Origin of the sequence: Devosia sp. FKR38, from assembly GCF_005222805.1 — a bacterium.
Lineage (GTDB): Bacteria > Pseudomonadota > Alphaproteobacteria > Rhizobiales > Devosiaceae > Devosia.
The window spans coordinates 945,645-1,170,727 of the sequence record NZ_STGC01000005.1 but is presented as its reverse complement, the minus strand read 5'-3'; the positions used below and the strand labels follow the sequence as shown (position 1 = coordinate 1,170,727).

The 225,083-nt window shown below is 64.5% G+C and carries 215 protein-coding genes and 6 tRNA genes (2 of these 221 cut by a window edge); 101 read left to right on the top strand and 120 right to left on the bottom strand.

Features of this window, described 5'->3' with window-relative positions:
- The 7 genes from ugpC to E8M79_RS10680 all read left to right on the top strand — a co-directional run.
- Positions 1–191 carry the end of a sn-glycerol-3-phosphate ABC transporter ATP-binding protein UgpC gene (gene ugpC / locus E8M79_RS10710; protein WP_137151890.1) on the top strand. The gene continues 877 nt to the left of window position 1, outside the view, so the window shows 191 of its 1,068 coding nt (coding positions 878–1,068); its start codon lies off the left edge, out of view; its stop codon occupies positions 189–191.
- 148 nt (positions 192–339) lie between these two features.
- Positions 340–1,170 (top strand): FadR/GntR family transcriptional regulator, encoded by an 831-nt coding sequence (locus tag E8M79_RS10705; RefSeq protein ID WP_137151889.1) that lies wholly within the window; start codon positions 340–342, stop codon positions 1,168–1,170.
- Between the two features lie 224 nt (positions 1,171–1,394).
- On the top strand, positions 1,395–2,441 hold the full coding sequence (locus E8M79_RS10700; protein ID WP_248304970.1) for a LacI family DNA-binding transcriptional regulator: 1,047 nt from the start codon (positions 1,395–1,397) through the stop codon (positions 2,439–2,441).
- 655 nt (positions 2,442–3,096) lie between these two features.
- Positions 3,097–4,071, top strand: coding sequence for an NAD(P)-dependent oxidoreductase (locus E8M79_RS10695; protein WP_137151888.1), 975 nt, complete (start codon positions 3,097–3,099; stop codon positions 4,069–4,071).
- Between the two features lie 170 nt (positions 4,072–4,241).
- Positions 4,242–5,189 (top strand): sugar-binding protein, encoded by a 948-nt coding sequence (locus tag E8M79_RS10690; protein WP_137151887.1) that lies wholly within the window; start codon positions 4,242–4,244, stop codon positions 5,187–5,189.
- 115 nt (positions 5,190–5,304) lie between these two features.
- Positions 5,305–6,819, top strand: a complete 1,515-nt coding sequence (locus E8M79_RS10685; protein WP_137151886.1) for a sugar ABC transporter ATP-binding protein — start codon at positions 5,305–5,307, stop codon at positions 6,817–6,819.
- 10 nt (positions 6,820–6,829) lie between these two features.
- Entirely contained in the window at positions 6,830–7,828 is a 999-nt protein-coding gene (locus E8M79_RS10680; protein WP_137151885.1) for an ABC transporter permease, read from the top strand.
- A gap of 62 nt (positions 7,829–7,890) precedes the next feature.
- On the opposite strand, the gene sulP is transcribed toward E8M79_RS10680, so the two are convergent.
- From sulP to E8M79_RS10650, 6 genes are read right to left on the bottom strand one after another with little or no spacing between them, the layout of a single operon-like run.
- Positions 7,891–9,672, bottom strand: a complete 1,782-nt coding sequence (gene sulP, locus E8M79_RS10675) for a sulfate permease (RefSeq protein WP_137151884.1) — start codon at positions 9,670–9,672, stop codon at positions 7,891–7,893.
- A gap of 60 nt (positions 9,673–9,732) precedes the next feature.
- Positions 9,733–10,092, bottom strand: coding sequence for a sulfur transferase domain-containing protein (locus E8M79_RS10670; protein ID WP_248304969.1), 360 nt, complete (start codon positions 10,090–10,092; stop codon positions 9,733–9,735).
- Positions 10,093–10,145: 53 nt separating this feature from the next.
- Positions 10,146–11,039 carry an MBL fold metallo-hydrolase gene (locus tag E8M79_RS10665; protein ID WP_137151883.1) on the bottom strand — a complete coding sequence of 298 codons (894 nt, stop codon included), beginning with the start codon at positions 11,037–11,039 and terminating at the stop codon, positions 10,146–10,148.
- Positions 11,040–11,058: 19 nt separating this feature from the next.
- Positions 11,059–11,499, bottom strand: a complete 441-nt coding sequence (locus tag E8M79_RS10660) for a DUF6691 family protein (protein ID WP_137151882.1) — start codon at positions 11,497–11,499, stop codon at positions 11,059–11,061.
- Positions 11,499–11,927, bottom strand: a complete 429-nt coding sequence (locus E8M79_RS10655) for a YeeE/YedE family protein (protein WP_137151881.1) — start codon at positions 11,925–11,927, stop codon at positions 11,499–11,501. The genes E8M79_RS10660 and E8M79_RS10655 overlap by 1 nt, the downstream gene beginning before the upstream one ends.
- On the bottom strand, positions 11,924–12,145 hold the full coding sequence (locus tag E8M79_RS10650) for a DUF2892 domain-containing protein (protein ID WP_137151880.1): 222 nt from the start codon (positions 12,143–12,145) through the stop codon (positions 11,924–11,926). The genes E8M79_RS10655 and E8M79_RS10650 overlap by 4 nt, the downstream gene beginning before the upstream one ends.
- 84 nt (positions 12,146–12,229) lie before the next feature.
- On the opposite strand from E8M79_RS10650, the gene E8M79_RS10645 reads away from it, so the two are divergent.
- Positions 12,230–12,526 (top strand): metalloregulator ArsR/SmtB family transcription factor, encoded by a 297-nt coding sequence (locus tag E8M79_RS10645; RefSeq protein WP_349236041.1) that lies wholly within the window; start codon positions 12,230–12,232, stop codon positions 12,524–12,526.
- Between the two features lie 45 nt (positions 12,527–12,571).
- Positions 12,572–14,350, top strand: coding sequence for a chloride channel protein (locus E8M79_RS10640; RefSeq protein ID WP_137151878.1), 1,779 nt, complete (start codon positions 12,572–12,574; stop codon positions 14,348–14,350).
- 13 nt (positions 14,351–14,363) lie between these two features.
- Here E8M79_RS10640 and E8M79_RS10635 read toward each other — a convergent pair whose 3' ends face one another.
- Positions 14,364–15,059: a sulfite exporter TauE/SafE family protein gene (locus tag E8M79_RS10635; protein WP_137151877.1), complete on the bottom strand. Its 696-nt coding sequence runs from the start codon at positions 15,057–15,059 to the stop codon at positions 14,364–14,366.
- Positions 15,059–15,544: a hemerythrin domain-containing protein gene (locus tag E8M79_RS10630; protein ID WP_137151876.1), complete on the bottom strand. Its 486-nt coding sequence runs from the start codon at positions 15,542–15,544 to the stop codon at positions 15,059–15,061. The genes E8M79_RS10635 and E8M79_RS10630 overlap by 1 nt, the downstream gene beginning before the upstream one ends.
- 166 nt (positions 15,545–15,710) lie before the next feature.
- Between E8M79_RS10630 and ccoN the strand changes: the two genes are divergently transcribed.
- From ccoN to hemN, 9 genes are all read left to right on the top strand, one after another.
- The gene (gene ccoN, locus E8M79_RS10625; protein ID WP_137151875.1) at positions 15,711–17,276 is read left to right on the top strand and encodes a cytochrome-c oxidase, cbb3-type subunit I; all 1,566 of its coding nucleotides are present in this window, start codon (positions 15,711–15,713) and stop codon (positions 17,274–17,276) included.
- A 9-nt stretch (positions 17,277–17,285) separates the two neighbouring features.
- Entirely contained in the window at positions 17,286–18,017 is a 732-nt protein-coding gene (ccoO, locus tag E8M79_RS10620; RefSeq protein WP_137151874.1) for a cytochrome-c oxidase, cbb3-type subunit II, read from the top strand.
- A gap of 10 nt (positions 18,018–18,027) precedes the next feature.
- Entirely contained in the window at positions 18,028–18,198 is a 171-nt protein-coding gene (locus E8M79_RS10615) for a cbb3-type cytochrome c oxidase subunit 3 (protein ID WP_137151873.1), read from the top strand.
- Positions 18,195–19,076, top strand: a complete 882-nt coding sequence (gene ccoP, locus E8M79_RS10610) for a cytochrome-c oxidase, cbb3-type subunit III (RefSeq protein ID WP_137151872.1) — start codon at positions 18,195–18,197, stop codon at positions 19,074–19,076. The genes E8M79_RS10615 and ccoP overlap by 4 nt, the downstream gene beginning before the upstream one ends.
- Positions 19,077–19,227: 151 nt before the next feature.
- Positions 19,228–20,790, top strand: a complete 1,563-nt coding sequence (ccoG, locus tag E8M79_RS10605) for a cytochrome c oxidase accessory protein CcoG (RefSeq protein ID WP_137151871.1) — start codon at positions 19,228–19,230, stop codon at positions 20,788–20,790.
- 3 nt (positions 20,791–20,793) lie between these two features.
- Positions 20,794–21,267, top strand: coding sequence for a FixH family protein (locus E8M79_RS10600; RefSeq protein WP_137151870.1), 474 nt, complete (start codon positions 20,794–20,796; stop codon positions 21,265–21,267).
- Entirely contained in the window at positions 21,264–23,480 is a 2,217-nt protein-coding gene (locus E8M79_RS10595) for a heavy metal translocating P-type ATPase (protein ID WP_137151869.1), read from the top strand. The genes E8M79_RS10600 and E8M79_RS10595 overlap by 4 nt, the downstream gene beginning before the upstream one ends.
- Entirely contained in the window at positions 23,477–23,659 is a 183-nt protein-coding gene (ccoS, locus tag E8M79_RS10590) for a cbb3-type cytochrome oxidase assembly protein CcoS (protein ID WP_137151868.1), read from the top strand. The genes E8M79_RS10595 and ccoS overlap by 4 nt, the downstream gene beginning before the upstream one ends.
- Before the next feature lie 31 nt (positions 23,660–23,690).
- Complete coding sequence (gene hemN, locus E8M79_RS10585) at positions 23,691–25,037, top strand: oxygen-independent coproporphyrinogen III oxidase (protein WP_137151867.1); 1,347 nt, start codon at positions 23,691–23,693, stop codon at positions 25,035–25,037.
- Positions 25,038–25,138: 101 nt separating this feature from the next.
- Here hemN and E8M79_RS10580 read toward each other — a convergent pair whose 3' ends face one another.
- The 5 genes from E8M79_RS10580 to E8M79_RS10560 all read right to left on the bottom strand — a co-directional run bounded on the left by E8M79_RS10580 (position 25,139) and on the right by E8M79_RS10560 (position 29,903).
- On the bottom strand, positions 25,139–25,579 hold the full coding sequence (locus E8M79_RS10580; RefSeq protein WP_248304968.1) for a pseudoazurin: 441 nt from the start codon (positions 25,577–25,579) through the stop codon (positions 25,139–25,141).
- 147 nt (positions 25,580–25,726) lie between these two features.
- Positions 25,727–26,248 (bottom strand): cytochrome b/b6 domain-containing protein, encoded by a 522-nt coding sequence (locus tag E8M79_RS10575; protein WP_137151866.1) that lies wholly within the window; start codon positions 26,246–26,248, stop codon positions 25,727–25,729.
- 1 nt (position 26,249) lies between these two features.
- Positions 26,250–27,212: an FAD:protein FMN transferase gene (locus tag E8M79_RS10570; protein WP_248304967.1), complete on the bottom strand. Its 963-nt coding sequence runs from the start codon at positions 27,210–27,212 to the stop codon at positions 26,250–26,252.
- Positions 27,202–29,415, bottom strand: coding sequence for a PepSY domain-containing protein (locus E8M79_RS10565; protein WP_137151865.1), 2,214 nt, complete (start codon positions 29,413–29,415; stop codon positions 27,202–27,204). The genes E8M79_RS10570 and E8M79_RS10565 overlap by 11 nt, the downstream gene beginning before the upstream one ends.
- A 14-nt stretch (positions 29,416–29,429) precedes the next feature.
- Positions 29,430–29,903, bottom strand: coding sequence for a DUF2271 domain-containing protein (locus tag E8M79_RS10560; RefSeq protein ID WP_137151864.1), 474 nt, complete (start codon positions 29,901–29,903; stop codon positions 29,430–29,432).
- A gap of 131 nt (positions 29,904–30,034) precedes the next feature.
- On the opposite strand from E8M79_RS10560, the gene E8M79_RS10555 reads away from it, so the two are divergent.
- From E8M79_RS10555 to E8M79_RS10545, 3 genes are all read left to right on the top strand, one after another.
- Positions 30,035–30,691, top strand: coding sequence for a response regulator transcription factor (locus E8M79_RS10555; RefSeq protein ID WP_137151863.1), 657 nt, complete (start codon positions 30,035–30,037; stop codon positions 30,689–30,691).
- Positions 30,688–32,034 carry an ATP-binding protein gene (locus tag E8M79_RS10550; RefSeq protein WP_137151862.1) on the top strand — a complete coding sequence of 449 codons (1,347 nt, stop codon included), beginning with the start codon at positions 30,688–30,690 and terminating at the stop codon, positions 32,032–32,034. Before E8M79_RS10555 ends, E8M79_RS10550 begins: the two co-directional genes overlap by 4 nt.
- A gap of 117 nt (positions 32,035–32,151) precedes the next feature.
- Positions 32,152–32,937: a TatD family hydrolase gene (locus tag E8M79_RS10545; RefSeq protein ID WP_137151861.1), complete on the top strand. Its 786-nt coding sequence runs from the start codon at positions 32,152–32,154 to the stop codon at positions 32,935–32,937.
- Between the two features lie 3 nt (positions 32,938–32,940).
- On the opposite strand, the gene trxC is transcribed toward E8M79_RS10545, so the two are convergent.
- Positions 32,941–33,387 (bottom strand): thioredoxin TrxC, encoded by a 447-nt coding sequence (gene trxC, locus E8M79_RS10540; RefSeq protein WP_137151860.1) that lies wholly within the window; start codon positions 33,385–33,387, stop codon positions 32,941–32,943.
- 388 nt (positions 33,388–33,775) lie between these two features.
- Here trxC and E8M79_RS10535 point away from each other — a divergent pair, with 388 nt between their 5' ends.
- The 7 genes from E8M79_RS10535 to E8M79_RS10505 all read left to right on the top strand — a co-directional run bounded on the left by E8M79_RS10535 (position 33,776) and on the right by E8M79_RS10505 (position 41,184).
- Positions 33,776–35,290: an ABC transporter substrate-binding protein gene (locus tag E8M79_RS10535; protein ID WP_137151859.1), complete on the top strand. Its 1,515-nt coding sequence runs from the start codon at positions 33,776–33,778 to the stop codon at positions 35,288–35,290.
- Between the two features lie 94 nt (positions 35,291–35,384).
- Positions 35,385–36,368 carry an ABC transporter permease gene (locus E8M79_RS10530; RefSeq protein ID WP_282568106.1) on the top strand — a complete coding sequence of 328 codons (984 nt, stop codon included), beginning with the start codon at positions 35,385–35,387 and terminating at the stop codon, positions 36,366–36,368.
- Complete coding sequence (locus E8M79_RS10525; RefSeq protein WP_137151858.1) at positions 36,365–37,216, top strand: ABC transporter permease; 852 nt, start codon at positions 36,365–36,367, stop codon at positions 37,214–37,216. Before E8M79_RS10530 ends, E8M79_RS10525 begins: the two co-directional genes overlap by 4 nt.
- A complete protein-coding gene (locus E8M79_RS10520) occupies positions 37,213–38,022 on the top strand; it encodes an ABC transporter ATP-binding protein (protein ID WP_137151857.1) in 810 nt (269 codons plus the stop codon). Before E8M79_RS10525 ends, E8M79_RS10520 begins: the two co-directional genes overlap by 4 nt.
- A complete protein-coding gene (locus E8M79_RS10515; RefSeq protein WP_137151856.1) occupies positions 38,019–38,774 on the top strand; it encodes an ATP-binding cassette domain-containing protein in 756 nt (251 codons plus the stop codon). Before E8M79_RS10520 ends, E8M79_RS10515 begins: the two co-directional genes overlap by 4 nt.
- Positions 38,774–39,577 carry a DUF1684 domain-containing protein gene (locus tag E8M79_RS10510; RefSeq protein WP_137151855.1) on the top strand — a complete coding sequence of 268 codons (804 nt, stop codon included), beginning with the start codon at positions 38,774–38,776 and terminating at the stop codon, positions 39,575–39,577. The genes E8M79_RS10515 and E8M79_RS10510 overlap by 1 nt, the downstream gene beginning before the upstream one ends.
- Positions 39,578–39,675: 98 nt before the next feature.
- Entirely contained in the window at positions 39,676–41,184 is a 1,509-nt protein-coding gene (locus E8M79_RS10505) for an acetyl-CoA hydrolase/transferase family protein (protein WP_137151854.1), read from the top strand.
- Between the two features lie 21 nt (positions 41,185–41,205).
- On the opposite strand, the gene E8M79_RS10500 is transcribed toward E8M79_RS10505, so the two are convergent.
- A complete protein-coding gene (locus E8M79_RS10500) occupies positions 41,206–41,826 on the bottom strand; it encodes a TetR/AcrR family transcriptional regulator (protein WP_282568105.1) in 621 nt (206 codons plus the stop codon).
- A gap of 115 nt (positions 41,827–41,941) precedes the next feature.
- Between E8M79_RS10500 and E8M79_RS10495 the strand changes: the two genes are divergently transcribed.
- Genes E8M79_RS10495 through E8M79_RS10485 form a run of 3 tightly spaced genes read left to right on the top strand, consistent with a single transcriptional unit; the run spans position 41,942 to position 47,206 of the window.
- The gene (locus tag E8M79_RS10495; RefSeq protein ID WP_171015820.1) at positions 41,942–43,060 is read left to right on the top strand and encodes an efflux RND transporter periplasmic adaptor subunit; all 1,119 of its coding nucleotides are present in this window, start codon (positions 41,942–41,944) and stop codon (positions 43,058–43,060) included.
- 4 nt (positions 43,061–43,064) lie between these two features.
- Positions 43,065–44,138, top strand: a complete 1,074-nt coding sequence (locus tag E8M79_RS10490; protein ID WP_137151851.1) for an efflux RND transporter periplasmic adaptor subunit — start codon at positions 43,065–43,067, stop codon at positions 44,136–44,138.
- Positions 44,138–47,206, top strand: a complete 3,069-nt coding sequence (locus E8M79_RS10485) for an efflux RND transporter permease subunit (RefSeq protein WP_137151850.1) — start codon at positions 44,138–44,140, stop codon at positions 47,204–47,206. The genes E8M79_RS10490 and E8M79_RS10485 overlap by 1 nt, the downstream gene beginning before the upstream one ends.
- A 73-nt stretch (positions 47,207–47,279) precedes the next feature.
- Here E8M79_RS10485 and guaD read toward each other — a convergent pair whose 3' ends face one another.
- The 8 genes from guaD to E8M79_RS10445 are packed head-to-tail and all read right to left on the bottom strand — an operon-like array spanning position 47,280 to position 57,533.
- Complete coding sequence (guaD, locus tag E8M79_RS10480) at positions 47,280–48,647, bottom strand: guanine deaminase (protein WP_137151849.1); 1,368 nt, start codon at positions 48,645–48,647, stop codon at positions 47,280–47,282.
- On the bottom strand, positions 48,631–50,493 hold the full coding sequence (locus E8M79_RS10475; RefSeq protein WP_137151848.1) for an adenine deaminase C-terminal domain-containing protein: 1,863 nt from the start codon (positions 50,491–50,493) through the stop codon (positions 48,631–48,633). The genes guaD and E8M79_RS10475 overlap by 17 nt, the downstream gene beginning before the upstream one ends.
- Positions 50,490–51,440 carry an ABC transporter permease gene (locus E8M79_RS10470; RefSeq protein ID WP_137151847.1) on the bottom strand — a complete coding sequence of 317 codons (951 nt, stop codon included), beginning with the start codon at positions 51,438–51,440 and terminating at the stop codon, positions 50,490–50,492. The genes E8M79_RS10475 and E8M79_RS10470 overlap by 4 nt, the downstream gene beginning before the upstream one ends.
- The gene (locus E8M79_RS10465) at positions 51,437–52,549 is read right to left on the bottom strand and encodes an ABC transporter permease (RefSeq protein ID WP_205747903.1); all 1,113 of its coding nucleotides are present in this window, start codon (positions 52,547–52,549) and stop codon (positions 51,437–51,439) included. The genes E8M79_RS10470 and E8M79_RS10465 overlap by 4 nt, the downstream gene beginning before the upstream one ends.
- Complete coding sequence (locus E8M79_RS10460; protein ID WP_137151846.1) at positions 52,546–54,090, bottom strand: ABC transporter ATP-binding protein; 1,545 nt, start codon at positions 54,088–54,090, stop codon at positions 52,546–52,548. The genes E8M79_RS10465 and E8M79_RS10460 overlap by 4 nt, the downstream gene beginning before the upstream one ends.
- Before the next feature lie 55 nt (positions 54,091–54,145).
- Positions 54,146–55,198 carry a BMP family ABC transporter substrate-binding protein gene (locus E8M79_RS10455; protein ID WP_205747902.1) on the bottom strand — a complete coding sequence of 351 codons (1,053 nt, stop codon included), beginning with the start codon at positions 55,196–55,198 and terminating at the stop codon, positions 54,146–54,148.
- Positions 55,199–55,234: 36 nt separating this feature from the next.
- Positions 55,235–56,188, bottom strand: a complete 954-nt coding sequence (locus E8M79_RS10450; RefSeq protein WP_137151845.1) for a nucleoside hydrolase — start codon at positions 56,186–56,188, stop codon at positions 55,235–55,237.
- A gap of 1 nt (position 56,189) precedes the next feature.
- On the bottom strand, positions 56,190–57,533 hold the full coding sequence (locus E8M79_RS10445; protein WP_137151844.1) for an amidohydrolase family protein: 1,344 nt from the start codon (positions 57,531–57,533) through the stop codon (positions 56,190–56,192).
- 292 nt (positions 57,534–57,825) lie between these two features.
- On the opposite strand from E8M79_RS10445, the gene E8M79_RS10440 reads away from it, so the two are divergent.
- Genes E8M79_RS10440 through E8M79_RS10430 form a run of 3 tightly spaced genes read left to right on the top strand, consistent with a single transcriptional unit; the run spans position 57,826 to position 60,172 of the window.
- Positions 57,826–58,836 carry a LacI family DNA-binding transcriptional regulator gene (locus E8M79_RS10440; RefSeq protein ID WP_137151843.1) on the top strand — a complete coding sequence of 337 codons (1,011 nt, stop codon included), beginning with the start codon at positions 57,826–57,828 and terminating at the stop codon, positions 58,834–58,836.
- Positions 58,836–59,591 carry a glutamine amidotransferase gene (locus E8M79_RS10435; protein WP_137151842.1) on the top strand — a complete coding sequence of 252 codons (756 nt, stop codon included), beginning with the start codon at positions 58,836–58,838 and terminating at the stop codon, positions 59,589–59,591. Before E8M79_RS10440 ends, E8M79_RS10435 begins: the two co-directional genes overlap by 1 nt.
- On the top strand, positions 59,591–60,172 hold the full coding sequence (locus tag E8M79_RS10430; protein WP_137151841.1) for an AAA family ATPase: 582 nt from the start codon (positions 59,591–59,593) through the stop codon (positions 60,170–60,172). Before E8M79_RS10435 ends, E8M79_RS10430 begins: the two co-directional genes overlap by 1 nt.
- A gap of 15 nt (positions 60,173–60,187) precedes the next feature.
- Here E8M79_RS10430 and E8M79_RS10425 read toward each other — a convergent pair whose 3' ends face one another.
- From E8M79_RS10425 to E8M79_RS10400, 6 genes are all read right to left on the bottom strand, one after another.
- On the bottom strand, positions 60,188–60,997 hold the full coding sequence (locus tag E8M79_RS10425; protein ID WP_137151840.1) for a GNAT family N-acetyltransferase: 810 nt from the start codon (positions 60,995–60,997) through the stop codon (positions 60,188–60,190).
- Entirely contained in the window at positions 60,994–61,728 is a 735-nt protein-coding gene (locus E8M79_RS10420; RefSeq protein ID WP_137151839.1) for an aspartate/glutamate racemase family protein, read from the bottom strand. Before E8M79_RS10420 ends, E8M79_RS10425 begins: the two co-directional genes overlap by 4 nt.
- On the bottom strand, positions 61,725–62,543 hold the full coding sequence (locus E8M79_RS10415; protein WP_137151838.1) for an ABC transporter permease: 819 nt from the start codon (positions 62,541–62,543) through the stop codon (positions 61,725–61,727). Before E8M79_RS10415 ends, E8M79_RS10420 begins: the two co-directional genes overlap by 4 nt.
- 1 nt (position 62,544) lies before the next feature.
- A complete protein-coding gene (locus E8M79_RS10410; RefSeq protein WP_137151837.1) occupies positions 62,545–63,402 on the bottom strand; it encodes an ABC transporter permease in 858 nt (285 codons plus the stop codon).
- Positions 63,403–63,485: 83 nt separating this feature from the next.
- Positions 63,486–64,775, bottom strand: coding sequence for a PotD/PotF family extracellular solute-binding protein (locus tag E8M79_RS10405; protein WP_137151836.1), 1,290 nt, complete (start codon positions 64,773–64,775; stop codon positions 63,486–63,488).
- 25 nt (positions 64,776–64,800) lie between these two features.
- The gene (locus E8M79_RS10400; protein WP_137151835.1) at positions 64,801–65,886 is read right to left on the bottom strand and encodes an ABC transporter ATP-binding protein; all 1,086 of its coding nucleotides are present in this window, start codon (positions 65,884–65,886) and stop codon (positions 64,801–64,803) included.
- A 260-nt stretch (positions 65,887–66,146) separates the two neighbouring features.
- Between E8M79_RS10400 and E8M79_RS10395 the strand changes: the two genes are divergently transcribed.
- The gene (locus tag E8M79_RS10395) at positions 66,147–66,872 is read left to right on the top strand and encodes a GntR family transcriptional regulator (RefSeq protein WP_137151834.1); all 726 of its coding nucleotides are present in this window, start codon (positions 66,147–66,149) and stop codon (positions 66,870–66,872) included.
- Between the two features lie 7 nt (positions 66,873–66,879).
- On the opposite strand, the gene E8M79_RS10390 is transcribed toward E8M79_RS10395, so the two are convergent.
- From E8M79_RS10390 to E8M79_RS10380, 3 genes are read right to left on the bottom strand one after another with little or no spacing between them, the layout of a single operon-like run.
- Complete coding sequence (locus E8M79_RS10390) at positions 66,880–67,677, bottom strand: ABC transporter ATP-binding protein (protein WP_137151833.1); 798 nt, start codon at positions 67,675–67,677, stop codon at positions 66,880–66,882.
- Entirely contained in the window at positions 67,667–68,701 is a 1,035-nt protein-coding gene (locus tag E8M79_RS10385; RefSeq protein ID WP_137151832.1) for an iron ABC transporter permease, read from the bottom strand. The genes E8M79_RS10390 and E8M79_RS10385 overlap by 11 nt, the downstream gene beginning before the upstream one ends.
- Entirely contained in the window at positions 68,698–69,705 is a 1,008-nt protein-coding gene (locus tag E8M79_RS10380) for an iron ABC transporter permease (RefSeq protein ID WP_137151831.1), read from the bottom strand. The genes E8M79_RS10385 and E8M79_RS10380 overlap by 4 nt, the downstream gene beginning before the upstream one ends.
- Before the next feature lie 107 nt (positions 69,706–69,812).
- On the opposite strand from E8M79_RS10380, the gene E8M79_RS10375 reads away from it, so the two are divergent.
- The 4 genes from E8M79_RS10375 (at position 69,813) to E8M79_RS10360 (ending at position 73,546) form a co-directional block, all read left to right on the top strand.
- Positions 69,813–70,733 (top strand): iron-siderophore ABC transporter substrate-binding protein, encoded by a 921-nt coding sequence (locus tag E8M79_RS10375; RefSeq protein WP_137151830.1) that lies wholly within the window; start codon positions 69,813–69,815, stop codon positions 70,731–70,733.
- 47 nt (positions 70,734–70,780) lie between these two features.
- On the top strand, positions 70,781–71,701 hold the full coding sequence (locus E8M79_RS10370; protein WP_137151829.1) for an iron-siderophore ABC transporter substrate-binding protein: 921 nt from the start codon (positions 70,781–70,783) through the stop codon (positions 71,699–71,701).
- A 2-nt stretch (positions 71,702–71,703) separates the two neighbouring features.
- Complete coding sequence (locus E8M79_RS10365) at positions 71,704–72,603, top strand: sucrase ferredoxin (protein ID WP_137151828.1); 900 nt, start codon at positions 71,704–71,706, stop codon at positions 72,601–72,603.
- A gap of 124 nt (positions 72,604–72,727) precedes the next feature.
- Positions 72,728–73,546 carry a universal stress protein gene (locus tag E8M79_RS10360; RefSeq protein ID WP_137151827.1) on the top strand — a complete coding sequence of 273 codons (819 nt, stop codon included), beginning with the start codon at positions 72,728–72,730 and terminating at the stop codon, positions 73,544–73,546.
- A 48-nt stretch (positions 73,547–73,594) separates the two neighbouring features.
- On the opposite strand, the gene E8M79_RS10355 is transcribed toward E8M79_RS10360, so the two are convergent.
- Positions 73,595–73,894: a hypothetical protein gene (locus E8M79_RS10355; RefSeq protein WP_137151826.1), complete on the bottom strand. Its 300-nt coding sequence runs from the start codon at positions 73,892–73,894 to the stop codon at positions 73,595–73,597.
- A gap of 125 nt (positions 73,895–74,019) precedes the next feature.
- Here E8M79_RS10355 and E8M79_RS10350 point away from each other — a divergent pair, with 125 nt between their 5' ends.
- Positions 74,020–74,616 (top strand): 5'-methylthioadenosine/S-adenosylhomocysteine nucleosidase, encoded by a 597-nt coding sequence (locus E8M79_RS10350; protein WP_137151825.1) that lies wholly within the window; start codon positions 74,020–74,022, stop codon positions 74,614–74,616.
- Here E8M79_RS10350 and E8M79_RS10345 read toward each other — a convergent pair.
- Positions 74,613–74,933, bottom strand: a complete 321-nt coding sequence (locus E8M79_RS10345; RefSeq protein ID WP_137151824.1) for a hypothetical protein — start codon at positions 74,931–74,933, stop codon at positions 74,613–74,615. The two genes, E8M79_RS10350 and E8M79_RS10345, sit on opposite strands and share 4 nt — an antisense overlap.
- 216 nt (positions 74,934–75,149) lie before the next feature.
- Between E8M79_RS10345 and E8M79_RS10340 the strand changes: the two genes are divergently transcribed.
- Positions 75,150–75,614 (top strand): cell wall hydrolase, encoded by a 465-nt coding sequence (locus E8M79_RS10340; RefSeq protein WP_137151823.1) that lies wholly within the window; start codon positions 75,150–75,152, stop codon positions 75,612–75,614.
- A gap of 15 nt (positions 75,615–75,629) precedes the next feature.
- Here E8M79_RS10340 and E8M79_RS10335 read toward each other — a convergent pair whose 3' ends face one another.
- From E8M79_RS10335 to E8M79_RS10310, 6 genes are all read right to left on the bottom strand, one after another.
- Entirely contained in the window at positions 75,630–76,100 is a 471-nt protein-coding gene (locus E8M79_RS10335; RefSeq protein ID WP_248304966.1) for a hypothetical protein, read from the bottom strand.
- A 106-nt stretch (positions 76,101–76,206) separates the two neighbouring features.
- Positions 76,207–76,701 carry a DUF2076 family protein gene (locus tag E8M79_RS10330; protein WP_137151822.1) on the bottom strand — a complete coding sequence of 165 codons (495 nt, stop codon included), beginning with the start codon at positions 76,699–76,701 and terminating at the stop codon, positions 76,207–76,209.
- A 78-nt stretch (positions 76,702–76,779) separates the two neighbouring features.
- A complete protein-coding gene (locus tag E8M79_RS10325) occupies positions 76,780–77,052 on the bottom strand; it encodes an EscU/YscU/HrcU family type III secretion system export apparatus switch protein (protein ID WP_137151821.1) in 273 nt (90 codons plus the stop codon).
- Positions 77,049–78,890 carry a flagellar hook-length control protein FliK gene (locus tag E8M79_RS10320; protein ID WP_137151820.1) on the bottom strand — a complete coding sequence of 614 codons (1,842 nt, stop codon included), beginning with the start codon at positions 78,888–78,890 and terminating at the stop codon, positions 77,049–77,051. Before E8M79_RS10320 ends, E8M79_RS10325 begins: the two co-directional genes overlap by 4 nt.
- A gap of 133 nt (positions 78,891–79,023) precedes the next feature.
- The gene (locus tag E8M79_RS10315; protein ID WP_137151819.1) at positions 79,024–79,767 is read right to left on the bottom strand and encodes a glycosyltransferase family 2 protein; all 744 of its coding nucleotides are present in this window, start codon (positions 79,765–79,767) and stop codon (positions 79,024–79,026) included.
- A 178-nt stretch (positions 79,768–79,945) separates the two neighbouring features.
- Complete coding sequence (locus E8M79_RS10310) at positions 79,946–80,446, bottom strand: DUF1993 domain-containing protein (protein WP_137151818.1); 501 nt, start codon at positions 80,444–80,446, stop codon at positions 79,946–79,948.
- A gap of 159 nt (positions 80,447–80,605) precedes the next feature.
- Between E8M79_RS10310 and E8M79_RS10305 the strand changes: the two genes are divergently transcribed.
- Complete coding sequence (locus E8M79_RS10305; protein ID WP_137151817.1) at positions 80,606–81,418, top strand: ion channel; 813 nt, start codon at positions 80,606–80,608, stop codon at positions 81,416–81,418.
- A gap of 2 nt (positions 81,419–81,420) precedes the next feature.
- Here the strand turns inward: E8M79_RS10305 and E8M79_RS10300 are convergent, their stop codons facing one another.
- Genes E8M79_RS10300 through E8M79_RS10285 form a run of 4 tightly spaced genes read right to left on the bottom strand, consistent with a single transcriptional unit; the run spans position 81,421 to position 86,408 of the window.
- Complete coding sequence (locus tag E8M79_RS10300) at positions 81,421–84,123, bottom strand: sensor histidine kinase (RefSeq protein ID WP_137151816.1); 2,703 nt, start codon at positions 84,121–84,123, stop codon at positions 81,421–81,423.
- Positions 84,123–84,356 carry a hypothetical protein gene (locus tag E8M79_RS10295; protein WP_137151815.1) on the bottom strand — a complete coding sequence of 78 codons (234 nt, stop codon included), beginning with the start codon at positions 84,354–84,356 and terminating at the stop codon, positions 84,123–84,125. The genes E8M79_RS10300 and E8M79_RS10295 overlap by 1 nt, the downstream gene beginning before the upstream one ends.
- Positions 84,343–84,726, bottom strand: coding sequence for a response regulator (locus E8M79_RS10290; protein ID WP_137151814.1), 384 nt, complete (start codon positions 84,724–84,726; stop codon positions 84,343–84,345). Before E8M79_RS10290 ends, E8M79_RS10295 begins: the two co-directional genes overlap by 14 nt.
- A 59-nt stretch (positions 84,727–84,785) precedes the next feature.
- The gene (locus E8M79_RS10285; RefSeq protein WP_137151813.1) at positions 84,786–86,408 is read right to left on the bottom strand and encodes an XRE family transcriptional regulator; all 1,623 of its coding nucleotides are present in this window, start codon (positions 86,406–86,408) and stop codon (positions 84,786–84,788) included.
- Positions 86,409–86,598: 190 nt separating this feature from the next.
- Here E8M79_RS10285 and E8M79_RS10280 point away from each other — a divergent pair, with 190 nt between their 5' ends.
- The 5 genes from E8M79_RS10280 to E8M79_RS10260 all read left to right on the top strand — a co-directional run bounded on the left by E8M79_RS10280 (position 86,599) and on the right by E8M79_RS10260 (position 91,755).
- Positions 86,599–87,954, top strand: a complete 1,356-nt coding sequence (locus tag E8M79_RS10280) for a substrate-binding protein (protein ID WP_137151812.1) — start codon at positions 86,599–86,601, stop codon at positions 87,952–87,954.
- Between the two features lie 74 nt (positions 87,955–88,028).
- Positions 88,029–89,060 carry a branched-chain amino acid ABC transporter permease gene (locus tag E8M79_RS10275; protein ID WP_137151811.1) on the top strand — a complete coding sequence of 344 codons (1,032 nt, stop codon included), beginning with the start codon at positions 88,029–88,031 and terminating at the stop codon, positions 89,058–89,060.
- Position 89,061: 1 nt separating this feature from the next.
- Positions 89,062–90,210, top strand: a complete 1,149-nt coding sequence (locus tag E8M79_RS10270; RefSeq protein ID WP_137151810.1) for a branched-chain amino acid ABC transporter permease — start codon at positions 89,062–89,064, stop codon at positions 90,208–90,210.
- A 10-nt stretch (positions 90,211–90,220) separates the two neighbouring features.
- Complete coding sequence (locus tag E8M79_RS10265; RefSeq protein WP_205747901.1) at positions 90,221–90,985, top strand: ABC transporter ATP-binding protein; 765 nt, start codon at positions 90,221–90,223, stop codon at positions 90,983–90,985.
- A gap of 14 nt (positions 90,986–90,999) precedes the next feature.
- Positions 91,000–91,755 carry an ABC transporter ATP-binding protein gene (locus E8M79_RS10260; RefSeq protein ID WP_171015935.1) on the top strand — a complete coding sequence of 252 codons (756 nt, stop codon included), beginning with the start codon at positions 91,000–91,002 and terminating at the stop codon, positions 91,753–91,755.
- A gap of 116 nt (positions 91,756–91,871) precedes the next feature.
- Here E8M79_RS10260 and E8M79_RS10255 read toward each other — a convergent pair whose 3' ends face one another.
- The 6 genes from E8M79_RS10255 to E8M79_RS10235 all read right to left on the bottom strand — a co-directional run bounded on the left by E8M79_RS10255 (position 91,872) and on the right by E8M79_RS10235 (position 96,255).
- Entirely contained in the window at positions 91,872–92,642 is a 771-nt protein-coding gene (locus tag E8M79_RS10255; protein WP_137151808.1) for a 5-oxoprolinase subunit PxpA, read from the bottom strand.
- The gene (locus tag E8M79_RS10250; protein WP_137151807.1) at positions 92,639–93,544 is read right to left on the bottom strand and encodes a biotin-dependent carboxyltransferase family protein; all 906 of its coding nucleotides are present in this window, start codon (positions 93,542–93,544) and stop codon (positions 92,639–92,641) included. Before E8M79_RS10250 ends, E8M79_RS10255 begins: the two co-directional genes overlap by 4 nt.
- Positions 93,541–94,212: a carboxyltransferase domain-containing protein gene (locus tag E8M79_RS10245; protein WP_171015819.1), complete on the bottom strand. Its 672-nt coding sequence runs from the start codon at positions 94,210–94,212 to the stop codon at positions 93,541–93,543. The genes E8M79_RS10250 and E8M79_RS10245 overlap by 4 nt, the downstream gene beginning before the upstream one ends.
- Positions 94,213–94,383: 171 nt before the next feature.
- Positions 94,384–94,560, bottom strand: coding sequence for a hypothetical protein (locus E8M79_RS18385; RefSeq protein ID WP_171015818.1), 177 nt, complete (start codon positions 94,558–94,560; stop codon positions 94,384–94,386).
- 119 nt (positions 94,561–94,679) lie between these two features.
- Positions 94,680–94,916, bottom strand: a complete 237-nt coding sequence (locus E8M79_RS10240; RefSeq protein ID WP_137151805.1) for a hypothetical protein — start codon at positions 94,914–94,916, stop codon at positions 94,680–94,682.
- Between the two features lie 106 nt (positions 94,917–95,022).
- Positions 95,023–96,255 (bottom strand): MFS transporter, encoded by a 1,233-nt coding sequence (locus E8M79_RS10235; RefSeq protein ID WP_137151804.1) that lies wholly within the window; start codon positions 96,253–96,255, stop codon positions 95,023–95,025.
- Between the two features lie 68 nt (positions 96,256–96,323).
- Between E8M79_RS10235 and E8M79_RS10230 the strand changes: the two genes are divergently transcribed.
- From E8M79_RS10230 to E8M79_RS10220, 3 genes are all read left to right on the top strand, one after another.
- On the top strand, positions 96,324–96,743 hold the full coding sequence (locus E8M79_RS10230; RefSeq protein WP_137151803.1) for a helix-turn-helix domain-containing protein: 420 nt from the start codon (positions 96,324–96,326) through the stop codon (positions 96,741–96,743).
- Between the two features lie 100 nt (positions 96,744–96,843).
- Complete coding sequence (locus E8M79_RS10225; protein WP_137151802.1) at positions 96,844–97,689, top strand: AraC family transcriptional regulator; 846 nt, start codon at positions 96,844–96,846, stop codon at positions 97,687–97,689.
- Positions 97,686–98,150, top strand: a complete 465-nt coding sequence (locus tag E8M79_RS10220; RefSeq protein ID WP_248304965.1) for a DUF1801 domain-containing protein — start codon at positions 97,686–97,688, stop codon at positions 98,148–98,150. Before E8M79_RS10225 ends, E8M79_RS10220 begins: the two co-directional genes overlap by 4 nt.
- Here the strand turns inward: E8M79_RS10220 and E8M79_RS10215 are convergent.
- From E8M79_RS10215 to E8M79_RS10200, 4 genes are all read right to left on the bottom strand, one after another.
- Positions 98,086–98,607, bottom strand: a complete 522-nt coding sequence (locus tag E8M79_RS10215; protein ID WP_137151801.1) for a DUF2867 domain-containing protein — start codon at positions 98,605–98,607, stop codon at positions 98,086–98,088. The genes E8M79_RS10220 and E8M79_RS10215 overlap by 65 nt on opposite strands.
- Before the next feature lie 96 nt (positions 98,608–98,703).
- Positions 98,704–98,793 (bottom strand) — tRNA-Ser (locus E8M79_RS10210).
- A 43-nt stretch (positions 98,794–98,836) separates the two neighbouring features.
- A complete protein-coding gene (locus tag E8M79_RS10205) occupies positions 98,837–99,820 on the bottom strand; it encodes a quinone oxidoreductase (RefSeq protein ID WP_248304964.1) in 984 nt (327 codons plus the stop codon).
- Positions 99,817–100,782, bottom strand: coding sequence for a TerC family protein (locus E8M79_RS10200; protein ID WP_137151800.1), 966 nt, complete (start codon positions 100,780–100,782; stop codon positions 99,817–99,819). The genes E8M79_RS10205 and E8M79_RS10200 overlap by 4 nt, the downstream gene beginning before the upstream one ends.
- 185 nt (positions 100,783–100,967) lie before the next feature.
- On the opposite strand from E8M79_RS10200, the gene E8M79_RS10195 reads away from it, so the two are divergent.
- From E8M79_RS10195 to E8M79_RS10185, 3 genes are read left to right on the top strand one after another with little or no spacing between them, the layout of a single operon-like run.
- Positions 100,968–101,420, top strand: a complete 453-nt coding sequence (locus tag E8M79_RS10195) for a YeeE/YedE family protein (protein WP_137151799.1) — start codon at positions 100,968–100,970, stop codon at positions 101,418–101,420.
- Positions 101,420–101,890: a DUF6691 family protein gene (locus E8M79_RS10190; protein WP_205747900.1), complete on the top strand. Its 471-nt coding sequence runs from the start codon at positions 101,420–101,422 to the stop codon at positions 101,888–101,890. Before E8M79_RS10195 ends, E8M79_RS10190 begins: the two co-directional genes overlap by 1 nt.
- Positions 101,887–103,050 carry an FAD-dependent monooxygenase gene (locus E8M79_RS10185; protein WP_137151798.1) on the top strand — a complete coding sequence of 388 codons (1,164 nt, stop codon included), beginning with the start codon at positions 101,887–101,889 and terminating at the stop codon, positions 103,048–103,050. Before E8M79_RS10190 ends, E8M79_RS10185 begins: the two co-directional genes overlap by 4 nt.
- 75 nt (positions 103,051–103,125) lie before the next feature.
- Here E8M79_RS10185 and E8M79_RS10180 read toward each other — a convergent pair whose 3' ends face one another.
- The 3 genes from E8M79_RS10180 to E8M79_RS10170 form a co-directional block, all read right to left on the bottom strand.
- The gene (locus E8M79_RS10180) at positions 103,126–103,878 is read right to left on the bottom strand and encodes an invasion associated locus B family protein (RefSeq protein WP_137151797.1); all 753 of its coding nucleotides are present in this window, start codon (positions 103,876–103,878) and stop codon (positions 103,126–103,128) included.
- Positions 103,879–104,023: 145 nt separating this feature from the next.
- Complete coding sequence (mfd, locus tag E8M79_RS10175; protein WP_137151796.1) at positions 104,024–107,509, bottom strand: transcription-repair coupling factor; 3,486 nt, start codon at positions 107,507–107,509, stop codon at positions 104,024–104,026.
- A complete protein-coding gene (locus tag E8M79_RS10170; RefSeq protein ID WP_205747899.1) occupies positions 107,506–107,784 on the bottom strand; it encodes a succinate dehydrogenase assembly factor 2 in 279 nt (92 codons plus the stop codon). Before E8M79_RS10170 ends, mfd begins: the two co-directional genes overlap by 4 nt.
- Before the next feature lie 153 nt (positions 107,785–107,937).
- Between E8M79_RS10170 and E8M79_RS10165 the strand changes: the two genes are divergently transcribed.
- The 5 genes from E8M79_RS10165 (at position 107,938) to E8M79_RS10145 (ending at position 114,828) form a co-directional block, all read left to right on the top strand.
- On the top strand, positions 107,938–108,450 hold the full coding sequence (locus E8M79_RS10165) for a ClbS/DfsB family four-helix bundle protein (RefSeq protein WP_137151794.1): 513 nt from the start codon (positions 107,938–107,940) through the stop codon (positions 108,448–108,450).
- Between the two features lie 89 nt (positions 108,451–108,539).
- Positions 108,540–110,648 carry an ATP-dependent DNA helicase RecG gene (gene recG / locus E8M79_RS10160; RefSeq protein WP_137151793.1) on the top strand — a complete coding sequence of 703 codons (2,109 nt, stop codon included), beginning with the start codon at positions 108,540–108,542 and terminating at the stop codon, positions 110,646–110,648.
- Between the two features lie 603 nt (positions 110,649–111,251).
- Positions 111,252–112,208, top strand: a complete 957-nt coding sequence (locus E8M79_RS10155; RefSeq protein WP_171015817.1) for an AAA family ATPase — start codon at positions 111,252–111,254, stop codon at positions 112,206–112,208.
- Positions 112,192–113,175 (top strand): hypothetical protein, encoded by a 984-nt coding sequence (locus tag E8M79_RS10150; RefSeq protein ID WP_137151791.1) that lies wholly within the window; start codon positions 112,192–112,194, stop codon positions 113,173–113,175. Before E8M79_RS10155 ends, E8M79_RS10150 begins: the two co-directional genes overlap by 17 nt.
- A complete protein-coding gene (locus E8M79_RS10145) occupies positions 113,176–114,828 on the top strand; it encodes a DUF262 domain-containing protein (protein WP_137151790.1) in 1,653 nt (550 codons plus the stop codon).
- A gap of 325 nt (positions 114,829–115,153) precedes the next feature.
- On the opposite strand, the gene glmS is transcribed toward E8M79_RS10145, so the two are convergent.
- Both glmS and glmU read right to left on the bottom strand, forming a co-directional pair.
- A complete protein-coding gene (glmS, locus tag E8M79_RS10140) occupies positions 115,154–116,980 on the bottom strand; it encodes a glutamine--fructose-6-phosphate transaminase (isomerizing) (RefSeq protein WP_137151789.1) in 1,827 nt (608 codons plus the stop codon).
- Between the two features lie 2 nt (positions 116,981–116,982).
- Positions 116,983–118,335, bottom strand: coding sequence for a bifunctional UDP-N-acetylglucosamine diphosphorylase/glucosamine-1-phosphate N-acetyltransferase GlmU (gene glmU, locus E8M79_RS10135; RefSeq protein WP_137151788.1), 1,353 nt, complete (start codon positions 118,333–118,335; stop codon positions 116,983–116,985).
- A gap of 145 nt (positions 118,336–118,480) precedes the next feature.
- Here glmU and E8M79_RS10130 point away from each other — a divergent pair, with 145 nt between their 5' ends.
- The 3 genes from E8M79_RS10130 (at position 118,481) to E8M79_RS10120 (ending at position 119,988) form a co-directional block, all read left to right on the top strand.
- Positions 118,481–119,275 carry a hypothetical protein gene (locus E8M79_RS10130; RefSeq protein ID WP_137151787.1) on the top strand — a complete coding sequence of 265 codons (795 nt, stop codon included), beginning with the start codon at positions 118,481–118,483 and terminating at the stop codon, positions 119,273–119,275.
- 78 nt (positions 119,276–119,353) lie between these two features.
- Positions 119,354–119,428, top strand: a tRNA-Lys gene (locus E8M79_RS10125).
- 32 nt (positions 119,429–119,460) lie between these two features.
- Complete coding sequence (locus E8M79_RS10120) at positions 119,461–119,988, top strand: hypothetical protein (protein WP_137151786.1); 528 nt, start codon at positions 119,461–119,463, stop codon at positions 119,986–119,988.
- 246 nt (positions 119,989–120,234) lie between these two features.
- Here the strand turns inward: E8M79_RS10120 and map are convergent, their stop codons facing one another.
- The 9 genes from map to coaD all read right to left on the bottom strand — a co-directional run bounded on the left by map (position 120,235) and on the right by coaD (position 128,376).
- Positions 120,235–120,990 carry a type I methionyl aminopeptidase gene (gene map, locus E8M79_RS10115; protein ID WP_137151785.1) on the bottom strand — a complete coding sequence of 252 codons (756 nt, stop codon included), beginning with the start codon at positions 120,988–120,990 and terminating at the stop codon, positions 120,235–120,237.
- Positions 120,987–121,937, bottom strand: a complete 951-nt coding sequence (locus tag E8M79_RS10110) for an aminoglycoside phosphotransferase family protein (protein ID WP_137151784.1) — start codon at positions 121,935–121,937, stop codon at positions 120,987–120,989. Before E8M79_RS10110 ends, map begins: the two co-directional genes overlap by 4 nt.
- 3 nt (positions 121,938–121,940) lie before the next feature.
- A complete protein-coding gene (gene pgi / locus E8M79_RS10105; protein ID WP_137151783.1) occupies positions 121,941–123,581 on the bottom strand; it encodes a glucose-6-phosphate isomerase in 1,641 nt (546 codons plus the stop codon).
- Positions 123,582–123,603: 22 nt separating this feature from the next.
- Positions 123,604–124,743 carry a tRNA guanosine(34) transglycosylase Tgt gene (tgt, locus tag E8M79_RS10100; protein ID WP_137151782.1) on the bottom strand — a complete coding sequence of 380 codons (1,140 nt, stop codon included), beginning with the start codon at positions 124,741–124,743 and terminating at the stop codon, positions 123,604–123,606.
- Between the two features lie 212 nt (positions 124,744–124,955).
- Complete coding sequence (gene queA, locus E8M79_RS10095; protein WP_137151781.1) at positions 124,956–126,017, bottom strand: tRNA preQ1(34) S-adenosylmethionine ribosyltransferase-isomerase QueA; 1,062 nt, start codon at positions 126,015–126,017, stop codon at positions 124,956–124,958.
- A gap of 48 nt (positions 126,018–126,065) precedes the next feature.
- Positions 126,066–126,515, bottom strand: coding sequence for a DMT family transporter (locus tag E8M79_RS10090; protein WP_137151780.1), 450 nt, complete (start codon positions 126,513–126,515; stop codon positions 126,066–126,068).
- A 76-nt stretch (positions 126,516–126,591) separates the two neighbouring features.
- Positions 126,592–127,071, bottom strand: coding sequence for a peptidylprolyl isomerase (locus E8M79_RS10085; protein WP_137151779.1), 480 nt, complete (start codon positions 127,069–127,071; stop codon positions 126,592–126,594).
- 226 nt (positions 127,072–127,297) lie between these two features.
- Positions 127,298–127,885: a peptidylprolyl isomerase gene (locus E8M79_RS10080; RefSeq protein WP_137151778.1), complete on the bottom strand. Its 588-nt coding sequence runs from the start codon at positions 127,883–127,885 to the stop codon at positions 127,298–127,300.
- Positions 127,882–128,376, bottom strand: a complete 495-nt coding sequence (gene coaD / locus E8M79_RS10075; protein ID WP_137151777.1) for a pantetheine-phosphate adenylyltransferase — start codon at positions 128,374–128,376, stop codon at positions 127,882–127,884. The genes E8M79_RS10080 and coaD overlap by 4 nt, the downstream gene beginning before the upstream one ends.
- Positions 128,377–128,487: 111 nt before the next feature.
- Here coaD and E8M79_RS10070 point away from each other — a divergent pair, with 111 nt between their 5' ends.
- Positions 128,488–128,868 (top strand): pentapeptide repeat-containing protein, encoded by a 381-nt coding sequence (locus tag E8M79_RS10070; RefSeq protein ID WP_137151776.1) that lies wholly within the window; start codon positions 128,488–128,490, stop codon positions 128,866–128,868.
- Here E8M79_RS10070 and E8M79_RS10065 read toward each other — a convergent pair.
- The 3 genes from E8M79_RS10065 to gyrA all read right to left on the bottom strand — a co-directional run bounded on the left by E8M79_RS10065 (position 128,865) and on the right by gyrA (position 132,843).
- Positions 128,865–129,353 carry a GNAT family N-acetyltransferase gene (locus tag E8M79_RS10065; protein ID WP_137151775.1) on the bottom strand — a complete coding sequence of 163 codons (489 nt, stop codon included), beginning with the start codon at positions 129,351–129,353 and terminating at the stop codon, positions 128,865–128,867. The two genes, E8M79_RS10070 and E8M79_RS10065, sit on opposite strands and share 4 nt — an antisense overlap.
- Complete coding sequence (locus tag E8M79_RS10060; RefSeq protein ID WP_137151774.1) at positions 129,350–129,970, bottom strand: LysE family translocator; 621 nt, start codon at positions 129,968–129,970, stop codon at positions 129,350–129,352. The genes E8M79_RS10065 and E8M79_RS10060 overlap by 4 nt, the downstream gene beginning before the upstream one ends.
- Positions 129,971–130,107: 137 nt before the next feature.
- Positions 130,108–132,843, bottom strand: a complete 2,736-nt coding sequence (gene gyrA / locus E8M79_RS10055; protein ID WP_137153333.1) for a DNA gyrase subunit A — start codon at positions 132,841–132,843, stop codon at positions 130,108–130,110.
- 218 nt (positions 132,844–133,061) lie between these two features.
- On the opposite strand from gyrA, the gene E8M79_RS10050 reads away from it, so the two are divergent.
- Both E8M79_RS10050 and E8M79_RS10045 read left to right on the top strand, forming a co-directional pair.
- On the top strand, positions 133,062–133,391 hold the full coding sequence (locus E8M79_RS10050) for a metalloregulator ArsR/SmtB family transcription factor (protein WP_137151773.1): 330 nt from the start codon (positions 133,062–133,064) through the stop codon (positions 133,389–133,391).
- On the top strand, positions 133,388–133,861 hold the full coding sequence (locus E8M79_RS10045) for an SRPBCC domain-containing protein (protein ID WP_171015816.1): 474 nt from the start codon (positions 133,388–133,390) through the stop codon (positions 133,859–133,861). Before E8M79_RS10050 ends, E8M79_RS10045 begins: the two co-directional genes overlap by 4 nt.
- A gap of 6 nt (positions 133,862–133,867) precedes the next feature.
- On the opposite strand, the gene E8M79_RS10040 is transcribed toward E8M79_RS10045, so the two are convergent.
- From E8M79_RS10040 to E8M79_RS10030, 3 genes are all read right to left on the bottom strand, one after another.
- Positions 133,868–135,115, bottom strand: a complete 1,248-nt coding sequence (locus E8M79_RS10040; RefSeq protein WP_137151771.1) for an MFS transporter — start codon at positions 135,113–135,115, stop codon at positions 133,868–133,870.
- Positions 135,112–135,714: a helix-turn-helix domain-containing protein gene (locus E8M79_RS10035; RefSeq protein WP_137151770.1), complete on the bottom strand. Its 603-nt coding sequence runs from the start codon at positions 135,712–135,714 to the stop codon at positions 135,112–135,114. Before E8M79_RS10035 ends, E8M79_RS10040 begins: the two co-directional genes overlap by 4 nt.
- Before the next feature lie 103 nt (positions 135,715–135,817).
- Complete coding sequence (locus tag E8M79_RS10030) at positions 135,818–136,225, bottom strand: helix-turn-helix domain-containing protein (RefSeq protein ID WP_137151769.1); 408 nt, start codon at positions 136,223–136,225, stop codon at positions 135,818–135,820.
- Positions 136,226–136,383: 158 nt separating this feature from the next.
- Here E8M79_RS10030 and E8M79_RS10025 point away from each other — a divergent pair, with 158 nt between their 5' ends.
- The 4 genes from E8M79_RS10025 (at position 136,384) to E8M79_RS10010 (ending at position 141,863) form a co-directional block, all read left to right on the top strand.
- Entirely contained in the window at positions 136,384–137,265 is an 882-nt protein-coding gene (locus E8M79_RS10025) for an NAD(P)H-binding protein (RefSeq protein ID WP_137151768.1), read from the top strand.
- Between the two features lie 136 nt (positions 137,266–137,401).
- Entirely contained in the window at positions 137,402–139,753 is a 2,352-nt protein-coding gene (locus E8M79_RS10020) for an MMPL family transporter (protein WP_137151767.1), read from the top strand.
- A 139-nt stretch (positions 139,754–139,892) separates the two neighbouring features.
- Positions 139,893–140,420, top strand: a complete 528-nt coding sequence (locus E8M79_RS10015; RefSeq protein WP_137151766.1) for a hypothetical protein — start codon at positions 139,893–139,895, stop codon at positions 140,418–140,420.
- Between the two features lie 75 nt (positions 140,421–140,495).
- Complete coding sequence (locus E8M79_RS10010) at positions 140,496–141,863, top strand: diguanylate cyclase (protein ID WP_248304963.1); 1,368 nt, start codon at positions 140,496–140,498, stop codon at positions 141,861–141,863.
- 105 nt (positions 141,864–141,968) lie between these two features.
- Here E8M79_RS10010 and ssb read toward each other — a convergent pair whose 3' ends face one another.
- Positions 141,969–142,496 carry a single-stranded DNA-binding protein gene (ssb, locus tag E8M79_RS10005; RefSeq protein ID WP_137151765.1) on the bottom strand — a complete coding sequence of 176 codons (528 nt, stop codon included), beginning with the start codon at positions 142,494–142,496 and terminating at the stop codon, positions 141,969–141,971.
- Between the two features lie 244 nt (positions 142,497–142,740).
- Here ssb and E8M79_RS10000 point away from each other — a divergent pair, with 244 nt between their 5' ends.
- The 4 genes from E8M79_RS10000 (at position 142,741) to E8M79_RS09990 (ending at position 147,375) form a co-directional block, all read left to right on the top strand.
- Positions 142,741–143,385 carry a LysE family translocator gene (locus tag E8M79_RS10000; protein ID WP_137151764.1) on the top strand — a complete coding sequence of 215 codons (645 nt, stop codon included), beginning with the start codon at positions 142,741–142,743 and terminating at the stop codon, positions 143,383–143,385.
- A gap of 204 nt (positions 143,386–143,589) precedes the next feature.
- Positions 143,590–146,484, top strand: a complete 2,895-nt coding sequence (gene uvrA / locus E8M79_RS09995; RefSeq protein ID WP_171015815.1) for an excinuclease ABC subunit UvrA — start codon at positions 143,590–143,592, stop codon at positions 146,482–146,484.
- A gap of 391 nt (positions 146,485–146,875) precedes the next feature.
- A complete protein-coding gene (locus E8M79_RS18380) occupies positions 146,876–147,028 on the top strand; it encodes a hypothetical protein (RefSeq protein ID WP_171015814.1) in 153 nt (50 codons plus the stop codon).
- Between the two features lie 197 nt (positions 147,029–147,225).
- Complete coding sequence (locus tag E8M79_RS09990; protein WP_137151762.1) at positions 147,226–147,375, top strand: DUF1127 domain-containing protein; 150 nt, start codon at positions 147,226–147,228, stop codon at positions 147,373–147,375.
- A 90-nt stretch (positions 147,376–147,465) separates the two neighbouring features.
- On the opposite strand, the gene E8M79_RS09985 is transcribed toward E8M79_RS09990, so the two are convergent.
- Positions 147,466–148,119 carry a glutathione S-transferase family protein gene (locus tag E8M79_RS09985; protein ID WP_137151761.1) on the bottom strand — a complete coding sequence of 218 codons (654 nt, stop codon included), beginning with the start codon at positions 148,117–148,119 and terminating at the stop codon, positions 147,466–147,468.
- 93 nt (positions 148,120–148,212) lie between these two features.
- Between E8M79_RS09985 and trmFO the strand changes: the two genes are divergently transcribed.
- Both trmFO and E8M79_RS09975 read left to right on the top strand, forming a co-directional pair.
- A complete protein-coding gene (gene trmFO / locus E8M79_RS09980; protein WP_137151760.1) occupies positions 148,213–149,598 on the top strand; it encodes a methylenetetrahydrofolate--tRNA-(uracil(54)-C(5))-methyltransferase (FADH(2)-oxidizing) TrmFO in 1,386 nt (461 codons plus the stop codon).
- The gene (locus tag E8M79_RS09975) at positions 149,595–150,047 is read left to right on the top strand and encodes a YiiD C-terminal domain-containing protein (protein ID WP_137151759.1); all 453 of its coding nucleotides are present in this window, start codon (positions 149,595–149,597) and stop codon (positions 150,045–150,047) included. Before trmFO ends, E8M79_RS09975 begins: the two co-directional genes overlap by 4 nt.
- Here E8M79_RS09975 and E8M79_RS09970 read toward each other — a convergent pair.
- From E8M79_RS09970 to yajC, 4 genes are all read right to left on the bottom strand, one after another.
- The gene (locus E8M79_RS09970) at positions 150,044–150,889 is read right to left on the bottom strand and encodes a phytoene/squalene synthase family protein (protein WP_137151758.1); all 846 of its coding nucleotides are present in this window, start codon (positions 150,887–150,889) and stop codon (positions 150,044–150,046) included. The genes E8M79_RS09975 and E8M79_RS09970 overlap by 4 nt on opposite strands.
- A complete protein-coding gene (locus E8M79_RS09965) occupies positions 150,889–151,278 on the bottom strand; it encodes an MTH938/NDUFAF3 family protein (protein WP_137151757.1) in 390 nt (129 codons plus the stop codon). Before E8M79_RS09965 ends, E8M79_RS09970 begins: the two co-directional genes overlap by 1 nt.
- A gap of 11 nt (positions 151,279–151,289) precedes the next feature.
- On the bottom strand, positions 151,290–153,833 hold the full coding sequence (gene secD, locus E8M79_RS09960; RefSeq protein ID WP_137151756.1) for a protein translocase subunit SecD: 2,544 nt from the start codon (positions 153,831–153,833) through the stop codon (positions 151,290–151,292).
- A 65-nt stretch (positions 153,834–153,898) separates the two neighbouring features.
- Complete coding sequence (yajC, locus tag E8M79_RS09955) at positions 153,899–154,255, bottom strand: preprotein translocase subunit YajC (protein WP_137151755.1); 357 nt, start codon at positions 154,253–154,255, stop codon at positions 153,899–153,901.
- A 201-nt stretch (positions 154,256–154,456) separates the two neighbouring features.
- Between yajC and E8M79_RS09950 the strand changes: the two genes are divergently transcribed.
- The gene (locus E8M79_RS09950; RefSeq protein ID WP_137151754.1) at positions 154,457–155,335 is read left to right on the top strand and encodes an ATP-binding protein; all 879 of its coding nucleotides are present in this window, start codon (positions 154,457–154,459) and stop codon (positions 155,333–155,335) included.
- A 65-nt stretch (positions 155,336–155,400) separates the two neighbouring features.
- On the opposite strand, the gene E8M79_RS09945 is transcribed toward E8M79_RS09950, so the two are convergent.
- The 12 genes from E8M79_RS09945 to E8M79_RS09890 all read right to left on the bottom strand — a co-directional run bounded on the left by E8M79_RS09945 (position 155,401) and on the right by E8M79_RS09890 (position 168,959).
- On the bottom strand, positions 155,401–156,252 hold the full coding sequence (locus E8M79_RS09945) for a M23 family metallopeptidase (RefSeq protein ID WP_171015813.1): 852 nt from the start codon (positions 156,250–156,252) through the stop codon (positions 155,401–155,403).
- 554 nt (positions 156,253–156,806) lie between these two features.
- On the bottom strand, positions 156,807–157,577 hold the full coding sequence (gene surE, locus E8M79_RS09940) for a 5'/3'-nucleotidase SurE (RefSeq protein ID WP_137151752.1): 771 nt from the start codon (positions 157,575–157,577) through the stop codon (positions 156,807–156,809).
- Complete coding sequence (gene serS / locus E8M79_RS09935) at positions 157,577–158,905, bottom strand: serine--tRNA ligase (RefSeq protein WP_137151751.1); 1,329 nt, start codon at positions 158,903–158,905, stop codon at positions 157,577–157,579. The genes surE and serS overlap by 1 nt, the downstream gene beginning before the upstream one ends.
- A gap of 113 nt (positions 158,906–159,018) precedes the next feature.
- Positions 159,019–159,837: a twin-arginine translocase subunit TatC gene (gene tatC / locus E8M79_RS09930; RefSeq protein WP_137151750.1), complete on the bottom strand. Its 819-nt coding sequence runs from the start codon at positions 159,835–159,837 to the stop codon at positions 159,019–159,021.
- Positions 159,838–159,840: 3 nt separating this feature from the next.
- The gene (gene tatB, locus E8M79_RS09925; protein ID WP_137151749.1) at positions 159,841–160,563 is read right to left on the bottom strand and encodes a Sec-independent protein translocase protein TatB; all 723 of its coding nucleotides are present in this window, start codon (positions 160,561–160,563) and stop codon (positions 159,841–159,843) included.
- Positions 160,564–160,607: 44 nt separating this feature from the next.
- Positions 160,608–160,811 carry a twin-arginine translocase TatA/TatE family subunit gene (tatA, locus tag E8M79_RS09920; protein ID WP_137151748.1) on the bottom strand — a complete coding sequence of 68 codons (204 nt, stop codon included), beginning with the start codon at positions 160,809–160,811 and terminating at the stop codon, positions 160,608–160,610.
- Positions 160,812–160,872: 61 nt separating this feature from the next.
- A complete protein-coding gene (locus E8M79_RS09915) occupies positions 160,873–161,967 on the bottom strand; it encodes an ABC transporter ATP-binding protein (RefSeq protein ID WP_137151747.1) in 1,095 nt (364 codons plus the stop codon).
- Positions 161,964–162,659 carry an SMC-Scp complex subunit ScpB gene (gene scpB, locus E8M79_RS09910; protein ID WP_137151746.1) on the bottom strand — a complete coding sequence of 232 codons (696 nt, stop codon included), beginning with the start codon at positions 162,657–162,659 and terminating at the stop codon, positions 161,964–161,966. Before scpB ends, E8M79_RS09915 begins: the two co-directional genes overlap by 4 nt.
- A complete protein-coding gene (locus E8M79_RS09905) occupies positions 162,656–163,444 on the bottom strand; it encodes a ScpA family protein (protein WP_137151745.1) in 789 nt (262 codons plus the stop codon). The genes scpB and E8M79_RS09905 overlap by 4 nt, the downstream gene beginning before the upstream one ends.
- A 122-nt stretch (positions 163,445–163,566) precedes the next feature.
- Complete coding sequence (locus tag E8M79_RS09900) at positions 163,567–165,570, bottom strand: SPOR domain-containing protein (protein WP_137151744.1); 2,004 nt, start codon at positions 165,568–165,570, stop codon at positions 163,567–163,569.
- Positions 165,571–165,989: 419 nt separating this feature from the next.
- Entirely contained in the window at positions 165,990–167,735 is a 1,746-nt protein-coding gene (gene argS / locus E8M79_RS09895) for an arginine--tRNA ligase (protein WP_137151743.1), read from the bottom strand.
- Between the two features lie 30 nt (positions 167,736–167,765).
- Complete coding sequence (locus tag E8M79_RS09890; RefSeq protein WP_137151742.1) at positions 167,766–168,959, bottom strand: deoxyguanosinetriphosphate triphosphohydrolase; 1,194 nt, start codon at positions 168,957–168,959, stop codon at positions 167,766–167,768.
- Between the two features lie 102 nt (positions 168,960–169,061).
- Between E8M79_RS09890 and E8M79_RS09885 the strand changes: the two genes are divergently transcribed.
- The 4 genes from E8M79_RS09885 to xth all read left to right on the top strand — a co-directional run bounded on the left by E8M79_RS09885 (position 169,062) and on the right by xth (position 172,548).
- Complete coding sequence (locus E8M79_RS09885; protein ID WP_137151741.1) at positions 169,062–169,427, top strand: iron-sulfur cluster assembly accessory protein; 366 nt, start codon at positions 169,062–169,064, stop codon at positions 169,425–169,427.
- 64 nt (positions 169,428–169,491) lie between these two features.
- Complete coding sequence (locus E8M79_RS09880) at positions 169,492–170,592, top strand: serine hydrolase domain-containing protein (protein ID WP_171015812.1); 1,101 nt, start codon at positions 169,492–169,494, stop codon at positions 170,590–170,592.
- Between the two features lie 9 nt (positions 170,593–170,601).
- Entirely contained in the window at positions 170,602–171,717 is a 1,116-nt protein-coding gene (locus E8M79_RS09875; protein ID WP_137151739.1) for a serine hydrolase domain-containing protein, read from the top strand.
- A 51-nt stretch (positions 171,718–171,768) separates the two neighbouring features.
- Positions 171,769–172,548, top strand: a complete 780-nt coding sequence (gene xth, locus E8M79_RS09870) for an exodeoxyribonuclease III (protein ID WP_137151738.1) — start codon at positions 171,769–171,771, stop codon at positions 172,546–172,548.
- Positions 172,549–172,575: 27 nt separating this feature from the next.
- On the opposite strand, the gene E8M79_RS09865 is transcribed toward xth, so the two are convergent.
- Complete coding sequence (locus E8M79_RS09865) at positions 172,576–173,307, bottom strand: tetratricopeptide repeat protein (protein ID WP_171015811.1); 732 nt, start codon at positions 173,305–173,307, stop codon at positions 172,576–172,578.
- 776 nt (positions 173,308–174,083) lie between these two features.
- Between E8M79_RS09865 and E8M79_RS09860 the strand changes: the two genes are divergently transcribed.
- Positions 174,084–175,931: an ABC transporter ATP-binding protein gene (locus E8M79_RS09860; protein WP_137151736.1), complete on the top strand. Its 1,848-nt coding sequence runs from the start codon at positions 174,084–174,086 to the stop codon at positions 175,929–175,931.
- Positions 175,932–175,974: 43 nt separating this feature from the next.
- Here the strand turns inward: E8M79_RS09860 and E8M79_RS09855 are convergent, their stop codons facing one another.
- From E8M79_RS09855 to E8M79_RS09830, 6 genes are all read right to left on the bottom strand, one after another.
- Positions 175,975–176,982 carry a CorA family divalent cation transporter gene (locus E8M79_RS09855; RefSeq protein WP_171015810.1) on the bottom strand — a complete coding sequence of 336 codons (1,008 nt, stop codon included), beginning with the start codon at positions 176,980–176,982 and terminating at the stop codon, positions 175,975–175,977.
- A gap of 77 nt (positions 176,983–177,059) precedes the next feature.
- A complete protein-coding gene (locus E8M79_RS09850; RefSeq protein ID WP_137151734.1) occupies positions 177,060–179,819 on the bottom strand; it encodes a valine--tRNA ligase in 2,760 nt (919 codons plus the stop codon).
- 176 nt (positions 179,820–179,995) lie between these two features.
- Entirely contained in the window at positions 179,996–180,868 is an 873-nt protein-coding gene (locus E8M79_RS18670; protein WP_137151733.1) for a DUF2497 domain-containing protein, read from the bottom strand.
- 229 nt (positions 180,869–181,097) lie between these two features.
- Complete coding sequence (locus E8M79_RS09840; protein ID WP_137151732.1) at positions 181,098–182,462, bottom strand: TolC family outer membrane protein; 1,365 nt, start codon at positions 182,460–182,462, stop codon at positions 181,098–181,100.
- Between the two features lie 133 nt (positions 182,463–182,595).
- Positions 182,596–183,249 carry a protein-L-isoaspartate O-methyltransferase gene (locus tag E8M79_RS09835; protein ID WP_137151731.1) on the bottom strand — a complete coding sequence of 218 codons (654 nt, stop codon included), beginning with the start codon at positions 183,247–183,249 and terminating at the stop codon, positions 182,596–182,598.
- A 173-nt stretch (positions 183,250–183,422) separates the two neighbouring features.
- Positions 183,423–183,496, bottom strand: a tRNA-Cys gene (locus E8M79_RS09830).
- Positions 183,497–183,635: 139 nt separating this feature from the next.
- Here E8M79_RS09830 and E8M79_RS09825 point away from each other — a divergent pair.
- The 6 genes from E8M79_RS09825 to E8M79_RS09800 all read left to right on the top strand — a co-directional run bounded on the left by E8M79_RS09825 (position 183,636) and on the right by E8M79_RS09800 (position 188,974).
- Positions 183,636–184,850 (top strand): benzoate/H(+) symporter BenE family transporter, encoded by a 1,215-nt coding sequence (locus E8M79_RS09825; protein ID WP_248304962.1) that lies wholly within the window; start codon positions 183,636–183,638, stop codon positions 184,848–184,850.
- Positions 184,847–185,461 (top strand): NTP transferase domain-containing protein, encoded by a 615-nt coding sequence (locus tag E8M79_RS09820; protein WP_137151730.1) that lies wholly within the window; start codon positions 184,847–184,849, stop codon positions 185,459–185,461. Before E8M79_RS09825 ends, E8M79_RS09820 begins: the two co-directional genes overlap by 4 nt.
- 103 nt (positions 185,462–185,564) lie before the next feature.
- Positions 185,565–185,639: transfer RNA gene (locus E8M79_RS09815), tRNA-Asn, on the top strand.
- Positions 185,640–185,862: 223 nt separating this feature from the next.
- Positions 185,863–186,318, top strand: a complete 456-nt coding sequence (locus E8M79_RS09810) for an SRPBCC domain-containing protein (RefSeq protein WP_171015809.1) — start codon at positions 185,863–185,865, stop codon at positions 186,316–186,318.
- 48 nt (positions 186,319–186,366) lie between these two features.
- Positions 186,367–187,773: a deoxyribodipyrimidine photo-lyase gene (locus E8M79_RS09805; protein ID WP_137151728.1), complete on the top strand. Its 1,407-nt coding sequence runs from the start codon at positions 186,367–186,369 to the stop codon at positions 187,771–187,773.
- A 151-nt stretch (positions 187,774–187,924) separates the two neighbouring features.
- Positions 187,925–188,974 carry a cysteine synthase A gene (locus E8M79_RS09800; protein ID WP_137151727.1) on the top strand — a complete coding sequence of 350 codons (1,050 nt, stop codon included), beginning with the start codon at positions 187,925–187,927 and terminating at the stop codon, positions 188,972–188,974.
- A 26-nt stretch (positions 188,975–189,000) separates the two neighbouring features.
- Here E8M79_RS09800 and E8M79_RS09795 read toward each other — a convergent pair whose 3' ends face one another.
- Entirely contained in the window at positions 189,001–189,699 is a 699-nt protein-coding gene (locus tag E8M79_RS09795) for a glyoxalase superfamily protein (protein WP_137151726.1), read from the bottom strand.
- Between the two features lie 236 nt (positions 189,700–189,935).
- On the opposite strand from E8M79_RS09795, the gene cls reads away from it, so the two are divergent.
- Entirely contained in the window at positions 189,936–191,387 is a 1,452-nt protein-coding gene (gene cls, locus E8M79_RS09790; protein ID WP_248304961.1) for a cardiolipin synthase, read from the top strand.
- 8 nt (positions 191,388–191,395) lie between these two features.
- Positions 191,396–192,130 (top strand): alanyl-tRNA editing protein, encoded by a 735-nt coding sequence (locus tag E8M79_RS09785; protein ID WP_137151725.1) that lies wholly within the window; start codon positions 191,396–191,398, stop codon positions 192,128–192,130.
- Here E8M79_RS09785 and E8M79_RS09780 read toward each other — a convergent pair.
- The 5 genes from E8M79_RS09780 to E8M79_RS09760 form a co-directional block, all read right to left on the bottom strand.
- Positions 192,127–193,158, bottom strand: coding sequence for a transporter substrate-binding domain-containing protein (locus E8M79_RS09780; RefSeq protein WP_137151724.1), 1,032 nt, complete (start codon positions 193,156–193,158; stop codon positions 192,127–192,129). The genes E8M79_RS09785 and E8M79_RS09780 overlap by 4 nt on opposite strands.
- A gap of 110 nt (positions 193,159–193,268) precedes the next feature.
- On the bottom strand, positions 193,269–194,063 hold the full coding sequence (locus tag E8M79_RS09775) for an amino acid ABC transporter ATP-binding protein (RefSeq protein ID WP_171015808.1): 795 nt from the start codon (positions 194,061–194,063) through the stop codon (positions 193,269–193,271).
- Positions 194,064–194,068: 5 nt separating this feature from the next.
- Positions 194,069–195,202, bottom strand: coding sequence for an amino acid ABC transporter permease (locus E8M79_RS09770; protein ID WP_137151723.1), 1,134 nt, complete (start codon positions 195,200–195,202; stop codon positions 194,069–194,071).
- Positions 195,203–195,206: 4 nt separating this feature from the next.
- The gene (locus tag E8M79_RS09765; protein WP_137151722.1) at positions 195,207–196,397 is read right to left on the bottom strand and encodes an amino acid ABC transporter permease; all 1,191 of its coding nucleotides are present in this window, start codon (positions 196,395–196,397) and stop codon (positions 195,207–195,209) included.
- Positions 196,398–196,510: 113 nt separating this feature from the next.
- Positions 196,511–197,527, bottom strand: coding sequence for an amino acid ABC transporter substrate-binding protein (locus tag E8M79_RS09760; protein ID WP_137151721.1), 1,017 nt, complete (start codon positions 197,525–197,527; stop codon positions 196,511–196,513).
- A 221-nt stretch (positions 197,528–197,748) separates the two neighbouring features.
- Here E8M79_RS09760 and metC point away from each other — a divergent pair, with 221 nt between their 5' ends.
- Positions 197,749–198,936, top strand: a complete 1,188-nt coding sequence (metC, locus tag E8M79_RS09755) for a cystathionine beta-lyase (protein WP_137151720.1) — start codon at positions 197,749–197,751, stop codon at positions 198,934–198,936.
- Here the strand turns inward: metC and E8M79_RS09750 are convergent.
- Entirely contained in the window at positions 198,918–199,667 is a 750-nt protein-coding gene (locus E8M79_RS09750) for a phosphatase PAP2 family protein (RefSeq protein WP_137151719.1), read from the bottom strand. The genes metC and E8M79_RS09750 overlap by 19 nt on opposite strands.
- Positions 199,668–199,771: 104 nt before the next feature.
- Here E8M79_RS09750 and E8M79_RS09745 point away from each other — a divergent pair.
- The 3 genes from E8M79_RS09745 (at position 199,772) to E8M79_RS09735 (ending at position 201,160) form a co-directional block, all read left to right on the top strand.
- A tRNA-Pro gene (locus E8M79_RS09745) sits at positions 199,772–199,848 on the top strand.
- Between the two features lie 45 nt (positions 199,849–199,893).
- Positions 199,894–200,199, top strand: a complete 306-nt coding sequence (locus E8M79_RS09740; RefSeq protein WP_137151718.1) for an ETC complex I subunit — start codon at positions 199,894–199,896, stop codon at positions 200,197–200,199.
- A 103-nt stretch (positions 200,200–200,302) separates the two neighbouring features.
- A complete protein-coding gene (locus tag E8M79_RS09735) occupies positions 200,303–201,160 on the top strand; it encodes a TraB/GumN family protein (protein WP_137151717.1) in 858 nt (285 codons plus the stop codon).
- A 60-nt stretch (positions 201,161–201,220) separates the two neighbouring features.
- Here the strand turns inward: E8M79_RS09735 and E8M79_RS09730 are convergent, their stop codons facing one another.
- From E8M79_RS09730 to E8M79_RS09695, 8 genes are all read right to left on the bottom strand, one after another.
- A complete protein-coding gene (locus E8M79_RS09730) occupies positions 201,221–202,372 on the bottom strand; it encodes a Gfo/Idh/MocA family oxidoreductase (RefSeq protein WP_137151716.1) in 1,152 nt (383 codons plus the stop codon).
- Between the two features lie 11 nt (positions 202,373–202,383).
- A complete protein-coding gene (locus E8M79_RS09725; RefSeq protein WP_137151715.1) occupies positions 202,384–203,439 on the bottom strand; it encodes a sugar phosphate isomerase/epimerase in 1,056 nt (351 codons plus the stop codon).
- Between the two features lie 143 nt (positions 203,440–203,582).
- Positions 203,583–204,722, bottom strand: coding sequence for a Gfo/Idh/MocA family oxidoreductase (locus E8M79_RS09720; protein ID WP_137151714.1), 1,140 nt, complete (start codon positions 204,720–204,722; stop codon positions 203,583–203,585).
- A gap of 5 nt (positions 204,723–204,727) precedes the next feature.
- Positions 204,728–205,477, bottom strand: coding sequence for a sugar phosphate isomerase/epimerase (locus E8M79_RS09715; protein WP_137151713.1), 750 nt, complete (start codon positions 205,475–205,477; stop codon positions 204,728–204,730).
- Positions 205,478–205,666: 189 nt separating this feature from the next.
- Positions 205,667–206,752 (bottom strand): ABC transporter ATP-binding protein, encoded by a 1,086-nt coding sequence (locus tag E8M79_RS09710; protein ID WP_137151712.1) that lies wholly within the window; start codon positions 206,750–206,752, stop codon positions 205,667–205,669.
- Between the two features lie 4 nt (positions 206,753–206,756).
- Positions 206,757–207,680: a carbohydrate ABC transporter permease gene (locus E8M79_RS09705; protein ID WP_137151711.1), complete on the bottom strand. Its 924-nt coding sequence runs from the start codon at positions 207,678–207,680 to the stop codon at positions 206,757–206,759.
- Positions 207,677–208,540 (bottom strand): sugar ABC transporter permease, encoded by an 864-nt coding sequence (locus tag E8M79_RS09700; protein WP_137153328.1) that lies wholly within the window; start codon positions 208,538–208,540, stop codon positions 207,677–207,679. The genes E8M79_RS09705 and E8M79_RS09700 overlap by 4 nt, the downstream gene beginning before the upstream one ends.
- Positions 208,541–208,708: 168 nt before the next feature.
- Positions 208,709–209,944: an ABC transporter substrate-binding protein gene (locus tag E8M79_RS09695; RefSeq protein ID WP_137151710.1), complete on the bottom strand. Its 1,236-nt coding sequence runs from the start codon at positions 209,942–209,944 to the stop codon at positions 208,709–208,711.
- A 143-nt stretch (positions 209,945–210,087) separates the two neighbouring features.
- On the opposite strand from E8M79_RS09695, the gene E8M79_RS09690 reads away from it, so the two are divergent.
- From E8M79_RS09690 to E8M79_RS09665, 6 genes are all read left to right on the top strand, one after another.
- Positions 210,088–211,233, top strand: a complete 1,146-nt coding sequence (locus E8M79_RS09690) for a LacI family DNA-binding transcriptional regulator (protein ID WP_137151709.1) — start codon at positions 210,088–210,090, stop codon at positions 211,231–211,233.
- Between the two features lie 100 nt (positions 211,234–211,333).
- Positions 211,334–211,410 (top strand) — tRNA-Arg (locus E8M79_RS09685).
- A 145-nt stretch (positions 211,411–211,555) separates the two neighbouring features.
- The gene (locus E8M79_RS09680; protein ID WP_248304960.1) at positions 211,556–212,221 is read left to right on the top strand and encodes a MarR family transcriptional regulator; all 666 of its coding nucleotides are present in this window, start codon (positions 211,556–211,558) and stop codon (positions 212,219–212,221) included.
- Between the two features lie 7 nt (positions 212,222–212,228).
- Complete coding sequence (locus E8M79_RS09675) at positions 212,229–212,942, top strand: hypothetical protein (RefSeq protein ID WP_137151707.1); 714 nt, start codon at positions 212,229–212,231, stop codon at positions 212,940–212,942.
- A gap of 145 nt (positions 212,943–213,087) precedes the next feature.
- Positions 213,088–213,792, top strand: a complete 705-nt coding sequence (locus E8M79_RS09670; protein WP_137151706.1) for a glutamine amidotransferase — start codon at positions 213,088–213,090, stop codon at positions 213,790–213,792.
- Complete coding sequence (locus E8M79_RS09665; protein ID WP_137151705.1) at positions 213,789–214,484, top strand: MOSC domain-containing protein; 696 nt, start codon at positions 213,789–213,791, stop codon at positions 214,482–214,484. Before E8M79_RS09670 ends, E8M79_RS09665 begins: the two co-directional genes overlap by 4 nt.
- Positions 214,485–214,493: 9 nt before the next feature.
- On the opposite strand, the gene E8M79_RS09660 is transcribed toward E8M79_RS09665, so the two are convergent.
- The 4 genes from E8M79_RS09660 to E8M79_RS09645 form a co-directional block, all read right to left on the bottom strand.
- Positions 214,494–216,980 (bottom strand): hypothetical protein, encoded by a 2,487-nt coding sequence (locus E8M79_RS09660; protein WP_205747898.1) that lies wholly within the window; start codon positions 216,978–216,980, stop codon positions 214,494–214,496.
- Positions 216,981–217,015: 35 nt separating this feature from the next.
- Positions 217,016–218,086 (bottom strand): LacI family DNA-binding transcriptional regulator, encoded by a 1,071-nt coding sequence (locus E8M79_RS09655; RefSeq protein WP_137151704.1) that lies wholly within the window; start codon positions 218,084–218,086, stop codon positions 217,016–217,018.
- 42 nt (positions 218,087–218,128) lie between these two features.
- Positions 218,129–221,176 (bottom strand): glycoside hydrolase family 38 C-terminal domain-containing protein, encoded by a 3,048-nt coding sequence (locus tag E8M79_RS09650; RefSeq protein ID WP_248304959.1) that lies wholly within the window; start codon positions 221,174–221,176, stop codon positions 218,129–218,131.
- A gap of 208 nt (positions 221,177–221,384) precedes the next feature.
- On the bottom strand, positions 221,385–221,861 hold the full coding sequence (locus E8M79_RS09645; protein ID WP_137151703.1) for a metalloregulator ArsR/SmtB family transcription factor: 477 nt from the start codon (positions 221,859–221,861) through the stop codon (positions 221,385–221,387).
- 198 nt (positions 221,862–222,059) lie between these two features.
- Between E8M79_RS09645 and E8M79_RS09640 the strand changes: the two genes are divergently transcribed.
- On the top strand, positions 222,060–222,746 hold the full coding sequence (locus E8M79_RS09640) for a hemolysin III family protein (protein WP_137151702.1): 687 nt from the start codon (positions 222,060–222,062) through the stop codon (positions 222,744–222,746).
- A 17-nt stretch (positions 222,747–222,763) separates the two neighbouring features.
- On the opposite strand, the gene E8M79_RS09635 is transcribed toward E8M79_RS09640, so the two are convergent.
- Both E8M79_RS09635 and E8M79_RS09630 read right to left on the bottom strand, forming a co-directional pair.
- Positions 222,764–223,246 carry a DUF192 domain-containing protein gene (locus E8M79_RS09635; protein ID WP_248304958.1) on the bottom strand — a complete coding sequence of 161 codons (483 nt, stop codon included), beginning with the start codon at positions 223,244–223,246 and terminating at the stop codon, positions 222,764–222,766.
- Positions 223,247–223,257: 11 nt separating this feature from the next.
- A complete protein-coding gene (locus E8M79_RS09630; protein ID WP_248304957.1) occupies positions 223,258–223,815 on the bottom strand; it encodes a cold-shock protein in 558 nt (185 codons plus the stop codon).
- A 251-nt stretch (positions 223,816–224,066) separates the two neighbouring features.
- Here E8M79_RS09630 and E8M79_RS09625 point away from each other — a divergent pair, with 251 nt between their 5' ends.
- Both E8M79_RS09625 and E8M79_RS09620 read left to right on the top strand, forming a co-directional pair.
- Positions 224,067–224,483, top strand: coding sequence for a VOC family protein (locus E8M79_RS09625; RefSeq protein WP_137151700.1), 417 nt, complete (start codon positions 224,067–224,069; stop codon positions 224,481–224,483).
- 148 nt (positions 224,484–224,631) lie between these two features.
- On the top strand, positions 224,632–225,083 hold the 5' portion of the coding sequence (locus E8M79_RS09620) for a D-Ala-D-Ala carboxypeptidase family metallohydrolase (protein ID WP_137151699.1). Its footprint extends 25 nt past the window's final position; the window shows 452 of its 477 coding nt (coding positions 1–452); it begins with the start codon at positions 224,632–224,634; its stop codon lies beyond the right edge, outside the window.

Genomic DNA, 225,083 nt, shown 5'->3' with positions numbered 1-225,083 from the left:
TGCTGGTGATTGAACCGACGGGCTCGGAAACCCAGGTGGCTCTGCGCATGGGCAGCCAGGATCTGGTCGGCGTGTTCCGCGAGCGCATCAGCACCCAGCCGGGCGAGACCATCGGTATCGGCTTTGCTATGGACCAGGTGCATCTGTTCGATCCTGTCAGCGGACAGCGCATCCCGTCTCGCCCTGCATAGCGGACGCTATTGGCGGACAAATGCCGCAGGCTCGGCGCCGGAGAAGCGTTGCTATCCGGCGCCTTTTGCCGCAACACTAGGCCAGCCTGGGCCAGGATGGCCCGATACCTGCCGGCCGCGGCATGGCCAATACCGATCGATCCTGTTGATGGCATTCAGAGACTTTCCCGCCGACCCCGCCGAAATCGACCGCAATCCAGCCGTCGAGCGGCTCATGACCCCCAATGGCGCAGGGCGCCCTGACAATAGGCTGCTGCACCGACTTGGGCGCGAGATCGTGTCGGGGGTGTTTCCCGCCGATACGCGCATGCCCGATGAAGCCAGCATGCTGGACAGCTATGGCGTGACCCGAACGGGTCTGCGCGAGGCCTATGCCCAGCTGACGGCCAAAGGCATGATCGTGGCCAAGACGCGGGTGGGCACCAGCGTCACGCCACCGTCCTTCTGGAACATGCTCGACCCCGACGTCCTGCTCTGGCACCTCGATGCCAAGCCGCTGGACGAGATTGCCATGAGCATCTATCCGCTGCGCCGCATGGTGGAGCCGGGCGCTGCCGCCCTCGCCGCCCAGGTGCGCACCGATGCCGAACTGGCCCGGCTGGAACAGGCCTATGAGCAGATGAAATCATCCGGTCGGGACGAAGAGGCCCTGATCATGGCCGACCTGCGCTTCCATCTCGAAATCATCAGCGCCACGCACAACCCGTTCATCGGCGCCTTCAACACCCTGCTCAACACCGTCATGCGTCGCACCTTGAGCCTGGGCTGGCGCGGTGTTGAATCGGCTGCGCTCAAGCCGGCGCGACTGCTGCAGCATTTTGACGTGCTGGAAGCCATTCGTCAGCAGAACCCCGACATGGCGCGGATGCGCATGGAGATCCTGATCGACGATTCCCTGCAGGACGTGGTCGAGGCTCTGGAAGCGGACAACCGCGAGCGGCGCCCGGCCGGCAGGAAGCGGGCCCCCGGCAAGGCCTGACGCTGCCGCGGTGCAGGTGTGCTAATATTATCCTTGAATTTGCTGAACGCGTGACGTTTGCTGTGCTTTGAGGCAAGAGTGCCCCAAAATGCGCGCGACCATGGCTGCGGTGGGCGGGCGCGATGTTCAATCCTGTTCTGACTATCCGGCGCCGCTTACAGGTGCCGGCAGCAGCAGTCTCGGAGTTCCAGACGTCGATGCCCAAGCCAAAACGACAGGCGGGCGTGGCCAGACCCACCATGATGGATGTCGCTGCGGCGGCGGGCGTTTCCCAGGCAACGGTCTCGCTCGTGCTCAGCGGCACCAAAGGGGCGCGCCTGGCCGAAGCCACGCGCCGCCGCGTGGTCGAGGCTGCCAATGCACTCGGCTACCGCTTTGTGCGCCGCGGCAATCGCCCCGCAGCGACCGAGGCCCAGTCCACCATCCTGTTCATCGCCGACGAAATCTCTGCCGATCCCTGGATGGCCCTGGCCTTTGAGGGCGCCCGCGACATGGCGCTGGAACAGGGCATCAATGTCACGCTCGGCGTCAGCCATGGCGATCCGGACGTCGAGGTCGGCCTGATTGCCGGGGCCACGCGACAGCGCGTTCTGGGGCTGATCTACGGCACAATCCTCAGCCGTCAGGTCGCCCTTCCCGAGGCCTTTGCCGGGCTGCCGACGGTGCTTGTGAACTGTCACGACGAGGCACGCGCCTACAGCGCAGTGCTGCCCGGCGACCTGGTGGGCGGGCGTGTGGCCACCGAGCATCTGATCGCCATGGGGCGTCGCCGCATCGGCTATATCAACGGCCAGCATGGCGTCGAAGCGGCCCGCGACCGGCTCAAGGGCTATCGCCAGGCGCTGGCCAGCGCCGACCTGACCTTTGACCCGCAACTGGTCAAGCCGGGCAATTGGGAGCCCTCAGCGGGCTATGAGATGACGCGCGAATTGATGGCCCTGCCCGCGCCGCCTGATGCCATTTTCTGCGCCAATGACATGATGGCGGTCGGCTGCTACGAGGCGCTCAAGGAGCTGGGTCTGGGCATTCCCGGCGACGTCGCCGTTATCGGCTTTGACGATCGCGACATCGCGCAATACATGCATCCGCCGCTCAGCACGCTGGTGCTGCCGCACTATGAAATGGGCCGCACCGCGGCTGAACTGCTGATCGACGCGACCGGCGGCCTCGCCACGGCGCCCGCGCGGATCAAGGTGGAGTGTGAACTGGTTGTGCGGGCCTCGACCGGCGCCGATGCGACAGGTCACAAGCGTCGGCTTGCCGCCGAGTAGCGGCAAGCCTCCACATTCGTAAGTCTTGCTGACCGAATTGCCATGCGAACCCGGCGCGACCGTGGCCTGCCGCGCGCGCCTAGTGCGCAACAAGCGCGAAGTCTGCGTACGCCATCTGCTGTCTGATACCTCGGCCATGGGAAGCAATACTGCCTGGCCGTACTGACGCCTGACCCTTGCTGACGCGAATAGGCATCAGGACTTGACGCGGCCCCGCGCAGTCAGCTGCCTTACAGGAAATGTGTGCATCAGCCCCAAAATACCGGCTTGACGAGCGGCCGCGATGGATGCTGATATTATCACATAATATGATCAATCGCTGATGAGCTGGCTGTTGATATTTGCGCGGTTCGGCTTCGGCCGCTGCGCAGATTGCCGTCGAGCGGGAGGGGAGGCCCGCTCGACAACCTTACGAACTGACGGGATGCGACGACCGGGAACCCCAGGGGCTTGCCGGCGCGGGAGGGGAACCGCTTTGAGGTACGTAAATCTATCCACCTGCGCTGCTCTTGCACCGGGCCACCGTGTGGTTCCGCCTGTCGCTGCTGCTGCCTCATTGCCTCCGGGGCACTGACAGCCTCGCCCGGCAGAGCGCATCTGCCGTTGCTGCAAGGGCCCGCCCGATCAGGCTGCCCCATCAATTGAGGGACATCAGGTGAAACTTCTTGTCACCGGCATAACGGGCAAGGTGGGCGGCAATTTCCTGCCGGCCTTTCTGGCAGCCGGCAAATTCGACGGCTGGAGCATACGCGCCATCTGCAACAACCGCGTCATCGAGCATCCTGCGGTGGAGGTGGTGCGCGGGTCGCTGTCCGACGCCGATCTGGTGCGCAGCGCCATGGCGGACGTAACCCATGTGTTACACATGGCGGCCGTCAAGGAATCCCCTGCCCTGGCCATGGATGTTGGCGTCAAGGGCATGTTCAATCTGCTCGAGGCGTTCCGAACCACCCCCGGCACACAGCAATTCGTGCTGATCGGTGGGGACTGTTCGGTCGGCCACATGTTCCACGCCTATGACACGCCGATCACCGAGACCGCGCCGCGCCGCGCCTATCCAGGCTGCTATGCGCTCACCAAGGTGATCGAAGAGGTGATGCTGGAACAATATGGCATCCAGTATGGCATCAACACCTGCTGCCTGCGGGCGCCCTGGATCATGGAGAAGGACGATTTCCGCTATGCGCTGAGCTTCAAGGATCAGTTCGGTGGCCCAGCCTGGAGCGAGCTTGTGCCGGCTGAGGCGATCGAGGCCCATGCTGCGGCCGGCGCTGTCCCCCTGCTGCGCGACGCCAAGGGCGCGCCACTCAAGCGCAATTTCGTCCATGTCTGCGATCTGGTCTGCGCCATTCTGACCGCGCTCGACAATGATGCGGCGCGCGGGCAGCTGTTCAACATCGGCATGAGCCAGCCGGTCGATTACGGCTTTGTCGCGGCCCATCTGCGCGCCACGCGCGGGCTGCCGTCCGTCGAGATCGGCACGCCCTATCACAGCAATTGGCTGGACACGTCCAAGGCGGGGCTGCTGCTCAACTGGCGGCCCACCGTGGACACCAAGCTACTCGTCGAGCGCGCCTGGGACTATCGCCGCGCGCCCGATGATCCGCGCATCGTCTGGTATCCAGGCTAGTCGATGCGCGCGCCGATATCCGCGCCTGAATGTGCGGCCCGCCTGACCCGGGCCCGCGCACAAAGGGATCGGCGGATATGCCCACCCCACGGCAAATGGTTTGCCGCGGGCGACGTCAACAGGTCGACAGGAGACAGCCGAAAATGTCCCGTCGACGGGGAGGACTAAGCATGAAGACCAAGATTGCCATTTCACTTCTGACCCTGGCGGGTCTGCTGGCTGGCCCGGCCATGGCGCAGGACAAGCCGCAGCTCGCCTTCGTCGTCAACGCCGCATCGGACTTCTGGAAGCTGGCCGAAGCCGGCGTCAAGAAGGCGCAGGAAGAGCTGCCGGGCTATGACCTGCAGTTCCGCTATCCGGTGCAGGGCACGGCCGCGCTGCAGAATTCCCTGATGGACGATCTGGTGGCGGCCGGCACGGACGCCATCATGATTTCCTCGGCCGATCCGAAGAACTCCATCGACGCCTTCAACAAGATTGCCGCGCAGGTGCCGCTGTTCACCACCGACAGCGACGCCCCGGCCAGCAATCGCATCGCCTATCTCGGCTCGTCCAATACGGCGGCCGGCGTCCAGGCTGGCGAGATCGCCGTCAAGGCCCTGCCCGATGGGGCCAAGTGCATGGGCTTTGTCGGTTTCCTGGGCGCGGACAATGCAGTCGAGCGCATTGCCGGCTTCCGCCAGGCTGTCGAAGGCAAGGGCATCGAGCTGGTCGACGTGCGCGGTGACGACGTCGATTTCGGCCGGGCCCGTTCCAACGTCGATGACGTGCTGGCCGCCAATCCGGACATCAACTGCATGGTCGGGTTCTATTCCTACAACCCGCCCAAGATCTATGAGGCGCTGCAGGCGGCTGGCAAGCTGGGCCAGATCACGGTCATCGCCTTTGACGAAGACCCCATCACCCTGGGTGCCGTGCGCGAGGGCAGCTTTGCCGGCACCGTCGTGCAGGACCCCTATCAGTGGGGCTACCAGGGCATGCACCTGATGGCGAAATATCTCGAGGGCGACAAGTCCGGCGTTCCGGCGGACGGTCTGATCATCGTGCCGACCAAGGTCATCGACAAGGACAATGTCGATGCCTTCGAAGCCGAGCTCAAGGCCCGCATTGGCGGGTAATCCTCCCAGCCAATGGGGAGCACCGGGCCAGGGCCGGCACCCTGGCCCGGTGCATCTGTTGTTTTCGCGTTCGTCCGCGGCCTGCGCCGCGCCTCGACCATGAAGTTGCCCGACCATGACCTCTGCACAAGACCTGCCTGCTCCGCTGCTGGTGCTCGACAGCATTTGCAAGACCTATCCCGGCGTGGTGGCGCTGCGTGATGTGACCATCACGGTCATGCCCGGCGAAGTGCTGGCGCTGATCGGAGAAAATGGTGCGGGCAAGTCGACGCTGATGAAGATTCTGGGCGGCGTCATCGCGCCCAGTTCGGGCCGGATCATCATCGACGGCCTTGCCCATGACCGGCTCAGCGTCGCTCAGTCCCAGGGCGCCGGCATTGCCTTTGTGCATCAGGAACTCAATGTTTTCGACAATCTCGATGTGGCCGCCAATATCTTTCTGGGTCGGGAGCTGCGGTCGGGGCCCTTTGGGCTGGTCGATGTCCGGGCGATGCGGGCGGCGGCGCAGCCGCTGCTGGACCGGGTCGGCGCCCGCTTCGGGCCGGCGACATCGGTGGCCGAGCTGTCGCTGGCCGAGCGGCAATTGCTCGAGATCGCCAAGGCGCTCTCGCTCGATGCCCGTGTCGTCATCATGGACGAGCCCAGCTCGTCGCTGACGCTGAAGGAAACCCAGGTGCTCATGAAGGTCATCGCCGACCTCAAGGCCCAGGGCATTGCGGTGATCTATATTTCCCATCGCCTGGGTGAGGTCGAGCACTGTGCCGACCGCGTGGTGGTGCTGCGCGATGGCCAGGTCGCGGGCGGCTTGACCCGCGCCGAGATCAGCCACGACGCCATGATCCGGCTGATGATCGGCCGCGACCTCAAGGCGCTCTATACCCCGCCGGCCAGGCCACTTGGCCCGGTGATTCTGGAGCTGGAAGGGGTGCGCAACAGCACCAATCCCAATGCGGCGGCGAGCCTGTCGGTGCGGGCGGGCGAGATCGTGGGCGTCGCCGGGCTGGTGGGCGCCGGGCGCACCGAGCTGGCCGAGGCGGTCTTCGGCATCACCAGGCTGCGCGGCGGCAGCGTCAAGCTCGACGGCGCGCCGCTCGATATCAGCTCGCCCCGCAGCACCATTGCGGCCGGCGTCTATCTGGTGCCGGAAGACCGCAAGCGCACCGGTCTCGTGCTGGAAAGCGCGATCTGCGAGAATATCTCCATGGCCGACCTCGGCAGTGTTTCCAGCCGGGGCCTGGTGTCGGAAGCGCGGCTGCATGCCCGGGCGGAGGCGCAGCGCACAAGGCTCGGGATCAAGACCGCCGATGTCGATCGCAAGGCCGCCGAACTGTCGGGCGGCAACCAGCAGAAAGTGGTGCTGGGCAAATGGCTGTCGATGCGCCCGCGCATGATCATCTTCGACGAGCCGACGCGTGGCATTGATGTCGGCGCCAAGGCCGAGATCTACCGGCTGATGCGCGAACTGGCCGATGCCGGCGTGGGGGTGATGATGATCTCCTCGGACATGGAGGAGGTGATCGGCGTTTCGGACCGCATCGTGGTGCTGCGCGAGGGTGAAGTGGCCGGCGCGCTCGATCGGGCCGATTTCTCCGAACACAATGTACTCAAACTGGCCGTCGGTGCGCATTAGGGGACGCGTTATGCAAAAGAAAGACCTTGGACTGGCCGTCCTTATCATCGTCGTCGGGTTTGTGGTCTATCTGCGCAACCCGCTGTTCCTGTCGCCGATCAACCTGGCCAATACGGCCAATCTGATCGGGCTGTTCGGCCTGTTCGCCATCGGTCAGGGCTTTGTCATCATGACGGGCGGCATTGATCTGTCGGTGGGGTCGATGATCGCCCTTCTGGGCGTGCTGTTCGTCGAGCTGATCGGCAAATATGGCGTGCCCTGGCCGCTGGCCATGCTGATCGTAATTGCGGCCGGCACGGTGATGGGGCTGGCGCATGGCCTATTGATCACCAAGCTCAAGATGCAGCCCTTCGTGGTGACCCTCTGTGGCCTGCTGATCTATCGCGGCGTCGCGCGCGGCTACACCGGCGAGGCCACGGCGGGCTTTCCCTTTGGCGCGACCTTTCCCGAGGTGGAATGGCTCACCATCGGGCGATCCTTTGGCGTGCCGCATTCCTTCATCGCCATGCTGCTGGTTGGCGTGATCTGCTGGGTGATCCTGCATCGATCCGTCTTTGGCCGGCATCTCTATGCCGTTGGCAAGAATGAGGATGCGGCGCGCTATTCCGGCATCCGCACCGATGCTGTCGTTATCGCTGCCTATGTCATCTGCGCCGTGCTGACCTCGATCGCGGCAATCTATTTCGCCATGTTCACCCGCTCGGTGCAGCCGTCTTCACATGGCAATTTCTATGAGCTCTACGCCATTGCCGCGGCGGTATTGGGCGGGTTTTCGCTGCGTGGCGGCGAGGGCTCGATCGTCGGCGTCATGCTGGGCGCCCTGCTGCTGCAGGAGTTGCAGAACCTGGTCAATCTGCTGGGCATCCCCTCCTCGCTCAATTTCGCCGTCATGGGGGCGGTGATCCTGGCGGGCGTGTTGGCCGACCAGCAGTTTACCCGCTATCGCGAGCGCCAGCGGGCCCGTGCCATGGAGTTGCGGGGACAGGACGGACGTTCGGCGGCGGGCTAGAACAATAGTGGCCTGCGCGGGAGAACCCGTGCAGGCCACTATGACCAGTAACCGGACGATTGCTAGTGCGAGGTTGCCGACTGCGGCCCCCTGCTCCCAAGGCCTGCGTCTGCTGGCGTGGGCACTGACTTGAGGCGGTGCTGGGCGATGGCCAGCATGGCCTGATGCTGGCTGAGATGAATCTGCCCGCTGAGATGGGCGATAAACTCGGTGCCAGCCAGATGGTCCATCACCGGCCCTTTGACCTCGGAGAGGTGCAGGCGCACCTTGAGATCGGCCAGCCGCGCCGCAATGGCTTCGAGGCTCTCAAGTGCCGACATGTCGATGGCATTGACGGCCGAGCACATCAGCACCACGTCGGTCAGCCCCGGATTGGCGGCCACCTGGTTGGTCACCAGATCTTCCAGATAGCGCGCATTGGCGAAATAGAGGCTTTCGTCGATGCGGATGGCCAGCACGCCCGGAACGGTGTCGACCTTGTGCCGTTTGACATTGCGATAGTGCTCGGTGCCGGGCACCAGGCCCACGACGGCTGCATGTGGCTGCGACGAGCGATAGAGAAAGATCAGGATCGAGGCGCCAACGCCGAGCGAAATGCCCATCTCGACGCCGAGCAGCAGCGTGCCGCCCAGCGTGATGGCCACTGCCGCAAAGTCGGCCTTGGAGTAGCTCCAGGCGCGCTTGAGGATGGAGAAATCCACCAGGGTCAGCACGGCCAGCACGATGGTCGCCGCCAGAGTCGCCTTGGGCAGGATGGCCAGGAATGGCGTCAGCAACAGCGTGGCGCCGGCAATGCCGACGGCCGTGAAGGCGCCGGCAGCCGGGGTGGCTGCACCGGCATCGAAATTGACCACCGAGCGGGCAAAGCCGCCGGTCACCGGGTAGCCGCCGCCGATGGCCGCCGCGATATTGGAAGCGCCCAGGCCGATCAGTTCCTGGTTGGGCGAGATGCGCTCGCGGCGCTTGGCCGCCAGGGTCTGGGCCACCGAGATGGATTCCACGAAACCAACGATGGAGATGATCAGCGCTGGCAGCGCCAATTGCTGGATGGTGTCGAGGCTCAGATTGGGCAGCGACAGCAGCGGCAGCCCCTGGGGCACCTGCCCCACAAGCGCAACACCCTTGGCGCCCAGGTCCATGGTGGCCGACCAGGCCATGGTCAGAAAGACCACCAGCACCGGGCCGGCGCGCACGATGATGGTGGCCAGCCCCTTGGGCACGCCGAAGCGCTTGAGCCAGTTCTTGAGGTCAAGCCGGATCCACAGCAGCAGGGACAGAGCCACGGCGCCGACAGCCACCGTATAGGGGTTGGTCTGCCCGATATGCTCGATGATCGACAGGATCAGGTCCGGCAGCGCGTGGCCTTCGGTCTTGATGCCCAAGAGGCCGCCGACCTGGCTGGTGGCAATGATCAGGCCCGAGGCGGTGATGAAGCCCGAGATCACCGGATGAGACAGGAAATTGGCGATAAAGCCGAGCCGGAACAGGCCCATCAGCGTCAGCATGACGCCGGAGAGCAAAGCCAGCACAATGGCGGCACTGGCGTAGTCGGCGCTGCCCTCAGCAGCGATACGGCCGACGGCAGCGGCCGTCATCAGCGATACCACGGCCACGGGGCCGACAGCCAAGGCCGACGAAGTGCCAAAAATGGCATAGGCCACCAGCGGCAGCACGGAGGCATAAAGGCCCACTTCGGGCGGCAGGCCAGCCAGCAGCGCATAGGCCAGTGACTGCGGGATCAACATGATCGTCACGATGACGGCCGCAACCAGGTCGCTGGTCAGCGTCTGCCGGTTGTAGCGCCGGCCCCAGTCGAGGATCGGAAAATAGCTTTTGATAGTCATCGTGTGCAGTTGCCTTGGGTGGATGGGGCCGGCTGATAGATCAGCCGGCCGTCAGAAGGTTCAGCGGGACAGCGTGGCGTAGAGGCTGCCGGCGCGGGCGCCGGAACGGCAGTAGCCAAGCATGGGCTTGGGCATCTTCTCCCAGGCGTCGTGGAAGCGGATGATCTGGCCCTCGCCGAGCATGCCCGAGACGGGGATGTGGATGATCTGCAGACCCAGCGTCTCGGCCGCCCGGGCGACGTCGGCGAAGCTGGGCTGACCGTGTTCTTCATTGTCGGGCCGGGCGCAGATGATGGACTTGTAGCCGGCGTCCGAGATGGCTTTGACCTGTTCGGGCGTAATCTGGCCAGTCACGGCGAATTTGTCGTCGACCTTGCGGACATTCATGGAATTGCTCTTGGGCTTGAGGAAGGAAAACATGGTTTGGCACTTTCTGGCGTTGCGGCTGCCGCGCAGGGCGGCAGCCAAAGGGGCTAGAGCCCGTTGACGGGAACCTTGAGGAAGGTCTTGCCGCTGGAATCCCGGGGCGGCAGCTGGCCGGCGCGCATATTGACCTGCAGTGACGGGATGATCAGCCGGGGCATGGACAGTGTGGCGTCGCGCGCCTCGCGCATCTTGACGAAGGTGTTCTCGTCCGTGCCGTGGCCGACATGGATATTGTGGTCGATCTCCTCGCCCACCGTGGTCTCCCACTGGATGTCGCGGCCATTGGGACCATAGTCGTGGCACATGAACAGGCGCGTCTCGCGCGGCAGCGACAGTACGCGCTGGATCGAGCGATACAGCGTGCGGGCGTCACCGCCAGGGAAGTCGGCACGGGCCGAGCCACCGTCGGGCATGAACAGCGTGTCACCAACAAAGGCAGCATCGCCCACCACATGCGTCATGCAGGCCGGGGTGTGGCCCGGGGTGTGCAGCACATGGGCGGTCAAGCCACCGATCTGGTAGCTGTCGCCATCCTTGAACAGCCGGTCGAACTGGCTGCCGTCGCGCTGGAACTCGGTGCCTTCGTTGAAGATCTTGCCGAAGGTGTCCTGGACGATGGTGATGTTCTCGCCGATCCCCAGCTTGCCGCCCAGCTTGGACTGGATATAGGGCGCGGCCGACAAATGGTCGGCATGCACATGGGTCTCGATCAGCCATTCCAGCTTGAGCTGGTGATCCTCAATGAAGCGGATGATGGTGTCGGCACCCTCATAGGTGATGCGGCCGGCGGCATAGTCGATGTCCATCACCGAGTCGATGACGGCGCAGGCGTTGGACTCGGGATCCTTGACGACATAGCTGATCGTGTTGGTCGGGGCGTCGAAGAAGGCGGTGACCTCAGGATGGACCGACAGTTCGGCGTCGAATGGAAGTGTGCTCATGATCGAACTCCTTGGTGGGTCAGGCGGATTGCAGTGCGCGCTGCTGCAGCGCGATACGGACGGTCCGGGCGGCAAGAATGCCGACCAGCATGGCGCCGATGAAGGCCCAGGCGCTGATTTCACCCAGGCCCAGGGCGGGAATGGCGCCGCCGGGGCAGAAACCCGACAGGCCCCAGCCGATGCCGAACACGGCCGAGCCGGCCACCAGCGGCACGTCGATGCGGCGACTGGTCGGCAGATGGAATTTGGCTTCGAACAGCGGCGCTGAGCGGCGCAGCACCAGGCGGTAGCCGGTGAAGGCCACGATCAGCGCTGCCACCATGACCAGCGCCAGGGACGGATCCCATTGGCCGGCGACGTCGAAGAAATTGAGCACCTTGGCCGGATTGGCCATGCCCGAAAGGGCGATGCCGGTGCCGAAGATCAGGCCGGTCACGCCGGCGGAAACGGTGCGCAGCATCAGAAGCCCCCCAGCACGTGACGAACAAGAAAGACCGTGATGATCGCGGTCGACAGGAAGGTCAGCGTGGCCACGATCGAGCGCGGCGACAGGCGCGCCATGCCGCAGACGCCGTGGCCGGAGGTGCAGCCGGAGCCGAAGTAGACGCCGACACCGACGATCAGTCCAGAGATCATGACCCAGGGCATGGGTACGGGACTATCGAAGGCAATCACGGTGTCCGTGAGCTGCAGAACCAAAATGGGCGCAACGATAGCGCCCGCCACAAAGGCGGCGCGCCAGGCCCAGTCGGCCGAAACCGGCGGCATCAGGCCAGTCAGAATGCCGGTCATGCCGGCAATGCGGCCGTGGGTGGCCATGAGCAGGACGGCCGCCAGGCCGATCAATGCGCCGCCAGTCAGCGACAGCACTGGAGTAAATTCAGTCATCGAGGGGTAACCTTGCAGGTGGAAAGACCAAGAACGGTGTAGATGGGGCAGAAACGGAATATGGCAGTGGCGATCAGCACCGCCCCCACCACGATTGAGGCCCAGAACAGGACCGGGTTAGCGAACAGGGACAGGCCTGACAGGACCGGCAGCAAAACCAGAACGGCGCCCAGGATGAGGCGGGCGATGCGGTCCGGCGTTCCGACATTGATTCTCATGGGAGGCTCCTTGAACTGGGCCGAAAATCAGAAGAGATTGACGGCGTGTGCAGTCGTATATAAGAACATTCTAATATGATCAATATGGATATCGACAAGATGGAGGTCAATGCCGAGCAGGCCACGCGCCTCCTGACAGCCATGGCCAACTCCAAACGGCTGATGATCCTGTGCAATTTGCTGGATCATGAAATGAATGTGACGGAGCTGGGCGAGAAGGTCGCACTGGCGCAATCCCCGCTGTCGCAGCATTTGTCCAAGCTGCGCGCCTGGGGCTTTGTGAAGACGCGGCGCGAGGGCCAACAGGTGCATTACAGCCTGGCTTCGGATGCTGTGAAGCAGGTGCTGACGACGCTGTATGGAATCTATTGTGAAGACTGAGACGCGCGTCACTGCTGCCCAGGCCCGCGCGCTGGCGCCGGTCGCATGACGGAAGCCACAGGCAAGGTTGCCGCACCGGTCGTTCGATCCATTGGTGCGGCCGGGCGATACCGTGGCCTGCTCATCCTGGGGCTGGCCGCAGCGGTGGGCGTTGTTGCCGGCCTGGTGGTCACGGCCATGAGCTGGGTGACCCAGCATCTGCATGCCGTGCTGTTCGGTCTGGCCGATGGTGGCCGGCTGAGTGCCCAGGCCGCTCTGGCCAATCCGCTGATGGCTTTGGTGCCGGCGCTGGGCGGCGCGCTGATGGCGCTCAGCGTGATCCTGACTCGCCGCTTTCGGACCCGTCCGCCGGTTGACCCCATCGAGGCCAATGCCGTGCATGGCGGACGCATGTCCATCCGCGAGAGCCTGTTGCTGGCTGGCCAGGCGATGATTTCGAGCGGCTTTGGTGCATCGGTGGGCCTGGAAGCGGGCTATACGCAATTGGCGTCGAGCATTGGCTCTCGCCTGGCCGCGCTGTCCGGCTTGCGCCGCAATGAGATTCGCACGCTGGTGGGGTGCGGTGCGGCTGGCGCGATCGCTGCGGCCTTTGGCGCGCCGCTGACCGGGGCCTTCTATGCCTTCGAGCTGATCATCGGCGTCTATTCCATTGCCCTGCTGGCCCCCATCATGGTTGCCGCGGTGACGGCCAGCCTGGTGGCGCCACTGCTGGGTGCGGTGCAGACCAGTATCCACATGGGGACCATTCCCCAGCTCGGCGCCGGGGACACCCTGCCCTTTCTCGCGCTCGGACTGCTGGGGGGCGGCGCCGCCATCGGCGTGATGCAACTGGTGGTGCTGGTTGAGCGCGGTTTCGGCTGGACCCGCATGCCCGTCATGCTCCGCCCCGTCCTGGGCGGGCTGCTCGTGGGCGGCATTGCGCTGGTGACGCCTGAGGCCCTGTCATCGGGCCATGGCGCGCTGGACCTCGAAATCGTGTCGAACACGGCGCTGCTGGCCTTGGTTGGGTTGTTTGTCCTCAAGACCCTGGCGGCGGCCATTTCGCTCGGTTCAGGCTTTCGCGGCGGACTGTTCTTTGCCGCCCTGTTCCTCGGCGCCCTGATGGGCAAGGCGGTCGCTTTGACCCTGGCGGCCCTGAGTTTGCCCGTCCAGATCGACCCCACACTGGCGGCGCTGGTGGGCATGGCCTCGATGGCGGTGGGGGTCGTCGGTGGACCGTTGACCATGACGTTCCTCGTGCTTGAGGTGACCGGTGACCTGGCCATCAGCGTCGCGGTCCTGGCCGCTGCCATTGCGGCGTCCGTGCTGGTGCGGGAGACCTTTGGCTTCTCCTTCTCGACCTGGCGACTGCATTTGCGCGGCGAAACCATTCGCAGCGCCCATGATGTGGGGCGCCTGCGCAATCTGACGGTGGGCTCCATGATGCGGCGGGACGTCAAGACCGTGCGCAGCGGCATTACCATCGAGGCGTTCCGCGCCGCCTATCCGTTGGGCTCGACAGAACGTGTGGTGGTGGTGGACGAGACTGGCGCCTACGTCGGGATTGTGCTGGTGGCCGATGCCTATGCCCGGCGCGTCGGCGCTCCGGACGCCGCCGAACAGGCGATTGATGCCCTCCTGCGGTTCACGGACTGCGTGCTGATGCCATGGCAATCAGCGGAAAAGGCCGCGACCCTGTTCGAGCAGTGGCACAGCGAGGAGCTCGCGGTGGTCCATGCCGACGCTGACCGTCGCGTGCTCGGCTTGCTGACCGAGGCCCATCTGCTGCGGCGCTATGCCGAGGAGTTGGAGAAATCGCGCCGGGACCTGACCGGAGAGGCCTGAGCGCCCCGGCCAATCAGGCGCCGGTAATGCAGAATGGGCTACCCGGGGCCGTCAACAGCAGTCCCGCCAGCCCGCCGAGGACCAGTGCCGCGCCGGCCAAATGACGGCCGGGACGGTGGCGCGCCCGGCTCGAGCCGAAGAAGGCCAGGGTGGTCACCACCACGGCCGGCACTGTGCCCAGGCCAAAGCTCAGCATCAGCACCGCGCCGAGCAGCGGATCTCCGGTCAGCAGTGAATTGAACAGCGCCGTATAGACCATGGCACAGGGTGTCAGGCCCCAGACCAGCCCTGCCACTACGGCCATTTCCGGCGTCGCCAGCAGGGGCGCGCTGCGCCATCGGGCCATGGTCCCGGCCATCGGGGCCAGCATACGGTCCGCCAGGGCCAGACTCGGGACGAGACCCGCCGTGGTCAGGCCCATCCAGATGATCACCATGGCGGCAAGTACCTGTAACGCACCGTGGGCGGCGCTGAAGTTCAGTTGGCCATAGAGGCCGGCGCCAAAGACGCCGAAGGCCAGGCCACCCAGGCCATAGGCCATGACTCGGCCGAGCTGCAAAAGGGACACGCGCAGGGCGACAGCGCCACGGTCGGCGGGTGCAGGTCCCATCAGCATGAAAGTGCAGCCAATCGGCCCGCACATGCCGGCGCAGTGCAGGCTGGAGGCCAGGCCCAGTGTCAGCCCCCAGATGATGGCGCTCGCCAGCATCAGGCCGCCGAGGCGAGCAGCGCCATCACCATTTCCCGCTCCAGGGCGATTCGGCGTTTGCGGGCCTCAAAAAAGCCCCGCAGCATATAGCCAAGCGCATCCGTGCCGACGGCTGGCCGTTCGCTACCAACCGTGCTGAGCGCGTCCTGCAATTCCTCGGCGTGGCTGAAATCCTCTTCGCTTTCGCGCAGTAGGCGCCGGGCGGTGCGCCCCAGGTCAAGGTGGCGGACAGCTCCCATTTCCGTCAGCGTTGCGCCCAATATGGCGCGTTCATTAGCGGTGGCCAACTGCATCACTGAATACAGCCGGTCTGCCGTCTTGTGGCACAGCGCGGTATCGACGTCTTTGGGCAGGCCGTCGGCAATCTGTTCCAAAATGTCACAAAGCGCCAGTTGTTCGTCATGCCCGGCCAGCAGACGGCGCAGCGCTGACTCATCAATGTGCACGACCATGGTGTCTCTTCTCCTCGTCGCGGCAGTGACCATGACCGACCCAACCTCTCGTTTTCCGGAGCCCTCCACATTGACCTAGATCAATGAGACTCCCCGACCCTCACAATAGTGTGATGCCAAGCGGCAATGGCTGTGACTTTGGAAACTAAAGGGGGCACCGGTGAGATATTCGGGCTGGGCTATAGGGTTAGGGATAGGCATGGTGGGCGCGTTCATCATGTCCGCCCTGGCCGTCGACGATGCATTCCGCATCCACATGGGGATACTGACGCTGATTCTGGGCATCGGGGTGGTTGTGGCAATGCGCCTGCCGCCGCCGATCGAGGGCGCAGCTCATTCAGCTGGCTATATGGATGGCCCGGTTCGGGTGGGCTCCATTCTCACCATGTTCTGGGGGGTGATTGGGTTCACAGTGGGCCTGGTCGCAGCTTTGCAGCTCGCCTTCCCCGAATTGAACTTCGGTCCATGGCTCAATTTCGGTCGTATCCGCCCGCTGCATACTTCGGCAGTGATCTTTGCCTTCGGCGGCACGGCCCTGATCACCACCAGCTTCTATGTGGTGCAGCGCACCACACGGGCGCGCCTGTTCGGTGGTGATCTGGCCTGGTTCGTGTTCTGGGGCTACCAGCTGTTCATCGCCATGGCGGCGACGGGCTATCTGCTGGGCATCACGCAGAGCCGCGAATATGCCGAACCCGAATGGTATGTCGACATCTGGCTGACGCTGGTGTGGGTGGCCTATCTGGTGGTGTTCCTGGGCACGCTGCTCAAGCGCAAGGAACCCCACATCTATGTGGCCAACTGGTTCTACCTGGCGTTCATCGTCACGGTGGCGCTGCTGCACGTGGTCAACAACCTGGCCGTTCCGGTATCCTTCTTCGGCTCGCGCAGCTACTCGCTGTTCTCGGGCGTGCAGGATGCGCTGACGCAGTGGTGGTATGGCCACAATGCCGTGGGCTTCTTCCTGACCGCCGGCTTCCTGGGCATGATGTACTACTACCTGCCCAAGCAGGCCGAGCGCCCGGTCTATAGCTATCGCCTGTCGATCATCCACTTCTGGGCTCTGATCTTCCTCTATATCTGGGCCGGCCCGCATCACCTGCACTACACCGCCCTGCCCGACTGGGCGCAGACTCTGGGCATGGTGTTCTCGATCATGCTGTGGATGCCCAGCTGGGGCGGCATGATCAACGGTCTGATGACGCTGCGTGGCGCCTGGGACAAGATGCGTACCGACCCCATCATCCGCATGATGGTGATTGCAGTGGCCTTCTACGGCATGTCGACCTTCGAAGGTCCGGTGATGTCGATCAAGTCGGTTAACGCGCTCAGCCACTATACGGACTGGACCATCGGCCATGTGCACTCGGGTGCCCTGGGTTGGGTCGGCATGATCTCGTTCGGTGCCATCTACTTCATGGTGCCGCGCCTGTGGGGCCGCGAACGCCTCTATTCGCTGCGCATGGTCAACTGGCACTTCTGGCTGGCGACCCTTGGCATCGTGGTCTACGCGGCCGTGATGTGGGTGTCGGGCATCATGCAGGGCCTGATGTGGCGCGAGTACGACAGCCAGGGGTTCCTGGTCTACTCCTTCGCCGAAACCGTGGCCGCCATGCACCCCTATTATGTGATGCGCGCCGTCGGTGGCCTGCTCTACCTGGCCGGTGGCCTGGTGATGGCCTTCAACATCGCCATGACCATTGCCGGCCGTGTGCGGACAGAACGTCCCATGCCCACGCCCGCCCAACTGCAACCCGCCGAGTAGGAGTATCCCATGTCACTTATTGAGAAGCATGGCATAATCGAACGCAACGCCTCGCTGCTGCTGGTGGGCTCGCTGCTGGTGGTCTGCATCGGCGGCCTGGTGGAAGTCACCCCGTTGTTCTTCTTCCAGAACACCATCGAGAAGGTGGAGGGGATGCGTCCCTATTCACCGCTCGAGCTGGCTGGCCGCGACATCTACATCCGTGAAGGCTGCTATGTCTGCCACAGCCAGATGATCCGGCCGTTCCGCGATGAAGTGGAGCGCTATGGCAATTACTCGCTGGCAGCGGAGTCGATGTACGACCATCCGTTCCAGTGGGGCTCCAAGCGGACAGGGCCAGACCTGGCCCGCGTCGGCGGCCGCTATTCCAACGAATGGCAGGTCCAGCACCTGACCAACCCGCGCTCCGTGGTGCCCGAGTCGATCATGCCCAGCTATGCTTTCCTGGCCAAGGCGACGCTGGACTACGACACCATCGGCGGCATGCTGCAGGCCAATGCCACGGTCGGCGTCCCCTATAGTCAGGAGATGATCGACAATGCGGCCAATGACCTGATCGCTCAGGCAACGCCGGATGCCGATAGCTCCGCCGTGGCGGCGCGTTATCCCAAGGCCGTGTTCGGTGACTTCGATGGCGACAGCCAGCGGATCACCGAGATGGATGCCCTGGTGGCCTATCTGCAGATGCTCGGCACGCTGGTCAACTTCGACAGCTACGACGCGCAAGCCAACTACCGCTAGGGAGATCGTCATGGATTACAACGAGTTACGCCACTTCGCCGACTCCTGGGGCCTGGTTTATCTGTTCGTCATCTTCCTGGCCGTGGCGGTCTACATCTTCCGCCCCGGCGCCAAGCAACAGGCCATCGACGCCGCGCAGATCCCCCTGCGGGATACCGATGAAAGGTTCGACAGCAAATGAGCACCAATAACAAAACGGGCAAGCCGGTCGACGACCTGAGCGGTGTGGAAACCACCGGTCACGAGTGGGACGGCATCAAGGAGCTCAACAATCCCCTGCCCCGCTGGTGGCTGTGGACCTTCTACGGCTGCATCATCTGGGCGCTGGTCTATACGATCTTCTACCCGGCCTGGCCGATGCTGAGCTCGGCCACTACGGGCGTGCTGGGCTATTCCAGCCGTGCGGACCTGGCCAAGACCATGAGCGAAGTTCAGGTCGGCAATCAGGCCGTCGTGTCCAAGATTGCCGAGCTGCCGGTGGCCGATATCCTGGCCGATCCCGAGCTGACCCGCTTTGCCTCTGCGGCTGGCGAATCGGCCTTCAAGGTGAACTGCACGCAGTGCCACGGCACCGGTGCGGCCGGCGGCCCGGGCTATCCGAACCTGAACGACGACTCCTGGATCTGGGGTGGCACGATCGACGCGATCTACACCACCATCGCCCATGGCGTGCGGTCGACCACCGATCCGGACACGCGCTACAATATCATGCCCAACTTCGGGGCTGATCAGTTGCTGGATGCGGCGTCGATCAACACGCTGGCCGACTATGTGGCGAGCCTGTCGGGCGTCGAGGGTGGGGTGAATACCCCAGAAGGGGCACAGCTGTTCACCGACAATTGTGCGGCCTGCCATGGCGAAGGCGGCGTGGGTCTCACCGACCTGGGTGGTCCCAATCTGACCGACGCGATCTGGCTCTATGATGGTTCGCTCGAGGCCATCAAGGCGCAGATCAACAAGCCCCGGCATGGCATGATGCAGGCTTGGTCGGAAAAGCTCGACGACACCACCATCAAGGAACTGGCCGTCTATGTGCATGGCCTGGGTGGCGGCGAATAAATAGCGGCCGAATCCGGCCAAGGCCGGTCGACCGATATGCGGAGGGGGGCGGAGTGGCGCCCCCCTTTGCGCATCCGGAGGGCAAGGTTGACCTAGGTCAAGGCAGTTTTGGCCCTGCATGCGACAAGCAATGGTGAAAGGGTCCACCACCATGAACACTACCGACGACGGCACTTTGCCGGCAGCCGATCTGCACGAAGTCGAGGCGGTCAATTCGGCCAAGCGGCGCCAGCCGCTCTATGCGCCCCGACGCAAGATTTTTCCCAAGCGGGCCGAAGGCAATTTCCGTCGCTTCAAATGGCTGGTGATGGCCATTACCCTGACCATCTATTACGTCACGCCCTGGCTGCGCTGGGACCGTGGCGATTATGCGCCCGACCAGGCCGTACTGCTCGATCTGGCGAATCGGCGCTTCTACTTCTTCTTCATCGAGATCTGGCCGCAGGAATTCTACTATGTGGCGGGCCTGCTGGTCATGGCCGGCGTGGGCCTGTTCCTGATCACCTCCACGGTCGGACGCGCCTGGTGTGGCTATGCCTGCCCGCAGACGGTGTGGGTCGATCTGTTCCTGGTGGTCGAGCGCGCCATCGAGGGTGACCGCAATGCCCGCATGAAGCTCGATGCGGCGCCGTGGAGCGCCGACAAGCTGGTCAAGCGCGTCAGCAAGCATGCGCTGTGGCTGCTGATCGGCGTGGCGACCGGCGGCGCCTGGATCTTCTACTTCGCCGACGCGCCGACGCTGCTGGGTGATGTGATCCATCTGCAGGCGCCCATGGTGGCCTATGCCACCATCGCCCTGTTGACCGCGACGACCTACACTTTCGGCGGGCTGATGCGCGAGCAGGTCTGCACCTATATGTGCCCCTGGCCGCGCATCCAGGCCGCCATGCTGGACGAGCATTCACTCACGGTGACCTATAATGACTGGCGGGGCGAGCCGCGCGGCCGCCATGCCAAGAAGGCCATCACGGCCGGGGTGCCGCAGGGCGATTGCGTGGACTGCAACGCCTGCGTGGTGGTCTGCCCGATGGGCATCGACATCCGCGACGGCCAGCAGCTGGAGTGCATCACCTGCGCGCTGTGCATCGACGCCTGCGACAATGTGATGGACAAGCTGGGCCGCGAACGCGGGCTGATCTCCTACACCACGCTGGCCGACTACAATGCCAATATGAACCTGGCAGCGCCCGAAGGCCGGCTCGACCCGACCCGGGTCCGCGACTCCATCACCGGCCGCTTCGTCTCGGCCATTCGCCACACCACCTGGCGCTCGGTGCTGCGGCCGCGCACGCTGGTCTACTTCGTGGTCTGGGCCGGTATTGGCCTGGCCATGCTGACCGTACTGTCGCTGCGGGCACCCATCGGCATCAATGTGCTGCATGATCGCAATCCGCTCTATGTGCTGCTGTCGGACGGCTCGATTCAGAACGGCTATGACGTCAAGATCCTCAACATGACGACGCAGCCGCAGGACATGGTGTTCTCCATCTCCGGCCTGCCGGGCGCGACCGTTACCACCTCGGGCGCCAATGACGTCGGCGGCAGCACGCTGCAGTTGGCGGTCGAGCCCGATCTGGTGCTGCCCCTGCGCGTCTATGTGAAGGCTCCGCCCAGCGAGGCCACTGGGCAGATCGATTTCACCATGACGATCACCAATGCCGATGGCACAGTCAGTGCCAGCACTCCCGTCCGCTTCGAAACCCCACAGGATTGAGCCATGGCCAACGCGACCCCCAAGCCTTTCACCGGCCGCCACATGGTCATGGTCACCGTCGGTTTCTTTGCCGTGGTGCTGGCCGCCAATCTGACCATGGCCATTTCCTCGGCCGTCACCTGGACCGGGCTGGTCGTCGACAATAGCTATGTGGCCAGCCAGGGCTTCCAGACGGTGCAGGATACCATCGCCCGCCAGAAGGCCGCCGGTTGGTCGTTCAAGACGCACTATGCCGATGGCATGGTGCGTTTCGAGGCGCTCGACCGGGCTGGTGCGCCGCTGCCGCTCACCGGTGTCAGCGCCTTCCTGCGCCGTCCGGTCGGCGGACATGACGACACCACCATCGGCCTGACGCTCAAGGATGGCGCCTATGAGGGCGCCATCACCCTGCCGCCTGGCGTCTGGGACGTCACGGTCACCACGGACCCCACCGAGCTGGGCGCCATTGGCTATGAACACAGGGTAACCTCGAAGTGACCAGTCTGGCTGCGGCGGCGGGCCCGGCGCCCGTCGAGCTTGATCCCTTCATTGCCCATGCCGCCGATGGCACCGGAGAGATCTGCTTTGCCGTGCCGGACGCCTATTGTGCCGCGTGCATCGAGGCCATCGAGGGCGAACTGCGCGGCACCGAGGGCGTGCTCAGCGCCCGCGTGAACCTGTCGCAGCGCCGGGTGTTGATCCGCTATGGCGCGCATGCCGATGTCACCAGCTTCACCCGGCGCATCACCCGCAGCGGCTACCGCAACTTCCCGGTCGATGCCACGGTCGATCCCGGGCATGATGCGGCGCTGTCTGAACTGGTGCGCGCCCTGGCCGTGTCGGGGTTTGCCGCCGGCAATATCATGCTGTTCTCGGTGTCGGTCTGGGCCGGCGCCGACGAGGCGACGCGCGCGCTGTTCCACTGGCTGTCGGCGCTGCTGGCCCTGCCGGCTATTGTTTACGCCGGGCGGCCGTTCTTCCGCTCCGCCTGGTCCGCCTTGCGCGTGGGCCGCACCAATATGGATGTGCCCATTTCCATTGGCGTGACGCTGACCACGGCGCTGAGCCTCTTCGAGACCATCACCGGCGGCGAACATGCCTATTTCGACGCCTCCACCATGCTGCTGTTCTTCCTTTTGGCCGGGCGCACGCTCGACCACATGATGCGCAAGCAGGCGCGCAGCGCGGTGGACAATCTCGCCCGGCTGTCGCCACGCGGCGCCTATCGACTGCTCGACGATGGCGGCCAGGCCTTTGTGCGGCTGGCCGATATCGTGCCGGGCATGCGCTTTGCCCTCAAGGCCGGCGAGCGTGTGCCGGTGGATGCAAGTGTGGTTGCCGGCAGCGGCCAGATCGACATGGCCATGGTCAATGGCGAATCCATCCCGATGGCCGCCCTGCCCGGCACCAGCCTGCCGGCCGGCGCGATAAACCTGTTGGGCACGCTGGAGATCGTCGCGGATCGCCCGGCGCGCGATTCCTTCCTTGCGCGCATGACGGCCTATGTCGAAGCCGCCGAGGATACCCGCACCAAGTATCGCCGCATTGCCGACCGCGCCGCCCAGCTCTATGCCCCGGTGGTGCATCTGACGGCGGCCATCACCTTCCTGGGCTGGCTGGCCATGGGCGTGGGCTGGCATGCGGCCCTGCTCAATGCGGTGGCCGTGCTCATCATCACCTGCCCCTGCGCCCTGGCGCTGGCCGTGCCGATCGTCCATGTCGTGGCCGCCGGGCGCCTGTTCGCCAATGGCGTGGTCATGCGCGAGGGCTCGGCGCTGGAACGCATGGGCGCTGTGCAGGTCGCTGCCTTCGACAAGACCGGCACGCTGACCCTGGGGACACCCGTTCTGGTGCGGCAAGATCCCGAGGATCCGGCCCTGCTCGCCATAGCGGCGCGGCTGGGTGCGCAGAGCAATCATCCGCTGTCACGCGCCATTGCCGCAGCGGCGCAGGACGCAGTCGGCGACAACCCACTGAGCGTCACCGAACGGCCGGGCCTGGGCGTCGAGGCCAGTGTCGAGGGCGTCGTCTGGCGCCTGGGCAGTGCCGCCTTCTGCGGCGCTGAGGACAGCGACGCCGATAGTGCCAGCCATGTCTGGCTGGCCCGTGATGCGGAGCCTGTTGCCATGTTCGCCTTCCGCGACGATGCGCGCGGCGACGCGGCAGCAACCGTTGCCGGCATGGCGCGCCTGGGCGTTCCGGTGCATATCCTCTCGGGGGACCGTCCTGCTGCGGTGGCCGCAGTGGCCGACGCGGTGGGCGCCAGCAGCTGGTCGGCCGGGCTTGCGCCGGAAGAAAAGCAGGCGGCCATTGCCCGGTTGCGCACCGAGCATGGCGCCGTTCTGATGGTGGGCGATGGCATCAATGATGCGCCGGCGCTGCGGGCGGCCGACGTGTCCATTGCCCCGGCCAGCGCCGCCGACATTGGTCGTGCGGCGGCCGATTTCGTGCTCACCAATGATCGGCTGGCCGGTGTGCCCTTCGTGCTGTCGATCGCGCGTCGTGCCGACCGGCTGGTGCGTGAGAACCTTGGCTTTGCCGTGGCCTATAATGCCGTGGTGCTGCCGCTGGCGATCCTGGGCCATGTGACGCCGCTGGTGGCGGCCATTGCCATGTCGAGCTCGTCGGTTGTGGTGGTGGTCAATGCCATGCGCCTGCGTCTGGGCGCCGGCCCGTCTGAACTGGCCGCACGGCCTGGAGATTCCCCATGAGCGGTCTGCTGATTCTGATCCCCTGCGCCATCGGCCTGGGCGCGCTGGCCCTCATCGCCTTTTTCTGGGCCCTGCGCAGCGGCCAGTATAACGACCTGGAAGGCGATGGTCAGCGGGTGCTGCTCAACGACGAGTCGCTGGAAAAGATTGACCCACGTCAAAGCAGGCCCGGCGCATAGGCCCTAGCAGTGAGGGCACTGGAGAACGCCAATGTCCAATGCCCTTGCCGCCGACCTGACCAAGCCTGTTCCGCGCTACACCAGCTATCCTACGGCACCGCATTTCCACACCGGGATCGATCAGCGGCAATATGAGGCCTGGCTGGCCGAGCTGCCGGCGGACGCCCGCGTCTCGCTGTACCTGCACCTGCCGTTTTGTGACCGGCTGTGCTGGTTCTGCGGTTGCCACACCAAGCAGGTCAACCGCTACGTGCCGGTTACGCAATATCTGGTGGCGCTCAAGGCCGAGATTGCCCGCATCGGCGCCATTGTTGGCGCCCGCCCGGTGACAGCGATCCACTGGGGCGGCGGTTCGCCATCCCTTCTGGCCGCTGAGGATGTTGCAGCGGTAACGGCCTTGATCCGCAGCACCTTCAACGTGCAGCCGACAGCCGAGTTCAGCGTCGAACTCGATCCCAGCGACATGGAAGATGCCAAGTTCGACGCCTGGGCCGCCGCGGGCCTGACCCGCGCCAGCATTGGCGTGCAGGATTTCGACCCCAAGGTGCAGGTGGCCATCAACCGGCTGCAGAGCTTTGACCAGACCAAGGTGGTGGTGGACGCCATGCGCAGCCGCGGCGTCGGCTCGGTCAATATCGACATGCTCTATGGCCTGCCGCACCAGACCATCGATGGCGCTGCCGCCACAGCGCGCCAGGTCGTCTCGCTGCGGCCGGACCGCGTGGCGCTGTTCGGCTATGCCCATGTCCCCTGGATCAAGAAGCACCAGACCATGATCGCGGAAGACGCCCTGCCCGACAGCCAGGCGCGCTTTGCCCAGGCCGCTGCGGCTGCCGACGTGCTGCGCGCCGCCGGCTATATCGCCATCGGCTTTGACCATTTCGCCCTGCCGCATGACGGCATGGCCAAGGCCTCTGTGGATGGGTCACTGCAGCGCAATTTCCAGGGCTATACCGTTGATGCCCATGATGCGCTGATTGGCCTGGGCGCCTCGGCCATCGGGCGGCTGCCGCAGGGCTATGTGCAGAATGTTGTGGCCACGGGCGATTATCAGCGCCGGGCTATCTCGGGCGAAGGCACAGTGGCGCGCGGCATTGCCCTGAGCGATGACGACCGGCTGCGCGGCTTTGTCATCGAACGCCTGATGTGCGATTTCGAGGTCGACTTCGCGGCATTGCGCCAGCGCTTTGGGGCGGCTGCCGAGCCGGTGATCTGCGAGGCGGTGGCCCTGGCCATGGAGGACCAGCGTGGCTTTGTCACCATGCGCCCCGGCCTATTGCAGGTGACCATGGCCGGCCGTCCCTTTGTGCGCACGCTGGCCGCGCGCTTTGATGCCTATTTGGCAGACGACACGGCCCGCTATTCCAAGGCCGTCTAGCGGCCGGCCCCAGGCTGATGTGCTTGGCAACAAAAACGGCCCCGAAAGGGGCCGTTTTCCTGTTCCGGGCGTCGCTTCCGGCCCCGCAGGGACCGGTCGGCTTATGGGGCGAGCTGAGACAGGATGGCTTCCATGCGCTCATGGGTCTTGGGCGCCATCTTGACGGCCTTGATGGCCTCGGCATCGACGGGTTCGTCGCCCACCACGACCAGGGCCACCATGCCCATGCCGAAGTGCGGCAGGCATTTGACGCCATAGGCACCCGGGACCGTGAAGGTCACCGCGATTTCCTTGCCAATGGCGCCCTTGAAGGTCTCGGCGCCGGCGGGCAGGATTTCCTTGATGCTCTCGGCGTTGTGTCCCTTGTCGGTGGGGATGAAGGTGACGGTGTCGCCAACCGCGATCTTGGTCAGTGCCGGTTCGAAGACCATGGCTTGGCCGTCGGCGCCCTTGTTGAGCATATGCACTTCAAAATTGGCGGCAAAACCGGGCGTGGCAAAAAGGGCGAAAGCTGCAAAGGCAGCGGCTTTGTATGCAAACACTTGTCATCTCCGTGGCAGAACGGGTTCTCCCGTTGCTTGGCCGCAGAGTGCCAGATTTGGCGGTGGCAGAGTTGATGTAGGTCAACTCCGCCAAAGTGTCGCAGTGCAGCCGCGCCGGGCGACAGAACGGCCAGCGCGGACTGCGTTTCAGCGGGCGGCGGGCGGCAGTTCGGCCTTGGCCGGCACCAGCATGCGGGCCAGTGTGCGGTCGCGCAGCACGAAGTGATGATAGAACGCAGCGCCGGCATGCAGCACGATCAGGATGATGAAGGCGGGCTTGGCCAATTGATGGATCTCGCCAGCTTCCGGGTTGAGGTGCACGGCAACCAGGCCCGAGACCGGCACCAGCACCAGCAGCAGATAGAACAGCGCATGCACCGCCTTGCCGGCCATGACGACGAGCGGGTTTTCGTCCAGCGGTGCCGGCGCGCCATAGCGCAGGCGGGCGAGCAGGCGCATGGCCACCAGCACAAGGATAGCTATGCCAACCCAATAGTGTGCCGTCGCCAGCACGCCGTCGGCACCACTAATGGCCTCGCCTTCCTCGGCCGCTTCGGTGGCCTCCACCATGCTCTCGCCAAAAACGAGCTGGAACAGCACAAGGGCGGCAATCAGCCAGTGCAGGCCGATCTGCAGCGGCGCATAGCCGCCGGTCTTGGTTGGGCTCATGTCAGTTTCCTCCGATTGATGGGTTGGACAGGGCGGCAAAGGCGCCAACCCCGATGTCGTGGAAGCCGTCCGGACGGCGCAGGGTAAAGAGGGCATCAAGGCCAAGCTGATCGGCCATGGCCGGCCCTGCCGTTTCGCCGAGCACCATCAGGGCGGTGGCCCAGGCGTCGGCAATAGCGCAGTGCTCTGCCGTCACGGTGACCGCGCAGACACTTCCCTGCAGCGGCGCGCCGCTGCGCGGATCGATGGTGTGGGACACCACGGCATAGCCATGGCTGCGGAAATGGCGGTAGTCGCCGGACGTGGCCATGGCCAGATCGCTGACGGCAATCGTGCGGGCGAGGATGCGCTTATCGCGTTCGGGGCGTTCCAGCCCCACCACCCAACCGCTGCCGTCGGGGCGTGTGCCACGCGCGCGCACCTCGCCATCGATGCTGACCACAAAGTTCTCAATACCCTCTGCCAGCAGCACGTCGGCCAGGCAGTCGACGCCATGGCCCTTGGCAATGCCGCAGAGGTCAAGCTGCACATCTTGGAGACGCCGCAGACGCCCGCCCGCGACGTCGACCTCGAGCGTGGCCAGCGCGGTCTGCGGTCCGGTCAGCGCAGCGATGACCCGGCTATCGGGTGCCGGTCGGGCCGGGCCAAAGCCCCAGGCATTGACCGCGGCGCCCACGCCGATATCGAAAGCGCCTTGCGACGCCTGGCCGATCTGCAGGCTCAGCGCCAAGATGGCACAGAGCTGTGGCGAGGCCGACATCCAGGCGCCCGGCGGCGTTTGATTGAGCTGCATGAGTTCGCTGTCAGGCTTCCAGGTGGACATGGAGCTGTCGACCGCGTCGACCGCGGCCTGCAGCGCCGTGGTCAAGCTGGCATCAGGGGCCTCTGTGGCATGAAATACCGCTGACCAGCGCGTGCCCATGGTGGGCCCATTGAGGGCGAAACGCTCGAACTCAGTAGACATCTTCGAGATAGCGTCCCTTGGCGCGCAGACTGCTGACGGATTCGCCGAGCGGGGCCAGGCAGAACTCAATGCTTTCGCGCACGCCCTGAGCCATCTGCTGGCCGCCGCAGACCATGATCTGGGCGCCATTGGCCACCAGCTTGCGGATGCCTTCGGCGTCCTCCCGTACCCGGTCCTGCACATAGCGGCCGCCGACGACGCGGGAGAAGGCCGTGGCCAGCCCGGCCAGCCGGTGATCGACGAGGGCCGCGCGCAGCAGCGGCGCATAGAGAAAGTCCGACGCCGGGTCGCGGCCACCGAAATAGAGGTAATAGGGCTGGTGACGGCGATTGGCCTGGACGAAGCCGGCCAGCGGCCCGATGCCGGCTCCCGCGCCGATCAGGATCACCGGCGCCTTGCCGGACTGCGGCCGGAAATCGGGATTGCGCTTGATGAAGGCGCTGACCGCCTGGCCGGGCTCCAGCCCGTGCAGGAACTCCGAGCAGACGCCGCCGGCCACCTTGCGCACGCAGATCTCGAGCACATCGTCACGCGATGACGAGGCCAGGGAATAATAGCGCGGCACGCTGTCGCCGGGCGGCACGATGCCGACCAGATCGCCCGGCTCGAAGCGCAGCGCCTGGCCCCTGCCGAGCAAGCGATCGAGCAGCGAGGCCTTGTCGGTCGGCAGGGCGAAGCGCAGCACGGCCGTCGGGGCCTGCACCTCGGTGCCGAAGTCCGTCCGCTCCAGCAGCGTCAGTTCGCGCGTTGCGGGCAGCACCGGCACATGGGCCAGCGCCAGCTCGTGGCCCAGTGCAGCGCCCAGACCATTGCCCCACTGCGCAAAGCTCTGCGCCGACTGGCGGTCGATGCTGTCATAGGCCAGCAGCGGCTCGAGCCCCTTGAGACGCAGCGCCTGGTCGGTGTCCTCGGCAAAGCGGCAGAAATGGGCAAAGCTGCGGTCGCCGAAGCCGAGCACGGCAAAACGCTGGCCCGGCAGCGGAGCGAACTGCGCCAGTCGCGACAGGAAGGCCTTGGCCGATGCCGGGGCGGTGCCGTCGCCATAGGTGGCCGTCAGCACCAGGATCTGCCGCGCGGCGGGATAGCTGGTGGCGAGGCCATTCATGGGCGCAGCATGAACCTTGTGTCCGGCCGCCGTCAGCGCCGCCTGCAGCGTGGCGGCGAAGCCCCAGGTGGAATTGCCCTCGCTGCCCACGAGGATAACGGTGTCGGCTTGGCGGGCGGCAACCGTGCCGACCAAGCGCGGCTGGTTGCGCCGACGCAGCCACCAGATCAGTGTGCCGGTTGCTGCCAGAACGGGCACGCTCAGCGAGGCAAGGCCCAGCAGCGCGCCGAACCACCACAGGCCCTGGCCGGTGTGCAGCATATAGATGGTCTCGTAGATGGTCTGCCCCAGCCCATTGGGGACAAAGCTCAGCCAGGCGCCCGTGGCCTGATCGATATAGCCCTGGCCGCTGGCGGTGATGACGGTAAAGACATCGCTGGCATCACCGGCATAGGGAAAGTTGATCTCGCGCAGCTCCGTCAGGCTCAGGCCCTGCAGGGCCGTCAGCGCAGCGACCGGCGCCGGCGTGCCGCCATCGACACTGGTCGGAAAGGCGACCAGCGGCGCATCGGTACCCGGCAGCAGGCCGAAACTATTGAGCGACATCACAAGGCCCGTGAAGCCGCTGACCAATAGGCCAACGACGGCCAGCCGCGCCAGTTCGACATGCAGGCGCTGCGACAGCGTGCCCTTGGCGGTTGTGAACAGCTTGCGCCACCCGCCCAGCCGATTGGCCAGCAGAAACAGGCCGCTGGCGGCCAGCACGACGATGGCTAGCGCACCCAGGCCCGAGGCCAGGCGGCCGTTCATGTCCAGGAACAGCGAGCGGTGCAGCTCGGTGAAGAAGGCAAAGACGGGAGACGGCGTTGCGGCCCCCAACACCTTGCCGGTGGCCGGATCGATGCTGGCAGCCACCTCGCCTGCCCCGGCGTCATAATAGGCTGTGATGGCGCCGGAAGCGGCATGGGCAATGCGAGTGACGCCCGGCAGCGCGTCCGACACCGTCTGGGCCAGCGCCGCAACACTCATGCTACCAGCCTGCGCTGACGTTGCATGGTCGAGCACTGGCTGCAGTGACAAGACCACGCCACTCACCGCCATGAAGGCAACGATCAGGCCGGCAATCAGACCGGGCAGCGAATGAAGACGACGCAACATAATAGGCCTCGCAATCAGAACGTGACGGCCATGGCCGAGATGTAGCCATTGCCGGCCACAACCGTGCCCGAAATGGCCTGGGTCAGGGGCAGCACCACGTCATCGACATTCTCGGCGCCGTGCTCGACGGCCGTGTCGACATGGATGGAATAGCCGGCATCGATCAGGGCGTCGGCGATGCTGATGCCCACTTCCATGCTGCGGCCGCTGCCGACGCTGGCGCCGGTGATGCTGTCGAGGCGTTCATTGCTGTTGGACACACCGCGGATCCAGCCGCGCAGATGGCGGTAGTATTTGCTCTTTCCACCGGCGACCCAGAGCGTGGAATCATAGCTGCCATCCGGCTTGGTGAGATAAACGGCCAGATAGGCCGGCGGGCCCTGGTAGCCAGTCATCTGAATGGCGAGGGTCGCGTCCTTGGCATAGGCGAGGCCTGGGGCCGAGAAGGCGGTCGCCAGCAGCAGCACGGCGGTGATTTTCTTGAGCATGGCATTGATCCCCTGCGTTGAGTTGACTGGTTCTCCCACGGCAGGCTGACGCCAGCCTGAAGCGTTTGCGCTGTGTGCTTCAGCCTGGCGTCAGCTTGGGCTATTAGTGTTTGTTCGGGGGAGAGCCATCCGTGCGTATTCTGCTGATCGAAGACGACCACGTGCTGGGCGCGGCCATTCGCGACCACATCGCCGCCGAAGGCCATGGCGTGGACTGGATGCAGCGGCTCGATGATGCCGGCGCCGCGCTCGACAGCGTCGGCTATCAACTGGTCTTGCTCGACCTCAACCTGCCCGACGGGCGGGGCCTTGATCTGTTGCGGCGCCTCAGGGCCAAGGGCAATGATGTGCCGGTGATCATCAGCACCGCGCAGGACCAGATCGCCGTGCGTATCGAGGGCCTCAATGCCGGCGCCGACGACTATCTGGTCAAGCCCTATGACCTCAGCGAAATGAGTGCGCGCCTCGCCGCCGTGGCCCGGCGCTATGGCGGCAGCCCGGCCCCCGTGGTCAGCATCGGCGGCGTCAGTGTCAACACTGCCACCCGGCAGGTTGTGGTCGATGGCAAGCCCGTCACGCTGACGGCGCGGGAATGGGCGGTGCTGGAGCGGCTGATCAGCCGGCGCGGCGCCATTGTCACCAAGCCCGAGATCGAGGATTCGCTTTATGCCTTCGGGGCTGAGATTGAGAGCAATGCCGTGGAAGTCTATGTCAGCCGATTGCGCAAGAAGTTGGGCAAGGACTTCGTCACCACGCTGCGCGGCCTGGGCTATCAGGTGCAGGCATGAGGCGCCCCTGGTCTATTGCGCTGCGCCTGGCGCTGCTGCTGACCCTGGTCACCGGCGTGTTCTGGCTGGGTGCTGCCGCGGTCTCGACGGCCGTGCTGCAGCATGAATTGCAGGAAGCCTTTGACGAGAGCCTGAGCCAGAGCGCCTATCGCCTGCTGCCGCTGGCCCTGCATGATCTGCGGGAGCCCGGCGAGCGGCACGGACCCGTGCAGGGCATGGGCGAGGCGGACGACAACGCCTTCACCTATTTCGTGCATGACGGCGCGGGCAATATTCTGCTGCGGGCCGAGGATGCGCCGGACAATGTCACCACCCTCCCCACTGCCACCGGCTATATGGAAGTGGACGGGCGCCGCGCCTTTTCGATCAGCGACAAGCGTAGTGGTCTAAGCATTGTGGTGCTTGAAATGTCGGACCATCGACAGGATGCCCTGGTTGACGCCGCTGGCACGCTATTCTGGCCTCTGGTTGCGCTGATCCCGCTGCTGGGTGTGGGCATCTGGGCCGTGGTTCGGCTGGGCATGCAGCCAATCACGAGCTTTTCGCGCGACATTGCCCTGCGTGACAGCGGCAATCTGGCGCCGCTCGATGCAGCCGGCCAGCCGGCCGAGCTGGCGCCCATTGCTGGCGAAGTCACGGCCCTGCTCGACCGGCTCAAGGCGGCCATGGACGCCGAACGCAGCTTTGCCGCCAATAGCGCGCATGAGCTGCGCACGCCGATTGCCGGCGCGCTGGCGCAGACGCAGCGGCTGGCGCTCGATCTGGGCGAGCATCCGGCCAAGCCGCGCGTGCAGGAGGTCGAGCGCGCTTTGCGGCATCTCTCCGTCCTGTCGGAAAAACTGCTGCAGCTGGCGCGGCTCGAAGCGGGCTTTGCCCGATCCGAACAGCCCGTGGCGCTGCGCCCGATTCTCGATCTGGTGGTGCGTGATTTTGAGCATGCCCAGGCGACCGCCGGGCGCGTGCAGCTCAGCGTCGCGCCAGGGGTCGCGCTCACGGCGCGCATCAATCCCGATGCCTTTGCCATTGCCCTGCGCAACCTGGTGCAGAACGGCCTGATCCATGGCCAGAGCGATGGGCTGATCGAGGTCAGCGCCGAAGCCGGCCCGCGGATCGTGGTGCGCAACCAGGGCCCCGCAGTGTCGCCCGAGGTGCTGGCCCATTTGGGGACGCGCTTTGCCCGTGGCAACAGCCGGGCCAGTGGCACGGGGCTGGGCCTCGCCATCGTCGAAGCCATCGTGCAGCAGTCGGGCGGGCGCATGCAGCTGGCGTCGCCCATTGCGGGCCAAACCGATGGCTTTGAGGTTTGTCTGGACTGGAGCGCTTCGCCGTCCTCCGGCAACTAGCTCCGCCTGCAGGCGAGCCATGAGCCTGCCGCACCTGCCATGATCGGGCGGGCATGCTAGGTGTCAACGCCGTGGGCGGCGCAGGCGGCCCGGTGTATTTGCCCAACGGGTTTAATGATGTTCATCGACAGCCATTTGCATCTCGACTTTGACGAGTTATCTCATGACCGCGCGGCCGTCATTGCCCGTGCGCAGGCCGCCGGCATCGACCGATTCTTGTCCATCGGCATCCGGGTGCGCGATTTTGCCCGGGTGCTGGCCGTCGCCGAGGCCCATGCCGACGTCTATTGCACCGTCGGCACGCTGCCGCACCATGCTGACGAGGAGCACGACGTCACCGCCGATGAGATCATCGCCCATACCAACCATCCCAAGGTGGTGGGCATTGGGGAAGCCGGGCTCGACACCTTCTTTGGTAATGCATCCTGGGAGGCGCAGCTCGCCGTGTTCCGTGCGCATATCGACGCGGCGCGGGCGACGCAGCTGCCCCTGGTCATTCACTCGGTGCGCCAGGATGAGGCCATGGCGCAGATGCTGCGCGAGGGCACCAGCAAGGGCGCCTTCCCCTTTGTGGTGCATGCGTTCTCCGGTGGACCGGGTCTGGCGGAAACCGCCCTGAGCCTGGGCGGCTATTTGGGCTTTGGCGGTTTGCTGACCTACCCGGACAACCAGGTCATGCGCGAGATTGCCGCCTCGGCGCCGGCAGATCGTATCCTGCTCGAAACCGACTCCCCGTCGCTGGCCCCTGCCCCTGATCAGGATCAGCGCAACGAGCCCATTCGTCTGCTCGAGGTGGCCGCGCTTCTGGCGGATCTGCGCAAGGTGTCGCTGGCCGAGCTGGGCGCTACCAGTTCGGCCAATTTCCACCGGCTGTTCCGTAAGGTTCCGGCTACCGCTGCCTGAGGACTATGCCTGGCCGCGGCGCGCGTTCTCGGCCCAGCGCAGAATGTCGCTGGACGACATGGCGCCCGAGACACGGGCCACTTCGCGTCCACCTTCAAACAGCAGCATGGTGGGAATGCTGCGAATGCCCAGCCGGGTCGAGAGGTCCGGGGCCGCGTCGGAATTGAGCTTGATGAAACGCATGGCGGGCTCGGCCTGTTCGGCGGCCGCAGCGAATTGCGGCCCCATCACCCGGCATGGTCCGCACCACGGGGCCCAGACATCGACCAGCACCGGAATGTCGGACTTGCCGACCTGACGGTCGAACTGGGCTGCCGTGACGTCGGTGGGCTGGCCGCTAAACAGCGCCACACCGCATTTGCCGCATTTGCCGGCGCTGGCATCATGGCCCGAGGCCAGCCGATTGATGGCCCCGCAGGCCGTGCAGACCACGTGACTATGCTCGCTCATGTCAGATACCCTTGTCTCCCCAGGCCCAGGCAGCCATGATATGGTCGCTGCGCCAGCTGATGCTAAGGTGGGGCTGCTCGGCCCGGCTTGCAAGCACTGTCCATGCGTCCTTTTGGCAGACACTGGCTTGGTGGCGCGGCCGGAACTCGGCGGAGCGCCAGCGCGTTAGTAAAGAATTTTTACTGAAAAAACGCTATATTTCAGATGTTTGGATCGCCTTTTCGTGCAAGGTGCCGGCAAGCGAAGACTGTTTCCGGGCGGTGACGCCCGGCGCAAGAATTGTCTACCAAGTCGACTAAGCGCGTTTGCGCGGATGGTCTATTGATGGAGCAAGGCGAATGGCTCGGCCCCGAGGGCTGGCGCGCCAGATGCAAACAGGAGCATTCCGATGTCCACCTTCCCGTCCCGTTCGGTCGCCGTCCGCCTTGGTCGCGCGCTGCTGACCGCAGCCCTGCTGGCCAGCGTTTCCGCCGGCGCTGCCATGGCCCAGAGCTATGACAAGGACGCCACCATTCGTATTGGCTCGCTCTATGAGCCGCAGAACCTAGACAACACGGCCGGCGCAGGCCAGGGCATCAACGAGGCCTTCAACGGCAATGTCTATGAGGCGCTGTTCCAGCTCACCGACACCGGTTCGGTCGAGCCCGTACTGGCTGCCGACTACAAAGTCAGCGACGATGGCCTGACCTATACCTTCACCCTGCGCGATGGCGTCACCTTCCACTCCGGCGAGCCGCTGACCGCCGCCGACGTCAAGTACTCCATCGAGCGCGTCACGGCGGAAACCTCCAAAAGCTCGCGCAAGAAGAGCCTCTCGACCATCACCGGCATCGAGACCCCTGATGACAAGACCGTGGTGATCACGCTCTCGAGCCGCTCGATCTCGCTGCCCTACAATCTGAGCTATGTGTGGATCGTCAACGACGCGGCCACCGACATCACCGGCACCGAAGACGGCACCGGCCCCTATAAGCTGGCCGAATGGCGCCGCGGTTCAGCCCTGTCGCTCAGCCGCTTTGATGGCTATTGGGGCGATGCCCCGACCAATGGCGAAGTGCTGTTCCAGTATTTCACCGACGCGACCGCGCTCAACAATGCGCTGCTGACCAATGCGGTCGATATCATCACCTCAGTGCAGAGCCCGGATTCGCTGGCGCAGTTCGCCGGCAACCCGGCCTTCACGGTCACCGAAGGCGCCTCCACCACCAAGGAACTGCTGGCCTATAACGACCGCGTGGCTCCCTTCGACAACGTCAAGGTGCGCAAGGCCCTGGCCCGCGCCGTTGACAAGGCCAAGCTGCTCAACTCCATCTGGGGTGACTACGGCACGCTGATCGGCTCCTTCGTGCCGCCGACCGATCCGTGGTATGTCGACCTCACCGGCGTTGATGCCTATGACGTCGAAAGCGCCAAGGCCCTGCTGGCCGAGGCCGGCTATCCCGACGGCTTCGAGTTCACCCTCGATACTCCCGACTACGATCCGCATCCGATCGTCGCGCAGTTCCTGCAGAGCGAATATTCCAAGATCGGCGTCAAGGTGAACATCAACGTCATCACCGCCAACGAGTGGTACACCAAGATCTACCAGGCGCATGATTTCCAGGCGACGCTGCAGGAACACGTCAATCACCGCGACATCGTGTTCTACGGCAATCCGGATTTCTACTGGGGCTACAACAACCCTGACGTCGTCAAGCTGATCGCCGACTCCGAAGCCGCCGCTACGGTCGATGACCAGACGGCCAAGCTCAAGGAAGCCAATACGATCATCGCCGAGGATGCCGCCAGCAACTGGCTCTACCTCTATCCGCAGATCGTGGTGTCGGCCGCCAATGTCACCGGCTACCCGGTCAATGGGCTGAACGCGCAGTTCTTCGCCTACGACATCGAAAAGGCAAATTAAACGTCAGCCTTATGTTGACGCTTTGCTAGAATGGGTCACTCGCATTCGAATGGCGGGTGACCCCAATTGCGTCGTGCTGTAAGCCAGTGCGACGTTGCCAAACGAGGGTCTTCCCATTCTCGCTTACACCCTGCGCCGGCTCGTTATCCTGCTGCTGTCGCTGCTGATTGCGGCGATGGTGCTGTTTGTCCTGCTGCGCCTGCTGCCCGGCGATCCGGCCAATGCCCTGTTGGGTGTCGGCGCGACCCCCGAACAGATCGCCGCGGCCCGGGCCCAGCTCGGTTCCGACCAGCCGCTGGCGAGCCAATTCTTGCACTATCTCGACACCCTCGTGCGCTTTGACCTTGGCACATCCTTTGTCAGCCGGGCCTCCGTTTTGGGCGAGATCGGCAATCGGATGGCCGTCACCATCCCATTGACCCTGCTGGGCTTTTTGCTGGCGCTGGTCATCGCCATCCCGCTGGGCGTGGTCGCTGCGGTCAAGTCCCAGACCTGGTATGGCTGGCTGATCTCGGTCGTCTCCCAGTTGGGAATTGCCATCCCCGTGTTCTGGCTAGGGATCCTGCTGGTCACCGTCTTTGCCATCAATCTGCGCCTGCTGCCCTCGGGCGGCTTCCCGTTGCGCGGCTGGGACAATCCGGGCGAAGCCGCCGTGGGCATGGTGTTGCCAGTGCTCACCGTCGCCCTGGTTATCGCCGCGTCGCTGTTGCGTTATGTCCGCGCCGCGACGCTCGACGTCATTGACAGCGACTATATTCGCACCGCCCGTGCCCTGGGTTCGGGCTTTACCGAAGCCCTTGTAAAACATGGCATTCGCAACGGTTCAGTGCCGATCATCTCGGTGCTGGGGATCGAGCTGGCCAGCACTTTCCTGGGGGCCGTGGTGGTCGAACGCGTCTTCACCCTGCCCGGCCTGGGCTCGATGCTGCTGCTGGCCATCCAGCAGCGCGACTACCCCAATCTGCAGGGCGTGCTGATCGTCTCGACGCTGCTGGTGCTGCTGATCGGCTTTGCCGCAGACCTGCTACAGCGCCTGGTCGATCCGCGCCTGCGTGAGCGCGCTCGGGGTGCAGCATGAGTGCCATCGAGCTCACTGAAGACACTGGCCGGTCCAGACCATCGCTGACCTTGTGGGTCGGCGTGGTGCTGGTGGGCCTGCATGTTTTCATCGCGCTGCTGACCGTGGTGTGGACGCCCTATGATCCGCTGGGCATGACCGGCGGGCGGCTTGAAGCGCCCAGTTGGGCGCATTGGGCGGGCACAGATCGGCTGGGCCGCGATTTCTTCACCCAGATCATGCTGGGCTCGCAGATCGCTCTTGTGGTGGGCGCCGGTGCGGTGGCCATTGGTGGCGCCATTGGCGTTTCGCTGGGCATACTGGCGGCCTTTGCCAGCCGCTGGCTGGACGATGCCCTGGCGGCGACGCTCGATATCCTGATTGCCTTCCCCACCTTGCTGATCGCCATGCTGGTGGTGGCAGCGAGCGATGAAGCCAGCCTCTTCACCGCCATCCTCGCCATCGGCCTCGCCTTATCGGCCATTGTGGCGCGGCTGACCCGCATCCTGGCCAAGCGCGTGCTGCTGCTCGACTATATCACCGCCGCCCGGACGTCGGGCACCTCCTGGCCCGGCATTGTCGTCACCCATGTGCTGCCCAATATCTGGCCCACCCTGGCGGTCAATTTCGCCCTGCAGTTCGGTCTTGCGGCCATTGCCGAGGCCTCCTTGTCCTATCTGGGCCTGGGCGCGCCGCCGCCCAATGCCTCCTGGGGGCATCTGCTGCAGGAGGCGCAGGGCACGGTCTATACCGCGCCCATCGGGGCGTTTGCCCCGGGCCTGGCGCTGGTGATCCTGGTGGTCGGCATCAATCTGCTCGCCGATGGCCTTAGAGACTTTGCCGACCCGACACGGAGTGCGCGGCGATGAGCAACCTGGTCGACATCGGCAACCTCTCGGTCCAGGCCGGCAACAGGACTTTGCTGGACAATGTGTCCCTGTCGATCGCGCCCGGCGAACGCGTCGGGTTGATCGGGGAATCGGGTTCGGGCAAGTCGCTGACGGCCCTCGCCGCCATTGGCCTCCTCGCTCCGGGACTGACCGCCAGCGGCTCCGTGCAGTTGGCCGGCCAGCAGGTGATTGGCGCGCAGGATCGCACGCTGATGCCTTTGCGCGGCACCGTGACCGCCACTGTGTTTCAGGAGCCGCTGACGGCACTTGATCCGCTGCTGCCGGTTGGCCGCCAGATTGCCGAACCGCTGCGCCGCCGCCTGCGGCGCGATGGTCGGGGGCCCAGCCGAGCCGAGCTGGACGCCAAGGTGCAGACGCTGCTGACGCAGGTGGCCCTGCCCGACCCGGCGACCCGATCTCGGCGCTATCCGCATGAACTCTCCGGTGGCCAGCGCCAGCGGGTCGCTATCGCCATGGCACTGGCCTGCCGCCCGCAATTGCTCATCGCTGACGAACCGACAACCGCACTAGACGTGACTACCCAGGCCGAGATCCTGCGCCTGCTGGCCAAGCTGGTTGCCGACAATGGCATGGCCCTATTGTTCATCAGCCATGACCTGCCAGTGGTGGCGCGCGTGGTCGACCGCGTGGTGGTGATGCAGCATGGCGTGGTGGTCGAGACCGGCCCTGTCGCCGAGGTGTTTTCCGCCCCCAGGCATGACTATACCCGCTCGCTGGTGGCTGCCGCGCGCAGCTTTGACCGCGCACTGGAGGGCGTGGCATGAGCCTGCTCGACGTCAATGGCGTGGACTTCAGCTATGGGCGCGGCAAGCCGGTGCTGCAGCAGGTGTCCTTTGCGGTCGAGGCCGGCGCCAGCCTTGGCATCGTTGGCGAATCCGGCTCAGGCAAAACCACACTGTTGCGCCTGTTGCTGGGTCTGACGCGGCCCGATGCCGGCACGATAGCGCTCAATGGCGCCGCCATCGATACGCGTGACAGCAGCTTCATGCGCGGCTATCGCCGCCAGGTGCAGGCCGTCTTTCAGGATCCCTATTCCTCGCTCGATCCGCGCCAGTCAGTATTCGACATCATTGCCGAGCCGCTGCGGTCGCTGCGGATTGCCGGCGATCATGTGGCCCTCGTCGCCGGGGCGCTGGACGCCGTGGGCCTTGATGCCACCAGCCTGCGCCGCTATCCGCACCAGTTCTCTGGCGGCCAGCGCCAGCGCATCGCCATCGCCCGCGCCATTGTGGCCCGCCCACAGGTGCTGCTGGCCGATGAGGCGGTGAGCGCGCTCGATCTCACGACGCGGGTCCGCATCGTTGCCCTGCTCCAGGCACTGTCCAAGGACATGACGCTGGTGTTCGTCTCGCACGACCTGGGCGTCGTGGCCGCGGCGTGCCGCGACATTGTCGTGCTCGAACGCGGGCGCATCGTCGAATCCGGTCGGACGCGCGATGTGCTCGCGCGGCCCAAACACCCCTATACGCAGGCGCTGCTCGCCAGCGTCCCCCGCATGCCAGAAGGACTATCGTGATGACCGTGCCCAGCAGCTATTCCGAGCAATTTGCCCAGTGGAAGGCCAAGCGCCTGGCCAATCTCAAAGCGGCCGATGGCTGGCTCAACATCATCGGGCGGTTCTGGCTGGAAGACGGCACGGTTACGGTTGGCAGTGCTGCAGACAATGACATCGTGCTCTCGGCCGGCCCGGCCCATGTCGGTTCGCTGACGCAGGATGACAAGGGCGTGCTCTATACGCCCGCCAACGGTGGCGCGCCGATCCAGCTCAAGCTCGACAAGGCCAAGCCGCCGCGGTTCGAGTCTGGGTCACTGCTGCTCGAAGTGACGACGCTCAATGGCGAGAACGCCCTGCGCGTGCGGGACACGGCCTCGCCGGTGCCCGCGACACTGGCCGATATCGACGCCTTCCCGCTCGATCCCGCGTGGCACATTACCGCCGAATGGATTGCGCTGGATGCGCCGCAGGGCCTGACCGTGGACACCACCAAGTCCATTCCCACCGATGTGCAGGTGACGCACAAGGCGGTCTTCACCCACAACGGTACACGCTACGAGTTGCTGCCCACCCATGGCACGGCGGAATCGCCGCAATTCGTGCTGCGCGACCTGACCTCGCGCGATGACACCTATCCGGCGTCGCGTTTTCTCTATGGCGAAGAGGTCGGCCAGAGCACGATCGTGCTCGACTTCAACAAGGCCATCAATCCGCCCTGCGCCTTTACTGACCATGCCGTATGCCCGCTGCCGCCGCCGCAGAATGTGCTGCCGATCCGCATTGAAGCCGGCGAAAAACGCCTGCCGCCGCCCTTCTTCCACTGATGGCAAAAGCAGATGTCCATCAGGGTGTTGACCTGGATCAACGCGCCGGGTGGACACTGACCGCATAGGTGGCGTGCCTACTAGATGCGGAGAGTAAAGTGCCAGCCACGCGTATTCGAATGTCATCCCTGCTCGATCGTATTGTCTCGGCCGAGCAAGCCGCGAGCCTGGTCAAGGACGGCATGGTGGTCGGCATGAGCGGGTTCACGCGGGCCGGTGACGCCAAGGCGGTGCCCTTGGCCATGGCCAAGCGGGCGCAGACTGATCCGTTCCAGATCACGCTGGTCACCGGCGCCTCGCTAGGCAAGGACGTCGACCGCGTGCTGACCGAGGCCCATGTGCTGGCCCGGCGCATGCCGTTCCAGTCTGATCCCACGCTGCGGGCCGCCATCAACCGCGGCGAGGTCATGTTCATCGACCAGCACCTGTCCGAGACCGTGGAACACCTGCGCTCGGGACAATTGGGGCCGATGGATATCGCCATCGTTGAGGCCGCCGCGATCACCGAAGACGGCGGCATCGTGCCGACAACCTCGGTGGGCAATTCGGCCAGCTTTGCCATTCTCGCCAAGAAGCTGATCGTCGAGATCAACCTGGGCCAGCCGGCGGCGCTGGAGGGCCTGCATGACATCTATATTCCCACGCGGCGCCCGGCGCGCGAGCCCATTCCGGTGGTGGCCTGCGACAGCCGCGTCGGCCACGCCTATGTGCCGATTGACCCCGACAAGATCGTCGCCATCGTGATCACGCAACAGGCCGACAGCCCGGCGATGCTGGACGCGCCCGAGGCCGGCACGGCGGCCATTGCCGATCATCTCACCCGCTTCTTCGAGCACGAAGTCTCGATGGGGCGCCTCGATCTCAGCCTCAATCCGCTGCAGGCCGGTATTGGCAATATCGCCAATGGTGTTCTAGCAGGCCTGCGCAATGGACCGTTCCACCACCTGCGCATGTATAGCGAAGTTTTGCAGGACAGCACGTTCGACCTACTCGACTCGGGCAAGCTGCTGTTCGCATCCGGCTCGTCGATCACGCTGAGCGCCGACTATGCGCAGCGGGTGTTCGGCAATCTGGCCGCCTATAAGGACCGGCTGGTGCTGCGGCCACAAGAGATCAGCAATCATCCCGAAGTGATCCGTCGGCTGGGCATCATCGCCATCAACACGGCGCTGGAGGTCGATATCTACGGCAATGTGAACTCCACCCATGTCAACGGCACGCAGATGGTCAACGGCATCGGCGGCTCAGGCGATTTCGCCCGCAATGCGTATCTGTCGATCTTTGTGACCAAGTCGCTCGCCAAGGACGGCGCCATTTCGTCCGTGGTGCCAATGGTGTCCCATGTCGACCACACCGAACATGACGTCGATATCATCGTGACCGAACAGGGTCTGGCCGATCTGCGCGAGCTGGCGCCGCGCGAGCGGGCCGAGCAGATCATCGCCAATTGCGTCCATCCCAGCTATCGCCCGCAATTGGAGGACTATCTGGATCGCGCCACGGCCCGGGGCGGGCACACGCCACATCTGCTGGAAGAAGCCTTTGCCTGGCACCTGCGCCGCCAGGCGACCGGCACCATGCTGGCCGCGGTGTCACCGCTGGACTGATAGCCCAGGACAGGCGGCTGGCTATGGCGCCGCCCCGGACGCCACCAGCCGCTTGACCATCTCGATATGGCTGGCGAGAAACCCGCCTGCGTCAGGGCTGTCTTCGGGCAGGACGAGATCCAGAACCAAATAACCCAGGAATGGGCTGAGGATGAAAAAGGGATCTATGCTGGCGGCATGCGGGCCGAACTCGCCAGATTGGCTGCCGGCCATCAGAATCTGCTGCAGGGCGTCAAACACCGGTCCGGCAAAATTGTCCTTGAAGCGCCGCGACAGGCTTTGGAAGGTGTTCTTCTCGGCGATCAGCAGGCGCAGGATTTCCCGCGAATAGCGGTCTGCAAGCGTCTCGGTGTAGACGGTGTGCAGCAGTTGCTCCAGCGCGGCGCCGGCCGATTGGTCGAGCGCAGCCAGATAGGGCCGGGTATCGTGTTCGGGCGTGGACAGCTCGACCACCATTGTCTCGAACAGCGTTTCCTTGTTGTCGAAATAGACGTAGATCGTGCCCTTGGTGACGCCGACACGGGCGGCAATGTCATCCAGTCGCGTGGCGGCGTAGCCGCGCAAGGAAAACTCCTCAAACGCTGCTTCCAGAATTTCGCGTGGTCGCGCCTGCTTTGCCGCAGCGCGGGAACCTTTCGTCATCCTCGGTATGCCCTTTTCTTGGGGTGCCACGGAGCGCGGCGTTCTGCTCAGCATATTTTCATTGACTAATCAGTTAGTCAATATTAGATCGGCGGCACATCGATGGAGAGCCAGCTTGGTCACACATTTGCTCGTCAAACCCACTTCGCAGGCTCCCAGGCGCGCCGCTCGTCTGGCCGCAACCCTTGTGGTGCTCGCGGCTGCCGTTGGACTTTCGGCGTGCCAGGCGCCGCCCGAGGCCGAGAAACGCGGCGCTATCATGGTCGAAACCATTGTGGCGTCCAAGGCCGACTATTCGACCGAGACGGCGCTTACTGGCGAAGTCCAGGCGGAGTTCTCTGCCGATCTGGCGTTCCAGATCGGCGGCCAGGTGGCGGAACGGCTCGTCGATGTCGGCGACCACGTCAGCGCCGGCCAGGTGCTGGCCCGGGTAGGCTCGGCCGAGCAGACCGCCGATCGCGACGCCGCGCAAGCACAGCTGCTGGCCGCGCAATCCCAGTTCAAGCAGTCAACAGCTGATCTTGAGCGCCAGAAGAGCCTGCTGAGTCAGGGGCTGGTTGCCCGCAGCGCCTATGACCGCGCTGTCGAAATCCTGGCGACCAGCAGCAGCGCTGTCGACAGCGCCCAGGCCGCGCTGGACGGTGCCGAAGAAGCGCTTGGCCACACGGAACTCAGGGCCTTTGCCGATGGAACAGTCACGGCGCTCAAGGTCGAGCCGAGCCAGGTTGTCCAGCCAGGGCAATATGCTTTCACCGTCGCCAATGACGGTGCCCGTGAGGCGGTGTTCGATGTCGACGAAGGCGTGCTGACCGAGCGCTTTGCGGCTCAGACCTTTGCCGTGCGCCTGTTCGAGCGGCCGGAGATTACCGCTGCCGCCGTGCTGAACGAGATCGCCCCGACGATTGACAAGGCCACCGGCTCCGTAAAGGTCAAACTCAAGATGGCATCGCCGCCTTCTGAGATGACGCTTGGCTCCGTGGTTGCCACCACGGCGCAGTATCAGGTCACTTCAGCAATTGTTCTGCCGGCATCGGCCTTGACGTCGTCGGACGGAAAACCCGCTGTGTGGGTGGTAGCACCCGACACCAGCGCTGTGTCGCTGCGCCTGGTGACATTGGACAGGTTCGATGCCCAATCGCTGGTAATCACCGGCGGCGTCGAGCCCGGCGAGCGGATCGTCACGGCCGGCGCGAGCCTAGTCTATCCGCAGCAGATCGTTGCATTCAAGGAATAGAGCCATGAAAGCCCCCTTCCCCGCTGCACTGGCGATCCTTGCCAGCCTGGCTCTGGCGGGCTGCCAGCCGGCAGCTGAAAAGCCCGAACCGATCCGTCCCGTGCTCGCCAAGGTCCTTGCGCTGGAGTCGGCGCCGGTGGTGCGCTTTGCCGGCGAAGTTGCGCCGCGCTATCAGACGGACCTGAGTTTTCAGATTTTTGGTCGCGTCATCGAGCGCTCCGTCGATGTCGGCGACACGGTGTCGGCAGGCCAGCAGATCGCTCAGCTCGATTCCACCAGCCAGCAGCTGACCATCCGCTCGGCCGAGGCCAATCTGGCGGCTGCGGAGGCGCAACTGAACAACCTGCTTGCCGTTGAACAGCGCCAAGGGGATCTGCTCGAACGCGGCACCATTTCCGATACGGTTTATGAAACGGCCCAGCAGGCGAGCCGCTCGGGCGAAGCCGCTGTGGCACAGGCCCGCGCGCAGCTCGAGAAGGCGCAGGAACAGCTGGCTTACACCACGCTGCGCGCCGACACCGACGCGGTTGTTACCGCCGTTGGCGTCGAGCCCGGCCAGACAGTAGGCGTGGGTCAGATGGTGGCAACCGTCGTGCGGCCCGAAGAACGCGAAGCCGTGATCTTCGTGCCTGAGGCCTTTGCCGCCCGGCTCGCGGTGGGCGACCGGTTTGACATCGTCAAGCAGCTCGATCCAGCGATTGCGGCGATCGGCACCGTTCGGGAGATCGCGCCACAAGCCAATGCCAATACGCGCAGTTTTCAAGTGCGCATTGCTCTCAATGGCGCATCGGTGAGCTTCACCATGGGGTCGACGATCACGGCGAGCCTTGCGCAAGCAGAAACAGACCAGCTGGTGCTGCCGCGCACCGCCATTGTGGACCGCGACGGCGCCGCCTCGGCCTGGGTTGTGGATCCCGACAGCCACGCCGTGTCCTTGCACAGCGTGATGATCGCAGACCGCGACGCCACCACTGTGGAGGTTACCAGCGGCCTGTCGGTAGGCGATGTCGTGGTGGTGGCCGGCGTGCACAGCCTTGAAGACGGCCAGACCGTCAGGATTGACGAAGGACAGAAGTGATGAAGACGTTCAACCTTTCCGAATGGGCGCTCGACCACAAGTCGCTCGTCTGGTTCTTCATGATCATCCTGTCGGTCGCCGGGGTGATGTCCTACCTCAACCTTGGTCGCGAAGAAGATCCAAGCTTCACCGTCAAGACAATGGTGATCGCGGCGCAATGGCCCGGCGCGACGGTGGACGAGACGCTCAACCAGGTGACCGACCGCATCGAGAACAAGCTGGTCGAACTGGCGGAGCTCGACTACACCAGCAGCACCACGACGGCCGGCACCTCAGTGGTCTATGTCAACCTCAAGGACACTGTGCGCGGGGCCGCGGTCACGGCCGCCTGGACCCAGGTGCGCAACATGATCGGCGATATCGCCTATAGCTTTCCCCAGGGCGTGACCGGGCCGTTCTTCAATGACCGCTTCGGCGATGTCTATGGCAATATCTACGCCTTTACCGCTGACGGGCTGACTGACCGGCAGCTGCGCGACTATGTCGAGGTGGTGCGGGACAAGGTGCTGCAGGTGCCCAATGTCGGGCGTGTCGACCTGGTGGGTACGCAGGACGAGGTGATCTACCTTGAGTTCTCCACCCAGAAGCTGCGGGCCTTCGGCCTGGATGTTCAGTCCATTGTCGGTGCGTTGCAGGCCCAGAACTCAGTGTCTCCGTCCGGTGTGATCCAGGCCGGGGATGAGCGCGTGGCAATCCGCGTTGGTGGTGCCTTTACTTCAGAGCAGAGCCTGGAAAACCTCAATCTGCGCGTCGGCAGCATCTTCTTCCGCCTCTCGGATGTGGCGACTGTCACCCGGGGCTATGTCGATCCGCAAAGCCCGATGTTCCGCTACAACGGACAGCCGGCCATCAGTCTGGCCATCGGCATGATCCCCAACTCGAACCTGCTGCAGTTTGGCGAGGCGCTGGAAGAGACGCTCGACCAAGCCGTTGCCGAGCTGCCTGTCGGTGTGGGCGTGCACCAGGTTTCCAACCAGCCGGAGGTGGTGGACCATGCGGTCTCGCACTTCCTGCGCAGCCTGCTGGAGGCCGTTGCCATCGTGCTTGCGGTGAGCTTTGTCAGCCTGGGCATGCGCGCCGGCTTCGTGGTGGCCCTGGCCATTCCGCTGGTGCTGGCGATCACCTTCGTGATCATGGAGTATCTGGGCATTTCGCTGCAGCGCATTTCGCTGGGCGCGTTGATCATTGCGCTCGGCCTATTGGTCGACGACGCCATGATTGCGGTGGAGATGATGGTCTCGCGGCTTGAGGCCGGCGACACGTTGCGCAAGGCCGCTACCCATGTCTACACATCCACTGCCTTCCCGATGCTCACAGGTACGCTGGTGACGGTTGCCAGCTATATTCCGGTGGGGCTCAACGATAGTTCGGCCGGAGAATTCGTCTATACGCTGTTCGTGGTGATCGCGGTTTCGCTGATCGTCTCGTGGGTCGTGGCGGTCATCTTCACCCCGTTGCTGGGCGTGCTGATCCTGCCCAAGACCATTGCGCACAAGGCCCATGGCCCCGGCCGCTTCAGCCGCGCCTTCACCAGTGTGCTCGATTTCTGCATGCGGCAGCGCTGGCTGACCATTGGCGTCTGTGTGGCAGCGCTGGTCGTGTCGATTGGCGGCTTGCGGCTAGTGGAACAGCAGTTCTTCCCCAGTTCGGACCGTGTGGAACTGGTGGTGGATTTCACCCTGCCCAAGGACAGCACCATTGCCGCCACCAAGGCGCAACTGGACAGGTTCGAGCAGGAGAAGCTCGTCGGCAATGCGGATGTGGAGCATTGGAGCTCCTATGTCGGACAGGGAGCGAGCCGTTTCCTGCTGACCTTTGACCCCGAGCCGCAGAACCCCTATTTCGGCCAGGTCATCATTGTAACCAAGGACCTGGAGGCCCGTGACCGGCAGCGCAAGGACCTGCAGGCCTGGCTCAGCGAGACCTTTCCAGGCACAGACACCTTTGTGCGCCTGCTCGATATCGGCCCGCCGGTTGGCCGGCCAGTGCAGTATCGCCTGAGCGGACCCGATATCGAGACGGTGCGCAATCTGGCCAACCAGTTCGCCGGCGTGATGGCGCAGGACAGGCACCTGGGCAATATCACCTTCGACTGGAACGAGCCGGCTCGGGTGATCAAGGTCAATGTGCTGCAGGACAATGCGGCCCAGCTGGGCGTGACCTCGGCTGATATCAACTATGCCCTGAACGGCATTGTTGGTGGCGTGACGATCACCCAGGTGCGCGATGCGACCTATCTGGTCAATTTGGTGGGCCGGGCGACGGCACAGGAGCGCAACTCAATAGAAGTGCTGCGCAATACCAGCATCACCACGGCGCGCGGCTCCGTGCCGCTGGCCAGTGTCGCGACCTTCAGCTACGAGCTGGAACAGCCGGTGATCAAGCGCCGGTCGGGCCTGATCACCATCACGCTCAAAGCGGCGATCACTGACAATACCCAGGCTGCGACCATTGCCGCCGACCTGGCGCCTGCCGTCGACGACTTCGTGGCAAAACTCCCCACCGGCTACAGTCTGGAGATCGGTGGTGCCGTGGAGTCGAGCCAGGAATCGCAGGACCCGATCTTTGCAATTGCGCCGCTGATGCTGGTCATCATGGCGACGCTGCTGATGCTGCAACTGCAGAGTTTTCAGCGGCTTTTCCTGGTGTTTGCCGTGGCGCCGCTGGGGCTGATCGGGGTGGTGGCGGCCATGCTGCTGAGCGGCGCGCCGCTGGGCTTTGTGGCGCTGCTGGGGGTGCTGGCCCTGGTGGGTATCCTAATCCGCAACTCGGTTATCCTGGTGGTGCAGATCGAGCATTTGCGCTCCACCGGCATGGAGGCCTGGCGGGCTGTGGTGGAAGCGACCGAGCAGCGGATGCGGCCGATTGTGCTGACGGCAGCCGCGGCGAGCCTGGCGCTGATCCCGATTTCCCGCGAGGTTTTCTGGGGGCCGATGGCCTATGCCATGATGGGCGGGATCATCGTGGGCACAGTGCTGACGCTGCTGTTCCTGCCCGCGCTCTATGTCGCCTGGTTCCGCATCCAGCCGCCAAAGCACGCGCAGCAAGTCGAAGCGGCGGCAGGCTGAAACGCCCGCGAAAAGGGCCATTCCTAATCGGGAATGGCCCGAGCCTTGCCGCTACGGCCCAAAGACGTCGAATTCAGCGGCGGCGGATGCCGTCGACCCAGACGGCGGCGACATTGGCGCGGCTCGCTCCATAGATGATCTTCTCGAAGATCGCCTCGGGGCGCGTCTCGTCGAAGAGGCGGATGCCGCCTTCTGATGCCAGGGTGTCTATGGCGATCAGGTCGAGGCGATAGCCGGGCGCGAGGATGCCGATGGGCAGGTCGAGCGCGACGCCGCCGCCAGCGGTGGCGAGGTGAAAGGCCGTGACGAGATCGACACGCGAATGGGGCGTGCCGCGTCGGTCGGCCGGCAGCGTGGGATCGACACCATCTTCCAAGAGGCGCGAGGACTGCACCGTGGTGCGGCAGGCTTCGAACATCGAGCCGCTGGGGCCACCAGAGATATCGGTGCCCAGGCCGACGTGCAGATGCTTGCCCAAGGCGCGGCGCAGCGGAAAGACCGCATTGGCGAAATAGACATTGCTGAGCGCGCAATGGGCGACGGCGCTGCCCCTTGCGACGAGCCGATCCATATCGGCATCGGTCAGGAAGTTGGAGTGTGCCAGCACCGACTTGCGGGTGAGCAGGCCAAAGCGGTCGAGCGCCTCGGCGTCGGTGTGGCCATAGCGGCCGAGCACATGACCATGGGCCCAGTCGCTCTCGGAACAATGGGTCTGCACATGGCAGCCGCATTCGGCAGCGAGCTGGCCGAGCCCGCTCAGGGCGTCGTCGGTGCAGGACGGGATGAAGCGTGGGGTGATGACCGGCAGGACGCGGCCAGCGGCGTTGTCGGGATGGCTGCGGATGTACTCGATAACAGCGCGCGTATCGGCCACCGCGGCAGCCGGGGTGGCGTCGCGGTAGAAGTCGGGACAGGCGGCGGGATCGTCCATCACCACCTTGCCGACCAGGGCGCGTTGGCCTCGCTCAATACAGATGTCGGCCAGCAGTTGCGTTGCCTGGCGGTGCTGGGTGGCGAAATAGAGCGCGGTGGTCGTACCACCGGCAAGCAGGTCATCCACCAGGGTCTGGTAGCGCGGGCGGGCGAAATCGAGATCGGCATAGGCCGCCTCGAGCGGAAAGGTATATTTCTGCAGCCAGACTTCGAGCGGCACATCGAGCGCCATGCCGAGCTGGGGATATTGCGGGGCGTGGACATGCAGGTCCACGAGGCCCGGCAGGCCGAACTGGCCCGCTGCCAGCACGGTGAGGTCCTCACCCAGATCGCTCAGCGCGGCGGCGCGCTCGGGTGCATCGGGACCCAGAACATCGGTGATGGTGCCGGTGGCGTCGACCAGGATCAACGTGTCGGCCAGCACCTCCAGTGCCCCAGCCGTCGGGGCATGAAAGAAGCTGCCCAGGATGCCGCGACAGCGCGGCGTCCGGTTACCAGACAATGGCATGGGTCTCGCCGGTCTGGACGTTGACGAAGCCATTGGGGGCCCGCTCGGACGGGGCGACGAGCACCCAGCGCCAGGGCGAACAGGTGAGCGTGGCAAAGATCAGGAATTCGGGGAAGCCCGGTTTCCACCGGTTCATCGCTGCCGGCTGGTACATCCAGGTGACCTGATTGGCGCGGGCGAGGAAGGCCTGCATGTCAGCGTCGAAGGCCTCGGCGGGCCGCGCGGTCATCAGGCCGGCAATCTCGAGCCGGACTTCGGCGACAATCTCGCCGCGATGCACCAGGACCCAGCCGCCATCGATGGACTGCAGATGATTGACGGCCTTGGCCATGGCGCTGTCAGAGGAGCCGATACACCAGACATTGTGGCTGTCATGGGCTACCGAACTGGCCAGAGCGGTGTCGGGATCCTCCGGGCCGCAGCCGGTCCAGAACATGGAGGCGACGGCGCCGTCGCCGCGATAGCGATCGACGAGGGACCATTTGGTGATCATACGCGCGGTGTCGCGCTGCACCTGGCCGTCGGCCACGGGAAGATCCTCAGTGAGGAAGTCCTCATTCCAGTGGAACGGGCGCAGCACGGCCGCGGTCATCCTGTTGCGGCCGGGTTCGGCAGCAATGGCAAAGTCATCGGCCGTCAGGGTGCGGCCAATGTTCATGGTGCGATTGGCCCAATCGGGCCATGCGATCTGCGGCATCGGCCCGGTGAAATCGGTTCGGTCCGAGGACAGGATGCCATCGGCATAGACATGGGCAATGGAGACGCTGGCGACATCATCGAGCAGCACAATATCGGCATAGCGGCCGGGTGTGATCGAGCCCACCCACTGGTCGATGCGCATGTGTCGGGCCGGATTGATGGTGGCACACTGGATGGCGATCTCTGGCGCGAGGCCAAAGTGGATGGCATGGCGCACGTTGAAATCGCTGGCGCCATCGCGCAGCGTATCAGTGGCGCTGCGATCATCGGTGGTGAAGGCGATGTTGGACCAGTCGCTGAGGCCGCGTTCGATCAGGCCGGGAATGATGGCATCATAGGAGAACGGGCGCAGCTCGGTGAACAGGCCGCGCATCAGCCGGTCCCAGGCTTCATCAAGCGCCCAGACTTCATGATCGGAGCTGAGACCGGCAGCGGCAAAGGCCGAAATGTCGTGCGGATCGATCAGGCCCGAGCCATGGCCCTCGACCACGCCACGTTGGGCAAAGGTGGCACCAATCATGCCCCACATGCGGGCATAGCCGGGATTGGTCGGGTCCCAGACCGAAGGCCAGTCCATGACCTCATCGAGGCCAGTGACAGAGAGATCATTGGCGAGGAACGCCTTCTGCTCGTCATAGCCATACCAGCCGCCGCTCTCTTCCCAAGCGCTGGGCGGCACGGCGGAGCCGGGCTGGATGAAGACCTTGAGCGGGGAACCGGCCAGACGGGCCTTCTGCCAGAACTCGGTGTTGCGGCTGCCGTTGACATTGCCGAATTCGTGGCTGGCCTCGCAGGTCCAGGTGTTGCCGCGCGGAATGACCATGGCGGCTTCAAACTCGGGCGTGAGATGGCTGGATTCGATGTGCTTGTGCACTTCGCCAAAGCCCGGCACAGCCGAGAGATGGGGATATTTCACCCGCTCGGCCACGTCGCCGCGATAGGAGCCGATGGGACCGACATAAGCGATGCGGCGCCCGGAGATGACGATCTCCTGATTGTCGAGCCATTGGTTGGCGTGGACGGCCAGCAGCCGCCCGACTTCGATGACCTTGTCGGCGGGGCGCTTGCCCAGGGCGACCAGCAGCAGATGCTGCCGGATTGTCACTTCATCGGCAGCATTGAGGATCAGATCGTCGGGCTGGGTCATGACTTGCTCAGGGTCCGCATTTGCCGGGCGCGTTGGGCGCGGTAGCTGAACAGCACCAGGGCGAGGATGGTGACGATGAAGGGTATCATGCGGATCAGCTCGGCCGGCGCATCGGCAAACAGGCCTGGCATGACCACGGCGAGGCCCTCAAAGGCGCCGAACAGCAGAGCTGCCAGCAAGGCACCCACGGGATGGCGCGCGCCAAGCAGCACGGCACCCAGGGCGATGAAGCCGCGGCCGGCCGTCATGTCACGGGCAAAGCCGACATAGTTGAACATGGCCAGCTGCGCGCCGCCCAGGCCCGCCAGCCCGCCGGAAACCACCAGGCTCCAGGCGCGCACGGCATTGACCGGAATGCCGGCGGCGGCTGGGGCTGCGGGATATTCACCGACGCCGCGCAGCCACAGCCCCCAGGGCATGCGGTAGAGGAAATACCAGATGGCAAAGACGAGGAAGGCAGCCACCCAGGACAGCACCGAATGACCCGAGAGCAGCGAGACCAGCACCGGGCCGATGCCGGGGATGACGCCCAGGAAGGAGAGGTCGACCGGGGGAATGGCCTTGGAGACCAGGTTGATCGAGGTGCCCTTGTCGCCGCCGGTGGCCATGGCCAGGGCAAAGACGGTGCCGCCTGCGGCCATGATGTTGATGGCAAAACCGACCAGGATGATGTCGGCTTTGAGCCGCAGCGCGAAGAAGGCCATCACCAGACCGAGCACGGCGCCCGAGCCAAGGCCGGCCAGCACCGCCACATACCAAGGCGCATAGACCGAGACGATGACGGCGGTGAGGCAGCCGACCAGCATCTGGCCTTCGAGCGCGACGTTGAGGGCGCCCGAAAGATCGGCGATCAGGCCGCCCAGGGTCGCCAGCAGCAGCGGCGTGGTGGTGCGGATGACGGTGACGAAAAAGGCCGAGGAAATTACCGTTGCGAGAAGCTCGATCATTTGGCGGCTCCGTCAACGGCAGCATCGGTTTGGGGCGCGGGGCGGCGGAACAGGCCAAGCAGCCAAGCCTTGCCGGGGATGGAAAAGGATGAGGACACCAGCAGGATGATGATCGCGGTGACGACGCCGATTACCTCGGCGGGCACGTCGGTGCGAATATTCATCAATTGGGCGCCCTGGCGCAGATAGCCATAAAAGATCGCCACGACTGGGACAGCGAGCGGCCGGCTGCGCGCCACGATGGCCACCAGGATGCCCTCAAAGGCCAGGCCCCCCTCGAACATCACGGTGAGCTTGCCATAGGTCTGACCCTGCACAAACATGGCACCCAGCATGCCACCGAGCGCGCCGGCAGCGGTCATGGCCGAAACCATGATCAGCGTCGACTTGATGCCGGCATATTCGGCAAAGCGGGCGTTGTGGCCGACCAGACGCAGCTTGAGGCCCCAGGCGGTGCGATAGAGCGCGAACCAGACCAGTAGCGTCGCGCCCAGCGCCAGCACCAGCCCGAGATCGATGCGTGTGCCCGGGATCATCGGCGGAAAGACGGCTGTATCGGGAAATTCGAGCGAGGTCAGCACGCCGGGCTTTTCGCGCAGCTGCACGCGGACGAGGAAATTGCACAGCTCGATGGCGATATAGTTCAGCATCAGCGAGGAGACGATTTCATTGGCGCCCAAGCGAGCCTTGGCGATGCCCGGGAGGAAGCCCCACACGGCACCGGCCAGCATGGCGGCCAGGATGCCAAGTGGGATGGCGGCAAAGGTGGGCCCGAGCGGCGAGAGCGCCACATAGGTCGCTGCAAGGGCGCCAACATAGACCTGGCCCTGCACGCCCATAGCGAACTGGCGGGCCTGGAACACCAGCGAGAAGGCAAGGCCGGTGACCGTCAGCTTGGCGACGTCGTCGAACCACAGACCGATGGTGCGCGGCTTGGAGGCTGGCGCAGTCAACAGGGTATTGAGCGCCTCGAACGGCGTCTTGGATGTCAGCATGACCACAATCACCGTCACCAGCAGGGCAACGAGGATGGCGGTGACTGCGCGCTGGACTTCGGCGCGCACGGCGGTCCAGCGCGATTGCTTGGCGAGTGTCGGCATGGTGCTCATCGCAGGGCTACCTTCATTTCATCCTCGGTCTGGGTGGCCAGGCCAAGCATGTAGCTGCCCAGGGTTTCGGGGGTCAGTGCCGCGCTGTTGAGGAAGGCCGCGACCAGCCGGCCGCGGTAGAACACCACCAGCCGGTCGGACAGGGCCAGGAGTTCGGAGAGGTCTGCTGAGCTCAGCAGCACGGCCGCGCCAGCGTCGCGGGCGTCCGTCAGGGACTTCCAGATGAATTGGGTGGCGCCCAGGTCAACGCCGCGCGTGGGCTGGCTGACCAGCAGCAATTTGGGCTGTTCGGACAGTTCGCGGGCGACCACGATCTTTTGCATATTGCCGCCCGACAGCGTCGAGACGGCCTGCGCCGGGCCACCGACGCGCACGGAGTAGCGCTCGATCAAGGCAATGGCATTGGACTTGATCGCCTTGAGATCGAGCAGGCCGAGGCGCACGTATCGGCGGTCGGCCAGCTTGGTGGCGACGAGGTTTTCGGCAACGCTGGCGCCACCGGCCAGGCCTTGGGCAATACGGTCCTCAGGGATGTTGGCGACGCCGATCGCACGTCGTTCCAGCGTGCTCAGCGGGCCAAGGCTGGTGCCGTTGAGATAGGCCACGCCCTGGGCGATGGGCTGGGCGCCCGAGATGGCGTCGAGCAGCGCAGCCTGTCCATTGCCTTCCACGCCCACAAGACCAACAATTTCGCCAGCGTGGACGTGCAGGTTGAGATCCTGCACCAGCGGCTGGCCGGCGTCGCTGCGCACCCAGAGTGCCTTGATCTCGCAGGCGAGCTCGCCTGCGGTGACAGCGCGATCGACGCGCAGCGCCACGTCGCGGCCCACCATCATGGTGGCCAGGCTTTGCTCAGTGACTTCGCTGCTGCCCACTTCACCGACGGTCTTGCCGGCGCGCATGACGGTGATGCGGTCGGAAATCTCGAGCACTTCGGGGAGCTTGTGGGCGATGAAGATGACGGTGCGGCCCTGGGCAACCAGGGCGCGGACGGCGACGAAAAGCTCCTCGACCTCCTGGGGCGCCAGCACGGCGGTGGGCTCGTCCAGGATCAGGATGCGGGCGTCGCGATAGAGCGCCTTGAGGATTTCGACGCGCTGCTGCTGGCCAACCGGCAGGCTGCCGACGGCCGGCAGCGGATCGACATGCAGGCGGAATTTTTCCGACAGAGCACGGACCTCGGCGATGGCTTTTTCGCGGTCGAAGCCAATGCCATTGCGCGGCTCGGCGCCAAGCACGACGTTCTCATAGACAGAGAAGGATGGCACGAGCGAGAAGTGCTGAAACACCATGCCAATGCCGGCCTCGATGGCCTCGCGCGGGTTGGTGAAGCTGACGGGCTTGCCGTCGAGCAGCAGCGTGCCTGCATCCGGGCGTTCGATGCCGAACAGGATTTTCATCAGGGTGGACTTGCCGGCGCCGTTCTCGCCCACGACGGCATGCACTTCGCCGGCAGAGACGCTGAGATTGACGCCGTCGTTGGCCACCACGCCGCCGGGGTAGGTCTTGCCGATGCTGATCGCTTGCAATAGCGGCGCCATGGCCATGCTTCCTCATAACAGGGTCGGCGCCGCCCGAGGGGCGGCGCCGGATAGATCATTCCATGTCGCTGGCGGGAACCAGTTCGCCCGAGACGATCTTGGCTTCGAGAGCCTCGACTTCGGCGCGGACATCGGCAGGAACCAGCTTTTCGTAGTAGCTGTTCTTGGAGATGCCGACGGCGCCATCCTTGAGGCCGAGCAGCTGGCGAACGCCATAGGCCTGGGTGCCGTCGATGGTGCCCTTGAGCGCCAGGAACAGGGATTCGCCGACCTTCTTTTCCACCGAGGTGAAGATGATGTCAGCCTGTGCCGGATCGGAGGCGGCAAAGATGGTTGCCTGGTCGCTGTCGACGCCGACGGCCAGCAGGCCGGCTTCCTTGGCAGCCTGCAGCGCGCCGATGCCGGTGGAACCGGCGATCGGGAAGATCACGTCAGCGCCCTGTGCGAACTGGGCGAGCGCGATTTCCTTGCCCTTTGCCGGGTCCGAGAAGGTGCCTGCAACGGTGCTGAGGATCTTGATGTCGGGATTGGCAGCCAGGGCGCCCTCGTCAAAGCCGACCTTGAAATCGGTGACGGTGGGGAATTCCATGCCGACGATCTCGGCCAGCACGCCGGTCTTGCTCATCTTGGCAGCGGCATAGCCCGCCAGGTAGCCGGCGGTGGAGGTGCCGTACATGACCGACAGAACATTGGGGTAAGCGCCGCCGGTGAAATCCGGGCTGTCGTCGAAGTCGATGAACTTGACGTCGGGATATTCGTTGGCCAGCTCGGTGATATAGGGGGTCATGTCGAAGGTGCCGGCGATGACCACGTCGTAGCCGCTGTCGGCAGCGTCGGCCAGGGCGGGCTGCCACTTGGTCTTGTCGTAGCCGGCTTCGATGATCTTGACCTCGACGGGCAGCTCGGCCTGGGCCTTGGCCATGCCGGCGGCGGCGCTGTCAAAGAAGCTCTTGTCGCCCAGCGTGCCATGGAGAACCAGGGCCACCTTGAGCGGGTTTTCCTTGCTGTATTCCTGGGCGAAGACGGCGCTGGTGGACACCGAGCTCATCAGGCCGGCAGCGGCCATCAGGCCGAAGACGGTGCGGCGGGAGAATTTGAGGGACGACATGGACGGCACTCCTGCTAGGGGTTTGGTTCAGGACTCTTAGGGGACGTATGCGATCGAGGCGGCGTAGAGGGCGACGAGCCGATCCTGCCGGGCCTCTTCAATCAGGGTCACCATCGGCGTGCCGAGGCGACCCGAAGGGTCAACAATGGTCATGCCGCGGGCAATGCCCGGCGCCAGGGCCACATCAACCGATGCGCGAATGGATTTGGTGACGATCGAGGGTTCGATGACGGCTGCAGCCGCCAGAGGGTCGACGAAGCGGAACACGTCGCCGCCGCCATAGCTGGCATTGGTGCGGCGGGCGTGATCGGCCAGGGCCTCGGAGAAGGCCTTTTCCGGACCATCGGCGATGGCGGCAAAGGCGGCATCGACGGCGTCGCCCGTCATGTTGTGGGTAACGCAGGGCTCCCAGGGAGCGACGAGAATGTCGATGTCGGCGCCAAAGACGATGGCAGCGGCCTCAGGGTCGGCATAGATGTTGAACTCGGCCGCCGGGGTGGTGTTGCCCCGGCCATAGACAGTGCCGCCCATGATGGTGAGCTGGCCGATGCCATTGATGATGGTCGGATCAAGCCGCAGAGCCAGGGCCAGATTGGTCAGCGGGCCGATCATAAGAATATCAACCTTCTTGCCGCTGGCGCCGGCGCTGCGGAAGGTCTCGATGAGGAAGCCAACGCCGTCGTGGCTGGCGATTTCAGCGGTCTTGAGCGGACGCGGGGCGCCGCCCAGTCCATCTTCGCCATGGATATATTTGGCGTCGATAACGGGCTGGGTGAGCGGGCGGCCGGAACCGGCATGCACGGGCACGTCGGCCTTCACCACGGCCAGGGTGGACAAGATGTTGCGGGTGGCAGCTTCGAGGCCAACGTTGCCGAAAACGGTGGTGATGGCGTCGGGCGTGCGACCATTGGCGATCAGCATCAGCAGGGCCTGGGCGTCATCGACGCCGCCATCAGTATCCAGGATCAGACGATTGCGGGAATTTGGCACGTTAGGCTACTTTCTTGTTGTGCTCGACACGGTCCCAGAAGGTCCGGTAAGTCGCGGAATAAGTCGAGCGGATATCGCCATAATCGCGCTTGAGCAACTGGCGATCGGCAACCAGGCGCTCCCCGGCCACCCAGACATGGGCGACGTCGCGGCCGCTGCCTGAATAGACCAGAACGGTTTCATAGTCGGGGGTTTCCGAATAGCCCGGGCCACGCATGTCCACTGCAATGATATCGGCAGCTTTGCCGGTTTCGAGCGAACCGATCTCCTGATCAAGTCCAAGAGCGCGGGCGCCCTCGATGGTGGCCATGCGGACCAGTTCGGCACTGGAGATGGGCTGGGCGACGCCCTCGCGGTGCGAGGCGACAAGGCCGGCCACGCGCATTTCCGCGATCATGTCATAGGCATTGTTGGCGGCAACATTGTCGGTGCCGAGGGCCACTGTGACGCCGGCCGCCTTGAGCTTGACGGCTGGACAGGCCCCTGCCCGGCCCGAGCGCAGCCCAGCGGTGGCGCAATAGGCCACCGAGGCCGCCGGCGCCGCGGCGAAGATCGCAATGTCGTCGTCCGAAAGGTCCAGGCAGTGGGCGGCATGGACGCGACCGGCAAAGAAACCATCGCGCGACAGCGCCTGGGTGGCGGTGAGCCCATAGCGGGCCATGGTCTCGGTATTATCTTCCGGACCAGCGGCCATGTGCAGATGCATGCCGACGCCATATTTGACCGCCATGGCCACTTCGGCCTGCAGCAGATCCTCGGAATTGTCGACATAGGGCGCGTGGGGGCCGAACCAGGGAATGATGCGGCCATCGGCGGAACGCTGCTGCTCGATGAAGGCGGCGGCATTGGCCAGTTCGGCATCGCCGCGCTCGGCATCGCCCAGCTGGACAATGCCATAGGCCACGACGGCCCGGATGCCGCTGGCAGCAGCGGCCTGGGCGATTTCGGCGGCAAAGAAATACTGGTCACAGAAGGTGGTGGTGCCCGAGAGCAGCATTTCGGCGCAGCTCAGCGACACTGCCGGGGCGATATCCTCAGCGACCAGAGAGAGTTCGGGCTCGCGAATGGAATTGTACCAGCCCTCCATGGTGAGGAGGCTCTGGCCTTCGGAGCGGCCGCGGAACAGCACCATGGCCGAATGGGTGTGAGCATTGACCAGGCCCGGCATGACCAGATGGCCCGGCAGCGCGATGACTTCGTCAAATCCAGCCGGCGCGGGACAAGTCTCGCGCCGCCCAACACCGACAATGCGCCCTTCCCGAATGGCCACCCAGCCCCCGTCATGCACGGTATTCTGCGCATCGACGGTCAAGACCACAGCATCGGTTATGAGCACAGAATTCATGCGACCCTGGCAGGTAAAGCGGTTTACGAAGCTTATTGACGAGAGTTATCGAGCTGTTGTCATATGCTGTCAATGGGTCATTGCCTAAATCATATGCGGTTTCCAAAATCGCACAAGTGGATAGCAACCATGCACAGCGCACACAGCGAGAGGCCGGGTCGATGAGCGGCAATCCCTTTGTCGCCAGCAGAGCCGTGTCGACCCGCCTCGCCCGTTTTTCGGAGGCCGGCCAGACGGCGCTACTCCCCCTGATGGTGTATGGGCCGGCGATCGGGGCAAGCAAGGAGCTGGCATGGCGACGCTGAGCGATGTGGCAGCAGTTGCGGGCGTATCGCCGACAACGGTGTCGCGCTATCTCAACAACAATATCGCCCTGCCCGCCTCCACGCGCGAACGCATCGACGCGGCCATTGCGCAGCTCGACTATCGCCCGAACCTGTTGGCCAAGCGCCTGTCGACCGGGCGCGCCGAGGCCATTGGGCTGGTAACGCCCGATATCGGCAACCCTTTTTTCGCCCAACTGGCCGCCGTCGTGGAGAGTGAAGCGGAACGACATGGCTACGCGGTCTATATGACCTCGACCCATGGCGACCGGGCGCGGGAGATTGAAGCCATCCGCCGCATGCGGGACCGGCATGTCGATGGGCTGATCCTGATGAGCAATCGTCCCGACGACGGCTCGCTGGCGCGGCTATTGGCCGATGACGACAAGGTGGTGCTGATGGACGAGGATGTGCCGGGCATTGGCCTGTCGCGCGTGTTCGTCGAGAATGAGGTCGGCGCCTATCTTGCCACCCAGCACCTGATTGCAGCCGGGCACCGGCATATCGCTGTGATCGGTGGTCCGCCGGGCCTATTGAGCGTGCGCGAACGGCTGGCCGGCTATGAGCGGGCCATGACCGAGGCCGGGCTGGCGGTGCATGAGGGCGATGTGCTGCTGCAAGACTATAGCCGCAGCTTTGGCCGCGCGGCGACAGAGTCGATCCTCGCGCAGAAACGGACACCCAGCGCCATCTTCGCCAGTTCGGACTATCTGGCGGTGGGCGTGCTGCAAGCACTGCAGAATGCCGGCCTGTCGGTGCCCCAGGACATGTCGCTGGTCGGCTTTGACGACATGCCATTTGCCGAAATGGTCAACCCGCCGCTGACCACCATTCGCCAGCCGGTGGCCGAGATGGGCCGCATGGCGGTGGAGCAATTGATGGCGCTTCTCAACGGCATTGCCGCCGCCCCATTGACCCGCCTGCCCGTCGACCTGGTGGTGCGGCGGTCGGTGGCCCAATTTCAGCCTAGGAGCATTTGATGAGCTTGCGTCGCGTCCTGATCGCCGGGGAATCCTGGACGGTTCACTCCATCCACCAGAAGGGTTTCGACAGTTTTACCACCACCGAATATGCTGAGGGGGTGCGCTGGCTGAGAGACGCGCTGGAGGCCGATGGCTGGAGCGTGACCTATCAGCCGGCCCACGTGGCGGCGCGGGATTTCCCCGCCACGCCGGAGGCGCTGGCGGAATATGACTGCGTCATTCTCTCCGATATCGGCGCCAACACGCTACTGCTGCATCCTGACACCTTCAGCCGATCCAAGGTGTTGCCGAACAGACTTCATGCGATACGTGACTATGTGGCGGCGGGCGGTGGTTTCGTCATGGTGGGCGGCTATCTCACCTTCCAGGGCATCGAGGCCAAGGGACAATATGCCGGTACCGCCATCGAAGAGGCCTTGCCGGTGACCCTGTTTCACCGCGACGACAGGGTGGAGTGCCCGCAAGGCGTGCTGCCCAAGGTGGTCGCCAGTGAGCACCCCATCGTTGCCGGGCTGGACACGCCCTGGCCGGCACTGCTGGGCTATAACCAGATCGCCGCCAAGCCGGGCGCCAGCGTGGTGGCCACGGTGGGCGCCGATCCGCTGATCGTCGCCGGCGGCTTCGGCAAGGGGCGCTCGGTGGCCTTTGCCTCCGATTGTGGACCGCATTGGGCGCCGCCGCCATTTGTGGACTGGAGCGGCTATGGTCCGCTGTGGTCGCAGATGGTTGGCTGGGCTGCAGGAGAGAAGTGATGACCAAGGTGCAACAGCCGCCCGATCCATGGCAGCGCACAACGACCGAACATGGCCTGGCGGCCGACGAAGTGATCTCGGCGCTGCAGAAATGCCTGCGGCGCGGGCTGGTGGACAATGTGCTGCTGCTCGGCTGGGAAATGTATCTGACCAGCCCCGAGATGGAGGAAATGCTGTGGTCGCGCCTGTGCGTGATTGCGGTGGAGGACATCGGGCTGGGCAATCCGCAGGCGCCGGTGCTGGTTGAGACGCTCTACCAGCAGCACAAGCGCTATGCGCGCCCGAGCGGGGACCGGTTCCTGTTCGCGGCGCATGCCATTCGCGTGCTGGCGGGCTCGACCAAGGACCGCACCTCGGACGATATGGTCAACTGGGCCAAGCGGTCGATGGAACTGGGCGAAGCCCTGCCCGAGATCCCCGATGTGGCGCTCGACATGCACACGCGGCGCGGCCAGGAAATGGGGCGCGACTATCTGTTCTTCATGCAGGAAGCCTCCAAGGTCGTTCCCGAGATCAATGACAAAGAGCAGCGCTATCGCGACTGGATCATGCAGGCGCTGGAAGACGGCCGGCTGACCTGAGGTCAGCCGTCGTGCTCAGCCCAATTCGAGACTGGTGACGGCATAGACCCGTGCCTGATCGATGTCTGGCGGGGTGCCGCGATACATGCGGGCGGTGCGGAAGCCGGGCACAAAGCCGCGGGCTTCCAGCGCCGCCAGCCAGGCGGTCTGCCTGGCGGGCACGTCGAGATGAATGGGCCCCTCGATCTGCTCGAGCAGGTTGATGGCCGCCACAGTGCCGGGCGCGAAAAGCGGGCCGAGCTTGCGGGCATCGCGGCAGGGGCGCAGCACGCCATAGCCTTCCAGCTCGCCCTGGCGGGCGATGGCCAGCGGGCTATTGGGCGCGGCAAACCATTGCTCCAAGAATGCCGGGCGGGCCGCGGGAAAGCACTGGCGATCCATGGCGATGATCCGGTCTGCTGTCAGTGCCGGCTCGACTGGCGGCACAGTGGCCGGGCGCAGCGTGCCCGACATGCGGATGGTCTCATAGGCGGTGACAAAGCCCATGCTGGCGTAGTTGGCCTGCTGTTCGGGCACGCCATCAAGGCCTATGGTGCGGCTGCCGAGATAGGCCATGGCCGCATCCCAGACGGCCTTGCCATGGCCCTGCCCGCGCCATTGCGGCTGGCAGAGATAGAGGCCGATGAAGCCATAGCTGTCGTCATAGGCAACGGCGGCAATGCCGGCGACCATCTGGCCATCGACGAAGGCGCCAAGAAAACCCTTGGGATCGGCGGCATAAAAGGCTTCGGCGTCAGACAGGCCGGGGTTCCAGCCTTCAGCGGCGGCCCATTCGAGCAGGATTTCCAGCTCGGGCAAGGTCAGGTTGCGGATCGTGCGAGTCACGCGGGGGCAAACTCCGAAAGGGCCCCCATATAGGCCTTTGGCACCGGCGGTGCATAGGCCCCGCGCTTGCTGGTCCGCAAGCCCAGGGCCACTAGCGCCTCGGCCTGTTTGACCGCCGCGCCGACGCCATCGATGACCGGCAGGTTGAATTCGATGCTGAGGGTATGGGCGAGATCGGCCATGCCGGCGCAGCCTAGCACGATGGCCTCGGCACTGTCTTCGGCAATGGCGCGGACGATCTCGTTGCGCAGCCGATCACGGGCGCCGGAGTTCGGGTCTTCGAGGGCCAGCACGGCGATATTGGCGGCGCGGATGCGCGCCCTGCCCGCCATGCCATAGCGATGGGCCAGCTCTTCAATGGGCACGCGGGAGCGTTCCATGGTGGTGACGACGGTGAAGCGCTTGGCAATCATGGCGGCAGTGGCCAGCGCGGCCTCGCAGATGCCGACCACGGGGATGTGGGCCATGGCGCGGGCGGCGTCGAGGCCGGTGTCGTCAAAGCAGGCGATGACGGCGGCATCGGCACCCTGGCGTTCGGCGGTGGCGATTTCGGCCAGAAGGCCCGGCAGGGCAAAGGCCTCGTCGTAATAGCCCTCGATGGAGGCCGGGCCCATGGCCGAAGTGGCCGGAATGATCTCGGTGTCACCAGCCGCCACCAGCCGCGCGGCGGCGGTGATGGTGAGGGTCATGGAGACAGTGGTGTTGGGATTGACGACGAGGATACGGCTCATGACCGGGTCCGCCGCTGGCCGATGAAATAGATGATGCCCACCGTCAGCAGGATTATGAAGAATGAGAAGATCGTGGTGACGGTGCCCAGGGCATAGAGCACGGGCGTAGTGACATTGGTGGTCATGCCATAGATCTCGAGCGGCAAGGTGTTGGAGCTGCCCGAGGTCAGCAGCGTGCGGGCGAATTCATCGTAGCTCAGCGAGAAGCCAAAGAGGCCGACGCCAATCAGGCTGGGGGTAATCATGGGCAGCACGACATAACGGAAGGTCTGCCAGGCATTGGCGCCGAGGTCGCGCGCGGCTTCCTCATAGCTGGGCGAGAAGCGGTTGAAGACGGCGAACATGATGAGCACGCCAAAGGGCAGCGTCCAGGTCATGTGTGCGCCATAGGCCGAGCTGAACCAGGCCGGGCGCAGTCCCAATTGCTGGAACAGCACGCCTATACCGAGCGAGACGATGATCGATGGCACCACAAGGCTCGCCACCGTGAGGTAGAACAGCGGCGTGGCGCCAAAGAAGCGGCGGCGGAAGGCCAGACCCGCAAGAAGCGACACGACAACGGTGGCAGCCATGACCATCAGGCCCAATGTAAGCGACCGCGAAAAGCTGGCGCCGAAATCACCCACGGCCTGCTGCTCGAACAGGTTCTGGAACCAGCGGACCGAGACGCCATTGAGCGGAAAAGTCAGCCCGCCCTGGGGGCCCTGGAAAGACAGGATAAAGATGGCCGACAGCGGGCCATAAAGGAAGAGCACAAAGAGGATGAAGAAGGCGGCGAGGATGTAGAAGCCGGGGGAACGTTTGTCCTGACCCATCTCAGAGCTCCTTGCGAATGTCGACGATGCGCAGGATGCCTGCGACCATGGAGAGCACCACAATCAGCAGCACGACGGCGTTGGCTGCAGCGGCAGGATATTGCAGCAGGCTCATCTGGTTGCGCATCATCAGCGCCACAGAAGCGCTCTGGCCGCCGCTCATCACCTGGACGGTGGAGAAATCGGCCATGACCAGGGTGACAACAAAGATGCTGCCGATGGCGATGCCGGGCTTGGCCAGGGGCAGAATGACATTCCAGATGATCTGCCAATCGCTGGCGCCGCCGTCCCGGGCGGCCTCGACCAGGGATTTGTCGATGCGCATCATGGTGTTGAAAATCGGGGTGACCATGAAGAGCGCATAGAGATGCACCATGGCCAGGATCACCGCGAAATCGGAATAGAGCAGCCATTCGACCGGCTGGTCGACAATGCCGGCGCCCACTAGGGCCGAATTGACGAGGCCATTGCGCCCCAGCACCGGGATCCAGGAGATCATGCGGATGATGTTGGAGGTGAGAAAAGGCACGGTGCAGACGAGGAAGAGCACGGTTTGCGTGGAGGCCTTGCGCACGTGGAAGGCAAGGAAATAGGCGACCCAGAAGCCGATAAAGGCGGTGATGGCCCAGACGATGGCCGCGAATTTCAGTGTGTTGCCATAGGTCTTCCAGGTGACCCAGCTGCCCAGCGTCTCGGCATAGTTGAAGGTCATGAAGCCGGGATACATGCCGGCGAAGTCGTAGTCCCAGAAGCTGACGACCAGCAGCAGCAGGATGGGCAGCGCCAGGAAGAAGCCAAGGATGATCAGCAGGGGCGTGGCCTGCAGATAGGGCGTCGCGCGGCTGAGCAGATTGTTCATGCTGATCCTTCTCCACTAGGCGCAGTGGTCAACCTCCCCCCGTAGGGGGAGGCGTCGTTTCGTGTGTGTGGATCGAACAGGGCTTAGGCAGCGATGAACTCGTTCCAGCGGCGGACCATGTAGCGGTCTTCGTCCATCACCGAGTTCCAGCAGGCCACATGGCCCATGCGTTCGAGGAACGAGCCGCCATCGCGCACGGCGCCGGCCTTTTCCATGACGGTGCCATCGGGCGCCTTGATTTCGCCGACCGCTGGCTTGCCCTCGATCCAATAGCCCCACTCGTCCTCGGACATATATTCCTTGGCGGTGTCCATGGCGGCCGAGTAGTAGCCCTGGCGGTTGAGGTAACCACCGACCCAGCCGGAGGTGTACCAGTTGATATATTCATAGGCGGCGTCGAGCTGGGCGCCTTCGAGGTGGGCGGCCAGACCCAGACCACCACCCCAGGAGCGGTAGCCTTCCTTGAGGGGCTGGTACTTGCAGGCGATGCCCTTGGAGCGGACGGCGGCAACGGCCGGCGACCACATGGACTGGATCACCACTTCGCCCGAAGCCATCAGGTTGACGCTCTCGTCAAAGCTCTTCCAGAAGGCGCGGAACTGGCCGTCCTGCTTGGCCTTGATCAGGAAGTCGATGGTGGCATCGATCTCGGCGGTGGTCATGTTGCCCTTGTCGGCATAGGTGATATTGCCCATGGCCTCCATGATCATGGCTGCGTCCATGATGCCGATCGAGGGGATGTTCAGGATCGAGGTCTTGCCCTTGAAGGCCGGGTCCATGATGTCGGCCCAGGTGGTGATCTCACGACCCACCAGGTCCGGACGGATGCCGAGGGTATCGGCATTGTAGATGGTGGGGACCATGGTGAAGAATTCGGTTTCGCCCTTGGCGAATTCCTTGCTGTCCTTGGCTTCGACGAAACCGACCGTGTGCGGTGCGGTGCCCTGAGCGATGACGCTATCGGGGGTGAGCTTGCCGGTTTTGAACAGCGGCACGATCTTGTCGTAGTACTTCAGCTTGCTGATTTCCATCGGCTGGATGACGCCGGTGGGGAACACCTTCTTGAGGATCCAGTATTCGATGTCGGCGATGTCATAGCTGTCGGGCTGGGTCACAGCGCGCTGAGCGGCGGCGTCGGAGTCGGTCGCCGTCATTTCCAGCGTGATGCCCAGGTCTGCCTTGCACTTTTCGGCGATGGCATTGAGGTTGGACACGCCCGTGCCGAACTGGCGCAGGGTAATGGGGTTCTGGGCCCAGATGGTGGGGAAGCCCGTGATGGCGCCCGAGCCGACGGCCGCACCCGCGACGGCTGCAGCACCCGTCTTGAGCAGATTGCGGCGGGAGATACCGGTCTTTTTGATCATGTCAGTCATTGCCTTGTCCCTGTTGTGGTTCGACCTAATTGGGGCGGCCCAGGACGATGGCGTCCGTGGCATCCCAATGCACTGGCACCGCGTCGCCGACCGACACGGGCATTGAAAAAAAGCTCACGTCATCGACGATCGCTGTGAAATCCTCGACACCGGCGCCGTCGATCGACAGCTTCACCGTGCCGCCGCGGTATTCGACATTGGTAACGAGACCGGTGAAGCCGAGCCCCTTGACCGGGCTTTCGCCGATACGGACATGATCGGTGCGGATGGCGGCGTCGGCGGGGGCGCCGATGGTCTGGCCCTCGCCGCGCACGAGAAAGGTGCCGCCTTCAGGGACGGCGATTTCCACTGCGCCATCGGCAGCGGCGGTCACCGCGCCGGAGATGACATTGTGGTCGCCCATGAAGCGGGCGACGAAGGCCGTGGCCGGGCGCTCGAAGACCTCACGCGGCGCCGCGGCCTGCTCGATGCGGCCATCACTCATCACGACAATGATGTCGGCCAGCGCCATGGCCTCCTCCTGGCTGTGGGTGACATGGACAAAGGTGATGCCCAGCCGCTTCTGCAGCTTCTTGAGCTCGGCGCGCATGCGGATCTTGAGGAAGGGATCGAGCGCCGATAGCGGTTCGTCCAGCAGCAGCGCCTCGGGATCGGTGATCAGCGCGCGGGCCAGCGCCACACGCTGCTGCTGGCCGCCCGAGAGCTGGGCCGGGCGCCGGTCAGCATAGGCATCCATCTGCATCAGCTTGAGCATCTCAAGGGCTCGTGCGCGGCGCTCGGCTGTCGGCACACCGGCCATCTTGAGGCTGAAGGCGACATTGTCGACCAGGTCGAGATGAGGAAACAACGCATAGGACTGGAACATCATAGCCGTGCCGCGCTTGGCGGGCGGCAGATTGGTGACCACGGTATTGCCCAGGCGGATGTCGCCGATGGAGACACTTTCGTGCCCGGCGATCATGCGCAGCGTCGAGGTTTTGCCGCAGCCCGAGGGGCCGAGCAGACAGCAGTAGCTGCCTGCCGGGATCTTGAGGGAGATGGAGTCGACAGCCGTCGACTTCCCGTAGATCTTGCTTACGGAGGCCAGGTCAATCTCGGCGGCTTTGGTCATGCGGCGCTCCCGGGTTAACGCCCCTTGCTATGCATGCCCCGTGCCAACTGCTGACCATCTCACCAAGGCCTTGCCGCAGCGGAGAAAATCCGCGCCAGGGCAATTGCCCGCATTTGAGGCGCAACAGGTCGTTGCTTGCAAATTAAGCAGTTGCGCACATTCCTCGCCCAGATTGTATGCAATCCTGTGCCGTGATCGTGTGCGACAATTTCCTTTCGCTTCGACCGGATTCTTTCTATGAAGGAGCGACAGGGTGAACCATGACCATCGCCGACCCGCAGCTGACGCAATTGAACTCGCCACCGGCCCAGGCCGGCGAAGACCGTGCCATGACCATTCGCGACCATTTGCGCGATGCGATCGTGGATCGGCGACTGGCGCCGGGCACCAAGCTGTCGGAAGCGGAAGTGGGGACGCTGTTCGACGTCAGCCGCACCGTGGTGCGCGCGGCGCTGCAGGCACTGGCCTTTGAGGGCCTGGTCAAATCGGAACGCAATCGCGGGGCCTTTGTCGCCAATCCGAGCCCCGAAGAAGCGCGCCAGGTGTTCGATTCCCGACGGCTGATCGAGCCAGGCATTGCACGCGCTGCGGCAGGACGGCTCAGTCCAAGCGATATCGCCACGTTTCGGAAGCAGTTGATCGAGGAAAGTCGGCTGCTTGCCGAGCGAGGGTCCCTCGCCCGCCGAGCCGAAATCCGCGCCTCAGGCGATTTCCACCTGCTGTTGGCCAGCGTCGCTGGCAATGTGATCCTGCACCGGTTCATGGAAGAGCTGGTGGCGCGGTCGTCGCTGGTGATTGCGCTCTATGGCAATTCGGGCGCGTCGAGCTGTGGACACAATGAGCATGCCGATATCCTGGCGGCGCTGGAGAGCAGCGACGGCGAGCGCGCGGCGCAGCTGCTGGTGACCCATATCAATCATATCGAGGCCGACCTCGACCTGCGCCAGAACACGGGCCTGCCGCTGCGTGAGGCGCTGTCGCGCTAGGCGTGGCCTAGCACGTACGAAGCGGCAGGCAGAGCGGGCGCCCATAGGCCGGGTCGGTAATGATCATGGCATCGACATTGAACACCCGGGCTATCAAATCCTGGGTCATCAGCGCATCGGGCGTGCCGCAGGCGGCAACGCCGCCATCGCGCATGAACACCAGCTGATCGGCATAGCGCGCGGCGAGGTTGAGATCATGCAGCACGAGGACGATAGTGCGGCCGAACTCGGCATTGAGTTGACGCACGAGATCGAGGCAATCGAGCTGGTGGGCGAGATCGAGATGGTTGACCGGCTCGTCGAGGCAGACGATCTCGGTTTCCTGCGCCAGCACCATGGCAATCCAGACGCGCTGCACCTGACCACCTGAGAGCGAGCCGAGCGGACGGTCGCGAAGGCTGGCGACGCCGGTGCCGGCCATGGCGGCCTCGAGCGCGCGGGTATCCTGGGCGTCCCAGCGTTGCAACATGGTCTGGTGCGGATAGCGGCCGAGGCGGACCAGCTCTTCGACCGTCATGTCCTCGGGCGCCGAGGGGTTTTGAGCCAACAGACCAATGTGGCGGGCCAGGGCCTTTTCGGAGAGATCGGCGACGTCGATGTCTTCCAGCAGCACGCGACCGGCGGCGGGGCGATGGAGGCGCCGGATGGCGCGCAGCAAGGTGGATTTACCGCAGCCATTGGGGCCGGCGAGCACCGTGATCTTGCCACGCGGAATGGCCAGGGTCACGGTGTCGAGCACCGTCTTGCCGGGATAGGCCAAGGTGAGCCCGTCGATGGTAATGCTGGGGGCAGGATTAGCCGTCATGGCGTTGCTTGCTCATTAGCAGGAAGAGGAAATAGGGAGCGCCGATAATGGCGGTGACGGTGCCGGCGGGCACCTCGGTGGGCGCAAACAACACGCGGACCACGAGATCGGCCCCGACCAGCATGAAAGCGCCGAGCAGGAAGCTGCCGATAATGCCGGCGACCATGGAACGGCCGACGATGAGCCGCGCCAGATGCGGCGCCATGAGGCCAACAAAGCCGATGGCGCCGACAAAGGCCACAGAGACCGCAGTGAGCGCGGCAGCGACGGCAAAGACCAGCAGGCGAAACACCGGCAGGTCGAGCCCGACGCTGCGGGCCGAGACCTCGTCGAGATCAGCGGGCGGCAGCTTGCGGGCCACGGCCAGCGAAAGAACGAGCAGCGGCAGCAGCAGCAGCGCGGTGATCTGGATCTCGGTCCAGTTCACCTCATTGACGGCGCCGGCGATCCAGCGGGCGGCCTGGCTGGTGCGATAGATTGGCCCAATGAGCATCATGACCATGACCAGCGCCTTGGCCACGGCGCCCACGGCAATGCCGAACAGCAGAAGTCGCACTGCCGAGACCGACTGGCGGCCGCTGAGCAGGAAGACCGCGGCAATGCCCAGGGTGGCGCCGGCCATGGCGGCCAGCGGCTGGAAGACGATGGAGGTGACCAAGGTATTGGATTCGTCCGACAGCGCGGCGAGGAAGATCACCACACCGAGCGCTCCACCGTCGATGACGCCCAACACGCCCGGCGAGGCCAGGGAATTTCGGGTGATCTTCTGGAGGAGAAAGCCCGCGACGGCCATGCCGCCTCCGGCGAGGATAGCGATAACCACGCGCGGCAGGCGCAGCTGTAGCACGATGAGCGACTGGGTCTTTTCGCCGGCGCCCAGGATGACAGCAGCGACGCGGTCAATGGGGATCCAGCTTGAGCCGAAGGCAACGCCGCTCAGGGCCAGGACGACGGTGGCGATGGTCATGATGGCCAGCAGCAGCGGCGCCCGCGTCGCCGAGAGAGCGGGAATGAACGGGGTCATGCAGCTCTCCCGCGCAGTAGCAGAACCAGGACCAGCCCGCCCACCACAGCGGTGACGGCGCCGACGGGGGCCTCGACCGGGTAGATGACAAAGCGGGCCAGCACATCGGCCAGGGTGGTGTAGATGGCGCCGATCAGTGCGGCAGCCAGCATGAGCGGACCGTGGCGCAGGCCAGCGAGGCGCCGCGCTGCATGGGGCACAACGAGGCCAACAAAGCTCACCGGTCCGGCCATGGCGACGGCGGCGCCACTGAGCAGGGAAATGGCGAGGAAGCAGCCGATGCGCACCAGGCTTACTGGCACGCCCAGGCTCACTGCCGTCGCGTCATCGGCCTGCAGGGCATCGAGCGGGCGCACCAAGGCAAAAGCGATGGCACCGCCGGCGGCGATGAAGGGCAGGCCATTGATGGCCAGGGCCATGGGCCGATCGACAAAGGAGCCAGCCAGCCAGAACAGCAGGTTCTGCATCTGCGCCTCATTGCTGGTGAGGATGAGCTGCACCACGGACTGGCCGAGCCCGGCAATGGTGACGCCGATCAGCACGATGCGAATGGGGGAAATGCCCCCTGCCCCGGCCGCTATGGCAAAGACCAGCATGCTGGTGAGCAGCGCGCCGAGCGCGGCGACCAGCGAGAGGCCGGTGAGCGAAGTGATGCCCAGCGTGGCGCTGGCCAGCACGACGGCCAGCGAGGCGCCGGCATTGAGCCCCAGTGTATCGGGAGAGGCAATGCGGTTGCGCGAAAGGGTCTGCACCAGCACGCCGGCGACGCCCAGGCCCGCGCCGACCATGGGGGCGAGAATGGCGCGCGGCAGGCGCAGATTGACCAGAACCGTGGCGGCCTCGGAACCATCGAAGGCGAAGATCGCCTGGTAGAGCTGGTCGAGGCCATAGAGGCGATAGCCAACGGTGGCGCTGACCAGCATGGCGGCAACCAGCAGCGCGGCCAGGCCTGCGATGATGACTGCAAAGCTCTGCCGGGCCGATCTGGCGCGGGGGGCGGTCATGGCTTGGCTCACGGCGACATCCGTAACATGATATTGACAGTCATATTAGTTTCTGTCTGATTGCGCAGAACATTTTATGACCTACCTTGTCAAGTTAGAGAGTGCAAATGTCCCTGCTTCGATCCACCCGTCTTGCCTTGGTGGCCCTAACGGTGCTGGCCGGCCTGCAGCCGGTCGTAGGCCGGGAAATCACCCATGCCATGGGCGTCACCGATGTGCCCGACCATCCGCAGCGCATTGTGGTGCTGACCAATGAGGGCACCGAGGCGCTGCTGGCGGTGGGCATCACGCCGGTGGGCGCGGTGCGCTCCTGGCTGGGCTCGCCCTGGTATGAGCATATCGCGACACAGATGGGCAATGTGATGGTGGTGGGCGAGGAATCGGCGGTTGACCTCGAGGCCATTGCGGCGCTGCAGCCGGATCTGATCATCGGCAACAAAACGCGGCAGGAAAAGATCTATGACCAGCTGTCGGCCATTGCCCCGACGGTGATGTCCGAGCGCCTGCGCGGCGACTGGAAGATCAATATGGCGCTGTATACCGATGCGGCCGGGGTAAAGGACGCAGGCACTGCGGCACTGGCGACGTTTGACGGCCGCGTCAAGGCGCTGGCGGCGGAAGCCGGGCCGCTGCTCAAGGAGCGCATCTCGCTGGCGCGCTTCATGCCGTCAATGACGCGCATGTATTACAAGGACACGTTCGCCGGGCTGATCCTGTCGGAAGTCGGCTTTGCCCGCCCGGCCATCCAGGATCAGGACGCCTTTGCCGACGAGATCGGCAAGGAACGCATCCCCGACCTGGACGGGGATCGGCTGTTCTACTTCGTCTATGAGACCGGCGACGGCGCGGGCGACAACCAGGCCAGTGACTGGCTGGCCGATCCGCTGTGGCTGAACCTGCCTGTCGTCAAGGCCGGCAAGGCGTTCCCGGTGTCGGACGCCATCTGGAACACGGCCGGCGGCTATATCGCTGCCAATCTGATGCTGGACGATATCGAGGCCAATTTTGGCCTCGCCTCGACCCGTTGAGCCGGCTCCTGCCGCATATTGCTGACTGATTATTTGAGAGACTGACCATGTTGTTGCGTGCCCTTGCCAGCCTTGCCGTTGCCCTTGCGCTGACGGCCCTGCCCGCCGCCGCCCGAGAGGTGACCCATGCCATGGGCACCACAGACGTCCCCGACCAGCCCATGCGCGTGGTGATCCTGACCAATGAGGGCACCGAGGCGTTGCTGCATCTGGGCGTGGTGCCGGTGGGTGCGGCGCAAAGCTGGGACGCCGACACGTTCTATGCGCATCTGCAGCCGATGCTGGGCGATGCGGTGTCGCTAGGGACCGAGACGGCGATCAATCTCGAGCTGGTTGCGGCGCTGGAGCCGGATTTGATCATCGGTTCCAAGGTGCGGCAGGAGAAGATCTATACCCAGCTCTCGGCCATCGCGCCCACGGTGATGTCGGAGACGTTGGGTGCAACCTGGCTGGAAAACTACCAGTTCTATGGAGAGGTGCTGGGCCTGGGCGAGACAGCCAAGGCCAATGTGGCGGCGCTTGAGGCGCGGGCCAAGGCGCTGGCGGCCGCCATTGGCGAGGGCGTCAAGGACGAGATCTCCATGGTGCGTTTCTCGCCGGCGCGTGTGCGCATCTACCAGAAGGCCAGCTTCCCCGGCGTGGTGCTCGACCTGGTCGGTTTTGCTCGCCCACCGGCGCAGGACAAGAACGAGACCTTTGAGGAGGTGACTAAGGAGCGCATTCCGGACATGGCCGGCGATCGCATCTTCTACTTCTCGGCCGACAACGACGCGCAGGAGGACAAGGCCAATCTCGACGAGTGGCTGGCCGATCCCCTCTGGCAGACGCTGGAGGCGGTTAAGGCCGGGCGGGCGCAACGGGTGAGCGAACTGGCCTGGAACGCCGGCGGCGGCATCTATTGCGCCTATATGATGCTCGACGATTTGGCTGAGATCTATGGCGTCACCCTGTCACCCATCAACCTCTGAGCATGGCGCAGTTCTGCACAGACATCGCCCGGGCCTGCGGCGAGCCGCTGGCCGGCACCGGTGCGCTGGCTGAGCGCCATCTGTTCCTGCGCTGGCCCAAGGGCAAGTGGCGGCGGCCGCGCTACGAGGCCGCCGATCTGGAGCCCGCCGTGCGGGCTGCCATGATAGACGCCATAGCGCACGACAACTATGTCGGCCTGTTTGCCAATGACGGGCCGGAACTGGAGCTGGTGAGCTTTCCCGACGGGGTGCGCATCCTGCCACGCGATGCAGCGCATGCAGCAGAGCTCATCGCTGACTGGGGCCGGGGCACACCGCTGCCCGGCACGCCTGTCGGACGCCGGATCATTCTATGCTGCACCGACGCCAAGACTGATGCGTGCTGCGCGCGTTATGGGTTTGGCATCTACAAGACACTGGCCGAGCAGGCGCCAGCACTGGGGCTGGACGTGCTGCAGGTGACCCATATCGGCGGCTGTCACTTTGCCCCATCGGTGATCGTGATGCCGGAGCGCCGGCGCTATGGACGGCTGACGACGGAGATGGTGCCAGCTTTCCTGGCTGCCATTGCTGGCGACCGGCTGTACTTGCCAGCCTATAAGGGTGACCCCGGCCTGGGCGAGATGGAGCAGGCTGCCGACATTGCCGCCCGGCAGTGGCTGGGTGATGTCGACCGGCTGGCCGATACCAGCCGGATTGCCAGCGTCGCCTTTGGCGGGCCCGGCAAGGCTGAGGTGCTGGTGGACTGCAATGGCATCATGGTCAGCGTCCGGCTCACCAGCAAGGTGTTTGCCGTGCATGGCAGCTGTCGCAGCCTGGACGCGGCGCCGGCACCAAAGACGCGATGGGAGGCCGTTGGTGTGCAGCTGGCAGGTGCTGTGACAGGCCAGTCCTGCGCCTGAAGCGTGCAGCCCAAGGGCCATCGGCCGAACACGCCGGCAGGCGACAATTTCTCCGCAGTTGATCCTGATCAAACAATTGACGCATCACCATATTAGTGTGGTCGTACAATCAAGGAGACCCGAGATGGACATTCGCAATATCGTCGTCGGCCTGAATGTTGAGATGGACCAGCCTGAGCTGCTGTCTCTGGCGGCTGCCCTGGCGAGCCAGCACAAGGCCACTCTGACCGGGTATAGCTCCGCCCAGCCGCCAGTGACCACGACAGTGGGCGCCGGTGACGTGGCTGGCGCACTCTATGTCGAGCAGATGCAGGTCATCGAGCAAGGCGTGGCCAAGGCCAAAGACCGCTTCTTTGCCGCCGTGCCAGACACCATCGCGCATAAATGGGTGGGCGGCGTGCAATGGCCGGCCAATGGACTGATCGACCTCGCCCGCACCACCGATCTGATCGTTGTCGGCTCCGGCCAGAACAAGGGCCAGGACGCGGCCAGCACCATCGATATCGGCGAAGTGCTGCTCGGCGCCGGTCGGCCGGTGCTGATCGCGGCGGAGGGCTCCAGCAAGCTGATTGGTGACAAGATCATCGTGGCCTGGAAAGATACCAAGGAAGCCCGGCGTGCCATTGTCGACGCCCTGCCCTTCCTCAAGGCCGCCAGCGATGTGCAGGTGCTGGTGATCGACGAGGGGAACCTGGCCAGCGAGCGCGCCAGCATGCAGGACGCGGTGGCCTGGCTGATCTCCCATGACGTCAAGGCACATGGGGATGTGCTGCCCAATGAAGGCAGCGTCGCCGACACCATCACCAAGGCGGCCCTGGCAGCGGGCGCCGATCTGGTGGTGAGTGGCGCTTATGGGCACAGCCGGTTGCGCCAGTGGCTGGTGGGCGGCATGACGCGCGGCCTGCTGGCGACCAATGGCATTCACCGCCTGCTGTCGAACTGATCCGTCAGACAACCCAGGGCGCGGCCGTGTCGCCGCGCCATGACTGCTCTAGTGATCGAGCGGACGCGGCCAATAGACGTCGCTGTCGAAATCGTGCGGAATGTGCGACAGGCAGCAGATGGCCCGCATGGCAAATTCAACCTGCTGAGCATATTGGCGCAGGTCTTCCGGCATGGGCAGGCCGGTGAGGAATTCGCGCCGCCGCCATTCGTGCAGGCGGATCGCACGCAGACGCCGGTTGGCTTCCGCCTCGACGTCCTCGACGCCCACCTTCTCGCTGAAGGCGTGATCACCCTGCCAGCCTGGCTCGGTCCATTCCCTGGAATTGCCGATCTCTGCGAAGCGCACTTTCGGTTCCTGTTGCCCTGGCCACCGTGCTTGGCGGCGCAATATGAAGAGACTGTCACAATCCTCTTACCGAACAGGTAACAATCCGGCTTCGCAAGGGGCACAGCTATGCTAGCCTTGCAGGCATGAGCATCCTTTATGTCATGGCTGCACAAGCCGAGTATGGTCCGAACCTGAAAGCCCGCATCACGCCGCTGATGACAGGCGTCGGTCCGGTTGAAGCTGCCGTGGCGGTGACGCGCGCGCTGGCCATGGCGATGCGGCTGCCCCGGCTGGTGGTGTCGCTGGGCTCAGCGGGATCGCGGGTGCTGGAGCAATGCGGCGTCTATCAGGCGAGCGCCGTCAGTTACCGCGACATGGATGCCTCGCCGCTGGGGTTCGTCAAAGGGCAGACGCCATTTCTCGAACTGGCGCCGGTGCAGGCGCTGCCCATTCGCATTCCGGGCATTGCCACGGCGACACTGTCGACCGGAGCCAATATCGTCTCGGGCGCGGCCTATGACGGGATAGACGCCGAAATGGTGGATATGGAAACCTATGCGGTGCTGCGGGCCTGTCAGGCCTACAATGTCCCGCTGATCGCGCTGCGCGGGATCTCCGATGGCGCCGAAGAGCTGAGCCATGTCACTGACTGGACACAATATCTGCATGTGATCGACGGGCGGCTGGCCGAGGCGGTGGACCGCATTGAAGCAGCCTTCGCAGCGGGAACGCTGCTCTAGCGCTGCAGCTTGCGGTCGCGGCGGGCGCGGCGCCAGACAGTCCATTTGCGCAGGCCGCGCACGATCGCCAGATTGACCGGCCCCTGCAGGAAGGCCAGATCGATAGCCAGCAGCAGCAGGCCCAGCGGCAGCATCCAGATGCCGAGTACCGGCAGGAAGCTGAAGATACCACCCAGCACCAACAGGAAGCCGAGCGGCACACGGATCCAGCGGGCTTCTGGCCGGCGCAGGCTGGTCAGCAGGCGGACGCCCTGGGGCGGGATGCGCTGTTGCAGCTTGTCAAACTGGCGGTCAAGGCGAGCACGGTGTTTGGCCACTGGCGGTCCCTTCGCGTCGGTGCAGATGGAATTGACATGTAGTGTGCACCTGGCGCTGTTCCAAGGGGGATAGGGCCTAGCGCGCGCATGTGCCGCGCCGACAGCACGAAGCCTAGATGCGTTAGCGTTTTGCTAACCGTTCGGCTCAGACTTTCCTTAAGCCTGTGGAGTCATATTCGCGCTCAATTGCATGTTTGCAACACTTGAGGACAGCCAATGCGAAACACGACCAAAGCGGTGCTCCAGGCCGCAGCGCTCGCCGTTGTCGCAACCACGCTGGGTGGCTGCAGCCTGTTCGGCATCAGCTTCGGCACGGCCCAGCTGAGCCCGAAGGAATGCCTGATGCGGGCGATGTATTTTGAATCCAACCGCTCCAGTGCCGAAGGCATGCTGGCCGTGGGCACAGTGGTCATGAACCGGCTCAATGATCCGCGCTATCCCAAATCGGTCTGCGGCGTGGTGGGGCAGAAGAACCAGTTTGCGCAGGGCGTGATGACCAAGCGGATGACCGACAGCGGCGCGGTGCTGGCGTCGCAGATGGCCGACCAGGTGCTCAATGGCGCGCGGCATCCGGGCGTGCGCAGTGCCCAGCATTTCCACACCGCCGGGCTGCGCTTCCCCTACAACAATATGCATTATGTGCTCGAAGCGGGCGGCAACGAGTTCTACGAGAAGTACTGACCGCCCGCTAACGCGTCATTTGGCCTGGATCAGTGCCTTGCTGAGGAAGAAGCCATGGCCGTCCGCGCGGGCGCAGGTCAGCCCCTTGCGTTCGGACAGGCACTGGAACGGCCCGAGCTGGGCGACCCTGTCATAGTTGAGCTTTTGCACCAGCGAGCAGCAGCTGGCGTCGTCGGCAGGGGCGAAATAGGCCGCGCCACTGCCGCCCAGGATGGCCCGGACATATTTTGGCTCGACGCGATCACACTGGATTTCGGCCTTGCCGTCGACAGTGGCATAAAACGAGGTGCCGCCGGCCGGCGTATAGATGCAGCCGATATTGCCTGACGGGGTGATAAACTCGACCTGGCCTTCGCTGGTTTGGCGCAGGCGTTGAGTGTCATAGGCCTGGGCCGGGGCGACCGCCAGGGTGGCGGCAAGAGTAACGGCGGCCAGCCCGAGGGCAGACCGCAAGGCAGAGAACAGACGAGAACTGGTGATCAACATGGCCATCCCTCCATGGCGTTGCGATGATCACCACTATGGCATTGCCGGCTGAACCCAGGCCAGCGGAGTCATTCAGGCCAAATTCAGTTTGTGGCCAACGGGCGGGCTAGAAATCGCCGCCGATGTCAAAGCCGCTGTCGTCCATGTCAAAGCCGCCGGAATCGGCGTCCGTTCCCGGGTCGTCAGCGGCGGGTTGGTCGGGTTCGCTGGCATGGGCGCTGCCGCCGAAGAGGCCGGCCAAAGCACTGCCGAGCAGCATGCCGCCTGTGACGCCCAGGGCGGTCTGGGCTGCGCCTGCGAGAAAGCCGCCGCCCTGCCCGCGCACGGGTTGTTCCTGCCAACTGTCCGGGCTGCGGCCCCAAGGGCCGCGAGGCCGCTCGCGCGCGCGTTCGAGTTCCTCGATGCGCTCGCGGGCCTCGCGCAGCGCCTGGTCCTGCATCACAACAACCTGGGCCAGGTAATAGGGCGCGGGCGGAAAGGCCCGCAGGCGCTGCTGGATCAACAGCTCGGCGTCGGGATCGCGCGGCGCGCTGGTGCGGGCCACATCCTCGATGCGGTCAAAAAGGTCGTTGATGGCCTGCTGGTCCTGCTGGTTGGGCATGATGCGCCTCCGTGACGAAAACTGTCTGGGCAGGACATGGGGACCAGATTGCCGCCGTGCAATGGGCTGAAGTCCGATTCAGGTCTTCTTGGTGGTGCGCAGCACATAACCGATGACGATGGCGACGGCCTCGTAGAGCTCAAGCGGGATACTGTCATCGATCGGCACACTGCTCAGCGCCTGGGCTAGCACGGGATTGGCCTCGATTATGATGCCGTTCTCTTCGGCCAGGGCGACGATCCGCTCAGCGACGAGGCCCCTGCCCTTGGCGACGACGCGCGGAGCGTCGCGCGTGCCTTTTTCATATTGCAGGGCAATGGCCAGTGCGCGGTCTTTGGGGCCCTCGCTCATGAGCGAGCATCCACGAAATGGCCTGAGCTGCTCGGCTGGTTCGTCTGTGGCGCGCCATGGCGGACGATGACAGAGCCAGGCTGCAGACCGACACTGGCCAGCGTATCGCGCAGGGCCGCGACTTCGGATTCCAAAGCAGCCGTTGTCTCGGCGTCGGCGGCCCAGAGCATGACGCCGGTGGTGCGGCCGCGCAGGGTGACCTGGGCGCCGACCTCGCCCATGTCGGGCACGTTGACGGCAAAGCGCATCTGCCAGCCGCGCTCGCTCTGCTCCTCGCTGGCGCTGTGTTCGTCGCGATGGATCTGCATCTGCAACAAGGTCTGCTGGCCGGAGATGACCACCGGCAGATCGAGGCTCCAATCCGCGTTGCGGGTAGCCGGATCGGGCAAGGAGGCGTGCTGATGCAGGCGCAGGCGGGACAGCGCGGCATCGGTGCGGTCGAGCAGGTGCTTGCCCACGGTCTCCGAGCCCATGGCGGGGTCAACCGGCGGGGGGATCGGGCCTTTGGCGCGCGGCACCTGCCCGCGCAGCGGCGGCGGTGGCTGGGCGACAGCCGCCAGACCGCCCTGCTGGCCGAGCCAGCTGGCAAGGGTCTGACGCAGCCCGAGGAGCGCCGATTTCATATCGGTTTGCGCGGTGGGCAGTCGGGCGGTGGCATCGCCCAGGGCAGCTTCCTGAAAGATGCCGGAGCTCAGCACAGCTTTCTGCAGGGCGGCTCCATCGAGCTTACCGCCATCGAGCACCACGCGGCCAGCCAGCACCAGTTGGGCGGCGCGGATCACCGGCTCGGGCAAAGCGACCTTGCCGGCGACGGCGGTGAGCGCGGCGGTGAGGCCCACGATGCTGTTTTGGCGTGGGAGAGCCGTCTGCACCATCTGGGCCAAGGCGGCCTGGGGGGTAGCGGGTTGGACCGGCGGAGTCTGTCCTGTCGTCGGGGCCGTCGGTGTCGCAGCGGCCGTCGTTGTGCCGGGCTGCGCCGTCACAGGCGCGGCGGCTGGCGGGCTGGCGGGATAGGCAGCCGTGCGCAGAGCCATGTTGGGGACGCCGGGTGTAGCTGGGGCTTGGGGCAGCGCTGGCGCGAAGGTTGGGGCCGCTTGCGAGGCGGCGCCCGCTGGCGCGCCAGGGGGTGCAGCGGTGGGCGGTGTTGCGGTGCCCGCAACGGCAGGGTGGGGCGTCGGGGCGGCAGGGGCCAATGGAGCGGTTGGCGCTGCATTGGTCCCACTCGGCACATTTGCCAGGGGTGGCGCAGGCGAATTGGCAGTTGCGGCCGGCGGCGCGGTTTGCACCTGAGTGTTGGCGGCCTGAGGTGCAGAGGATGCAGGGGTTTGTCCAACAGCCGATGGGGCGCCGGGCTGCGGAGCGGGCGTATTGACCTGCGGGGCCGCCAAGGCGGCGCCGGACTGCGTCGCGGCAGGTTGGCCGGTGGGTGGCGCGGAGGCCTGCGGCTGCGGTGTCGTGGTGACGCCGGGGCGGAGTTCGGTGGACAGGGTGGCGCCGGGACTGGGCAAAGGCAAGGTGACGCTGGCCTGGGGCGCGGGCTGGGCGGTCGGCGTCTGCGCATTGGGGGTCGAGAGCGCCTTGATGCTGGCGGCCTGGATGGCGAGGCGCAATTGTGCGCCGGTGCCCTGCACGTCAAACTTGAGGATATCGCCGGCCTTGGCGGCGAGCGGCAACACCAGGTTGAGCGACTGGCCGGCGATCTGCACCTGGGTGCCGCCATTGGGCGCTGGGCCGATGACCTTGCCCTCGATGGACTGACCGGCCTGCAAGGCTAGCGCCTGCAGCGCGGTTCCGCGCGCAGCGGCAATGATCTGGGGGAACTGGCTGGGAATCGACATGGCGTTCCTGCCCCGGCCGCACCATGCGGCTGCGCTAGTCTAGCGCAGCATCAGCATCGCCTGATTCTGTCCCGCTTGGGAGACTTAACGTCGTGTGACCTTGGCGGCGCGTTTTGACGCGATCGCCATGCGATCAGTCCGGGCGAATGTCGGTATAGGCCTTGGTGGCGGGCTTGCCGCGAAAGGTGACCCAGAAGAAGTTGAGCGTATAGGTCCCCGCGGTGCGGAAGACGCCTTCCTTTTCAAGGCGGCGGCCGGAGGTTTTCATCTTGAGCGCGAAGGTAAATTTGACGCCGCCAACCTTGGAGAGGCGCACGGCCACGTCAGTATCTTCGCCGAAGAATTCGATGGAGCGGTCATAGCCGCCGACCTGCTGCCAGGCAGCGCGCTTGAAGACGAAATTGCCGCCCTGCACCACCGAGCCGACGCGCAGCACATAGCGGTTGAGGACATAGATCAGCCAGGTGAGGCCATAGAAGGCGTTCACCAGGAAGCGGTTCCAGGCGCTCATGTCGTAATAGACATAGGGTCCGCTGAGGCAGACCAGCTTGGGATCGCGGTTGAATTCGCTGAAGACAGTATCGAGCCAGCCAGGCGGCACGATGGTGTCGCTGTCGATATTGGCGACGAGGTCAAAGCCTTCGCTGGCGGCGAAGCCGGCGTCGCGGGCATTGACCAGGCCCTTCTTGGGTTCATCGACCACGCGGACGGTGGGGAAGCTGCGGGCAATCTCGCCGGTACGGTCGGTCGAGGCATTGTTGACCACGATGATGTCGGCATCGACACCGACGCGGGCGATCTCGGCCACCACCGATTCCAGGCATTTGCCGATCAGGGCCTCTTCATTATAGGCCGGAATGACGAATGCCAGTTTCATGCTTGCCTCATGCTGGTCCGGGGCTTTGCAGCGGCAGCCGGGGAGCAATCCCCGATGGCGCGACGCAGCCCGCGTGGCGGAATGCAGTGGCTGCAAATAGCCTCTACGCCGCCCCGCGGCAACTGCTTGTTGCCAGAGCGGAGCGGCGCGATGCGCAAAGGGGCCGCGATTGAGCCGATCAGCCGATGTAGTCGCGCTTGCCGATCGGCACGCCATTGGCGCGCAGAATGGCGTAGGCCGTGGTGACGTGGAAGTAGAAGTTCGGCAGGGCGCGCTGGTTGAGATAGTCCAGGCCCGACATGGTCACATCATTGCCGCCGAGCTTGAGCGTCACCTGGCGCGTATCGCTGTCAGCGAAATCCTGGCGCTTGGTGGTGGCCAGCAGGTCGATGGCCTTCTGGATGCGGGCGCGCAGCTGATCGAAGGTTTCCTCGGTGTCGGGCCAGGACGGGATGTCGTGGCCGGCCAGGCGCGAGACGCAGCCTTTGACGTGGTCGGTGGCGATCATGATCTGGCCGCGGAAGGGGATCATATCAGGGGCAAGACGGCCATTGGCCAGCACGGCACTGTCGAACTTGCGTTCGGTGGCATTGGCCTCGGCCTTGTCCATGATGGACAAGAGATTGGTGAGCATGCGGGTGAAGACAGGCACGGACACGTCATATAGGGACACAGTCATCGGATTCTACCTTGCTTGGCGAAGCGCATTGTCCAGCCAGTCCGACGCCGCCAAAGGGGCGAGCGAACGGACCACGGGACGAGAGAACACAGCGGTCTCATGCGCCAGAGCGGGCGCGGTGACAAGTCAAATGGAGCGGCAGATGCAGGTGCTTGCGCAATGACCCGAACCGACACCACGGCACGGCGGCCCAACCCGTCGGGCTGGCTTGGGCGGCTGCGCTCGACGCTGCGGCTGCTCTATCACAGCTCGTCCCCGACGGCGCAGCGCTTCCAGGCGGCCGTGCTGATTGTGGACCTGGCCATCGTTGCTTTTTTCATCGCCGCGCCGCTGCTGCGCGACAATCAGTCTTTCCTGTGGATCGACCTCTCGATCGCAGCGCTGCTCGCGCTCGACCTGGGCGCGCGGGCCTTGGCCGCTACGGACACGTTGCGCTGGGTACGACAGACGCCGGTGATCCTGGATATCCTGATCCTGATCTCGCTGCTGCTGCCGATCTGGCTGATCAACCTGGGGTTCCTGCGCATCCTGCGGCTGTGGACCTTGACGCGCAGCCCGCTGTTCTGGCGGCCACTTAGGCGTTGGGGACTGATGGGCTATCGCGAGCCTATCCAGGCGGTGATCAACCTTCTGGTGTTTCTGTTCATCGTCACCGGCTTTGTCTATGTCGCCTTCTCGCATCGCGGCGACACCGGCATTTCGGGCTATGTCGATGCGCTCTATTTTACGGTGGCCACCGTCACCACCACCGGGTTTGGCGACATCACCCTGCCCGGCACTGGCGGCAAGCTGGCCTCGATCGCCATCATGATCATCGGCATTTCGCTGTTCGTGCGGCTGGCACAGGCGATCTTTCGGCCCAACAAGGTGCATTTCCCCTGCCCGCAATGCGGGTTGCAGAAGCACGACCCGGACGCGGTGCACTGCAAGGCCTGCGGCCAGGTGCTCAATATCCCCGACCACGGCGACTAGGGTTAGCGGACCACCGGCAGGCGGACCCGGAAACAGGCGCCGCTCATCGGGCTGGGTACGAGGTCCAGAGTGCCATTCATGCGGGCGATGATCTGGCGGGAGATGGCCAGGCCCAGCCCGGCTCCGGACTGGTCGCTGGCGCCCTGCTGACCGCGGGAGAATTTCTCGAAGATCAACGTGCGCTCGGCCTTTGGAATGCCTGGCCCATTGTCGGCGATCTCGACCACATAGCTGCCGGCGCGCACGCTGGAGGTCACCCGCAGCACGGGGGATGTGGCATTGTTGTATTTGACGGCATTGGACACCAGGTTGATGAACACCTGACAGAGCCGATCGGCATCGCCCTCGACCATGGTGCGGCTGGCGCGTTCGCCCTGCTCGACCCGCATGCCGCGCTGACGCAGCAGTGCGTCGCAGACCTGGAGGGCCCGCTCCAGCGCCGCCTCAGCATCGACCGGCAGATTGTCCCAATTGCGCTCGCCGCGCTCCAGTGCCGACAGATCGAGGATCTCATCGAGCAGCCGGGTCAGCCGCAGGCTTTCCTGATGGATGGTGGAGACGAAATGCTGGCGCTGCGCCTCGTCGATGCCCTGGGGATCGAGCAGGATTTCGGAGAAGGAGCGGATTGAGGTCATGGGCGTGCGCACCTCGTGGCTTACCTGGCTGAGGAACTCATCCTTCTGGCTGTCGAGCTCGCGCAATTGCACATTGGCGTCCTCGAGCTTCTGGGCAGTGGAGCGCAGCTCGGCGGAGGTCTTTTCGAGCTGCTGAGAATATTCGATGACCTGCTGGGTCTCGTCGGCCATCTGCATCATTTCTTCGAGCGAGACGTCGCTGCCCGAGACCACTTTGGACAGCATGACATGGGCGGAAGCGGCGCCGATGGAGCCGGCCAGCTCACGTTCCAGCTTGCCGATGAATTCCGAGGAGGGTTCGAGCCGGTCGGGCTCGACGCCGATCTCGCGTGCCGCGGTCTCGAACAAGGCCGCCGCGCGCCGCTCGCCCAGCACGCGCTCGGCGACAAAGAACAGATCATTGGCGGTGGCCGAGCCACGCACGAAATTGCCCCGGCTGGCGGCGCCGCGATGGAACACATCGACAAAAAGCGTGGACTGGATGCGCTCAAGCGCCGACTGCTTGGTCAGCAGCGAAACGACGGTGAGCGTGATCACATTGATGGTGAGGCTCCAGAAGGCGGCATGGGAGAGTGGATCGAGCCGGTCGAGCCCGAACAGGGCTTCGGGCCGGAGCCAGGCGATGCCCCATGGCCCGTGCTGCACCAGCATGGCCACCTGGGGCGAGACGGATTCGAAGGACGGCAGGAAGCTGCACCAGACCCAGATGACGAAGCCGGCAGCAATGGCCGCGGTGGCGCCCTTGAGCGAGGCGTCGCGCCAGAACAGCGCCGCCAGAACGGCCGGGAAGAACTGGGCGATGGCGGTGAAGGAGATCAGGCCAATGGGCGCCAGGGCGTTGGAGTCGCGGGTGAAGAAGAAATAGAAAAAGCCCAGCGAGAGGATGAGGATGATCGAAAAGCGCCGGGCGACCAGCAGCAGGTGGCTGACCCCCTGCCCGTCGGCGCTGGGTTGGCCGGAACTGAAGCGCAAAACCAGCGGCATGATGATGTGGTTGGACACCATGATGGAGAGCGCGATCGACTCCAGGATGATCATCGAGGTGGCTGAGGAAAAGCCGCCGATGAAGGCGAGGAGCGCCAGGGCACTCTGGCCGTGCACCATGGGCAGGGTGAGCGCGAACATGTCCGGATTGGAACCGGCCGGCATAACAGTGAGCCCGAACACCGCGATGGGCAGGATGAACAGGCTCATCAGCAGCATATAGGCGGGGAAGGCCCAGCCGGCGGTGCGCAGATGGCTCTCGTCTGAGTTCTCGACCACGGTGACCTGGAACTGGCGCGGCAGGCAGACGATGGCCGCCACGGACAGCACCAGTGTGGTCACCCAGCGATCGCCGAAACTGTTTTCTGTGGGGGCGCTGACACCCATTTCAGCGGCGCGGCGGAAGATTGGCTCCAGGCCACCGCCAGCATAGACGACGAAAATGCCTACGGCCAACAGAGCCGCCAGCTTGACCACGGCCTCAAAGGCGATGGCAGCCACAACGCCATGGTGCTGCTCCTTGGCGTCGACATGGCGGGTGCCGAAGAGAATGGTGAAGAGCGCCATGGCCGCGGCGATGCCGAAGGCGAGGCCGACATCGTCAATGCCCGCCAGACTCCCCTGCCCGAATTCGGACGAGCCGGCGACGGCCTGAATGGAGGAGGTCACAGCCTTGAGCTGCAGCGCGATATAGGGCGCGATGCCTATAACGGCGATGCAGGTGACCAGCACGGCCAAACGGTTGGACTTGCCAAAGCGGGAGGACAAAAGGTCGGCCAGCGAGGTGATGCGCTGGTCGTGGCTGATGCGCACCAGCCGGCGCAGCAGGAACCACCAGCCGACAAAGACCAGTGTCGGGCCGAGATAGATGGTGAGGAACTCCAGACCACTGCGGGCGGCATTGCCGACGGCGCCATAGAAGGTCCAGCTGGTGCAATAGACCGAGATGGAGAGCGTATAGACCGCCGGGGAATGCAGGAAGGATCTGGTATTGGCGCGGGCGCGGCGGTCGCCAAAGAAGGCCAGCACGAACAGCAGGCCGACATAGCCCACGGCGGTGGCGATGACGAAATCAGCCGACAGCATCACTCATCCTCCGGGCCATCGGGCTTGCCGGTGACATCGGGCGCCAGGGTGCGGCTGAGCCAGGCGGTGCCGACGATCAGCCCGAGCCAGACCAGAAAGAGGTAGATCACGATCTGGGGCACGCCGAAGTGGCTGATGGGCTGGTTGAACACCAGCACCAGCGGCGGCACGAGCAGCAGGGCGCCAAAGACCGTCAGGGCCAGCATGGCGCTGACGCGCTTACGCGGCTCCACCGACGTCACCCAGCAGAGCACGTACGGCGCCCACCACATCGGCATTGGCATAGGGCTTGGTCACAAAGCCATCGGCGCCCAGCTCCTCGGCGGTCTTGCGATCCTGCTGCTGGCCCTTGGCCGTGAGAATCAGCACCGGCATGGCGGCGAGTTCGGCATTGGTCCGGATCTGCTTGAGCACGTCGAAGCCACTGCGCTTGGGCAGCATCACGTCGAGCAGCACCAGGCGTGGCCGCAGGCGGCGCACCGCTTCCAGCACGGAATCGCCATCGGTGACCGCACTCACGCTCCAGCCGGCACGGCGCAGGATGAAATCGAGCGATTCCAGAATGCTCGGCTCATCCTCGGCAATGAGAATGTCGATTGCCAAAGTCCCCCCTGATCCTGCTGCGGTCTCCCTTCCGCAGCGGTCGCGCCAGTTAAGCCCAATCAGCCGGGATCGCCAAGCGCAAATGCGGTGGGCAGCAAAGGCGCGCGGGTACGGGAGGAATCGGCACCGGGCGACAGGGTTTCCTCCTGGCGGCTGGTGCAGTCGCGCCGGGTGCAAAGACGACAGCTGGGACCGACGGGAATGTCGGCGGCGAGGTCGTTGAGATCGAGCCCCATGCCATAGATCGTACGGTCGGCATGCAGCACGTCGCAGGCCAGCATGACCGAGGAGGCCACAACCTGTTCGCGGAAGGAGGCGGTGCGGCGCTGGACGGTGCGGGCGAGGAAGAGATAGCGCGAGCCATCGGAGAAGCGGACCACTTGGCGCATCGAGACATCGGGCGTGCGGAAGGCGCCATAGATGGCCCAGAGCGGACAGGCGTGGCCGCTGTTGGGCAACAGGAGGCCGGGCAGCGGGAAATGCTTGGTGAGCCGCCCGGCCGGGTCCGAGCGCAGGAAGCCGAAGGGAATGCCCTGCTGGCCGGGACGGCGCAGCGTCACCAGGCGATGGGCCACCTGCTCATAGCTGGCGTGATAGACCTGGCGCAGATGGTCGATGTCATAGGCGCAGGCTTCGGCAGCGCCGAGCACTTCGCCATAGGGAAAGACCATGGCGCCGGCCAGATAGGAGCCGATGGCGCGCGACGCCAGGCGGCGCGCTGTCGGGGTGGAGAGCACCGCGCTCTGCAGCGCCTCTGAGATGGCATCGGGCGCAGCCAGTTCGCCATAGAGCCGGGCGAGCTGGAACTGGCGGGTGGCCAGGGTCGTGGCGCCATGGAACCACATGCGGCGCCCGGCGGGCTCGAAGCGGTACTGGCCGGGGAAATCATCCTCATCGGGCGGGCCGCCGACGGTAACCGTGACGCCAAAGCGCCGGTCGAGCAATGTGGTGAGCGTGGCGACGCCGAATGCGCCGTGACGGTCGATCTCGGCGCGCAGATCCTCGGCGGCCAGTTCCAGAGTGGGGAAATAGTTGTCGCGCTCGATGATGAGATCGTCGATTTCGCGCACCGGCGAGACGCTGCGGCGGATCTGGCTGGAGGTGTCGAACTGGCCGATGAGATTGCGCGCGACATCGGAGAGGCCGCGGGTTTCGCGGCCGATGGCGGCGAGGAACCGCTGGCGCTCGGCGTCGTCGAGATCGGGCACGTCCTCGAGAATTTCGGCGCTGGAGCGGATGGCGGTGATGCCCGAGACGATGCGGAGCAGGAGCTGGCTCAGCAAAGGGTCCGAACGCAGCCGGTCGGCATAGGCGTCGGCATTGGAGACGGCATTGCCATAGGCGCGGTGCAGACGGGCCAGGGCAGCGGCGCTGGCGGGATACTGCGCCACCAGTTCGCGGCGCTCGTCGGGCTGGAAGGGCAGCGACTCGACCATGGGGTCGGCAAAGGCCTCTTCGAGATCCTGCAGCAGTTTCTGTTCGCTCTGCCCGGTCAGTTCATCGATATCGATATCGAGATGGGTGGCCACGCGGTTGAGCAGCGCGCCGCCGATGTCGCGTTTGTTGTTTTCGATCAGGTTGAGATAGCTCGGCGAAATGCCGACCAGACGCGCCAGGCCCGCCTGGGAAAGTTTCAGTGATTTCCGCCGGTTGCTGATGCGAAAGCCAATTGGTGCACGCATTGTCGACACCCTCCTCCCGACTCCACTTGTCAATGAGTTGACTATTTTGGCGCCGATCCAGATCAATAATTTACAGAATATCTTTGCAATTACAACGCCCTATTGCTGTCGTTTTCTGATTTGTCGATACTCCGGATGCGGTGAGTGGCTGGCTATGCATCAGTTGCCCCGCGCCAAAAGGAGGAAATCGATGACACTTTTGAAGCGCGGCCTCAGCCGCCGCCGGGTGCTGCAGACCGGCATGGCCGGCATTATCGGTACCGGCGTTGCACCCCTGATGTTCACCAAGGGCGCCTGGGCGCAGGAGTTCTGCAACAATCCGACCGGCGATACGGTCACCCTGGGCCTCAACCTGCCGCTGACCGGCGCCTATGCGGAGGAAGGTGCCGACGAACAGAAGGCCTATGAGCTGGCCATCAAGCATCTGAACGGCGAAGGCGACGGCGGCCTGCTCAACCTGCTGCAGCCCTCGGCCCTCAAGGGCAATGGCATCCTGGGCAAGAAGGTGGCCTTCGTCACCTCCGACAGCCAGACCAAGGCCGACGTGGCCCGAGCCGGCGCCACCCGCATGGTCGAGCGCGACGGCGCCATCATGATCACCGGCGGTTCATCGTCGGGCGAAGCGGTTGCCGTGCAGGGTCTGTGCCAGGAAATGGGCGTGATCTTCATGGCCGGCCTCACCCATTCCAACGACACCACCGGCAAGGACAAGAAGCGCTATGGCTTCCGCCATTTCTTCAATGCCTATCAGTCGGGCGTGGCGCTCGGCCCCGTGCTGGGCCAGGAATATGGCAAGGACCGCAAAGCCTATCACCTGACCGCCGACTACACCTGGGGCTGGACCCAGGAGGAGTCCATGAAGAACGCCACCGAGGCCCTGGGTTGGGAAACCGTGGCGGCCGTCCGCACCCCGCTGGGTGCCGGCGACTTCAGCCAGTTCCTGACCCCCGTGCTCAATTCGGGCGCCGACGTGCTGATCCTGAACCACTACGGCAATGACATGGTCAATTCGCTGACCCAGGCCGTGCAGTTCGGCATGCGGGACCGCGAAGTGAACGGCAAGCAGTTCCAGATTGTCGTGCCGCTGTTCTCCGAGCTGATGGCCAAGGGCGCCGGCCCGAACATCAAGGGCATTTTCGGCACCTCGAACTGGCACTGGAACCTGCAGGACGCGGGCACCCAGGCCTTCACCAAGTCGTTCGGCGCGGCCTATGGCGCTCCGCCGTCGCAGGCTGCCCACACCTGCTATGTGCAGACCCTGCTCTATGCCGATGCCTGCGAACGCGCCGGCACCTTCTATCCGCCCGAGGTGATCAAGGCGCTGGAAGGCCACGAGTTCGACGGCATGGGCAATGGCCCGACGCTGTACCGCGCCGCCGATCACCAGTGCATGAAGAACGTGCTGGTGGTGCGCGGCACCGAGAACCCGACCAGCGAATATGACGTGCTCGAAGTGGTGCAGGAAGTGTCGCGCGACGCTGTCGACTACGATCCGGCCATCTTCGGCGGCGACCTGGGCCCGGCGGAACCCGCCCCCATCTGCTGACCTCACGCTGATCGACCAGCCCGTCCCGCTTTTGTGGGGCGGGCTACGCCCCTCCTTGCGGCTCGGAGCACCCCATGTTTGAAGCAATCTTTCTGCAGTTCCTCAACGGGCTGGACAAGGGCAGCGCCTATGCGCTGATCGCCCTGGGTCTGACGCTGGTCTTTGGCACGCTGGGCGTCGTCAATTTTGCCCATGGCGCCCTGTTCATGCTCGGGGCGTTCTGCGCCGTGCTGTTCCGGCAGCTGATGACGATGGAGACCATCACCATCGACCCAACCAAGCTGTCACCCTGGGGGGCGCCGCTGGAAGTGCGGGCACCGCTGGTGCAGGCCTGGTTCGGCGATTTTGGCGCCGTTCTGGTCAACTATTCGGTGCCCTTCTCGATTATCCTGACCATTCCGGTGATGCTGCTGGTGGGGATTGCGTTCGAGCGCGGCATCATCAAGCACTTCTACAAGCGCCCGCATGCCGAGCAGATTCTTGTGACTTTTGGCCTGGCCATTGTGGCCCAGGAGATCATCAAGTCGATCTTTGGACCCAATCCCATCCCGCAGCCCATGCCGGAAGCGGCCCGCGGCGCGGCCGATATCGGCATCTGGCTGGGCATGCAGGCCAATGTGATCACCTATCCGATCTGGCGCCTGGTGTATTTCCTGTTCGCCGGGGTGATCATCGGCGGCGTCTTTGCCTTCCTGCAGTTCACCACCTTCGGCATGGTGGTCCGCGCCGGCATGGCCGACCGCGAGACGGTGGGGCTGTTGGGGATCAATATCGATCGCCGCTTCACCATCATGTTCGGCCTGGCCTCGGTCGTGGCTGGCCTGGCAGGCGTGATGTACACGCCACTGCTGCCGCCGAACTATCACATGGGCATGGATTTCCTGGTGCTTAGCTTCGTGGTGGTGGTGGTGGGTGGCATGGGCTCGCTGCCGGGCGCCGTGGCCGCCGGGTTCCTGCTGGGGATCCTGCAGTCCTTTGCCTCGATGACGCAGGTCAAGGCCATCGTCCCGGGCATCGACCAAGTCATCATCTACCTCGTTGCCGTCATTATTCTGCTTGTTCGTCCGCGTGGCCTGATGGGTCGGCGCGGCGTGATGGAGGCCTGACATGTTGGCCATGCCCCGCAAGGACCTGATCCTCTTCCTCGGCTTCGCCGCCGCCGTGCTCGCCATGCCGATCTGGCTGCAGCCGTTCGGCGCCGCCTATCCGGACCTGCTCAACCGCTTCGCCATCTTTGCGATCTTCGCGGTGGGCTTCAATATCCTGTTTGGCCTGACCGGCTATCTCAGCTTCGGCCATGCCGCCTTCTTCGGCGTGGGATCCTATGCCGCTGTGTGGTCGTTCAAGCTGCTGAGCATGGATGCGGTGCCCGCACTGCTGTTTGCCGTCATCATCTCGGGCCTGTTTGCTCTGGCCATCGGCTTTCTCAGCCTGCGGCGCTCGGGCATCTACTTCTCGATCCTGACCCTGGCCTTTGCGCAGATGAGCTATAACCTGGCCTATTCGGTGTTCACCCCGATCACCAATGGCGAGACCGGGCTGCAGTTGAGCCTGAATGACAAGCGCTATCTCGACCGCATGTTCTTCGAGGCCGGTGCGGGCCTGCCCTCCCCGACCCTGTTCGGCGTGACGCTGAGCGGCTATGTCGCCTTCTACTTCTGCGCGTTCTTTCTGATCGCCACCTTCTTCATCGCCCAGCGCGTGACGGGGTCGCCCTTTGGCATGATGCTCAAAGGCATCAAATCGAACCAGACGCGCATGAACTATACCGGCGTCAACACACGGCCCTATACGCTGGCGGCCTTTGTGATCTCGGGCATGTATGCCGGTCTGGCCGGGGCCCTGTTGGCCATCACCGACCCGCTGGCTGGCGCAGAGCGCATGCAGTGGACGGCATCGGGCGAAGTGGTGCTGATGACCATTCTGGGCGGCGCCGGCACGCTGGTGGGCCCGGTGATCGGCGCCTGGCTGATCAAGTATTTCGAGAACATCTTCTCGGCCATCAACGACGGTATCCTGAGCCAGTTCTGGGGCTTCCTGCCCGAGGGTGCGCAGCACACCGCCGTGCTGATCAGTTCCAAATTCGTCGGCGAAGGCTGGTTCCTCACGCTGGGCCTGGTGTTCGTGCTGATCGTGGTGTTCCTGCCCGGCGGCGTGATGGAGGGGGTGCGGCGCATCGCCTCGATGATCCGGCCCAATAAGCCGACACCGGCCAGTGCCGACAGTTCCGCAACCAAACCCCACCCAGCCGAATAGGACCCGAGCCATGACCATGCCCAATGTCGTGCTGCATGTCGCCGACGTCCACAAGCGCTTCGGTGGCCTGCATGCCCTGGCCGATATCGACCTGCAAGTCGAGGAAGGCCAGACCCATGCCATCATCGGCCCCAATGGGGCCGGCAAATCCACCCTGCTCAATGTGATCATCGGCAAGCTGGCGCCGAGCAGCGGCCAGGTGGTGTTCGATGGGACGGTGCTGACCGGGCGCAAGCCCTATCAGATCAACCAGCTCGGCATCGCCCGGGTGTTCCAGACGCCGGAGATCTTTGCTGACCTCAGCGTGCTGCACAATGTGATGATCCCGGCGCTGGCCAAGCGCGATGGCGCCTTCAAGCTGAATATGTTGCGCTCGCTCGAGCATGAGCATGCCGTGCGCGAGGAGGCCGAGCACATGCTGCATGACGTCGGCATGCACAGCGCTCGTGAAGATCACGCGGGGAGCCTGAGCCGCGGCGACAAGCGCCGGATGGAGCTGGCCATGTGCCTGATCCAGCATCCACGCCTGCTGCTGCTGGACGAGCCGACGGCTGGCATGAGCCGGCATGACACCAATACCACCATCGAACTGCTCAAGAAGATCAAGAGCCGCGGCATGACCAAGGTGATCATCGAACACGACATGCATGTGGTGTTCTCGCTGGCCGACAAGATCTCGGTGCTGGCCCAGGGCCGCATCATCGCCGATGGCACGCCCGACCAGGTGCGTGGCAATCCCAAGGTTCAGGAAGCCTATCTCGGAGGCACTGCGTGATGAGCATGACCCAAATGGACAGTGCGGCCACTGCCGTTCCGCCGCCAGCCGCCAATACCGCCGCCCCGCCGTTCTTTTCGGTGCGCGATGTGCACGCCTATTATGGCGAGAGCTATATCGTGCAGGGCGTGTCGCTGGATATCCGCAAGGGCGAGATCCTGGCGCTGCTGGGCCGCAATGGCGCCGGCAAGACCTCGACGCTGCGCACCATTGCCCGTACCGACGATCCGCAGCTCAAGCGCGGAGAGATCTGGCTGGATGGCGAACCCGTCCATGCCATGAAAAGCTATCAGGCGGCGCGCTCCGGCATCCAGCTGGTGCCCGAGGATCGCCGCATCATCCAGGGCCTGTCGGTTGAGGAAAACATCATCCTGGCCAAGGTGGCGCCCGGCGAGGGCTGGAGTCTGGACCAGATCTACCAGAGCTTTCCGCGCCTGGCCGAACGGCGCAAGCAGGAGGGCGTGACGCTCTCGGGCGGCGAGCAGCAGATGCTGGCCATTGCCCGGGCGCTGGCGCGCAATCTCAAGTTGCTCTTGCTGGACGAGCCCTATGAGGGTCTGGCGCCGGTGATCGTGCACGAGATCGAGCGCATCCTGCACTCGATCAAGCCGTTGGGCATTACCACCATCATCGTCGAACAGAACGCGGTGGCCGCGCTCAAGCTGGCGGACCGGGCGGTGATCCTGGATACGGGCGAAGTCGCTTTCTCCGGCACGGCCAAGGAAGTGCTCGACAATGCCGAGCTGCGGCACGAGTACCTCGCCATCTAGCGCGCGCGTCGCGCAAACCCTTTCCGGTCCACGGACCGGCACGATCTACCCTGGGCTTTATGACAAAGGCATTCCGCCGATTTCACCTCTCCCCCCATTGAGCCCAGGGTAATTCTCTACGCCGCCGGCGGTTCCGGTGCCTCCGGGGGTACCGGCGCGATGGTGATGCCCTCGCTCTCAAGCGCATCGCGGACTTCGCGGGCGAGATCGACAGCGCCCGGCGTATCACCATGGAGGCAAATCGAGCGCGCGGCCGATTTGATCACCGTGCCATCGATGGCGACCAGTTCGCCATGCCGCGCCAGGCGCAGGCATTGGGCCACCACTGCATCGGTATCGTGGATCACCGCGCCCTCCTGACTGCGCGGCACCAGCAGGCCATCGCGGGTGTATGCGCGGTCGGCATAGGCCTCGCGGATCAGCGGCATGCCGACGGCGCGGGCGGCCCGCACCTGCTGGCTGTTGTCGAGCGCCAGCGCGGCCATGCGGGCATCCATGGCCTGGATGGTGGCGAAGATGCCGACGGCAAAGGCCAATTCCTCGGCAGTCTGGTTGGCCAGGGCGCCATGCAGCTTCACATAGGCCAGCGGCACGCCAACCTCGTCAGCGATGAAACGGGTGAGAAAGAGCTGTTCGCGGATCTGCCCAAGCAGGGTATCGAGCGGCATCACGATGCGGAAACGGCCAAAGCGCTTGGGGTCGGCATAGCCGGGATGGGCCCCGGCCCGCACGCCGCGCGCCTTGCAGATGCGCAGGATCTTGCGGATGGTGGCGGCGTCGCCGGCATGGGCGCCACAGGCAATGGAGGCGCTGGAGACAATCTCCAGCAGGTCCTCATCATGGCCAGTGCCCTCGCCCAGATCGGCATTGAGATCGATCACGCTCATCGAATCTGGCTCCGCAACAGGGACTGGGCATGGTCCGCCGAGACGGCGGCGAAATTGAGCATGGTGCCCGGCCGCAGCTGGGCCAGGCGATCGAGATCGGCCGAGATGACCGTGGCAATGCGCGGATAGCCGCCGGTGGGCTGGTGATCGCGCATCAGCACGGTGGGCGTGCCATCGCCCAGGATCTGGATATCGCCGGGGACAATGGCGTCGGACACCAGCGAGAGAATGGTGGCCTCGGCAAAGACACCCTGGGGATCGTCGAGCCTTATGCCCATGCGGTCGTGGCGGCGGCCGATGGCAAAGGGGTGCTGCAGGAAGGCCTGGCGAATGGCGGGGCTGAAGAGATCGGCATGCAGGCCCCAGACGATGCGGATGGGGCCAGTGTCGGAGGGTGATGCGGTGAGCGTATTCGTCAAGGCCCCGTCGACGGCAGGATGCAGATGCAGGATATCGCCAGTGACCAGCGCCCTACCGCGATGGCCGCCGATGGCGGCGCGGGTGCTGGTGGCAAGGCTGCCGAGGACGGGCGGGCATTCGAGATCGGCGTCAAAGCGCAGATAGCCGTAGTTGCCCGCGGGGCCGGGGGTGATGGACAGAGAGTCGCCCGCGCTGAGCGCCACGCTGCCCGGCCAATCGATGGCGAAATCATTGTGCCGGGCGGTGAAGAGGCCTCCCGCAAGGCCCAGTTTGCAGTGGCCGGATTCAACCAGCAGGTCGAGCCCGGCGGTGGTGATCTCGATGGCGCCATGACCGCCACCGGCGAGCTGGCCGGCAAGGGCATAGGCAGCGCGATCCATCGGCCCCGAGGCGCTGACGCCGTGGCGCAGCATGCCGAAGCGACCCGCGTCCTGGATGGTGGCCAAGGGGCCAGCGCGGGTGATGCGGAGGCGCGCGCTCATGCGGCCACCGTGAACTGAATGGTATCGCCGGCGCTGAGGCGTGTGGGCGGGGTGGCAGCGAGGTTGAGATTGGCGAAGTCGGTATGGCCGAGCACATGCCAGCCGGTGGGGAGCGGCGTTGCAGTGATGGCGGTCTGGCCGGCGGCAAAGAGGATGGTGCCGGCCGGAACCATCGGCCGGACGCTGGTGCGGCGCGGCAACACCAGAGCATCGGCGTGCATGCCGCAATAGACAAAACCGGGGGCAAAGCCAGTGGCCAGCACGCGCAGCTTTCGGCTGTTGTGGGCAGCAATGAAGGCGGCGCGCGACAGGTCCAGGGCGGTGGCGACGTCGTCGAGGTCCGGCCCGTCAAAATGCGCGGGAATAGTCCAATGCGTCGGCTGCTCGACGTCGCTGTCGCTCAAAGCAAAGAGGCGCAGGCGGAGTTCCCCGGCGATCTGTGCCGGGCTGGCGCGCAAGGGATCAAAGCGCAGCAGCACCGAGACCAGATTGGGCATGACCTCGTCGACGTCCGGCACCGGATCGCGAGCCAGGAGGCGTGCAAGGGCGATGGCGGCGCGATTGGCCGGCTCGGTCAATGTCGTGCCAAAGCGCACCAGAAGGCTGGCATCGCCCAGCGGGACGATGGTGGGCACGGGAAAGGGTTGAGGTGCGGACAAGTCGGTCACGGTGCGGCCTCGGCGCGCTCTATGCCGCCACTCCTGTCGGAGCAGCCCGGGACAGTCAATCCGGTCCATAAGCGCAGGAACTCTGCCTCGCTCGGAAGACCGTTCGTTAGCGCCGATGCGCAGGGGTTGGCATCGGCCAGAGTTGACCTGCCGGGACTGGTTTGTCCGGCGTCAGTTGGGCTCCTTGCCGTCCTGTTCCACGACAGCGTCGAAGAGCTGGCGTGCCTGCCCCGCACCGATTGCCTCGATGGCAACCGCGGCGATGGCAGCAAACAGTTCTGCAATTTCCTGGGGATCGGTGATTTCGGTGTCGTCGTCTTCGGCGTCGGCGTTGATCAGAGTAAACACAATAACGCGCCTCCAGATATGCCAATGACCCGATAGTGCGGCGATTCCTGTTACAGAATAAATAACGGAAATTTGCCGGCGGGCCGCCGGAGGGGCGTTGCCAACTAGGTCAGCGGGGCTTACTCTTCCGCCGCTTCCAGCTTCTCGACATAGGCCTCTATGTCCTCCAGCGTTGCCGAGAATGGCAGCGGCACATCCCCATAGATCACCTTGTGCGTGGCATCCTCGCGGATGGCATGACCGCCCTTGCCCATCTTGGCGGTGAGCTTTTCGGCCGTGAGGATGGTCAGGCCATGGCGCCCGGCCGTCCGCTTGAGGCGGCGCATCCGGGATGCATCGAATTCCTTGCGGCTCATGTCTGGTCCTTGCCCATGCTACGGTCCGGCCGCCCCCGACAGAGCGGCGGCGGCTTGGGAGGCTGCATAGCAACCGGAGCCACGGCCCGCAATGGGTGCACCGCGCTCACTGGGCTGTCCGTGTCCGCCCGAACCAGGCTGTACCGGCGGCCAACAGCATCAGGCCGGTGGCCAGCACGAAGGTCAGTTGCATCCCGGCGGCGATGGCCGCGGCGGTCGCCTGGGCAAGATCGCTTGTGCCGACGCCCCAGGCAAAGACCGCACCCATGGCCGAGGCGCCGGTCATCAGGCCGATATTGCGCGACAGGCCCAAGAGGCCCGAGACGGTGCCACGCTGGTTGGTGGCGATATCGGCCAGCGCCGCGGTGTTGTTGGCGGCCTGAAACAGCTGATAGCCCGGTGTCAGAACGACAATGGCGAGACCATAGCCCCAAACGCCAAGCAGGCCCGGCAGCATGGCCAGCAGCGCGGCGCCGATGGCCAACAGCGCCAGCCCGATGGAGAGAACCGGTCCGGCGCCCCAGGCATCGACCAGTCGGCCTGAGGGCATGCCGGCGACAATGGAGATCGCTGGCCCGATGGCCATGACGAGCCCGACCTGACCAGCAGCAAGCCCCAGGGCCATGCCGAGATAGAAGGGGCCGACCACCAGCGTGGTCATCATCACCGCCGCGACCAGCAGGTTGACGACCAGATTGGGCAACAGGCGCCAGTGCAGCACTGACCACAGGCTCGGTGGCCGGACCTGCGCCCTGCCCGGTTCGCGTGGCAGCTTGGTGGCGGCCAGCAGCAGCGCGATGGCCGCCAAGGGCAATTGCACCCAGAAGATGCCGCGCCAGCCCGCGAGCGGGATCAGTAGGCCACCCAGCGTCGGCCCCAGCGCGGTGCCCAGCGCCGAGACGGTGCCCAATAGGCCCATGGCGCGACCGATAGTGGCCGCACTGGCACTCTGGCGCATCAGCGCCATGGACAAGGTCATCAGAAAGGCGGCGCCGATGCCCTGGAGGGCGCGGGCGGCAATGAGCCAGGGGAGGCTGGGCGCCAGAGCGCAGGCCAACGCGGCGAGGGCGAAAATGGCCAGTCCCAGCAGCAGCATGGGCCGCAGGCCGAAGCGGTCGCCCAGGCGACCGGCGAGCAGGACCGAGACTGTCAGCGTCGCCAGATAGGCGACGACAACGGCCTGCACGGCGCCAAAGGGGGCGGCGAAGGCCGTGGCCAGGCTGGGTAGCGCAATATTGGCGATGCTGGTGCCCAGGGCGGCCAGCAGCATGGCCAGGGACAGGGTGACGGTGATGCCTGCCTGGTGCCAGGTTGCGACGGGCGATGGGACTGCGTTCATGGGGATTTCTCTTGCTTGAAATGGTGTGTTGGCGCATCCTGCCACTTCAAGTTCACTTGAGGTCAAGCATGGAATTGCTCGATATTGGCGAGGTTTCGGCGCGCAGCGGTGTGCGGCCATCGGCGCTGCGTTATTATGAGGAGGCCGGGCTCATTTCCTCGCTGACGCGGCATGGGTTGCGGCGGCAGTTTGCGCCCGATGTGCTGCTGCAGCTCAAGCTGATCACCATGGGCAAGACGGCCGGCTTCACGCTCGATGAGATTGCCGGCATGTTCGGGCGCAAGGGCCTGGCCGACCTGCCGCGGGGCGTGCTGCATGACAAGGCCGATGCCATTGATCGGCAGATTCGCGAGCTGACGGCGCTGCGCGATACGCTGCGCCATGTCGCTGACTGCGCTGCGCCGTCCCATATGGAATGCCCGACGTTTCGGCGGCTGGTGGATCTGGCCGGACGGCGGGTCAGCAAGCGACGCAAGCCGGCCGGATGAGACGGCTGCCCAAGGCGCGCGGCAAGTCCGCAGGATTTATCGGTCGCCCCTGTGCCAGTCTGCTGTTGTGCAACCGGCATGGCGAGAAGGGAAAACCGAAATGACGCGATCTGCCTACGAGGCGCGGCTCGACAGGGTGCTCGAGCACATCCATGCCCATCTCGACGAGGACATAGGATTCGAGACGCTGGCAGAGGTGGCGTGCCTCTCACCCTACCACTGGCACCGGATCTATGCGGCGATGCGCGGCGAGACGATCACGGTGACGATCCGGCGGCTGCGGCTGTCGCGGGCGGCCGAGCGGCTGGCCAATTCCGACATGCCGCTGGCCGCCATTGCAGCGCAGGCTCGCTATGGCTCGACCGATGCCTTCGCCCATGCCTTCCGGGAGGCCTATGGCCTGGCGCCGGCTGCCTATCGCGCCGAGGGATCGCATACGGCCTTCAAGGCGGCGAACAGGGCGGGCGATGCCGCGGGCTTTCCGATCTTTGTCGAGACGCTGCCAGCCGTTCGCTGTGCAGCAATGGCGCACCAGGGCCCCTATATCGACATCGACCGCGCCATGGGGCAGTTGTTCGCACAGCTTGGGGTGCAAGGCGCCCTACCCGCTGCGCCGCAGATGATGGCGGCGTTTTTCGATGATCCCGATCTGGTGGCCGTGGATCGCCTGCAATCGCAGGCTTGCGTGCCTGTGGGTGAGGCGGCTGTGGTGGCGCCGCCGCTAATCGATACTTTTGTGCGCGGCGGGCTTTACGCGCGGCTGCGCTATGTGGGGCCCTATGCCGATATGCGCGATGCCTATCGCTGGCTGTTCGGCGTCTGGCTGCCCGGCTCGGGCTATACAGCCGACGATGCGCCGGTGCTCGAGGCCTATCGTAACGATCCGCGTGACACGCCGCCGCTGGCGCTGATCACCGATATCCATCTGCCGCTGGTGGCATCGTGACGGAAGCGCTGACAGCGCCGCCGATTGCAGAGGCCGTCGCGCCGGCCTTCGCCGCGATGTCGGCGCCGGTGCGAAGTCACCTGTTGCGCATTCGCGAGTTGATCTTTGCGGTGGCCGCGACGACGCCGGGCGTCGGTATGCTGACCGAAACACTCAAATGGGGCGAACCGGCCTATCTGACCGCGGTATCCGGCAGCGGCAGCACCATAAGGCTGGGGATGGCCAAGGGTCAGGCGGACACTGCGGCGGTGTTGTTCAACTGCCGCACAAGCCTGGTGGAGAGTTTTCGCGCGCAGTTCCCCGATGCGTTTGCCTATCAGGGCAATCGGGCGATCCTGATTCCGACGACGGCTTCCGTGCCAGAGAGCGCCCTGGCGATGTGCCTGGCTATGGCGCTCACCTATCACCAGCAGGCGGGAGGGTCGCGGACCCCGTCGCCATCGCGTCCAGACGGCGCTTGAGCCGTTTGAAGTCGCTGTTGATGATCACCTTGTGGGCCGGGCCGACCGGCAGCATGTAGAGGCGGCCGAAGGCGTTGTGGGTGATGACCGAGGATGTGATCGTCAGCACCTGTTCGGCGATCGCAATGCAGATCATCACGTCGAGATGGCGATCGCGCTCGGTCAGCACCAGCATGTCGGAAGCGCAATGCTCGACGAGAAAGAAATCCAGCCGGTCGCCTGGCTTGATGGTGTCGCGCTGCGTGCCGGAGAAGCCGCCGATCCGCTTGACGCCGAACAGGGCGGAGATGGTGTCGCGGATGCCAAAGGCCACTTGCAGCAGCGGCTGCGGCTCGGCGGTGACCAGATTCCAGGCCTGCAGAGCGGTGATCGGCATGGGGAGCGCGAGCGCACGGACGTCGTAATAGTCCAGCTCAGCCCGCGGACCCAGTGTGTGTGCGGGGGATGTCGTGGTCAAGGCGGCTCTCCCTGGCGCAGTGGCGGCTCGGCTCCAGGCCTGGGATCGCGGCCTTTGTTGCCATGCCCGAGGTCATTACGCAGGACGAGATGGCCATGGCGGGTGGGAAGGGATTCGAACCCCTGGGACGCTTGCGCGCCCGCCGGTTTTCAAGACCGGAGCAATCGACCACTCTGCCACCCACCCGACGGGTGAGGCTTTAGCGGCAGAGCGGCTGGCTGTCCAGACCTCAGGGGATGAGGATCACCGAACCGGTGGTCTCACGGTTTTCGAGGGCACGATGGGCATCGGCGGCATCGGCCAGCGGGAAGCTGCGGCTGATCTCGACGGCAATGGCGCCCGAGGCCACGGCGGCGAAGAGCTTGGCCGCGCCAGCCAGCAGATCGCTGCGCTGGTTGAGGTAATGCGCGCCGGTGGGGCGGGTGACATAGAGCGAGCCCTTGCGCGAGAGCAGGGTAATGTCGGGGATGGTCACCACGCCCGAGGCATTGCCGAAGCTGACCATCAGGCCGCGCGGGCGCAGGCAATCGAGGGATCTCTCGAAGGTCGCTTTGCCGACGCCGTCATAGACCACGTCAACGCCGCGGCCGCCGGTGATGTCGCGCACGCGGGTGGCGAAATCCTCGGTGGAATAGTTGATGACATGATCGCAGCCATGAGCGCGGGCGAGCGCGGCCTTTTCTTCGCTGCCGACGGTGCCGATGACAGTGGCGCCCAGGGCCTTGGCCCATTGGGTGGCCAAAAGGCCGGTGCCGCCGGCCGCGGCATGCCAGAGGATGGTTTCGCCTGCGGCGAGGGGCCAGGTCATGAACAGCAGATAATAGGCCGTGAGGCCCTTGAGCATGATGGCGGCGGCCGTCTGGTCGGAAATGCCATCGGGAATGGGCACCATGCGCTCGGCCGCGGCAACGCGGTGGGTGGCATAGGCGCCGACCTGGCCCTGATAGGCGACGCGGTCGCCCACGGCCAGGCCCTCGACGCCTTCGCCCAGGGCAGTGATGACCCCTGCCCCTTCATTGCCCGCCACAAAAGGCGTCGACATGGGGTAGAGCCCGGAGCGCTGGTAGGTATCGACGAAGTTGAGCCCAATCGCCGTCTGGCGCAGGCCAACCTGCCCCGGGCCAGGCCGGGGCGGCTCGATCGGCTCGAGCGTCAGCACATCCGGGCCGCCGGTCTTGTGGACGATGATGGCCTGGGGCTGCGCCGACATCATGACTTGGGCGTCCGGGGCTTGCGCGGCGCCGATTTCGGGCGGGCCTGGGCGCGGCCGGTGGGCGTGCTGCGGTTGCGCGGGCGCACCGATTCACCGGTCGAGCGAGCGCCGGATGCCACTGGGGCCGCCGGCGCGGCAGCACCGGTGCGACCGAGGGCCGCGATGGCCTTATCGGCGGAGACCGAGCCGGTATCGCCGGTAAACGGGGTGAAGTCGGTCGGGCCGGCATGGACGCCCGACAGACGCTGCTTGCGCTGCTTGGCGAAGATGTTGACCGCCTCGACCAGCACCGAGAAGGCCATGGCAGCGTAGATATAGCCCTTTTCGATGTGGAAGCCGGTGCCGTCGGCGACCAGGGTCACGCCGATCAGCAGCAGGAAGGCCAGGGCCAGCATCTTGGTGGTGGGGTGACGGGCGACAAAGCCGGCGATGGGGCCGGAGGCGACGAACATCACGGCCACGGCGACCAGCACGGCGGCGACCATGACCAGCACCTGATCGGCCGGGACCATGCCAACGGCCGTGATGATGGAATCGATGGAGAAGACCATGTCGATGACGACGATCTGCACCAGGATGGCCTGCAGCGTTGCGCCGGTGACATTGGCCGCGGTGACCTCATGATGGTCCTCGATGGCGGCATGCATCTCGTGGGTGGCCTTGTAGATCAGGAAGCCACCGCCGGCGATCAGGATGATGTCCTTCCAGGAGAAGTCGTGACCAAAGGCTGAGAACAGCGGATCCTTGAGCTGGACGATCCAGCTGATCAGGAACAGCAGGATGATGCGGAACACCAGGGCCAGACCGATGCCCAGCTTGCGGGCAAATTCGGCCTGCTCGCGCGGCAGGCGTGACACCAACACCGAGATGAACACGATATTGTCGATCCCCAGCACGATCTCCATGACCGTCAGTGTTCCAAAGGCAATCCACACATTGGGATCGGCCAACATCTCAAGCATCGCTCACTCCTCCGCACTCCAGCGCGCTGCATGTTGTAGTCCGCCCTGTGCGGCGGAACCAGTCTTGGGCGTATAGTTTTCCAAGACCTGCGGCGTTGCGCAGCAGATTTGAACAATGGCGACGCTGGCTTAGCTCGCGCCGCCGGTGATACGATTGTGCCAAACCTCGAACCGAAGAGTCCGCAATGGAATCGTTTTCTCCGCTCCCGGCCGCCATCGGCGGGAGTCTGATTGGGCTGGCCACGGCCGTCCTCTGGCTCGGCAATGGGCGCATCGCCGGCATATCGGGCATCTTTGGACAACTGCTGCCGCCGGCGCAGACGGTGGTGTGGCGGCTGGTGTTCCTGGTTGCCCTGGTGGCTGCCGCCTTTGGCGCGGCGCGGCTGTTCCCCGGCATCGGCATGGGTGGCGATGTGCCGGCGACCCTGGTTGAGGCGCCGGTGGCGCTATCGATCCCCACGCCGGCCTGGCTGGCGGTAGCGGGCCTGCTGACGGGCTTGGGCACCAAGATCGGCAATGGCTGTACCTCAGGCCATGGCGTGTGCGGCATCGCCCGGCTGTCGCGCCGCTCGTTTGTGGCAGTCGCCGTGTTCTTTGGCGTCGCCATGCTGACGGTTGCCGTTACGGGGGTGGTGTGATGCCCCACCTCAGGTCTTCTTATCTGACCACGGCCGCGGTCAGCGGCGGGTTGTTCGGCGCCGGGCTCTATGTGTCGCAGATGGTCGATGCCAAGAAGGTGCTGCGCTTTCTGGATGTCACCGCCATTCCGAGCGGCGGCTGGGACCCCAGCCTGGCCTTTGTCATCGTGCCGGCCATCGTGATCATGTTCATCGCCGTGCAGTGGAGCAAGCGGCGGACGGCACCGCTGTTCGACAGCAGCTTCCACCAGCCCGAATATGACAAGGTGGACATGCGGCTGATCGGCGGCGCAGTGCTGTTCGGCATGGGCTGGGGCATGGCGGGCATTTGCCCGGGCCCGGCCATTGCGCTGATCGCCTTTGGACCTGAGAACCTGGCAATCTTCCTCGTAACCATGCTGATCGGCTCCTATGCGGGCAGCATGCTGGTGCCAAGCGGCCATGAGCGCCGCCTGGCGGACGCCCGATGAGCGCCCCCGTTGTGCAGGCCATCGTGATTGGCGGAGGCCTCTCCGGTGTCGCCGCGGCGGTCGCCGTGGCCCGCACCGGGCTTGAAACCGTGCATCTGGCGCCACCGGCGCCGCCGGATCGGCGCACCTCGGCGCTGATGATGCCCAGTGTCGACTATCTGCAGTCGGCCGGGCTGATCGATGCGCCCGAGGCGCTGGGACATGCCCTGAGCCAGATCCGCATTATCGATTCGACGCCGCGCCTGATCCGCGCGCCGGAGACCCTGTTTGACTCGCGCGACGCCGGCATTCCGGCCTTCGGCTGGAATTTTGCCAATGCGCCTTTGCTGGAGCGGTTCCATGCCAGCGCCATGGCCCTGCCCAATCTCAGCATCCGTCCGGTGGGGGCTACGGCTCTGGTCCGCGACGGCAATGACTGGGTGGTGAGCCTAGCCGACGGGTCGAGCGTGCGGGCGCCGTTTGTGGTCGGCGCGGATGGCAAGAAATCCATGGCGCGCGCGGCAGCGGGGCTACGGGCGACCGAACGGCAATTCGAGCAATCGGCGCTGGTGTGCGATCTCGACCTCGGCCGACCTGTCGGTGGCACCTCGATCGAGTTCCACTACCCCAAGGGACCGTTCACTTTGGTGCCCGCCGGCGGCAACCGCGCCAATCTCGTATGGATCGACGATGCGGATGTGCTGGCTGCGGCGCAGGCGTCGGGCCCAGATGGGCTCATCGCACGCTTTGCCGAGAAATCGCAGCGCCTGTTTGGCAGCATTACGCTGGCCAGCCCGAGTGTGGTGTTCCCGCTTGGCGTGCTGAGCGTGGATCGGGCCGGTGCCAATGGCATTGTGCTGGCCGGCGAGTCGGCCCATGCCTTCCCGCCCATCGGGGCGCAGGGGCTCAATCTGGGCCTGCGCGACGTGGCGGATGTGGCGCGGGCACTGGCTGGCGTCGATCGCAGCCGGCCCGACTGGGCCATTGCGGCCAGCGTGGACTATGCCAAGCGTCGCGCGGCGGACCTCGCCCGCACTGGCGGCATGGTCGATACGCTGTTCCGTTCGCTGCTGGCCGACATGATCCCCGCGCAGGCGTTGCGCGCGGGTGGATTGTGGGCCCTCAAGCTGGCCCCGGCGCTGCGCAAACAGGCTTTCGCGCTGGGCATGGGCCTGCGCTGAAGCCAGGCGAGCACCAGACAAGCAAAAGGGGCGCGGTGATCCGCGCCCCTTTGCATTTTCGTCAGTTGACCGGGCTTACTGCGCAGCCGGAGCCGGCGCTGCGGCGTCGGCGGCCGGCGCGGCACCATCGGCCGGCGGGGTCTCGAGCTGCTGACGCAGCTGCTCGGCGCGATCCTGCAGAACCTGCTCAAGCGCGTTCTCGCCCGAGGTTTCCTTGCGGAACTGGTCGAAGGTCAGGGCAGCGTCGCCATCATAGGTGGCGGTGAAGCCGGCCAGGCTGATCTCGATGGTCAGGTCCTGATTCTGGCGGTTCTTGGCGGTGAGCTTGAGCGTGCTGCCCTTCTTGAGCGAGTTCACATACTGCTCGTTGATCACCAGCTGGGTGGCGCAGGAAGTGGGGTCGCACAGCATATAGGGCACGCGGATGGGCTTGGCGCCATCGATCTGCCAGGTCAGGCCGAATGGCAGCAGCACGCCGAGCGGCACTGCAGCGACGGCCAGCAGACGGCTTTCCTGGCCCGGATCGTCGCGCAGCAGGAACGAGCCGAGGAACTGACCATTGGCCAGGATCACCTGGCGCATGATGCAGGCCTTCTGGCCATCGGGCAGCGGGTCACAGACCTTGAGCCAGTTGGTGGCGGCACTGCCGGCGCCGGGGGCAGCAGCCGCGTCGGCGGCCGGAGCTGCTGCAGCGTCAGCAGCAGGCGCAGCCGGAGCGGCCTCGGCGGCGGGCGCCGCGGGAGCAGCCTCCTGGGCAAAGACAGACAGCGGGGACAGCATGAGCGCGGCCACCGCAAATCCGGCGACGAGGGGTTTCCTGATGTTCATAGAATTTCCTTGGCTTCCTTGGCTGTCCAGGTGACTTGGCGTCACCGCGTGAATTGAACTGCCCTTCAAGTGCTGAATTCGGGCAATAGCATGACCAATACCCCTTGCCAAAGCATTATGGCGAGACAGGGTTTACCGGCGCGCCTCACGGAGAAGTTTCCGCCAGCTTGGCCATGCGCGAGAGGATTGCGGCTGCGCCTTTCAGACGATCGGTGGGGGTCGGCCAGTTGCGGGCGAAGACCAGCTTCTGGTCAGGCTTGATGCGCACCTGGCTGGCCGGGTCGCTGACCATGCGCACCAAGCCTGCCGGATTGGGAAATTCGTTGTTGCGCAGGCTGATGACGGCGCCCTTGGGACCGGCATCGACCTTTTCCACATTGGCCTGGCGGCACAGCGCCTTGACCAGAATGACCTTGAGCAGGGATTCCACTTCCTCGGGCAACGGACCGAAGCGATCGATCAGCTCGGCACCGGCGGCATCAATGTCGCGGATATCGGTGAGGTCGCCCAGGCGCCGATAGAGCTGCATGCGCAATTGCAGGTCGGGAATGTAGTGCTCGGGAATCATTACCGGCATGCCGAGGGAAATCTGCGGGCTCCACTCGTTCTTGTCCTCATAATCGGCGTCGCCGTTCTTGAGGTTGGCCACCGCCTCTTCCAGCATGGCCTGATAGAGCTCATAGCCGACTTCGCGGATATGGCCGGACTGCTCGTCGCCCAGCAGGTTCCCTGCCCCGCGAATGTCGAGGTCATGGCTGGCCAGCTGGAAGCCGGCACCCAGGCTTTCCAGCGATTGCAGCACGCCCAGGCGCCGCTCGGCGGTGTCGGTGAGCTTGCGATCGGGCGGCACGGTGAACAGCGCATAGGCGCGCGCCTTGGCCCGGCCAATGCGGCCGCGGATCTGGTAGAGCTGCGCCAGGCCGAAATGGTCGGCGCGATGCACGATCAGCGTGTTGGCGTTGGGAATGTCGAGGCCGGATTCGACGATGGTGGTGGCCACCAGCACGTCGAACTTGTTGTCGTAGAAGGCGTTCATGATGTCGTCGAGCTCGCCCGGCGCCATCTGGCCGTTGGCCACGACGTAAGAGACCTCCGGCACATGCTCGCGCAGGAACTCGGCGATCTCGACCTGGTCCTTGATGCGCGGCACGACATAAAAACTCTGGCCGCCGCGATATTTCTCGCGCAGCAGCGCCTCGCGCACCGAAAGCGCGTCAAAGGGCGAGATGAAGGTGCGGATGGCGAGGCGATCGACCGGCGGGGTCGCCAGCAGGCTGAGGTCGCGCACGCCCGTGAGCGCCAGCTGCAGCGTGCGCGGAATGGGCGTGGCGGTGAGCGTGAGCACATGCACATTGGCCTTGAGCTCCTTGAGGCGCTCCTTGTGGCCAACGCCGAAGTGCTGCTCCTCATCGATGATGAGCAGGCCGAGATCGCGGAACTTGATGGTCTTGCTCAAGAGGGCATGGGTGCCCACCACAATGTCGACCTGACCATCGGCCAGACCTTCCTTGGTGGCCTTGAGCTCGGCGGCGCCGACCATGCGCGAGGCCTGGCGCACGCGCACCGGCAGGCCAGCAAAGCGCTCGCTGAAGGTCTTGAAATGCTGCCGCGACAACAGTGTCGTCGGCACGACGACCGCGACCTGCTTGCCGCTGAGCGCGACCGCAAAGGCAGCGCGCAGGGCCACTTCGGTCTTGCCGAAGCCGACGTCGCCGCACACAAGGCGATCCATGACGCGGCCGGAGGTGACATCGTCGAACACCGCCGAAATGGCGGCCAGTTGATCCTCGGTTTCCTCATAGGGGAAACGGGCGGCGAATTCGTCATAGGCGCCGGGGCTGATCTCGATGACATCGGCCTTGGTGAGCAGGCGCGCGGCAGCGATCTTGATAAGCTGCTCGGCCATCTCGCGGATGCGCTGCTTAAGCTTGCCCTTCTTGGCCTGCCAGGCGACGCCGCCCAGCTTATCGAGCGTGACATTGCCCTCGTCGGCGCCATAACGGGTGAGCAGCTCGATGTTTTCGACCGGCAGGTAGAGCTTGGTGTCGCCACCATATTCGAGCTCGACGCATTCATGCGGCGCACCGCCCGCCTCGATGACCTTGAGGCCGATGAAGCGGCCGATTCCGTGATCGACATGGACCACCAGATCGCCGGCCGCCAGGCTCGCCGCTTCGGTCAGCGCGTCGCTGGCCTTCTTCTTGCGCTGCGGCCGCAGAATCCGTTCGCCCAGGATGTCCTGCTCGGAGAGGACCAGCAGGTCCTTGGTCTCAAAGCCGGATTCGAGCGGCAGCACGACCAGCGAGGTGGTGGCGGCGCTAGTGGTTTCGGCATCGCGCCAGTTTTCCGCCAGGCGCGGATTGGTCAGGCCATGGTCTTTGAGGACCTGGACCATGCGATCGCGCGTGCCGGTGCTCCAGCAGGCGACGACGGCGCGGCGGCCCTTCTGGCGCTCGGCCAGCAGGCGATCGACGACGGACTGGAAGAGATTGGTGTCGGTGGCCTGGCGTTCGGCGGCAAAACTGGGGGCAATGTGCCCACCGGCATCGTCGGCGGCCTTGGTGCCGGGCGCCATGAACTGGCTGAGTTGCACCACGGAAGCGCCGGCCAGCGCATAGGGGTGCTGGTCGACGGCATAGAGCAGTTCGGGCTTGACTGGCTTATAGGGCGCGCCGGTGCCGGCGACCTTGGGGGTCAGCCGTGCCGCCTCGCGCGCCTCGTAATAGTCGCGGATCTGGGTGACGCGGTCGGTATAGGCCTCGGCGGCCTGCTCGTCGAAGACGAAGGGCGCATCGCCGACATAGTCAGCCAGGGTATCGAGATGCTCGTAGAAAAAGGGCAGCCAGTGTTCGGTGCCCGAATAGCGCGAGCCGCCGCTGACCGAGGCATAGAGCGTGTCATCGACGGTGTTGCCACCAAAGGCAGCAGTGTAGTTCTGGCGGAAGCGGCGGATGGTGGCTTCGGTGAGCACGACTTCGCTCATCGGCGTCAGGTCGATGCGCTTGAGCGTGCCGGTGGTGCGCTGGCTATCGGGATCGAAGGTGCGGATCGACTCCAGCGTGCTGCCAAAAAAGTCAAAGCGCAGCGGCGATTCGGCGCTGGCCGGGAACAGATCGACGAGGCCGCCGCGGACGGCGAATTCGCCGCTTTCGCGCACGGTGGGGACGCGCAGATAGCCATTGTTGGCCGCCCAGGAGATCAGCTTTTCGCTATCCACCATGCGGCCAGAGATGGCCGAAAAGGACATCTGTTCGACCACATCGCGGGGCGGCACCTTCTGGATCAGCGCATTGACCGCGGTGAGCACCACAGCGCCCTTGGCGCCGCTGGTGAGCGCGGCCAGGGTGTTCATGCGCGCGGCAATGGTCACATTGTTGGGCGAGACGCGGTCATAGGGCAGACAGTCCCAGGCCGGCAGGGTGAGAATGGCGTGGCCGGGCAGCATGGCGCCCAGCACTTCGGCCATGCGCTGCAGCCGGCGGCCGTCGCGGGCGACAAACACCAGGCTGGCGGCATCCTCGGGGGCGGCCTTGATGCGCTGCTCGACCATTCGGGCCAGCACCATGGGCTGCATGCCATCGGGCACATTGGCAATGGTGCGCGCGGGGCGCAGGGGCGTCGCGTCGTTCATTTGGCCAGCCGGGCGTGATGATCGGCAATGACCAGAGCCAGGAAATCGCGGTCGATATGGTCGGGCGGCGTCTCCTGCCCCATGACCCATTTGAGCAGCGGCGGATCTTCCTCGCTCATCAGCGCTTCGAGCCGGTCGAGCTGGGCGGTATCCATCGCCTCGGTATGGGCATCGGCATAGGGGCCGAGCACGAGGTCCATTTCACGGGTCCCCCGGTGCCAGGCGCGGTAGCGCAGCTTCTTGCGGCGCATGGAAATATCTTCACCGGCAGTCATTTGACGCGCCATGATCCCGTGTTTGTTCCCGATTTGGACGCTTTACATACGCGGATTAAGCTAGCTTGTCAGCCCTCAGCGGCTTGACCACGATCATGTCGCAGCAGTGGGGACACCGTAGACTATCTGGACCAGTGTGATGAGAGCACGTTCATGCCGATCCCCCAGACCAAAGCCGAGCTGCTGACGGCGATCATCGAATCCTATCGCAAGCTGGCGCCGGAGCTGGCCAGCATTCCCCCCGAGCGCACGGCCGAAGCGAGCCTGGAGGGCCACAGCAAGGGCACGCTGATGAGCGTGCATGATCTGGCAGCCTATCTGCTGGGCTGGGGCGAACTGGTGCTCAAATGGCATGCGGGTCGGGCGGCGGGCCAGGTTGTCGACTTCCCCGAAACCGGATTCAAATGGAACGAACTTGGCCAGTTGGCCGCCAAATTCTACCGCGACTATGCCGACCTGCCCTATCCCGAACTGCTGGCGCGGCTGGACGCGACCAAGACAGCGCTGGTGGCGCTGGTCGAGGGGGAGAGCGACACCGCGCTTTACGGCGTGCCGTGGTACGAGACATGGACGCTTGGCCGCATGGTGCAGTTCAACACCGCTTCGCCCTATGCCAACGCCCGCGCTCGCCTGCGCAAATGGAAGAAGCAACAGGGTCTGGATTGATCGGGCCGACGGCGCCTGGCGCCGCCATGGCATGCCTTCAAACGCCCGGCGCGGGGCTGTAGCCTCCGGGCAAGGAGAATCACCAGCCCGTGTCGCGCCCCGAATCCCTTTCGCCGCTGTTTCGCTCGCTGCACTCGATCAAGGGTGTCGGCGACAAGCTGGCTGCGCTGCTGACGCGATTCTTCGGTGCGCCCGAGGGGCAGGACGCTATCGCATTGGATATATTGATGCATATGCCGTCCGGGGTGGTGGACCGGCGGCGGCAGGTGGGCATTGCCGAGGCCTATCTCAACCAGATCGTGACGCTGAAGCTGCATGTTGACCGGCACCAGCCGCCGCCGCGGGGCAAGGAGCATATTCCCCATCGGGTGTTTGCCCATGACGAGACGGGCGATGTGCAGCTGGTGTTTTTCCGCGCCCAGGGCGGCTGGGTGGAGCGGGCGCTGCCTATTGGTGAGGAGCGTTATGTCTCTGGAACGATTGGCTTTTTCAATGGCGAAAAGCAGATCACCCACCCCGACTATATCGTGGAACCCGACAAGTTTGCGAGCCTGCCGCTGGTGGAACCGGTCTATCCGCTGACGCAGGGGCTGAGTTCGAAGGCGCTGGCCAAGCTGGTGCGGCAAGTCGTTGATAGTGTTCCGGATTTACCCGAATGGATCGATGCCGGGACGCTCCGGCAGCGGCAGTGGCCGAGCTTTGCCGCCGCCATGCGCATGGTGCATCTGCCGGACGCGCCGGGCGAGGCGGAATTGTGGGCCCCTGCCCGGCAAAGGCTTGCCTATGATGAATATTTTGCCGGTCAGCTGACGCTGCAACTGATCCGCTCGACCATGGTGGCGGACCGTGGCATCGCGCGGGTTTTTTCGGGCCAAATCACCGAAAGCGTTCGCAAGGTGCTACCCTTTTCATTGACACAAGGGCAGCTTGCCGCGGTCGACGAAATCCGTGCCGATCTCGCCTCGCCCGACCGCATGTCGCGCCTGCTGCAGGGCGATGTCGGCGCGGGCAAAACGGTGGTGGCGCTGATGGCCATGGCGGCCATGGCCGAGAGCGGCGCGCAATCGGCATTGATGGCGCCGACCGAGCTTCTGGCGGCGCAGCACTACAAGACGCTCAAGCCGCTCTGCGACCTCGCGGGGCTCGGCTGCGAGCTGCTAACCGGCAAGATGCCGGCGGCGGAGCGGCGGGCGAAGCTCGCGGGCATTGCCAGCGGGGCGACGACCATTGTGGTGGGCACGCATGCGCTGTTCCAGTCTGGCGTCGACTTCCACAATCTGGGCCTGACGGTGGTGGACGAGCAGCACCGCTTCGGCGTGCACCAGCGGCTGGCGCTGTCGGACAAGGGCAAGCATACCGACCTCTTGGTAATGACGGCCACGCCCATTCCGCGCACGCTGGTGCTGACGCATTTCGGCGACATGGCGGTGAGCATCTTGCGGGAAAAGCCCAAGGGGCGGCAGCCGATCGATACCGCGGTGCTGTCGATTGGCGAGTATGACCGGGTGGTGGCGCGGCTCAAGGCGCGGCTCGACGATGGCGCGCAGGCCTTCTGGGTGTGCCCGCTGGTGGAAGAAAGCGAACATCTCGACGTGGTGGCCGCCGAGGACCGCTTTGCCGAGCTGGCAAAAGTGTTCGGCGACCAGGTGGCGCTGGTGCATGGCCGCATGAGCGCGGCGGCCAAGCAGGAGGTGATGGGCCGCTTTGCCGCCAATGAGGTCAAGCTGCTGGTGGCCACCACGGTGATCGAAGTGGGCGTGGACGTGCCCAATGCCTCGATCATGATCATCGAACATGCCGAGCGCTTCGGCCTGGCGCAATTGCACCAGTTGCGCGGGCGCGTAGGCCGTGGCTCGGCCCGCTCGTCGTGCCTCTTGCTCTACAAGGGCAATCTGAGCCAGACGGCGCAGGCGCGGCTCGACACCATCAAATCCACCGAAGACGGCTTTGAGATCGCCGAGCGCGACCTGGAGCTGCGCGGCCAGGGCGACGTGCTGGGCACGCGGCAGTCCGGCATGCCCGGCTATCGCCTCGCGGTGCCCGACGTACACCGGCACCTGCTCGACTTCGCCCATGACGACGCCAAGGCGCTGCTGACCCGTAACCCCGGCCTGACTGGTGAGGACGGCGAAGCGGCCCGCACGGCGCTCTATCTGTTCCGCAAGGATCTTGCGATTCCGCTGATCCGGGCGGGATAGTGGGATTTGGGGTTGGCGGCTGGGATAGGGGCGGCAGCCGTCAGGCAGCAGCGCTCCATATTCGTTCCGTTTGAGCCTCAAGTGTAATTGCCCGAAAGCGGACATCACCCTTTTCTAAAATTGGCTGCACTGAACTTATCGCTCAATCACATCGGCACCTGGTTTGATAGAGCCTGTTAACCGACATCGTCCGATTCCGTCATTCAAACTTGAGTTGAATGTGTGTAGGTTATGAGTGGGCGTCTCAGGGTCTATTCGATGCATATACCAACTGCCAGAGTATCGCGTTTTTCTGTCGAGAATTATAAGTCTTTCAAGCAGAGAGCAGATATTCATCTTGCTCCCCTGACGATTATATTTGGATACAACAGCGCTGGCAAAAGTGCGCTACTGAGACTTCTCCCATTTCTTGCCGACTCAGTGACATCGTCGAGAGGGAGTCCTCTGGCCCGATGGTCTGAGGCAGTGCGCGGAGCGTCTTTCGAAGACCTCATTTGTAAGGGTGGCGCAGCCCAAACGGTATCAATTGAGCTTGGTTGGGCCGATGCGGCACTTAAGTCAGTTTCATACACAATCCGCGATCTCCCGGACCGTGGTGTGCAAGTGGTTGAACGGCTGAGCGTTCTTAGTGCCGATGAACAACGGCTGACGGCGGTCTGGGACGGCGAGACGGTCGACCACAGCGGCGCGAGGTACTCTTACTCAGTCGGCGACGCGACTGAAAAGTTTGCATTGCTGGCCTTCGATGGACTGGCACCTGTCATTGTTGGCTCGCAGAACGAAGATCAGGAATTTGTGGGGTGGCTGGTTAGTCTCGCTAACTTGCTTAGGCTTATGCCCGAGCAGGTAACGTGGCTCAAGGCACTTAGGGATGTCCCGAGTCGAATAGAGATTGGGGGCGAGCAAGTCGGTCGCCTTCAATCGGGTGGACGGGGTGCAACAGAACTGCTGTTGCGAGATGGGACGAATGGCGGAAGTGCCTTATCCAAGGTGTCCGATTGGTATGAAAGGGCTACAGGAAACTCCTTGCGTATCGAACGTGCAGCTTTCAAAAACAAGGACCTGTTCTCCGTTGTTTTGAATCCTGTGCGGTCAGCGGCCGCGTCGGCGATCGCTGATACTGGGGAGGGGATGGCGCAAGTATATCCCGTAGTGGCATTTCTTGCCTCTCAGGAGAACTCCGACACGAAGGCGATCTTCGCTGTGGAGCATCCTGAACTCCATCTACACCCTGCGGCGCATGGCGAACTGGCGAGTCTCTTTTGCAGCGTGGCCCAACGAGGTCATGTGACTTCCGTAGTTGAGACACATTCCGAAAACTTCCTGCTTCGAGTTCAGCTTGAGATCGCCGAAGGGAGGCTTCGTCCAGATGCCGTGGCACTCTACTGGGTCAGGCAGGCCGATGATGGGGCAAGGGTGGAAGCCATCGAGTTTGACGCGCTAGGACGCCCCAAGGACGAGCGTTGGCCGCCAGGAATGTTCAGCGAGAACATTGAACAGGCACGTCAGCTGGCGATGGTTCGTCGAAAAAAGCTTAGCGAAGATGAACATCGTTCTTAGTGCCAGACTGTTCGACAATCCGCCGCCCTACATTTCACTAGCCAAGCTCGCATATTTTGCGCTGGAGGGCAGGCACCGTATTGCGATTTCTGACGAAAGTGATCCTGCCTTCAAGGCTTGGCTTGCCTCGCGACTAGAGCAAGATCGTCATGAGTGGGAATTCGTGCTAGACTCGGCTCTGTTGGCAAGTGCTCGTGAGCCAGCACGGCTGGAAATTGAGATCGTTCCCGCAAATCTTCCGTCAAACTGGAATTCAGATCCACCGCAACTGCAGCTTGCTGCGGCCATTAACGCACTCGATAAGCCAATTCGCGTGATCGTTGAGAACGGACTCAATGATAGAGCGTTCCTTTTGGCTATGGCCACTAACGAACACCGATCTGCTCTGGAGCATGCCGAGCGCTCTGGATTTCTCGAGTTTTCAAACGGTGGAGGCATAACGACCCTCTTGCAGATCATTGTGGCAAGCTGTTCATCGCGAGGCTCCGACTCGATCAGGACACATGTGCTAGTCGATAGCGATGCTCTGCAGCCCAACGCGCCGAGCGAGCAATCAGAGAATGTTAGGTCATTCTGTGATAGTAAGTTGGTTTGGTGCCACCAACTCGAACGTCGGGCCATAGAGAACTATCTCCCACCAGATCTTCTTCGCGGCTGGGCTTACGCGCAAAACAAGCCAACCGCACAGCAGGCGTTTGATGCTTATATTTCTATGAGCCCAGATCAGCGACGTCACTACAATATGAAGAAGGGCTTTAAGGGAGATGCAGCTCGGCAAGGGCCGACCTCCGGAACCTTGTATGGTGGCCTAGAGCTTTCGGTCGCCTCAGCTTTGTCAGATGGATTTGGAACCTCCATAGCAAACCTTTTTACCACATGCATGGTGACGGAGGACCATAGTCGTCGTGACGGATCGTGGGACGAAATCAACCGAATTACGACAGATTTGATAGCGAGGCTTCGCTGAATGAGAGCACCGAGTTTCTACAGTGACCCACACGTTCAGTTTCTGTCACAGCTATTGGAGGAGATTGGAGCCGGATATTTGCAGGTCCCGCGATTTCAACGACCTTTCATCTGGAATTGGGAGCGTCGCAGAGAACTGCTGCGCAGCATCCGGGATGGAATTCCGATGGGATCGGTGATGGTTTGGCGCACCGCCAAGACCACAGTAGAATGCTACAATTACCTGGGTCCATACCCTTTGGCTGAGCCTGAATTCGGGTCAACGAGGAGTTACATCCTCGATGGCGTACAACGGTTGAGTACCCTCTACGGTGCTTTACACGTACCCACCCAGTCCTGGCAAACCGGGTCTAGTGAACTGGACGACGATGATGACATAGATGGCCCCGACCAAGAGATAGCTCAAGGCGGCCTTGAGGTTTTCGTTGACCTCAAAACCATGGACTTCTGTATTCCAGAACTAGATGATGTGGCAGGCATGATGCCACTTAGCATTGTGTACAGCAGCGTTGCACTGCTACAGTTCCAAAGGCGCCTAACCTCCTATGGTGATGACCGAATGATTGCGGCGTCAGACGAAATCGCCAGGGCGTTCCGCGATTATAAGGTGCCAATTATTCCGATTACTACGGATGATGTGGAGATGGCTACTCGAACCTTCCAACGCATCAACAGTCAAGGCGCTAAGATGAGCGAGGCTCATATGGTTCACGCCCTGACATGGTCACCCAACTTCGATCTTCGCCGGCAGATAACGGATCTTTCCGCCGAATTTCTCTCGGAAATTGGATGGGGGGGTATAGACGATGACCCAGTATTGAAAGCGGTAAAGGCGTCTTTTGGACTAGATGTCTACAAAACTAACGCCCAAGACCTCAGCGATGAGCTGAAGCTGCAGCCCTCGGCCGTGAGGGAGGTCATTGCGGCTATTTCCCGCGCCGCGTCGTTCTTGAAGTACAGCTGTGGTATTCCGTCGCCGGATTTCGTGCCCTATGCCTTACAAATTGTCGTACTCGCAGAAGCGTTCCGAACTCAACCGAGTCCAACAGAGTACGATAAGCGAAATCTAGTAGCGTGGTTTTGGATGACCACTTATGGCGAGCTGTTTGCCGGCATGAGCGGAGATCGAGTGCAATTGGCACTTCAAGACATGCGAAGGATGCTGCAACTCGGGCAGCCAATATGGACATGGAAACGACCATACGAGGAGCGACCACTGGCAAAGGCTTTTGATTTCCGGGCTGCGCGAGCGAAGGCTCTTGTTGTCAGGTTGGCTGAGCAACAGGATCGCGTTTATGGCGATAGCTTCGGATTCAGAGTTCTGTCGGACTCCGGAAAGCGCGCGGCAGTACAGATTGTTCCTTGGGTCATGACAAATAAAGCGACTTATTCAAGTCCAGCTAATCGCTTCTTGCTGCATCCTGGAGAAGCAAGTGTACTCCGAGAGCGTTTGCTTTCCGGTGAGCTTACTCAGCAGGACCGAGCCGCTCACCTCGTTTCTGACCAAGCACAAGCCGCCATATTGCGGGGGGACTTTGAGGCTTTTGTCGACACTCGGCTACACGACATACAGCAACTGGAGGCGGCATTCATCACTCCTCTAGCCGGAATGTTTCTAAGTCCGCAGTCGATACATCGAGACTTGTTCGTCTAGGCAAGTGGTAGGTGCGAATATCATCGCGCCTGCGATGGCCTGCTTAGTAGGCGCGACCCTAATCGCTGTGGTGAAAAGATAGGTGCCCCCTTTCGGCCCCAGACAAACCACGTGGCTGCTTTCGATCAGATTTTGACAATAGCGGGCAAACCGCTACTGGCCCCTTCTTGCCGTTGCGAGGCGACGGCAGAACGTCTCAAATAGGTTCGAAAGCAGTCACTTAGCCTAAGCGCTCGACAATCGCCGACGCCTCCCTGCCAATGCAGAAATCGCGCCAGCCCAAGAGGCGGCCGCGATGATCCGCGACCAGCCGAACGCCCTGCCCCTATTCCACCGTCACCGATTTCGCCAGGTTGCGCGGCTGGTCGACGTCGGTGCCCATGAAGACGGCCGTGTGGTAGGCCAGCAATTGCACCGGGATTGTCGCAAGGATCGGGGCGACGAAGCTTGAGACGTGGGGGATTTCGATGATGTCGGCGACGCCGTGGCCGACGGTCTTGGCGCCTTCGGCATCGGTGATCAGGATGATCTTGCCGCCGCGGGCGGCGACTTCCTGCATGTTGCTCAGGGTCTTGTCGACCAGCTCGTCGGAGGGCGCGACGACGATGACCGGCATGGCTTCATCGACGAGGGCAATGGGGCCGTGCTTGAGCTCGCCGGCGGCATAGCCTTCGGCGTGGATATAGCTGATTTCCTTGAGCTTGAGCGCGCCTTCCATGGCGATGGGGAACATGGGGCCACGGCCGAGATAGAGCACGTCCTTGGCCTTGGAGAGGCGCTTGGCGATGTCGATGATCTGGCCTTCGGTGGCCAGGGCCTCGGACACAGCGGTGGGCAGGCTGATCAGCGCGCGGACCAGTTCGGCTTCCCTCGTGGCATCGATGACGCCACGGGCACGGCCGGCCGCTACGGCCAGGCTGGCCAGGGCGGTCAGCTGGGCGGTGAGCGCCTTGGTGGAGGCGACGCCGATCTCGGGGCCGCAGAGGATCGGGAAGACCACATCGGATTCGCGGGCGATGGTGGATTCCTGGGTGTTGACCAGGCTCGCCACATGCTGGCCCTGGCTGGCGCAATAGCGCAGCGCGGCTAGTGTGTCGGCGGTTTCGCCGGACTGGGAGATGAACAGCGACAGGCCACCCTTTTCCAGCGGCGGCTCGCGATAGCGGAATTCGGAAGCCACATCGATGTCCACCGGCAGGCGGGCATATTTCTCGAACCAGTATTTGGCGACGGCGCCGGCGAAATAGGCGGTGCCGCAGGCGCTGATGGTGAGGCGCGTCAGATCGGCAAAGTCGAAGGGCATGGTTTCGCGCAGGGCGACGCGCTCGGCGCCCATGTCCACATAGTGGCTGAGCGTGTGCGAAATGGTCTCGGGCTGCTCGTAGATTTCCTTGGCCATGAAATGGCGGTGATTGCCCTTGTCGACCATGAGGGCGGAGGCCTGGGAGACGAGCTTTTCGCGCTCGACAATGGCATCCTTGCCATCACGGATGGTGACGCCCTCATGGGTGATCACGGCCCAGTCGCCATCCTCAAGATAGCTCAGGCGCGAGGTAAAGGGCGAGAGCGCCATGGCGTCCGAGCCCAGATACATTTCGGATGTGCCATAGCCGATGGCCAGCGGCGCGCCATGGCGCGCGGCAATGAGAAGGCCCTCATGGCCCTTGAAGAGGAAGGCCAGGGCAAAGGCGCCGCGCAGATGTTTCAGCGTGCGCGAGACGGCCAGCTCGGGCTCGGCACCATTGGCCAGTTCGCGGCTGACCCAGAGCGCCACGGATTCGGTATCGGTCTGCGTCTTGGGCAGATAGCCGTCCCTGGCGAGGTCGGCCAGCATTTCGCGGTAGTTCTCGATAATGCCATTGTGCACCACGGCCACGCGGTCGGTGGCATGGGGATGGGCATTGAGTTCGGTGGGGGCGCCATGGGTGGCCCAGCGGGTGTGGCCGATGCCGATGCGGCCGGCCAGCGGCTCAAAGCTCAGCTTCTGCGCCAGATTGCCCAGCTTGCCTTCGGCGCGGCGGCGGGTGATGTCGCCGCCTTCGAGCGTGGCGACACCCGCGCTGTCATAGCCGCGGTATTCGAGGCGCTTGAGCGCATCGACCAGACGGGTGGCAACCGGTTCACTGCCAACAATGCCGACAATACCGCACATGACTATTTCCCCTTGGCTGCTTTTTTGGCGAGGGCCTTTGCGCGCAGCTTGGGCGCATAGCCTGGCTTGTTTTCCTGGCGGGCACGGCCCAGCGCCAGCGCATCGGCGGGCACATCCTCTGTAATCACACTGCCCGAGGCTGTATAGGCGCCATTGCCGATCGTGACCGGCGCCACCAGCGAGGCGTTGGAGCCGATAAAGACATTGTCGCCGATGATGGTCTTGTCCTTGTTCACGCCATCATAGTTACAGGTGATGGTGCCGGCGCCGATATTGGTCTTTTCACCGATTTCGGCGTCGCCGAGATAGCTCAGGTGACCGGCCTTGGTGCCGGCGCCGATGCGGGACTTCTTGACCTCGACGAAATTGCCCAGGTGCACATCGGGCCCGATGTCGGCGCCGCCGCGGATGCGGGCGAAGGGGCCGATGGAGGCGCCCTCCCCGATCACGGCATCCTCGATGTCGCAGAAGGCGCGGATCTCGACATTGTCGCCGATTTTCACGCCAGGGCCGAAGACCACATTGGGGAAAATGGTGACGTCGCGGCCGATCTCGGTATCCCAGGAGAACCAGACGCTGGCGGGGTCGCGCAGGGTGACGCCGGCCTTCATGAAGTCGCTGCGGCGCAGCTCCTGGAAGGTTGCCTCGGCCTGGGCCAGCTTGGAGCGGTCATCGACACCGACCACTTCGGCGGGATTGGCTTCAACATATTCGACGCGGCGGCCATCGGCATTGGCCAGCTCGACCGCGTCGGTGAGATAATATTCGCCCTTGGCATTGGCATTGCCGATGCGGTCGATGACGGCGCGCAGCGTATCGGCCCGAAAGCCCATGATGCCGGAATTGCACAGGTCGATGCGCCGCTCTTCGTCACTGGCGTCCTTGTGCTCGCGGATGGCGAGCAGGCGGCCGTTTTCGGTGAGGAGACGCCCCAGATTGGTGGGGTCTTCGGGGCGATAGGCGACAACGACGATATCGGCGCCGGCGTCAAGGCGCGTGCCGATCTCGGTGAGCGTGGCCGGCGAGACCAGGGGATTGTCGGCATAGAGCACGATGACATTGCCCTTGGCGGTGGCATAGGCCGCGGCGGCCTGGCGCACGGCATGGCCGGTGCCGAGCCGCTCGGTCTGGACGGCGACCATGGCGTCGGGAACGGACGCCATGGCCGAGGCCTGGACGCGTTCGCTCGAGGCGCCGACCACCAGGGCAATCGCGGATGAGCCGGCGGCCTTGGCCGTGCGCAGCACATGGCCGAGCATGGGCAGGCCACCAACCGGGTGCAGCACCTTGGGCATGGCCGAGCGCATGCGGGTGCCTTCGCCCGCAGCAAGGATGATGGACAGCAGCTCAGTCATTGACGGTCCTCGACACGCAAAGTGTTGTTCACGCGCATTTTCACAGGTTTATGGCATGCAAGAGTTGGCGAACAGCTAATGCCTGCCCCATGGTTATTGTCGAGCGCAATAGCTGATTCGACTGCGCCATCGGGGTTTTTTGACATTGGCCAAGGCATCGGAACAGTTCCGCCAGTCGGACGTGACCAGCTGGGGCATCGTGGCCCTGGTTCTGGGCGGTATTGCGGTGCTGGGCGCCAATGTGTCGGCCATGGTGCCCTCGACCATTCTGGGCGAATTGCACAAGACGCGCATCGAAGGCGCCTCGGTGGACCAATTGCGCCGCCAGGTGGCGGATCTGCGCGACCAGACCAATCAATTGCGGCGCGAGAACGGCGTGCTGGTCACGCGCTTTGCGCTGGCCGAGCAGCAGGGCAACCAGGTGATCCAGCGTGTGGGCGCGCTGGAGGTCAGCGTGCCGCGGCTGCTGGAAGCCAATGCCAGTGGCCAGCGCATTGACCGCTCGGCCATGACGGCCTCCATCGGCCAGGCCCTGGTCTATGATGCCGAGGGCGGCTCGGTGAAGATCACGCGTGAACCCATGCCCGAACTGGGCGCGGCCATGCCAGCGCCGGCCGAGGCTGCGCAGCCCCTGCCCGAAGCCGTGTCGCCGGTTGAGGTCGCAGCCGTACCCAATCAGGCGGCATTCGGCATTGCCCTGGGCAGTGCGGTCAGCTTCGAGCAGGCGCCCGAGACCTGGCGCGACCTCTCCATGAAGCTGGGGCCGCTGCTGTTTGGGCTGTCTCCGCTGCTGGTCGATGAGGCCAATAGCGATGCCAAGCGCATCGTGGTCGGCCCCATCACCCAGCTGTCGGAAGCCACGGCGCTGTGCACCCGGCTGGAGCGGATTTCGATTTCGTGCCTGCCCATGCCGTTCGACGGAACGCCGCTGAGCTATTGAGAAGCGCGCAATTGCGGTTGACAGCGAGGGGAACGTGGCTATGTTCCGCCGCGACGCTCGCAGCGTCAATCTTGGTGCGTGCCGGTAGCTCAGTGGTAGAGCATTCGACTTTTAATCGAATGGTCGAGGGTTCGACCCCCTCCCGGCATACCAATTTTCTTCCCGCGGAATGATCGGGCGCTGCCATGTCTCAGGATATCATTGATCTGCTCAAGGTGCTGGTCGCCACGCTGCTGGTGTTCGCCGCCAGCACGCTGGTGATGCTCTATGTCATCTACCTGCTGTCGCAATATGGCGCGGACCTGCCCATGATCGGCGCCGTGCCGCTGAGCGTGCCGCCCGAAATGGTGCCGCTGCTGGCGCAGAACCAGATCCTGCCCACGCTGGCGGCGGTGCATGTGACGGCCACGGGTCTGGCCCTGCTGCTGACCAGCCACACCATCGACATGGCCCTGCTGATCACCTCCAAGGCGGTTGCCGTGGTCATCACGGCCCTGCTGGGCTTTGTGGGCGGGCATATGATCTATCTGCAGCTGAGCGAGGCCGTGGCGATCAAGCTGGCGCCGCTGACGCCGGTGGCCATCGCGCTGGTGGCGTTCCTGGTGCTCTCGTCGATCCTGAGCGTGCCCAGCCTGCGGCAATTAGGACGCATGCGCTTTGTTGCCGCTGCGGCCGCCATCATCATGGGGCCGCTGCTGCTGGTCTGGCTTTAGCGAATCATTTCATGAGCCTGCGCGATTTCTTTCGCGTCAGGCTTTAGATCATTTCACGTGCAAGTTGACGCGGTTCTATCGCCTTCCCCACCCGGGTCGCGCCTCGGCGCGCCCATGTGTACGCTATTGAGGAGAGCGGCGGGTTGGGCTGGTTTTGTGGGCCACTGACAGACCCCCTCCCTCGGTCCCTCCCCTCAAGGGGGAGGGAGGCAAAGGAGCCGTAACTCCTCGGAAGGGTAAATCTGCCTAGGCGGCCAGCGTCACCACGACGGCGCCGCGCGGCGTCGCGACCACGGTATGCTCATATTGCACGCAGGGCGCGGCGGGCCGGCTGATCAGCGTCCACTCATCGTCTTCCGACTTCTGGTCGGCCATGCGCCCGCCCAGCGACAGGAAGGGCTCGATGGTGAACACCAGGCCATTGGCCATGCGGCGGCGCTCGGATCTATCGGGCCAGGTCGGGATCTCGCCGGGCTCATCATGCAGGCTATCGCCCACGCCATGGCTGGCCAGGTTGCGGATCAGCGTATAGCCGCCCTTTTTTGCGAACTTGCCGATGGCGTCGCCGATATCGCCCAAGGGGGCACCGGCCTTGACCGCATTGATGCCGGCCCACATGGCCTTTTTGCCGTCGCGGCAGAGATTGACCAGGCGCTGGTCGCCCTTACCCAGGATGTAAGAGGCGCCACAATCGGCAAAGACGCCATCCTTGACGGCGGAAACGTCGATATTGACCAGATCGCCCTCGCGGAACACCCGGTCGCCCGGAATGCCATGGGCAATCTCTTCATTCACCGAAATGCAGGTGGCGCCCGGAAAGTCATAGGTGACGATCGGGGCCGACTGGGCGCCATGCTCGGCCAGCAGGCGCGCGCCGATCTCGTCGAGCTCTCGCGTGGTCATGCCCACTTCCATCGCTGCAGCCATGGTCTCGCGGGCCAGGGCGCAGATGCGGCCAATGGCCTTGAGCTGTTCGAGCTGCTCTTCGGTGGTGATGGTCATACGGTCTTTTCCTCTGCCATGGCGTGCAGGTCTGCAATCAACGGGTGCGGTTCGCCGTCCGCGATCACGCCGACATGGCGCAGCCAGTACCACATCACCACACGGTGGATCAGCGTATAGAGCCACAGGGCGCGCTGCGGATCGGGATGGTCAATCGGTCCATACCCCTCCAGGATAGCCCGCGTCGAGCCCGGCGCCTCGTGTTCGCAGCAGAATAAGGCCTTGGCCAGATCGAAAGTGGCGTCGGCCGCGCGGGCATTGCCGAAATCGATCAGCCCGGTGAGCCGCAGACGCCCGTCGGCGGAGCGCTCGGCCAGAAGGTTGTTTGGCTGAAAGTCGTCATGGGCGAAGACCGGCCCGCTGGTGTGGACAACTAGGCCAAGGTTTTGAGTGACGATCTGGTCGAGCCGGTCGGCCAGATCTGGCGCAGCGCCGAAATGCCGGAAGCGTTCCAGGACGGTCGTCCACAGTCGGACGATGTAGGCGCTGTGGACGGCCATGGGGTCAACGATGCCATCGGCGTTGAACGCGCCAAAAGCCGGCAGGCTTACCCCATGCAAACGCCGCAACAGGCCGCCCATGTCGCGATAGAGGTCGGCGGCGTCTGGCGCATCCCTGAAGACGGCCACCCGGACGCCGGGCAGATAGTTGGACACCGCGTAACGGAATGGCAGGCGGCTGAGGCTTTCATCGCGGGCCATGACCCGGGTTATCGGGACGCCAAGTTTGGCGAGAAGGCTAGCGGCGAAGGCTTCCTTGCCTGAACTGTCCCCGCGGCGGTCGCTATAGATCTTGAGAACAATTTCATCGGCGTTCCGCCGGGAGACCCTGTAGGAGGTCGCACTACCACCCTCCAGCAGGGTCAAGTCGACGGGCTCGCCCAGTCCGAGTTCAGCGAAGGCGCGCGCCAGGCTATTGCGATCAATAGCCGGCGCGGCCTCGGGCATGACTCAGCCCTTGTTGGCGAGATAGTAGGCGAGCAGGCCTTGGGTGGAGCTGTCGTGGCCTTCGCCGCTCTGCTTGCCTTCGACCTTGGGCAGCAGGGCCTTGGCGAGCTGCTTGCCCAGTTCAACGCCCCACTGGTCGTAGGAATTGACGTTCCAGATCACGCCCTGGGTGAAGACCTTGTGCTCATAGAGCGCCACCAGCGAGCCCAGCGTCTCGGGGGTGAGCTGTTCGTAGAACAGGGTGTTGGAGGGACGATTGCCCGGGAAGACCTTGTGCGGGGTCAGTTCCTTGATCTTGGCCTTGTCGAGGCCCTGGGCCTTGAGTTCGGCGACGACCTCTTCCTCGGTCTTGCCGAGCATGAGGGCTTCGGACTGCGCCAGCACATTGGCCACCAGCTTGTCGTGGTGCGGCGGCAAGCTTTCATGCGGCTTGGCGGCGATGAGGAAATCGCAGGGGATGACGTCGGTGCCCTGATGGATGAGCTGGTAGAAGGCGTGCTGGCCATTGGTGCCGGGCTCGCCCCAGACGATGGGGCCGGTGGACCAGCCGACGGGCTTGCCCGACAGCGTCACCGACTTGCCGTTTGATTCCATGTCCTGCTGCTGCAGATAGGCGGCAAAGCGGCTCATGCGCTGGTCATAGGGCAGCACGGCATGGGTCGAGAAGCCCCAGACATTGCGGTACCAGACGCCGAGCACGGCCATGATGACGGGCAGGTTTTCCTCGAGCGGCGCGCTGAGGAAGTGCCGGTCCATGGCGTCAGCGCCTTTGAGGAACTTGGCAAAATTGTCGTAGCCCACGGCCAGGGCAATCGGCAGGCCGATGGCCGACCAGACCGAATAGCGGCCGCCGACCCAATCCCAGAAGCCAAAGATACGGTCTTCACGGATGCCGAACTTGGCGCAGGCGGGGATATTGGTGGAGACGGCGGCGAAATGGTTGGGCACCGCCTCTTCGCCCAGCGTGTCGGCGATCCAGTCGCGCGCCGAGCCGGCGTTGGTCATGGTCTCGTCGGTGGTGAAGGTCTTCGAGGCGACGATGAACAGCGTCGTCTTGGGATCGAGGCGCTTGAGCACGTCGTGGATATGGGCGCCATCGACGTTGGAGACGTAGTGGGCGCGCAGATCGGCGCGGGTATACGGCTCGAGCGCCAGGGTCACCATGGCGGGGCCGAGGTCGGAGCCGCCGATGCCGATATTGACGATGTCGGTGAACTGGGCGCCGCCGTGGCCGCGAATGGCGCCGCTGCGGATGTCGTTGGTGTAGCTCTTGATGGCGGCGAGGACGGCGCGCACGTCGGGCATGACATCCTTGCCGTCGACCGGCACGGGCTTGTCGCCCTGGTAGCGCAGCGCCATGTGCATGACGGCGCGATCTTCAGTGATATTGATGTGCTCGCCTTCGCACATCAGGTCACGGCGTTCCTCGACGCCGGCAGCACGGGCCAGATCGAACAGCGCCGCCAGGGCGTCGCCATCGATGCGGTTCTTGGAATAGTCGAGCAGGATGCCGGCGCCAGTGGCCGAATAGCGGCGGAAGCGGTTGGGATCGACCGCGAACTGGACCCGCATGGGCTGATCTTCGAGCCGCTTGCGGTGCTTGCCCAGGCTGAGGAAACTTGCCTTGCGTCCAGCTTTAGCCATGTCGAAGACCCCTTGTTGTCTGTCAGAGAACCGGCAGGTCGCCGGCAGCCCATGCCGCGCGCGTCTCTGCCGCAAAATCGGTGAAACGGCCGCCTTCGATCGCCCGGCGGCAGCCCTGTACCAGCTCTTGATAATAGGCCAGGTTGATCTGGGAAAGGATCATCGCGCCCAAAATCTCTTCTGTCTTAACAAGGTGATGCAGATAGGCGCGGCTCCAGCGGCGGCAATTGGGATTGGGCGAGGCCTCGTCGATGGGCCGGTGATCATCCCTATGCCGGGCATTCTTCAGGTTGATGACGCCAAAGCGGGTATAGACATGGCCATGGCGGCCGGCGCGGGTGGGATGCACGCAATCGAACATGTCGATGCCGCGCCCGATGGCGCCCAGGATGTCGTCGGGCTTGCCCACGCCCATCAGATAGCGCGGACGGTCGGTCGGCAGTTCGGGGGTGATCTGCTCGATGACGCGGAACATGACGTCCTGCGGCTCGCCGACGGCCAGGCCGCCCACGGCATAGCCGTCAAAGCCGATTGATTTGAGCCCCTGGGCGGAACGGGCGCGCAGCTCGGCGTCATCGCCGCCCTGCACAATGCCAAACAGGGCGCGGTTGGGCTGGTTGTTGAAGGCAATCTTGGAGCGGTCGGCCCAGCGGAGCGACAGCTCCATGGCGCGTTCCATCTCCTTGCGCTCGGCCGGCAGGGAAATGCACTCGTCGAGCTGCATGATGATGTCGCTGTCGAGCAGCGTCTGGATCTCGATGGATCGCTCGGGCGTCAGCTCATGGGCCGAGCCGTCGATATGGGATTTGAAGGTGACGCCGCGCTCATTGAGCTTGCGCAGCTGGGCCAGCGACATGACCTGGAAGCCGCCGCTGTCGGTGAGGATGGGCCGCTCCCAATCCATGAATTTGTGCAACCCGCCCTGGCTGGCGACGCGCTCGGCGCCGGGGCGCAGCATCAGATGATAGGTATTGCCCAAGAGGATATCGGCGCCGGTCTCGCGCACCTGTTCGGGATACATGGCCTTGACGGTGCCGGCCGTGCCCACGGGCATGAAGGCCGGGGTCTGGATGTCGCCGCGCGGCGTGTCGATGCGGCCACGCCGCGCCATGCCGTCGGTGGCCGAAAGGGTGAAGGTAACCAGCTTGTCTGTCGTGCTCATGGCGCGGGTTCTAGCCGGTTGGCAGCAGGCACACAACTGGGGGTGACGGGCAGGTCGGGCAGCTCCATCATCCAAGACACCCCCTCCCAACCTCCCCCATCAAGGGGGAGGTGCCGCTCCGTGATAGTGGTACGATGCTGCCAAACCACCGGGATCCACCTCCCCCTGGACGGGGGAGGCCGGTAGGGGGGGATGGTTGGCCACGACGGCTCTTACTCCGCCCGGATCAGCAGCGAGGAATCGCCATAGGAATAGAAGCGGTAACCTCCAGAGATCGCGTGGGCGTAGGCGTTCTTCATGGTTTCAAAGCCCGCAAAGGCGCTGACCAGCATGAACAGGGTCGATTTGGGCAGGTGAAAATTGGTCATCAGCACATCGACGGTGGCAAACTTGAAGCCGGGCGTGATGAAGATGTCGGTGTCCCCGCTGAAAGGCGCCAGCGTGCCGGTGGCGCGGGAGGCGCTTTCAAGCAGACGCAGGCTGGTGGTGCCCACGGCGACGACGCGGCCGCCAGCAGCGCGGGCGGCATTGATGCGCTCAACGGTCGCGGCGTCGATCTCGCCCCATTCGGAATGCATGACATGGTCTTCGGTGTTGTCGACCTTCATGGGCAGGAAGGTCCCTGCCCCGACATGCAGCGTGACCCGCTCGATGGTGACGCCACGCTCCTGGATGCGGTCGAGAAGGCTTTGCGTGAAATGCAGGCCCGCCGTGGGCGCGGCCACGGCGCCATCCTCGGCGGCATAGACGGTCTGGTAGTCGGTCTTGTCGCGCTCGGTCAGGTCGCGCTTGGCGCCGATATAGGGCGGCAGCGGCATGGCGCCCTGGGCCTTGATGGCTTCATCGAGGGCGGCGCCGCCCAGTTCGAATTCGAGGGTGACTTCGCCAGTGTCGCCCTTGCCGGCGACGCGGGCGCGCAGCAGGTCACCGGTGCCATTGCCCAGCTCGAGCTGGTCGAGCAGATGCAGCTTCTTGGCCGGGCGGGCAAAGGCGCGCCAGGTGTGGGCGTCGACGCGCTTGTGCAGGTTGAACGAGACATTGGCGCTTGTGTCGCCGCGCAGGCGCACGCCCTTGAGTTCGGCGGGCAGCACGCGGGTATCATTGACCACCAGAACGTCGCCGGCGCGCAGCAGATGCACCAGATCGGGCACATGCTTGTCGCTCAGCCCCTGCTTGGGATCGACCAGCAGCAGGCGGGCGCTGTCGCGTGGCTCGACCGGGTGAAGGGCTATGAGTTCTTCGGGGAGCGTGAAATCGAAGTCTGAAACAAGCATGTCGGTCTACCAGAATGTCCGGCGCGCCCGGAATCAGCGTTGCTCCAGCTATAGCAGCCGGATCATGAGGGCCCCAATCACAAGCAATAGCGCCCCGGCGATGCGGCCCAGCGAGATTTCGCGCACGGCCATGCCCATGAAGCCGGACTTGTCGAGCAGCAGGCCGCCGACCAATTGCCCGGCAACAGAAAGTGCCATGACGGCGGCGGCGCCAATCATGGGCGTCAGCATGATGTTGGAAAACACATAAAAGGCGCCCAGCACGCCACCGGCGACAAAGGTCCAGGGGGCCGGGGCGCCGAAGTTGATGGCGATGCCGGTGCTGCGGCTATAGATCAGGGCGATGGTCCAGAGCAGGATGGCGCCGGCCACGAAGGAGACGCCGGCGGCGGCAATGGGCACGCCCAAATTGCGTCCGAGCTGGGCGTTGATCGGCGCCTGAACGGCAATGCAGGCCCCGGCGACGATGCCCATCAGTGCCCAGAGAAGAGTGTCCATCCGCAAGCGCAGTCCCCGTCAACAAAAGACCCCCGGGCGGCGCCCGAGGGTCTCAAAATCATGGCACGAGTCGGGATCAGGCAGCGATATCAGCCGCGACCTTGACCGAAAGCATCTTGTCGGGATTGACGACGGGCTCGCCGCGCTTGATCTGGTCGACGTTTTCCATGCCTTCGATGACCTGGCCCCAGACCGTGTACTGACGGTTCAGGAACGGGGTGTCGCCAAAGCAGATAAAGAACTGCGAATTGGCCGAATCGGGGCTCTGGGCGCGGGCCATCGAGGCGGTGCCGCGGACATGCGGCTCAGCGTTGAATTCCTGCTTGAGATCGGGGTACTTCGAGCCGCCGGTGCCACGGCCCTGCGGGCAGCCGGTCTGGGCCATGAAGCCTTCGATGACGCGGTGGAACACGATGCCGTCATAGAAGCCTTCGCGCGCCAGCTTCTTGATATGCGCAACATGGTTCGGTGCGAGGTCCGGACGCATGGCGATCACGACCTGGCCCTTGGTGGTTTCGATGACGAGGGTGTTCTCGGGATCGGCGTATTCAGCCATTTTTGCAACTCTCGATTTGGATTGTGGCCCGGATGTAAGGGCAAAGGGCGTTTGGTGCAAGGCTGAGCATGGCCCCCCTCACCTGGTCTCCCCCGCCTAGCCTCCCCCTGAAGGGGGAGGTGCGATCCGGTGGTTGCGGCACGCGCCAGCCATTCGGGCATAGCCCTCATGGCCTTTTCGCCTAAAATCGCTCCACCGGAGCGATTTTGCCTTTGGCCGGTTCAGATCACTTGTATTCGATCTTGGCGGTGACGATCTTGTCGGGGTTAGCGACGGCGCCGTTCTGTTCCTTGGGGCCCTTTTCGAGGGCATCCACGGTTTCCATGCCGCTCACGACCTTGCCGAACACGGTGTACTGACCGTTGAGGAAGCTCGCGTCGGCCGTGGTGATGAAGAACTGGGAATTGAACGAGTTCGGATCCTGCGAGCGGGCCGCGCCGACGGCGCCGCGACCGAAGGGCTCGGCATTGAACTCGGCCTCGACGTCGGGCAGGTCCGAACCGCCCATGCCAGCGCGGGTCAGGTCGAAATCGGCGGCGCCGGTCTTGCCGAACTTGACGTCGCCAGTCTGGGCCATGAAGCCATCGATGACGCGGTGGAAGACCACGCCATCATAGGCGCCTTCATTGGTCAGGGCGATGATGCGCTCGACATGCTTGGGCGCCAAGGCGGGCAGCAGCTCGATATCGACCGTGCCCTTGTCCAGCGTCAGGATCAGGTGCGGGGTGCCGCTCTGGGCAAAGGCGGGGGCGGCGGCCAGCGCTGCGGCGCCGATGACGAGGGCGCCGAACAGGCGACGGGTGATTGCGATCATTTGCTTTTCAGGGCCTTGAGAACGATTTGCGGGACGAAGGCGGAAATATCGCCGCCCATTTCAGCGATCTGGCGCACCAATGTGGCCGAGATATGCCGCACGGGCGGGCTGGAGGGCAGGAAGACGGTCTGCAGGTCGGGCGCCATCTGGGCATTCATGCCCACCATCTGCATCTCGTAATTGTAATCGGTGGTGTCGCGCAGGCCGCGAATGATCAGCTTGGCGCCATGTTCGCGGGCGGCATTGACCATCAGGCCGGAGAAATCGACGAATTTGAACTCGGTCTCGGTGCGCTTGCCCACAGGGCCCAGCACCTGTTCGAGAATCTGCAGCCGATCTTCATGGGCAAACAGCGGCGTCTTCTTGCCCGGGTTGATGCCCACGGCCACCACCAGCGTATCGACCAGTTTGCAGGCCCGCTCGATGACGTCGAGATGCCCATTGGTCAGCGGATCAAACGAGCCCGGATAGAACCCAACCAGCTTGCTCACAGCGCCTCTCCCCGTTGTTGTTGCTAGGGTTTTGTCACGGGCGCAGAGTCATGGCAAGGCGGGGCGGACTATGCCACCATGGCCGGGACAGCCAGAACGAGGAACCACACCATGAGCCAGGACAGTGCGAGCAATCCCTTTACCGGCGCGCAGATGCCGGGCGCCCACTACCAGCAGGCCAATATGGCCGGCAGCAATTTTGATGGGGTGAACCTGTCCGGCGCGCGCTTCTATGCCCTGATGAGCGGCGCCCGCTTCGACGACACGGACCTCAGCACGGCAGCCTTTGAGGATGTGAACCTGGGCGGCGCAACGCTGAACAACATCAACCTTGCCGGTGCGGTGATTACCGATGCCAATATGGGCAATTTGCGCATTGCCGACGCCAATCTGGCTGGCGCCAGCATCGAGCGGGCCAATCTTGAGGGCATGCGGATCAATGGCATTCTGGTGACGGACCTATTGGCAGCCTATGCGGCTACAAAGGGCTAGGCTGGTTCGGCCGCAGCAGTCGTGGCCGCGTCGCGGATGAAGATATCGACGCCTGTCTTGCCGGACTCGGCCTCCATCAACGTCCAGCCAGTAGCGAGATAGTACGACCGCATGGTCGGCTTGGCGTTGAGATAGATTTGGGCATGGCCCTGGGCGAACACGGTGGCATTGGCCTGATCGACCAGTGCCCTGGCGATGCCAGCGCCACGCTGTTCCGGCTCCATCCAGAGCGCGGCGATCCACGGCCCCAGTTCGGGGCGTTCTGCGAGATCGGACGCGATGGCGGTGACGGTGCCGGCAAAGGTGCCGTCGGCCAGTGCCACCAGGGTAAATGGAAAGGCTGGCGCCGCCACCACATCGTCCAGGGCCGCGACAACGGCCGAACGCGGATGGCCATCGTGGCGCCAAAAGGCATGCCAGATGCGGTCGGCGACGTCGGGGATGAACTGCCTGGCGTCGCGGAGATTGACGATTTTGAGGGTCATGCGCGCTTGAGCAGCGCCAGCCACGCCCCGCCGGCCATCAGGATCAGGCCAGAGACGCGGGACACGAAGCGCACGCGCGCGGCGCTGAGCAGGCCGCGCGCCCGTCCGGCGACAATGGCATAAATGGCGTCTGTCGAGCCGGCCACCAGCATGAAGAACAGGCCCAGCACCATGACCTGGGGGAAGGTCGGCTGGGTGACATCGACAAACTGCGGCAGGAAAGCGCCCAGGAAGATCAGCGCCTTGGGGTTGGAGAGGATCACCAGGAAGCCCTCGAGCGCCATGGCGCCGCGCGACTTGGTGCGTTCGGCCTGTGCCGCGCCCAGCTCGCCATTGGAGCGCCACATCTTGTAGCCCAGCCAGACCAGATAGGCGGCGCCGATCAGCTTGATGCCGTCAAAGGCCCAGCCCATGAAGGCGACCAGCGCCTGCATGCCCAGCGCCACCACCAGGGTCATGACCAGAAAGCCCGCCTGGGTGCCGGCGACAATGGCCAGCCCTGCCCCAGTGCCGCGCGCCAGTGCATTGGCGACGATGACGGTGACAGTGGGACCGGGCACAATGGCCAGCAGGAAACAGGCGCCCAGATAGGGGATCAGCGTGGTCAGGGTGAACATAGGTCGGACTCCATCTGGCACCATAAAGCCAGCACGGGTCCGATCCGGCAACCAGCCGATGCAAGGCGGGCGCAAATCTCTGCTGTTGCTGCAAAAAACAAGGGGCGCCGCAGCGCCCCTTATCCATCTCTGTTCGGCTATTCCAGCGGCGCGTCCGGGGTGTCGGGCGCTTCGGGGGCGTCGCCCTCGGGCGCTTCCGGCGCAGCGATGGCTTCGCTTTCGTCAGCCTCGGGCTCGCGGATGTGTTCAACCGAGACGACCTTTTCGTCTTCTGCGGTGTCGAAGACGATCACACCCTGGCTGCCACGGCTGACGATGCGGATCGGCTTGTCGCCGCCCACCGGCAGACGAATGGTCTGGCCACCGTCGGAGATCAGCATGATCTGGTCTTCATCGGCCACCGGGAAGCTGGCAACCAGCTTGCCGTTGCGCTTGTTGACGGCCATGGCGACGATGCCTTTGCCGCCGCGACCGGTGATGCGGTATTCGTGGCTGGAGGTGCGCTTGCCGTAGCCGTTTTCGGAGATGGTGAGGATGAACTGCTCGGTGAAGCTCATCACGTCAAAGCGCTCAAGCGGCAGATCGCCGGCCTCCACTTCGCCCTCGTCGGGGCTGGTTTCCTCGACCAGTTCCTCGCCGCGGCGGGCGCGGCTCATCTTGAGATAGGCAGCGCGTTCCTCGGCGGTGGCGTCGGAGTGATTGATCACGGCCATGGAGATCACCGTGTCCTCGGGCGCCAGGCTAATGCCACGCACGCCCATGGAGTCGCGGCCCTTGAACACGCGCACATCATCGACCGGGAAGCGGATGGCCTGACCCATGGCGGTGGTGAGCAGCACGTCGTCGCTGGCCGTGGCCGTCTCGACGCCGACGATCTGGTCGCCCTCGTCGAGCTTCATGGCGATCTTGCCGTTCTGGCGCACTTCCACGAAATCGGCCAGCGAGTTGCGGCGCACCGTGCCGCGCGTGGTGGCGAACATGATGTCCAGATTGCCCCAGGTGGTCTCATCCTCGGGCAGCGGCATGATGGTGGTCAGGCGTTCACCCTGCTCGAGCGGCAGGATGTTGATCAGGGCCTTGCCGCGCGCATTGGCCTGGGCCAGCGGCAGACGCCACACCTTGAGCTTGTAGGCAATGCCGCGGCTGGTGAAGAACAGCACCGGCGTATGGGTATTGGCGACGAACAGGCGGGCGACGAAATCCTCTTCGCGCGTCGCCATGCCCGAGCGGCCCTTGCCGCCGCGGTTCTGCGCCCGATAGGTCGAGAGCGGCACGCGCTTGATATAGCCCTCGTGGCTGACGGTGACGACCATGTCCTCGCGGGCAATGAGGTCCTCGTCGTCGAAATCGCCCAGGGATTCGGAAATCTCGGTGCGGCGCGGGGTGGCGAACTGTTCCTTGATCTCGGTCAGCTCGGTGCGGATGATCTCGATGACGCGTTCGCGGCTGCGCAGGATATCGAGATAGTCCTCGATCTGGGCGCCCAGGCCATTGAGTTCGTCGCCGATTTCATCGCGACCCAGCGCCGTCAGGCGGGCCAGGCGCAGTTCGAGAATGGCGCGGGCCTGCTCGTCGGAGAGGTTGAAGGTGCCGTCGTCATTGATGCGGTGGCGCGGATCGTCGATCAGGGCGATCAGTGGGGCCACGTCCTGGGCCGGCCAGCGACGGGTCATCAACTGCTCGCGCGCCGTCGCCGGATCGGGCGCGGTGCGGATCAGGGCAATGACTTCGTCGATATTGGCGACGGCAACTGCCAGGCCGACCAGGATATGGGCGCGGTCGCGGGCCTTGTTGAGCAGGAAGCGCGCACGACGCGTGACCACCTGGTGACGGAAATCGATGAAGGCCTGCAGCATTTCGCGCAGGTTCATCAGCTGCGGCTTGCCACCGTTGAGCGCGACGAAGTTGCAGCCGAAGGAGCTCTGCAGCGGCGTGAAGCGATAGAGCTGGTTGAGCACGACATCGGCCAGGGCGTCGCGCTTGATCTCGACCACGACGCGCATGCCGTTGCGATCGCTCTCGTCGCGCATGTCGGAAATGCCTTCGATGCGCTTGTCGCGCACCAGTTCAGCAATCTTTTCCACCATCGAGGCCTTGTTCACCTGATAGGGAATCTCGGTGATGATGAGGGCTTCGCGCTCCTTGCGCACCTCTTCGATGGCGACGCGGCCACGCATGACCACAGAGCCGCGGCCGGTTTCATAGGCGGCGCGGATGCCGGCGCGACCCAGGATAATGCCGCCGGTGGGGAAATCAGGGCCCGGCAAGACAGCCAGCAGCTCTTCGACCGTCACATGCGGATTGTCGAGCACCAGCAGCGCCGCATCGATGGTCTCACCCAGATTGTGGGTGGGGATATTGGTGGCCATGCCCACGGCGATGCCGCCGCCGCCATTGACCAGCATGTTGGGATAGCGCGCCGGCAGAACCGTCGGTTCCTTTTCGGAGCCATCGTAGTTGTCGCGGAAATCGACCGTGTCCTTGTCGAGGTCATCGAGCATGGAATTGGTGATCTTTTGCATGCGCACTTCGGTGTAGCGCATGGCGGCGGGCATATCGCCGTCGACCGAGCCGAAGTTGCCCTGACCTTCCACCAGCATTTCGCCCATGGAAAAGTCCTGCGCCATGCGCACCAGAGCCATATAGACGGCGCTGTCGCCGTGCGGATGGTATTTACCGATCACGTCGCCAACGACGCGGGCCGATTTGCGGTAGGGCTTGTTATATTCGTAGCCGTTCTCGCTCATCGAAAACAGGATGCGACGGTGCACCGGCTTGAGCCCGTCGCGCACGTCCGGCAGGGCGCGGCTGACGATCACGCTCATGGCGTAATCGAGATAGGACTTCCGCATTTCGTCGGTGATGGAGATCATCGAGATATCGGAGGGCGGCAGCGCGCCAGTTCCGTTGTCGCTGGTATCGGTCACTGGGGTGATTCTATGTTGATTCCGTTGCCCAAGGGATAGGCGATTTCGGCCGGGAATACCAATTTTGCGGCGCGTTAGGTGTGGATTGCCAGGGCATGCCCGGCTTGACGTCCATCGTCTGACACTATATTTGCATATCAACGTAATTACGTAGATTGGCAAATATGAGCGATCCCCTCACCCGCACCTTCAGCGCGTTGGCCGATCCGACCCGGCGCGCCCTGCTGGCCCGGCTGGCCGAAGGGCCGGCCACGGTCAATGAGCTGGCGGCCCCCTTCCAGCTGACGCTGCCCACTGTGTCGCGCCATCTCAAGGTGCTCGAAGAGGCAGGGCTTCTGCGCAAAGAGCGGCAGGCGCAATCCCGGCCATGCCGGCTGGAACCCGCTCCGCTGGCTGCTGCGGACGCATGGATCGAGACCTATCGCAGCTTCTTCGTCGAGCGGCTGGACCGGCTTGGCGCGCAACTGACGACGACCTCAGGAGAGACAGAATGACGGCACCCCGGCGCGGCTTCACCCTTGTGCGGACCTATCCTGTCCCGCCGGCCGCGGTGTTTGCGGCCTGGACGGAGCCGGACAAGCTCGACTGGTTCCTCAATCCCGGCATGCCGATCGCCTGGCCACCGCAGGTTGATCTGCGCGTGGGCGGCGCCTGGCGGCTGCACATGGTCGAGGCGGCAGACAAATCCTATGTGACGGGCGGCATCTATCGCGAGATCGACAAGCCGCACCGGCTGGCCTTTAGCTTCGGCGCGGTCGGTGGCTGGCCCGATCTCACCGACGGGGTCGAGGATGCGCCACTGGTGACGCTGGACTTCCAGGCCCTGGATCGCGGCACGAGAATGACCCTGCGGCTGGACTTGCCGCCCCATCTTGACGACGAGGCCGTCCGCAACTGGTTTAACCTCGGGATCGAGGCCGGCATGAGCCAGACCATCGACAGGCTGCGCCTGCCGCGGCCCTGAGCGCCGTCAGCTGGGTGCGCCAGCTCTCGCCTGCCCCATCTGGCGAAAGCTGGGGACTGCGAGGGGCAGCAGCGTGGTGCAGAGATAGAGCATGGCCGTTACGCCCAGAGCCGGCAGGATGCCGACATTGTTGACCAGAAGACCCGCATAGAGCCCGCCAAACGGGATGAGGGACCAGGTGAGCGCGCCGGTCAATGCGATGACCCGGCCAACCATCGGCGTTGGCGTGCGTTCGAGCAGAATGGCCGAAATGATGGGATTGAGAAAGCCAGCGGCCAGCCCGCCCAGCAGCAGGATGGCGATGATGGCCGAGAGCGGCAGGTTGAGCGCAAAGCTGCCAAAGGCGAGCGGGCCGGCGCAGAGGAAGCCAAGGGTATAAAGGAGCAAGCGCGGCAGGCGGGCACCGTAAATGGCCGCCAGGACCGACCCCAGGATCGCCGAAGCCGAGAAGGTGGCGAGGAACAGACCAACCCAGGTCACGTCGAGGCCCGCGGCGCGGACCCAGACGGGCAGCAGGACCATGGAATAGGCCTGATCGAACAGATTGGTCACCGCGATCATGATCACCAGGCCCATCAGCACGGCGTCGCTGCGCAGCACCTGCCAGCCGGCGGCGAACTGGGCGAGATAGCCGACAGGCATGGTTGGCTCGGCTGCGGCATCGCCGGCGACCACGGCGGCATCTGTTCGCGGCACGCCGACAGCCAGCACCAGCGCCGACAGCAGGAAGGCCAGGGCATTGGCGAGCAGGGCCGCGCCGGAGCCGAGCAGACCGATCAGGGCGCCAGCGCTGGCGGCGCCCAGCGTGCCGGCCAACCGGTCAGCCGCGCCGACGACGCCGGTGACCCGCTCAAGCGGCATGTGGCCGAGGGCAGCCACGGCGGGCACCATGGCCTGCTTGCTGGCATCGGCCGGGGCGCGCAGCACGCCGATCAGGGCCAAAGCCGGCAACAGGACCCAGATCGACAAGAGCCCGGCCCAATAGAGCAGCGGCACAAGCGCGACCGCCAGGGTCGACAGCAGGTCGCAAGAGATGGCCATGCGCCGCGGGCCAAGGCGATCAATCAGCGGGCCGCCCAGGGCCTTGGCCAGCACATAGGGCAACATTTCGGCCAGGCCAGCCAGACCCGTCAGCACCGGGTCACCGGTGGTTTCGAGCACCAGCCACGGCACGGCAATGGCCGAAAAGCGCGTGCCGGTGGTGGCGAGAACGGTTGCCGCCGAGAGGGCGAGGAAGGGTTTGGGCAGGCTCATGACAGGTCCGGCTCCGGCTGGTCAGCCGTCAGGGGCGCGGCATTGAGGATGATGGAAAAGGGCCGCAGGTCGCCGGGCAAAGGCGCGACCAAGGGCGGTGCGGCCGCCATGGCCTCAGTCAGCAGCGTCTTGATCTGGTCGATCAGCGCGGCGGCAGCCTCGGGCGTCATGGCGATGGTGTAGTCGCTGACGGTGAAGGCCGGGCGCCATTCGGTCGGCATATCAGGATAGGCATTGTGCGCCGCCTGCATCTGCCGCATGTGCCAGTTGAGCGCCGCCTGCTGGAAGGCGAGGCCGGCTTGGAGCGTATCGCCTTCGACGCTGTCGGTGAGGAAGGTCGTCATGTCGTGCCGGGATCGCCACCAGCGGTCCCGCTGATTGCCGCGGTCGCTGTCTTCCTCGATGAAGCCATGCAGGGCGAGCTGGCGCAGATGATAGCTGGTGGTGCCGGAATTGAGCCCGAGCCGAGCGGCCAGGCCAGACGCGGTGGCCGGACCATCCAGGCGCAAGAGGCTGAGCATGCGCAGCCGCACCGGATGGGTCAGCGCCTTGAGCGCGGTGGGATCGGGGGCAATCTGCGTGATGCGGCGCGGGGCCATGCGACATCTCCTTGTCGCTGGCCAGTTTATTTCGCAAAGATTTCTTTGCAAACGATTCTTTGCGAAACGACCGGGTGATCGTCGAACCGCCTGCTCGGGGCAGTCAGCTCGCGCTGTCGAACACCTGCCGCGCCTGGTCGATGCGCGGATGGTTCTCGCCGGCCCATTGGATGAGATGGCCAAAGGGCACAATGATGGACTCGCCCAGTGCCGTCAGGCGGTATTCCACCGAGGGCGGCTTGGTGTCGAAGACGGCGCGCGCCACCATGCCGTCACGCTGCAGGTCGCGCAGCGTCTGGGTCAGCATTTTCTGCGAAATATCGGGAATTTCCCGCCGCAGCTGGTTGAAGCGCCGGGGGCCACTGGCCAGCGTCATAACCAGCAGCATGCTCCACTTGTCGGAAATCTTGTCGAGCACGCCGCGCACCGGGCAGGCATCGGGCGGGCCGGCCGGCGCCTGGTTCCAGCGTTCGATGTACAGGGCGGCTTCTTCAGATAGGGTGCGCAACATGGCTGGGTACTCCTGGGCAGTTACCTGTGGGTGACTTTAGGTGGCCAAAGTGCCTCCTTTTCGTCATCCCGGAAGCAGACTAGATAGCACTCTCCAAACGATACTTACTCTCCATCGGCATCCGCTGCAAGGAGGAGTTGGTCAACACGGAGATCAAGATGACCCAATTCAAGGATCAAACCCTGCTCGTCACCGGCGCCGGCGGGAAGCTCGGCCGCCTGGCCATTGAAGAGCTGCTGGCGCGCGGCGCCACCCAGATCATTGCCGGTACGCGCGACAGCGCCAAGCTGGCCGACCTGGCCGCCCGCGGCGTCGAAGTCCGCACGGTGGATTTCGACAAGCCCGCCAGCCTGCCCGCCGCCTTTGCCGGCGTTGATCGCATGCTGATCATCAGCACCGATGGCATCGGCGCCCGCGTGGCGCAGCAGACTGCGGCGGTCAATGCCGCCAAGGCCGCCGGCGTCAAGCATATCGTTTATACCTCGGCCCCCGCCGCCCGGCCCAATCCGGACGCCGGCATTTCGGTGGAGCATTTCTGGACCGAGCTGGCCATTGCCAACAGCGGCCTGGGCTTCACCATCCTGCGCAACCACATGTATGCCGAAAACAATCTGGCCGATGCGGCCCATGTCATCGCCTCGGGCCAGCTGTTCGGCCTGATCGGGGATCGCGGCACCTCCTATGTCTCGCGCGCCGATGCGGCCCGCACCGCGGCCGGCGCCCTGCTGCAGGGTGAAGGCCAGAGCATCGAGGACGTGACCGGTCCCGCCTTTGTGACCAATGTCGAGCGGGCCGCGCTCTATGCCGAGGTCAGCGGCAAGCCGGTGCAGGTGATTGCCGTGACGCCGGACCAGCTGCAGGCCGGCATGGTCGCCGCCGGCATTCCCGAGGGCTTTGCCGGTGCGCTGGTGGCTTTCCAGAAGGACGCCGTCACCGGCTATTTCGGCGTGGTGACCGATACTGTGGAGCGCTACTCGGGCCGCAAGCCGGAAACCTTCGCCGCATTCCTGGCGGCCAACCGCCCTGCCCTGGGCCTCTAAGCCCAATCGCATCCGCTGCCCTGCCCCGTGGCGGGGCAGCGGATGCACAATGTCTGTATGTCGGCCGCCTGAGCTGCGCCCGACGTCTGGCCACCGCTGACAAAACCCCGGGAATCGCGCAGCTTGGCGCCAGCGCGTGCAAGCTGGGGTCGATATCGTGGGGTCACTGTTTAGGCGTCTGTGGGCCCGGGTCACGCATGACCGGTCCATCGGCTTTGGGCTGGAGTATTTCGGCCTCGCCACGCTGCGCTTTCCCAAGACCGTTGCCCTGCTGGTCGTGCTGGTCACCGGGCTGTGCGCCAGCCAGTTGCCGCGCGCCAATGTCGATGGCGATCTGCTGCGCATCTATGCCGATTCCGGCCAGTATTATGATTCCTACGACCGTCTGTCCCAGACCTTCGGCACCTTCGAAAATGACGTCTATGTGCTGGTCAGTTCGCCCAATCTGACTGATCCGGAGACGCTCGAGCGGGTGCGCGAGCTGGCGTTCGACCTTGAGCTCAATGATTTTGCCGTGGGCACCATGTCGCCCTTCACCCTGCGCAAGCCGACGGGCCTGGGCGGCTCGGTGCCGGCGGTGCCCGAGGGCATGCAGGATTTCGCCGAGGTTGCCACGGCCCTGACCGATCTGCAGCAGCACGATCCGCTGATGCGCAATCTGATCACCCCGGACCTGACCGGCATTGTGCTCATCATGTTCCCCAACCCGGACATGACAGGCGGCGACGGCACCAAGGCCATGATCGCCAGCGTGCGCGAGACCATTGCGCCCTATCAGGATGGCAATATTTCCGTCGAACTGACCGGCCCGCCGATCTGGACCAGCGAGATGATCAATGCCTCGGTGGCCGATCAGCTCAAGTTCACCATCTGGGGCTTTGGCCTGGGGGCCATCATTGCGCTGCTGGCGCTGCGCTCGCTGCCCGGCGCCCTGCTGGTGGCGGCAACGCCGGCCCTGTCGGTGCTGTGGTCGATGGGCATTATCCTTTATTTCTTCGGCTCCTTCACCTTCCTCACCGTCATCGTCACCACGCTGGTGCTGGTGATCAGCTTTGCGGAGTCGATGTTTTTCGTCTTCAACTGGCTGGCCTATTGGCGCGACGGCATGGACCCCGAGGAAGCCGTCGACACCACGGTCAAGCTGGTGGGACCGGCCGCGGCGCTGACCATGTTGACCACCTTCGTCAGCTTCGCCTCGCTGGCCTTTACCCCGGGCCAGGGCATTCGCGAGTTCTCCATTGCCGGCGCCATCGGCACATTCGTGCTGTTTGTATGCCTGATGACCTTCCTGCCGCTGATGCTCAAGGCCGCCGTGCGCCTGGGCTTCAAGGCGCCCAAGCGCAGCAGCCTGGTGCTGACGGCCGCCCTGCCCCTGAGCTGGTTCATCGCCAGCCGTTATGGCCGACTGGTCTCGGTGCTGGCCGTGATCGTCACCCTGGCGCTGTTCGTGCCCTATACGCTGATCAAGCCGCATTTCTCGTTTGAGGACTTCATTGCCAAGGATTCCATGGCGCTGACAGCGGCGGAGAATATCGATGCGGGCGTTGGTGGCGTGGCGCCGCTCTATATCCGCGTGCCGCTGCAGGATGGCGACCCCAATGTCACCGAGCGGGATTTCGAGACCATCCAGACGGTGCATCGTATCCTTGAGGGCCACCTGGGGGACAACAAGGTGATCTCGGCGGCGGCGATGACCGACTATACGGACGCCGGCTTCACCCGCCAGGAGGTGTTCGATTCCGTCGGGCCGTTCATGCGCAAGCGCTTCGTCACCGACGATGGCACCCAGGCGCTGGTCACCGGCTTCATGCCGACAATCATGGATTCGGACGATCTCAAGCAGATGGTGATCGACGTCAATGCCGAGCTGGCGGCGGCTGGAATAAGCGGCGCGGAGATCGGCGGCTTCCGCGTGCTGACCACCTATGGCACCGACCAGATTGTGAGCGGGCTGCAGCTCGATCTCACCATGTCGGTGCTGGTCAATCTGGCGCTGATCGGCTTTGCCTTCCAGTCCTTCCGCGTGGCGCTGGCCTCGGCCATACCCAATCTCTTCCCCGTGCTGGGGACGGAGGCTTGGCTCTATTTCAGCGGCCAGGGGCTGCAACTGACCACGGTGATCGCCCTGACCATCGCCTTCGGTATCGCGGTGGACGACACGGTCCATTTCCTGTCGCATTATCTGCATGCGCGGCGGGAGGAGAAGATGGACCATATGGGCGCCATCAAGCACACGCTGGACCGCATCGGCGGCGCCATTGTCGCCACCACGATTATCCTGTGTTCGGGCGTCATCATCGTCACCTTCTCGGATCTGCCGCAGGTGGCGCTGTTTGGCACGCTGTTTGTGTCCACGCTCGGCTTTGCGGTGATCGGGGACCTGTTCATCCTGCCGGCCCTGCTGGTGGCGGGGGGCAAGTTCTTCCAGCCGCTGGGCCGCATCCGCGTGCGCACCGGCGAGGATGTCGCCCCGCATGGCGCGCCGTGATGGGACAGGGATGTGGCGGCGCTTGCGAGGCCTTGGCTGGCATGGCTAGAGTGACACCAGGGCGATTCTGGCCGGCGCAAGGCGCTGTCACAATGGTCCTATCTGCCGGGGGGCATGTTCGTTCTGGAGGCTTGCTGCAATGAGACGTTTGGCACCCGGCGTGCGCGCCCTGGGTCTTTTGGCCCTTCTGCTGGCCAGTGGCGCCGGCAGCGCACCTGTGCTGGCCGCCCCCGATGATGTGGCGCTGCTCAAATCCTATATCGGCACCTGGCGCGGCCGCGGCACGTTGACCGGCGCCAATGTGGAGACGGTGGTCTGCCGCCTGACCCTGGCCGAGGGCAATCGCGACATGGTCAATTACAATGGCCGCTGCACCCTGGCGGGCACGCAATTGTCCATCGCCGGCACAGTGGCCTATGTCGAGGAAAACCGCCGCTATGAAGCCGCGATGAGCTCGAATGCCAAGTTCGGTGGCCGGGCCATCGGCCAGAAGCGCGGCAGCAATCTGGTTTTCACCATGCATGAGCGCGACAAGGACGAGGTCGGCAAGGATCTCGACATTTCCGCGCAGATGAAGTTCAGCAACGACGCCATCCATGTGGTGTTCGACGTGGTCTATGTCGACAATGGCGACAGCCTGCGCGCCGAGGTGCCGTTCACCCGCTGATCGGCATTTACGCACAAAGCCTTAACCGAACCGGCGCTAGTGTAGCGACCTGGTTTGGAACACAGGTTGCTGGTCTTGTCTGGACGTGGTGCTGCTGCCCATACGTCAACGGCGCCGCAAGGCGAACCGGGCGCTCCGACAGCGCCGGGTTCTCTCGATCGGTTGCGCGAGTTGCTGCAGGTCGATGCGGTGGCCATCACGCGTCGGCGGGACGGTGCCAGCCAGATCATCGACAGCAGCGGCAACCCTGCCCATCTCGCCTTTGTGATCGCACAGCCGGCTGACGCCTGCCCCTTTGGTGCGCCGCGGGTGATTGCCGATACGGCGCGCTGCCCCGGCGCCAGCCGCGGACTAACCCGGTTCTATGCCGCTATTCCCATGCCCGACGGCACGGACAATCCGGCGCTGACGCTACATCTGTGCGATTCCCGACCGCGCGGCCCGGCCATGGCGCATCGGCTCGAGGCCATGGCCATCGAGGTCACCAGCCGCGCCGCCATCGGCCGGATGCTGCGCGAACGGACGCAGGAACGCGACCGCCATGCGGCCGAGCTGCGCGCCCAGATCGAGCGCTTCGAACGCGCCTCGGAAACCGCCAGCATCGGCATCTGGGAGTGCGACCTGAGCGACGAAAGCCTGACCTGGACGGCCGGCGTCTATGATATTTTCGAGATCCCGCGCGGGGCATCGATCGACCGTGACAGCACGTTGCAGCGCTACACGGCAGAGTCGCGTGCCGCGATGGCGGCAGCGCGGGCGCGGGCCATCGAAGACTGCAGCGATTTCTCCGTCGAAGTCGAGATCATCACCGCGCAGGGCCGTCGCCGCTGGATGCGGATCACCGGCACGGTGGAGGCCCGCGACGGCAAGGCCGTGCGCATCTTCGGCATGAAGCAGGACATTACCGAGCAGCGCCTGCTGGCCGACCGCACGCGTTACCTCGCCGAGACCGATGTGATGACAGGCCTGGCCAATCGCAGCCGGTTCCAGGCGCGGCTCGACCAGGTGCAGGACCGGCATGAGCCGCGGCCGATCGCGGCCCTGCTGTTGGTCGATCTGGATGGCTTCAAGCAGATCAATGATAGTCACGGCCATGCGCTGGGCGACCAGTGCCTGATCGAGGCAGCCCGGCGCCTGGGCGCCTGCTGTGGCGGTGCCGAACTGGTGGCGCGCATCGGCGGCGATGAATTTGCTGTGCTGATCGGGCCCGACATGCCGGCCCATGCCGTCGAAGCACTGGCGGCCCAGATCGTGGACTGCATTGGCCAAGCCTTTGTGTGCGACGGCCAATCGCTGGCGCTGGGGGCCTCGGTGGGCGTCGCCCATTGTTCAGGCGGCAGCTCGGCGGAGCTGTTCCGCCGCGCCGATACGGCGCTCTATGCCGCCAAGGCGGCGGGGCGCAACACCAGCCGGGTGTTTGTACCCCGGGCCCTGTCGGCCTGAACCGCCGGCCCCCAAAGCAAAGGGGCCGCAGAGCGACCCCTTCATCATCTTTATTCTGCGCCGTGCTTGCAGGCTAATGCCGATGCCCTGTCGCCGCAGATCGGCCTAGAACGGGATATCGTCGTCCATGCCGCCGGGCTCGAAGGCCGGGGCATTGGCCTGGGGCCGGCGGGCACCGCCGCCACCTGCACCGGGGTTGCCGCCACCATAATTGCCGCCGCCAGAATTGTCGCGCACGCCGCGGAAACCGCCTTCGCCGCCGCCAGCGCCTTCACCATCGCCGCGGCCATCGAGCAGCGTCAGATTGGAGTTGAAGCCCTGCAGCACGATCTCGGTGCTGTATTTGTCCTGGCCGGACTGATCCTGCCACTTACGGGTCTGCAGCTGGCCCTCGATATAGACCTTGCTGCCCTTCTTGAGATAGCTCTCGGCCACGCGGGTCAGGCCTTCCGAGAAGATCACCACGCGGTGCCACTCGGTCTTTTCGCGGCGCTCGCCGGTGTTGCGGTCCTTCCAGGACTCGGAGGTGGCGATGGACAGATTGACCACCTTGCCGCCGCTGGGGAGGTTGCGCACCTCGGGATCTGCACCCAGATTGCCGACCAGGATCACCTTGTTGACACTGCCTGCCATCGCTCAATTCCTTCTCAATTCAGTCCCGGGGTCCGGCCCGTCGGGACGCTCACTTACATAGCGCGGGGAGTTTACTCCGCCGCGCCGCTCACCGCCTGTGCCTTGGCGCAGTTGTGAACAGAAGTGTTCATGACATTTGTTCTCATTATGTTCTCATTTCGGAACGCCTGTCAATTCCCTGCCGTTGCTGACATGCCCTGTCAGCAGGCTTCCGCCATGGCATCGCCTCTGATGGGGGTGCGGCATGGATTATGGGCAGGCGCTAGGGATTTTTACCGTTCTGCTGTTCGGCATCATCGTGGTGCCGGGCATGGACATGGTTTTCGTGCTGGCCAATGCACTGACGTCCGGGCGCCGGGCGGGCCTGGCGGCTGTGGCGGGCATCATGATCGGCGGCGCCATCCATACGCTGTTCGGCGCGCTGGCCGTGGGCGTGCTGACACAGCTTCCCATGGCCATCTTCCAGGCCATGGTGCTGATCGGCGCCGCCTATATGGGCTGGATTTGCTATAGTCTTGTGGCCAGCAGCATCACGGTCGGCAGCGTGGGGCGCGTCGCAGCGCGGTCCGAGATGGCCATTCTGCGCCAGGGCACCATCACGTGCCTGCTCAACCCCAAGGCCTATCTCTTCGTGCTGGCGGTTTATCCGCAATATATGCGGCCGTCCTTTGGGCCGATCTGGTCGCAGGCCCTTGTGCTGGGGTGCCTCACCGTCGCCATGCAGGGCCTGATCTATGGTGCGCTGGCGCTGGGCGCCAGCCGGGCCCGCGACGGGCTGACCGGTCACCCGCAGGTTACCATCTGGATTGGTCGTGGCGCGGGGCTGCTGTTTTTGATCGCGGCCGTGTTCACCGCCTGGCATGGAGCAACGCTACATGCAGGCGCTTGACCGAATCTGGCTTGTTCCTTTTATGTTCCTGGGCTACGCAGACGCGTCTGGGCCGGTCTGGTGCGGTCCAAGCCGGGCAGTGATGCGTATAGCTGGGTTGAAGGTGAGCGCTGGTGCCCCTATTTTCAGACTCCTCCCGTCCCGCCGACTGCCTGTTTGATCGCTGTGCCGCCACTCCGGCGCACTGAGCCATGGACTTCAATGATGACGCCAAAGCCAAGCCTCAACCGTGAGATCATCGTGCGCGGCGCCCGCGAGCACAATCTCAAGGGCATCGACATCAAGCTGCCGCGCGACAGCCTGATCGTGATGACGGGCCTGTCTGGCTCGGGCAAATCCTCGCTGGCCTTCGACACCATCTATGCCGAGGGGCAGCGCCGCTATGTGGAGTCGCTGTCGGCCTATGCCCGGCAGTTCCTGGAAATGATGCAGAAGCCGGATGTGGAACACATCGAGGGCCTGTCGCCGGCCATTTCCATCGAGCAGAAGACCACCAGCCGCAATCCGCGCTCGACCGTGGGCACGGTCACGGAAATCTATGACTATCTGCGCCTGCTGTTTGCGCGCGTCGGCGTGCCCTATTCGCCGGCAACGGGCCTGCCCATCGAGAGCCAGACCGTCACCCAGATGGTCGACAAGACGCTGGCCATTCCCGAGGGCACGCGGCTCTATCTGCTGGCGCCGATCGCGCGCGGCCGCAAGGGCGAATACAAGAAGGAACTGGCCGATCTGATGCGCAAGGGCTTCCAGCGCGTCAAGATCGATGGCGAGTATTACGAAATCGAGGAGGCCCCTGCCCTCGACAAGAAGCTCAAGCATGACATCGAAGTGGTGGTCGACCGCGTGGTGGTGGGCCCCGAGATCTCCGGCCGCCTGGCCGAGAGCTTTGAGACCGCGCTCAAGCTGGCCGAAGGCATTGCGCTGATCGAATATGCCGACGAAAAGGGCGAAGACGGCAAGCCGCGCCAGCAGACCTTCTCGGAGAAGTTCGCCTGCCCGGTCTCCGGCTTCACCATTGCCGAGATCGAGCCGCGGCTGTTCTCGTTCAACAATCCCTTCGGCGCCTGCCCGGTCTGCGATGGCCTGGGCACCGAGCAGAAGATCGACCCCGACCAGGTGGTGCCGGATGGCACGCTGTCGCTGCGCGATGGCGCCATCCTGCCCTGGAGCAAGACCAGTGCGCCCTATTACCAGCAGACGCTAAGCGCGGTGGTGAAGCACTATGGCGCGTCCACGGGCACGGCCTGGAATGATCTGCCGTTCGAGGTGCAGCATGCCGTACTCTTTGGTACGGGCAAGGAAAAGCTCGACTTCGTCTATGACGATGGCCTGCGCCAATACAAGACCAGCAAGGTCTTTGAAGGCGTGATCGGCAATCTCGAGCGGCGCTACAAGGAGACCGAGAGCGCCGGCATGCGCGAGGAGATCGAGAAATACATGTCGGCCAAGCCCTGCGTGGCCTGTGGCGGCTACCGGCTGAAGCCGGAGTCGCTGGCGGTCAAGATCGACGGGCTGCATGTCGGCCAGGTGACCGAGAAGTCGATCCGCGCCGCGGCTGAGTGGTTCGAGGCGCTGCCGGCCAAGTTCACGCCGACCCAGCAGCAGATCGGCGAGCGCATCCTCAAGGAAATCCGCGAGCGGCTGAACTTCCTGATCGACGTGGGCCTGGACTACCTCACCATGGCGCGCAACTCGGGCACGCTGTCGGGCGGCGAAAGCCAGCGCATTCGCCTGGCCAGCCAGATCGGCTCGGGCCTGACGGGCGTGCTCTATGTGCTCGACGAGCCCTCCATTGGCCTGCATCAGCGCGACAATGCCCGCCTGCTCGATACGCTGCGCCGGCTGCGCGATATCGGCAATACGGTGATCGTGGTCGAGCATGACGAGGACGCGATCCTGACGGCCGACTATGTGGTCGACATCGGCCCCGGTGCGGGCGTGCATGGCGGCAACATCGTGGCCGAAGGCACGCCGCAGGACATTATCAATCACCCGGACTCGCTGACCGGCAAATATCTGTCGGGCCGCATGGGCATTGCCATGCCGGCGGAGCGCCGTGTGGGCAAGCCGGGCAAGACGCTCAGCGTCAAGGGCGCCACCGGCAACAATCTCAAGAATGTATCGGTGGATGTGCCGCTGGGCATGTTCGTCGCCATTACCGGCGTCAGCGGCGGCGGCAAGTCGACGCTGATGATCGACACCATGTACCAGGCCATCGCGCGGCGCCTCAACGGCGCCCGCGTGGTGCCGGCGCCGCATGAATCGCTGACGGGGCTGGAATTCCTCGACAAGGTCATCGACATCGACCAGTCGCCGATCGGGCGCACGCCGCGCTCCAATCCGGCCACCTATACCGGCGCCTTCACGCCGCTGCGCGAGTGGTTTGCCGGCCTGCCGGAGGCCAAGACGCGCGGCTATGGGCCGGGGCGCTTCAGCTTCAACGTCAAGGGCGGACGCTGCGAGAAATGCGAGGGCGATGGCCTGCTCAAGATCGAGATGCACTTCCTGCCCGACGTCTATGTCACCTGCGATGTGTGCAAGGGCAAGCGCTACAACCGCGAGACGCTCGAGGTGCAGTTCAAGGGCAAGTCGATCTCGGACGTGCTGGACATGACCATCGACGAGGGCGTCGAGTTCTTCTCGGCGGTCCCGGTGATCCGCGACAAGTTCGCCACGCTGCAGCGCGTGGGGCTGGGCTATGTCAAGATCGGCCAGCCGGCCACCACGCTGTCGGGCGGCGAGGCGCAGCGCGTCAAGCTGTCCAAGGAGCTATCCAAGCGCGCCACGGGCCGCACGCTCTATATGCTGGACGAGCCAACGACGGGCCTGCATTTCCATGACGTGGCCAAGCTGCTCGAGGTGCTGCATGAGCTTGTCGACGGCGGCAATACGGTGGTGGTGATCGAGCATAATCTGGAAGTCATCAAGACGGCCGACTGGGTGATCGACCTGGGACCGGAAGGCGGCGATGGCGGCGGCGAGATCGTGGCCATGGGCACGCCCGAAGAGGTGGCCGCGAGCCCGCGCTCGCATACCGGCCACTTCCTCAAGGAGATCATGGCCCGCCGGCCGCATTTCGCCACGCGCGCCGCCGAATAGCGGTTGCCCATAAGCCGGCGGCCGCCTTTGTGGCGCGTCGCCGGCCTTCTCTTGGCCGTGCGACATGATGTCTGCCGTGCCCGCCCCAGTGCTGCCGTGATCGCCTGCTGCGCAAATAGGCAGCGGGACCTCGGTGGCGCCGCCCTGGTTCCAACCATTGCGCCCCTACCCTCGGTGAAGCCGCTGTTTTGCGGCCGATTCAAGCGGGCTGGAGCTGTCGGCAACGGGCAGCACCCCGCCCGCGGCGGAGGGCAAATCGCGGCAAACACGACATTGGTGTGAAAATGCCATGCGCTCTTTGCATGAAGCTCCTGACGTTTACGGCATGGTGCCCCTTGGCAAATCACCGCATGGTGCATTTGTCTTCAGACAGCCCAAAGGGAATATGCCGATGTTCGTCCGAGCCGTCTGGCGCGTAAAGCGCCTGGTCGACATCAAGCAGACGTTGCGGGAAATGGACGTGCCCTCGACGCGGGATGCCGATCTTCTGGGGCTCTCAGGCCCTGACTTCTCCAAGATGACCCGGTCGCTGTTCGACCGCTGACCGGTCCTCACCGCCAATTGCCATCCGGCCGCCGGTTTGCCACCCGGCGGCCTTCTTGTTGCCGCAGAGCTTAACCAAGCGTCAATCATCACAAAACAAGCCCCGCGCAGAACGCATAGGTCGTTTGACCTTTATCCCACTGCTCATCCAGACGGCACTGACGTAAATATAGGCTCGTAAACACAAGGAGACTTCGAATGGACATCCGCAAGACTTTCAAGAAATGGGCCGCTTACCAGCAGACCGTTCGTGAACTCGCCGCTCTCGACAACCGTCAGCTCAACGACCTGGGCATCTCGCGCACCGATATCAATCGCGTCGCCCGTGATCATGCCAGCTCGCTGTAAGACTATCCGTCTCGACCTGCTGGACGACCCAAACCGAACGGCCGCTTCTCTATGAGATGCGGCTGTTTTGTTTTTCTGCCCTTGAAATGATCAATATGCCAGTCTGCCAACAAGTTCGGCATAGCTGACCATCACGGCCTGACGGAATCCCGGTCGCAGTTGCAGTCGGCGGTACCAGTTTTCCACCCCCGGCATGGCCGGCCGGTCAATCGGCATTGTGAACCAGCGATAGAGCGCGACGCCCGCGGCGATATCGGCATAGCTCAGCCGGTCGCCGGCGAGATAGTCGCGATCGATCAGCGTGGCATCCAGTATCCGCAGCGCCGCAATGGTGCGGGCATGGCTGTCGGCAATGGCCCTGGCGTCCTGCTGCCCGGTTGGCGTCCGCACCTTGTGCCAGAACAGGCTGATCCAGGCCGGCTGGAAGGTCGTGGCGGTCCAATCGGTCCACTGATCGACGACGGCCCGCTGCACCGGGTCAACGCGCCAGAGGCTCTGCTGGCCATAGCGCGCGGCCAGATAGCGCAGGATGGCGTGACTTTCCCACAGCACCAGCCCGCCGTCGCGCAGCGCCGGCACCAGGCCATTGGGGTTGATGGCGCGATAGGCCGGGTCATCGAGCCCGCCATGCACACCGCCCACCAGAATATGCTCATAGCGCAGGCCCAGCTCAGCGAGCGCCCAGAGCAGTTTCTGCACATTGTTCGAGCTGGCCCGTCCCCACAGCGTCAGTCCATCCGTCACGTCCCGCCCCTCCTGACCCGGCAATATGCTCGTGGCTGGCCAGGAACCGCAAGATTTGTTGCGCCCCGGAGCGGTGCTTGCTATCTGCCTGCCATGTCAACATCAGAACCCATTCATATCATCGGCGGCGGACTGGCCGGGTCGGAAGCGGCCTGGCAGGCGGCAGAGGCCGGCGCCAAGGTCATCCTGCACGAAATGCGCCCGGTGCGCGCCACCGATGCGCACCAGACCGACAGTCTCGCCGAGCTGGTCTGCTCGAACAGTTTCCGCTCCGACGATGCCGAGCAGAACGCCGTCGGCCTGCTGCATGAGGAAATGCGGCGCTGCAATTCGCTGATCATGCGCTGCGCCGATACGCATCAACTGCCGGCCGGCGGCGCGCTGGCTGTGGACCGGCATGGCTTTTCGGCCGCGGTCACCCAGGCCATCGAGCAGCACGCCAATATCACCATGGCGCGCGAGGAAGTGCCCGGCATGCCGCCGGAAGACTGGGGCAATGTGATCATTGCCACCGGTCCCCTCACCTCGCCGGCGCTGGCCGAGGCTATCCTGGCCAAGACGGGCGAGGATTCGTTGGCGTTTTTCGACGCCATTGCGCCGATCGTCCACTACGACAGCATCAATATGGACATTGTCTGGGCGCAGTCGCGCTATGACAAGGCGGGGCCAGGCGGCACGGGCGCCGACTATCTCAACTGCCCGATGGACAAGGACCAGTACATGGCCTTTGTCGAAGCGCTGAAAGTCGCGCCGCTGCATGAGTTCAAGGACTGGGAAAAGGTCCCCTATTTCGACGGTTGCCTGCCCATCGAGGTGATGGCCGAACGCGGCGTCGAGACGCTGCGGCATGGGCCGATGAAGCCGGTGGGCCTGACCAATCCGCGTAACCCGACCGTCAAGCCCTATGCCATTGTGCAACTGCGGCAGGACAATGCCCTGGGCACGCTGTGGAACATGGTCGGCTTCCAGACCAAGATGCGCTACGGCGTGCAGGCGGAAATCCTGCGCATGATTCCGGGGCTTGAGAATGCGCAATTCGCGCGGCTCGGCGGCTTGCACCGCAATACCTTTATCAACTCGCCCAAGGTGCTGGGGCCGGACCTTAAACTGAAGACTGATCCGCGCATCCGCTTTGCCGGCCAGGTGACGGGCGTGGAAGGCTATGTGGAAAGCGCCGCTGTCGGGTTGATCGCCGGACGCCTGGCGGCCGCCGACTTGCGCGGCACACCCATGCCGACGCCGCCCAACACCACGGCGCTGGGCGCGCTGGTCGCCCATATCACCGGCGGACATATCGAATCGGAGAGCTATAGCGGCGCCCGCAGCTTCCAGCCGATGAATGTCAATTTCGGGCTGTTCCCGCCCGTGACTGTCACCAAGCCGGAAGGCGCCGGCCGCTGGCGCGGCCCGGACAAGGCGATTGCCAAGCGCAAGGCCATTACCAGCCGGGCGCTTGAGGATCTCAAGGCCTGGGCATGATACCCCAGGACCTCGAAGCCTATCTGCATGCCCATATCCCGCAATCGCGGGCCATGGGCGTGACAGTGGTCGCCATCGAGAGCGACAGCGTGGAGTTGGCGGCGCCGCTGGCGCCCAACATCAATCATCGCGACACGGTGTTCGGCGGCAGCGCTTCGGCTGTCGCGATCCTGGCTGCCTGGAGCCTGCTGCATGTGCGGCTGACAGCGCTGGGCCAGCCCAGCCGCCTCGTCATTCAGCGCAATACGATGGAGTATCTGGCGCCCATGGCCGGGGACTTCACCGCGCGCTCGGCCATTGAACCCGATCAGGATTGGGAGCGCTTTATGCGCATGCTGAGCCGGCGCGGCGTTGCGCGCATCAGCGTGGGCGCGGTGCTGGACTGCAAGGGCCTGCTGTCCGGGCGGTTGAGCGGGGAATTCGTCGCCTTCGGCGGCGACCATCACTAGCGCCGGGTCAGGCTCCACCACATCAGGCGCGTGATCTTGCGCCAATCGGCATCGTCTGGCGCGGGGGCAAACAGGCCCGCCTGGCGGCGCTGCAGCAGGGCAAACTGCGCCTTGAGCACGGCAATGGGCGCAAAGGCCGGCTTGAGCTGTGCTGGCAATTGGGCGATGGCGGCCTCGGCCTTATCGAGATGGCCGGCGGCCAGTTCGGCGATCTGGCCAAGCGCTGCCGCAAGACCGTCGCTCTCGGTGCCCGAGAAGATCTCACCCTCACGCACGCCATTGGCGGCCAGGATCGACCAGGGCAGCATGATGCGCCCCTGGGCCGAGACATTGCCGAAGGCGCGCAGATGCCCGATAAGGGCATGGGCAACGCCCAGATGGCCGGCGGCGTCGCCGGTCTCGACGGTCTGGCCGTTGTTGAGGATCATGGCGGCCAGCTGGTAGAGCGTCGAAACGGTCTCGCCGGCATAGCCCTCGAAGGTCTCGAGGTCGGGCATGGGATCGTCATAGAGATCAAAGCGGCGGGCGCCGATCAGCCGCAGCAGCGTGCCGGGAGGCAGGCTATAGGTGGCCAGGGTCTCCAGCAGCGCATCGGCCACCGGGTTCTGGCGCACGGCACCATGGCCTTCCCCATCGAGCGCATCGGCCCACCATTGCAGGCGGATTTCACCCGGTGCGGGATCGCTGACGCGGGCCCGGATCGAGGCGACATCGGCATTGAAGGCATAGAGCGCGGTCACGCCATTGCGGTGGGCGCCATCGAGCACCAGCGTCGACAGATAGCGGTCGCGATCGCCGGCGCGCAGCGCCTGGGCGGCGTGGACAAAGCTCTCCTGGCTCATCAGCGCGCCCGCTCGACTGCGATCAGCGCGGCGGCCACGGCCCGCTGCTCGGCCAGGAGGACATTATAGGTGCGCACGGCGCCGCCGGTGCCAATGGCCTCAACGATGATGCCGCGCTCGCGCAGGGCGGCCCGGATATCGGCCGGGAAGCCGACCACGTCGTGACCGAGCCCGACCAGCAGCACGTCAATCTGGTCGGCCGCCGCGAAGATCGGCGCCATGGAGTCCATGGTGATATCGGCGGGGGTGACGACGGCCCAGCCCTGCATGCCCGAAGGCAGGCAGAGCAAGGAACCGCGATGCGACATCTCGGCAAAGCGGAAGCCGCTGTTGCCATAGGCGTCGATGCCGACCTGGTCGGGGTAGAAGCCCGGCTCGGGTGAGGTCATGCCCTGCCCTTTCAGACGGCGGCGCCATCCACCATCTTGGTCTTGGCGTCTTCCTCGGCCTTGGCCTTGAGGCCGAAGTTGATCAGGATCGGGCCGTTGACGATGATGGACGAATACATGCCCACGAACACGCCGAAGGTCATGGCGATGGTGAAGCTGCGGATGACTTCGCCGCCGAAGACCACCAGCGGGATCAGCGCCAGGAACACGGTGAACGAGGTCAGCGAGGTGCGCACGATGGTCTGATTGATCGACAGGTCAATCAGCTCGGGCAGCGGCATCTTGCGATGCTTGCGCAGGTTTTCACGCACACGGTCCGACACCACCACGGTTTCGTTCAGCGACAGGCCCACCAGGGTGAGCACCGCCGCAATCGAGGTGAGGTTGAACTCGAGCCCAGTGATCGAATAGAGCCCGATGGTCATGATGATATCGTGCGAGGTGGTCGTCACCGCCGCCAGGGCGAACTGCCATTCGAAGCGGAACCAGATGTAGATCAGGATGGCCAGCAGCGAGATGATGACGGCGATGGTGCCCTTCCAGGCCAGTTCGCTCGACACCGTGCCGCTCACCGCCTCGGTGCTGCGGATGGTGTAGTTCTCGGTGGCCAGCGCCTCGCGGACCTTGGCAACAGCGGCCTGGTCGGCATCCTGGCCGCCCTCCTGCGCCTGCACACGCACCAGCACGTCTTCCGGCGTGCCGAAGCCCTGCACCTGAACTTCGCCCAGATTCAAGCCGTCGAGCAGTTCACGCACGTTGCCGACATCGGCCGGGCCGCCATCATGCTGAATGACGATGGCCGTGCCGCCAACGAAGTCGATGCCCAGGTTGAAGCCCTTGAAATAGGCCGAACCGATGGACAGCACGCTGGCCACGATCGAGAAGGCGATCACATAGCGGCTGATCTTCATGAACGGGATCTTGGTGCCGTCCGGAATGAAGCGGAAATGCTGGATCTTGAGGGTCTTGGGACGCGTGGCCCGGAACCACCAGCCCACGAAGTAGAGCGTGACCGTGTAGGAGGTGAACAGCGAGGTCAGGATGCCGAGCGCCAGCGTTACCGCAAAGCCCTGCACCGGGCCCGAGCCCAGGAAGTAGAGCACGGTGGCGGCGATGAGCTGCGTCAGGTGGGAGTCGATGATGGTGCCCCAGGCGCGCTGGAAGCCGGCATTGATCGCCTGCAGCGGCGACTTTCCGGCATTCTGCTCCTCGCGCATGCGCTCATAGATCAGCACGTTGGCGTCCACGGCCATGCCGATGGTGAGCACGATGCCGGCGATGCCGGGCAGTGTCAGGGTGGCGCCGAGCATGGAGAGCGCGCCGAAGATCAGAACGATGTTCAGGATCAGCGAGATATTGGCGAAGACGCCGAACAGGCCATAGGCGGCCACCATGAAGGCAACCACCAGCGTCGCCGCAACGATACCGGCCGTCAGACCATGCTGGATGGAGTCTGCGCCCAGGCTGGCGTCAACGGTCCGTTCCTCGACCACGTCGAGCGAGGCCGGCAGGGCGCCGGCGCGCAGCAGCACGGCCAGGTCATTGGCGCTGGCAGTGGTGAAGTTGCCGCTGATCTGGCCGGTGCCGCCGGTGATGGCCTGCTGGATGACGGGCGCGGTGATGACGGTATCGTCGAGCACGATGGCAAAGCGCTTGCCGACATTGGCCGAGGTGATCTGGCCGAAGGTGATGGCGCCGCGGGTATCGAAGCGGAAGCTAACCACGGGGATGGAACGCTGCTGGTCAAAGCTGGGCTGGGCATCGACGAGCGACTCGCCGCCCAGGGCCACATCTTCATAGAGCAGTTCGCTGCCGCCATCCTGGCTGGGCAGGATCATGGTGCCGGCCGGCAGGCCCTGGGCCTCGGCCTGGGCGGCGGTCATGCCCGGATAGACCATGTGGAAGGTGAGGCGCGCAGTCTTGGAAATGATGTCCTTGAGGCGCTGGCTGTCGCCAAAGCCGGGCACCTGGACGAGGACGCGATTGGTGCCCTGGCGCTGGATCTGCGGCTCGGTGGTGCCGAGCTCGTCGACGCGCTTGCGGATGACTTCTATGGACTGGGCCACGAGGGCCGACTGGCGCTCGTTGACGCCTTCGGGGGTCAGGGTGACGGTCAGCTTGCCGTCGGTGGTGTCGCCGAAGGCCAGTTCCTGGGCGCCGCCCACGGCGATCAGCGAATTGCTGACGGTGTTCTGCAGCTTCTCGATGGCGGCCTTGGCCGCATCGCGCTGGGTCGGGTCGGTCAGTTCGATTGTCAGCGTGCGGGTCGCCTCATCGGTGGTGATGAGGTTGCCGATGCCATTCTCATTGGCCAGCGTATTGCGGACGTCGCGGCGCAGGGTCTGCAGGCGCTCCGACACAATGCCCTTCTCGTCCACCTGCAGCAGCAGGTGCGATCCGCCCTGGAGGTCGAGGCCCAGCACCACGGTCTGCTTGGGCAGGAAGCTCGGCCAGGCATCACGCACGGTCTGCGGCAGGAAGCTGGGGACAGCGAACAGCACCCCCATGAGAGCGACAAAGGCGATGATGGCGGTGCGGATCGGAGAGAACTGCATAAAGGGACGTCCTGAAAAGGAAAAACCGGAGCCCTTGGGCTCCGGTGGCAGGCCTGGGCTCGGCTTTAGGCCGGTTTGTTGTCGTTGACAGGCTCGGACTTGCTGCGCACGTCCGAGATCATGCCGCGCACGAGCTTGACCTTGACGCCGGTGGCGATCTCGACTTCGAGGTCTTCGCCATCGACAGCCTTGGTCACCTTGCCGACGATGCCGCCGGTGGTCACCACGGTGTCACCACGACGAATCGCGGCCAGCATGGCCTGCTGGGCTTTCAGGCGCTTCTGCTGCGGACGGAAGATCAGGAACCAGAAGATCACCACGAGCAGCAGGATCGGCATCAGCTGAACGAAGATCTCGGTGATACCGCCACCCGCTACGGGGGCTCCGGCTGCTGCTTGGGCATAAGCGGGTGTTACAAACATGAGGCGCGATCCTTGGTTTTCTTGATTGTGGAGAGTCTGCGGCCGTCATGGTCATCGCCGGGCGATGGCACTGGACGCATATGGGGTTTGATGCACTTGCACCCCGGTCAAAATCGCGCGGACTATACATTTGCCCCCCCGTGATTGCAAAGGCATTCAGGGAGACGCAAATTGCCGCGCCGTGCAGAGGATATCAGCATCTTGAAACGCAAAGACCAACTGGCCGCCATCGTCGACAAGCTCGACACAATCGCCAATGCGCTCAAGGCCTTGAGCCCGCAGGTCGACAGCGATGTCCCGGCGCTGGGCGCCGCCGATGCCTATCACTGGGACGCCGAAAGCAAGTCGCTGATGGCTGTGCCCAAGGTGAGCCGCGTGCCGCTGGCCATGCTCAAGGGCATCGACAGTGTGCAGGACATCCTGCTGCGCAATACCGAACAGTTCGCCCGCGGCCATGGCGCCAACAATGCGCTGCTGTGGGGCGCGCGCGGCATGGGCAAGAGCTCGCTGGTCAAGGCCATCCATGGCGATATCGCCGATCGCCGCGCCGAGGGCTTTGAGCGCCTGGTGCTGATCGAGATCGCCCGTGAAGACCTCGAATCCCTGCCCGTGTTGATGCGGCGCATCGCTGGGGAGCCGGCGCGCTTCATCGTCTTCTGCGACGACCTGAGCTTTGACAATGGCGAGACCAGCTACAAATCGCTCAAGACCATCCTCGACGGTGGCCTCGAGGGCCGGCCGGACAATGTGCTGTTCTACGCCACCTCCAACCGCCGCCATTTGATGCCGCGCGACATGATCGAGAACGAGCGCTCGACCGCGATCAATCCGGGCGAAGCGGTGGAGGAAAAAGTGTCGCTTTCGGACCGGTTCGGCCTGTGGCTGGGCTTCCACAATTGCGACCAGCCGACGTTCCTGACCATGGTGCGCAGCTATGCGGACCACTATGGCCTTGATCTCGATGACGAGACGCTGCGGGCCCGGGCCATCGAGTGGGCGGCAACGCGCGGCGCGCGTTCCGGCCGCGTCGCCATCCAGCTGGTGCGCACGCTGGCCGGCGAAATGGGCAAGACGGCCTGAGACGAGGCCCCGAAAAGCAAAACCCCCGCTTGCGCGGGGGCTTCACTTCGTAGTTTGCGGGGTGATCAGCTGGCCAGCAGCGGCACCGGATCAACCGGCGTCGCGCCCTTGCGCAGCTCGAAATGCAGTTGCGGCTTGGTGACCGAGCCGGTCTTGCCGACGGCGCCGATGGTGTCGCCGCGGTTGACGTTGCTGCCCTTGCTGACGCTCATGGCGCCAAGGTGGGCATAGGCCGAGACGAAGCCATTGGGGTGGCGGATCAGGACGAGGTTGCCATAGCCCTCGACGCCGGAGCCGACATAGATGACGGTGCCATTTTCGGCAGCCTTGACGGCGGAACCGTCATTGGCCTCGATATTGATGCCGGTGCCCTTGGACGAGGCGAAATCGACCAGGATGCGGCCGCTGACGGGCCAACGGAACTTGTCATTGCCCGACATGGCCGGCTCAGCCGAGGGAATGGACGCGACCTGGGTGACCTTGGCCGGTTCGGCCTGGACCGGAGCGGGCGTTGCCGCCGGCTTGGCACCAGCCTGCAGCGTATTGGGCGCAGCCTGGGGCAGCGTCTGCTTTGCCGGGGTCGGCGCGGTGGTGGCCGGCGCAGCCGAGGCGACCTGGGTGGTCGGGGCCTTGGTCGACAGCAGATCAGCGCGGCCGGGGATGATCACCTTCTGGCCGACGACGATCTTGTCGGGCGAGGAGAGATTGTTGGCCTGCACCAGTGCCTGGGTGGTGACCTCATAGCGGCGGGCGATGGTGTAGAGCGACTCGCCGCTGGCGATGGTGTGGGTAAAGGCGCCATTGGCCGCGGTGGGGGCGGCCGAAGCGAGGGTCGGGACCGAACTATTGGTCGGCAGGCTGCCAAGGGCAGCAGGTGACGGCATGGGAGCCGAAGCGACGGCGGACTGTGCTTGCATGGCTGGCAGGGACCCCTGGGGCGTGGAATTCAGAGCGGGAAGGCTTTGGGACTGCACGGTCGGTGTGGCCGTGGGCAGGGGCGCGAGCGGCTGATTGAAGGCCGTCTGCGCCGGCTGGTTCCATGCCGGCTGCACAGGGGCTGACTGACCCGCGAACCCGACACCACCAACATTGTTGGGCGGCAGGAAGCGGCCTTCAGCGACGCTGTTCTGGGGGGCACCCAGCGTGGCGGGCATTGCCTGATTATAGCTTTGAGGAGAGGACTGCGGCACGGAGCCGGTGGTGGTCTGATCGCGGAAGGCATTCCGACCCAAGCTGGAACATCCAGACAGGGCGACGGCGGCAACCATCAGACCGGCCATTGCAATGACACCCTTGGGCGTCCGACGCGATACGCGGATACTCATCAGCTTACTCGTACGCAGGTACTCAACACGAGTTTGAGACTAGGCGAGTAAGGTAAAGACGAGTTTAAAGTGCATGCGATTTGAGCAAAATCGACAGCAGGCGATTCCGGATTGGGTAAGGTTAAGGCGCGCGCGACGCTGCGCCGTTACCCCAGGCTCAGCGTGCCGTTGAGGCGGCGGGCCAGATCAAGGTCGGTCTGCTGCAGCATCAGCGGGGTGACCGTGACATAGCCGTCGCGGCGCATGACCTCGTAATCGGCCTCGGGATCGAGCGGCAGCGGCGTGTCGGGAATGGCGACGAAGAATTTTCCGGCATTGTCACTGGCATAGTAGCGAAAGGGCGAGCGCGAAAAGCGCTGCAGCGGCACCACCGCTATGCCCCTGGTGGTCGCGGCGTCACAAAAGGGGAAATTGATGTTGTAGTAGTGGTCCCTGCCCTGCGCGGCGGCGATCACCGCCCGCGCCGTGGCCGTGCCATGGGCAATGGCATTGGACCAGTCGACCTCGCGGCTAACCGAATAATCAATGCCCTGGCTCATGGCGATGCCAATGGCGCCCTGCATGGCGCCCTCGCGCGCGCCCGCCGCCGTGCCCGAGCAATTGACGATGTCGCCCAGGTTCTGTCCGGCATTGACCCCCGAGAGCACCACATCGGCGGGGCGATCACCCAAGAGATGGGTCATGCCAGCGACGACACAGTCGGCGGGCGAACCGCCGACCACGGCAAAGGTGCGCGCATCAAGCCGGTCTATGGTCAGTTCGTGGCCAAAGCTCAGGCGGTGGCCGGCGCCGGACTGATTGCCGTCCGGCGCAACGATCCACACGTCATCGCTCAGGGCCCGGGCGATATCGGCCATGATGGCGATGCCGGGCGCATCCACACCATCGTCATTGGTGATGAGGATGCGCAGGCCCATCACTTGCCGCCGATGGAGGTGAGGCCGCCCATATAGGGCTGCAGCACGTCGGGCACGGCAACGGAGCCATCTTCCTGCTGATAGTTTTCCAGCACGGCGATCAGGCAGCGGCCCACGGCGGTGCCGGAGCCATTGAGCGTGTGCACATAGCGCGGCGCCTGCTTTTCGCCGGCGGGGCGATAGCGGGCTTCCATGCGACGGGCCTGGAAATCGCCACAGACCGAGACCGAGGAAATCTCGCGATAGGTGTCCTGGCCCGGCAGCCAGACTTCCAGATCATAGGTGCGGCGGGCGCCAAAACCGATATCGCCGGTGCACAGGTTCATGACGCGATAGTGCAGGCCCAGCTTGCGCAGCACGGCCTCCGCGCAGTCCAGCATGCGCTCATGCTCGTCCAGCGACGTCTCGGGCGTGGTGATGGACACCATCTCGACCTTGTTGAACTGGTGCTGGCGCAGCATGCCGCGCGTATCGCGACCGGCCGAGCCGGCCTCGGAACGGAAGCACGGCGTGAGCGCGGTCATGCGCAGCGGCAGTTCCTCTTCGGACATGATCGCTTCGCGCACCATATTGGTGAGCGGCACCTCGGCGGTCGGAATCAGCGCCAGGCGCGAGTCGCCATGCGGGGTGAAGAACAGGTCTTCCTCGAACTTGGGCAACTGGTTGGTGCCGAACAGCGCGGCATCCTTGACCAGCAGCGGCGGCTGCACTTCGAGATAGCCGTGCTCGGTGGTGTGCAGATCGAGCATGAACTGCCCGAGGGCGCGTTCGAGCCGGGCCACCTGCCCCTTGAGCACGACAAAGCGGCTGCCCGAGAGCTTGGCGGCGGTCTCGAAATCCATCAGCTCGGCGGCGACGCCGACCTCGTAATGCTCCTTGGGCGCAAAGACGAAGCTGGGCTTTGGCGCACGCAGCTTGGCCGCGATCTCGGCCGAGCCATTGCGGCCGAAATACTCGACATTGCCGCTCTCGTCGGTGCCCACCGGCACATCATCGAGCACCAGATTGGGGATGGTCGAGAGCGCGGCATGCAGTTCGGCCTCGACGGCGCGTTCGTCGGCTTCGCCCTGGGGGATGAAATCCTTGAGGCGCGCGACTTCGCTCATCAGCTCGGCCGCGCGGGCCTCGTCCTTCTGGGCCTTGGCCTGGCCGATCTGCTTGGACAGGGCGTTGCGCTGTTCCTGGGCTTCGTTGAGGCGACCGATGATCTCGCGACGGCGATCGTCGATAGCCAGCAGGTCAGAGGAGCGAACGGAGACTCCCTTGCGCCGCGACACGGCGACGTCGAAAGCTTCGGCGTTGGCTCTGATCCACTTGATATCGAACATGGGTGTTACGGGCACCGCCCGCCTCTGGTTGGTGCAGGCTTGACGGGGCCTCGCGACGCGCCTGCAAGGCCGCGAGGGACAGCTTGCCCCGCGCCCTGGTCAGGCGGGGGCGATTATTCGGATGAGGAGCCGGTCAGTTCGGCTTCCTGGGCTGCCAGTGCTGCCGCCCGACGCCGCTCTACCATCCGCACGGAAATGATGGAGAGTTCGTAGAGCAGGTACATGGGCAGGGCAAGACCAAGCTGGGAGATCGGATCGGGCGGCGTGATGAACGCGGCAAAGATCAGGATGCCGACGATGGCATAGCGCCGGCCCTTCTTGAGCATGTCCACCCCGACCAGGTCGATCTGGGCCAGCAGCGTCAGCACGACGGGCAGTTGGAAGCAGATGCCGAAAGCCAGGATCAGCAGCATGGCCAGGCCAAGATATTCGCTGACGCTGGTGAGCATCTCGATATCTTCGGTCTGCATGCTGGCGAAGAAGTGCAGCGCCATGGGCAGCACGACGAGATAGACCAGCGCCGCACCGGCGACGAAGAACACGGGCGTCGCCACCAGATAGGGGATGAACGCCTTGCGCTCGTGCTTGTAGAGCCCGGGCGCGACGAACATGTAGATCTGGGTCGCCACCATGGGGAAGCCCAGGAACATGGCGCCAAACAGGGCCACGTTGAGATAGGTGAAGAACAGCTCCTGCGGCGCGGTGAAAATCAGGTTCGCGCCGGGCACAGCCGCCTTGTAGGGGATCAGCAGCCACTCGTAGATCGTGCTGGCAAAGATGAAGCAGAAGGCCATCAGCACCACGATGGTGACGGCCGAATAGATCAGCCGCTTGCGCAGCTCAACGAGATGCTCGAGCAGCGGGGCCTCGCTGCCGGCCAGCTCGTCCTCGACTGCGGCCGATTTGTTCTCGATCTGCTTGGTATCGGCCATGGTCTAGTGTTCTCCCGCCTTGTCGGCGCCGGCAGCAGCTGGCTTGGGCTTGGCCGGAGCGCGCTTGCGCGGTGCGGGTGTGGCGGCAGCCGCTTCAGCCTCAGGCTTGGCAGCGGCAGGCTTGCGGGCAGCCGGCTTGCGCTTTGCCGGTGCAGCGACCGGCTCGACTGGCAGCGGCGGCAGTTCGGTGGACACAACCGGGCTGGTCGGGGCTGCCTTGGCCTTGGCGGGCGCCTTGGCTTTGGTCGGGACCTTGGCGGCCTTGACCGGGGCCTCGGGGGCCAGCGTGGTCTTGGGTTCGGTCGGCGCAGGCGCCGGCGGCTTGAAGCCGGCGGCCTTGGCCACATCGTCGGCCTTGGCCGGCGGCGCGGGCGGCGTTGTCATCCCGGCCTTGGCCTTGATGTCGTCGACCACGCTTTCCACAGCGGGGTCGGTCGGCTTGAGCACACCGGTCGGCTTGGCGCCCGAAGGCGTCATGGTGTTGAATTCCTTGCGGATTTCTTCAGCCGTCTGCTTGAGCGGATTGGTGATGGAGTCCCTGAGGTTGCGCACTTCGCTCAACCCGGTCGACCGGTTGATCTCGCGCTGGAACTCGCTGCCCATGCGTCTGATCTGGCCAAAGATCTTGCCGACGCGGTTCATCACCACGGGCAGGTCCTTGGGGCCTATGACGATCAGCGCAACAACGCCGATCACCAGCATTTCACTCCAGCCCAAGCCGAGCATAGTCTTAGTTCCTCAAGTCAGCGGGGCGGCCAGGAAGGACGTGGTCAGACGTCTTTCTTTTCGGGCTCGCGGACGTCATTGCTGGTGGCGACCCGCTCAACCGGCTTGTCGTCGTCCTTCATGCCCTTCTGGAAGGCCTTGATGCCGGTGGCAACTTCACCCATCACGCCCGAGATCTTGCCGCGGCCAAACAGCAGGATCACAACGACGGCGACAACGAGAATGCCCCAAATTCCTGGCGCGTGCATTTTGGACTCCCTAGATTAATTCCGAACGCGTTACACGCGAAGATATAGGCCAGAAATAGGTTCAAACGCAGGGAAACACAAGAACGTGTTCCGTGTTCAGCGTGACGAATACATCCTGGCCGGCAACCACCGTCGGACTGGCCGGTTGGCGCACGCCAATTGGGGTATCAAGCCCTTCGACCTTGACCTCGCAGATGTCGATGCCGATGGCATCGCGCTTGCCGACGACGCGGCCAAGTGTCCCAGGCCCGGTGGCGCGCAGCCTCGCGCCGCCCGCCGGGCGGATGGCCACGGTGACCTTGTCGCCATCGGCAAAGCCGGGCGTGGGCACCGCGCCCAGCGGCGTCTGCGCATGACCATTGCGCACCACAGCGTCGAGTTCGCTGAGCGGAGAGAAGAAGCGCGCGGCATTGAGATCGATGGGATGGCTGTAGATTTCCGAGGCCGTGCCGATCTGGGCAATGCGCCCATGGCGCAGCAGGGCGACGCGGTCGCCGAGCACCATGGCCTCTTCGGGATCGTGGGTGACGATAAGGCTGGTCACATTGGTTTCGCGCAGCACGGCCAGGGTTTCCTCGCGCACGGTTTCGCGCAGGCGGGCATCGAGGCTGGAAAACGGTTCATCGAGCAGCAGCACGCCGGGCCGCGGGGCCACACTGCGCGCCAAGGCCAGGCGCTGCTGCTGGCCGCCCGAGAGCATATGGGGGAAGTCGCCTTCGCGGTCGCCCAGGCCCACGCGGCGCAGCGCGGCCCGGGCCTGGGCCAGAGCGGCGGTGCGGCCGAGGCGGCGCAGGCCGAACAGCACGTTCTGCAGCACGGTCAGATGCGGGAACAGCGCAAAATCCTGGAACATCAGGCCAATGCCGCGCCGGTCCGCCGGCAGGGTGAAGCCGGGGCGCGACACGGTCTCGCCATTGATGCGCACCGCACCGGCATGGATGGGCTGAATGCCGGCCGCGACGCGCAAGGCGGTGGACTTGCCCGAGCCGGATTCGCCGAGCAGGCAGACGATCTCGCCGGGGCGCAGGGTGAGGCTGAACTGGTCAAGCACCGCCCTGCCCCCGAGGCGGACATCAACGGCGTCAAAATCCAGTGTTGCCGCAAAGCTGACACCCGTGGTGCCACGGGTTCCCCAGCCGGCCAGTTCTTCGGTCATTGTGCGTCGTGGTCCTCGCCGTCGTCATCCCGATCGGGATCGCTATCCCGATCGTCGTCGTGATCATCGGGATCGAGTGGGTCTTCGTCTTCGCGCAAGGCGCCGCCAAAGGGAAGCGGTATCTGCATGGACGGCGGCAGCCGGCCCGACAGCAGGCCGGAGCCCTTGAGCTCTTCCAGCCCCGGCAGGTCGGACAGGGTTTCGAGCCCGAAGTGATCGAGAAAAGCTTCGGTGGTGCCGTAGGTTACCGGCCGTCCGGGCGTGCGGCGACGGCCGCGCATGCGGATCCACCCGGCTTCGAGCAGCAGATCGATGGTGCCCTTGCCTGTGGCAACTCCGCGCACCTCCTCGATCTCGGCCCGCGTGGTGGGCTGGTGATAGGCAATGATGGCCAGTGTTTCGAGCGCGGGCCGCGACAATGGCCGCGTCTCCTGCTCCTGCCGGCGCAGCAGGAAGCCCAGATCTTCGGCCGTGCGGAAGGCCCAGCGGTCGCCGCGCTGCACCAGGTTCACGCCGCGGCCGGCATAGCGCGCCTGCAACTGCACCAGCAGCCCGGCAACGTCAGCGCCTTCGCCGAGATAGGGCAGCATGGCCAGAGGCTCCAGCGGCTCGCTGGCGGCAAACAGCAGTGCCTCGAGCACGCGCAGATGGCGTTCGACGATTTCCTGGCGCTCGTCCGACCCGTCGGTCATTGCCCGTCCCCCTTGCGGCGGCGCACGAAGAGCGGGCCGAATGTCTCGGTCTGGCGCATGTCGATCTTGCCCAGGCGCACCAGCTCAAGGCTGGATGCAAAGGTGGAGGCGCGCACGGTGGCGCGCTCGGCCGGGGTGCTGAGATAGTGGGCGAGATAGGTGTCCATCGCCACCCATTCAAAGCTCTCGCCGATCAGCCGTTGGAGAATGTCGCGGGCGTCCTGCAAGGACCAGACGGTGCGCTGGATGGGGGAATATTCCGCCGTGACGCCGCGTTCGCGCTGGCTGGCATAGGCCTTGAGCAGATCATAGAGCGATGCCTCCCAGATGCTGGTCCGGGCAATCTGATAGGGCTCGGGCATGCCGCGGGCATAGACCTGGAAGCCGAGGCGCGGGCGGTTCATCAGCTGGCTCGCCACGCGACGCATGGCCTCGAGCCGCTTGAGCCGGAATTGCAGCATGGCGGCCAACATTTCGCCCGAGGGTTCATCGTCCGACGGCGCCTGGGGCACCATCAGGCGGCTTTTGAGATAGGCCAGCCAGGCGGCCATCACCAGATAATCGGCGGCCACCTCGATGCGCTTCTCGCGCACGGTTTCAATGAAGCTGAGATATTGCTCGGCCAGGGCCAGCACGGAAATGGCCGAGAGATCGACCTTCTGGCGGCGCGCCAGATCAAGCAGCAGGTCGAGCGGGCCTTCGTAGCCGTCGACGTCGACATATAAAATGTCCTCGTCGGCCGGCGGCGCGGGCGTCTCAAACCAGTCTGGCTGGGGCGTCGTCATGAGTGTGTGCGGCTTTGCAGGAGCATGGCGCATCCTTGGCTGCCGGCCCGGCGAGCGTCAAGCGGCGCGCGACCAGACCTGCCCTGACGAGAGCGAGGTGGCGGCCGGAGCCGCCAACCCGATTACATGATGAAGCAGTCGCCGCCGGCGGCTTTGACATTGGTGCAGATCATCGTCGCCTGATCGGCCGAGCTGGCCGGAACGCGGACGCGGTAGAAGATGCCTTTGGCGCCGAGATCAACGCGCTGCACTTCGAGATTGGCACCGCCGAACAGCGGACCGAAGCGCTTGACCATGGCATTGGCCGAATTGAGCGCATCCTGTTCGGTGCGCTGCGAGGACAGCTGCACATAGGCCGGCGCCGTATTGCCAGAGGACGCGGCGGTCTGATCGGTGGCCGCAGGCGCCGCAGCAGCGGCGGGCGCAGCTTCAGGCACTGCGGTGGCGGCCTGCTCAACCGGCGCCAGGGTCTGGGCGGCCGGGGCAAGGGTCTGGGCCGCCGCAGCCGACGGGGTCGGCAGGGTCAGCCCATTCGGGCGCTGCAGCGGGATCACGGCGGTCTTGCCGGCCAGGGGATTGCCCGCCAGGTCAACAGCCGGGACGGTTGATCCGGGGACCACCGGCGTTGCCGTGGTGACAGGCGCCGGGGTTTCGACCGGGGTCTCTACGGGCGTCTCGGCGCTTGCCAGAAGCTCTGTCGCGGCTTCGGTGGCGCCGGGCACGGCGGGCACATTGGGGCGATCAACCGGCAGAATGGAACTGCCGGCAACACCCTGGTCACTGCTGACGATGGTGCCGTCCGGACGCACGGTAACGGTGCGCACCTTGCGGTTGGCCAAGCCTTCCTCGCTCTGGGCGGGAATGGCGGCAGCGGTCTGCACGGCGTCGTCGGTCGTGGTCTGATCCCGCGAAACCAGCTGCTCATCGGCGCCGGGCGCGACGCCGTCGATCTCGTTGAACACCACAGACTGCTGCGGATCGGCGGACTGGACAGGCGCATCCTGCTTGGTGGGTGTGGTATCTGCGGTCAGCAGCGGCGCCGGACCGGCTTCGCGACCGCCCAGGCCCAGCACCCAATAGAGGCCCAGGCCGGCCACCAGCAGCAGGCCGATGGCGACCAGCGGGCCAGCGACAGCGCGCGTCAGACCCAGGCGGGAGCGGTGGCGCGGCGCAGTTTCGTCTGCAGCGGGCTCTGAGCGGGGCAACTCCGGTTCGTCCACCCAGCCCACCTGGGCGCCGGTGGCCTGCGCTGCGGCAAAAATCGCCTCGTCAGCGGCCGACATGGTGTGGCGCTTTTCGGGCTGCGGCGCAGATGTGCCCGCCAGGCTGCGCAGGGCGGGCGCCGGCGATGGGGCCGGCGGTGGCTGCAGACTGACCTCGGGGGCCTCGTCGAGCGGCGCCTTGGCGGCGGATGCCAGATCAACGCGCATGGCGCGGCCGATAAGGTTTTCGATCTCGTCGATCGGATCAAGACTGCCGCTGTCCACGGGCGCTGCGGCAGGCGCCGGTGGCGGCGCCATGATCGGCTCGACGGGCGCGGGCTTTGGTGCCGGCGCCGGAACCTCGGCAACAGGAATGGCAGAGCGCGGCGGCAGCTTGGGCGCACCGGGATGCGGCGTCACAACCGGCGCGGCCATGCGGGCCTGCGGCTCCTGGGCAGCGGCACTGGAGCCGAGGCCGAACACCGGCGGCACTTTGAACCGGTCATTGTCCAGCCGCGGCGCCATGCGGGGCTCCGGCTGGGGCGCGACATCGCGCTCCGGCAGATCATCGAAGGCCGGCGCGACAAACGTGGGCTCATTGCGCTGGGAGGGGGTATCGTCACGACGCCCCGCGAAGGACGGCGTCGGCGCATCGCTGGCAAGATCGGCTGCGATCAGATCGGCAATGCTGTCATGTTCATCGTCTGCTGCCGCAGCGGGCGCAAAGACGCTTGGCTCGGTAACGGGCGCTGTCACCCTTGGCGCGGGCGGCACCGGCGAGGCCGGGAACGCAGACTGGCTGGCCGGTGCGCTCTTGCCGCCGAGATCGAAATCGAAGTCGAAATTGAAGGTCTCAGGCTCGCTGGCCTGCGCCATGCGGCGTTCCATCTGCGGCTCGGGCCGAGCCGAGGTCTCTGCACTCACGGCCGGCGTAACAGGCGGCGCGGACCGAGCGACCGGCGCGGCTGGGCCGCGGTCGAGATCGAGGGACGGAATGGAGCGCAGAAAATCAATGGACGAGGGCGCAGGCGCACTCGGCTGGCTGGGCGGGTTGGCCGTGGGGACCGGTGCCACAGTGCGCGGCGCGGTGGCCGGCGCAGGGTCAAGCGCTGGCTGGCCCGGAATACGGACCGCGAATCCTGGATCAGTCGCTGCCGGAGCCTGGTTGCGACTGCCGCTGGCGTCTTGCGCCATGAGCCGGGAAAGCTCGTTGATCAGGTCCTCGGCTGAGTCGGATTGTCCGGCCATTGACTAGGGTCTCGCTCCCATTACGCGGTGCCTTTTGTTTGTCACACTTCGCTCATCAGGCAGTTACCGCGAGTCACCACGGTATTGCGCCCGAATTATGAAAGCTCCGTGGGAGCAGATACGCCCAAGATACCGAGGCCATTGACGATGACCTGTCGAACAGCGTCGACCAAGGCGAGTCGCGCTAGCGTCAGCTTTGGGTCCTGTTGGTTAACAAATCGTAACTGCGGGTCATCCTTGCCCTTGGCCCAGAAGCCGTGCAGCGCCGCGGCCAGTTCGTGGACATAGAAGGCGATGCGGTGTGGCTCGTGGGCAATGGCTGCCGCCGTGACCGTGCGCGGCCAGGCCGCCAGCACCCGCACCAGGTCCAGCTCGGCCGGGGTGATGATGCGTTCGATTTCGGCCGCTGCCAGGGACTTGGGGGACAAATCGAGCTCGGGCATGTCCTTGGCGGCGGTCTTGAAAATCGAATAGGCGCGGGCATGCGCATACTGCACATAGAACACCGGATTGTCCTTGGTCTGTTCCTTGACCAGGGCAAAATCGAAATCCATGGACGCGTCATTGCGGCGATACATCAGCATGAAGCGGGTCGCATCGGCGCCCACTTCGTCGACGACGTCGGCGAGGGTCACCAGATCGCCGGACCGCTTGCTCATCTTGAACGGCTCGCCATTCTTGAGCAGGCGCACCAGCTGGCAAATGCGCACGTCCATGTCGGCAGCATTGAGCGAGACGGCCTTGGTGGCTGCCTGCAGGCGCTTGACATAGCCCGAGTGGTCGGCGCCCAGCACATTGATCATGTGCTTGAAGCCGCGCAGGAATTTGTTGCGGTGATAGGCAATGTCGGCGGCAAAATAGGTGTAGGACCCGTCCGACTTGATCAGCGGGCGATCAATGTCGTCGCCATAGTCGGTGGCGCGGAACAGGGTCTGTTCGCGGTCTTCCCATTCATCGGGGGTCTTGCCCTTGGGCGCTTCCAGGCGCCCCTCATAGACCATGCCCTTCTCGCGCAGCCAGGCGAGCGTGAGGTCGATGTCGCCCCCCTGCCCGTGCAGCTGGCGCTCGGAGAAGAACACGTCGTGATGGATGCCAAGGCGGGCCAGGTCGGCCTTGATCAGCTCCAGCATGGCCTTGAGCACGCGATCCTTGGCCAAGGCGATGGCTTCGGCTTCGGGCTTGTCGAGCAGGGTCGTGCCGAACTCGGCCTTGAGGGCTTCGCCAACCGGGATCAGATAGTCGCCGGGATAGAGCCCGGACGGAATCTCGATGCTCTCGCCCAGCGCTTCGCGATAGCGCAGCAGGGTGGAGCGGGCCAGCGTGTCGATCTGGCTGCCGGCGTCGTTGATGTAATATTCGCGCGTCACGTCGAAGCCGGAAAAGGCCATCAGCGCGGCCAGCGTGTCACCGAACACGGCGCCACGGGTGTGGCCGACGTGCATGGGGCCGGTGGGATTGGCCGAGACATATTCGATATTGACTGGCTCACCGCCGCCCAGGCTGCTGCGCCCGTAGTCGGCGCCCTGCTCGGCAATGGCGCGCAGCACCTGGTGCCAGATGGGGGCGTCGAGGCGGAAATTGACAAAGCCCGGCCCGGCGATCTCGACGCTGGTGACGTCGGCGTCATGCTTGAAATGCTCAACCAGCGCGGCGGCAATGTCGCGCGGGCTCTTGCCGAGCGGCTTGGCCACGATCATGGCGGCATTGGTGCTGAGATCGCCATGGGCAGCATCGCGCGGCGGCTCGACCACGATGCGGGCCAGCAGATCGGGCCCGACTTCGGGATAGAGAACCTGCATCGCATTGGCGACGCGCGCGGAGAACAGTGCAAAAACGTCCATGATAGACCTGACTAATGAAGTGCGCCGGGGTTAACCGAATTCCGGTCTAGCGTCAAACAAACGGGCATATTCGTCCATGGCATAGGGGTCGGTCATGCCGGCGATGAAGTCGGCGACGATCCGCGCCAGGGCCGCGTCCGACGCGGCGGCCTGTGCCATGGCGGCCCAGCGGCCCGGCAGGTCGCGACTGGTCATGTAGTGCTCAAACAGCCGGCTGACCAGCGCCTCGCTGTGGCGCACCCAGACCATCACCGATTCATGGCGATAGACGCGGGTGAACAGGAAGCTCTTGAGCCCTTTTTCGGCCGCCGCGATATCGGGCGAGAATTGCACCAGCGTCCGCCCGGCCTGCCGCACATCCTCGGCGGTGATCACGCCGGCGTCCGCGATATTGGCCGCCGTGGTGGTGATCACATCCTCGATGCTGCGGGTAATCAGACGCCGCTGCACCTCATGGGCCTGGCGCTTGGGCGCAATGTCGGGATAGCGGGCGAGCACTTCGGCGACGATGGGGCTGGCCAGTGGCACATCGCGGAGATCGGTGAGGGTAATCAGCCCGGCGCGGAGCGCATCGTCGATGTCATGGGCATTATAGGCAATGTCATCGGCAATGGCCGCGGTCTGGGCTTCAAGCGATGCATGGCTGTCGAGCCGCAGATCGGCCGCAGCCGGGATATCGAAGAGGCCGCTGGGCAGGCCTTCCTCGATATAGCGGCCATAGGGGCGGCCATCGGGATAGACCAGCGGCCCATTGTGCTTGAGGATGCCTTCGAGCGTCTCCCAGGTCAGGTTCAGCCCATCGTGCTCGGCGTAGCGGTTCTCCAGCCGGGTGACGACGCGCATGGCCTGGATATTGTGGTCAAAGCCACCATAGGCGGCCATGACGCGATGCAGCGCGCGTTCGCCAGCGTGACCAAAGGGGGTGTGGCCCAAATCATGCGACAGGGCGACCGCTTCGGCCAAGTCCTCATCGAGCCGCAGCGCCCGGGCCATGGAGCGCGCCATCTGGCTGACTTCGAGCGTATGGGTCAGGCGATTGCGGAAGTGATTGCCGTCGTGGCGGAAGAACACCTGCGTCTTGTGCTGCAGGCGCCGGAAGGCGGTGGAATGGATGATGCGGTCCCGGTCGCGCTGATAGGGGCTGCGGGTCGGGCTGGGTCCGGTGTCCTGCACGCGCCCCAGCGAGGCTTCAGGTTTGCTGGCATAGGAAGCGGTTTCGCACATCGGTGATGACAAGGCCCTTTTCAATTCCAGAGGGAGTTCCTATTTTATCCAGACCGTTATGACATAACGAAATCGCGTCTTCACATCAGGCCTGGATAGCAAATGACCGATATTGCCCTGGCGCCCACCCCTGCCCCCACCAGCACCGTGGTGCTGACCGACCGCGCCGCCAAGCGCGTTTCGCGCATTCTGTCCAAGGAAGCTGAGGGCACGGTGCTGCGTATCTCGGTAGCCGGCGGCGGCTGTTCCGGCTTTCAGTATGAGTACAATCTCGTACAGGAAAAGCCGGCCAGCGACGATATAGTGCTGCAAAAGGGCGATGCGACCGTGCTGATCGATGCGATGAGTCTGGAATTCATGGGCGGCTCGGAAATCGACTTTGTCGACGATCTGATCGGCCAGGCCTTCCAGATCCGCAATCCCAATGCGGTGGCCTCCTGCGGCTGCGGCACCAGCTTCGCCGTCTGAACTACCATACTAGACTTTTGAGCTGATGCCGTGCCCTATGCTGCCCGTGAATCGGAGGCACAGCATGAGTTTAAGCAGCAGCATCGACCAGATCACCGCAACAGCCATGGCCGAAGGCCGAATCGTCGGCGGCGCCGTGCAGGTGTCGCTGGGCGGTGAGCCGGTCTATCGCAAGAGCTTTGGCCTCGCCGACCGCGAAGCCGGCACGCCCACGGCGCTCGACACCATCTATCGTCTTGCCTCGGTGACCAAGCCCATGGTGTCGCTGACGGCGCTGGCGCTGTGCGATGCTGGCAAGCTGTCGCTGGACGATGCCGTGGCCGACCACCTGCCCTATTTCACGCCGAAATATCAGGGCCAGACGCCGACCATCACCATCCGCCACCTGCTGACCCATACGGCTGGCCTGGGCTACAATTATGGTGGTACGGGCGTTGCCGCGGGCCTGCGCGACGAAACCATTGATTTCGAGACCAATTTCACCCGTCTGGCTGGGCTGGAGCTGCATTTTGCGCCCGGCACGGCCTGGGAATATTCGGTGGCCATCGACGTGCTGGGCGCGGTGATCGCCAATGTCTATGGGAACACGCTCGAAGCCGCCGTGCACCACTATGTCACCGGCCCCCTGGGCATGGCTGACACGGCCTTTCACGTCACCGACGCCGGGCGCCTTTCGGTCAACTATGGCAATACGCCCGCCGGGCCCGAGCGCATGGGCGACAGCTATACGCAGCGCGACGAGCAGGGCAATGAGCTGATCTATTCGCCCTCGCGCGCCTTTAACCTCATGACCTTCCAATCCGGCGGCGCCGGCATGGTGGGCACGCCCGATGACCTCTTCACCTTTTTTGAGGAAGTCCGCCGCGGCGCGCCCAAGCTGCTCAAGCCCGAAACCTTCCGCCTGGCGGCCAGCCCGCAGACCGGCGCAGTCGATCGCGTGCCGGGCTGCAAGTTCAGCCTGTTCTCCGACATCATCGTTGATCCCAAGCTGGCCAATACGCCCGAGAGCCCCGGCACGCTGGGCTGGGGCGGCGTCTATGGCCATTCCTGGTTCGTCGACCGCACGCGCGACCTGACTGTCTTGATGATGAGCAATACGGCGCCAGCCGGGGTCAATGGCCCCTATGTCGACGCCATCCGCGACGCTGTTTACGCCTCGCTTTAGGAGAGTGCGATGAGCCTTGAGACCCGTCTCGACGCCGTTGTGGGCCAAGCGATTGCTGATGGGCGCATCGTCGGGGCGGTGCTCAAGGTGCACAAGGACGGCGTGCCGCTCTATGACAAGGCGCATGGCCTGGCCGACCGCGAGGCGGGCCGGGCCATGACGGGTGACGCCATCTTTCGCTTCTCGTCGCTGACCAAGCCGGTCGTCGCCGCCACCATCCTGGCGCTTGCCGATGCGGGCAGACTGGCGCTCGATGATCTGGTGACACGCCACCTGCCGGGCTTTGCCCCGCGCCTACCCGATGGCACGGCGCCTGATATCACCATCCATCACCTTCTGACTCACACGTCGGGTCTTGCCGCCGGCCCCATGCTGACGCCGGCTGAAGCGGCGGACGGGGTCAATCGCTGGCACTTCAGTATCGAGGAGACCCTGGCCAGGCTGGCGGCGCTGCCGCTGTTGTTCGCGCCGGGCACGCAGTGGAACTATGGCCCGTCGATCGATGTGCTGGGCGTGATTGCCGGGCGGCTGAGCGGCGGCACGCCGGGCGATGCCATCGCACAATGGGTAACCGGCCCATTGCGGATGGTTGACACCGGATTCTTCGTCACCGACCCGGCGCGGCTGGCGGCGGCCTATGGCGACCATCCTGGCCGGCCGGAGCGCATGGGCACGGCGCATGAAGTAATGAGCCCCTGGGGCGCCAAGGTGCGCTATGACCCCGACCGCATCTTTGATGCCAAGGCTTTCCAGTCCGGTGGTGGTGGCGCGGCGGGCACGGCGGGCGATTTCATGACGCTGCTGGAAACGCTGCGCAGTGGCGGCGGGACAATCCTGCGGCCCGAGACGGTGGCGCTGGCCCTGCGCAACCAGACGCCGCAACTAAACCAGGCCGTCGGCCCGGGCGTGATGTTCAGCTATTTGGGCGCCCATATTGCCGATCCTGGCGTGGCGGGCCTGCCGGTCTCGCCCGGCACCAACCGCTGGGGCGGCATCTATGGCCACAACTGGTTCATCGATCCGGCGCAGGGGCTGACCGTGCTGTCGATGAGCAATACCGGGCTTGAGGGCAGCGATGGCGCCTATCGTTCAGAGGTGTGTAACGCGGTTTATGCCGCGCTCTAGTGTTGCCCCCTGCCCGCGGTATGGGTAGCGTTCGCCACCACGGAGGCTGACATGCGCATTGCGACCTGGAACATCAACGGCATCAAGGCCCGGCTGGAACTGCTGCTGACCTGGCTGGCGCAGGAGAAGCCTGACATCGTGGTGCTGCAGGAGATCAAGTCGGTCGACGAGGGCTTCCCCCGCGCCGAGATCGAGGCGCTGGGCTACAATCTCGAGACGCATGGCCAGAAGAGCTGGAATGGCGTGGCGATCCTGTCGCTGCTGCCGTTTGACGAGGTCACGCGTGGCCTGCCCGGCGATGACAGCGACGAACAGGCCCGGTTGATCGAGGGTGTGTTCTCGGTGGAAACCGGCGTGGTGCGCGTCTGCGGCATCTACCTGCCCAATGGCAATCCGGTCGACAGCGAGAAGTTTCCCTATAAACTCGCCTGGATGCGCCGGCTGGAGGCCTTTGTCGCTGACCGGCTGGCGCTTGAAGAACCCTTCGTGCTGCTGGGCGACTTCAACCTCATCCCGGCGCCCATTGACGCACATGACCCCGAGGCCTGGTGGGGCGATGCGCTCTATCGCCCGGAGAGCCTGGAACGCTTCCGCACGCTCAGCAACATGGGCATGACCGATGCTCTGCGGGCCACAACGGAAGAAGCGGCCTATACATTCTGGGATTTCCAGGCCGGGGCCTGGCGACGCAACGCGGGCATCCGCATCGACCATCTGATGCTCTCGCCACAGGCGGCGGATCTGCTCGATGGCGTGACGATCCACAAGGATGTGCGCGGCTGGGACAAGCCGAGCGACCACGTGCCGGTCGAAGGCCAGTTCCGCCTCTGATCCCTGCCGCCAACGCGGCAAGAGGGATCAGAAACCGGCGAACTGCGGCGCGATGGACTTGGCGAGCTTGCCCGCCTCGGTCTGTTCGTCAGGCGTCGACAGCGTCATGGCATTGTCGAACATCTTGTTGACCCAGGGCGCATCGGCTGTGCTGGCACAGCGCTGCTGCGCAATGGTCAGCCACATCAGCCCTTCCACCGGCTGGGCAGCAATACCGTCCATGCCGGCGAACAGCAGATCACCCAAATGGGCCTGTGCCGGGCAATGCCCCTTGCGGGCGGCCAGAGAGAACCAGCGGGCGCTCTGCAGCGGGTTCACACCCAGCTCATCCTCGCTGAGATAGAGCAGGCCGACGCGATATTGCGCATCAGCATCGCCGAAATAGGTTGCGGCATGCAGCAGCAGCGCATGGGCGCGCCCGGAATCGGCGGCGATTCCCGCATCCGGCAGGCCGTCCTTGTAGTACTCGCCGACCTTGACGAAGGAACGCGCCACAATGTCAGCCTCCACGCCACGCGGCGCGGTGTCGGCATGCTGGTTGGCGATCTGGGCAAAATAGCCAAAGGCCTTGGCGGGATCGCGATCCACGCCTTCGCCATTCTCATACATGGTTCCCAGCTGCCACATGGCCATGGGCTGACCGGCATCGGCGGCATTCTGCAAAGCAGCAATCAGCTCGCCGCTTGACACACCACCACCGGCGCCATCGAGCATGTTGGCCATGTCCAGCGCAGCATCTGCCGCGGTTTGGGCATGCACGGGCAGCACTGCCACACACATGGACAGGACGGCTGCCAGCGCAACGGACGTCAGGGGGTTATCCCTCGCGATGCGCATAATACTCCTTCCGCCCGCCATCACGCGGGCGCCATTCAGAACACTCATGTCACAGGGCAGATCCGGCACAATGGCGCCTGATGCCCCAGCGTCCGCACGGCCTCCGACGCCCATCATCGGGGCAGGATCGGTCGGGCGCAACGCCAGCATTAAGAATTTGGTAAACTTCGTTTGTGACCGCATTGAAGCCGAGCCGTTCACGAAATTGCGTTCAAAAGGCTGAGAGAACCCGGTGGGGTCATCGACATATCTGCACTTGTGCTGGCCACGTCGCCGTCTCGCCTTCCCGCCACTCTGCAGTCCGCGCCTTCAAAGAAGAGCGGGCGCCCAACGGCTATCCGCACCAGCAAAAGCATGCGCGTCGACCTGATGGCAATCACTGCAGTCACCCGCCCCCGGATGCCTTGTAATCTCGATAGCGCCAGATTGTGGCGACAAATATCGCCAAATGGTTGCGATCTCGGGCGGCCAAATCGTTTGGCTGCCGTTGTTGCTGATTCGTCACATATATGGGGGCATGGCGGGCGTGTCGCGGCTGCCACAGCCGCCGCCGATCCGCCGCGCGAGGTCACAAAACCAGTTGCCGACCGGCACTTGCCCCCGCATGGTTGGCGCATCTGCCATCCACGCTTGGGAGCGACCGATGAAAACCCTGTCCGCACTGAACACCAATCCCACTCATTCGGACATCATCGGTCATGCACTTTCAATTTCCGTGGACGGGGGCGCAAACAGACGCCAGCCGTAAGAGCCTTCTCGCGCGCCTTTTCCTGACATCGAGCCCATCGGGCGTGGCAGCACCGGTCTGGCGCCGGCGGTTTGCCCGCTTCGTCGGCTATTACCGACCCCATCGCGCCCTGTTGGCAGCGGTGCTGAGCTGCGCCGTGCTGGTGGCGGCGACGGCCGTCGCCCTGCCGCTCTGCGCCAACTACATCACCAGCCATCTCACCAGCCTCACGGGCGATGAGAATGGGCTTGTGCCCATCCTGGTCATGGGCGGCATCATGCTGGCCATCTTCGCCATCCAGACGCTGGCGACCTATTTCGTGGACTACAAGGGCCATGTGATGGGCGCGCGCATCGAGGCCGATGTGCGTCGCGAACTGTTCGAGCACTGCCAGAAGCTGTCGTTCAGCTTCTATGACCGGCAGCGCGTCGGGCAGTTGATGAGCCGGATCAGCAATGACTCGCTCTGGCTGGGCGAGCTGTTCCACCATGGGCCGGAAGACCTGGCCATCGGCCTGCTCAAATTCGTTGGGGCCATGGCAGTGCTGATCTATATCGATCCGGTGCTGGCGAGCCTGATCGTGCTGCTGACGCCGCTCGCCGTGGTCTATGCCCGCCATTTCAACAGCCGCATGCATGTGGCGCTCAAAGGCAGCAAGGAGCAGATCGCGGCCGTCAACGAGCGGGTCGAGGACGCGCTGGCCGGCGTGCGCGTGGTGCAGTCCTTCGCCAATGAGCGCGACGAGCTGCGCCGCTTCGACGTGGAGAATCAGCGCTTCTTCGAGAGCCGGCGCGACGGCTATCGCAGTGAGGCGCTGCTGTGGTCGGGCATGGACGGCTTCTCTCAGCTGGTAACGATTCTGGTCATCGTGGCCGGGGCCATCCGGATCCTGAATGCCCAGCTGACCGTGTCGGACATGCTGACGTTCCTGCTCTGCGTGGGGGTGCTGGTCGACCCTATCCGGCGGCTGGATAACTTCATCCGCCTCTGGCAGGAGGGCTATACCGGCTTCGTGCGCGCCATGGAGCTACTCGAAGAGGAGCCCGATATCACCGATGCGCCCGGCGCGGTCGACATCGGTTCGGTGGCGGGCGCCATCCGCTTCGACAACGTGCGGTTCCGCTATGAAGCGGATGCGCGGCTGGTGTTCGATGGGCTGTCGCTCGATATCCGTCCCGGGGAGTTCGTGGCCCTGGTCGGCCCCTCGGGCGTGGGCAAGAGCACGTTCTGTTCGCTGATCCCGCGCTTCTACGACGTGGATGGCGGCGCGGTCAGCATCGATGGCCGGGACGTGCGGCAGCTGACGCTGGCCTCGCTGCGCCGCAGCATCGGCGTGGTGCAGCAGGATGTGTATCTGTTCAGCGGCACCGTGGCGGACAATCTGCGCTATGGGCGGCCCGATGCCAGCGAGGCGGAGATCATCGCGGCGGCCCAGGCGGCCAATGCGCATGCGTTCATCATGGCTTTGCCCAAGGGATACGACACCGATATCGGCCAGCGCGGCGTCAAGCTCTCGGGCGGGCAGAAGCAGCGCCTGACCATTGCCCGCACCTTCCTCAAGGATCCGGCCATCCTGATCTTTGACGAGGCCACCAGTGCCCTCGACAACGAGAGCGAACGGGCGGTGCAGCAGTCGCTGCTGTCGCTGGCCAAGGGGCGCACCACGATCGTGATCGCGCATCGGCTCTCCACTGTGCGGCAGGCTGACCGCATCCTGGTGCTGACGCCCAATGGCATTGGCGAAGAAGGCACCCATGACGCGCTGATGGCGGCAGACGGGCTCTATGCCGGGCTGCATCGCGTGCAAGCCCGCATCTAGGGGCAACGGGGCTCCGGGCACGCCGCCCGGGGCCTCCTCCTGGCTAAAGCCAGCGGTGCCGGCGCATCCACCAGATGATGCCCAGCGACATGCCGAACAGCGCCAGACAGACCACCCAGAAGGCGTGTGGATTGTCCGAGAAGGGAATGCCGGACACATTCATGCCCAAAGCGCCGGTGAGCAGCGTCAGTGGCATGAACACCACGGTCACCGCGGCCAGCACCAGCATGGTCTGGTTCATCTGCTCGGCACGGGCGTCGATGATCTGCTCATGCACCAGCACGGCGCGTTCGGACAGCGCCTGCAACTCATCGCCGAGGCGAGCCGAGCGGGCCGAGGCCTCGCGCAGCCGCATGCGGTCGCGTGGCGAGAAATGCGAGAGATCTTCGATCTCGAGCGTATTGAGCACATCGCGCTGCGGCCAGACGATGCGGCGGAAGCTGATGAGTGTGCGGCGCAGATGGCTGAGCTTGCCCTGGGCGCGCGAGGCGTTCTGGATGATCAGGGATTCCTCGATCTCGTCGAGCCGGTCGCCCAGCCGCTCGACCAGGGGTTCGAGCCGATCCGCCGCGCGCAGGCCCAGCCGGGCCACCAGATCGGCCGGCGACACCGGCGCGTGGTGCGAGCTCTCCCATTTGGTCAGGCCGAGGAAATCGAGAATATTGAGCTCGGAGGCAATGATCACCCGGCCCTTTTCGATCCACAGGGTCAGCAATTGCCGGCCCATATCGTCGGGCTCGGCGCCGGGTCGGGCGACGCGCATCACCACCATGGCGCGGTCTTCGATCACCGTGCAGCGCGAGCGGGTGCTGGGCACAGTGAGCAGGTCGGCGTTGAACACGCCCAGCTCTTCCTTGAGCCAGACCTTGAATTCGGGCGCCCGGGAGTTGCCGCAGACCAGCTTGAAGCCGCGCAGCGGAATCTTGGGCGTCTCGACGCTGGGTTCGTGACGGACGACGCCGCCCTTGCCATCAAAGACCAGCACGGCGCCAACGCCGATCATGCCATTCTGCAGGGCTCTGGCGGGTGGTTCGCGGGGCGTGTCATCCATGCTCAGGTCTCGCTTCGGTTGACAGCAGTCGGGGCCGGTCCGGCCACCCCTCACTAGGGGCCGGACCATGCCAGGGATCAGCTAAGGCGCTTGAGCGCCTCGGCGATATGATGACGCCGCTCGACGGCGGCTTCGCGACGGGCCTTCTGCTCTTCGATCACTTCCTCGGGGGCCTTGGCGACAAACTGCTCATTGCCGAGCTTCTTGTCGATCTGGCTGACCTCGGCGTCGAGCTTGGCCACTTCCTTCTCCAGCCGCGCCTTTTCGGTGGGAATGTCGATGAACTCGGCCAGCGGCAGCGCCCAGGTGGCTTCGCCGACGACAAACTGCGCGGATTCGCCGGGCACTTCGGACTGGGGCGAAATGCTCTCCAGCCGCGCCAGGCGGGTGATGAGCGAGGTGCCGGCGACGAGGCGCTTGAGCGTGGTCTCGCCCGCGCCCACCACCACCAGCGGCAGCTTGGCGGCGGCCGGCACGTTCATCTCGCTGCGCACCGAGCGGACATTGGTGATCACATCGATCAGCCAGGTCAGCTCGGCATCGGCTTCGGCGTCCTCAAGGCCAGACAGATCGGGCCAGTCGGACAGGATCAGCATGTTTGCGCGCGCCGGCCCGAGCTTGCCGGTTTCGGCCCACAGCTCTTCGGTAACGAAGGGCATGAAGGGATGCAGGATCAGCAGGATCTGGTCGAGCGCCCAGGCGGCAGTGGCGCGGGTCTCGGCCTTGGCAGCCTCGTCCTCGCCCATGAACACCGGCTTGGCGAATTCGACATACCAGTCGCAGAACGTGCCCCAGACGAAGTCATAGGCGGCGTTGGAGGCTTCGTTGAACTTGTAGTCGACGATGCCCTTGCTGACGGCAGCGGCTGCGCGGGCGGTGGCGCCGACGATCCAGCGGTTGAGCGCCAGCGTGTTGCCCCTGGGGTCGAAACCGTCGACGCGGCGGCACTCGTTCATCTCGAGGAAGCGCGCGGCATTCCAGATCTTGGTGACGAAGTTGCGATAGCCCTCGACGCGGCTGATCGAGAGCTTGAGATCGCGCCCCTGGGCGGCCATGGCAGCCAAGGTGAAGCGCGTCGCATCGGCACCATACTGGTCGATGAGCTCGAGCGGGTCGATGACATTGCCCTTGGTCTTGCTCATTTTCTGGCCCTTTTCGTCGCGGACCAGGGCGTGCATGTAAACGGTATGGAAGGGCTCTTCCTTGAGGAATTCGAGCCCCATCATCATCATGCGGGCGACCCAGAAGAAGATGATGTCAAAGCCGGTGACCAGCACATCGGTGGGGTAATAGCGGCGCAGTTCGGCGGTGTCATCCGGCCAGCCCAGGGTCGAGAAGGGCCACAGGGCCGAGGAGAACCAGGTGTCGAGCACGTCTTCGTCGCGCTTGAGCGTCACCGGCTTGCCATAATGGGCATCGGCCAGCGCCTGCGCCTCTTCGGCGCTCTGGGCGACAAAGGCCTCGTTATCCGGGCCATACCAGGCCGGGATCTGATGGCCCCACCACAGCTGGCGCGAAATGCACCAGGGCTTGATGTTCTCCAGCCAGGCGAAATAGGTGTTCTCATACTGCTGCGGCACGAATTTGGTGCGGCCTTCGCGCACCGAAGCCATGGCCGGCTGCGCCAGCACATCGGCCTTGACCCACCACTGGTCGGTCAGGAAGGGCTCGATGACGACGAGTTTGCTCTTCTCGTCATGCGGCACCATGATCTTCTTGTCTTCGATGAACGCCAGGCCACGGGTGGGCTCAGCTTCGGCCAGCGCCGTCAGCTGGGCGACGATGGCCTTGCGCGCCACAAAGCGGTCGAGCCCGCGCAGATCGGCCGGCACGAAATCGGCCGAGATGATTGCGCCCTGGGTGGTGAAGACGTTGATCTGCTCAAGATTGTTGCGGACGCCGACCTCGAAGTCGTTGAAGTCATGCGCCGGGGTGATCTTGACCGCGCCGGTGCCCAGGGTGGGGTCGGCATATTCATCGGCAACGACGGGAATGCGGCGGCCAACCAACGGCAGGTCGACGAATTTGCCAACTAGGCTGGCATAGCGCTCGTCGGTTGGGTGCACGGCAATGCCGGAGTCGCCCAGCATGGTTTCGGGGCGCGTGGTGGCGACGATGATATAGTCGCGGGTTTCCCACTCGGTGGGCTTGCCCTCTTCATCATGCGCAATCGGGAACTGGTAGGTTACGCCATCAGCCAGCGGATAGCGCAGGTGCCACATGTGGCCCTTGATCTCGATGTTCTCGACCTCGAGGTCAGAGATGGCGGTTTCCAGGCCAGGATGCCAATTGACCAGGCGCTTGGCGCGATAGATCAGGCCGCGCTTGTGCAGCTCGACGAACACCTTGGTGACGGCGCGCACCATCTGGTCGTCGGCTGCGCCGTTCTCGCCCATGGTGAAGCGTTCACGAGAAAAATCAGCCGAAGCGCCCAGGCGCTTGAGCTGGTTCATGATCGTGCCGCCGCTCTCGGCCTTCCACTCCCAGACCCGCTCGACGAATTTTTCGCGGCCCATGGCGCGGCGACCGGGCTGCTGACGCTCCATCAGCTGGCGCTCGACGATCATCTGGGTGGCAATGCCGGCGTGGTCGGTGCCCGGCTGCCAGAGCACATCCTTGCGCAGCATGCGGTTGAACCGCACCAGGATGTCCTGGATGGTGTTGTTGAGCGCGTGGCCGATGTGCAGCGAACCCGTCACATTGGGCGGCGGAATGACGATGGTGAAGGTCTCGGCGCCGGGCGCGGCCCCTGCCCCGGCGGCAAAGGCATTGGCCTTGAGCCAGTCGGCATAGACGCGCGTCTCGACGGCACCAGGCTCATAGGACTTTTCAAGCATAGGTCACTCGCAACAGCAGCGACCCGCCAAACGGGTGTGGCGGGCCGAACAATAGGTTGGCAGACTTCAAGCAAATGCGGCTGGCGGGGTCAACACCAACCCGTGGTTTGGCGCGCAATAGGCTGCGTGCCGCGCCAACGGGTCGCTACAGACTGGGCCGCAAGGGCGTGGAGAGGCTATTCGCCGCGCGAAATGCGGGCGATTTCCTTTTCCACCATGCGCTCGACGACGGACGGCAGGTTCTCGTCCAGCCATTCCTTGAGCATGGGGCGCAGCATGTCGCGCATCAGCGACTCGATGGTGGCGCCGGCATTGCCGAGACCAAGACCATTGAGCTTGGTCATCGAGCTGCGTACGGCCGCCTGGGTGGCCGGCTCGAGCAGCTGATCGGCCATGTCGCTGGACAGGCGCGCATCGGGCATGGGCGCCGCCTGGGCGATGGTCGGCTGTGGGCGCGGCGGCGGCGCGGCCATCTCGGGCTCGGGATCGAAGCTGGGCTCGATCATGGCCGGTGCCGGGGTGAATTCCGGCTCGGGCTCGAAGGCCGGCTCCGGCTCAAACGCGGGCTCAGGCTCCGGCTCTGGCTCGGGCATGATCGGCGCGCGGACAGGCGCAGGTGCAGCGGCGGCCGGCTTGGGCGGCGCCATGGGCGCGCGCTGCGGCGGCGGATCAAAAGACGGCAGATCATCGTCCACCGGCTCGGGCGCAAAGGCGATATCTTCGGGGTCAACGAGGTTAGGCACCGCTGCCATGGCGGCAGCCATAGGATCATCGTCGTCAGCAGCGGCTGGTTCGGTATCGGCCAGGATGGAGTCAAAGCTGAAGCCGCCGATATCGTCATCGTCGGACACAATCTGGGACGGCGACAGCGCCAGCGGCTCGATATCGTCGAGCATGTCGCTGAGGTCGCGATCAAGCGAACCAGCAGCGGACCGGGCCGGCGCGGCTTCCATGGGCGCAGCGGCTGCCTGCATGGAGGGTCGGCGGGGGGCCCCTGCGGCGTCGTCGTCGGCGATAATCTGCCTGATGGACGACAGGATCTCGTCCATGGAAGGTTCTTTTGGTGCCGGCTTGTTCATCGATGCCTCATACTCGCGCGCTCGATCCGGGGGCTTTCAGCGCTCCGCCAGTGCAGCCAATCCCTGATTCGTAAACAATACCTTAGACTGCGCCACGCAAATTAGGAATCGTGCAGGGGGTTGCACACAGGGTCTTCCACTAAAACTTGTGGCCGGGACTGCGCCCGGCCACCAAGTCTGGTCAATGGTGATCGTGTGCCTATTCGGCGACGGTGCGCAGCTCGGCCCAGACGTCATCCACGGCATCGGTGTAGCGCGCCGCTGACTTGACTTCGACGTTGAGACCGAGGTCCGTCGCGGTCAGATGGCCCATGGCGGCCAGCAGCGAGAACGTTGCCAGCACCTTGTTGGAGGAGGCATTGATCAGGCCCTCGCGGGCGGTGGTCAGTTCGGCCTGAGAATTGAGCACGTCCAGCGTGGTGCGGGTGCCCAGATCGCGTTCCTGGATGACGCCGTCCAGCACGGTCTTGCCGGCCGACACGGCGGCACTGGCAGCCGAGATCTGCGCATCGGCGCTCTGGATACCGGCCCAGGCCGAAATCACCGATTCACGGATCTTGTCATAGGAGGACATGGCGTCCACCTCGGATTTAATCTGTTCGATATTGGCCTTGCGCACGCTGGCGCCGATGGCGCCGCCGGCATAGAGCGGCACGGTGATCTGGAAAGACACCGAACCGCTGAAGCCGTCGGTGGGCGAGCCATTCTGTCCAGTGATCTTGGAACCGACATTGCCGTTCAGCGAGGCCTTGGGGCCAAAGCCGGCCTCGGCGGCCTTGCTGCTGGCCTGGGCAGCGCGGATGGCGGCCTTGGCCATCAGAATGGCCGGATGGCCAGTCTCGGCCTCCGCGATGGCCGAGGCCAGGGCCTTGGGAACCAGATTGCCGAAATTATGCGAGGCGCTCAGATTGTGCGGCGCCTGCCCGACATAGCGCTCAAAGGTGGCCTTGCTGGTTTCCAGGCTGCTCAGCGCAGCGCGATAGGTCGCGTCGCCCTGGGCCAGACGGGCCTCGGCCTGGGCCACATCAATGCGGGTGCCCTCGCCCACGTCGAGCCGATCGCGGGCCGACTGCAGCTGCGCCTGGAAGAAGGAGAGATTTTCCTGCCGCAGCGCCACCAGCTGGCTGTTGCTGAGCACGGCGACATAGGCCTGCACCACGGCCAGCAGCACGTTCTGCTCGGTATTGCGGATCTGGTATTCGGCCGCTTCCGCGCCGGCGCGGGCCGCCTCGATTTCGGAATTGGTCTTGTTTCCGTCGTAAAGCGTCTGATTATAGGACAGGCCGGTGGTCAGCGAGGTGCCATCGGTGAACTTGCCACCGGTCAGGGCCCAGCTGTAGTTGCCGGTCACCGATGCGCCCAGCGTGGGGCGGGTGCCAGCCTTGGCCAGCGCAATATTTTCGGCAGAGGCCTTGGCATTGAGCAGCGCGGACTGCAGGTCCGGCGCATGATCATAGGCAATGGTCAAAGCCTGGGCGATGGACTGCGCCTGGGCGCCACTCACCGCAATTGCACTTGCGAACACAGCCAGAGCGCTAGCCGCCAAACTTCTGCGAAAACTCATCGCCGCCTCCAGAACACCAGAACTTTATAGCCGCGCGGCATGGGTTAACAACCTGCGGCGGCCGACAATACCAAAGTTTAATGTACGGATGACCACGCTGCGTTGCATCGCTGCAACGGGTTCATCCATGCAATCAGAATACGAACTCGACCGCCCTGGGCCGCGTGTCGAGCGCAGGCAGGGTGGCATTGAACTCGCCGCGTGCCGTCACCGTGCTACCGGTCTTGACGAAGACGCTGGCCACCGAGACGCCACCATCGCGCACCAAAGCGACCAGGCGACCACCGTCCTTGACGGCGCCCAGCAAGGCATTTGGGACGATATCGAGTGTGCCCTGGACGAATACAAGGTCGAACATGCGGGTGCCGATGGCGTCCAGATCGCCTGAAATCACGCTGGCATTGGCCAGGCCAAGCCCAGCCAGATTGTCCTTTGCGGCCTGGGCCAAGGCCGCATCGGCCTCAAGCCCGACGACAGTGGCCGCAAGGCCCGCAATCACGGCGGTGGCATAGCCGGTGCCGGCGCCGACATCGAGCACGCTGTCGGTCTCGGTGATCTCGGCCAGCTGCAGCAGCTTGGCCAGGGTTGCCGGCGCCATCATGAAGCGCTCGCGGCCGCCGCCAAGCCAGTGAATATCGTCGATATAGGCCAGGCCCTGACGCTCAACAGGGACAAAACGCTCGCGGGGAACCGCACCCATCTGCGCCAGAACGCCCCGCTCGGTCACACCGCTGGTCCGCAACTGATTGTCGACCATCACGGCCCGCAGCCGCCCGAAATCCGTCATTTGCGATTATCCGCCCCATACGCCCATATGCTGGACGTGAATATCCCTCCCCTCGCCCGCTTGGCAAGCCACGTTTGCGGGGCGCGGCAAAATGATTCACGCATGGGAGCCATGTGCGGGGCAGCGGTTGTCTACCGCAGGCCGTGTCAATGTCACACAATTGAAAGGAAAAATGGAGGCCTCGTCCGGAATTGAACCGGAGTACACGGATTTGCAATCCGCTGCGTAACCACTCCGCCACGAGGCCTCTGCGGCGCTATCTAATCGAGCGCCCTTCCATATGCAAGCGAGCAGGTTGCCAAAGTGTTAGCGCCGTGCCGTTGCGTTTGCGCTTCACCAAGGCGGCGGGGCTGCCTAGGGTGTCGCCATCATTTGTGGAGAGTCGCGTGAGCAAGATCGAGACGGTGTCCGGGGACGGGGCCCGCAGCTTTTTCCAGCCCATCATGGCCGGCGCCCTGGCAGCCATCGTTGGCTATGCCAGCACCTTTACCCTGGTGCTGGCAGCGCTGACGGCGGCTGGGGCGACGCCGCAGCAGGCCGGTTCTGGCCTGATGACGGTGTGTATTGCCATTGGCATCCTCAATATTGTGGTCAGCGCGCGGCTCAGGATTCCGGCGAGCTTTGCCTGGTCGACGCCGGGCGTGGCCTTCATCCTGACCGTTGGCGAGCCGGTGGGCGGCTTTCCGGCGGTGGCCGGAGCGTTCCTGGTGGCGGCAGGCCTGTTGGTGCTGACCGGGCTGATCCGGCCGCTGGCGCGGCTGGTGGCCTCCATTCCGGCGCCGATCGCCAATGCCATGCTGGCGGGCATGCTGCTGACGCTATGTCTGGCGCCGATCAAGGCGGTTGCCGAGCTGCCGGCGCTGGCGCTGCCCATTCTGCTGGCCTGGGTGCTGGGCCTGCGCTTTGCCCGCCGCTTCGCCGTGCCGCTGGCGGTGGTGGTCACCGGCGTGCTGCTGGCCGCCACCACCCATCTGCCGCCGGGCGCGCTGGATGGCAGCTGGCCGGTGTTTGTGCCGGTGATGCCGGTGTTCACGGCCGATGCCATCATCCGCATCGGCCTGCCGGTCTATATTGTCACCATGGCCTCGCAGAACCTGCCGGGGCTCGCGGTGATGCAGGCCAATGGCTATACCCTGCCGCCGGCGCCGATGTTCATCCTCACCGGCATTTCGAGCGCCGCCACGGCGTTCTTTGGCGGGCACACCAGCAATCTGGCGGCCATCACCGCGGCGATCTGCGCCGGGCCCGAGGCGCATCCGGATCACGAGAAGCGCTGGCCGGCGCCGATTTCGGCCGGCGTGGTCTATCTGCTGCTGGCGCCCGCGGCGAGCCTGGCTGCGGCCTTCATCGCCGCTTCGCCGCCCATCCTGATCCAGGCCGTTGCCGGGCTGGCATTGCTGTCGAGCCTGACGGCGGCTCTGGCGGGGGCCCTGGCGCATGAGGACGTGCGGCTGCCGGCAATTTTCACTTTCGTTACAACGGCTTCGGGAATCACTGTGCTGGGCGTCGGCGCGCCGTTCTGGGGCCTGGTGGGCGGCATCGCCATGCTGCTGCTGCTACGGCTGGGCATAAGGCCAAAGCCGGAGAATCTGGGGACATGACCGGCCTGCCCCATGCCGTGATCATCGCCGGCGGCGCCGGTGCGCGGCTGGGCGGGGTGCGCAAGGGCGATCTGCGGATCGGGAACCAACGCCTGCTGGAGCGGGTCCTTGCGGCCCTGGGCCCGGTGCAAAGCCCGGTGCTGGTCGGCATGGGACCGGCCCCGCAGAGACTTGTTTTGCCCCCTGATTGCTTCGCCGTGCCCGATCTGGCCGATACACCGGGCGGGCCGCTGGCGGGGCTGCTGGCGGCCGTCAAGTATTTGGCGGAAAAGGGAATCACCAGGGGCCCACTGGTCTCGGTAGCGGTGGACACGCCGTTCTTGCCGCAGGATTTCGTGGCGTTGCTCGAATCTGGCCTCGGTGCGGCCCCCGCGGCCTATGCCGCCTGGGGTGATGACTTCTATCCCCCCAATGCGCTGTGGCGGCTGGAGGCGCTGCAAAGCCTGGTTTCCGGGGCTCAAGCAGTGGCGCCCCCGGCCAGCCTCAAGGCCCTGCAGCAAGCGCTCGGCGCGGTGCGCGTCGATTGGTGTCCCAGGGCCAAGGCCAATCCCTTCGCCAATCTCAATACGGTTAAAGACCTGATAGCGCTGCAAAATCGGGCGAATGGCTAGCGCTTTGTCGCAAGTTATTCACACGAGCGGCAATTGGGGCTTGGCAAACCAAATCAAGTTCGGTACATGACCCTCGCCTTCGCAAGAAGGACAACGAAGGTGATCCGCGGTAGCTCAGTGGTAGAGCAATCGGCTGTTAACCGATTGGTCGTAGGTTCGAATCCTACCCGCGGAGCCATTCGTTCCCCCGCCCGATGCGGGCAGATTTTCCCACACAGTTGATCAGAGACGCTTTGACAGCAGGCAAAACCGGCTGATCATCATTTTGTGCTGCCATTGCGCCCTGTGCAGTGACATGCCCCGCCAAATGGGGTGACACTTGGGGCCGAATGGCTAGCAAACCGTGCACCGCGCTGTCACCGAACCGGCACAGGTGCGAAACCGTCAGAAAGGCGCAGATCATGAGTAATGGCATGGATCTGGACAATGAAAGCCAGATTACCCTCAGCCGCACCATCGATGCGCATATCGATGACGTGTTCAAGGCCTGGACCGACCCGGCCCTGATCGAGCAATGGCAGGCCGATGAGGCCGAGCTCGATGCCTTTGAGGGCGGCGAATACAAGTTTACCACCTTCGGCGATGACGAGGACCCAGAGGACCACACGGTCAGCGGGGAAATCCTGGCGTTCGTGGAAAACGAAAAGCTGGTGATGAGCTGGGTGCACAAGGATGCCGAGGATGCGGAAGACGATCTGATCTTCGTGCTCGACATTCGCTTCAAAGCCATTGGCACCGAGCAGACGCAGATCACGCTGACCGAGCGCGGCCTGGCGCATGCCGATGCGGAATCGCGCATCTTTTCCATCGAGGCCTGGAGCGCCGCGCTCGAACATCTGGCCGAAGTGCTCGAATAGGTTGAACTGCCGGGCCGTCCGGCGCGTAGTGGCCATGGGAGTACCCTTATGGCCGCTACACACCTTGCCTGGTTGCGCAACGATCTGCGCCTGGCCGACAATCCTGCCCTGAGTGCTGCCGTCTCGGGCGGCAGCGTGGCCATAGCGCTCTATATCCATGAAGAGACCGACGACGTGCGCCCGCCCGGCGGCGCGGCACGCTGGTGGCTGCATCAGAGCCTGGTGGCGCTGGAGACGGCGCTGGCGGCGCGGGGCATTGCCCTGATCGTCGACCGCGGCGATCCGGCCGAAGTGCTGCCCCGGCTGGTGGCAGAGCATCAGGTGGCGTCCGTTTATTGGAACCGGCGCTATGCCCCCGGCGAGCGCGCCGTGGATAGCGCCATCAAGACGCAATTGCGCGCCGACGGCGTCACCGTCGAGAGCTTTGCGGCCAATCTGCTGATCGAGCCCTGGGAAATTACCACGGGCACCGGCAAGCCCTATTCGGTGTTCACGCCGTTCTGGAAGAGCCTGCGGCCGATCCCCATGGCCAGCCCCCTGCCCGCGCCGGCGGCCGGGCCGGCCCGTGCCGTGCAACCGGTGGATGGCGACTATCGGCAGCCGCACTGGGCTGGCAAATTGGCCCCCCATTGGAGAATCGGCGAAGCGGCGGCGCAGGCCGCCCTGGCGTCCTTTCTTGAGGATCGCGTGGCCGATTATGCCGAGGAGCGGGATTTTCCGTCGCGGTCCGTCACCTCGCGGCTGTCGCCGCACCTGCGCTTTGGCGAGATCAGCCCACGCCAGATCTGGCAGGCGGCGAGCCTTGCAGCGCAGATGCACCCGGGCATCGCCCCGGCGGTCGACAAATTCCTGTCCGAACTGGCCTGGCGCGACTTCAGCTATCACCAGCTCTACCATCGCGCCGATATTGCCCAAGAGCCGATGCAGGCGAAGTACAGCGCGCTCGACTGGCGCGACGCGCCACAAGACCTCGCCGCCTGGCAGGCCGGGCGCACCGGCCTGCCGATCATCGACGCCGGCATGCGCGAGCTCTGGGAGACCGGCAGCATGCACAATCGCGTGCGCATGCTGGTCGCCTCGCTGCTGAGCAAGAACCTTTTGATCGACTGGCGCCTGGGCGAGCAGTGGTTCTGGGATTGCCTGGTGGACGCCGATGTGGCGAGCAATCCGGCCAGCTGGCAATGGGTGGCCGGTTGCGGGCTGGATGCCGCGCCCTATTTCCGCATCTTCAATCCGGTAACGCAGGGCAAACGCTTTGACCCCGACGGCCACTATGTCCGCCGCTGGGTGCCGGAGCTGGCGCGACTGCCCGATGCCGAAATTCACAGCCCCTGGGAAGCGCCACCGGCCATTGTCGCGGCGGCGGGCGTCCGGCTGGGCCGGGACTATCCGCGGCCCATCGTTGATCTCAAGACCTCGCGCGAGCGGGCGCTGGCGGCGGCGGCAGCGCTGTAGAGGAATGATATTGCGTCAGGTGCGTTGGCGCGCACTGGCATTGCGCGACCGGGCACAGGGACGGAAAGCCCTGCCCAGACAGGCGGTTATGGCTTGCAGGTCCGCAACGCGCGCCCTACCATCCGGGTTCACCAGACCAGCAGATCGCCCCATGTTTGCCCACAAAGACCTGATTGCCGCCATCGGCAAGACGCCGCTCATCCGCCTCAACCGCGTGTCCGAGATGACCGGATGCGAGATCTGGGGCAAGGCCGAGTTCCTCAATCCGGGCCAGTCGGTGAAGGATCGGGCGGCGCTCTACATCATCCGGGACGCCATTGCCTCGGGCCGGCTCAAGCCGGGCGGCACGATCGTGGAAGGCACGGCGGGCAATACCGGCATCGGGCTGACGCTGGTGGCCAATGCGCTGGGCTACAAGAGCGTGATCGTGATCCCGCAGACCCAGAGCCAGGAAAAGAAGGACGCGCTGCGCCTCTATGGCGCCGAGCTGATCGAGGTTCCGGCCAAGCCCTACAAGAACCCCAATAATTACATCAAGATTTCCGGTCGCCTGGCCGAAAAGCTCAATGCCGAGCTGCCCGGCGGCGCGATCTGGGCCAACCAGTTCGACAATGTGGCCAATCGACAGGCCCATATCGAAACCACGGGCCCCGAAATCTGGGAGCAGACCGGCGGCAAGATCGACGGCTTTATCTGTGCGGTCGGCTCGGGTGGTACGCTGGCCGGCGTGGCGACGGCGCTGCGGGCGCGCAATGCATCAATCAAGATCGGCCTGGCCGACCCCGAGGGCGCTGCGCTCTACAATTATTACGCGCATGGCGCGCTCAAGTCGTCTGGCGACTCGATTTCCGAAGGCATCGGCCAGGGCCGCATCACGGCCAATCTTGAGGGCCTGACCGTCGACAATCCCTACCAGATCCCTGACAGCGAAGCCCTGCCCTATATCTTCGACCTGCTCGAACATGAGGGCCTGTGCCTGGGCGGCTCGAGCGCCATCAATATCGCCGGCGCCGTGCGCATGGCGCGCGACCTGGGGCCGGGCAAGACCATTGTCACGATCCTGTGCGACTACGGCAATCGCTACGCCAGCAAGATTTTCAATCCCGAGTTCCTGCGCGGCAAGAACCTGCCGGTGCCCGCCTGGATGGAAGGGCGCACGCCGATGGACATCTCCAGCGTGATCGAGGCGGAGCCGGTGTGACACCGGCTCGCCAGAGTGCATTGCTGCTAGTGGAGGTCCACAAAGCTCAGATTTGTGGGCCGCGGCAAGGTGCCGCCATGGGGCGTACTGACCATCACGGTCTGCTCAACCGGCTCTAGTGCGACGTTGCGTGCCCAGCCGCGGCCATTGCCCTTGAGGTAGAACCCAAAATTGACCGAAGTGGCGTCTTGCGGCACGTCCAGGACGATCTGGCGGTCGACCCAATCGCTGGTTCCGGCAATCACCCCGCCGCTCTCATAGCCTTCCATGTTCTCGAAGCGCAGCGAACCGGTGGGACCGTCGACACGGAACCACAGGGTGACCCCGCCGTCGACGCCCGCCGCCCGCAGTTGGCAACTCAGGCGCAGCCGCATGCCGCGGTATGGCGCAGCGTCCACTGTCTGCATGAGCGTGCAGAAGTCATCATCGCGAATGGTGTCGACCAGTTCGGGTTTGCTTTCCACCCAAGCGGCCTTGAGCGCCTTGTCGACGCCGACACGGTAGAACTTGGTGCCTTTTCCCGACCGGCGCCAACCCTGCGGTGTCGCACCTTCCGGCGCGCTAGCGCCGGCTGCAATGCGCGCACTCAGAATATTCCAGTTGGCCACACCGAACTGGCGGGCCACCAATTCGAGGCTGTCTGCATGCGAAACGTCGATATTGCGCTCGGCCAGCGCCTGCCGCAGCAGTTTGGCCATAAGCTTGGAGTCCATGAAACTGTGCATGGTTTGATCCTACTCTGCCGGGCAAATATTAGTCAGTGCTCGCATTGCTGACGGTTTGCCCGTGTGAGGTCAAACCTGTCCAAGATGCGTGCATTCACCAACCCTTGAGGGTGCGAGCGGCGGGCTGCACGTGCCCGACACCGAAGATGGCCGCATGCCGGACAGCTGTCAACCTGCACCCTATTTCGTCTCAGGCATGCTAGAAGTCTGGGGTTCCACGAATCTGGGCGGTTGGCTTGATCGGCATTGAGTATTTCCTAGGGAGTCTGGTTGCCGAGCTACACATAGTGGCGGCCGTCATGGGCCTGCTCTATGTGCTGGCCTTTGTCTGCGCCGTGCGCGAGATCATGATCTCGCGCACCTCACAGGGCTCGATTGCCTGGATCCTGGCGCTGGCGCTGCTGCCGTTTCCGACGGCCTTTCTTTATCTGATCTTCGGCTGGAAAGCCTTTGACGACTACGCGACTGACCGCATTCGCAATGGCCGCGCGGCGCGACCGCTGCGCGCCAAGGATCTGATGTTGATCGACAGCGACACCAGCGCGCTGTGGCCAGTGCAGACCAAAGTATCCGAAGTGCCGTTCCTGAGCGGCAATGAGGTGGACATCCTGATCGATGGCAGAGCCACCTTTGACTCCATCTTTGCCGGCATTGACCAGGCCAAGCATTACCTGCTGGTGCAATTCTACATCGTGCGCGACGATGCGCTGGGCCAGGAGCTGGCGGAGCGGCTGATCGCCCGGGCCAAGGCCGGGGTGAAGGTCTATCTGCTCTATGACGATATCGGCAGCACGGGCATGCCCAAGCGCTATCGCACGCAGTTGCGGGAGGCCGGCATCAAGGTGGCTGGCTTCAACCAGCGCCACAAGATCATGCGTTTTTATGGCCCGACCCGCATCAATTACCGCAATCACCGCAAGATCGTGGTGGTCGATGGCGAACAGGCCTGGGTGGGCGGGCACAATGTGGGCGTGGAATATCTGGGCGAGGATCCCAAGTTCGGGCACTGGCGTGACACACATGTGCATGTGCGCGGCCCGGCGGCGCTGGGCTGCAGCCTGCTGTTCCGCGAGGACTGGGAATGGGCCACGGGCGAAGTGCTGCCGGCCGCGCCGCCCGAGCACGTGCCGACGCCCGGCGACAAGAGCGTGCTGGTCATGGGGACCGGCCCGGCCGACCGGCTGGAAGAATGCGCCATTGCCTTCACCGATGTGATCGGGCGGGCGCGGGAGCGGCTATGGATCGTCAGCCCCTATTTCGTGCCCGACACCGATATCCGCACGGCGCTGTACGCCGCCAAGCTGCGCGGTGTGGACGTGCGCATCATGCTGCCCAATGAGCCTGACCACAAACTGGTGTGGCTGGCCAGCATTGCCCATGCCGATGCGATGATCGAGCATGGCGTGGCCATCCATCGCTATCGCGACGGTTTTCTGCACCAGAAAGTGGTGCTGGTGGATGACCAGATCGCCACCATCGGCAGCGCCAATTTCGACAATCGCTCCTTTGCCATCAATTTCGAGATCACCCTGTGGTTTACCGACGCCATGACCATCAAGGCAGTGCAGGACATGCTGCTCGATGACTTCACATGCTGCCGCGAAGTGACCATCGACGAAGTCAGGGCCCGCAGCTGGCCGATGCGCTTTCTCACCCAGGCGGCCCGCCTGCTCTCCCCCGTACTCTAGGATGCACCATGACCGCTTTCCTGTTCCGCGATGACAGCTATCTGCGCAGCGTCGAGGCCAAGGTGGTGGCCGTGACGGCCGAGGGCGGCGTGGTGCTGGACCGAACCATTTTCTATGCGGCCTCCGGCGGGCAGCCGGGCGACAGCGGCCGGCTGATCAAGGCGGATGGCGGCACGAGCGAAATCGTCGACACCATCCATCCCGATGGCGACAAGACGGCCATTGTGCATGTGATGGCCCCCGGCAGCGCCCTGCCCCAGCCGGGCGAGACGGTGACCGCCGAGATCGACTGGGAGCGGCGCTACCGGCTGATGCGCATGCATACAGCGCTGCATCTGCTGTCGGTGGTGTTTGCCTTTCCCGTGACGGGCGGCTCGATCGGGGCGGACAAGGGGCGGCTCGATTTCGACATGCCCGAGCTGCCCGAGGACATTGACGGGCTTGAGGCCCAGCTCAACGCCCTCGTCGCCGGCAACCATGCCGTCACCTCCGAGTGGATCAGCGACGCCGAAATGGCGGCCAATCCCGAGCTGATCAAGACCATGAATGTGAAGCCACCCATGGGTCAGGGCCGGGTGCGGCTGATCCGCATCGGCGAGGTGGACCTGCAGCCCTGCGGCGGGACGCATGTGCGCAACACCAGCGAAATCGGCCCGCTCAAGCTGGGCAAGATCGAGAAAAAGGGCAAGCAGAACAGGCGCGTGAGCCTGGTGTTTGATGAGGTGAATCCGGCAGCCGGTTAGCGCACGGGCGGCACGTAGAGCAGGCCGCCATTGCTCCACAGCGAGTTCTGACCGCGCAGCAGCGCCGCGCCGGTCTGCGGACCGAAATGGCGGTCATAGAGCTCGGCATAATTGCCGACAGCCTTGATGGCGTCGCGCATGAACGTGGGCTTGAGGCCCAGCGGCGTGCCATAGTCGCCTTCCACGCCCAGGATGCGGCGGATAGCCGGGGTGTGCGAAGCGGCCAGGGATTCGGTGTTCAGCGAGGTGATGCCCACTTCCTCGGCATTGATCAGCGCGAACAGGGTCCATCGGACGATGTTGAACCATTCCTGATCGCCCGAGCGGACCACGGGGCCGAGCAGTTCCTTGGAAATACGCTCGGGCAGGATGCGGTGGGCGCTGGGGTCCGGCAGAGCGCGGCGGATGGCCTGCAGCTGGCGGCCGGCGGCCGAGACCACCTGGCAGAGGCCGCTGCGATAGGCCAGCGAGAGATCTTCCACGTCCTCATAGGGCACCTCGGTATAGGTGGCCTGATTGGCAAAGAAGAACTCCTGCACGCGCTCGAGCTCCTCGCCGCCGTCGAGCACGCAGATGCTGACATTGTCCAGCTCGAAGGCGGAGACCAGGCCGAGCGACTGCGGCACCAGAAACGCCTGGCCATCAAAGAAGGCGGTGCCGACATAGCTGGCGCCGTAAAAACTATCGCGCCGCGCCGTCCAGGGGCCATCGCGGGTGAGCACATCGACAGCCTTGGTCTGCAGCGGGGCAAAGCGGGCCTCGCCGCGCAGGGCGTGAAATTCAATGAGATTGGGGTCGCCCAGCACCGCCGCGGCAATGGCGCGGCAGAGATCGACGTCAAAACCGGCCCAGCGGCCATCGGCTTCCATCTGGGCAAAGCCGGGCAAGGAATTGGTGGCGCCGCAGATCAGAAAGCCGCGGCTGCGCACCTCCTGCAGCGTCTGGGCATGGGCGGGCATGGCGCCGAGGGCCAGCAGGCAGGCTGTGGCCAGCACAATGGCCTGCAATCGCTTGAATATTCCGGCCAATTGGGCTGTTCCCTTCACTCGCACGCCATATTGGCAGGCGCGCGGGTGGGGTCAAGCCGGACACGCGCAATTGCCCCGGCCAATTTGCCGGGGCAATCGGGATGACCCTGTCAGTGCAGGATCTGGCTGAGGAACAGCTTGGTGCGCTCGTGCTGCGGATTGGAGAAGAAGGCCTCCGGCTCGTTCTGCTCGATGATCTGGCCCTGGTCCATGAAGATGACGCGATTGGCCACCTGACGGGCAAAGCCCATTTCGTGGGTCACGCAGATCATGGTCATGCCGTCCTCGGCCAGGCTGATCATCACCTCGAGCACTTCCTTGACCATTTCTGGGTCGAGGGCCGAGGTGGGTTCGTCGAACAGCATGATCTTGGGCTGCATGCAGAGCGAGCGGGCAATGGCCACGCGCTGCTGCTGGCCGCCCGAGAGCTGGCCGGGGAACTTGTTGGCCTGCTCGGGGATCTTGACCCGCTCCAGATAGTGCATGGCAGTCGCCTCGGCCTCGGCCTTGGGAATGCCGCGCACCCAGATGGGAGCCAGCGTCAGGTTCTGCAGAATGGTCAGATGCGGGAACAGGTTAAAGTGCTGGAACACCATGCCCACTTCGCGCCGGACTTCGTCGATCCGCTTGATATCGGCGGTCAATTCGGTGCCGTTGACGATGATCTGGCCTTCCTGATGCTCCTCAAGCCGGTTGATGCAGCGGATCAGGGTGGATTTGCCCGAGCCCGAGGGCCCGGCAATGACGATGCGCTCGCCTTCCATCACCTTGAGGTTGATGTCACGCAGCACGTGGAAGTCGGCATACCACTTGTGCATGCCGATCACTTCGATGGCCACATTGGTCTTGGAGACCGTCATGTGCGGCGTGGCGCGATCCTGGGTAGTTGCGGAAACTTCGGTCATTGGAACTACCTCTTGTAGCCAGTATTGAGACGGCGCTCCATGTACATGGAATAGCGCGACATGGAGAAGCAGAAGACCCAGAACACCATGGCGGCGAAGAGATAGCCGGTGGTGGCGGTGTTGGCCGACTGCCACTCCAGGGCGGAGTCGTTCTTGGTCTTGACCGCTTCGAGCAGGTCCTTCATGCCCACGATGTAGACCAGCGAGGTATCCTTGAACAACGAGATGAAGTTGTTCACGATCCCCGGGATCACATGCTTGAGCGCCTGCGGCAGGATGATGAAATACATCCGCTGCCAATAGCCGAGGCCCAATGAGGCCCCTGCTTCATACTGCCCGCGCGGAATGGCCTGCAGGCCACCACGCACCACTTCGGCCATATAGGCCGAGGTGAACAGCGTGACGCCGACCAGGGCCCGCAGGAATTTGTCCACGGTGGTTCCCTGCGGCATGAACAGCGGCAGCATGATGGACGCCATGAAGAGGATGGTGATCAGCGGCACGGCCCGGATCAGTTCGATGAAGGCGATGCAAAGCGTCTTGATCACCGGCAGGTTGGACTGCCGCCCCAGCGCCAGGATGATGCCTAGCGGGAAGGACAGCGTGATGCCAACCACGGAGATGATCAAGGTGACCAACAGGCCGCCCCACTTCTCGGTGGGGATCTCGGTGAGGCCGAAGACGCCGCCGGCCAGCAGGAAATAGCTGACGACGGGATAGACGACCAGAAAGAGAATGGCATTGACGCGCTTGAACGGCGCCTTGGGGATCAGCAGGGGCACAAACAGCATCGCCCCCAGGGCAAACACGATATTGGGCCGCCATTGCTGGGGGATATCGTAGAAGCCGTAGATGAAGAACTCCATCTCGCTGTAGATATAGGCCCAGCAGGCCCCCGCATCGATGGCGCGGCACTCTTCGACAGTCCCATTGGGACCCACGGCATGGCCGATGAAGAAGTTGAACAGCGGCGGCACGATCCAGGTCAGGAACAGCAGTCCCAACAGCGTCAGTATGGTGTCGACGGGCGTGGCGAAGAGATTCTTCTGCGCCCAGGCCATGGCACCGCTGGTGCGGTTGGGGGCCGGTTTGGCAGGAACAAGGTCAGCGCGGACGAAACCGATATCACTCATGGCCATGCTCCTAGCGCTCAACCAGGCTGACGCGGGCGTTGTACCAGTTCATGATCGCCGAGGTCAGCAGAGAGAAGGTGAGATAGACCAACATGGTCAGGGCGATGCACTCGATGGCGCGCCCGGTCTGGTTCAGTGCCGTGCCTGAGAAGACGTTGACCAGTTCGGGATAGCCGATGGCGGCGCCCAGGGACGAATTCTTGGTCAGGTTCAGATACTGGCTGGTCAGCGGCGGAACGATGACGCGCATGGCCTGTGGCACGATGACCAGGCGCAGGCGGTCTCCTTCCTTGAGGCCGAGCGACATGGCCGCTTCGGTCTGGCCGCGACTGACGGCCTGGATGCCGCCACGCACCGTCTCGGCGATGAAGGAGGCCGTATAGATGGTCAGGCCGAACAGCAGCGCCACGAATTCGGGCGGCAGTTGCAGGCCCCCCTTGAAGTTGAAGCGCTCCAGCACTGGCGGGTCGAACGCCACGCTGGCGCCGCTGATGAACCAGACGATGGCCGGAACGATCACCAGGACGGCGACCGAGCTGAGGAACACCGGAAAGCGCTTGCCGGTGGCCTCCAGGCGCTTCTTGGCCCAGGTGCGCAGGACAATGACCCCGATGATAGCCAGAGCCAGACCGATCCAGACAAAGCCAAACTGCGGATCGGGGATGGGCTTGGGCACAAAGATGCCGCGCTGGTTGATGAAGGAATCCAGCGGCAGCACGATGGAGTCGCGCACGGCCGGCATGGCCTTGAGCACGGCGAAGTACCAGAAGAACAGCTGCAGCAGCAGCGGAATGTTGCGGATGGTCTCGACATAGATCGTCGCCAGCGTGGAGACGATGAAATTGCTCGACAGGCGGGCTATGCCGATGGTGAAGCCCAGGATGGTGGCGGCGACGATGCCGATGAAGGCCACCAGCAGGGTATTGGTGATGCCCACCAGGAAGGCTTCCCAATAGATGGAAGCGCGCGTCCAGGGCAGCAGTGAGAAGCTGATGTCGAAGCCGGCCGTCTTCCAGAGGAAATCAAAACCGGTGGTCTTGTTCTGTGCCGCCAGATTGGTGGCCGTGTTGCCGACGATCCAGGCGATGAAGGCGATCAGCAGCGCTGCCACAACAAGCTGATAGACGATGCCCCGGATCACCGGATCGTTGAAAAAAGAGGGTCGAGGGGCCGCGGCGGGCCCCGTGTCAAGCGTTGTCATTAGTTCTGTCCCCAAGCCGTCCAAAACACGGCTGATCCACGCGCCACCCGAAGTGGCTGACGATGGAACAACAAACCCGACGCTCCAAGGGGAGCGCCGGGTTCATGTTCGACTTAGCGGATCGGCGGAGCGTACTGGATGCCGCCGTCTTTCCACAGGGCATTCAGGCCGCGGGCCAGGCCGATCGGGGTCGACGGGCCGACGTTGCGGTCATAGGTCTCGGCGTAGTTACCGACCAGCTTGATGATCTGGTAGGCCCAGTCCTTGGTCAGGCCGAGCGGGGTGCCGAAGTCGCCTTCAACGCCGAGCAGGCGCTTGATGGCCGGGTTGTCGGAGCCGAGCATTTCGTCGACATTGGTCGAGGTCACGCCCAGTTCTTCAGCTTCGAGCAGCGCGTAATAGGTCCAGCGGGCGATGTTGAACCAGCCGGTATCACCGGCGCGCACCACCGGGCCCAGGGGCTCCTTGGAGATGATCTCGGGCAGGATGATGTGATCATCCGGCACGGCGAACTTGGAGCGCTCAGCGGCCAGGGCCGAGGAGTCAGTGGTGTAGACGTCGCAACGGCCGTCTTCATAGGCCTTGACGACTTCGTCCTGGTCCACGAACACCACGGTGTTGAATTCCATGTTGTTGGCCGCAAAGTAGTCAGCAGCGTTCAACTCGGTGGTGGTGCCGGACTCGATGCAGATGGCGGCGCCGGACAGGTCCAGGGCCGACTTGATGCCATCGGCCTTGCGGACCATGAAGCCCTGACCATCATAGAACATGGTGCCAACAAAGCTGATACCGAGCTGGGTATCGCGGCTCATGGTCCAGGTGGTGGTGCGGGACAGAACGTCGATTTCGCCGGCAGACAGGGCGGTGAAGCGTTCCTGGCTGGTCAGCGAGGTGTAGCGGACGGCCTCGGCATCATTGAAGATGGCGGCAGCGAGAGCGCGGCAGTAGTCGACTTCCAGGCCGGTCCACACATTGTTGGAATCGGGGGCAGAGAAGCCGGGCACACCGCCGGTGACGCCGCATTGGACATAGCCCTTGGCCTTCACATCATCGAGAATGGCTGCATGAGCAGCCGTCGCGCCGAGGCTCAGCGAAGCCGCGACTGCGATTGTTACGAGCGTTTTCTGCATTGATTTTGCCTTCTGGTTCCTGACCTTGTGTCCCGAGGTTGGTGAGCACGCCCACATCCCCGGTGGCACCTCCACACTTTGAAGTGCAGTTGCGATGCTGCTATCCATGCAAGCGTCTATTGACCGTTGCGTCAAGGGTAGATGCTGGCTTGGGACAGCAAGCCTGTCGCTTATTTAGACACCATTGTGGATTTGACTGGATAATGAGCACTGAGCCTCCCATGAATGATATCAAAACAGGCAGTAATTCCTTGCGCTCGATCGAAACGATCCTGACCCATGGCGGGCGGGAGCCGGACGACCAGTTCGGTTTCGTCAACACCCCGGTCTATCGGGGCTCCACAGTGCTGTTCAAAACCCTGGACGATCTGGACGCGCAACAGCAGCGTTACCTCTATGGCCGGGCCGGCAACCCCACGACCGAAGGGGTGGAAGCCATCATCAGCCAGCTCGAGGGCGCCTATCGCACGCAATTGCTGCCATCAGGCCTGGCCGCGGTGACCGTGGCACTGATGAGTTGCCTCAAGGCCGGCGACGACGTGCTGATCAGCGACAGCGCCTATGAACCCGGCCGCACGTTCGGCGACGGCTATCTGGCCCGCATGGGCGTGAGCGTGCGCTATTATGATCCGCGCATCGGCGCCGGGCTGGCCGGGCTGATGCAGCCCAATACCCGGGCCGTGCTGGGCGAAAGCCCCGGTTCGCTGACCTTTGAAGTGCAGGATATTCCGGCGCTGGCCAAGGCCGCCCATGATGGCGGCGCCCGGCTGATCATCGACAACAGCTGGGCCAGCCCGCTTTATCACCAGCCGCTGGCACTGGGCGCCGATCTGGTGGTGCATGCCGCCACCAAGATGTTCGTGGGCCATTCGGACGCCTTTGCCGGCACGATCTCGACCACCCAGGACGCCTGGGCGGACGTGGAGCGCACGCGCCGACTCTTGGGCTTTTTCACCTCGGGCGATGATGCCTATCTGGTGGCGCGCGGGCTGCGCACGCTGGCGCTGCGCATGGCGGCGCACCGGGACCGGGCGCTGGAGATTGCGCGCTGGCTCGAGACCCAGCCCGAAGTGGTGCAGGTGCTGCATCCGGCGCTGGAGAGCCATCCGGATCATGCCCTGTTCAAGCGCGACTTCACCGGCTCGGGCAGCCTGTTCAGTGTGTTGCTGGCCCCTGCCCCGCGCGCATCAGTGGCGGCCTTTGTGGACAAGCTCGAGCTCTTCACCATGGGCTATTCCTGGGGCGGCTACGAAAGCCTGTGCCTGCCGGTCAAGCTGGGCAAGAATCGCACGGCCAAGCCCTGGACAAATGAGGGCAATCTCTTCCGCCTGCACATCGGCTTTGAAGGCATTGACGATCTCAAGGCAGACCTGTCGGCTGCCATCACGCGCTACACCTTGGCGCGGTAGGACCAGCGGCGCAGCAGCCGGGTGAGATTGGGCACGCCACGGAACCGCACGGAGCCATCCGCGCGGTTCGCAAACAGCCAGCGGCGGCGGGCGAAGACATTGCGCACGGCATAGGCGCCGATCAGCCCCAGGGCGAAGCCGCTGACCACGTCGGTGGGATAATGCATGCCGATGACGACGCGGGACAGCCCGGTCATCACCGCGATCACCAGGATGGGGCGAAACAGGCGCGGCACCATGAAGCCGATCACCAGAGCCGTGGCCATGGCCGTGGTGGAATGGCCCGAGGGAAAGCTCTGGAAATCCCAGGCATTGACAATGTGCTGGAACTGGAAGGTGCCAGTATCGAGGAAATGCTCGGGACGGGCGCGGCCGATCACCCGCTTGAGCAGGTTTGACACCAGGCCTGGCAGGCCGACGCCGATGAAGATGAAAGCCGCGACGAGGCCCAGCTCATAGATGGCACGGCGATAGCGCCCCAGCGGCAGCCGCAGGGCAATGGCGGCCAGGGCAAAGACCAGCACCGAGGGAATCAGTATCCAGTCGGAGAGGCCGAAATCGGTGATGAAGGCGAAGGGCGCGCGCCACACATCGGGCCAGGCCTGCAGCGTCTGGGACGCCCAAGCATCGATGAACACCAAGGCAAACAGCACCATGACCAGCGTCAGGACGCGGTCCGGCCAGGTCTTGCGATTAAGGCCCAGCGGCCAGCGCGCGGTCAGGTCAGTCATGGGGGAAGTATTTGGACGTGTGCACAGTTTCCGTCAATGCTCACACGCAGGTGTGGTTACGCTTGCCCTAGGTCGCCGAACAGGCTAACGGATGGCGGTGATATCGGAGTGTAGCTCAGCCTGGTAGAGCACCGGTTTTGGGAACCGGGGGTCCAAAGTTCGAATCTTTGTACTCCGACCATCACAATCCGCCTTCTGGCGAAACGCATCGTGTTGAGGACTTTGCATGACCGCCCGTATCTACCGCCCGGCCCGCAACGCCATGCAGTCCGGCAAAGGCAAGACCCACAAATGGGTTCTGGTGCATGAGCCGGCCGCGCCGCGCTCCATCGACCCGCTGATGGGCTATACCAGCACCACCGACACGCGCCAGCAGATCCGGCTGAGCTTTGATACGCTTGAAGCCGCCGAGGCCTATGCGCAGAAGAATGGCATCGCCTATAGCGTGCAGCCGGTGCATGAAGCCACGCCGCAGCGCGTGAGCTATCCGGACAATTTCCGCGCCGACCGCAAGACGCCCTGGACACACTAGTCCGCGCTCTGCCATCCTGAATCCACAATGCGCTGCAAACCATTGCGGCGCATTTGTTTTTATGGCCGGCGCCAGCACCACCGGCCGCATCGGGAGGTGACCCATGCTCAAGCGGCTGTTGACGACACTCTCACTGATGGCGCTTGGCGTTCCGGCGCAGGCGGCCCCTGCCCTGTGGGAGATTCGCGACGGTGACAGCGCGGTGCAGATCTTCGGCTCGCTGCATGTCATGCCCGCCGATACCGACTGGCGCACGCCACTGTTCGACGAGACCCTGGCCGAGGCCGACCAGGTGGTGTTCGAAACCGATGTTCGCCCGATGGCGATGGCCGAAGTGAGCGCCAAGGCCTTTGTGCGCGGCATCTATGTGGATGGCACGCAGCTGACCGATGTGGTGGATGCCCCATTGGCGGACGCCCTGCGCGCCCAGGCGGAACAGGTGGGCGTGCCGTTCGGGCCGATGCTGGCGATGCGCCCCTGGATGGCGGCCAATACGCTGTCGGCCGCCGCCATGGTCCGTCTGGGCCTGGTGGAACAGGGGGTGGAGTTTGTGCTCGAACCCGAGATTTCGGCCGAGCGCCTGGCCTTCCTCGAAACCGGCGACGAGCAGATCGAGGTGCTGGCCGGGGCGCCCGATGACGAGCAAATCGCGCTGCTGCAGGCCACCGTGGACGAATTTGACCAATTGCCCAAGGTGCTGAGCAAGCTGTTGAGCCATTGGCTGGGTGGCACGCCGGACAAGCTCGGCCCGCTGTTCCTGATGGAAATGGGTGGGTTCGAAGGGCGCTATCTCGAACGGCTGCTGCTGGCGCGCAACCGCAACTGGATCCCTCCCATCGAGCAGATGCTGGCCGACAACCGCAACAATCTGATCATCGTCGGTGCCGGCCATCTTGTTGGCGAGGGCAGTGTCATCGAGCTGCTCGAGGCCGCCGGCTACAGCGTCGAACGCATACAATAGGCCAAAACGCAGACACCCCGGCGCAGGCCGGGGTGTCGCTTAATCAACTCGCAGCGGGGCTCAGACGTCGCTGAGCTTGGTCCACTTGCCGTCGTTCTTGCTCGATTGCACCGAGGCCACGATGAACTGCATGCCCTCAACGCCATCGGCCAGGGTCGGCAGCAGGCCTTCATAGGCCTGGCCCTCGCCGCGGATGATGGCAGCGAACTGGCTGTAGAGCGTGGCGAAGGCTTCGAGATAGCCTTCGGGGTGGCCCGAGGGGATGCGCACATTCATGGTCGAAGCGGCATTGCCGGAGATGGCGCCGCCACGGGTCAGCAACTGCTTGGGTTTGCCGAATTCGGTGAACCACATGTAGTTGGGATTGTCCTGGCGCCATTCGATGCCGCCCTTATCGCCATAGACGCGCAGCTGCAGGCCGTTCTCGCAGCCCACGGCCACCTGGCTGGCCCAGAGCATGCCCTTGGCCCCGCCTTCGAAGCGCAGCATGATGTTGACGTTGTCGTCGAGCTGGCGGCCGTCGACGAAGGCCGTCAGATCGGCGGAGACCGAATCGGTCTTGAGGCCGGTGACGAAGCGGGCCAGGTTATAGGCATGGGTGCCGATATCGCCGATGCAGCCGCCGGCGCCGGAACGGGCCGGGTCGGTGCGCCAGGACGCCTGCTTGTTGTCGTCGCTGGTCGGCTCGGTCAGCCAATCCTGCGGATATTCGGCCTGGACGACGCGGATCTTGCCCAAGGCCCCCGAGGCCACCAGCTCGCGCGCCTGACGGATCAGCGGATAGCCGGTGTAATTGTGGGTCAGCAGGAACTTGGCGCCGTTCTTGGGCTGGATGGCGGCCAGCTTGCGGGCGTCTTCGAGCGTCGAGGTGATCGGCTTGTCGCAGATCACATGGATGCCGGCCTCGAGGAAGGCCTTGGCCGGGCCATAGTGCATGTGGTTGGGCGTGACGATGGACACCGCCTGGATGCCATCGGGACGCGCGGCCTCGGCATTGGCCATCTCCTCGTAGGAGGTGTAGATGCGGTCTTCGGCCAGGCCGATATTGCGGCCGGATTCCTTGGCGACATCGGGGCGGGACGACAGGGCGCCCGCCACCAGATCATAGTCACCATCGATGCGGGACGCGACGCGGTGCACATAGCCGATAAAGGCTCCCGTGCCGCCGCCAACCATGCCCAGACGAATGCGCTTTGCGCCGTTTTCAGCCATTTCAGCGCTCCTTAGCTCAGACCGAGAATCTTGCGATTGGCGGCCAAATCGGTGCCGGCCGAGGCGAAATCATCGAACGCCTTCTCGGTGACGCGGATGATGTGGTTCTTGATGAACTCGGCCCCTTCGCGCGCGCCATCCTCGGGATGCTTGATGGCGCATTCCCATTCGAGAACAGCCCAGCCGGCAAAGTCATACTGCGCCATCTTGGAGAAGATGGAGGCAAAGTCGACCTGGCCGTCGCCGAGCGAGCGGAAGCGCCCTGCCCGGTTGATCCAGCTCTGGTAGCCGCCATAGACGCCCTGGCGGCCGGTGGGATTGAACTCGGCATCCTTGACGTGGAACATCTTGATGCGCTCGTGATAGATGTCGATGTAGTCCAGGTAATCGAGCTGCTGCAGCACGAAGTGGCTGGGATCATAGAGCAGATTGGCGCGCGGATGGTTCTTCACGCGGTCCAGGAACATCTCGAAGGTGATGCCATCGTGCAGATCCTCGCCGGGATGGATCTCGTAGCAGACGTCGACGCCGTTTTCGTCAAAGGCATTCAGGATCGGCGTCCAGCGGCGGGCCAGCTCGTCGAAGGCTTCTTCGACCAGGCCCGCAGGGCGCTGCGGGAAGGGATAGAGGAACGGCCAGGCCAGCGCGCCCGAGAAGGTCGCGTGCTCGGTCAGCCCGAGGTTCTTGGAGGCCTTGGCCGCCCAATGCAGCTGCTGCACGGCCCATTCCTGGCGGGCCTTGGGATTGCCATGCACCGAAGCCGGGGCGAAGCCATCCAGCATGGTGTCATAGACCGGATGGGCCGCCACGAGCTGGCCCTGCAGATGGGTCGAGAGCTCGGTGATGGCCAGGCCGTGCTTGGCGGCGGTGCCGGCCAGTTCATCGGCATAGGTCTTTGAGGTGGCGGCCTTTTCCAGGTCGATCAGGCTGCCGACCCAAGTGGGGATCTGCACGCCCTTGTAGCCGTAATTGGCGGCCCAGCCACAAATGGCATCGAAGGAATTGAACGGCGCCGCGTCGCCGGCGAACTGCGCCAGAAAGATTGCCGGCCCCTTGATGGTGCGCATTGGGTTTCTCCTCATTGCGGGCGCTGTGCGCCTCAGTCTTGTATCAACTCGTAAAAACAGGCGGCGAATAGCCGCCGCCTGCCCTAGTGATTTATCATACTGTTGACCGGCCGATGACGGCTGTCAATGAGGTACGCACCTCATTATTTCAACAGGGCCTGGGCATCCGCCGGGCTGAGCGCGTCGGGGCGTGCGCAGGTGGTGCTGAGCGTCAGCACCTGGCCGCTTTCGCCGGCCTTGAGCAGGCTGGTCATGACGTCCACGGCATGGAGCGCCACGTCGAGCCCGCAGCGGGCGGTCTTGCCGCTTTCGATCGAGGCCATCATGTCGGCGAGGCCCGCAGCGCGGTAGTTGGCGCGCGGAATGGGCTTGTCGAGGTCCTGGTTGGGCTTGCCAAAGGGGTGATCCCAGGGCGTCACATTGCTGCGCTCGCCAGCGATATTGGCCGTGACCAGGTCGCCGCCGAAGAAGTTCGGATCGGGCACAAAGATCGAGCCGTCGGTGCCATAGAGCTCGATATTGTGGTGGCCATGCGCCGCCACGTCCCAGCTGGCGCCGATGGTGATGATGGCGCCGGTGTCGAATTCAAGCACGCCATGGATGGTGGTGGGCGTGCCGACCTTGACGAAGCTGCCCTTGAAGGGGCCTTCGGCGGTGACTTCACGCTCGGTGCGGGCCATGTTGGTGAAGGCCGACAGGCGCTTGACCGGTCCGAGCAGGTGGATCAGCTCGGTAACATAATAGGGGCCGAGATCGAGGATCGGGCCGGCGCCGGGCTGGAAGAAGAAGTCCGGATTGGGATGCCAATGCTCCATGCCACGGCTCATGACGTGGGTGGTGCCGCTCATGATCTTGCCGAGCTGGCCGCTGTCGATGATCTGGCGGGCCTGCTGGTGCGCGCCACCCAGGAAGGTGTCGGGCGCCGAGCCGACCTTGAGATTGCGGTCATCCGCGGCCTTCTTGAGGGCCATGCCTTCTTCGAGCGACAGCACGAAGGGCTTTTCCGAATAGGCATGCTTGCCAGCCGAGACGATATCCATGGACACGCCATAATGGGTGGCCGGGATGGTGAGATTGACGATGACGTCGATCTCGCTGTTCTTGAGCAGCTCGTCGGGGGTCTGGGCATGCACGCCGAATTCCTCGGCGCGCTTCTGGGCCGCGGCCGGCACGATATCGGCAACAGCGCGAACCTCGAGCCCCTTGAACAGGGGCGCCAGGCGCAGATAGGCGCCCGAGATATTGCCGGCACCCATGATGCCGACGCCATAAGTCTTGGCCATTTGGATTACTTCCACTTCTTGGCGGTGGCGATGGAGCGCGTGGCAAAGCGCACTTCATCGTTGGGCTTGTCGTGTTCGGCGACGAAATACTGCGCCTTGGTCTTGGCCTGCACCTTGCCGATCAGATTGTCCCAATCGAGCGTACCATGGCCGACGTCAGCCCAGCCGTCCTCGTCCAGGCATTCGCCGGCGGGGGCGATGTCCTTGACGTGCACGGCGGTGATGCGCGAGCCGTATTTGTCGAACCAGGCGACCGGATCGGCCTTGCCACGAACAACCCAGGCCACGTCGCATTCCCACTCAATGGCGGGCGCGGTTTCGAGGATAATTTCCATGGGCGTGCGGCCCGAGGTGGTGGGCACGAATTCGAAATCATGGTTGTGCCAGCCGAAGCCATAGCCATGCTTGGCATAGGTCTCGCCGGCCTTGGCCAGCATTTCGGCCAGTTCGAGCCACTTGGACTCATCGGCGCTGCGGCCTTCCGGGCCGATATGGGGGCAGAAGATCTTCTTCATGCCCAGCGTCTCGGCGGTCTTGAGCGTGGTCTCGACATCGGCCACCTGGGCCGGGCCGAAATGGCCGGTCGGCATGGACAGGCCATTCTTCTTCAGCGTGGCGGCAAGGCCGGCTGCGTCGGCATAAAGCCCGCCATAGCCTTCGACCTGGGTGTAGCCAAGGCCGGCCAGCTTGGCCAGGTAGTCTTCAAGGGAGGGAACATTGCGGGCGCTGTAGAGCTGAAATGACAGAACGGTCATTATGGCCTCATTGTAACGTTAGAATGGACGATTGCGACGAAAGCTGGCCGCAGGACATAGCGATGTTTCGGGGCGTTGTCGCGCAGCAGCGGCAGGTGGATCACCGCAAAAGTAACATCTGGCTGCCGCGGGCTGAACCAGTGCGCCGGCACCCCAGGCGGGGGCGCCAGCGCTGGAATTGGCTATTGGCTAGAGACGGTTGGTCGTCTCGACGCTGAAGATCGAGCCACGGCCGGCATCAAAGCCGATCACAGCCTTCTGGCCGGACTTGATGTCGACGTCGCTGTTGCAGCGGAAGGTCACCGGATGGCCGCCGATCTTGGTCCAGGCGAGCGTGTCCGAGCCCATGGGCTCGACAATCTCGATCTCGACGTCGAGCGAGAACGGCATGGCGCGGGCTTCCTCGCCCAGCACGATATGCTCGGGGCGCACACCCAGGATGGCCTTGGTCGGGCCGCTCACGGGCGCCATGAACTGATAGTTCACGGCCGAGATCACGGTGCCATCGTCGGTGGTGAAGGTGGTGCCGTTGAGCGTGCCGTTGAGCATGTTCATCTGCGGCGAGCCGATGAAGCCGGCGACATAGAGATTGACCGGCTTGTTGTAGATGGTGTGCGGATCGCTGAGCTGCTGGATGACACCATTCTTCATCACGGCGATGCGGTCAGCCAGGGTCAGGGCCTCGATCTGGTCGTGCGTCACGTAGATCATGGTGTTCTTGAGCCGCTGGTGCAGCCGCTTGATCTCGACGCGCAGGTCGCTGCGGAGCTTGGCGTCCAGGTTGGACAGCGGCTCGTCGAACAGGAACACGTCCACGTCGCGCACCAGGGCCCGGCCGATGGCCACGCGCTGGCGCTGGCCGCCGGACAATTCGACCGGCTTGCGCTGCAGCAGCGGCCCGATCTGCAGGATTTCGGCAGCACGGGCGACGCGCTTGTCGATCTCGTCCTTCTTCATGCCGGCAACGCGCAGGCCGAAGCTGAGGTTCCGCTCCACGGTCATCTGCGGATAGAGCGCATAGGACTGGAACACCATGCCGATGCCGCGGTCCTTGGGCTCTTCCCAGGTGACGTTGCGGCCACCGATGAAGATCTGCCCATCGGAGACATCGAGCAGGCCGGCAATGCAGTTCAGCAGCGTGGACTTGCCGCAGCCCGAGGGCCCGAGCAGGACGATGAACTCGCCCTGGGCGATGTCCAGGTCAAGGTGCTCGAGCACCTTGACGTTGCCGAAGTTGAGGGACAGATCCCGAATGGAAACACTGTGTTGCGTCATCTGTTTAACCCTTAACCGCACCAGCGGCGATGCCGCGGACGAACCATTTACCCGAGATGAAGTAGACTGCCAGAGGCACGGCAGCGGTGAGAATGGTCGCGGCCATGTTGACGTTGTATTCGCGCACACCGGTGGTGGTGGTGACGATATTGTTGAGCTGCACGGTCATGGGCATGTTCTCACGACCGGCAAAGACCGTACCGAACAGGAAGTCGTTCCAGATACCGGTGGTCTGCAGGATCACCGCCACGATGGCGATCGGAACCGACATGGGCAGCATGATCTGGAAGAAGATCTGCCAGAAGCCGGCCCCGTCCACGCGGGCCGCCTTGAACAGTTCGGGCGGCAGCGAGGCGAAGAAATTGCGGAACAGCAGCGTCAGGATCGGCATGCCGAAGATGGTATGGACAATCACGATGCCGGGGAGCGTGGCGAACAGGCCCACTTTGCTCAGACCGATGATGAGCGGATAGATCACCACCTGATAGGGCACGAAAGCGCCGAAGATCAGGATGCCGAACAGCAGGTCGGACCCCTTGTACTTCCAGAAGCTGAGAGCATAGCCATTGATCATGGCCACCACGATCGAGACCGGCACCGAGAGCAGCGTGATCTTGAGCGAGTTCATGAAACCGGGCTTGAGACCATTACAGTCACGACCGGTACAGGCGGTGTCCCAGGCCTTGAGCCAGGGCTCGAAGGTGACTTCAGCCGGCAGGTTGAACAGATGGCCGAGCCGGATCTCCGGCAGGCCCTTGAGCGAGGTCACGACCATGACCCAGAGCGGCATCAGGAAGAACAGCGCCGCAATGACCAGGAAGGCATAGACGCCGACGCGGGCGATGGTGAGCTTTTTCGGTTTGGCGCCACGTGGCTCGACAGCGCCCGATGCGCCGAGCTTGGACGGCGAGAGTGCTTCGGACGTCATAGGGCCTTTTCCTTCTTGCGCCGGGCATTCCACTGCAGGATGCCCTGCAGGGCGAGCACGGCAATAACGGGCAGCAACATGGTGCTGGCGGCAGCCATGCCCTGCCCCACGTTCACACGGTCAGTAATGTGCTGGATCACGTAGATGGCCGGCATCTGGGTGGAGACACCCGGGCCGCCCTGGGTCATGGCGATGACGATATCGAAGACACGTACGACGCCGGTGCACTGCAGGATGAAGGCAGTGAGAATGGCGCCCTTCATCATGGGCAGCACGATAAACAGATAGGTGCGCCAGGCGGGGATGCCGTCGATCTTGGCGGCTTTCCAAATCTCGCCATCAACGCCGCGCAGCCCGGCCAGCAAAATGGCCATGGTCACGCCCACGCCGTTCCAGACACCGCCGAGCACCACGCCATAGATGGCGGTCGACTGGTTGGTGAGCGGAGCAAACTGGAAATCGGTCCAGCCCAGCTGTCGCACCGCGGACTGGATGCCCAGATTGGGATCGAACATCCACTGCCAGACGAGGCCGGTCACGACCAGGGACATGGCGAAGGGATAAAGGAAGATCGAGCGGAACAGGTCTTCCTGCTGGATGCGCTGATCCATGAACACGGCCAGCAGATAGCCAAACACCATGTTGGCGACCATCGACCAGATGCCGAACACGAAGACGTTGCCGACCGAGATGTTCCAGCGGTCAGAGGCCCACAAGCGATAGTACTGATCCAGCCCCACGAAATTGAAATTCGGAAACAGCTTGGAATTGGTGAAGGACCAGATGAAGGAGAAGATGATGCAGACCACAAAGACGCCGACCGCCGTGAGGATCATCGGGGTGGTGCCTAGGATGGACATCACATTGAATTTTCGGCGCGCTCGACGCGGTGGTCTGGTCGATGCAAGCGCCGCAGCATCGCTGCTCTGGGCGAACTGGGACATAAGTGAGCTCCCGTTTGCACGGCAAGGCCGCGCAAGAATAGAAAAAGCCGGAGGGCGTATGCCCCCCGGCCAAGCAGGGATGGATTACTCTGCGGTCGCGAGAATGTTGACGTACTGCTCAACAGCAGCGTCAACAGTCATGGAGTCGTCAGCCCAGAACTGCGCCACAAGGTCGTTCATCTGACCGGTGGTGTCGTTGGACAGCCAGCGACCGGCATCGACGGCGATGTTGGCCGGGTCCTTGATGATCTCAAGGCCCTTCTTCATGCAGTCGTCAGCCAGAGACATGTCAACGTCGTCGCGGATGGGCATGGAGCCCTTGGCGTTGTTGAACAGGGCCTGGACCTGGGGATTGACCATCATGGAGGCCATCTTCAGCTGAGCCGCTTCAACAGCCGCGTCGGTCTGCTTGGGGAACAGGAAGATGTCGCCGCCGGTCGATACGGTCGGGTGATCGATCGGCAGAGCCAGACAGGCGTAGTCGGTGCCGGCAACCTTGCCAGCGACGCCGAATTCACCGCGCGCCCAGTCACCCATGACCTGGATACCGGCCTGGTCGGTCACGACCAGATTGGTGGTGTCGTTCCAGTTCCGGTTGGCCGAACCTTCGTCCGCGAACTGCTTGAATTCACGGAACTTGGTGAAGACGTTGGGCATCAGCGACTTGGCGAGCTCGACATCCTTGTCCTTGAGGATCTTCTCGCGGTCGGCCAGGCCGAGCATCGAGGTCTGGATCACGCCGAACGCGCCGTTGATCTGCCAGCTTTCGCCGCCGATCGCGAACGGGATGATACCAGCTTCCTTGAGCTTGGGAGCCTTGGCGAGGAAGTCGTCGAAGCTGGTGGGGAGCTCGACGCCGGCCTTGGCGAAGGCCGGAATGGAGGCCCATGCCCAGTTCCACGAGTGGATGTTCACAGGAACGCACCACCAATGGCCATCGACCAGGCAGGCTTCGGAGATGGAAGCGGGGCGAATGAAATTGGCCCAGCCTTCACTTTCAGCCAGCGGGGTCAGATCGAGCAGCATGCCGCCGCTGATCAGTTCTTCGTACTGGCGGCCCGGGTTGAACTGGGCTGCACCGGGGGCGTCGCCGCCCAGGATGCGCTGCAGCGTGGCAGCACGGGCGTTCTCACCACCGGCGATGGCGGTATCAACCCACTTGTCTTCACCCAGAGCGTCGAACTCACGAGCAAAAACGGACACGGCGGCCTGTTCGCCACCCGACGTCCACCAGTGGATCACTTCAACATCGGCTGCATGAACTGCGGTGGAGCCGAGGAGAGCGGTTGCCATAGCAGCAACCACTGCAAATTTCTTCATAGATTGTCCTCCCAACGATCACTTGGAGCCTAACGCTCCCGCGAAGCGACCAGCCACTGGGTTATCTTCTTGGGAGATATCCCCTGCTGGCTGCATGTAATCGATTGCATTTTCCTTCGTGCGAAAGTTCTGCAATCGATTGCATGAGTGTCATACACGTCTTGCGGACCTGTCAAGATCGATTTAGACAATATGCGTTACCGACAGCGAAGGGGGCGCTGCCAGGTATGACAAACCCAAGAAAAACGCCGACGATTCAAGATGTTGCGCGGTCCGCTAAAGTGTCGACCGCCACAGTCAGCCGCGCCCTGTCGAGCCCCGACAGGGTGAGCGAGGACGCCCGTGCGCGCGTTTTTCAGGCCGTGGAGCAAACCGGCTATACGCTCAACCAGGCGGCGCGCTCGCTGCGCCAGCGCAATAGCCGCACCATCCTTGTTGCCCTGCCCGACATCGGCAACACGTTTTTTTCCACCATCCTGGATGCCATCGAGCGCGAGGCGGTGCTGCGCGGCTATGGCGTGCTGGTGGCCAATCGATTCGCGGCCCATGACAGCGGGCGACGGCTGCACGAATATTTCCTCTCCAACCGCGCCGACGGTCTGCTGCTGCTGGATGGATCGGTCGCGCTGGAGCCGCTGCTGGCCCTGGCGGCGCCACCGATTGGCGTGCCGCTGCTGATGGCCTGCGAGGACATTGACCATGCGCCGTTCCACAGCGTTCGCACCGACAATGAATTCGCCGCCGAGGTGGCGACGCGGCACCTGATCGGGCTGGGTCATCGGGCCATCGGCCATATCCGTGGGCCGGTGGGCAATGTGCTGACCGCCGAGCGCGAGGCCGGGTATCGCCGCGCGCTGGCCCTGGCCGGGCTGGAGGCGCGGCCGGAGTGGATCATTCCGGCCGGCTTTGAGATGCGCCAGGGGCTGGCCGCTGCCGAGCGCTTCATGACCCTGCGGGAGCGCCCGAGCGCCATGTTTGCCACCAATGACGAAACGGCCATCGGCTTTCTGTCCGGCCTGCGCCAGCATGGGCTCGACTGCCCGCGCGACATCTCCGTCGTCGGCTTCGACGATCTGGCCTTTGCGGCGCATTTCTGGCCGCCGCTGACCACGATGCGGCAGCCGCGCGAGGCCTTGGGGCGCATCGCCGCCGAAGCGCTGATCGACCTCATCGAGGGCGAGCCGCGTCGGCGCGTGCCGCGCCACACCGTGCTGAGTTCGGAGCTGATCGTGCGCGGCAGCACCAGGGTTCACATCGCGGCGCCTGAATTGGCGGAGGCCGTGCTGTAGGGCCCCGCACCCAGTGGAACCCTGCAACACTGGCGGCAATCATCGCCGCTGCGGCCTTCCCTTTGCCTCAGAATCCGCTACATGAAAGCAGTCTGGTCCAGGTCCCGTAGCTCAGCTGGATAGAGCAGCAGCCTTCTAAGCTGTTGGTCGCAGGTTCGAGTCCTGCCGGGATCGCCAGACCAATCCCCTGCCCCCTGATCCCCGCCGACTTTCCGCTCGTCGCGATGCGCTCGTGCGCAGGCGTCGCAGGCAATTCCGCCTGATCGCACATCTGCCTCTTGCCAATACATAGGACTCCTATATACATGGTGTCATGAACACAATGACCGCTGACACACCTCTGAGCCTGCGCATCCAGTCGGGACTGGAGCGCGTTGCGACGGCCATGCGGGCTGACGACTGGGCCAGCGCCCGTGCCGCTGACGTCAATCCCGCGCAATTGGCGGTGCTTTCGGCGCTCGACGGGCGTGCGACGGGATTGGCCGTGCGCGAGATCGCCGGTCAGCTGGGCGTGTCGCAACCCTCGGCCACCGAGTCGATCAGTGCGCTCGAACGCAAGGGCCTGGTGCACCGCCAGCGCGACGCCGCGGACGCGCGCTCCGTGCGTGTGCTGTCCACGCCGGCCGGCGCGGCAGCACTGGCGGCGGCGCAAGCGGCCCGCAGCGTTGGCGGCCAGGCCGTCGGCGCACTGGCGCCGGCACAGCAGCAAGACCTGCTGGTGGCGCTTGTGGCCATGATCCGCCAGTTGCAGGACAGCGGCGCCCTCCCCATTCAACGCATGTGCGTCAGTTGCCGACACTTTCGGCCCAATGCCCATGCCGATGCGCACAGACCGCATCATTGCACTTTCGTAGACGCGGCATTCGGCACGCAGGACCTGCGTATGGATTGCCACGAACATGAAACCGCCAATCCGGCGACCCGGGCTGCCACCTGGGCCGCGTTCACAGCGGATCGCGGACCCCTCCAGGCTCAAACAGAGAGATAAAACGAGAATGACCAGACATTTCTTGCTTGCGGCGGCCCTGCTGTGCAGCGCCTGCCTGCCCGCCTTTGCGCATGAGGCCGGCATTCATGCCGAGCCCAGCGACGCCGTGCCCGCCGCCATGGACATCATCGAGACCAGCGTTGGCATCGCTGGCGACATGGCGGTGTTTTCCACCCGCGTTCGCGGCTCGGCCGGGGCCGAGACGCCCGCAGCCACCGGCAATTTCGCCGGTGCCGGCGTCTATGCCTATGTGTGGCCCACCGGGCTGAACAGCAGCGATGTCGGCTTTGAAGCCGACCAGGGCATTGTCGCGCTGGCGGTGACCTTCCACCCCGACTTCGACGACGCGGCCAATGGCGGCGCCAATCGTGATGTGTGGCACCCGCATTGGGTGGTGCTGGCCGAGGACGCGGCCTGCAATGGCGGGCTGAAGGTCGTCGACATTGCCGAAGGCACCGCGCCCAAGGTGCCGGCAACCTGGCCGAAGGTGCCATTGCTGATCGACAGCCCGGACTATGCCACTGATCTGAGCGGCGACACGGTCAAAGTGACCCTGCCGATCGCGCTGGTGGGCGGGCTGGTCAATGCGGCCTATGACGGCGTCACCGCTGGCCTGCGGATCAACGCCGACCTGCATGCGCCGCTGCTGTGCGTGGATGATGTGTTCAAGATTGCCTCGGGTGACCATAGCCTGCCGGGCAAGGTATCGACCGCACAGTAGGTCAAATAGCACGCGTGCCGGTTCGTCGACTGCCATCGACGAACCGGCGGTTTCAGTCCTCCAGGCATGAAGAGACGAAACGCAACAGACTTAGCGTCAATGGCGCGCCCGAGGCAATCAGGGCCTGCCGATGGGAGACACAGTCATGAAAACGGTAACCGCACTGCGACATGTTCATTTCGAGGATCTGGGAACGCTGGCGCCAGTGCTGGAGCAGCGTGGCTATGCCGTGCAATACCGGACCGTGGGCGACGCAGACTTCCTGGATTTTGATCCGCTGGCGCCTGACCTTCTGGTGGTGCTGGGTGGACCAATCGGCGTCTATGAGGAGGCGTCCTATCCCTTTCTCACAGCCGAGAAGGCCTTGATCTCAGCGCGCGTCGCGGCCGGCAAACCGGTTCTGGGCATCTGTCTGGGCGCGCAATTGCTGGCGACGGCGCTGGGCGCCCGCGTGTTTCCGTCCGGCCTGAAGGAAATCGGCTTTGCGCCCCTGACGTTGAGCGCGGACGGTCACGCCGGGCCGCTGCGTCATCTCGCTGGGCTGCCGGTGCTGCACTGGCATGGCGACACCTATACCCTGCCGGAGGGCGCCGTGCATTTGGCCGCCAGTACTCTGGTTGAACAGCAGGCCTTTGCACTGGGCCGCAACCTTCTGGCGCTGCAGTTTCATGTCGAGGCCGATGCACAGGCCGGCTTCGAGCGCTGGCTGGTGGGCCATGCCAGCGAGCTGGCATCGGCCGGGATCGACGTCACCGCCCTGCGCCAAGACGCTGGCCGGTTCGGCGCGCCGTTGGCGGCAGCGGCGGGCAAAATGCTTGAGGACTGGCTGGACGGGCTCGATCGGCCATGAACGGTGTGCGCCTGGGGGGACTGCTGACCGGCTCGGTCCGCCCTCTCGGCGCGAAGGGCGCGCCCAGCGGCATCGACAAGCAACCCGTTTCGGGGCCGGTTGTGCTCACACATCATGGTCTCACCGGCGATGCGCAGGGCGACCTGCGGGTGCATGGCGGGCCGGACAAGGCACTGCACCATTATCCGTTCGACCACTATGCGCAGTGGGCCGAGGCGCTGGGCGCCCTGCCCCTGCTTTCCCGAAGCGGCGCCTTTGGCGAGAACCTCTCGACGCTGGGCCTGACGGAGGCCGATGTGGCGGTGGGCGATGTGTTTGCGCTGGGCTCGGCGATCATCGAAGTCAGCCAGGGGCGCCAGCCCTGCTGGAAGCTCAATGCCCGCTTTGAGGTCGCCGACATGGCGCGGCGCGTGCAGATTTCGGGGCGGACGGGCTGGTATTACCGGGTGCTGCAGACCGGTCAGATCGCCCCCGATGATGCGCTGTACCGGATCGACCGGCGGGCGCCGGAGTGGAGCATCGGCCGGATCTGGCAGATCTTCTATCTCGACCCGCTCAATCGCGACGTCCTGGCGGAATTGGCCGAACTGGCGCCGCTGGCTGAAGGCTGGCGCCGCCATGCCCGGCGACGGCTGGACACCGGGACGGTGGAAGACTGGAGCCGGCGCCTCAGCGGAGACGCTGCCGGCTAGCCGGTGCGGCTACCAGACCCTGGCCGGAATGGTGACGACAGCAGGTATGACTGTCGGATTGGGGAAGGTCCACGCCGCGCCATCGACGCTGAGGCCATGGTCCCAGTCGAGCGTCAGCACGGGGGCCTCCGGGCGGACGACGGTGAGCCTGCGGCCATCGCGCGTCAGCGTCGTCTCGGCGATACGCGCGCGGAAACGGGCGAAGGCAGCGGCGTCGGGGCAATCGGCGACGATGGTGACCCAGCCGGTGCGCAGGCCCGCAACGCGATATTCGCGGCCGGCGCCAGCGCCAGTGGTCATGGCTGCAAGCGGCGCCGTGGCGCCGATGGCGACGACGCCCTGGCCGGCGCGGGCGATGAGCCAATTGCCCTCGAGGACGCGCTCGTCGATGCCCGAGGTCGACAGATAGGCATGGGTGAAGGCGACGCGCGGCGACGCGCCCAGGTCATAGAGCTGGAGCGCGACATTGTCGTGCGCGCCGACGCGCGGCATCACGCCATTGCCGGCCCAAAAAGACGGGCGATTGTGGCCCCAGGGATCGTCCTCGCCAGGATGGTTGACCCAGGCGCGGGCGAAGGGATGGGTGGCGAGGCGCACATCGACCAGATGCTGTTGGTGGCCGGTCTGGCCTGGGCGGCCATCGACGCAGGCCGAGAGCTGCACATGGGCGGTCTTGTAGAGCGCCAGGCGCCCCGCGCCGGCATGGCCCTGCACGTAGTGGGCTGTGACCGCGCGGTCCTGCGGCGGATTGACGAGCGCGGCCAGCGCCGCTGGCGGCTCATAGGCGCCGACGAGGAATTGCGGGAAGGCCGCCACGCCGCGATTGAGCCAGCCCCGGCCGAAGGCCACGGCGGCAAGGGGCGCCAGCTCGGTGATGGCGCCGGCGCTGAGTTCCAGACCATAGGCGCGGCCCATGCTGCCCGCCGGCACGCCGGCAAGGGTATGGAGCGCAATCATCTCGAAGAGGCGATCGAGCATGGCTTTGGCGCGGCTGGCGATGGCTGGCGGCGCCAGTTCGGCCAGGGCCAGCAGGCCAATAAAATCAATGGGGTAATAGGCGGCCGAGTTCCATTCGGCCAGGCCATCGCGCTCGATGGCGTCGAGCCAGAGGCCCATGCGCATCTCGCCCAGCTCGGCCTGTTGCCGGCCCGTGCGGCCGGAGGCGGTAAACAGAGCATCGGGCAGCAGGAGCCCGGCCAGCAATTGCGCGGTGTGGAAGCAGAGCACGTGATTCTCGCTCCAGAACCACATCACGTCATTGCCGGGCTCATCGACCCAATAGCGATAGTCCAGCAGCGCGCGCTGGGCGCGGGCCAGGAGATCGGCCGGCAGGCCGTCGGCAAAGCGGTGCAGCGCCCAGAGCAGCGGCACAGCGACGAAATCGGAACAGTCGTGCCGCTGCTCGATGACATGCAGCGTCTTTTCGATAATGCGGCGCAGGCGCGGATCGTCGGCATGGCCGGCAGCCAACAAGCCCAGCGCGGTGCCCATGCGCTCCTCGCCATGCTCGACAATATGATCGAGCGCCTGGCGCTTGCGCGTGGCGATGTCGGCGGCCAGTTGGCGCGGTTCGACCTGAGGCAGCACGACGCAGTGGATTTCCCGCGTGGTGCGAGCGCCCTGCGCGGCGAAGACCAGATCAACGATATAGAAGCCGCTGGCGAGGCTCTCGGCCGGGCAGACAAACAGCTGGTCCTGCTGCGGTGGCAGCGTCAGATCATAGTGCAGGGAATCGCCCCCGGCCTGGGAGCCCGGGCGCAGGGTGACGGCGAGCTCCACCGGCACGGCAACGCCAGCGTCGAACTGCAGCACCAGGCCCTCGGGCCCCACCCTTTCGCCGAGCGGGCGCACGCTGGCGGCCAATTGGCGGATGGCGGCGCTGTCGCCCTGCGCCTGGGCACCGGGCAGCGTGGCGGTAATCGGCGCCGGGCTGATCAGGCCGAGTTCAAAGAACCAGGTCGTGTCACGCTCGGCCATTTCCTCGGTCAGCACGACGACATCGCTGCCGCCCTCGCGCAGCGGCAGGGCAATCTCGCGGCGCTGCGGGCTATTGCGCACATAGGGCTCAAACGCCACCTGCAGCACACCATCGACCCAGATGTGGACGCCGCCACAGGTGATCAGGTCAAAGCGGTGGTCGCCGGGCGTGGTGGGCACCAAGGTGGTACGGCACCAGCGCGAAAGCCGCGTGGGGCGATATTGGAAGCGGGTGAATTCGACGCGGCGGCTGGGCCCAGGCAGGTGCAGACCCTCGACGGACCAGTCGGTTTCAAGCGCAGGAACGCGGGTGGCCAGCTCGCGCATCAGCGCAATGCGGCAGGGCAGCGTGCCGACATCCACGAAGCCATTGATGAAGTGGTAGTTGACGCGATCCTCGGCCGGCGCGGCTATCCCAGGGTAGTCGATGGCCGAGACCGGCGAAAGCGCCCAGGCGGTGACGCTGCCGCCCGGCGCAATGGCAAAGCCCTGGTGCAAATTGGCGACGGGGCTGGGCATAGCGAACTCCGAAAAAGGTCAGGCAGTAGGCGGGGTCAGGCCGTGATGGGCGGGGCAGCGGCGCTGTCGCGCAGCACCAGGTCACAGCCCAGTTCGAGCTTTTGCGTGGCGCGGGGGGCGCCAACGCTGATCAGGCGCTGTTCGAGCAGGTTGAGCGCGGCAGCGCCGAGCTGTTCGAGCGGCACATTGACGGTGCTGAGGCTGGGCGCGGCAAACTGGCCGGGGGCAATGCCATCAAAGCCCATCAGCGAGACATCTCCCGGCACGTTCAGCCCGCGCGCCGCCAGCGCGCGCATGACGCCCAGCGCCAGATTGTCGGCGGCGCAGAAGATGGCGGTGACGCCGTCGAGACCCTTGTGCGCGTCGAGCCAGGCCGTCACGGCCGCCTCGCCGGCCTCGGGCTCCCAGCTTTTGGCATAGCAGAAGCGCGCGTTTTCGGGCGGCAGGCCGTGGTCGGCAAAGGCGTCGCAAAAGCCCTCGGCGCGGCGGCGGATGGTGGTGCGGCCTTGCCAGGTGACGTGGAGAATCTGGCGATGCCCCTGCCCGATCAGCCAATTGGTGGCGAGGCACGCGCCGAAGCGATTGCCGGGGGTCACGCTGTCGAGGCGCATGCGGCTGTCTTCGCTGTTGAGCAGCACGGCAGCGATGTCGGCGGCGGCAATGGCGTCGATCAGCTCTGGGCGGTCGATATTGAGCAGCAGCAGGCCATCGGCCTGGCTGGTGGCCACGGCGTCCAGCAAGCCATTGGCATCGCCGGCGGCGTCGATGGCATGGGGCACCAGCCTTATGCCGCGCGCCTCGCAGGCGCCGCCCAGCGCCTTGAGGATGGTCCAGGAGACGAGGTTCAAGCTGGTCTGCGCCAGTGTATCGGGCGGCATGGCGACGACAACGGCCTGCAGCGCGCCGATGGCGCCCATGGCCTGGCGCCGCGCCAGATAGCCCAGGCGCCGGGCGACATCGAGCACACGGGCCCGGACGGCCGGCGAGATGGGCGCCGTGCCGTTGAGCACATGCGAGACGGTGGAAATGGCCACGCCCGCCTCGCGCGAGACATCCTTGATGCCCACCTTGGGCGGCTTGACGCGCTCGATCACCGACCCGGCCATGGCGCGCCTACCGCAGGCCGAAGCTGTGGCACAGCGCGGCCATCATGCCCGCGCCAGCCGAATGGTCTTGACCTCGAAGGGGCCGAAGGCCAGCGCAACGCGGCCCGCGTCGATGGCGAGGGCCACGCCGTCGCGCTCCAGCAGATCGACAGCCTCTGCCACCGTATAGCCGGCGGGCAGCGTGATGCTGGCCGGCGTGCGCTGGCCGCGGGCCTCCCAGAGGCGGAGGATGAGGGCGTCATCGTCCTCGGCCAGCTTGAGCGCTTCGAGCACGATGCCATCGCCCTCGACCGCCAGCAGTGGCGAATCGACGGCGCCGGCGCCGGGCAGCGCCAGCAGCGGCAGGTTGAAGTCCTCGGCCGCAGCGGTGACGGCAGCCGTGTCGCCATCATGCAGCATGATGGCATAGCGGATGCGGTGCGCGCCCTGGTCGGACTCCGGCCAGGGATAGGTCGGCGAGCGCAGCAGCGTCAGCCGCACCGTCGATCCCTTGGCGTCATAGCCATATTTGCAGTCATTGAGCAAAGCGACGCCGAAATCGGGTTCGGAGACGTCGATCCAGCGCTGCATGGAGCACTCGTAGCGCGCCTCGTCCCAGCTCGTGTTGACATGGGTGGCGCGCTGCACATGGCCGAACTGGATTTCGGCGCGTACGGCGCTGGCGTTGACCGCGATGGGGAAGCCGGCCTTGAGCAGCGTATTGTGCTCGTGCCAATCGATGAAGCTCTCGATCTCAAGCTGGCGCGCATCGGCTTCCAGCGAGACGATCTGCACGATGGTCGAGCTTTCATAGCGGTATTCAAAGCGGATGGCGGCGCGCAGCGGGCCGGTCTCGACGACGCGGGCGGAGACGAGCTCGTCGATGTCCCAGGACTGGTCTTCGAAGGAGCGATCGATGTCCCAGGCATCGAACTGGGCCGGACGGTCGCGATGGGCGCGCAGATGGTTGCCGAGCTGGCCGGGGCGCAGCACTTCGCGATTGTGCTTGCGGTCGCGCAGCGAGACGATGCGGCCGAGATCATCGAAGCGGGCGATCAGGTGATCGTTCTCGATGGCATTGGCCGAGACCTTGAGGGTGCTCACCGGCGCCTGCGGCGCGATGGCCGCTGAGCCTAGACCCGCAACCGGCGCCTGACGGATCACCGAACGCGTGCTGCCGTCGGCATGCTCGATGGTCTGGCTGCCCGCCATGGCGCTGGCGACGAGGCCTGAGCGGGTTCGATTGGTGACGTTGAAGGCCGCCCCGGCGCCGCCGCCCAGGCCAGCGGCCAGCTCGGCGCGCAGGGCGTCGGCCGTGGCAAAGAAGCGGGCATAGTCGCGGTCGCTATCGTCAAACACCGCGCCGATGGACGAGCCGGGCAGGATATCGTGGAACTGGTTGAGCATGACGATCTGCCACAGCTCCCACAGCGCCGCGCGGGGATAAGCCATGCCGCTGCGCAGGTGGGCGGCAACGGCCAGGGCCTCGATCTCGCGCAGCGTGCGCTCGGCCTTGCGGTTGTTGGCCTTGTTTTTGGCCACCGAGGTCAGCGTGCCGCGGTGAAATTCGAGATAGAGCTCGCCCACCCAGGTGGGGAAGCGCTCGGGATAGGCATTCATCTTGGCCAGGAGGCGCTCGAAGAAGGGGCGCATCGGCTCGTGGCTGACCTTGGGACAGCCGGGAATACCGCGTTCCATGCGGCGGATATTCTCCAGCATTTCGCGGGTCGGGCCGCCGCCGCCATCACCATGGCCATAGACCAGGAACAGCTCGTCATTGACCGGCTGCTGCCCATAGCGGTTCCAGGTGCCCATGACGTGGGTGGGCTTGAGATCGGGGCAATAGGTGGTGCCGATGCTGGGCGACTTATAGGGCTGGGTGGTGAGGAAATAGGCCGCGGTCGTCGTGCCGTCGATGCCCTGCCAGCGGAAGGTCTCGTAGGGCATGCGGTTGGTGTCGTTCCAGCTCAGCTTGTGCGTCACGAAGGTGTCGAGCCCGGAGCGCTCCATCAACTGCGGCAGGGCAGCCGAATAGCCGAAGGTATCGGGCAGCCAGAGCATGCGCGGGCGCACGCCGTAGGTTTTCTCGTGGTAGCGCACGCCATGCAGGATATGGCGGACCAGGGATTCGCCATTGGACACATTGACATCAGGCTCGAGCCAGAGCGCGCCTTCGATCTCGAACTGGCCGGATTTGACGCGCTCCCCCACCCGCTCGAACAGCTCGGGATAGTCCTGATCGAGATAATCGAGCAGCACGCACTGGTTATACATGAAGCGGTAGTCGGGATATTCGTCCATCAGCGCCAGGGCCGTGGCCATGGACCGCGCCATCTTCTGGCGGGTTTCGCGCACGCGCCACAGCCAGGCGACGTCGATATGGGTGTGGCCGGTGGCCACGATGGTCGGCATGGCGTCGGCATCGGCCATGGCATAGATGGCGTCGGCATGCTGCTCGGCAGCCTTCAGACTGGCGTGAAAGCGCTGGAGATTGCCGGGGCGCAGATCGAGCACGGCCAGGGCCGCATCGATGTGGCGGATGATGGCATGGGCGCGGGCATCGTCCTCGGGCAGCAGACGCGCCACTTCGCGCGGCACGCTGAGGTCGTAATAGACCTTTTCGGCCAAGCCATCATGGGTCCACAGGTGAATGCCGAAGCCGAGCTGGCGACGATCCTCGATGGTGCCGGCCTCGACCATGATGTCGAAGCGCTCGCCGGCGCGGGCCTTGTCGGTCAGGCGAATGGTGCGGTGATTGGCGTCCGAGCCCTGGGTGATGCGGCCATTGACGCGCACCAGGCATTGCGGATCGGAGCGGCCCATGACCTTGCCAAACGCTGCCTCGATATAGAGATGCACCGCTGCGCCATCGAGTTCGGGCGGAATGACCACGGACCCAGCGAACCAGTAATAGCCATCCGGCTCACCCCAGATCAGGTCACGATCAACGATGGTCCAGGCGCTGGTGTCTTCCTGGAGCACGGCGGCGCGCTCGTCATGCCCAGCGGCGCGGTAGCGCAGTGGCACGGCCATGCCGGTGGGCACGAAGATGCGCTCGGACAGGGCCTTGAGCATGGTGTCGATCGATGAAGACTTGGCGGTCCGCGTCACGGCTATGTCCTATGGCAATGAAAATGTTTTCTTTGCGGGGAGATTCGTCGCGTATTTCTCGCGTTTCTCGGGCGAAAAGCAATGAAAATAGTGGCGGAGGATTTTCACATCGCGACGCACACAAGCGCCCCGCCGCAGCCCGGGGGCGGCGGCAGAGGAGCGCTGATCAGCTCGGGCCTGCGGCCCCTGGATTTGGTGCGATGGCTGGCTAGAAGTCGAAGCCCATTTGCGAGACGGCAGCCGGCTCGCTTGGCCGGGGTGACGCAGCCGGTTTGGCCACGGGCGCTTCGGGCTTGGCCTTGGCCGCGGGCTTGACGCGGGCCAGCTTGACCGGCGCTGCGGCAATGGGCTCGGGCGCCGGCACCACTACGGGCTCGGGCGCCGCGACAACGACGGCAGATTCGGCCACGGCAGCCGTCTTGGCCGCCGGCAAGACCTCGGCCAGCCAGCGTTGCACGGGCGCCAGGCGATGGGCATGCAGCGCATAGCGGTTTTCGCGGCCGAGCTTTTTCTCGCTGATCAGCCCAGCCTGCTTGAGCACGCGCAAATGCCGGGAGATCGCCGGGCGGCTGATCTTGAACGCTGCCGCCAGCACATGCACCGGCTGGGGGCCCTCATGCAGGATTTCGATCAGCCGGCAACGGGTGGGATCGGCCAGGGCGACGAGGATCTTGATGGGCGGCATGACGGTTCCAGAGCTGTTGCTGCTGAGTAGGTAACGACAGGGTTACTCGTCAAGTCCGCCCAATGGGATAGAACGGATTGTTCACCAGAACTGTTGGTCAAGGCTTCAGGATAATCGCAAATCCCGGTGATTCCAGCAAAAGCCGCAACAATTCGGCCACGAGAGCATGCGAGGGTGTGGCCATTGGGGATGCACGATATGCAAGACACACCGACCGCGACATATTCATGGTGGAGCCGCGAACAGCGGCCTTACACGCGCGCCGAATTGCTGGTGGATGGCATTGTCCATGTGCTCGGCCTGGTGGTGGCGATCGCCGCTGGATCGATCCTTCTGGCCTTTGCCATCATCAAGACAGCGCCGGAAGCGGCCCCTGCCCTGACCGTCTATGTGGCGAGCCTGGTGGTCGTGCTCGGCGTATCGCTGGCCTATAATCTGTGGCCGGTGTCACCGGTCAAGAAATTGCTGGCCCGCTTCGATCAGGCCGCGATCTTCCTCTTCATCGCTGGCTCCTATACGCCGTTTCTCGCCGTCATCGGCGGCACGACGACGGGCGTGTTGATGACCACTTTTGTCTGGGGCGCCTCACTGATCGGCGTCGCCCTCAAGCTGATCGTGCCCGAGCACTTCGGGCGCCTGGCCATCGCGCTCTATCTCGCCATTGGCTGGAGCGGCATTCTGGTGTTCCAGTCCCTGGCGCAGACCCTGCCGCAATCGACCATGATGCTGCTGCTGGCCGGCGGCGTGACCTATTCGCTCGGCATCATCTTCCATCTGTGGGAGAAGCTGAAGTTCCAGAACGCGCTCTGGCACGTGTTCGTGGTGGCCGGCGCGAGTCTGCACCTCTGGGCGGTGCTGGACTGCATGGTGATTCACCGGCTCTAGCGCCCGATCCGCCCGCCTCAGTTGGCGGGCTTGGCCACCCGGTCATGTTCCATGGTGTCGCCGGCCTTCAGGCCCAGCGCTTCGGAGCGTCCGCCGGGGATTTCCAGCACGAACTGCACCGGCGCGCCCGACGGGATCGAGGTCGTGTCATGCGGATGCGCGTTGACATGGATGGATTTGATCACGCCATCGGCGCCGACAAAGATCATGTCGAGCGGAATGAAGGTGTTCTGCATCCAGAACGACACGTCCCGCTCCTGCTTGAAATCGAACAGCATGCCGGCGTCGTCAGCCAGCTCCTGGCGGAACATCAGGCCCTGGGCCCGCGATTCCGGTGTGTCGACCACTTCGACGTGGAACTCATGGGCGCCGGTCGCCGAGTTGAGCACGAGGCGCCCTTCATCGCTGCAGGCGGCCAAAGGCGCCGCGACCAGCAAAATGGCAAGCGCCGCAGCAGAGCGGCGCACGAAGGGCATAACGCCGGATGCGGAAAGGGTCATGGCATCAGGTCCTAGTGCGACGACGGCGCACCGCCCCAGTCATCGGGCCGGATTTCGGCAACCATAAGGCCCTTGGGGCCATTGCCATAGCGCACCAGCACAAACTGGCCCGGACGCAGCTCGGCAATGCCGAAACGACGCAGCGTTTCCATATGCACGAAGATATCGGGCGTGCCCTCGCCGGCCGAGAGGAAGCCGAAACCGCGGATGCGGTTGAACCACTTCACCTCAAGACGCACCATGCCAGAGGTTGGCTCGACCACGACATGGGTGCGCGGGGCAACCTGTGCCGGGTGACGGGCGGTCGATTCGTCCATGGAGACAATGCGGAAGGCCTGCAGGCCACCGGGGCGGTTGAGCGCCTCGACAACGATGCGCGCGCCTTCATGGGCCGTCTGGTAGCCGTCGCGGCGCAGGCAGGTCACATGCAGCAGTACATCGGGCATGCCATTGTCGGGAACGATAAAGCCAAAACCCTTGCCGGCGTCGAACCATTTGATCGCGCCGGAGACTTCGATGGTATCCAGGCCGCTCTCGACACCGTGAGACGGCGAGTCATTGCGTGTCACAGACCCCGTCTGCTCCGACAGGTTCGCTGGCTCATCGCCATCGCCGCCAAACTTGGCCCCCATAGTCCCCAAAGCCCTTCTCCCTCATCCCGCAGTGACGAGGTACTCCACAATACAATAGCCATCACTGTGGCCGATTCAATCGCGCTTGTTAAGCATGTCTTAGTAATTTGTTCGGCGGGGCAAAGGTTGCCGCAGGCGGGCCCCCTTGCTAGGCCATGGTCACGACAAGCCAACATGAGGAGAACGCCATGCGCTATCTGCACACCATGGTCCGCGTCACCAATATCGACGAGAGCCTGGAGTTTTACTGCAAGGGGCTGGGCCTGGAGGAGGTGCGCCGCACCGACAATGAAAAGGGCCGCTTCACGCTGATCTTCCTGCGCGCGCCCGGCGACGGCGGCGGCGAGGTCGAGCTGACTTATAATTGGGATCCGGAAACCTATACCGGCGGGCGCAATTTCGGCCACCTGGCCTATCGCGTGCAGGACATCTATGCCCTGTGCCAGCATCTGATGGACATGGGCGTGGTCATCAACCGCCCGCCGCGCGACGGTCACATGGCCTTTGTCCGCTCGCCGGACGGCATCTCGATCGAACTGATTCAGGAGGGCTCCCTGCCCCCGCAGGAGCCCTGGCTGTCCATGCCCAATACGGGCAAGTGGTAGGCACCTGACCACCCGGCTATCGGCCGGCAAGACTTTGCTAACCGTAGCCATTAGGCCGCGGTTAGCGAAACCCAGCGTATTTTAGCGACTTATCAAACGAGCCCTTAACTGTTGTAAAACCGCAACAATCGGGCCGGCGGAAGTCGTGATGCGCCACCTGTTTCGTCCCATTGCCGCAGCTGTTGTCTGCGCCCTCATCCTGGGCGCCTGCATGCCCATGGCCATGTTCGCCAGCTCGAGTGGGGCCAGCTACGCCGGCAAGCGCAATGACTGGGGTACCTTTGTGTCCAGCGGCGAGGTCAATGCCTTCTGCCTGACCCCCAAGCTGCGATTCCTGATCTGGGAGTTCGAAGGCCAGTTCGGGCGCAAGGTGATCATGAATTCGGGCTATCGCGACGGCCAGCACAATGCGGCGGCCGGCGGCCAGGACAATTCCTACCACAAGAAATGCATGGCCGCGGACTTCTACATCCCCGGCGTCGACAAGCAGCAGCTGATTGCCTTTGCCATGCGCACCGACAGCGTGGGCGGCCTGGGCTGCTACCCCGGTCGGCAGTTCATCCATGTGGACGTGCGCGACCGTCCACGCGGCTATAATCG

Excerpts from the sequence above, each read along its gene's own strand:
- E8M79_RS10470 (WP_137151847.1), bottom strand. The coding sequence starts at position 51,440 with ATGATCGAGCTTCTCGCAACGGTAATTTCCTCGGCCTTTTTCGTCACC.
- E8M79_RS09875 (WP_137151739.1), top strand. The coding sequence starts at position 170,602 with ATGAGCCTTGAGACCCGTCTCGACGCCGTTGTGGGCCAAGCGATTGCT.
- E8M79_RS10060 (WP_137151774.1), bottom strand. The coding sequence starts at position 129,970 with ATGTTCACCCTGACCACGCTGATCCCCTATCTGGGCGCCTGTTTCCTG.
- E8M79_RS09720 (WP_137151714.1), bottom strand. The coding sequence starts at position 204,722 with ATGGCCAAGACTTATGGCGTCGGCATCATGGGTGCCGGCAATATCTCG.
- E8M79_RS10250 (WP_137151807.1), bottom strand. The coding sequence starts at position 93,544 with ATGAGCGCGCGCCTCCGCATCACCCGCGCTGGCCCCTTGGCCACCATC.
- map (WP_137151785.1), bottom strand. The coding sequence starts at position 120,990 with ATGACCATCACCACCGAAGAGCAGCTCGAACAGCTCAAGGCCATTGGC.
- E8M79_RS10705 (WP_137151889.1), top strand. The coding sequence starts at position 340 with ATGGCATTCAGAGACTTTCCCGCCGACCCCGCCGAAATCGACCGCAAT.
- E8M79_RS18380 (WP_171015814.1), top strand. The coding sequence starts at position 146,876 with ATGTTCGTCCGAGCCGTCTGGCGCGTAAAGCGCCTGGTCGACATCAAG.
- ccoS (WP_137151868.1), top strand. The coding sequence starts at position 23,477 with ATGAGCGGTCTGCTGATTCTGATCCCCTGCGCCATCGGCCTGGGCGCG.
- E8M79_RS09680 (WP_248304960.1), top strand. The coding sequence starts at position 211,556 with ATGACCGCTGACACACCTCTGAGCCTGCGCATCCAGTCGGGACTGGAG.
- E8M79_RS10515 (WP_137151856.1), top strand. The coding sequence starts at position 38,019 with ATGAGCCTGCTCGACGTCAATGGCGTGGACTTCAGCTATGGGCGCGGC.
- E8M79_RS09990 (WP_137151762.1), top strand. The coding sequence starts at position 147,226 with ATGGACATCCGCAAGACTTTCAAGAAATGGGCCGCTTACCAGCAGACC.
- E8M79_RS10310 (WP_137151818.1), bottom strand. The coding sequence starts at position 80,446 with ATGACTGTGTCCCTATATGACGTGTCCGTGCCTGTCTTCACCCGCATG.
- E8M79_RS09710 (WP_137151712.1), bottom strand. The coding sequence starts at position 206,752 with ATGACGCAACACAGTGTTTCCATTCGGGATCTGTCCCTCAACTTCGGC.
- E8M79_RS09975 (WP_137151759.1), top strand. The coding sequence starts at position 149,595 with ATGATACCCCAGGACCTCGAAGCCTATCTGCATGCCCATATCCCGCAA.
- uvrA (WP_171015815.1), top strand. The coding sequence starts at position 143,590 with ATGACGCCAAAGCCAAGCCTCAACCGTGAGATCATCGTGCGCGGCGCC.
- E8M79_RS10170 (WP_205747899.1), bottom strand. The coding sequence starts at position 107,784 with ATGACTGCCGGTGAAGATATTTCCATGCGCCGCAAGAAGCTGCGCTAC.
- E8M79_RS10225 (WP_137151802.1), top strand. The coding sequence starts at position 96,844 with ATGACGCGATCTGCCTACGAGGCGCGGCTCGACAGGGTGCTCGAGCAC.
- E8M79_RS09705 (WP_137151711.1), bottom strand. The coding sequence starts at position 207,680 with ATGACGTCCGAAGCACTCTCGCCGTCCAAGCTCGGCGCATCGGGCGCT.
- E8M79_RS10395 (WP_137151834.1), top strand. The coding sequence starts at position 66,147 with ATGACCATCGCCGACCCGCAGCTGACGCAATTGAACTCGCCACCGGCC.
- E8M79_RS09795 (WP_137151726.1), bottom strand. The coding sequence starts at position 189,699 with ATGCACAGTTTCATGGACTCCAAGCTTATGGCCAAACTGCTGCGGCAG.
- ccoN (WP_137151875.1), top strand. The coding sequence starts at position 15,711 with ATGGTGGGCGCGTTCATCATGTCCGCCCTGGCCGTCGACGATGCATTC.
- E8M79_RS10525 (WP_137151858.1), top strand. The coding sequence starts at position 36,365 with ATGAGTGCCATCGAGCTCACTGAAGACACTGGCCGGTCCAGACCATCG.
- E8M79_RS09915 (WP_137151747.1), bottom strand. The coding sequence starts at position 161,967 with ATGACCGAAGAACTGGCCGGCTGGGGAACCCGTGGCACCACGGGTGTC.
- E8M79_RS10500 (WP_282568105.1), bottom strand. The coding sequence starts at position 41,826 with ATGACGAAAGGTTCCCGCGCTGCGGCAAAGCAGGCGCGACCACGCGAA.
- E8M79_RS10560 (WP_137151864.1), bottom strand. The coding sequence starts at position 29,903 with ATGCTCAAGAAAATCACCGCCGTGCTGCTGCTGGCGACCGCCTTCTCG.
- xth (WP_137151738.1), top strand. The coding sequence starts at position 171,769 with ATGCGCATTGCGACCTGGAACATCAACGGCATCAAGGCCCGGCTGGAA.
- secD (WP_137151756.1), bottom strand. The coding sequence starts at position 153,833 with ATGCAGTTCTCTCCGATCCGCACCGCCATCATCGCCTTTGTCGCTCTC.
- tatA (WP_137151748.1), bottom strand. The coding sequence starts at position 160,811 with ATGCACGCGCCAGGAATTTGGGGCATTCTCGTTGTCGCCGTCGTTGTG.
- E8M79_RS10045 (WP_171015816.1), top strand. The coding sequence starts at position 133,388 with ATGACGGCACCCCGGCGCGGCTTCACCCTTGTGCGGACCTATCCTGTC.
- yajC (WP_137151755.1), bottom strand. The coding sequence starts at position 154,255 with ATGTTTGTAACACCCGCTTATGCCCAAGCAGCAGCCGGAGCCCCCGTA.
- E8M79_RS09665 (WP_137151705.1), top strand. The coding sequence starts at position 213,789 with ATGAACGGTGTGCGCCTGGGGGGACTGCTGACCGGCTCGGTCCGCCCT.
- E8M79_RS10305 (WP_137151817.1), top strand. The coding sequence starts at position 80,606 with ATGACCCGAACCGACACCACGGCACGGCGGCCCAACCCGTCGGGCTGG.
- E8M79_RS10275 (WP_137151811.1), top strand. The coding sequence starts at position 88,029 with ATGTTTGAAGCAATCTTTCTGCAGTTCCTCAACGGGCTGGACAAGGGC.
- E8M79_RS09740 (WP_137151718.1), top strand. The coding sequence starts at position 199,894 with ATGACCGCCCGTATCTACCGCCCGGCCCGCAACGCCATGCAGTCCGGC.
- E8M79_RS10550 (WP_137151862.1), top strand. The coding sequence starts at position 30,688 with ATGAGGCGCCCCTGGTCTATTGCGCTGCGCCTGGCGCTGCTGCTGACC.
- E8M79_RS09970 (WP_137151758.1), bottom strand. The coding sequence starts at position 150,889 with ATGAGCCAGGAGAGCTTTGTCCACGCCGCCCAGGCGCTGCGCGCCGGC.
- E8M79_RS09635 (WP_248304958.1), bottom strand. The coding sequence starts at position 223,246 with ATGACCCTTTCCGCATCCGGCGTTATGCCCTTCGTGCGCCGCTCTGCT.
- E8M79_RS10320 (WP_137151820.1), bottom strand. The coding sequence starts at position 78,890 with ATGTCGATTCCCAGCCAGTTCCCCCAGATCATTGCCGCTGCGCGCGGA.
- queA (WP_137151781.1), bottom strand. The coding sequence starts at position 126,017 with ATGCTTGTTTCAGACTTCGATTTCACGCTCCCCGAAGAACTCATAGCC.
- ssb (WP_137151765.1), bottom strand. The coding sequence starts at position 142,496 with ATGGCAGGCAGTGTCAACAAGGTGATCCTGGTCGGCAATCTGGGTGCA.
- E8M79_RS09725 (WP_137151715.1), bottom strand. The coding sequence starts at position 203,439 with ATGCGCACCATCAAGGGGCCGGCAATCTTTCTGGCGCAGTTCGCCGGC.
- E8M79_RS10475 (WP_137151848.1), bottom strand. The coding sequence starts at position 50,493 with ATGACCCAGCCCGACGATCTGATCCTCAATGCTGCCGATGAAGTGACA.
- E8M79_RS10270 (WP_137151810.1), top strand. The coding sequence starts at position 89,062 with ATGTTGGCCATGCCCCGCAAGGACCTGATCCTCTTCCTCGGCTTCGCC.
- E8M79_RS10390 (WP_137151833.1), bottom strand. The coding sequence starts at position 67,677 with ATGACGGCTAATCCTGCCCCCAGCATTACCATCGACGGGCTCACCTTG.
- E8M79_RS09690 (WP_137151709.1), top strand. The coding sequence starts at position 210,088 with ATGAGTGTCATACACGTCTTGCGGACCTGTCAAGATCGATTTAGACAA.
- E8M79_RS10350 (WP_137151825.1), top strand. The coding sequence starts at position 74,020 with ATGAGCATCCTTTATGTCATGGCTGCACAAGCCGAGTATGGTCCGAAC.
- E8M79_RS10110 (WP_137151784.1), bottom strand. The coding sequence starts at position 121,937 with ATGCCCGAGGCCGCGCCGGCTATTGATCGCAATAGCCTGGCGCGCGCC.
- E8M79_RS10280 (WP_137151812.1), top strand. The coding sequence starts at position 86,599 with ATGACACTTTTGAAGCGCGGCCTCAGCCGCCGCCGGGTGCTGCAGACC.
- E8M79_RS10185 (WP_137151798.1), top strand. The coding sequence starts at position 101,887 with ATGAGCGCCCCCGTTGTGCAGGCCATCGTGATTGGCGGAGGCCTCTCC.
- E8M79_RS18670 (WP_137151733.1), bottom strand. The coding sequence starts at position 180,868 with ATGGACGAGATCCTGTCGTCCATCAGGCAGATTATCGCCGACGACGAC.
- metC (WP_137151720.1), top strand. The coding sequence starts at position 197,749 with ATGAATGATATCAAAACAGGCAGTAATTCCTTGCGCTCGATCGAAACG.
- E8M79_RS10050 (WP_137151773.1), top strand. The coding sequence starts at position 133,062 with ATGAGCGATCCCCTCACCCGCACCTTCAGCGCGTTGGCCGATCCGACC.
- E8M79_RS10030 (WP_137151769.1), bottom strand. The coding sequence starts at position 136,225 with ATGTTGCGCACCCTATCTGAAGAAGCCGCCCTGTACATCGAACGCTGG.
- E8M79_RS09735 (WP_137151717.1), top strand. The coding sequence starts at position 200,303 with ATGCTCAAGCGGCTGTTGACGACACTCTCACTGATGGCGCTTGGCGTT.
- E8M79_RS10490 (WP_137151851.1), top strand. The coding sequence starts at position 43,065 with ATGAAAGCCCCCTTCCCCGCTGCACTGGCGATCCTTGCCAGCCTGGCT.
- E8M79_RS09675 (WP_137151707.1), top strand. The coding sequence starts at position 212,229 with ATGACCAGACATTTCTTGCTTGCGGCGGCCCTGCTGTGCAGCGCCTGC.
- E8M79_RS09805 (WP_137151728.1), top strand. The coding sequence starts at position 186,367 with ATGGCCGCTACACACCTTGCCTGGTTGCGCAACGATCTGCGCCTGGCC.
- E8M79_RS10385 (WP_137151832.1), bottom strand. The coding sequence starts at position 68,701 with ATGACCCCGTTCATTCCCGCTCTCTCGGCGACGCGGGCGCCGCTGCTG.
- E8M79_RS10690 (WP_137151887.1), top strand. The coding sequence starts at position 4,242 with ATGAAGACCAAGATTGCCATTTCACTTCTGACCCTGGCGGGTCTGCTG.
- E8M79_RS10180 (WP_137151797.1), bottom strand. The coding sequence starts at position 103,878 with ATGAACATCAGGAAACCCCTCGTCGCCGGATTTGCGGTGGCCGCGCTC.
- E8M79_RS10315 (WP_137151819.1), bottom strand. The coding sequence starts at position 79,767 with ATGAAACTGGCATTCGTCATTCCGGCCTATAATGAAGAGGCCCTGATC.
- E8M79_RS10040 (WP_137151771.1), bottom strand. The coding sequence starts at position 135,115 with ATGAGCCTGCCCAAACCCTTCCTCGCCCTCTCGGCGGCAACCGTTCTC.
- E8M79_RS10415 (WP_137151838.1), bottom strand. The coding sequence starts at position 62,543 with ATGGGTCAGGACAAACGTTCCCCCGGCTTCTACATCCTCGCCGCCTTC.
- E8M79_RS10065 (WP_137151775.1), bottom strand. The coding sequence starts at position 129,353 with ATGACCCTCAAAATCGTCAATCTCCGCGACGCCAGGCAGTTCATCCCC.
- E8M79_RS09765 (WP_137151722.1), bottom strand. The coding sequence starts at position 196,397 with ATGACAACGCTTGACACGGGGCCCGCCGCGGCCCCTCGACCCTCTTTT.
- mfd (WP_137151796.1), bottom strand. The coding sequence starts at position 107,509 with ATGAACGACGCGACGCCCCTGCGCCCCGCGCGCACCATTGCCAATGTG.
- E8M79_RS10025 (WP_137151768.1), top strand. The coding sequence starts at position 136,384 with ATGACCCAATTCAAGGATCAAACCCTGCTCGTCACCGGCGCCGGCGGG.
- E8M79_RS10400 (WP_137151835.1), bottom strand. The coding sequence starts at position 65,886 with ATGACCAAAGCCGCCGAGATTGACCTGGCCTCCGTAAGCAAGATCTAC.
- E8M79_RS10300 (WP_137151816.1), bottom strand. The coding sequence starts at position 84,123 with ATGCTGTCGGCTGATTTCGTCATCGCCACCGCCGTGGGCTATGTCGGC.
- E8M79_RS10080 (WP_137151778.1), bottom strand. The coding sequence starts at position 127,885 with ATGATCGCAATCACCCGTCGCCTGTTCGGCGCCCTCGTCATCGGCGCC.
- E8M79_RS09715 (WP_137151713.1), bottom strand. The coding sequence starts at position 205,477 with ATGACCGTTCTGTCATTTCAGCTCTACAGCGCCCGCAATGTTCCCTCC.
- tatC (WP_137151750.1), bottom strand. The coding sequence starts at position 159,837 with ATGGCCGATACCAAGCAGATCGAGAACAAATCGGCCGCAGTCGAGGAC.
- E8M79_RS10435 (WP_137151842.1), top strand. The coding sequence starts at position 58,836 with ATGAGCTTGCGTCGCGTCCTGATCGCCGGGGAATCCTGGACGGTTCAC.
- E8M79_RS10325 (WP_137151821.1), bottom strand. The coding sequence starts at position 77,052 with ATGAGCGAGGGCCCCAAAGACCGCGCACTGGCCATTGCCCTGCAATAT.
- E8M79_RS09770 (WP_137151723.1), bottom strand. The coding sequence starts at position 195,202 with ATGGCCATGAGTGATATCGGTTTCGTCCGCGCTGACCTTGTTCCTGCC.
- E8M79_RS10035 (WP_137151770.1), bottom strand. The coding sequence starts at position 135,714 with ATGGCCCCGCGCCGCATCACGCAGATTGCCCCCGATCCCACCGCGCTC.
- trxC (WP_137151860.1), bottom strand. The coding sequence starts at position 33,387 with ATGAGCGAGCATAGTCACGTGGTCTGCACGGCCTGCGGGGCCATCAAT.
- E8M79_RS10575 (WP_137151866.1), bottom strand. The coding sequence starts at position 26,248 with ATGAGCCCAACCAAGACCGGCGGCTATGCGCCGCTGCAGATCGGCCTG.
- E8M79_RS10165 (WP_137151794.1), top strand. The coding sequence starts at position 107,938 with ATGCCGATCCCCCAGACCAAAGCCGAGCTGCTGACGGCGATCATCGAA.
- E8M79_RS10680 (WP_137151885.1), top strand. The coding sequence starts at position 6,830 with ATGCAAAAGAAAGACCTTGGACTGGCCGTCCTTATCATCGTCGTCGGG.
- E8M79_RS09750 (WP_137151719.1), bottom strand. The coding sequence starts at position 199,667 with ATGACTGACCTGACCGCGCGCTGGCCGCTGGGCCTTAATCGCAAGACC.
- E8M79_RS10085 (WP_137151779.1), bottom strand. The coding sequence starts at position 127,071 with ATGGCTGAATACGCCGATCCCGAGAACACCCTCGTCATCGAAACCACC.
- E8M79_RS10670 (WP_248304969.1), bottom strand. The coding sequence starts at position 10,092 with ATGTTTTCCTTCCTCAAGCCCAAGAGCAATTCCATGAATGTCCGCAAG.
- E8M79_RS10405 (WP_137151836.1), bottom strand. The coding sequence starts at position 64,775 with ATGACTGACATGATCAAAAAGACCGGTATCTCCCGCCGCAATCTGCTC.
- argS (WP_137151743.1), bottom strand. The coding sequence starts at position 167,735 with ATGGACGTTTTTGCACTGTTCTCCGCGCGCGTCGCCAATGCGATGCAG.
- hemN (WP_137151867.1), top strand. The coding sequence starts at position 23,691 with ATGTCCAATGCCCTTGCCGCCGACCTGACCAAGCCTGTTCCGCGCTAC.
- E8M79_RS09855 (WP_171015810.1), bottom strand. The coding sequence starts at position 176,982 with ATGGATGACACGCCCCGCGAACCACCCGCCAGAGCCCTGCAGAATGGC.
- E8M79_RS10195 (WP_137151799.1), top strand. The coding sequence starts at position 100,968 with ATGGAATCGTTTTCTCCGCTCCCGGCCGCCATCGGCGGGAGTCTGATT.
- E8M79_RS10000 (WP_137151764.1), top strand. The coding sequence starts at position 142,741 with ATGGATTATGGGCAGGCGCTAGGGATTTTTACCGTTCTGCTGTTCGGC.
- E8M79_RS10145 (WP_137151790.1), top strand. The coding sequence starts at position 113,176 with ATGAGAGCACCGAGTTTCTACAGTGACCCACACGTTCAGTTTCTGTCA.
- E8M79_RS09885 (WP_137151741.1), top strand. The coding sequence starts at position 169,062 with ATGACCGATATTGCCCTGGCGCCCACCCCTGCCCCCACCAGCACCGTG.
- E8M79_RS10445 (WP_137151844.1), bottom strand. The coding sequence starts at position 57,533 with ATGAATTCTGTGCTCATAACCGATGCTGTGGTCTTGACCGTCGATGCG.
- E8M79_RS10255 (WP_137151808.1), bottom strand. The coding sequence starts at position 92,642 with ATGAGCGTGATCGATCTCAATGCCGATCTGGGCGAGGGCACTGGCCAT.
- E8M79_RS10455 (WP_205747902.1), bottom strand. The coding sequence starts at position 55,198 with ATGTCGTCCCTCAAATTCTCCCGCCGCACCGTCTTCGGCCTGATGGCC.
- E8M79_RS09890 (WP_137151742.1), bottom strand. The coding sequence starts at position 168,959 with ATGTGCGAAACCGCTTCCTATGCCAGCAAACCTGAAGCCTCGCTGGGG.
- E8M79_RS09810 (WP_171015809.1), top strand. The coding sequence starts at position 185,863 with ATGAGTAATGGCATGGATCTGGACAATGAAAGCCAGATTACCCTCAGC.
- E8M79_RS10285 (WP_137151813.1), bottom strand. The coding sequence starts at position 86,408 with ATGCGTGCACCAATTGGCTTTCGCATCAGCAACCGGCGGAAATCACTG.
- gyrA (WP_137153333.1), bottom strand. The coding sequence starts at position 132,843 with ATGATCTCCATCACCGACGAAATGCGGAAGTCCTATCTCGATTACGCC.
- E8M79_RS09820 (WP_137151730.1), top strand. The coding sequence starts at position 184,847 with ATGACCGGCCTGCCCCATGCCGTGATCATCGCCGGCGGCGCCGGTGCG.
- E8M79_RS09730 (WP_137151716.1), bottom strand. The coding sequence starts at position 202,372 with ATGGCTGAAAACGGCGCAAAGCGCATTCGTCTGGGCATGGTTGGCGGC.
- E8M79_RS10565 (WP_137151865.1), bottom strand. The coding sequence starts at position 29,415 with ATGTTGCGTCGTCTTCATTCGCTGCCCGGTCTGATTGCCGGCCTGATC.
- E8M79_RS10645 (WP_349236041.1), top strand. The coding sequence starts at position 12,230 with ATGGATATCGACAAGATGGAGGTCAATGCCGAGCAGGCCACGCGCCTC.
- E8M79_RS09645 (WP_137151703.1), bottom strand. The coding sequence starts at position 221,861 with ATGCCGCCCATCAAGATCCTCGTCGCCCTGGCCGATCCCACCCGTTGC.
- tatB (WP_137151749.1), bottom strand. The coding sequence starts at position 160,563 with ATGCTCGGCTTGGGCTGGAGTGAAATGCTGGTGATCGGCGTTGTTGCG.
- E8M79_RS09860 (WP_137151736.1), top strand. The coding sequence starts at position 174,084 with ATGCACTTTCAATTTCCGTGGACGGGGGCGCAAACAGACGCCAGCCGT.
- E8M79_RS10485 (WP_137151850.1), top strand. The coding sequence starts at position 44,138 with ATGAAGACGTTCAACCTTTCCGAATGGGCGCTCGACCACAAGTCGCTC.
- ccoP (WP_137151872.1), top strand. The coding sequence starts at position 18,195 with ATGAGCACCAATAACAAAACGGGCAAGCCGGTCGACGACCTGAGCGGT.
- E8M79_RS10615 (WP_137151873.1), top strand. The coding sequence starts at position 18,028 with ATGGATTACAACGAGTTACGCCACTTCGCCGACTCCTGGGGCCTGGTT.
- ccoO (WP_137151874.1), top strand. The coding sequence starts at position 17,286 with ATGTCACTTATTGAGAAGCATGGCATAATCGAACGCAACGCCTCGCTG.
- E8M79_RS10600 (WP_137151870.1), top strand. The coding sequence starts at position 20,794 with ATGGCCAACGCGACCCCCAAGCCTTTCACCGGCCGCCACATGGTCATG.
- E8M79_RS10365 (WP_137151828.1), top strand. The coding sequence starts at position 71,704 with ATGGCGCAGTTCTGCACAGACATCGCCCGGGCCTGCGGCGAGCCGCTG.
- E8M79_RS10190 (WP_205747900.1), top strand. The coding sequence starts at position 101,420 with ATGCCCCACCTCAGGTCTTCTTATCTGACCACGGCCGCGGTCAGCGGC.
- E8M79_RS09785 (WP_137151725.1), top strand. The coding sequence starts at position 191,396 with ATGACCGCTTTCCTGTTCCGCGATGACAGCTATCTGCGCAGCGTCGAG.
- E8M79_RS10420 (WP_137151839.1), bottom strand. The coding sequence starts at position 61,728 with ATGAGCCGTATCCTCGTCGTCAATCCCAACACCACTGTCTCCATGACC.
- E8M79_RS10520 (WP_137151857.1), top strand. The coding sequence starts at position 37,213 with ATGAGCAACCTGGTCGACATCGGCAACCTCTCGGTCCAGGCCGGCAAC.
- guaD (WP_137151849.1), bottom strand. The coding sequence starts at position 48,647 with ATGCCATTGTCTGGTAACCGGACGCCGCGCTGTCGCGGCATCCTGGGC.
- E8M79_RS10430 (WP_137151841.1), top strand. The coding sequence starts at position 59,591 with ATGACCAAGGTGCAACAGCCGCCCGATCCATGGCAGCGCACAACGACC.
- E8M79_RS10685 (WP_137151886.1), top strand. The coding sequence starts at position 5,305 with ATGACCTCTGCACAAGACCTGCCTGCTCCGCTGCTGGTGCTCGACAGC.
- E8M79_RS10465 (WP_205747903.1), bottom strand. The coding sequence starts at position 52,549 with ATGAGCACCATGCCGACACTCGCCAAGCAATCGCGCTGGACCGCCGTG.
- E8M79_RS10510 (WP_137151855.1), top strand. The coding sequence starts at position 38,774 with ATGACCGTGCCCAGCAGCTATTCCGAGCAATTTGCCCAGTGGAAGGCC.
- glmU (WP_137151788.1), bottom strand. The coding sequence starts at position 118,335 with ATGACTGAGCTGCTGTCCATCATCCTTGCTGCGGGCGAAGGCACCCGC.
- E8M79_RS10330 (WP_137151822.1), bottom strand. The coding sequence starts at position 76,701 with ATGCCCAACCAGCAGGACCAGCAGGCCATCAACGACCTTTTTGACCGC.
- E8M79_RS10665 (WP_137151883.1), bottom strand. The coding sequence starts at position 11,039 with ATGAGCACACTTCCATTCGACGCCGAACTGTCGGTCCATCCTGAGGTC.
- surE (WP_137151752.1), bottom strand. The coding sequence starts at position 157,577 with ATGGGCCTGCGCATCCTCATCACCAATGACGATGGTGTGGATGCGCCC.
- E8M79_RS10535 (WP_137151859.1), top strand. The coding sequence starts at position 33,776 with ATGTCCACCTTCCCGTCCCGTTCGGTCGCCGTCCGCCTTGGTCGCGCG.
- E8M79_RS10265 (WP_205747901.1), top strand. The coding sequence starts at position 90,221 with ATGACCATGCCCAATGTCGTGCTGCATGTCGCCGACGTCCACAAGCGC.
- serS (WP_137151751.1), bottom strand. The coding sequence starts at position 158,905 with ATGTTCGATATCAAGTGGATCAGAGCCAACGCCGAAGCTTTCGACGTC.
- ccoG (WP_137151871.1), top strand. The coding sequence starts at position 19,228 with ATGAACACTACCGACGACGGCACTTTGCCGGCAGCCGATCTGCACGAA.
- E8M79_RS10235 (WP_137151804.1), bottom strand. The coding sequence starts at position 96,255 with ATGAACGCAGTCCCATCGCCCGTCGCAACCTGGCACCAGGCAGGCATC.
- E8M79_RS10635 (WP_137151877.1), bottom strand. The coding sequence starts at position 15,059 with ATGCTGGCGAGCGCCATCATCTGGGGGCTGACACTGGGCCTGGCCTCC.
- tgt (WP_137151782.1), bottom strand. The coding sequence starts at position 124,743 with ATGAGCACGACAGACAAGCTGGTTACCTTCACCCTTTCGGCCACCGAC.
- E8M79_RS10630 (WP_137151876.1), bottom strand. The coding sequence starts at position 15,544 with ATGGTCACTGCCGCGACGAGGAGAAGAGACACCATGGTCGTGCACATT.
- E8M79_RS09655 (WP_137151704.1), bottom strand. The coding sequence starts at position 218,086 with ATGGCCGGGTCGGTGATCGAGCGCGTCAAGCCGCCCAAGGTGGGCATC.
- E8M79_RS10200 (WP_137151800.1), bottom strand. The coding sequence starts at position 100,782 with ATGCTTGAGATGTTGGCCGATCCCAATGTGTGGATTGCCTTTGGAACA.
- glmS (WP_137151789.1), bottom strand. The coding sequence starts at position 116,980 with ATGTGCGGTATTGTCGGCATTGTTGGCAGTGAACCGGTTGCCACCCGT.
- E8M79_RS10230 (WP_137151803.1), top strand. The coding sequence starts at position 96,324 with ATGGAATTGCTCGATATTGGCGAGGTTTCGGCGCGCAGCGGTGTGCGG.
- E8M79_RS10380 (WP_137151831.1), bottom strand. The coding sequence starts at position 69,705 with ATGACCGCCCCCCGCGCCAGATCGGCCCGGCAGAGCTTTGCAGTCATC.
- E8M79_RS09700 (WP_137153328.1), bottom strand. The coding sequence starts at position 208,540 with ATGTCCATCCTAGGCACCACCCCGATGATCCTCACGGCGGTCGGCGTC.
- E8M79_RS10440 (WP_137151843.1), top strand. The coding sequence starts at position 57,826 with ATGGCGACGCTGAGCGATGTGGCAGCAGTTGCGGGCGTATCGCCGACA.
- E8M79_RS10460 (WP_137151846.1), bottom strand. The coding sequence starts at position 54,090 with ATGGCGCCGCTATTGCAAGCGATCAGCATCGGCAAGACCTACCCCGGC.
- E8M79_RS10150 (WP_137151791.1), top strand. The coding sequence starts at position 112,192 with ATGAACATCGTTCTTAGTGCCAGACTGTTCGACAATCCGCCGCCCTAC.
- E8M79_RS10335 (WP_248304966.1), bottom strand. The coding sequence starts at position 76,100 with ATGTTGATCACCAGTTCTCGTCTGTTCTCTGCCTTGCGGTCTGCCCTC.
- E8M79_RS09640 (WP_137151702.1), top strand. The coding sequence starts at position 222,060 with ATGCAAGACACACCGACCGCGACATATTCATGGTGGAGCCGCGAACAG.
- E8M79_RS10260 (WP_171015935.1), top strand. The coding sequence starts at position 91,000 with ATGGACAGTGCGGCCACTGCCGTTCCGCCGCCAGCCGCCAATACCGCC.
- E8M79_RS10650 (WP_137151880.1), bottom strand. The coding sequence starts at position 12,145 with ATGAGAATCAATGTCGGAACGCCGGACCGCATCGCCCGCCTCATCCTG.
- E8M79_RS10070 (WP_137151776.1), top strand. The coding sequence starts at position 128,488 with ATGAGCCAGGACAGTGCGAGCAATCCCTTTACCGGCGCGCAGATGCCG.
- scpB (WP_137151746.1), bottom strand. The coding sequence starts at position 162,659 with ATGACCGACGGGTCGGACGAGCGCCAGGAAATCGTCGAACGCCATCTG.
- E8M79_RS09760 (WP_137151721.1), bottom strand. The coding sequence starts at position 197,527 with ATGCAGAAAACGCTCGTAACAATCGCAGTCGCGGCTTCGCTGAGCCTC.
- E8M79_RS10240 (WP_137151805.1), bottom strand. The coding sequence starts at position 94,916 with ATGAGCCGCAAGGAATTCGATGCATCCCGGATGCGCCGCCTCAAGCGG.
- E8M79_RS10375 (WP_137151830.1), top strand. The coding sequence starts at position 69,813 with ATGTCCCTGCTTCGATCCACCCGTCTTGCCTTGGTGGCCCTAACGGTG.
- E8M79_RS10205 (WP_248304964.1), bottom strand. The coding sequence starts at position 99,820 with ATGATGTCGGCGCAGCCCCAGGCCATCATCGTCCACAAGACCGGCGGC.
- E8M79_RS09775 (WP_171015808.1), bottom strand. The coding sequence starts at position 194,063 with ATGACCGAAGTTTCCGCAACTACCCAGGATCGCGCCACGCCGCACATG.
- E8M79_RS10640 (WP_137151878.1), top strand. The coding sequence starts at position 12,572 with ATGACGGAAGCCACAGGCAAGGTTGCCGCACCGGTCGTTCGATCCATT.
- E8M79_RS10090 (WP_137151780.1), bottom strand. The coding sequence starts at position 126,515 with ATGGACACTCTTCTCTGGGCACTGATGGGCATCGTCGCCGGGGCCTGC.
- E8M79_RS10120 (WP_137151786.1), top strand. The coding sequence starts at position 119,461 with ATGTCTCAGGATATCATTGATCTGCTCAAGGTGCTGGTCGCCACGCTG.
- E8M79_RS09670 (WP_137151706.1), top strand. The coding sequence starts at position 213,088 with ATGAAAACGGTAACCGCACTGCGACATGTTCATTTCGAGGATCTGGGA.
- E8M79_RS10410 (WP_137151837.1), bottom strand. The coding sequence starts at position 63,402 with ATGAACAATCTGCTCAGCCGCGCGACGCCCTATCTGCAGGCCACGCCC.
- E8M79_RS10545 (WP_137151861.1), top strand. The coding sequence starts at position 32,152 with ATGTTCATCGACAGCCATTTGCATCTCGACTTTGACGAGTTATCTCAT.
- E8M79_RS10570 (WP_248304967.1), bottom strand. The coding sequence starts at position 27,212 with ATGTCTACTGAGTTCGAGCGTTTCGCCCTCAATGGGCCCACCATGGGC.
- E8M79_RS10660 (WP_137151882.1), bottom strand. The coding sequence starts at position 11,499 with ATGCTGCGCACCGTTTCCGCCGGCGTGACCGGCCTGATCTTCGGCACC.
- E8M79_RS09695 (WP_137151710.1), bottom strand. The coding sequence starts at position 209,944 with ATGAAGAAATTTGCAGTGGTTGCTGCTATGGCAACCGCTCTCCTCGGC.
- E8M79_RS09880 (WP_171015812.1), top strand. The coding sequence starts at position 169,492 with ATGAGTTTAAGCAGCAGCATCGACCAGATCACCGCAACAGCCATGGCC.
- E8M79_RS09905 (WP_137151745.1), bottom strand. The coding sequence starts at position 163,444 with ATGACGACGCCCCAGCCAGACTGGTTTGAGACGCCCGCGCCGCCGGCC.
- E8M79_RS10360 (WP_137151827.1), top strand. The coding sequence starts at position 72,728 with ATGGACATTCGCAATATCGTCGTCGGCCTGAATGTTGAGATGGACCAG.
- trmFO (WP_137151760.1), top strand. The coding sequence starts at position 148,213 with ATGTCAACATCAGAACCCATTCATATCATCGGCGGCGGACTGGCCGGG.
- E8M79_RS10370 (WP_137151829.1), top strand. The coding sequence starts at position 70,781 with ATGTTGTTGCGTGCCCTTGCCAGCCTTGCCGTTGCCCTTGCGCTGACG.
- E8M79_RS09800 (WP_137151727.1), top strand. The coding sequence starts at position 187,925 with ATGTTTGCCCACAAAGACCTGATTGCCGCCATCGGCAAGACGCCGCTC.
- E8M79_RS10655 (WP_137151881.1), bottom strand. The coding sequence starts at position 11,927 with ATGACTGAATTTACTCCAGTGCTGTCGCTGACTGGCGGCGCATTGATC.
- E8M79_RS09945 (WP_171015813.1), bottom strand. The coding sequence starts at position 156,252 with ATGCAAGCACAGTCCGCCGTCGCTTCGGCTCCCATGCCGTCACCTGCT.
- E8M79_RS09840 (WP_137151732.1), bottom strand. The coding sequence starts at position 182,462 with ATGAGTTTTCGCAGAAGTTTGGCGGCTAGCGCTCTGGCTGTGTTCGCA.
- E8M79_RS10340 (WP_137151823.1), top strand. The coding sequence starts at position 75,150 with ATGCGAAACACGACCAAAGCGGTGCTCCAGGCCGCAGCGCTCGCCGTT.
- E8M79_RS10015 (WP_137151766.1), top strand. The coding sequence starts at position 139,893 with ATGAGACGTTTGGCACCCGGCGTGCGCGCCCTGGGTCTTTTGGCCCTT.
- E8M79_RS09835 (WP_137151731.1), bottom strand. The coding sequence starts at position 183,249 with ATGACGGATTTCGGGCGGCTGCGGGCCGTGATGGTCGACAATCAGTTG.
- E8M79_RS09965 (WP_137151757.1), bottom strand. The coding sequence starts at position 151,278 with ATGACCTCACCCGAGCCGGGCTTCTACCCCGACCAGGTCGGCATCGAC.
- sulP (WP_137151884.1), bottom strand. The coding sequence starts at position 9,672 with ATGACTATCAAAAGCTATTTTCCGATCCTCGACTGGGGCCGGCGCTAC.
- E8M79_RS09625 (WP_137151700.1), top strand. The coding sequence starts at position 224,067 with ATGCGCTATCTGCACACCATGGTCCGCGTCACCAATATCGACGAGAGC.
- E8M79_RS09850 (WP_137151734.1), bottom strand. The coding sequence starts at position 179,819 with ATGCTTGAAAAGTCCTATGAGCCTGGTGCCGTCGAGACGCGCGTCTAT.
- E8M79_RS09660 (WP_205747898.1), bottom strand. The coding sequence starts at position 216,980 with ATGCCCAGCCCCGTCGCCAATTTGCACCAGGGCTTTGCCATTGCGCCG.
- pgi (WP_137151783.1), bottom strand. The coding sequence starts at position 123,581 with ATGGCTAAAGCTGGACGCAAGGCAAGTTTCCTCAGCCTGGGCAAGCAC.